Annotated in this window: 177 protein-coding genes and 3 pseudogenes; 87 read left to right on the top strand and 93 right to left on the bottom strand. The window is 72.2% G+C overall.

Annotated elements, in window-relative coordinates; translation table 11 throughout:
- Together ABEA43_RS42755 and ABEA43_RS42750 are read left to right on the top strand one after the other, a co-directional pair.
- The coding region (locus ABEA43_RS42755; RefSeq protein ID WP_345571355.1) for a helix-turn-helix domain-containing protein at nt 1-589 on the top strand (589 nt) is incomplete at its 5' end.
- Nucleotides 590-630: 41 nt separating this feature from the next.
- Nucleotides 631-1,059 carry a type II toxin-antitoxin system PemK/MazF family toxin gene (locus tag ABEA43_RS42750; protein WP_345571353.1) on the top strand — a complete coding sequence of 143 codons (429 nt, stop codon included), beginning with the start codon at nt 631-633 and terminating at the stop codon, nt 1,057-1,059.
- 278 nt (nt 1,060-1,337) lie between these two features.
- Here ABEA43_RS42750 and ABEA43_RS42745 read toward each other — a convergent pair whose 3' ends face one another.
- The gene (locus tag ABEA43_RS42745; RefSeq protein WP_345571351.1) at nt 1,338-2,222 is read right to left on the bottom strand and encodes a hypothetical protein; all 885 of its coding nucleotides are present in this window, start codon (nt 2,220-2,222) and stop codon (nt 1,338-1,340) included.
- Between the two features lie 818 nt (nt 2,223-3,040).
- Between ABEA43_RS42745 and ABEA43_RS42740 the strand changes: the two genes are divergently transcribed.
- Complete coding sequence (locus tag ABEA43_RS42740; protein WP_345571349.1) at nt 3,041-4,438, top strand: NAD(P)/FAD-dependent oxidoreductase; 1,398 nt, start codon at nt 3,041-3,043, stop codon at nt 4,436-4,438.
- 93 nt (nt 4,439-4,531) lie between these two features.
- Here the strand turns inward: ABEA43_RS42740 and ABEA43_RS42735 are convergent, their stop codons facing one another.
- Entirely contained in the window at nt 4,532-4,870 is a 339-nt protein-coding gene (locus ABEA43_RS42735; RefSeq protein ID WP_345571347.1) for a VOC family protein, read from the bottom strand.
- Between the two features lie 985 nt (nt 4,871-5,855).
- Here ABEA43_RS42735 and ABEA43_RS42730 point away from each other — a divergent pair.
- Entirely contained in the window at nt 5,856-6,575 is a 720-nt protein-coding gene (locus ABEA43_RS42730; protein WP_345571345.1) for a DUF3152 domain-containing protein, read from the top strand.
- 21 nt (nt 6,576-6,596) lie between these two features.
- Nucleotides 6,597-6,935, top strand: a pseudogene (locus ABEA43_RS42725) (carboxylesterase family protein); the annotation flags it as partial.
- A gap of 84 nt (nt 6,936-7,019) precedes the next feature.
- On the opposite strand, the gene ABEA43_RS42720 reads toward ABEA43_RS42725, so the two are convergent.
- Nucleotides 7,020-7,595 carry a TetR/AcrR family transcriptional regulator gene (locus ABEA43_RS42720; protein WP_345571343.1) on the bottom strand — a complete coding sequence of 192 codons (576 nt, stop codon included), beginning with the start codon at nt 7,593-7,595 and terminating at the stop codon, nt 7,020-7,022.
- A 107-nt stretch (nt 7,596-7,702) separates the two neighbouring features.
- Between ABEA43_RS42720 and ABEA43_RS42715 the strand changes: the two genes are divergently transcribed.
- Both ABEA43_RS42715 and ABEA43_RS42710 read left to right on the top strand, forming a co-directional pair.
- Nucleotides 7,703-8,491 carry an oxidoreductase gene (locus tag ABEA43_RS42715; RefSeq protein WP_345571341.1) on the top strand — a complete coding sequence of 263 codons (789 nt, stop codon included), beginning with the start codon at nt 7,703-7,705 and terminating at the stop codon, nt 8,489-8,491.
- A gap of 87 nt (nt 8,492-8,578) precedes the next feature.
- Complete coding sequence (locus tag ABEA43_RS42710; protein ID WP_345571339.1) at nt 8,579-9,700, top strand: MBL fold metallo-hydrolase; 1,122 nt, start codon at nt 8,579-8,581, stop codon at nt 9,698-9,700.
- A gap of 54 nt (nt 9,701-9,754) precedes the next feature.
- Here ABEA43_RS42710 and ABEA43_RS42705 read toward each other — a convergent pair whose 3' ends face one another.
- Entirely contained in the window at nt 9,755-13,504 is a 3,750-nt protein-coding gene (locus ABEA43_RS42705) for an AAA domain-containing protein (protein ID WP_345571337.1), read from the bottom strand.
- Between the two features lie 65 nt (nt 13,505-13,569).
- Here ABEA43_RS42705 and ABEA43_RS42700 point away from each other — a divergent pair, with 65 nt between their 5' ends.
- Nucleotides 13,570-14,484 (top strand): pirin family protein, encoded by a 915-nt coding sequence (locus ABEA43_RS42700; protein ID WP_345571335.1) that lies wholly within the window; start codon nt 13,570-13,572, stop codon nt 14,482-14,484.
- Here ABEA43_RS42700 and ABEA43_RS42695 read toward each other — a convergent pair.
- Nucleotides 14,481-16,961 (bottom strand): protein kinase domain-containing protein, encoded by a 2,481-nt coding sequence (locus tag ABEA43_RS42695; protein ID WP_345571333.1) that lies wholly within the window; start codon nt 16,959-16,961, stop codon nt 14,481-14,483. The genes ABEA43_RS42700 and ABEA43_RS42695 overlap by 4 nt on opposite strands.
- 7 nt (nt 16,962-16,968) lie before the next feature.
- Nucleotides 16,969-17,238, bottom strand: a complete 270-nt coding sequence (locus ABEA43_RS42690; protein WP_345571332.1) for a hypothetical protein — start codon at nt 17,236-17,238, stop codon at nt 16,969-16,971.
- A gap of 89 nt (nt 17,239-17,327) precedes the next feature.
- Between ABEA43_RS42690 and ABEA43_RS42685 the strand changes: the two genes are divergently transcribed.
- Nucleotides 17,328-17,891, top strand: a complete 564-nt coding sequence (locus ABEA43_RS42685) for a DinB family protein (protein ID WP_345571330.1) — start codon at nt 17,328-17,330, stop codon at nt 17,889-17,891.
- Nucleotides 17,892-18,314: 423 nt separating this feature from the next.
- Here ABEA43_RS42685 and ABEA43_RS42680 read toward each other — a convergent pair whose 3' ends face one another.
- Complete coding sequence (locus tag ABEA43_RS42680) at nt 18,315-19,673, bottom strand: tetratricopeptide repeat protein (protein WP_345571329.1); 1,359 nt, start codon at nt 19,671-19,673, stop codon at nt 18,315-18,317.
- 308 nt (nt 19,674-19,981) lie between these two features.
- Here ABEA43_RS42680 and ABEA43_RS42675 point away from each other — a divergent pair, with 308 nt between their 5' ends.
- The 3 genes from ABEA43_RS42675 (at nt 19,982) to ABEA43_RS42665 (ending at nt 21,926) form a co-directional block, all read left to right on the top strand.
- Nucleotides 19,982-20,905, top strand: coding sequence for a M23 family metallopeptidase (locus ABEA43_RS42675; RefSeq protein WP_345571327.1), 924 nt, complete (start codon nt 19,982-19,984; stop codon nt 20,903-20,905).
- 28 nt (nt 20,906-20,933) lie between these two features.
- On the top strand, nt 20,934-21,350 hold the full coding sequence (locus ABEA43_RS42670) for an SDR family NAD(P)-dependent oxidoreductase (RefSeq protein WP_345571325.1): 417 nt from the start codon (nt 20,934-20,936) through the stop codon (nt 21,348-21,350).
- Nucleotides 21,351-21,608: 258 nt separating this feature from the next.
- Complete coding sequence (locus ABEA43_RS42665; protein WP_345571323.1) at nt 21,609-21,926, top strand: hypothetical protein; 318 nt, start codon at nt 21,609-21,611, stop codon at nt 21,924-21,926.
- Nucleotides 21,927-21,977: 51 nt separating this feature from the next.
- Here the strand turns inward: ABEA43_RS42665 and ABEA43_RS42660 are convergent, their stop codons facing one another.
- The 5 genes from ABEA43_RS42660 to ABEA43_RS42640 all read right to left on the bottom strand — a co-directional run bounded on the left by ABEA43_RS42660 (nt 21,978) and on the right by ABEA43_RS42640 (nt 29,109).
- A complete protein-coding gene (locus ABEA43_RS42660; RefSeq protein ID WP_345571321.1) occupies nt 21,978-22,931 on the bottom strand; it encodes an ABC transporter permease in 954 nt (317 codons plus the stop codon).
- Nucleotides 22,928-23,899 (bottom strand): ABC transporter permease, encoded by a 972-nt coding sequence (locus ABEA43_RS42655; protein WP_345571319.1) that lies wholly within the window; start codon nt 23,897-23,899, stop codon nt 22,928-22,930. The genes ABEA43_RS42660 and ABEA43_RS42655 overlap by 4 nt, the downstream gene beginning before the upstream one ends.
- Complete coding sequence (locus ABEA43_RS42650; RefSeq protein WP_345571317.1) at nt 23,892-25,448, bottom strand: sugar ABC transporter ATP-binding protein; 1,557 nt, start codon at nt 25,446-25,448, stop codon at nt 23,892-23,894. The genes ABEA43_RS42655 and ABEA43_RS42650 overlap by 8 nt, the downstream gene beginning before the upstream one ends.
- Nucleotide 25,449: 1 nt before the next feature.
- Nucleotides 25,450-26,397: an ABC transporter substrate-binding protein gene (locus tag ABEA43_RS42645; RefSeq protein ID WP_345571315.1), complete on the bottom strand. Its 948-nt coding sequence runs from the start codon at nt 26,395-26,397 to the stop codon at nt 25,450-25,452.
- A 183-nt stretch (nt 26,398-26,580) separates the two neighbouring features.
- The gene (locus tag ABEA43_RS42640; RefSeq protein WP_345571313.1) at nt 26,581-29,109 is read right to left on the bottom strand and encodes a PA14 domain-containing protein; all 2,529 of its coding nucleotides are present in this window, start codon (nt 29,107-29,109) and stop codon (nt 26,581-26,583) included.
- Between the two features lie 162 nt (nt 29,110-29,271).
- On the opposite strand from ABEA43_RS42640, the gene ABEA43_RS42635 reads away from it, so the two are divergent.
- From ABEA43_RS42635 to ABEA43_RS42620, 4 genes are all read left to right on the top strand, one after another.
- Entirely contained in the window at nt 29,272-30,072 is an 801-nt protein-coding gene (locus ABEA43_RS42635) for a DeoR/GlpR family DNA-binding transcription regulator (protein WP_345571311.1), read from the top strand.
- A gap of 74 nt (nt 30,073-30,146) precedes the next feature.
- Nucleotides 30,147-31,649: a sugar ABC transporter ATP-binding protein gene (locus ABEA43_RS42630; RefSeq protein WP_345571309.1), complete on the top strand. Its 1,503-nt coding sequence runs from the start codon at nt 30,147-30,149 to the stop codon at nt 31,647-31,649.
- Between the two features lie 149 nt (nt 31,650-31,798).
- Complete coding sequence (locus tag ABEA43_RS42625; RefSeq protein WP_345571307.1) at nt 31,799-32,266, top strand: hypothetical protein; 468 nt, start codon at nt 31,799-31,801, stop codon at nt 32,264-32,266.
- Between the two features lie 60 nt (nt 32,267-32,326).
- Entirely contained in the window at nt 32,327-32,599 is a 273-nt protein-coding gene (locus ABEA43_RS42620) for a hypothetical protein (RefSeq protein WP_345571305.1), read from the top strand.
- A gap of 68 nt (nt 32,600-32,667) precedes the next feature.
- On the opposite strand, the pseudogene ABEA43_RS68315 reads toward ABEA43_RS42620, so the two are convergent.
- From ABEA43_RS68315 to ABEA43_RS42605, 4 genes and pseudogenes are all read right to left on the bottom strand, one after another.
- Nucleotides 32,668-32,772: pseudogene (locus ABEA43_RS68315) on the bottom strand (helix-turn-helix domain-containing protein); the annotation flags it as partial.
- 224 nt (nt 32,773-32,996) lie between these two features.
- Nucleotides 32,997-33,272, bottom strand: coding sequence for a hypothetical protein (locus tag ABEA43_RS42615; RefSeq protein ID WP_345571303.1), 276 nt, complete (start codon nt 33,270-33,272; stop codon nt 32,997-32,999).
- A 281-nt stretch (nt 33,273-33,553) separates the two neighbouring features.
- The gene (locus ABEA43_RS42610) at nt 33,554-34,570 is read right to left on the bottom strand and encodes a coiled-coil domain-containing protein (RefSeq protein WP_345571302.1); all 1,017 of its coding nucleotides are present in this window, start codon (nt 34,568-34,570) and stop codon (nt 33,554-33,556) included.
- A 112-nt stretch (nt 34,571-34,682) separates the two neighbouring features.
- The gene (locus tag ABEA43_RS42605; RefSeq protein ID WP_345571301.1) at nt 34,683-36,317 is read right to left on the bottom strand and encodes a serine/threonine-protein kinase; all 1,635 of its coding nucleotides are present in this window, start codon (nt 36,315-36,317) and stop codon (nt 34,683-34,685) included.
- A 134-nt stretch (nt 36,318-36,451) separates the two neighbouring features.
- Here ABEA43_RS42605 and ABEA43_RS42600 point away from each other — a divergent pair, with 134 nt between their 5' ends.
- Nucleotides 36,452-37,090, top strand: a complete 639-nt coding sequence (locus ABEA43_RS42600) for a GNAT family N-acetyltransferase (RefSeq protein ID WP_345571299.1) — start codon at nt 36,452-36,454, stop codon at nt 37,088-37,090.
- A 27-nt stretch (nt 37,091-37,117) separates the two neighbouring features.
- On the opposite strand, the gene ABEA43_RS42595 is transcribed toward ABEA43_RS42600, so the two are convergent.
- The gene (locus ABEA43_RS42595) at nt 37,118-38,182 is read right to left on the bottom strand and encodes an NAD(P)-binding domain-containing protein (RefSeq protein ID WP_345571298.1); all 1,065 of its coding nucleotides are present in this window, start codon (nt 38,180-38,182) and stop codon (nt 37,118-37,120) included.
- Between the two features lie 125 nt (nt 38,183-38,307).
- On the opposite strand from ABEA43_RS42595, the gene ABEA43_RS42590 reads away from it, so the two are divergent.
- The 3 genes from ABEA43_RS42590 to ABEA43_RS42580 all read left to right on the top strand — a co-directional run bounded on the left by ABEA43_RS42590 (nt 38,308) and on the right by ABEA43_RS42580 (nt 42,443).
- Entirely contained in the window at nt 38,308-38,679 is a 372-nt protein-coding gene (locus ABEA43_RS42590) for a siderophore-interacting protein (protein WP_345571296.1), read from the top strand.
- Between the two features lie 125 nt (nt 38,680-38,804).
- Entirely contained in the window at nt 38,805-39,314 is a 510-nt protein-coding gene (locus ABEA43_RS42585; protein ID WP_345571294.1) for a hypothetical protein, read from the top strand.
- Between the two features lie 3 nt (nt 39,315-39,317).
- Nucleotides 39,318-42,443: a M48 family metalloprotease gene (locus ABEA43_RS42580; protein WP_345571292.1), complete on the top strand. Its 3,126-nt coding sequence runs from the start codon at nt 39,318-39,320 to the stop codon at nt 42,441-42,443.
- Nucleotides 42,444-42,494: 51 nt separating this feature from the next.
- On the opposite strand, the gene ABEA43_RS42575 is transcribed toward ABEA43_RS42580, so the two are convergent.
- Together ABEA43_RS42575 and ABEA43_RS42570 are read right to left on the bottom strand one after the other, a co-directional pair.
- Complete coding sequence (locus ABEA43_RS42575) at nt 42,495-43,526, bottom strand: LacI family DNA-binding transcriptional regulator (RefSeq protein ID WP_345571290.1); 1,032 nt, start codon at nt 43,524-43,526, stop codon at nt 42,495-42,497.
- Entirely contained in the window at nt 43,510-45,945 is a 2,436-nt protein-coding gene (locus tag ABEA43_RS42570) for a glycoside hydrolase family 3 N-terminal domain-containing protein (protein ID WP_345571289.1), read from the bottom strand. The genes ABEA43_RS42575 and ABEA43_RS42570 overlap by 17 nt, the downstream gene beginning before the upstream one ends.
- Nucleotides 45,946-46,347: 402 nt before the next feature.
- On the opposite strand from ABEA43_RS42570, the gene ABEA43_RS42565 reads away from it, so the two are divergent.
- Genes ABEA43_RS42565 through ABEA43_RS42555 form a run of 3 tightly spaced genes read left to right on the top strand, consistent with a single transcriptional unit; the run spans nt 46,348 to nt 49,449 of the window.
- Nucleotides 46,348-47,649: an extracellular solute-binding protein gene (locus tag ABEA43_RS42565; protein ID WP_345571287.1), complete on the top strand. Its 1,302-nt coding sequence runs from the start codon at nt 46,348-46,350 to the stop codon at nt 47,647-47,649.
- The gene (locus tag ABEA43_RS42560) at nt 47,646-48,557 is read left to right on the top strand and encodes a carbohydrate ABC transporter permease (RefSeq protein ID WP_425570470.1); all 912 of its coding nucleotides are present in this window, start codon (nt 47,646-47,648) and stop codon (nt 48,555-48,557) included. Before ABEA43_RS42565 ends, ABEA43_RS42560 begins: the two co-directional genes overlap by 4 nt.
- Before the next feature lies 1 nt (nt 48,558).
- Nucleotides 48,559-49,449, top strand: coding sequence for a carbohydrate ABC transporter permease (locus tag ABEA43_RS42555; RefSeq protein WP_345571286.1), 891 nt, complete (start codon nt 48,559-48,561; stop codon nt 49,447-49,449).
- Nucleotides 49,450-49,584: 135 nt separating this feature from the next.
- Here the strand turns inward: ABEA43_RS42555 and ABEA43_RS42550 are convergent, their stop codons facing one another.
- Both ABEA43_RS42550 and ABEA43_RS42545 read right to left on the bottom strand, forming a co-directional pair.
- Nucleotides 49,585-50,358, bottom strand: a complete 774-nt coding sequence (locus tag ABEA43_RS42550; protein ID WP_345571285.1) for a phosphotransferase enzyme family protein — start codon at nt 50,356-50,358, stop codon at nt 49,585-49,587.
- Between the two features lie 71 nt (nt 50,359-50,429).
- A complete protein-coding gene (locus ABEA43_RS42545; protein ID WP_345571283.1) occupies nt 50,430-52,337 on the bottom strand; it encodes a S8 family peptidase in 1,908 nt (635 codons plus the stop codon).
- Nucleotides 52,338-52,679: 342 nt separating this feature from the next.
- Between ABEA43_RS42545 and ABEA43_RS42540 the strand changes: the two genes are divergently transcribed.
- From ABEA43_RS42540 to ABEA43_RS42515, 6 genes are all read left to right on the top strand, one after another.
- Nucleotides 52,680-52,982, top strand: a complete 303-nt coding sequence (locus tag ABEA43_RS42540; RefSeq protein ID WP_345571281.1) for a hypothetical protein — start codon at nt 52,680-52,682, stop codon at nt 52,980-52,982.
- 124 nt (nt 52,983-53,106) lie between these two features.
- Nucleotides 53,107-53,814 (top strand): response regulator transcription factor, encoded by a 708-nt coding sequence (locus tag ABEA43_RS42535; protein WP_345571279.1) that lies wholly within the window; start codon nt 53,107-53,109, stop codon nt 53,812-53,814.
- Between the two features lie 38 nt (nt 53,815-53,852).
- Entirely contained in the window at nt 53,853-55,349 is a 1,497-nt protein-coding gene (locus tag ABEA43_RS42530; protein ID WP_345571277.1) for a sensor histidine kinase, read from the top strand.
- 89 nt (nt 55,350-55,438) lie between these two features.
- Entirely contained in the window at nt 55,439-56,374 is a 936-nt protein-coding gene (locus ABEA43_RS42525) for a polyphosphate polymerase domain-containing protein (protein WP_345571275.1), read from the top strand.
- Nucleotides 56,375-56,381: 7 nt separating this feature from the next.
- Nucleotides 56,382-57,059 carry a DUF4956 domain-containing protein gene (locus ABEA43_RS42520; protein WP_345571273.1) on the top strand — a complete coding sequence of 226 codons (678 nt, stop codon included), beginning with the start codon at nt 56,382-56,384 and terminating at the stop codon, nt 57,057-57,059.
- Nucleotides 57,060-57,065: 6 nt separating this feature from the next.
- On the top strand, nt 57,066-58,811 hold the full coding sequence (locus tag ABEA43_RS42515; RefSeq protein WP_345571271.1) for a CotH kinase family protein: 1,746 nt from the start codon (nt 57,066-57,068) through the stop codon (nt 58,809-58,811).
- On the opposite strand, the gene ABEA43_RS42510 is transcribed toward ABEA43_RS42515, so the two are convergent.
- The 3 genes from ABEA43_RS42510 to ABEA43_RS42500 form a co-directional block, all read right to left on the bottom strand.
- Complete coding sequence (locus tag ABEA43_RS42510) at nt 58,812-59,381, bottom strand: hypothetical protein (RefSeq protein WP_345571269.1); 570 nt, start codon at nt 59,379-59,381, stop codon at nt 58,812-58,814.
- A gap of 2 nt (nt 59,382-59,383) precedes the next feature.
- Nucleotides 59,384-60,151 (bottom strand): bestrophin-like domain, encoded by a 768-nt coding sequence (locus tag ABEA43_RS42505; protein ID WP_345571267.1) that lies wholly within the window; start codon nt 60,149-60,151, stop codon nt 59,384-59,386.
- Nucleotides 60,152-60,533: 382 nt separating this feature from the next.
- The gene (locus ABEA43_RS42500; RefSeq protein ID WP_345571265.1) at nt 60,534-60,692 is read right to left on the bottom strand and encodes a hypothetical protein; all 159 of its coding nucleotides are present in this window, start codon (nt 60,690-60,692) and stop codon (nt 60,534-60,536) included.
- A 173-nt stretch (nt 60,693-60,865) separates the two neighbouring features.
- On the opposite strand from ABEA43_RS42500, the gene ABEA43_RS42495 reads away from it, so the two are divergent.
- Both ABEA43_RS42495 and ABEA43_RS42490 read left to right on the top strand, forming a co-directional pair.
- Entirely contained in the window at nt 60,866-63,646 is a 2,781-nt protein-coding gene (locus tag ABEA43_RS42495) for a helix-turn-helix transcriptional regulator (RefSeq protein WP_345571263.1), read from the top strand.
- Nucleotides 63,647-63,769: 123 nt separating this feature from the next.
- A complete protein-coding gene (locus tag ABEA43_RS42490) occupies nt 63,770-64,105 on the top strand; it encodes an avidin-fold protein (protein WP_345571262.1) in 336 nt (111 codons plus the stop codon).
- A 3-nt stretch (nt 64,106-64,108) separates the two neighbouring features.
- Here ABEA43_RS42490 and ABEA43_RS42485 read toward each other — a convergent pair whose 3' ends face one another.
- Nucleotides 64,109-64,660 carry an Lrp/AsnC family transcriptional regulator gene (locus ABEA43_RS42485; protein ID WP_345571260.1) on the bottom strand — a complete coding sequence of 184 codons (552 nt, stop codon included), beginning with the start codon at nt 64,658-64,660 and terminating at the stop codon, nt 64,109-64,111.
- On the opposite strand from ABEA43_RS42485, the gene ABEA43_RS42480 reads away from it, so the two are divergent.
- From ABEA43_RS42480 to menC, 11 genes are all read left to right on the top strand, one after another.
- Complete coding sequence (locus tag ABEA43_RS42480; protein ID WP_345571258.1) at nt 64,661-64,831, top strand: hypothetical protein; 171 nt, start codon at nt 64,661-64,663, stop codon at nt 64,829-64,831.
- A gap of 23 nt (nt 64,832-64,854) precedes the next feature.
- A complete protein-coding gene (locus tag ABEA43_RS42475) occupies nt 64,855-66,435 on the top strand; it encodes an ABC transporter substrate-binding protein (RefSeq protein ID WP_345571256.1) in 1,581 nt (526 codons plus the stop codon).
- An 11-nt stretch (nt 66,436-66,446) separates the two neighbouring features.
- Nucleotides 66,447-67,475 carry an ABC transporter permease gene (locus ABEA43_RS42470; protein WP_345571254.1) on the top strand — a complete coding sequence of 343 codons (1,029 nt, stop codon included), beginning with the start codon at nt 66,447-66,449 and terminating at the stop codon, nt 67,473-67,475.
- Nucleotides 67,472-68,350, top strand: coding sequence for an ABC transporter permease (locus ABEA43_RS42465; protein ID WP_345571252.1), 879 nt, complete (start codon nt 67,472-67,474; stop codon nt 68,348-68,350). Before ABEA43_RS42470 ends, ABEA43_RS42465 begins: the two co-directional genes overlap by 4 nt.
- A complete protein-coding gene (locus tag ABEA43_RS42460) occupies nt 68,347-69,165 on the top strand; it encodes an ABC transporter ATP-binding protein (protein WP_345571250.1) in 819 nt (272 codons plus the stop codon). Before ABEA43_RS42465 ends, ABEA43_RS42460 begins: the two co-directional genes overlap by 4 nt.
- Nucleotides 69,162-70,070, top strand: coding sequence for an ABC transporter ATP-binding protein (locus ABEA43_RS42455; protein WP_345571248.1), 909 nt, complete (start codon nt 69,162-69,164; stop codon nt 70,068-70,070). The genes ABEA43_RS42460 and ABEA43_RS42455 overlap by 4 nt, the downstream gene beginning before the upstream one ends.
- Nucleotides 70,067-71,047, top strand: a complete 981-nt coding sequence (locus ABEA43_RS42450) for a M24 family metallopeptidase (RefSeq protein WP_345571245.1) — start codon at nt 70,067-70,069, stop codon at nt 71,045-71,047. The genes ABEA43_RS42455 and ABEA43_RS42450 overlap by 4 nt, the downstream gene beginning before the upstream one ends.
- 108 nt (nt 71,048-71,155) lie before the next feature.
- Nucleotides 71,156-72,742, top strand: coding sequence for a Na+/H+ antiporter (locus ABEA43_RS42445; RefSeq protein WP_345571243.1), 1,587 nt, complete (start codon nt 71,156-71,158; stop codon nt 72,740-72,742).
- A gap of 61 nt (nt 72,743-72,803) precedes the next feature.
- Entirely contained in the window at nt 72,804-73,358 is a 555-nt protein-coding gene (locus tag ABEA43_RS42440; RefSeq protein WP_345571241.1) for an acyclic terpene utilization AtuA family protein, read from the top strand.
- A 157-nt stretch (nt 73,359-73,515) separates the two neighbouring features.
- Nucleotides 73,516-74,274, top strand: coding sequence for a GNAT family N-acetyltransferase (locus ABEA43_RS42435; protein ID WP_345571357.1), 759 nt, complete (start codon nt 73,516-73,518; stop codon nt 74,272-74,274).
- Nucleotides 74,271-75,371 carry an o-succinylbenzoate synthase gene (menC, locus tag ABEA43_RS42430; protein ID WP_345571239.1) on the top strand — a complete coding sequence of 367 codons (1,101 nt, stop codon included), beginning with the start codon at nt 74,271-74,273 and terminating at the stop codon, nt 75,369-75,371. Before ABEA43_RS42435 ends, menC begins: the two co-directional genes overlap by 4 nt.
- 78 nt (nt 75,372-75,449) lie before the next feature.
- On the opposite strand, the gene ABEA43_RS42425 is transcribed toward menC, so the two are convergent.
- The 8 genes and pseudogenes from ABEA43_RS42425 to ABEA43_RS42390 form a co-directional block, all read right to left on the bottom strand.
- On the bottom strand, nt 75,450-76,127 hold the full coding sequence (locus tag ABEA43_RS42425; protein WP_345571237.1) for an ABC transporter ATP-binding protein: 678 nt from the start codon (nt 76,125-76,127) through the stop codon (nt 75,450-75,452).
- Complete coding sequence (locus ABEA43_RS42420; RefSeq protein ID WP_345571235.1) at nt 76,124-77,929, bottom strand: dipeptide/oligopeptide/nickel ABC transporter permease/ATP-binding protein; 1,806 nt, start codon at nt 77,927-77,929, stop codon at nt 76,124-76,126. The genes ABEA43_RS42425 and ABEA43_RS42420 overlap by 4 nt, the downstream gene beginning before the upstream one ends.
- Nucleotides 77,929-78,945, bottom strand: a complete 1,017-nt coding sequence (locus tag ABEA43_RS42415) for an ABC transporter permease (protein ID WP_345571233.1) — start codon at nt 78,943-78,945, stop codon at nt 77,929-77,931. Before ABEA43_RS42415 ends, ABEA43_RS42420 begins: the two co-directional genes overlap by 1 nt.
- Nucleotides 78,946-80,514: an ABC transporter substrate-binding protein gene (locus tag ABEA43_RS42410; RefSeq protein WP_345571231.1), complete on the bottom strand. Its 1,569-nt coding sequence runs from the start codon at nt 80,512-80,514 to the stop codon at nt 78,946-78,948.
- A gap of 97 nt (nt 80,515-80,611) precedes the next feature.
- On the bottom strand, nt 80,612-82,198 hold the full coding sequence (locus ABEA43_RS42405) for a PucR family transcriptional regulator (protein WP_345571229.1): 1,587 nt from the start codon (nt 82,196-82,198) through the stop codon (nt 80,612-80,614).
- A gap of 71 nt (nt 82,199-82,269) precedes the next feature.
- On the bottom strand, nt 82,270-83,568 hold the full coding sequence (locus ABEA43_RS42400) for a serine hydrolase domain-containing protein (protein WP_345571227.1): 1,299 nt from the start codon (nt 83,566-83,568) through the stop codon (nt 82,270-82,272).
- Nucleotides 83,544-85,403 carry a S9 family peptidase gene (locus tag ABEA43_RS42395; protein WP_345571225.1) on the bottom strand — a complete coding sequence of 620 codons (1,860 nt, stop codon included), beginning with the start codon at nt 85,401-85,403 and terminating at the stop codon, nt 83,544-83,546. The genes ABEA43_RS42400 and ABEA43_RS42395 overlap by 25 nt, the downstream gene beginning before the upstream one ends.
- Nucleotides 85,404-85,633: 230 nt before the next feature.
- Nucleotides 85,634-85,966, bottom strand: a pseudogene (locus ABEA43_RS42390) (STAS domain-containing protein); the annotation flags it as partial.
- Between the two features lie 139 nt (nt 85,967-86,105).
- Here ABEA43_RS42390 and ABEA43_RS42385 point away from each other — a divergent pair.
- The 3 genes from ABEA43_RS42385 (at nt 86,106) to tuf (ending at nt 88,629) form a co-directional block, all read left to right on the top strand.
- Nucleotides 86,106-86,546: a helix-turn-helix domain-containing protein gene (locus tag ABEA43_RS42385; protein ID WP_345571221.1), complete on the top strand. Its 441-nt coding sequence runs from the start codon at nt 86,106-86,108 to the stop codon at nt 86,544-86,546.
- 25 nt (nt 86,547-86,571) lie between these two features.
- Nucleotides 86,572-87,222, top strand: coding sequence for a hypothetical protein (locus tag ABEA43_RS42380; RefSeq protein WP_345571219.1), 651 nt, complete (start codon nt 86,572-86,574; stop codon nt 87,220-87,222).
- A 234-nt stretch (nt 87,223-87,456) separates the two neighbouring features.
- Nucleotides 87,457-88,629 (top strand): elongation factor Tu, encoded by a 1,173-nt coding sequence (tuf, locus tag ABEA43_RS42375; protein ID WP_345571217.1) that lies wholly within the window; start codon nt 87,457-87,459, stop codon nt 88,627-88,629.
- 138 nt (nt 88,630-88,767) lie between these two features.
- Here the strand turns inward: tuf and ABEA43_RS42370 are convergent, their stop codons facing one another.
- The 4 genes from ABEA43_RS42370 to ABEA43_RS42355 all read right to left on the bottom strand — a co-directional run bounded on the left by ABEA43_RS42370 (nt 88,768) and on the right by ABEA43_RS42355 (nt 97,695).
- Nucleotides 88,768-91,560 (bottom strand): glycoside hydrolase family 2 TIM barrel-domain containing protein, encoded by a 2,793-nt coding sequence (locus ABEA43_RS42370; protein ID WP_345571215.1) that lies wholly within the window; start codon nt 91,558-91,560, stop codon nt 88,768-88,770.
- A 131-nt stretch (nt 91,561-91,691) separates the two neighbouring features.
- A complete protein-coding gene (locus ABEA43_RS42365; RefSeq protein ID WP_345571213.1) occupies nt 91,692-92,999 on the bottom strand; it encodes a M20 metallopeptidase family protein in 1,308 nt (435 codons plus the stop codon).
- Nucleotides 92,996-94,150: an amidohydrolase family protein gene (locus ABEA43_RS42360; protein WP_345571212.1), complete on the bottom strand. Its 1,155-nt coding sequence runs from the start codon at nt 94,148-94,150 to the stop codon at nt 92,996-92,998. Before ABEA43_RS42360 ends, ABEA43_RS42365 begins: the two co-directional genes overlap by 4 nt.
- A 146-nt stretch (nt 94,151-94,296) precedes the next feature.
- Nucleotides 94,297-97,695 (bottom strand): phosphodiester glycosidase family protein, encoded by a 3,399-nt coding sequence (locus ABEA43_RS42355; protein ID WP_345571211.1) that lies wholly within the window; start codon nt 97,693-97,695, stop codon nt 94,297-94,299.
- A 130-nt stretch (nt 97,696-97,825) separates the two neighbouring features.
- Here ABEA43_RS42355 and ABEA43_RS42350 point away from each other — a divergent pair, with 130 nt between their 5' ends.
- Entirely contained in the window at nt 97,826-98,077 is a 252-nt protein-coding gene (locus ABEA43_RS42350; RefSeq protein ID WP_345571210.1) for a hypothetical protein, read from the top strand.
- Here ABEA43_RS42350 and ABEA43_RS42345 read toward each other — a convergent pair.
- From ABEA43_RS42345 to ABEA43_RS42325, 5 genes are all read right to left on the bottom strand, one after another.
- Nucleotides 98,028-98,264, bottom strand: coding sequence for a hypothetical protein (locus tag ABEA43_RS42345; protein WP_345571208.1), 237 nt, complete (start codon nt 98,262-98,264; stop codon nt 98,028-98,030). The two genes, ABEA43_RS42350 and ABEA43_RS42345, sit on opposite strands and share 50 nt — an antisense overlap.
- 141 nt (nt 98,265-98,405) lie before the next feature.
- Nucleotides 98,406-100,679: a hypothetical protein gene (locus ABEA43_RS42340; RefSeq protein WP_345571206.1), complete on the bottom strand. Its 2,274-nt coding sequence runs from the start codon at nt 100,677-100,679 to the stop codon at nt 98,406-98,408.
- A 113-nt stretch (nt 100,680-100,792) separates the two neighbouring features.
- Nucleotides 100,793-101,644, bottom strand: coding sequence for a sugar ABC transporter permease (locus ABEA43_RS42335; protein WP_345571204.1), 852 nt, complete (start codon nt 101,642-101,644; stop codon nt 100,793-100,795).
- Nucleotides 101,641-102,642: a carbohydrate ABC transporter permease gene (locus tag ABEA43_RS42330; RefSeq protein ID WP_345571201.1), complete on the bottom strand. Its 1,002-nt coding sequence runs from the start codon at nt 102,640-102,642 to the stop codon at nt 101,641-101,643. The genes ABEA43_RS42335 and ABEA43_RS42330 overlap by 4 nt, the downstream gene beginning before the upstream one ends.
- Nucleotides 102,643-102,645: 3 nt before the next feature.
- Complete coding sequence (locus tag ABEA43_RS42325; protein ID WP_345571199.1) at nt 102,646-103,935, bottom strand: extracellular solute-binding protein; 1,290 nt, start codon at nt 103,933-103,935, stop codon at nt 102,646-102,648.
- Between the two features lie 193 nt (nt 103,936-104,128).
- Here ABEA43_RS42325 and pulA point away from each other — a divergent pair, with 193 nt between their 5' ends.
- From pulA to ABEA43_RS42310, 3 genes are all read left to right on the top strand, one after another.
- The gene (pulA, locus tag ABEA43_RS42320; RefSeq protein WP_345571197.1) at nt 104,129-107,683 is read left to right on the top strand and encodes a pullulanase-type alpha-1,6-glucosidase; all 3,555 of its coding nucleotides are present in this window, start codon (nt 104,129-104,131) and stop codon (nt 107,681-107,683) included.
- Nucleotides 107,684-107,997: 314 nt separating this feature from the next.
- Nucleotides 107,998-108,588: a hypothetical protein gene (locus tag ABEA43_RS42315; protein WP_345571195.1), complete on the top strand. Its 591-nt coding sequence runs from the start codon at nt 107,998-108,000 to the stop codon at nt 108,586-108,588.
- A gap of 213 nt (nt 108,589-108,801) precedes the next feature.
- The gene (locus ABEA43_RS42310; RefSeq protein WP_345571193.1) at nt 108,802-109,524 is read left to right on the top strand and encodes a VIT1/CCC1 transporter family protein; all 723 of its coding nucleotides are present in this window, start codon (nt 108,802-108,804) and stop codon (nt 109,522-109,524) included.
- A gap of 233 nt (nt 109,525-109,757) precedes the next feature.
- Here ABEA43_RS42310 and ABEA43_RS42305 read toward each other — a convergent pair whose 3' ends face one another.
- The 5 genes from ABEA43_RS42305 to ABEA43_RS42285 form a co-directional block, all read right to left on the bottom strand.
- Nucleotides 109,758-110,372: a LysE family translocator gene (locus ABEA43_RS42305; RefSeq protein ID WP_345571191.1), complete on the bottom strand. Its 615-nt coding sequence runs from the start codon at nt 110,370-110,372 to the stop codon at nt 109,758-109,760.
- A 409-nt stretch (nt 110,373-110,781) separates the two neighbouring features.
- Nucleotides 110,782-111,135, bottom strand: a complete 354-nt coding sequence (locus ABEA43_RS42300; RefSeq protein ID WP_345571188.1) for a GerW family sporulation protein — start codon at nt 111,133-111,135, stop codon at nt 110,782-110,784.
- Between the two features lie 43 nt (nt 111,136-111,178).
- Nucleotides 111,179-112,546: a glucose-6-phosphate dehydrogenase gene (gene zwf / locus ABEA43_RS42295; protein ID WP_345571186.1), complete on the bottom strand. Its 1,368-nt coding sequence runs from the start codon at nt 112,544-112,546 to the stop codon at nt 111,179-111,181.
- 1 nt (nt 112,547) lies between these two features.
- A complete protein-coding gene (pgi, locus tag ABEA43_RS42290; protein WP_345571184.1) occupies nt 112,548-114,179 on the bottom strand; it encodes a glucose-6-phosphate isomerase in 1,632 nt (543 codons plus the stop codon).
- A gap of 119 nt (nt 114,180-114,298) precedes the next feature.
- The gene (locus ABEA43_RS42285; RefSeq protein ID WP_345571182.1) at nt 114,299-116,005 is read right to left on the bottom strand and encodes an IlvD/Edd family dehydratase; all 1,707 of its coding nucleotides are present in this window, start codon (nt 116,003-116,005) and stop codon (nt 114,299-114,301) included.
- Between the two features lie 61 nt (nt 116,006-116,066).
- Between ABEA43_RS42285 and ABEA43_RS42280 the strand changes: the two genes are divergently transcribed.
- On the top strand, nt 116,067-118,367 hold the full coding sequence (locus tag ABEA43_RS42280) for a phosphoketolase family protein (protein WP_345571179.1): 2,301 nt from the start codon (nt 116,067-116,069) through the stop codon (nt 118,365-118,367).
- 77 nt (nt 118,368-118,444) lie between these two features.
- Here the strand turns inward: ABEA43_RS42280 and ABEA43_RS42275 are convergent, their stop codons facing one another.
- The 3 genes from ABEA43_RS42275 to ABEA43_RS42265 form a co-directional block, all read right to left on the bottom strand.
- The gene (locus ABEA43_RS42275) at nt 118,445-119,455 is read right to left on the bottom strand and encodes a PAS domain-containing sensor histidine kinase (RefSeq protein WP_345571177.1); all 1,011 of its coding nucleotides are present in this window, start codon (nt 119,453-119,455) and stop codon (nt 118,445-118,447) included.
- 70 nt (nt 119,456-119,525) lie between these two features.
- Nucleotides 119,526-119,945: an ATP-binding protein gene (locus tag ABEA43_RS42270; RefSeq protein WP_345571175.1), complete on the bottom strand. Its 420-nt coding sequence runs from the start codon at nt 119,943-119,945 to the stop codon at nt 119,526-119,528.
- Between the two features lie 94 nt (nt 119,946-120,039).
- Nucleotides 120,040-120,684 carry a response regulator transcription factor gene (locus ABEA43_RS42265; protein ID WP_345571173.1) on the bottom strand — a complete coding sequence of 215 codons (645 nt, stop codon included), beginning with the start codon at nt 120,682-120,684 and terminating at the stop codon, nt 120,040-120,042.
- 250 nt (nt 120,685-120,934) lie between these two features.
- Between ABEA43_RS42265 and ABEA43_RS42260 the strand changes: the two genes are divergently transcribed.
- Genes ABEA43_RS42260 through ABEA43_RS42245 form a run of 4 tightly spaced genes read left to right on the top strand, consistent with a single transcriptional unit; the run spans nt 120,935 to nt 125,168 of the window.
- Nucleotides 120,935-121,417, top strand: a complete 483-nt coding sequence (locus ABEA43_RS42260) for a cation:proton antiporter regulatory subunit (protein ID WP_345571171.1) — start codon at nt 120,935-120,937, stop codon at nt 121,415-121,417.
- A gap of 8 nt (nt 121,418-121,425) precedes the next feature.
- Nucleotides 121,426-122,586 (top strand): cation:proton antiporter, encoded by a 1,161-nt coding sequence (locus ABEA43_RS42255; RefSeq protein WP_345571169.1) that lies wholly within the window; start codon nt 121,426-121,428, stop codon nt 122,584-122,586.
- A 17-nt stretch (nt 122,587-122,603) separates the two neighbouring features.
- On the top strand, nt 122,604-123,221 hold the full coding sequence (locus ABEA43_RS42250) for a pentapeptide repeat-containing protein (protein ID WP_345571167.1): 618 nt from the start codon (nt 122,604-122,606) through the stop codon (nt 123,219-123,221).
- A gap of 42 nt (nt 123,222-123,263) precedes the next feature.
- The gene (locus ABEA43_RS42245) at nt 123,264-125,168 is read left to right on the top strand and encodes a translocation/assembly module TamB domain-containing protein (protein ID WP_345571165.1); all 1,905 of its coding nucleotides are present in this window, start codon (nt 123,264-123,266) and stop codon (nt 125,166-125,168) included.
- Nucleotides 125,169-125,258: 90 nt separating this feature from the next.
- Here ABEA43_RS42245 and ABEA43_RS42240 read toward each other — a convergent pair whose 3' ends face one another.
- The gene (locus ABEA43_RS42240; protein WP_345571163.1) at nt 125,259-126,116 is read right to left on the bottom strand and encodes a helix-turn-helix domain-containing protein; all 858 of its coding nucleotides are present in this window, start codon (nt 126,114-126,116) and stop codon (nt 125,259-125,261) included.
- A 102-nt stretch (nt 126,117-126,218) separates the two neighbouring features.
- Between ABEA43_RS42240 and ABEA43_RS42235 the strand changes: the two genes are divergently transcribed.
- Nucleotides 126,219-126,812, top strand: coding sequence for an NADPH-dependent FMN reductase (locus tag ABEA43_RS42235; protein WP_345571161.1), 594 nt, complete (start codon nt 126,219-126,221; stop codon nt 126,810-126,812).
- A 12-nt stretch (nt 126,813-126,824) separates the two neighbouring features.
- Nucleotides 126,825-127,811, top strand: coding sequence for an aldo/keto reductase (locus tag ABEA43_RS42230; protein ID WP_345571159.1), 987 nt, complete (start codon nt 126,825-126,827; stop codon nt 127,809-127,811).
- A gap of 6 nt (nt 127,812-127,817) precedes the next feature.
- On the opposite strand, the gene ABEA43_RS42225 is transcribed toward ABEA43_RS42230, so the two are convergent.
- The 3 genes from ABEA43_RS42225 to ABEA43_RS42215 all read right to left on the bottom strand — a co-directional run bounded on the left by ABEA43_RS42225 (nt 127,818) and on the right by ABEA43_RS42215 (nt 130,162).
- Nucleotides 127,818-128,807 (bottom strand): hypothetical protein, encoded by a 990-nt coding sequence (locus tag ABEA43_RS42225; protein ID WP_345571157.1) that lies wholly within the window; start codon nt 128,805-128,807, stop codon nt 127,818-127,820.
- Nucleotides 128,797-129,399 (bottom strand): copper resistance CopC family protein, encoded by a 603-nt coding sequence (locus ABEA43_RS42220; RefSeq protein ID WP_345571155.1) that lies wholly within the window; start codon nt 129,397-129,399, stop codon nt 128,797-128,799. Before ABEA43_RS42220 ends, ABEA43_RS42225 begins: the two co-directional genes overlap by 11 nt.
- A 205-nt stretch (nt 129,400-129,604) precedes the next feature.
- Nucleotides 129,605-130,162 carry a hypothetical protein gene (locus ABEA43_RS42215; protein WP_345571153.1) on the bottom strand — a complete coding sequence of 186 codons (558 nt, stop codon included), beginning with the start codon at nt 130,160-130,162 and terminating at the stop codon, nt 129,605-129,607.
- A gap of 180 nt (nt 130,163-130,342) precedes the next feature.
- On the opposite strand from ABEA43_RS42215, the gene ABEA43_RS42210 reads away from it, so the two are divergent.
- The gene (locus ABEA43_RS42210) at nt 130,343-130,648 is read left to right on the top strand and encodes a hypothetical protein (protein ID WP_345571151.1); all 306 of its coding nucleotides are present in this window, start codon (nt 130,343-130,345) and stop codon (nt 130,646-130,648) included.
- Here ABEA43_RS42210 and ABEA43_RS42205 read toward each other — a convergent pair.
- The 6 genes from ABEA43_RS42205 to ABEA43_RS42180 all read right to left on the bottom strand — a co-directional run bounded on the left by ABEA43_RS42205 (nt 130,638) and on the right by ABEA43_RS42180 (nt 137,455).
- Entirely contained in the window at nt 130,638-131,678 is a 1,041-nt protein-coding gene (locus ABEA43_RS42205; RefSeq protein ID WP_345571149.1) for a fatty acid desaturase family protein, read from the bottom strand. The genes ABEA43_RS42210 and ABEA43_RS42205 overlap by 11 nt on opposite strands.
- 220 nt (nt 131,679-131,898) lie before the next feature.
- A complete protein-coding gene (locus tag ABEA43_RS42200; RefSeq protein ID WP_345571147.1) occupies nt 131,899-133,038 on the bottom strand; it encodes an FAD-dependent monooxygenase in 1,140 nt (379 codons plus the stop codon).
- 25 nt (nt 133,039-133,063) lie between these two features.
- A complete protein-coding gene (locus ABEA43_RS42195; RefSeq protein ID WP_345571145.1) occupies nt 133,064-134,680 on the bottom strand; it encodes an MFS transporter in 1,617 nt (538 codons plus the stop codon).
- 102 nt (nt 134,681-134,782) lie between these two features.
- Nucleotides 134,783-136,183 carry an FAD-binding oxidoreductase gene (locus tag ABEA43_RS42190; RefSeq protein ID WP_345571143.1) on the bottom strand — a complete coding sequence of 467 codons (1,401 nt, stop codon included), beginning with the start codon at nt 136,181-136,183 and terminating at the stop codon, nt 134,783-134,785.
- Between the two features lie 66 nt (nt 136,184-136,249).
- The gene (locus tag ABEA43_RS42185) at nt 136,250-136,489 is read right to left on the bottom strand and encodes a hypothetical protein (RefSeq protein WP_345571141.1); all 240 of its coding nucleotides are present in this window, start codon (nt 136,487-136,489) and stop codon (nt 136,250-136,252) included.
- Between the two features lie 69 nt (nt 136,490-136,558).
- Entirely contained in the window at nt 136,559-137,455 is an 897-nt protein-coding gene (locus ABEA43_RS42180; protein ID WP_345571139.1) for a hypothetical protein, read from the bottom strand.
- 252 nt (nt 137,456-137,707) lie between these two features.
- On the opposite strand from ABEA43_RS42180, the gene ABEA43_RS42175 reads away from it, so the two are divergent.
- A complete protein-coding gene (locus ABEA43_RS42175; protein WP_345571137.1) occupies nt 137,708-139,660 on the top strand; it encodes a sialidase family protein in 1,953 nt (650 codons plus the stop codon).
- Between the two features lie 153 nt (nt 139,661-139,813).
- On the opposite strand, the gene ABEA43_RS42170 is transcribed toward ABEA43_RS42175, so the two are convergent.
- Together ABEA43_RS42170 and ABEA43_RS42165 are read right to left on the bottom strand one after the other, a co-directional pair.
- Complete coding sequence (locus ABEA43_RS42170) at nt 139,814-140,698, bottom strand: DUF2382 domain-containing protein (RefSeq protein WP_345571136.1); 885 nt, start codon at nt 140,696-140,698, stop codon at nt 139,814-139,816.
- 93 nt (nt 140,699-140,791) lie between these two features.
- A complete protein-coding gene (locus tag ABEA43_RS42165; RefSeq protein ID WP_345571134.1) occupies nt 140,792-141,337 on the bottom strand; it encodes a DUF4142 domain-containing protein in 546 nt (181 codons plus the stop codon).
- Nucleotides 141,338-141,752: 415 nt separating this feature from the next.
- Between ABEA43_RS42165 and ABEA43_RS42160 the strand changes: the two genes are divergently transcribed.
- On the top strand, nt 141,753-142,214 hold the full coding sequence (locus tag ABEA43_RS42160) for a pyridoxamine 5'-phosphate oxidase family protein (protein ID WP_345571132.1): 462 nt from the start codon (nt 141,753-141,755) through the stop codon (nt 142,212-142,214).
- Here ABEA43_RS42160 and ABEA43_RS42155 read toward each other — a convergent pair.
- The gene (locus ABEA43_RS42155) at nt 142,211-143,737 is read right to left on the bottom strand and encodes a methyltransferase domain-containing protein (protein ID WP_345571131.1); all 1,527 of its coding nucleotides are present in this window, start codon (nt 143,735-143,737) and stop codon (nt 142,211-142,213) included. The genes ABEA43_RS42160 and ABEA43_RS42155 overlap by 4 nt on opposite strands.
- 140 nt (nt 143,738-143,877) lie before the next feature.
- Between ABEA43_RS42155 and ABEA43_RS42150 the strand changes: the two genes are divergently transcribed.
- Nucleotides 143,878-144,165 carry a HesB/IscA family protein gene (locus ABEA43_RS42150; protein ID WP_345571129.1) on the top strand — a complete coding sequence of 96 codons (288 nt, stop codon included), beginning with the start codon at nt 143,878-143,880 and terminating at the stop codon, nt 144,163-144,165.
- Nucleotides 144,166-144,273: 108 nt separating this feature from the next.
- Here the strand turns inward: ABEA43_RS42150 and ABEA43_RS42145 are convergent, their stop codons facing one another.
- A complete protein-coding gene (locus tag ABEA43_RS42145; protein ID WP_345571128.1) occupies nt 144,274-145,254 on the bottom strand; it encodes an acetylxylan esterase in 981 nt (326 codons plus the stop codon).
- Nucleotides 145,255-145,427: 173 nt separating this feature from the next.
- Between ABEA43_RS42145 and ABEA43_RS42140 the strand changes: the two genes are divergently transcribed.
- On the top strand, nt 145,428-145,649 hold the full coding sequence (locus ABEA43_RS42140; RefSeq protein ID WP_345571126.1) for a hypothetical protein: 222 nt from the start codon (nt 145,428-145,430) through the stop codon (nt 145,647-145,649).
- 40 nt (nt 145,650-145,689) lie between these two features.
- Nucleotides 145,690-146,937, top strand: a complete 1,248-nt coding sequence (locus tag ABEA43_RS42135) for an alpha/beta fold hydrolase (protein WP_345571124.1) — start codon at nt 145,690-145,692, stop codon at nt 146,935-146,937.
- 3 nt (nt 146,938-146,940) lie between these two features.
- Here ABEA43_RS42135 and ABEA43_RS42130 read toward each other — a convergent pair whose 3' ends face one another.
- Both ABEA43_RS42130 and ABEA43_RS42125 read right to left on the bottom strand, forming a co-directional pair.
- The gene (locus ABEA43_RS42130) at nt 146,941-150,837 is read right to left on the bottom strand and encodes a hypothetical protein (RefSeq protein ID WP_345571121.1); all 3,897 of its coding nucleotides are present in this window, start codon (nt 150,835-150,837) and stop codon (nt 146,941-146,943) included.
- Nucleotides 150,838-151,168: 331 nt separating this feature from the next.
- Entirely contained in the window at nt 151,169-151,675 is a 507-nt protein-coding gene (locus ABEA43_RS42125) for a methyltransferase family protein (protein WP_345571119.1), read from the bottom strand.
- A 91-nt stretch (nt 151,676-151,766) separates the two neighbouring features.
- On the opposite strand from ABEA43_RS42125, the gene ABEA43_RS42120 reads away from it, so the two are divergent.
- Nucleotides 151,767-152,174, top strand: a complete 408-nt coding sequence (locus ABEA43_RS42120) for an NUDIX hydrolase (RefSeq protein WP_345571118.1) — start codon at nt 151,767-151,769, stop codon at nt 152,172-152,174.
- Between the two features lie 84 nt (nt 152,175-152,258).
- The gene (locus tag ABEA43_RS42115) at nt 152,259-152,450 is read left to right on the top strand and encodes a DUF1918 domain-containing protein (protein WP_345571117.1); all 192 of its coding nucleotides are present in this window, start codon (nt 152,259-152,261) and stop codon (nt 152,448-152,450) included.
- 121 nt (nt 152,451-152,571) lie between these two features.
- Here the strand turns inward: ABEA43_RS42115 and ABEA43_RS42110 are convergent, their stop codons facing one another.
- Nucleotides 152,572-153,135: a type II toxin-antitoxin system prevent-host-death family antitoxin gene (locus tag ABEA43_RS42110; RefSeq protein ID WP_345571116.1), complete on the bottom strand. Its 564-nt coding sequence runs from the start codon at nt 153,133-153,135 to the stop codon at nt 152,572-152,574.
- 50 nt (nt 153,136-153,185) lie between these two features.
- Here ABEA43_RS42110 and ABEA43_RS42105 point away from each other — a divergent pair, with 50 nt between their 5' ends.
- The 7 genes from ABEA43_RS42105 (at nt 153,186) to ABEA43_RS42075 (ending at nt 158,728) form a co-directional block, all read left to right on the top strand.
- Nucleotides 153,186-153,830, top strand: a complete 645-nt coding sequence (locus ABEA43_RS42105; protein ID WP_345571115.1) for an HAD family hydrolase — start codon at nt 153,186-153,188, stop codon at nt 153,828-153,830.
- Between the two features lie 49 nt (nt 153,831-153,879).
- Nucleotides 153,880-155,136, top strand: a complete 1,257-nt coding sequence (locus ABEA43_RS42100; protein WP_345571114.1) for a sensor histidine kinase — start codon at nt 153,880-153,882, stop codon at nt 155,134-155,136.
- A gap of 3 nt (nt 155,137-155,139) precedes the next feature.
- Nucleotides 155,140-155,778 carry a response regulator gene (locus tag ABEA43_RS42095; RefSeq protein ID WP_345571112.1) on the top strand — a complete coding sequence of 213 codons (639 nt, stop codon included), beginning with the start codon at nt 155,140-155,142 and terminating at the stop codon, nt 155,776-155,778.
- 88 nt (nt 155,779-155,866) lie between these two features.
- Nucleotides 155,867-156,682 carry an SDR family NAD(P)-dependent oxidoreductase gene (locus ABEA43_RS42090; RefSeq protein ID WP_345571109.1) on the top strand — a complete coding sequence of 272 codons (816 nt, stop codon included), beginning with the start codon at nt 155,867-155,869 and terminating at the stop codon, nt 156,680-156,682.
- A 43-nt stretch (nt 156,683-156,725) separates the two neighbouring features.
- Nucleotides 156,726-157,295 (top strand): GNAT family N-acetyltransferase, encoded by a 570-nt coding sequence (locus tag ABEA43_RS42085; RefSeq protein WP_345571107.1) that lies wholly within the window; start codon nt 156,726-156,728, stop codon nt 157,293-157,295.
- 55 nt (nt 157,296-157,350) lie between these two features.
- Nucleotides 157,351-158,112 (top strand): SDR family NAD(P)-dependent oxidoreductase, encoded by a 762-nt coding sequence (locus ABEA43_RS42080; RefSeq protein WP_345571105.1) that lies wholly within the window; start codon nt 157,351-157,353, stop codon nt 158,110-158,112.
- Nucleotides 158,113-158,170: 58 nt separating this feature from the next.
- Nucleotides 158,171-158,728: a DUF4142 domain-containing protein gene (locus ABEA43_RS42075; protein ID WP_345571104.1), complete on the top strand. Its 558-nt coding sequence runs from the start codon at nt 158,171-158,173 to the stop codon at nt 158,726-158,728.
- Nucleotides 158,729-158,799: 71 nt separating this feature from the next.
- On the opposite strand, the gene ABEA43_RS42070 is transcribed toward ABEA43_RS42075, so the two are convergent.
- Genes ABEA43_RS42070 through ABEA43_RS42035 form a run of 8 tightly spaced genes read right to left on the bottom strand, consistent with a single transcriptional unit; the run spans nt 158,800 to nt 167,610 of the window.
- On the bottom strand, nt 158,800-160,230 hold the full coding sequence (locus ABEA43_RS42070; protein ID WP_345571102.1) for an aldehyde dehydrogenase family protein: 1,431 nt from the start codon (nt 160,228-160,230) through the stop codon (nt 158,800-158,802).
- Nucleotides 160,227-161,456, bottom strand: a complete 1,230-nt coding sequence (locus tag ABEA43_RS42065) for a P1 family peptidase (protein WP_345571100.1) — start codon at nt 161,454-161,456, stop codon at nt 160,227-160,229. The genes ABEA43_RS42070 and ABEA43_RS42065 overlap by 4 nt, the downstream gene beginning before the upstream one ends.
- Entirely contained in the window at nt 161,456-162,634 is a 1,179-nt protein-coding gene (locus tag ABEA43_RS42060; protein ID WP_345571098.1) for a M20 family metallopeptidase, read from the bottom strand. The genes ABEA43_RS42065 and ABEA43_RS42060 overlap by 1 nt, the downstream gene beginning before the upstream one ends.
- Nucleotides 162,631-163,467 (bottom strand): ATP-binding cassette domain-containing protein, encoded by an 837-nt coding sequence (locus tag ABEA43_RS42055; RefSeq protein ID WP_345571097.1) that lies wholly within the window; start codon nt 163,465-163,467, stop codon nt 162,631-162,633. The genes ABEA43_RS42060 and ABEA43_RS42055 overlap by 4 nt, the downstream gene beginning before the upstream one ends.
- Entirely contained in the window at nt 163,436-164,350 is a 915-nt protein-coding gene (locus tag ABEA43_RS42050; RefSeq protein ID WP_345571095.1) for an ABC transporter ATP-binding protein, read from the bottom strand. Before ABEA43_RS42050 ends, ABEA43_RS42055 begins: the two co-directional genes overlap by 32 nt.
- Nucleotides 164,337-165,170, bottom strand: a complete 834-nt coding sequence (locus ABEA43_RS42045; protein WP_345571093.1) for an ABC transporter permease — start codon at nt 165,168-165,170, stop codon at nt 164,337-164,339. Before ABEA43_RS42045 ends, ABEA43_RS42050 begins: the two co-directional genes overlap by 14 nt.
- Nucleotides 165,167-166,105: an ABC transporter permease gene (locus ABEA43_RS42040; RefSeq protein WP_345571091.1), complete on the bottom strand. Its 939-nt coding sequence runs from the start codon at nt 166,103-166,105 to the stop codon at nt 165,167-165,169. The genes ABEA43_RS42045 and ABEA43_RS42040 overlap by 4 nt, the downstream gene beginning before the upstream one ends.
- A complete protein-coding gene (locus tag ABEA43_RS42035; protein ID WP_345571089.1) occupies nt 166,102-167,610 on the bottom strand; it encodes an ABC transporter substrate-binding protein in 1,509 nt (502 codons plus the stop codon). The genes ABEA43_RS42040 and ABEA43_RS42035 overlap by 4 nt, the downstream gene beginning before the upstream one ends.
- Before the next feature lie 88 nt (nt 167,611-167,698).
- Here ABEA43_RS42035 and ABEA43_RS42030 point away from each other — a divergent pair, with 88 nt between their 5' ends.
- From ABEA43_RS42030 to ABEA43_RS41995, 8 genes are all read left to right on the top strand, one after another.
- The gene (locus tag ABEA43_RS42030; RefSeq protein ID WP_345571088.1) at nt 167,699-168,463 is read left to right on the top strand and encodes a FadR/GntR family transcriptional regulator; all 765 of its coding nucleotides are present in this window, start codon (nt 167,699-167,701) and stop codon (nt 168,461-168,463) included.
- Nucleotides 168,464-168,496: 33 nt separating this feature from the next.
- Nucleotides 168,497-169,462 carry an adenylate/guanylate cyclase domain-containing protein gene (locus ABEA43_RS42025; RefSeq protein WP_345571087.1) on the top strand — a complete coding sequence of 322 codons (966 nt, stop codon included), beginning with the start codon at nt 168,497-168,499 and terminating at the stop codon, nt 169,460-169,462.
- A gap of 162 nt (nt 169,463-169,624) precedes the next feature.
- Nucleotides 169,625-170,107 (top strand): SigE family RNA polymerase sigma factor, encoded by a 483-nt coding sequence (locus tag ABEA43_RS42020; RefSeq protein WP_345571086.1) that lies wholly within the window; start codon nt 169,625-169,627, stop codon nt 170,105-170,107.
- Nucleotides 170,104-171,135, top strand: coding sequence for a hypothetical protein (locus ABEA43_RS42015; protein WP_345571085.1), 1,032 nt, complete (start codon nt 170,104-170,106; stop codon nt 171,133-171,135). Before ABEA43_RS42020 ends, ABEA43_RS42015 begins: the two co-directional genes overlap by 4 nt.
- Nucleotides 171,132-171,887 (top strand): aminotransferase class IV, encoded by a 756-nt coding sequence (locus ABEA43_RS42010; protein WP_345571083.1) that lies wholly within the window; start codon nt 171,132-171,134, stop codon nt 171,885-171,887. Before ABEA43_RS42015 ends, ABEA43_RS42010 begins: the two co-directional genes overlap by 4 nt.
- Entirely contained in the window at nt 171,884-172,894 is a 1,011-nt protein-coding gene (locus ABEA43_RS42005; RefSeq protein ID WP_345571082.1) for an MsnO8 family LLM class oxidoreductase, read from the top strand. Before ABEA43_RS42010 ends, ABEA43_RS42005 begins: the two co-directional genes overlap by 4 nt.
- Before the next feature lie 42 nt (nt 172,895-172,936).
- Nucleotides 172,937-174,460 carry an acyl-CoA synthetase gene (locus ABEA43_RS42000; protein WP_345571081.1) on the top strand — a complete coding sequence of 508 codons (1,524 nt, stop codon included), beginning with the start codon at nt 172,937-172,939 and terminating at the stop codon, nt 174,458-174,460.
- 104 nt (nt 174,461-174,564) lie between these two features.
- Complete coding sequence (locus ABEA43_RS41995) at nt 174,565-175,206, top strand: class I SAM-dependent methyltransferase (RefSeq protein WP_345571080.1); 642 nt, start codon at nt 174,565-174,567, stop codon at nt 175,204-175,206.
- A 23-nt stretch (nt 175,207-175,229) separates the two neighbouring features.
- Here ABEA43_RS41995 and ABEA43_RS41990 read toward each other — a convergent pair whose 3' ends face one another.
- The 4 genes from ABEA43_RS41990 to ABEA43_RS41975 all read right to left on the bottom strand — a co-directional run bounded on the left by ABEA43_RS41990 (nt 175,230) and on the right by ABEA43_RS41975 (nt 179,954).
- Nucleotides 175,230-175,898 carry a P-loop nucleotide/nucleoside kinase family protein gene (locus ABEA43_RS41990; RefSeq protein WP_345571078.1) on the bottom strand — a complete coding sequence of 223 codons (669 nt, stop codon included), beginning with the start codon at nt 175,896-175,898 and terminating at the stop codon, nt 175,230-175,232.
- Between the two features lie 436 nt (nt 175,899-176,334).
- Nucleotides 176,335-177,918, bottom strand: coding sequence for a benzoate-CoA ligase family protein (locus tag ABEA43_RS41985; RefSeq protein WP_345571076.1), 1,584 nt, complete (start codon nt 177,916-177,918; stop codon nt 176,335-176,337).
- Between the two features lie 134 nt (nt 177,919-178,052).
- On the bottom strand, nt 178,053-178,955 hold the full coding sequence (locus tag ABEA43_RS41980; protein WP_345571075.1) for an NUDIX hydrolase: 903 nt from the start codon (nt 178,953-178,955) through the stop codon (nt 178,053-178,055).
- 57 nt (nt 178,956-179,012) lie between these two features.
- Nucleotides 179,013-179,954, bottom strand: a complete 942-nt coding sequence (locus ABEA43_RS41975) for a LysR family transcriptional regulator (protein WP_345571074.1) — start codon at nt 179,952-179,954, stop codon at nt 179,013-179,015.
- Nucleotides 179,955-180,020: 66 nt separating this feature from the next.
- Here ABEA43_RS41975 and ABEA43_RS41970 point away from each other — a divergent pair, with 66 nt between their 5' ends.
- A complete protein-coding gene (locus tag ABEA43_RS41970) occupies nt 180,021-181,250 on the top strand; it encodes an MFS transporter (RefSeq protein ID WP_345571072.1) in 1,230 nt (409 codons plus the stop codon).
- Between the two features lie 49 nt (nt 181,251-181,299).
- Here ABEA43_RS41970 and ABEA43_RS41965 read toward each other — a convergent pair whose 3' ends face one another.
- The 4 genes from ABEA43_RS41965 to ABEA43_RS41950 are packed head-to-tail and all read right to left on the bottom strand — an operon-like array spanning nt 181,300 to nt 185,010.
- Nucleotides 181,300-182,085 carry a transglutaminase family protein gene (locus tag ABEA43_RS41965; protein ID WP_345571071.1) on the bottom strand — a complete coding sequence of 262 codons (786 nt, stop codon included), beginning with the start codon at nt 182,083-182,085 and terminating at the stop codon, nt 181,300-181,302.
- Nucleotides 182,086-182,096: 11 nt separating this feature from the next.
- Nucleotides 182,097-182,987, bottom strand: a complete 891-nt coding sequence (locus ABEA43_RS41960; protein ID WP_345571069.1) for an alpha-E domain-containing protein — start codon at nt 182,985-182,987, stop codon at nt 182,097-182,099.
- A 42-nt stretch (nt 182,988-183,029) separates the two neighbouring features.
- On the bottom strand, nt 183,030-184,547 hold the full coding sequence (locus ABEA43_RS41955) for a circularly permuted type 2 ATP-grasp protein (protein ID WP_345571067.1): 1,518 nt from the start codon (nt 184,545-184,547) through the stop codon (nt 183,030-183,032).
- Between the two features lie 55 nt (nt 184,548-184,602).
- Nucleotides 184,603-185,010 carry a MerR family DNA-binding transcriptional regulator gene (locus ABEA43_RS41950; RefSeq protein ID WP_345571065.1) on the bottom strand — a complete coding sequence of 136 codons (408 nt, stop codon included), beginning with the start codon at nt 185,008-185,010 and terminating at the stop codon, nt 184,603-184,605.
- A gap of 64 nt (nt 185,011-185,074) precedes the next feature.
- On the opposite strand from ABEA43_RS41950, the gene ABEA43_RS41945 reads away from it, so the two are divergent.
- Entirely contained in the window at nt 185,075-185,839 is a 765-nt protein-coding gene (locus ABEA43_RS41945) for a maleylpyruvate isomerase family mycothiol-dependent enzyme (protein ID WP_345571063.1), read from the top strand.
- Between the two features lie 3 nt (nt 185,840-185,842).
- Here ABEA43_RS41945 and ABEA43_RS41940 read toward each other — a convergent pair whose 3' ends face one another.
- The 8 genes from ABEA43_RS41940 to ABEA43_RS41905 form a co-directional block, all read right to left on the bottom strand.
- Nucleotides 185,843-186,667: an aldo/keto reductase gene (locus ABEA43_RS41940; RefSeq protein WP_345571061.1), complete on the bottom strand. Its 825-nt coding sequence runs from the start codon at nt 186,665-186,667 to the stop codon at nt 185,843-185,845.
- A gap of 108 nt (nt 186,668-186,775) precedes the next feature.
- Nucleotides 186,776-187,420 carry a response regulator gene (locus ABEA43_RS41935; RefSeq protein WP_345571059.1) on the bottom strand — a complete coding sequence of 215 codons (645 nt, stop codon included), beginning with the start codon at nt 187,418-187,420 and terminating at the stop codon, nt 186,776-186,778.
- A complete protein-coding gene (locus tag ABEA43_RS41930) occupies nt 187,411-188,559 on the bottom strand; it encodes a sensor histidine kinase (protein WP_345571057.1) in 1,149 nt (382 codons plus the stop codon). The genes ABEA43_RS41935 and ABEA43_RS41930 overlap by 10 nt, the downstream gene beginning before the upstream one ends.
- 68 nt (nt 188,560-188,627) lie before the next feature.
- Nucleotides 188,628-189,419 carry an ABC transporter permease gene (locus tag ABEA43_RS41925; RefSeq protein ID WP_345571055.1) on the bottom strand — a complete coding sequence of 264 codons (792 nt, stop codon included), beginning with the start codon at nt 189,417-189,419 and terminating at the stop codon, nt 188,628-188,630.
- The gene (locus ABEA43_RS41920; RefSeq protein WP_345571054.1) at nt 189,416-190,330 is read right to left on the bottom strand and encodes an ATP-binding cassette domain-containing protein; all 915 of its coding nucleotides are present in this window, start codon (nt 190,328-190,330) and stop codon (nt 189,416-189,418) included. The genes ABEA43_RS41925 and ABEA43_RS41920 overlap by 4 nt, the downstream gene beginning before the upstream one ends.
- Before the next feature lie 366 nt (nt 190,331-190,696).
- Nucleotides 190,697-191,362: a DedA family protein gene (locus tag ABEA43_RS41915; protein WP_345571053.1), complete on the bottom strand. Its 666-nt coding sequence runs from the start codon at nt 191,360-191,362 to the stop codon at nt 190,697-190,699.
- A 116-nt stretch (nt 191,363-191,478) separates the two neighbouring features.
- Nucleotides 191,479-191,793: an EthD family reductase gene (locus ABEA43_RS41910; RefSeq protein ID WP_345571052.1), complete on the bottom strand. Its 315-nt coding sequence runs from the start codon at nt 191,791-191,793 to the stop codon at nt 191,479-191,481.
- A gap of 72 nt (nt 191,794-191,865) precedes the next feature.
- The gene (locus ABEA43_RS41905) at nt 191,866-193,083 is read right to left on the bottom strand and encodes an FAD-dependent oxidoreductase (RefSeq protein ID WP_345571050.1); all 1,218 of its coding nucleotides are present in this window, start codon (nt 193,081-193,083) and stop codon (nt 191,866-191,868) included.
- Nucleotides 193,084-193,192: 109 nt separating this feature from the next.
- Between ABEA43_RS41905 and ABEA43_RS41900 the strand changes: the two genes are divergently transcribed.
- The 6 genes from ABEA43_RS41900 to ABEA43_RS41875 all read left to right on the top strand — a co-directional run bounded on the left by ABEA43_RS41900 (nt 193,193) and on the right by ABEA43_RS41875 (nt 198,155).
- On the top strand, nt 193,193-193,783 hold the full coding sequence (locus ABEA43_RS41900; RefSeq protein WP_345571049.1) for a TetR/AcrR family transcriptional regulator: 591 nt from the start codon (nt 193,193-193,195) through the stop codon (nt 193,781-193,783).
- 63 nt (nt 193,784-193,846) lie between these two features.
- A complete protein-coding gene (locus tag ABEA43_RS41895; protein ID WP_345571047.1) occupies nt 193,847-194,650 on the top strand; it encodes an ABC transporter ATP-binding protein in 804 nt (267 codons plus the stop codon).
- Complete coding sequence (locus ABEA43_RS41890) at nt 194,647-195,492, top strand: ABC transporter permease (RefSeq protein ID WP_345571045.1); 846 nt, start codon at nt 194,647-194,649, stop codon at nt 195,490-195,492. Before ABEA43_RS41895 ends, ABEA43_RS41890 begins: the two co-directional genes overlap by 4 nt.
- On the top strand, nt 195,489-196,328 hold the full coding sequence (locus tag ABEA43_RS41885) for an ABC transporter permease (protein ID WP_345571043.1): 840 nt from the start codon (nt 195,489-195,491) through the stop codon (nt 196,326-196,328). Before ABEA43_RS41890 ends, ABEA43_RS41885 begins: the two co-directional genes overlap by 4 nt.
- A gap of 15 nt (nt 196,329-196,343) precedes the next feature.
- Nucleotides 196,344-197,372 (top strand): ABC transporter substrate-binding protein, encoded by a 1,029-nt coding sequence (locus ABEA43_RS41880; RefSeq protein WP_345571042.1) that lies wholly within the window; start codon nt 196,344-196,346, stop codon nt 197,370-197,372.
- A 15-nt stretch (nt 197,373-197,387) separates the two neighbouring features.
- On the top strand, nt 197,388-198,155 hold the full coding sequence (locus ABEA43_RS41875; RefSeq protein ID WP_345571040.1) for a fumarylacetoacetate hydrolase family protein: 768 nt from the start codon (nt 197,388-197,390) through the stop codon (nt 198,153-198,155).
- A gap of 7 nt (nt 198,156-198,162) precedes the next feature.
- Here ABEA43_RS41875 and ABEA43_RS41870 read toward each other — a convergent pair whose 3' ends face one another.
- Nucleotides 198,163-199,497, bottom strand: coding sequence for an MFS transporter (locus tag ABEA43_RS41870; protein WP_345571039.1), 1,335 nt, complete (start codon nt 199,495-199,497; stop codon nt 198,163-198,165).
- A 165-nt stretch (nt 199,498-199,662) separates the two neighbouring features.
- Nucleotides 199,663-202,500: CARDB domain-containing protein (locus ABEA43_RS41865; protein ID WP_345571037.1), on the bottom strand; the 2,838-nt coding region annotated here is incomplete at its 5' end.

Below are 202,500 nucleotides of genomic sequence, written 5' to 3'. Positions count from 1 at the left end.
GGACGCCCTGCACGGTGACCTCGGCTCGTCCTCCACCAATCCCGCCTCCTCTCGGGCCTTCGACCCCATCCGCACTCAGGTCACCAACTCCGCCTCCACGCCGGCGATCAATCCCACCCCCACCCGAATCGCCAACCCAGCCTTCACTCCGGCGATCAACCCCACTCGCACCCCCACCGCGGCTGCCGACCCGGGCCGTCCGGCCGCGCCGGCCACGGCCACCGGGCTGCGCCGTCCAGCCACTCCGGCCACTCCGGCCGCGATCGCCGATGCCGCCCGTGAGGCCATCTCCGCCGATCATCCGGCGGCCGGCGCGCTGCTGACGCTGGCCGAGCTCCTGGCCGTCTCGCCCTACCAGCTCAGCAGGGCGTTCACCCGCGAGCTCGGCATCTCCCTGACCCACTATCGCAACCGCGTCCGGGTGGGCCGGGCACTCGACCGGCTGGAGAGCGGCACCACGAGCCTGGCGGCACTGGCCGCCGACCTGGGGTTCGCCGATCAGGCCCACCTGACCCGCACGATCCGCCGGCACGTCGGCCACACCCCCACGGCGCTGCGCCGCCTGCTCGCCTCCGCAGGAGATCCGTGACCGGCTGGATTTTGGCCGGGCGGCCACCGTAGGCTCCCACAATGCGCGATCTAGGTGAGGATCCCCGACCGGCTCGGGGCGCGGTACGCGAAATCCATTCCCTCAACGGGCCCGCCACCCTGGCCTACTCCCCCGACCTCGACGGCCTGGCCGACCCAGGGGAGATCGTCTGGGCCTGGGTGCCGTACGAAGAGGACCCGGCCAAGGGCAAGGACCGCCCGCTGCTGATCGTGGGCCGCACCGGGCGCAGGCTGCTGGGCATGATGCTGTCCAGCAAGGGCGACGAGGGACCCGACTGGCTGGAGCTGGGCCCGTGGGGGCGCGAGGACCGGGTGTCGTACGTACGGCTGGACCGGGTATTCGTCCTGGACGAGGACGACATCAGGCGCGAGGGCGCGGTCCTCGACGGCGACCGGTTCGCCAGAGTGGCGGCCAAACTCATGAAGACCCACGGCTGGAACGCCGGCTGAGGCCCGCGCAGCGGGCATGCAGACTCACGGCCCGGGCGTCGGCCGGAGGCGCTCGCATCCAGCGTGCATACTCACGGCCAAAGCAGCGGCTTAGGCGCTCCCGTCCGGCATGCAGGCTCGCAGCCGAAGCGGCGGCCGGAGGGTGCTCCCATCCGGCCCGCGGCCGGAACGCCCGCTGAAGCGCTCCCATCCGGCATATAGCCCCCTGCCGGAGCGGTTGCCGAAGGCGCTCCCCTCTGGCATGAAGAACTACGGCTGGAGCAGCGGTCGAGCGGCTGTCACAGTGACACGATCAAGGCTTGGGAGCGGTCGGCGGGGAAGGCCCACACGTGCTTGCCCGCCGCGATCATCAGCGCGGGAGGCGACGCCAGGCCCAGCGAGATCACGCGTAAGGGGGCGCCGGCGGCCGGGGCGAGCGCGAACAGGTCGTGTCCCGCTCCGGCCACCACCCCGTTCGCGCAGACGAGGAACGGCACCGGCCCCTCCGGCGCCCGCACGAACCGCCTCGGCTCGCCCGACCACGCGGACACGCGCAGCAGCCCGCCCGCGACGCTGACCCACAGGGATCCGGCGCACACGATCATGCCGCCACGTTCGCTCGACTCGAGATCGACCTCCTTCGGACCGCCGCGCAACGCGGTGTCCCGCTTCGACGTCCACCACAGCCGCTCGCCCTCCACCGCGCACTGGTCGAGTCCGGGCAGCTCGACCGCCTCACCTAACTGGCCGGGCGCGGTCAACCGGCGCGCCCGGCCGGCCCCGACGGCCCAGATCTCCCCGCCGCCCGCGAGGACCCTGCCTTCGAACTGCGCGCTCGCTATCGGCAGGCCCTCGGGATCGAGCCAGTAGACCCGGTCACCGGCGGTCCCGGCGACCGTCCCCGCCAGGGTGCCGGCGGGCCGCGAGTCCAAGGGCGGCGCCCCCGCGAACGTCCTCGGCACCATCACGGTCCCCGCCAGCGTGCCGGGGACGCCGGCCGTACCGGCGGAGACCGTCCCCGGCACCGCCGCCAGCGAGCTCAGCTTCAGCACCCCGCCATCGGCCGTGCGGCCCGGGTCGCCGCCGTTCGCCGCACGACCCGCGCCCCTGCCGTTCGCGACGCGGCCCACGCCCTCGCCGTCGGGCACCCGCCCCGCGTCACCGCCACTGGTCGAGGGACCCACGTAGCCGCCGTCCGGGCGACCAGGCCCACGGCGCGGGTCCGGACGGCCCGCCCCACGACCCACGTCCCCACGACCCGCCCCACGACCTGTGTCCGCGCGATCCGCCCCGCGACTCGTGTCCCCACGACTCGCATCCCTGCGGCCCGCCCCGCGACCCTCGTCCCTGCGACCCACATCTCCACGGCCCGCCGCATGACCCTCATCCCTGCGACCTGCTGCACGACCCGTGTCTCTGCGATCCGTCTCCTGATCCGCGTCCGCGCGAGCCGCTGGGCGGGCCGCGTACCTCCCGGCGGGTCTGACGGGCTGTGGCGGGCGGCGGGTGCCGGGAGTGGCGTGGAGCGGGGTGCCGGTCGGCGTGTAGGCCCGCACCCCATCACTCCCCGCACACCACACAGTGGTCCCGTCCGATGCGGCGGCCTGGACAGGGCTCGGCAGGTCGATCATGGTGACGGCGACGTCCATGCGCTGACCATAACCGTCCCGGATCACGGTCGAGAGAGCGCACGGGCAGCGCCGCCCTCCGTGCCGTTCTCGGGCCCGCTCTCCGAGCCGTTCCCGGCCGTGCTCGGGCCGTGCTCGGGCCGTTCCCAGGCCGTCCGGGCCGTCCTCCGGGCCGTCCTTGGCCACCGCGCCGGGACCGTTCTCCGAGCCGAGCCCCAGACCGTACCCCGGGCCACGCCCCAGGCCGTACTCCGTGCGGCCCGCTGGGCCGCGCAAGGGGTCCAAGCACGGAGTAGGCCGTGACGGAGTATCCGGATGGCAAGCGGCCGATCCGGTCATCAGCCGAGGTCACCCCTGCTGCGATCATTGGTCGCATGCGTGTTGTGGTGATCGGAAGCGGCATCGTCGGAGCCAGCGCGGCCTACTACCTGAGCGGGCGGGGCGCGTCGGTGACCGTGGTGGACGGCGGCTATCAGGGCGAGGCGACGCAGGCGGGCGCGGGCATCGTGTGCCCGTGGGTGGACCATCCCGAGGACGACGACTGGTACCGGCTGACCCGCGAAGGCGCCCGGCTCTACCCCGACCTGGTGGAGGAGCTGGGCGAGGACATCGGGTACGCCAAGGTCGGCGCCCTGCTGGTGGCCGAGGATCCGGCCGACCTGGAGCCGGTACGCGCTCTGCTGCGCCGCCGCCACTCCGCCGCGCCGGAGATGGGCGACGTCGTGGACGTGCCCACGCCGGCAGAGCTGTTCCCGCCGCTGTCCGACACCCTGAGCGCGCTCCTCGTGCCGGGCGCCGCCCGGGTGGACGGCCGCTCGGTACGCGACGCCCTGCTGCGCGCCGCCATCGCCCAGGGCGCGCAGGTACGTACGGGTGCCGCGACGCTCACCCCCGACGGCCAAGTCCTCGTGCACGACCCGATCGGCGGACCTGCCCCCTGGGACGCGTCACCAGCCCAGCCACCGGCGGACGGCGACCAGCCCTCGTCCGCCCTCCGGGGACGGGCGACCGAGCAGGCCGCAGCCGGGCAACGGCAGCCGAACGGCGCAGGCCCCGAGCAACAGGGCCCCGCGAGCGAAGGGGCGGCGGGCGGAACGGCCGCAGGCGCAGGGTCCGTAGGCGGAGGGATCACGAGCGAAAGCGCCGTGAGCGGTGACACCGTCTCGTGGCGGCAGGCCGCGCCGCTCGCGCCCACCGCCGTCCCGGCCTCCGTGGCCTCCGGACGCGGCCGGTTCGCCGAGGAGGGGGTGCCGCTCGACGCCGACATGGTGATCGTCGCAGCCGGAGCGTGGACGGGCGAGGTGTGCCGCCCTCTGGGCGTGGAGCTGCCGGTGTTCCCCAGGCGGGGGCAGATCCTGCACGCCACCCTGGAGGGCGTCGACACCGCGTGGTGGCCGATGGTGCTCCCCAGGGTCGGCCCCTACCTGCTGGGTTTCCCCGACTCCCGCGTGGTGGTCGGGGCGACCGTGGAGGACGTCGGGTTCGCGCCGCGCGTCACCATGGGCGGGCTCGACGAGGTGATCGAGGCGGGGCTGCGGGTGGCGCCCGGACTGTACGCGGCGACGGTGACCGAGGCGAGAGTGGGCCTGCGCCCCGTGTACGCCCCCGGCCCCGCCCTCATCGGCCCGCTCACCGGCCGCGTCGTGGTGGCGACGGGCCTGAGCGCGTACGGCCTGACCGCCGGGCCCTTCACCGGCAGGATCGCCGCCGCGCTCGCACTCGGCGAGGAGCCGCCCATCGACATCACCCCCTACGCCCCCGCCACCACCTGACCACCCGCGAGGCGGCCGGCAGCCGATGAACCGTTCGCCCAAGCCTGAGCGCTACGGCGTCTGACGGGGGGATACCTGCCAACGCCGGTGATGTCAGGAAGACGTCAGGCAGAAGGGGTGGCCGGCCGGATCCAGGAGCACCCGCCAGCGTCCGTCGCCGGGCTGATGGTCCGGTTTGGCCGCGCCGAGTTCCAGGGCCAGCTCTTCCATCGCATCGAGGTCGTCAGCGCGGAAATCCAGGTGGAACTGTTGCGGCACGTCCTGACCCGGCCACTGCGGAGCCCGGTATCCCTCAACCCTCTGGAACCCCAGATCACAGCCGGAGTCGTCCGTCAGAGCGGCGAACTCATCCGTACTGAAGAGTTCGCGCATCCCGGTCAGCGCACCGTAGAAGCCCGCCAGCGTCTGGGGGTCGGCACAGTCCAGAGTCACCCCTCGCAGTACAGCGCCTGGCACCATTCGCTCCTTCGCGTCCGCGCGTCGGTCTCCGTGAGCCGCCGCTGCACGCGATCACCGGCCACAGCCACACCGTACTCGCCACCTCCACCGCTGAAGTAGCGGTTTACCCCTGCCTCAGCGCAACGGGTGGCTATGACCGGCGCTTTCGATACACACCTAGGTCGGGGCCTCTTCGCCGCCACCCGGAGCCTAACGCCAAGGATGGAAGAAGGTCGCACGTCGCAGCAGCAAGCATGCGGGCATTCTCTCCGGGGCGAGCCAGGTGGGGCGTTCATGCTGCTGGAGACGCTGCGTGTGCCACTTGCGGCAACGCCATGGGAAGAGGGCCCTCCCGGGTACCGAGTCGCGACTCTCCCAGAAGAACCCTCATGGGCGGCGTCAGTCGCGATTCCGCCTGATAATGCCACCCACTCGGCAGCATGTATGGGCGGCGCTATTAATCTCCATGAGGGACATTTGGGCCCGTCCCGCCCAGTCCCCACTCCAGTCGGTGTCGTAAAAGCTCCCGTTACTCCTCTTGATCCACACTACGCCCACCTGCTGCTCGCCGGTGCCTTCCCGGCAGATTGACCACGCATAGTCCGGGCCCATCCGCTCCTCCCGGCCCGATGAACAAGCTTTGAGTAGCGCGTGTGCCGTTGTTGCCGGGATGACGAGGAACGCACTGAGTGCCAGCGACATGCCGGCGACAGCGCCGACTCTCTTTCCGAGTCGCCTCATTCGCCTCACCTCCACATACCCCGCGACGGAATTCCCACAGGATAGAGCTGGTCGGAATAATATTGATATATGCATGGAATACGCACAGGCCGCGACAAAGTCGTGTGGTGGTGATCGAGGCGAGGGGACGGCGAGTACGCGCGCGAAAGGAGCAGGAACAGCCCCCTGCCCGAAGATCGTGACTTCCGTCCACGTATGATCGGTTTCCTCCCCACCGTGATCTCGTGGGGAGGCCGCGTTGCCGTTGTTCGCACCGCTGATACTGCTCCTGCTCCTGCTGCTCGCCACCGGTTGCGGCGCCATCCCCACCGCGCCGTCGCCGTCGCCGTCGCCGTCCAAACCGCCCCGCCCGTCCACCGCTCCCCGCCCCAAGGGTCCCCCGCCACGGAGGGACGTGCGGGTGCCGTACGCGGCCTCGGGCGAGTACGCCGTCGTCCCCGGCGGGTCGCCCGCCAGGCGGGGCCGCGGCGCGGTCGTGCGGTACCTGGTCGAGGTGGAGCGCGGCCTGCCGTTCGACCCGGACGAGTTCGCCGCCGACGTGCACCGCACGCTGAACGACGTCCGCGGCTGGGCCCGCTTCCAGCGCGTCGACCACGGCCCCGTACGCGTGCGCGTCGCCCTGTCCAGCCCCCGCCTCACCGTCCGCCAGTGCCTCCCGCTGCGCACCGGAGGCCGCCTGTCCTGCTGGAACGGCACCCGCTCGGTCATCAACGCCCTGCGCTGGGCGAAGGGCGTCCCCCAGTACGACGGCGACCTGACCGCCTACCGGCACTACCTCATCAGCCACGAGGTCGGCCACGGGCTGGGCCACCACCACCGCTCCTGCCCGGGCCCCGGCCGCCTGGCCCCGGTCATGACGCAGCAGTCCAAGTCGCTGAACCGCTGCCGCCCCAATCCCTGGCCCTTCCCCGACCGCAAACCAACCGAAAGCGACGAGACTGAAGATCGGAGGCCATGACGGAAGGAGCCGGCGCGCCCCCCGTGGCGGCCGGAGGACGGGCTCGACTGCCTCACCCTGAACGTCTGGACCCCCGACCCCGGCGGCGCCGGCCTGCCGGTGATGGTGTGGATCTACGGCGGCGCGAACTGCTCCGGCTACGCCGACCTGCCCGCCTACAACGGCAGGACGCTGGCGGAGCAGGGCGTGGTGGTCGTCACGTTCAACTATCGCGTCGGCATGGAGGGGTACGGCCACGTCCCCGGCGCGCCGGCCAACCGGGGCATGCTGGACCAGGTCGCGGCGCTGCGCTGGGTGCACGAGAACATCGCGAGGTTCGGCGGCGACCCGGGCAACGTCACGGTGTTCGGCGAGTCGGCCTCCCGGGCCATCTGGTCGAAAACGGGCTTCCCGATGATCGACGACCGCCCGTGACACCGCCGGGGCCCCGTACCGCAGAAGGCTCTAGCCGAGGCCCTTGCCCGTGCCGACGCCCCGCAGAAGCGTGTCCACCAGGCGCGCCGCCAGGGCGTCGGCCTCTCCGTCGCGGCTCTCGGCCGCCTCGTGGATCAGCGCGTAGTAGACCCGCCTGGCCCACTCCGGATCCACCTCGGCCCGCAGCACCCCGGTCTCCCGCGCCCTGATGAAGAGCCGGCGGCAGCGCTCCTCGACGTCCGCGTGCACCCTGGCGACCTCCGGGTCGGAGGACAGCGCCCGGCTCATCGCGAACCCCCAGTCGATCTTCACCCGCAGCACGTTCGCCGTGACCTGGTAGAGCGCCACCAGCGGCGGCGTGGTCTCCGGGTGCGCGGCCTCCACGGCCGCCGCGAAGCTCCGGGTCGCCCACGCCGTCATCGCGCCCACCAGCGCCTCCCGCGAGGCGAAGCGCCGGTGCACGGTCGTGCGCGCCACCCCCGCCGCCTCGGCGATCTGCTCCATGCTGGCCGCCGGATTCTTGCTGAGCACCCGCTCGGCCGCTTCCAGGATCGTCCGCACGGTCCGCTCGGCATCGGACCTCAGCGCCCGCGTCGTCTCATTCACCCCTACAGAGTACTCCAATGTCTCTCTTCATCCTCAACTTGCGTCATCGGTGTTGCAAGTTCTATGTTGAAGGCATCGAAACCGATGCAACTAGCAGGAGACACATCATGGACATGCGACTCACCGGCAAGACCGCCGTCGTCACCGGCGCGAGCAGGGGCCTCGGGCTGGCCATCGTCGAGGCCCTGATCGGCGAGGGGATGCGGGTCGTGGCCGCCGCACGGACGATCTCGCCCGCGCTCAAGGAGACTGGCGCGAGCCTGGTCACGGCCGACCTGTCCACCGCGGACGGCCCCGCCGACGTCATCGAGCGGGCGCTGGCCGAGCTGGGCGAGATCGACCTGCTGGTCAACAACGTGGGCGGTGGCGACGGGGGCGAGGGCCAGTTCGGCGGCTTCCTCGGCTTCGACGAGGACCAGTGGCGCCAGACCTACGACCTGAACCTGCTCAGCACCGTACGCGCCACCAGGGCCGCACTTCCCAGCCTGCTGCGGCAGCGCGGCAGCGTGATCAACATCTCCTCCGTCGGCGCCCGGATGCCGCACACGGGCCCCATCACGTACACGACGGCCAAGGCCGCGCTGACCGCGTTCGGGAAGGCGCTGTCGGAGGAGTTCGGACCGCGCGGCGTGCGGGTGAACACGATCTCGCCCGGCGCCTCCCGCACGTCGCTGTTCGAGGCCCCCGACGGGTACGGCGCGGCGCTGGCCGCCTCGCTCGGCCTGGAGCACGAGCAACTGCTGGCAGGGCTGCCGTCGAACTCGGGAATGACGACCGGTAGGTTCGTCGAACCGGAAGAGGTCGCCGCCCTGGTGACGTATCTGGCCTCGCCGCACGCTGGAAGCGTCAACGGCGCCGACTACGTCATCGATGGCGGGACGATCAAAACCGTCTGATCTATCGCGATATATCGTAGAACGGGAACACCGGGGTTGCTCGCTCGGTTGAGCGGGATGGAGCGATCTTCCAGGGGAGTGTGCGGAATGGCAGGAAAGCGGACGGCGCGGCGGGTCCTCGCGGGAGGCGTCGCGCTCGCCGCGGCGGGCTGGGCGTTGCGCGAGGTGCCCGCCGAGCTCGGCGTGCGGCCGTTGGCGTCGGGGCCGGACCGGGTGGCGAGGATGCGGCAATCGCCGCAGTTCAGGGACGGGGCCTTCGTCAACCCGATGCCCGAGCAGACCACCTTGATCGGCAGGCCGCCCGTGAGCCTGCTCGGCGAGCTGGCCAAGGACAAGGAGCAGCGCCGCCCCGGCGGCCTCATCCCGCTGCGCGTGCCGCCGTCGGAGCCGCCGCCCGCCGACGGCCTGCGCGTGGTCTGGTACGGCCACGCCTCCACGCTGGTGGAGATCGAGGGCAAGCGGGTGCTGTTCGACCCGGTGTGGAGCAAGCGTCCCTCCCCCTCGCAGCTCGTCGGCCCGAAGCGGCACCACCCGGTGCCCCTGGAGCTGGGCGAGCTGCCGGAGATCGACGCGATCGCGATCTCGCACGACCACTACGACCACCTCGACCTGGCGACCGTCCGCTCCCTGACCCGTACGCAGAGGGCGCCGTTCCTGGTGCCCCTGGGCATCGGGGCGCATCTGGAGCGGTGGGGCGTGCCCGCGTACCGGATCATCGAGCTCGACTGGGAGGAGGAGGCCGAGGTCGCGGGGCTGCGTATCATCGCCACCGCCGCCAGGCACTTCTCCGGGCGGACGTTCACCCGCAACGACACCCTGTGGGGCTCGTGGGTGGTCGCCGGGGCGAGCAAGCGGGTGTTCTACGCCGGCGACTCCGGATATTTCTCGGGATACAAGGGCATCGGCGCGCAGCACGGGCCGTTCGACCTGACGCTGATGCCGATCGGCGCCTACAGCCCGGCCTGGCCGGACATCCACATGAACCCGGAAGAGGCCGTCAACGCCCATCTCGACCTGGGCGGCCGGCTGCTGCTGCCGGTCCACTGGGCGACGTTCACGCTGGCCCTGCACCCCTGGGCGGAGCCGGTGGACCGGCTGTGGCGCGAGGCCAAGGCCCGCGACGTCAAGATCGTCGTGCCCCGGCCCGGCGAGGCCGTCGACACCTCCGCCGCCCAAGCGGTGGAGGGCTGGTGGGAGCTGCTGACCTGAGCCACCGGCCCGATCGCCCCCGGCCCCGCTCGGGCCGGGGGCGATCGGCATGGCTCAGGTCCTCCGGTCCAGCTCGGCGCCGGGCTGAGGCGGGCCGGTGCCTGTGCCGGTGCCGGGCTGGGGCGGGCCGGGGTCGGTGCCCGGCGGCTCCGGGTCGGTGCCCGCGACCGCCTGCTCGTACGCCGCCCGCAGCTTGTCCGCCTCCGCCTGCGGATCGTGGAACCAGTTCGTGGACCACAGGCGGTGGAAGTTCCAGCCGAGCCGCTCCAGATGCTCCTTCCGCAGCCGGTCCCGATCGCGCACGCTGCGCGAGTCCCGGTACGAGGCCCCGTCCGCCTCGATCGCCAGCACCATCTTGTCCGGATTCTTCGGATGGGTGGCGGCGAAGTCGACGCGGAAGCCGCCGACGCCGTACTGGGGCACGACGGTGATGCCGTACCTGGCCAGCCGGTCCCGTACGTCGGATTCGAACGGGTTGAGCGTCGTCCCGCCCGAGGCGTCGGCCGGGGTGCCGCCGGAGCCCGCGTACTCCAGGTAGTCGGCCAGCAGCCGGGCGCCCGCCTTGGTGATGCGGGCCGGGTCCACGTCGTGGCTGGAGAACGCGCTGACCAGGGTGAGCCGGTGCTTGGCGCGGGTGGCGGCCACGTTCAGCCTGCGCTCGCCGCCGTCGCGCAGCAGCGGCCCCCACTGGTAGCGCATGCGGCCGTCGCGGTGCTTGCCGTACCCGATGGTGAGGATGATCGCGTCCCGCTCGTCACCCTGGACGCGTTCCAGGTTCTTGACGAAGAACGGCTCCGCCGCGTCCTCGGCGAAGAACTCCTCCAGCTCGGGATGCGCGGCCAGCGCCGCCCGCAGCGCCTGGTCGATGTGCTCGGCGTGGCGCATGCCGAGCGCGATGACCCCGAGCGACTCCCCCGGCCTGGCGCGGGCGTGGTCGAGCACCAGCTCGACGACCTTGTCCACCTCGGCCGACACCGACGCCTCCTGCCCGGCCAGCTCCGGCTGGGCGACGACCACGTGCCGCAGGCAGTCGCCGCGCGACACCCCGGGGAACGTGGTCAGCGCGCCGCCGTAGATGCGCGCGTTCGAGAACGCCACCAGCCGCTCGTCCCTGCTGCGGTAGTGCCAGGTCAGCGGCCAGGTCGGCAGCAGCGGCCGGAGCGCGTCGAGCACGGACTCGAACCCCGCCCCGAACGACACCAGGTCCTCCTCCTCGGCGTCCTCGGCCCCGTCCCCGACCTGACGGAAGAAGTTGGTCGGCGGGAGCTGCCTGTCGTCGCCCGCGACCACGATCTGGTGCGCCCGCATGATGGCCGGAACCGCGTCGGCGGGCACGATCTGGCTGGCCTCGTCGAAGATCACCACGTCGAACATCCTGGTCGCGGGCAGCACCTGGCTGACGATCAGCGGCGACATGGCCCAGCACGGCTTGAGCGCGAACAGCACGTCGCCGCTCTGGTCGAGCAGCCGCCGCAGCGGCAGGTGACCCCTGCGCAGGGCGGCCTGCTTGCGGATCACCCTGGCCTGGAGCGGGTGCCGGTCCTCGGCGTCCCGCAGCCGGACGGCCCAGGCCCTGCGTACGCGGGCCCGGTTGGCGGCCAGGTGCTGGACGTCGCGTTCGCGGAAGTCCCCGGCGATCTCGTCCAGCGCGTCGCCCCGGTTGGCGGCGTAGCGGGGGTCGCTTACCCTGATGTGGTCGAGGATCGAGGAGTACCAGGCGTGGTCGAACGCCGCCGCCGCCAGGCCGGCTCCCGCCCGTTTGCGCGCCAGGTCGTCCAGGAGCTGGCCGAGGCCCAGGGCGTCGAAGCGGGCGCCCAGGTCGTACAGTCTGGGCAGTTTCCACGCGGTGTCGCGGTCGGCGCAGAGCGCGGCGAGCACCTCCTCGGGGTCGTCCGGGACCCGCACGTAGGCGCGCAGCGAGGCCAGGTGCGCCTCGCACTCGGCCTGCAGGCGCAGCAGACCGCCGAGGTCGGACGGCGGCCACGGCGGCCGCCCGCGCCCCTGGTCGCCGCCGGGTCCCTCAGCGGACGGATCGGCGGGCGGGTCGCGGAGGGCGTCCCATTCGGCGAGCTGCCCGGCGGCCAGCGCCAGCGCGGCGAGCAGGTCGTCGCGTTCCGGCTTGCCCGCGCCCAGCCACAGGGCGCGCGCCCGCTTGCGCAGCGCGTGCCGCTCCCGCAGCCCGGCCGGGCCGCCGTCGCCGGTGGCCGCCGCGAGCCGCGCCGGATCCGCCTCGAACACCCGCGGCGACAACCGCCGCAGCGTCTCGGCCGCCCCCGCGAACAGTTGCAGCCGAGCCATCCGCGCCCGATAGCCCTCCGGCGCGCGCAGCCCGGCCTCGGCGCACGCCTGGTCCACCCGGTAGGCCAGCAGCGGCAGCAGGTGCGAGTGCAGCCGGGAGGCCAGGTCACCGGCCTGCCTGGCCTGCTCGGCGGTCCGCAGCGCCGCGCCGTACCAGGGCGTGCTGTCCGGCCGCAGGGTGAAGCCGCCCAGGTGGGCGAAGTCGCGCAGCTCGTCCCTGATCCCGTCGGCCGTCTCGGCGTCGATGCGCTCGGGCGGCACCACCCGCGCGGGGGTGCGCGCCTCGCCGGGGACCCCCAGCAGCGCCGACTGGATCTGGAACGCCGACAGCCCCCACGGCGCGTGCGGCTCGTGCAGCCCCGCGACATGCTGCGACAGCCGCCGCTGCCGGTCGATGAGACGCCGGTCCAGCTCCTGCTCGGGACCGTGGGTCACGGCCTGCGCCAGATCGAGCGTGGCGCCGAGATCGCGGGAGATGCGCAGCCTGTCCCTGGTGCCCTCGTGGATGTCGAGCACCAGGTCACCCAGCTCGGCGCCCTTGAGCCTGGACAGGACGGCGTCGATGGCGGCCCGCTTCTCCGCCACGAACAGCACCTTCCGCCCCTTGGCCACGAGGGCGGCGATGAGGTTCGCGATGGTCTGGCTCTTGCCGGTGCCGGGCGGCCCGTGCACGACCAGGCTGCGTCCCGACAGCACGGCGGCGATGGCGCTGCGCTGGGAGGAGTCGGCGTCCAGCACGGAGTAGTCGTCCTGCGGCGAGTCGAGCCTGTGCGCCTCGCCGCGGTCGCCGGACAGCAGCTCCTGCGCCTCCGGGTCGCCCGCCACGGCGGCCACCACGTCACTGTCGGTGAGCAGCTCGCCCGCGGCCTGCATGTCCCTGACCATGGGCAGCTTGGAATAGGTGAACGTGCCGATCACGAGCCGGTCCTCGATCCCGAACCCGGGCACCTCGGCCGCGTCCGCGACGGCGCGCAGCTCGTCGGCGGCGACGTGGTGCCCGCCGGTGACCCGGTCCACGGCGGCGCCGTAGACGGTGGCGAGCTTGTGCAGCAGCACGGGGTTGACCTCCTCCTCGTCGTCGAGGGTGAGGTCGAAGTCGTCATGCCTGGCCCTGGTGGGGGTGATGGTCAGCCCGCGCAGCAGCACGGGCGCGGCCGGCTCCAGGAACAGCTCGTCCCATCGGGCCATGCCCCTGGCCAGGTAGCCGGCTCTGATGCCGCGCTCTTCGAGGAGCTCGCGGGACTTGCGGTGGATGGCCTGCGCGCGCCTGATCGCGTCGGCCCTGACGTCGGCGTCGGTGAACAGGCGGGTGAGCCTGATCGAGCCGGTGCGCAGGAAGCGTTCGAGCATCGCGGGGTGGGCCGCGGCCAGGTCCAGAGTGCCTGCCCGCCGGTCCTTGTAATAGAGCAGCGTGTTGCGCCCGCCCAGGTCGGTGAGCGCGGATATCCAGTTCGCCTGGGCCGTCTCGATCAGTTCGGCCCGGCGGCTGTTCGATGGCTCCGCCATAAGTGCTTCTTCTGCCCTGGGGCGGGCTTTGCAGTCGCTTGGCCCGCAGACCGTACAGTCTTGGGGTGAGCAACCTGGAGCGTGAGCCGCGCGAGATTCGCTGCGGCGCCGACGCGGGCGCGGACCGCGAGGTGTTGACGGGGCGTGCGGTGCCGCTGGGCGGCCCGCGGGCGATGGCCGTGAGCAGGACTCTGCCGGGCGCGCACCGGCGCATGATCGGCGCCTGGTGCTTCGTGGACGCCTACGGGCCCGAGCGCGCCGAGATGCGGGTGCCGCCGCATCCGCACACCGGCCTGCAGACCGTGAGCTGGCTGGTCGAGGGCGAGGTGCTGCACCGCGACAGCCTGGGCACCCGCCAGGACGTACGCCCAGGGCAGCTCAACCTGATGACGGCCGGCCGCGGGATCTCGCATTCGGAGGAGTCTCCGGAGACCGTGCTGCACGGGGTGCAGCTGTGGGTGGCGCTGCCCGGCGCGGACCGGCACGTCGCGCCCGGGTTCGAGCACCATCCGTCGTTGCCCGTGGCGGGGGGGCCGGGGTTCGAGGCGACCGTGGTCATGGGGGCGCTCGGCGGGGTGAGCTCGCCCGCCACCGCCTACAGCCCGCTCGTGGCCGCCGACATCGCAGTGGACGGGGAGGGCGAGGTGCCGCTCGATCCGGGGTTCGAGCACGGGCTGCTGCTGCTCGACGGCGCGGTCGGGCAGGTGGAGCGGGGAACGCTGGTGTACCTGCCGCCGGGGCGGTCCGTGCTGCGGCTGTCCGGGCGCGGGCGGGTGCTGCTGATCGGCGGCGAGCCGTTCGGCGAGGAGATCGTCATGTGGTGGAACTTCGTCGGCCGCTCCCACGACGAGATCGCCGCGTTCAGGAAGGAATGGATGGAGGGCACGGGGTTCGGCTCCGTCGAGGGGTTCGACGGGGAGCCGCTGCCCGCGCCCATCCTGCCCGCCATCCGGCTGAAGCCACGCGGGCGGGTGCGTTAACGCCTGCGGTAGGTGTAGATGACGTCGAGGTCCGTGGCTTTCGTGGGGATCTCGGCCAGCAGGCGCACCATCTTGCCGGTGAAGTCGATCACCTGGATCTGCTGCCGGTCGGCGGTGCCGTCCGGGCGTACCCAGCAGACCAGGTGCTCGTCGTCGTACCAGGTGGCCAGGCCCGCGCAGGGCGACTCGAAGCGCTTGACGTCCGCGCCGGTCTGGGAGTCGTAGACGCAGTTGTTGCCGCTGTCCAGCCCGGGGCAGTCGGTGACGAAGCGCTTGCCCGACGGCGAGAACAGCGAGTCGGCGATGCCCGCGCCCACGTTGGGTACGCGGCGGACGCGCAGGCCCGTCGTGTCGAAGAAGCGCAACGCCTGCTGGTCGGCGCTGGCCGAGAGGGCGACGACGCCGCTGTCGGCGTGGTCGAAGCCGTACCGGATGCCTTTCAGCGAGCCCTCTCTGAGTGAGGCGACCGTGGCCTTCCTGGTGTCCACGTCCACGATGGCGAACCCGGTCGACTGCCAGACGCCCTTGACCGGGTTGCCGACGTTGACGAGGAGGCGGGTGCCGTCCTTCGACCAGGCCTGTACGTACGCGCTGAGCGGCTGCTGCGAGGTCTTGACCGAGAACCGCTCGCCCGTCACCTTGTCGGTGATGTCCACGGTGTCGTAGTTGTCGACGAAGCTCTTGCCGCGCTGGGCCAGGTAGCGGCCGTCGGGCGAGAGGATGCTCTCCCACATGTCCTGATATTTCGTGAACGGTCCCGTCAGGGAGTCGCGGGAGTAGTACACCCAGTCCTTGGTCTTGACGTCCCGCACCATGTACGTGGTCAGCCTGATCGGGTCCGCCGGGCTCTCGTAGATGGTCGCGTCGGTGCCCGGGAGCCTGGTCGAGGCCAGGTTCGCGGTCGGGACGGCGAACGGCGTGGGCGTCGGAGACTTCGCGACAGGGGTGGGCGCCGGCTTGGGCGGCAGGTTCACGACCGTGACCACGACGATGGTGATCGCCGCCACCAGGGCCACGGCGGCCACCGCCGCCCCGATCAGCCAGCTCTTCTTGTTACTGGGAGGCCGCTCCCCGTACGGGGGGCCGTACGGGCCGTACGTCGGGCCGGGCGGCTGGAAGATCGGCGGCTGGGTCCGCCGGTCACCGGGCGGCGGATACGAGCCGGGCTGAGGCTGGAAACCGGGCTGGGAGCCGGGCTGGGGTTGGAAGCCGGGCTGCGAGCCCGGTTGGGAGCCGGGCTGAGAGTGGAAGCCCGATTGCGGATAGGACCCTGACTGGGGATGGGCTCCTGGCTGGGGAAGGGGCCCTGGCTGCTGATGGGACCCTGGCTGGGGAAGGGATCCTGGCTGCGGCGGAGGCCCTGACTGCGGATAGGGCCCTGTTTGGGGAAGGGGCCAGGGCTGCGGCGGCGGGGCGCCGGGGCTCTGATGCGGGCCGGACTGCGGCGGGGGGCCGGGGGGCTGATGCGGGCCGGACTGCGGCGGGGGGCCGGGGGGCTGATGCGGGCCGGACTGCGGCGGGGCACCGGAGTGCTGGTGCGGGCCGGACTGCGGCGGGGCACCGGAGTGCTGGTGCGGGCCGGACTGCGGCGGGGCGGCGGGCGGGTGCCACTGGGGCGCCGTGCCGCCCACGACGGCCGCCGCCTGCCGCAGCTCGTCCGGGTTGGACGCCGGATGCTCCAGCAACCGGAGGATCACCTGCTCGGCCGTCGGCCGACGGGAGGGGTCCTTCGACAGGCAGGCCGCGACGAGCTCCCGCAGCGGTCCGGCCAGCCGTGCCAGGTCCGGCTCGGTGTGGAGGACGCGGTTGATGATCTCTGGCACCGTCTCGGCCTCGAACGGGCCCGTGCCGCTGGCGGCGAACACCATCGTGCTCGCCCAGGCGAACATGTCGGCCGACGGTCCCACCGGGTGCGCGAGGATCTGCTCGGGCGCCATGAACGCCGGGGTGCCCACAGGCATGGAGGTGATCGTCGAGGTCGCGTCGAGCGCCCTGGCGATGCCGAAGTCGATCACGCGCGGGCCTTCGCCGGCCAGGATCACGTTGTTCGGGCTGAAGTCGCGGTGCACGATGCCGGCCTGGTGGATCGCGGCCAGCGCGGTGGCGGTGCCGATGGCCAGCCGGTGCAGCGCGGACTCCGTACGCGGGCCCTCCTGAGCCACCACGCGCTGCAGGGTCGGGCCCTCCACGTACTCGCTGACGATGTACGGCCGCTGCTCGTGCACGCCGGTGCCCAGCACCTTCGCGGTGCAGAACGGCGCGACCCGCTGCGCCACCGCCGCCTCGCGGGCGAACCGCTCCGCCGCCACGTCGTCAGAGGCCAGATGCGGACGCAGCCACTTGACCGCCGCCTGGCTCCCCTGCTCATCGACGCCCAGATAGACGACGCCCTGTCCGCCTTCTCCCAGCCGTCCCCGGATCTCATAGCCTCCGAGACTGGCGGGATCTCCTGCTCTCAGCTCAGATATCGACGGCATGGCCGTATTATGAGCGCTGAATCTTGCAAATGGCTTTCATCGGCCGCCGCCTTTTCGCCGCCTTTTCGCCGCCGGCGCCCGGCGCGCACGCATCCTCGCCCGGCGATTGAGCCCTGTCGCTCCTCCTGGCAGCGGTGATCGCGGCTCCGGCCGCGCCGACGAACTCGCCCCGGTCGGCTGCCGCCCAGTCCCTGCCGGCCTCCGCCGTCACGGCCGATCCCCGGAACACCGGGGCGACGTAACGGGCGAACAGCTGCACATCAGTCCCCAGCGTCATCTCCCGGTGCGGTACGCTCTCGCGGCCCACGGCCGGCGACGGCGTCCGCGAGGTCGCAGCCAGGTCTCCGTCGTCTGTAGGGTGCGGAAATGACAAGAAGCGAGCGAATCGCGGACCAGCTGGACCGGCACTGGCAAAAGAACCTGCGTCCGCGGCTGCAGGGTCTTGCCGATGAGGAGTACTTCTGGGAGCCGGTGCGTGGCTGCTGGAGCATCCGCCCGCGTGGCACGTCGGCCACACCGATGCCGGCAGGTTCGGGGGAATGGACGATGGACTTCGCGTCCCCTGACCCGGTGCCGGCGCCGGTGACCACGATTGCCTGGCGGCTGGCGCACATCATCGTCTCCTGCCTGGGCTATCGGGTCGGATGGCACTTCGGCGGCCAGGACGTCGACTCCGAGACATTCCCCTTCGCGGGAACCGCTGACGAGGCGCTGAAACAGCTCGATGAGATGTACGGGAGATGGAACGCGGGGGTCCGCGAGCTCTCGGACGCTGACCTGGAGAATCCGCCCGCGGTGGGTCCCGAGCAGTTTCCCATGGAGGGCATCGTCCTGCACGTCAACAGGGAGCTGATCCATCACGGCGCCGAGATCTCCCTGCTGCGCGACCTCTACCGCTGGCAGGACGGCGCCGTACCGCGCCGTATATGACTTTCCGGTAACCGGCGATCGACCTTCGGAGACCTACGTGGACTCCGTGACGCTCCGTGGCCGCGAGCTTCAGTAAAGCCGTCCCGGTGCGGCGGTGGAGATCAGGGTGCCGTCGATCAGGACGACCTCGCCGCCCCGCCGGGCGATCTTCTTCAGGGCGCGGTCCACCCGTGGGGCCTTGGCGGCCGGCAAGGTGACCAGCTCGTCGCGCCGGCGCCGGATGGTGGCGGCCGGAGACGTCGTTGCCGCCGGCCATGTCGGCCAACCTTGGTGACGCCCTGCCGTCCGTGCGGGCCGGTCACGGGCGGACGGTGAACTTCCCGTCGGGCCGTTCGTGCGGCCAGCCGCGCGAGCACACCGAACGACCCGCACGCCACCACCCTGATCAGCAACTCCAAGATGATGCACGTCTGCCTGTCTTGCTCAGCTGCCGAACAGCTTGATCACGTCCACGACGATCCGCACTCCGTCGAGAACGGCACGGGTCGCGGACAGCATCTCCGTACGGTTGGCAGTGCCCCTGGCGCTGGGCTTTCGAGCGCCTAAGATACGGGCCTGCAGCAGCTCCACGTATGTCCCGTCAGCCGCGGACTGGCGTAGCGCCGCGAGATCCTGCACCGCTCTGGCGGATTGTCCCAGTTCGACGCTGGCGCTGCCATGGACGAACAGCGCGGCCTGACGGTCGTCGCCGTTCATCGCCTGCTCGGCGTCCTCGGCCGCAGCACCCCACCGCCCCGCCATGAGATGGATGAACCCGCGAATGGCATGCACATGGGCGTCGTCAGGACGTTGCTTCAGCACATGGTCCGCATCCCGCAGGGCGTCGTCGTATCGGTCGTCGTGGAACAGCAGCAGCGAACGGGTGCTCAGCGCGTCGAGGTCGGTCGGCTTGATCGCAAGTACGTCATTGGCGGCGCTCATGGCCTGGCGATGATCGCCCAACGCGAGATGCGCCGACATCCGGACGGCGGCGAGGTGCCTCACCGTCGAGGGGCCGGCCATGACGTCGCTGTTCGCATGCCCCAGAGCCATCTGATGCTCCCCCGCGACCATCTCCACCGTCGCTGCGAGATGACTCATCTGAGCGCTGCCCGGAGCGAGTCGGCCGGCCCTTTGCACGGCACGTCTCGCGCCGTCGAGGTCACCGCCGGTCATCTTGGCGATGGCATCGGCGACGCAGACCATGACGCTCAGCTCGGACAGGCGCCGGGCGTAGGTCGCATCGGCGGCCGCCCGCTCCGGCTGGCCGGTCAGCGTGTACAGCATGGATCGCCAGACAAGCGCGTTGACGTGCAGGGGAAAGCGCGCGAGCACGATCTCCAGATCGGCCATGGCGTCATCGAGGCGATCGAGCTCGATCTGACAGACGGCCCGGTTGAGCCGGAGGTCGGGGTCGGCCGGATCGCGGGTGAGCGCGGGGGTCAGCACGTCGAGCGCCTCGGCATACTTGTCGTGCTCTTGGTACAACTGCACCAGCAGGATCACCACGTTCGGGTCCTGGGGGTTGCGGCTCCTGAGCTCTTCGAGCGCCTGCCACGCCTCGGTCACGAGTCCCCGCTGCAGGCCTGCCGACCCCAGTGCGGCGATGGCGGCCGGGAGTTTGGGGTCGTATCGCACGGCCTTCAGAGCAGCTTCGTGCGCTTGCGCAATGTGCCCGAGCTCGAAGAGCACGTTCGACATGACGGCCCAGTTCCTGGCGGACGGGGCCGCGGCCACGGCGGCCCTGGCCACACGGTGCGCCTCGTCGTACCGGCCGCTCCTGGTCAGTTCCTCGGGTGGCACGTGCTCTCCTCGCTTCGCATGCGTCAAGAGCCTAGGCAGGCCGCGTCAAACGACGCTTCGGGAGCGCCACTAGGGAAATCCCTAAACCATGCAAACCACGTGCATCTGATAGATGCCGGACGGACGGTGTGCCGGTGGCAGTCCCCGGGCACTCGCGTCATCGCGGCGAGATGTCGATGGGTCCCGCGCGACACCCCGAACTTCACCCCCAGCGCTGTCTTTGATCATCGGACTGTCGCCATCAGGTCATCAACATCTAGGATCTTGCCGTTCGACCGTTTCCCCACATTTCAGAGGTAAGCATCCACATGACCGGAATACCGGTGCGGCAGACGGCCCTCAAGTCCGCGCCCCTTGCCCTGCTGTTAGCTCTCACGACGGCGCTGCTTCCCCAGGCCGCCTCCGCGACTTCCGCCGGGGCCTTGGCCACCGCCCACAAGAGCCCGTTCAACTGCGGCAAGACTTTCAACGCCAACAACTGGTCCCCCGGTCACAACCCGTCGGGTTCCATCGACTGGCAGAACTACGGGAGCGGCGGCATCAACGGTGAAACCGTTCGCGCCACCGCTTCGGGCACCGCGTACTTCTACGACAAGGGAAACACCAGCTACGGCAAGTGGGTGGAGATCCGTCACGGTGACGGCACCAGAACCCGCTACGCCCACCTCTCGTCCATGGTGCGGGCGGCCGGCGGGTCGCTGAGCGTCGCCCAGGGCACCCCGATCGGGACGGTCGGCTCCACCGGCGGCTCCCAGGCGCCGCACCTGCACTACGAGCAGCGGACCGCTGGTGGGGCGATGGACACCAGTCCCACCGTGGACGGCGTGACCGTGTCCCTGGGCCAGAAGAAGGCCATCAAGAGCAGCAACGGCTGCGGCGGCGGCGGCAACAACGGTGGTGGCGGCGGCAGCAACCCCTACACGGCCGCACAGGTCTGTGGCTCCGGTTTCGCGGTCATCGACTCGGCCGCCCTGACCGGCGGTCGCGCCTACCTGCTCTACAACAAGGGCAACGGCTACAACTGCGTCGTGACCCTGAAGACGGCGAACGTCGGCAAGGCGTCGTCGGTGTCGGCCTTCCTCGAACCGAAGGGGACGAGCAGGGCGACGAACTCGGGAAGCTTCAGCTACTACGCCGGGCCGGTCAAGCGGTCCGCGCCGGGCAAGTGCGTCAAGTGGGGCGGCTCTGTCGGGAGCAGCTCGTACACCAGCATCTTCGAACACTGCGGTTAACGAGCCCGCTGTCCCCGCACTGCCATCAGTGTGGGGGCAGCGGCTCACACCGTCATCCGCGCCGCTCCGGAGCCACCTTGCCATCGGCGACCTCGATCACCCGGCCGGGCTCATCGACGAGAGATGTGGATCACATTCTCCGCGTCGGCATCGGAGATCGGCAACGATCACCACAGGAGAGCGCCATGCCCAGAACGATCGGGTCGCCATCGTCACCGGAAGTGGGAGAGGAATCGGCCGGGCAATCGCGCTACGGCTGGCCGCCGACGGAGCGAGCGTCGTCATCAACTACAGAAGCGACGCCGAAGCGGCCGAGCAGGTCACCGCCACCATCGAGGCGTCCGGAGGCCGGGCCACGGTGGTCAAAGCGGACGTGGCCGACCCCGCGCAGTTGCGTTCACTCTTCGACGCGGCCGAACGCGGCTACGGCGGCCTGACGGCCTGAGCTCCGCCGTCGCCCCCTGCGGCGAACCACCACCGCCGCGGGGCGCTCAACTGCGGGCGTGGGCGGCCTCGGCGAGCCGAACCACGGCCTGCAACCGCGCGCCCGAGGCTCCGTCCCAGCTCAGCCACACCGTGGACGCCACGCCGCTCGTTCTGAGCGCCTGCCCAGCCCATGACGCCGACGCGCAGACCCGCCGCGTTCGGCCGATCGATGGTCATTACGCTCCGAAGCCATCCGATCACCGTTAGACTGCTCAGCATGACCGCCTCCCTCGAGCAGCTGGATCGCCGCGTCTCTCGCCTGGAGCGACGCGACGAGCGCCACACGGACGACATCAAGGTCCTGAGCTCTGATGTGTCCAAGATCCTGAACACGCTGGACCAGGTCTGTAAGACCCTGAACCGGCACGGCAAGACGCTCGACGAACACGGCAAGACGCTCGACGAGCACACGAAAACGCTGGACCAGCACACGACGACGCTGGACAGGCACACGGCGCTGTTCGAAGCTCTCTTCACGCACTTCGGCATCCCCCTCCCCCCTGAAGCGACGACAGAGCCGACACACGTCAACTGACCGAAGCGCACGCATGCCCCCGGAAGCCGGCTCCGGGGGCGTCCCGCCGCGTCAGGTCAGCCGCTGCGCCTTGCTCAGCAGCCGCTGCGCCACCACGACCAGCGCCAGAAACACCCCGCTGACCACCTGCTGGAAGGCCGACGTCAGGCTGCCCACCTGGTTGATCAGGCTCTGGATGACCCCGAGCAGCAGCACCCCCGCCACCGTCCCCGTGATCCCCCCGGCCCCGCCGGTCAGCAGCGTTCCGCCGATCACCACGGCGGCGATGGCGTCCAGCTCCAGCCCGATGCCCAGGATCGTCACCCCGGACGACAGCCGGGCCGCGTTCAGCGCCCCGGCGAGCCCGGCCAGCAGGGCGGACATGACGTACACGTACACCTTCGTCCGCCGGACGGGCACGCCCATCAGCGCCGCCGCCTGTTCGTTGCCGCCGATGGCGTAGACGTTCTGGCCGAAGCCGGTGCGCTGCAGCAGCACCATGGCGACCAGGGCCAGCGCGATCGTGACGTGGACGGGATAGGACAGCCCCAGCACCTCACCCTGGCCGAGGGTGGCGAAGGCCCGGTCCTTGACCAGGTACGTGGTGGCGCCCTCGTCCGAGATCGCCAGCATCAGGCCGCGGACGCCGAGCAGCCCGGCCAGCGTCACGATGAACGGCGCCATCCCCGTCCTGGCGATGACCAGCCCCTGCAGCAGGCCGACGACCCCGCACACCGCCAGCGGCAGGAGCAGGGCCACCAGCGCCCCGTACTGCGAGCCGTAGGCCGCGAGCACCCCGCCCAGCACGAACAGCGACCCCACCGACAGATCGATCCCGCCGCTGATGATGACGAACGTCATCCCGATCGCGATGATCGCCAGGAACGAGGACGACACCACCACGCTGGCCGCGTTCTCCGGCTTGGCGAAGGAGTCGAAGGCCAGGCTGCCCACGATCACCAGCACGCCCAGCACCATGAGGGCGCCGTGCTGCTGGAGCACCCGGCTCGCCTGTTCGCGGTTCATCGGGTCCCACGCTCCCTGGTGGCATAGACGGCGGCCAGGATGATGACCGCCTGGACCATCTGGGTCCAGGACTGCGGCAGATTGTGCTTGATCAGCGTGGCCGCGAGCAGTTGCATGAGCAGCGCGCCCATGACCGTGCTGAGCACCCTGATCCGGCCGCCGGTCAGCGGCGTGCCGCCGACGACGACGGCGGTGATGGCCGACAGCTCGATGAACATCCCGAGCGAGGTCGGGTCGCTGGCCTGCAGGCGGGCCGTGGCCAGCACGCCGGCCAGGGCGGCGAGCAGCCCGGAGATGACGTAGACGGTCAGCAGGACGCGCTTGACCGGCAGCCCGGACAGCTCGCTGGCCTGGCGGTTGCCGCCGATCGCCACCACCTGCCGGCCGAACGTGGTGCGCCGCACCACGAACAGCACGATCAGGGTCAGCGCCGCCGCGATGAGCACGATGACCGGGATCCCGCCCACCGAGCTGCTGCCCAGCGCGATCAGGCCGGGGTTGCGGAACTCGACGAGCTGCGGCACGAGGACGTTGGCCAGCCCGCGCACGCCGACGAGCAGCGCCAGCGTGGCCACGATCGGCTGCACCCCGACGTAGGCGACCAGCGCCCCGCCCACCGCCCCGGCGACCGCCCCGCCGAGCACGGCGACGACCAGCGCGGGCAGCCAGCCGTAGCCGAGGTACAGCACGACGACAGCGGCGGCCAGCGCCATCACGGAGCCGACCGACAGGTCGATGCCCTGCGTGCCGATCACCAGGGCCATCCCGAGCGAGACGATCACGATGGGGGTGACCTGGACGAGCTGGGTGCGGAAGTTCGACGCGTCCAGGAAATGGGGCGTGAACAGCACGTTGAACAGCAGCAGCGCCAGCACCGCCGCGTACACGCCGTAGTCCTGCACCCAGGCGAAGACCCGCGGCTTGAGCACGGCGACCCGGCCGGCCCGCTGCTGGGTGAGCTCAGCCATCGGCCTGCTCCGCGATCGTGGCCATGATCCTCTCCTCGGTCACCTCGTCGCCCGACAGCTCCCCGATGACCGCGCCCTCGCGCAGCACGAGGATTCTGTCCGCGCCCTCGACCAGCTCCTCCAGGTCGGAGGAGATCAGCAGCACGCCCAGCCCTTCACCGGCCAGCTCGTCGATCAGCGCCTGCACCTCGGCCTTGGCGCCGACGTCGATGCCGCGGGTGGGCTCGTCCAGCAGCAGCACCTTGGGCCGCACGGCCAGCCAGCGGGCGAGCAGCACCTTCTGCTGGTTGCCGCCGGACAGCTCGGAGACGAGCTGGTGCGGCGACGCGGCCTTGATCCTCAGCCGCCGCATGAAGATCTCGACCACCCGGTCGACCTTCGTGTCGGACACCACCCCGGCCCTGCCGAGCGAGGGCAGCGCGGCCAGCGCGATGTTCTCGCGTACCGACAGCGTGGGGATGATGCCCTCGGCCTTGCGGTCTTCCGGCAGCAGGCTGACGCCCGCCCTGATCGCCGCGGTGGTGGAGCCGCCGCGCAGCGGCCGCCCGGCCACGAGCACCTGCCCGCCGTCCAGCGGGAGCGCGCCGACGATGGCCTTGGCGGTCTCGGTACGGCCCGCGCCGAGCAGGCCGCCGAGCCCGACGACCTCGCCGGGCCGGACGGAGACGTTCACGCCTTCGAGCACGTGCCGCCTGGTCAGCCCGCGGGCCTCGACGACCGGCTCGCCGTTCAGCCGCGTGTGCGCGCGGGAGAAGCGGGTCAGCCCCTCGGCGCGGACCTCGGTCAGGTCGCGGCCGAGCATGAGCGAGATGAGCTTGAGCCGCTCCAGCCCGGCCAGCGGCCCGGTGTGGGCCAGCCGGCCGTCGCGCAGCACGCTCACCCGGTCGCACACCTGGTAGAGCTCGTCGAGCCGGTGGCTGACGTACAGGACGGCGATCCCGGTGTCGCGCAGCCGCCTGATCACGCCGAACAGCGTCTCGACCTCGCGCGGCTCCAGCGACGAGGTGGGCTCGTCCATGATGACGACCCTGGCGTCCACGGAGACGGCCCTGGCCAGGGCGACCATCTGCTGGGCGCCGACGCCGAGCGTGCGCAGCGGCCGCCTGACGTCGGTCTCGACGCCGTAGCCGGCCAGCACCCGCCCGGCCTCGCCGTACATGGCGGCCGCGTCGATCACGCCGAACCTGCCGCGCGGCTCGCGTCCGAGCAGCAGGTTCCGCGCGATGCTCATCATCGGGACGAGGTTGACCTCCTGGTAGATGGTGGAGATGCCGGCACGCTGCGCGTCCAGGGGGGTGCCGAAGGCGGCGGGGCCGCCCCGGTAGCGCAACTCGCCGCCGTCCGGCTGGTACACGCCGGTGAAGACCTTGATCAGGGTGGACTTGCCGGCGCCGTTCTCACCGACGAGGGCGTGCACCTCGCCCGGGCGCAGGGCGAGGGACACGTCGTCGAGGGCGAGCACGCCGGGGAAGGCCTTGGTGATGCCCTTGGCCTCGAGAACCGGCTCCGGCCCGGCCGGTCCCGCCGGTCCTGCGTCAGCCGCTTCCAAGTCAGTACGCCTCACCGAGGGAGTCCTTGGCGTTGCCCGTGTCGTAGTCACGGTCGGAGATGATGACCTTGTCGGGGATGGGCTGGCCGTCCAGGAACTTCTGCGCGGTCTCGAAGGCGAGCGGGCCGAAGCGCGGGTTCGACTCGATGACCGCGTGCAACCAGCCGTCGGCGATGCCCTGCACGGCGCTGCGGGTGCCGTCCACCGACACGATCTTGATGTCGCCGGCCTCCTTGCCCGCGCCCTTCAGCGCGGTCACCGCGCCCAAGGCCATCTCGTCGTTCTCGGCGTAGATGCCGTTGATGTCGGGGTTGGACTGGATGAGCTGTTCGGTGACCTGCTGGCCCTTCTCGCGGGCGAACTCGCCGGTCTGCTCGAACGAGATCGTGATCCCGGGGGCCTTCTCCTTGATCCGGTCCTTGAAGCCGTTCGTGCGCTCGGTGGTGACGTTGTTGCCGGGGGCGCCGAGCAGGATGGCGACCTTGCCCTTGCTCGCCAGCGCGTCGATCATGCGGTCGGCGGCGCGCTTGCCCTGCTCGTAGAAGTCCGAGCCGATGAAGGTCAGGTAGTCGCTGCACGCCTTGGCGTTGATCTTCCGGTCCACGGTGATGATCGGGATCTTCTTGGCGGCGGCCTGCTGGAGCACCGGCTCCCAGCCGTCGGAGTTCAGCGGGGCGATGACCAGGAGCCGCACGCCTTGGGCGATGAGCTGCTGGACGTCGGTGATCTGCTTGGAGAACTGCGACTGGGCGTTGGTGACCTTGAGGTTGGTGATGCCGAGCTTGGCGGCCTCGTCCTTGATGGACTTGGTCTCCGCGATGCGGAAGGGGTTGGCCTCCTTCTCCGACTGGGAGAAGCCGACGGTGGCCGTCTTGAGGTCGAACTTCGTGCCGCCGAACTGGGTGAGCGTGCACGTGGGCCCGGCCGCCGTGCCCGACGGGCTCTGCACGACCTGCTGGCCGGCCGTGCTGGTGGCGGCGGGGGCGCTCTGCGGCTCCTCGGCCTTGGCGCAGCCGGCGGCGGTGAGGAGGACGGCCAGTGTTAATGCGGCTGTCCGGATATGGGGGGTCATCGCGTTTCCTTTCCTATCAGGTACGGCGCCCGGGCCGCAGGGGCCCGGGCGCGGTTCGGGTCAGCCGCAGGCGGGGTCGATCGCGCCCGTCAGCGCCTTCTGCGCGTCGTGGACGCGCTTCACGTCGGGCTTGGTGATCGCCCTGTCGTACGTCATGAGGCCGTTGATCTCGGTCTCGACGTCTGTGGTCTGGGTGTAGATGGCGGCGCTGAGCTGCTCGCAGGCGTGCAACCTGGCCAGCTCGCCGATCATGTTGACGTAGCGGGTGGTCAGGGACTCGGGGTCGGGCTCGACCGCGTAGCCCCAGCCGCCGCCCGACCAGGTGTGGCCGACCACCGGCAGGGCCAGGCCGCCGTACTCGCCGATCACGTTCGCCCTGGCGCCGGCCGGTTTGCCGGGGTTGCCGGGGCCCGGGTAGATGTGGAAGTCCTTGACGTCGCCGTTGCCGCCGTCCACGGCGCCGCAGCAGTTGATGCCGCTCATGTTGTTCACCAGGCGGGAGGGGTCCCAGCTCTTGACCAGGTCGGCGATGCGCGCCTGGTCGTACTGGCCCCAGCCCTCGTTGAACGGCACCCACATCACGATCGACGGGCTGCTGCGGTGCTGGTCGACCAGCTCGCGCAGCTCGGCCTCGAACTGCGGCCGGTCGTCGGTGCGGAAGGCCGACGGCATGTCCTGCCAGACCAGCAGGCCCAGCTTGTCCGCGTGGTGGTACCAGCGGTCGGGCTCGACCTTGACGTGCTTGCGCACGGCGTTGAAGCCGAGGGCCTTGGTCTGCTCCAGGTCGTGGCGCAGGGCCTCGTCGGTGGGCGCGGTGTAGATGCCGTCGGGCCAGAAGCCCTGGTCGAGCGGGCCGATCTGGAAGACGGGCTTGCCGTTCAGCAGGATGCGGTTGCCGGAGACGGCGATGGAGCGCATCCCGAAGTACGACTCGACCTTGTCGTGCTTGAGCCGGACCTCCAGGTCGTACAGGTGCGGGTCGTCGGGGGACCACAGCTTCGGGTTCGGCACCGGCAGCCTGAGCTCCTTGCCGACCTGACCGGTGACCCGGCCGACCACGCGCCGGCCGTCCCTGGCCACGACGGTGGCGCGGCCGGGCGAGCCCTGGACGGTCACGTAGAGTGCCTGGCCGCGCAGGTCGGGGACGGTGTCGACACGGTCGACGCGGTCCTTGGCGACCGGCTCGATCCAGACGCTCTGCCAGATGCCGGAGTTCGCGGTGTACCAGATGCCGCTCGGGTCGAGCCGCTGCTTGCCGATGGCCTGGGTGCCGGTGTCGGTGGGGTCGTACACGCCGACGACGAGCTCCTGGGAGCCGCCGCGCTTGAGCGCGGCGGTCACGTCCGCGGTGATCCGGCCGTAGCCGCCCTTGTGGGTGGCGACCTGCTTGCCGTTCACGTAGACCGCCGACTGCCAGTCCACGGCGTCGAGGTGCAGCAGCAGCCGCTCGCCGCGCCAGGTGCGCGGCACCTCGAACGTCCTGCGGTACCACATGCGCTCCTCGTGCCGCCCGATACCGGACAGCTGCGACTCCACCGGGTACGGCACGACGATGCGCTCGCTCAGGTCGCGGCCGAACGGCGCGGCCTCGCCCTCCTTGGCGGCGGCGAACTGCCAGGTGCCGTTGAGGCTGCGCCAGCGGTCCCTGACGAGCTGCGGCCTGGGGTACTCGGGCAGCGGGTTCGCCGGGTTCACGTCGTCGGCCCACTTGGTACGCAGGACGTAGGTGGAGGCGTTGACCACGTGCGCGAACGGGTAGGCGGCCAGCGGCGTGCCGTCGGTGTAGGTGATGCCGGCGGTGCCGTCGTAGGAGGTGCGGACGGTGCTGCCCGCCTTGGACGGGACCGGATATTTCAGCTTGAGCTCGACCGTTTCCGGACTTTTCATGACTGCGGAGGTCACCGGCCAGGCGGCGCCGCCGACCGTGACGACCAGCTTCCCGGCGGCGTTCGCGGGCAGCGCGCTCAGCGGCTTGGCGTACGTCAGCGTCGCGACGTCACCGGCCTGGTTCAGCCTGGCGTCGTAGGGGCCGTCCGGGCGGAAGTCCTCCGGCACGGTGAGCGCCGCCATGGGCACGATGGCCTTCGGCTGGCTCGGGCTCTGCCAGCGCAGCCGCAGGTTGGCCCCGCCGAAGTGCTCGAAGTACTCGATCTTGAGGTCGTACTTCCGGCCCGCTTCGAGGGCGATCGGGGTGCCGGTCTGCTCGCGGTCCCAGTCGTCCACCCAGTGGTCGATGATCGGCTTGCCGTCCACCCAGAGGCGGTAGCCGTTGTCGCCGATCATGGTGAAGGTGTAGGTCTCGGAGTACTTGGCCTGGATCTGCCCCGTCCACCGGACGCTGACGTCGTCCTCCCTGCCGGTCAGCAGCTTGAACGTGGGGTTGAGATCGGTGAGCTCCAGGTTGGGGTCGATGATGCTCGCCTTGAGCTCGGCGAAGTCGAACTTCCCCGCCCCGGAGGCGAGGTAGTAGTCGCCGCGCAGCCCGTTCCGCTCAGGGGCGGCGGCAGTGGCAGCAGCGGGCACGGGGGCGGGCATCTGCCATAACACGGACACGAGGACGGCCAGCAGCAACGGAAGGCGCTTACGCACGGGGGGTCCTTTCGAAACGCGCCGATCAGGTTCGGACAGCTTTTGACCCTGACACGCTCCAAAGTAAGCATCGATGGACCGAGCCGGTCAAGATTTCCGATCAGATTCGTTCCCATTCGGTCAGAGGTGAACTCATGTTGGCGCGTCCTCTATGATCGGGACGTGAGCGACACGCAGAGCGACGGCCGCAGGCCGGTGTTCGCCGCTGAGCGCCGGCAGCGCATCCTGGAGCTGGTGCGTGCCAACGGCGCGGTGTCGCTGCGCGAGCTCGCCCAGGCCGTCCACTCCTCCGAGGTCACCGTCCGCCGCGACCTGCGCGCGCTGGAGTCGGAGGGCCTGCTCAACCGGCATCACGGCGGCGCCACCATGCCGGGCGAGCTGTCCCGCGAGGCCGGCTACGCGCACAAGGTCTCGCTCGAGTCCGCCGAGAAGGCGGCCATCGCCGACCTGGCCGGCGCCCTCGTCGAGGACGGCGACGCGATCGTGGTCGGCCCCGGCACCACCACGCAGGAGTTCGCCCGCCGCCTGACCAGGCACTCCGAGCTGGCGGTGGTGACCAACTCGCTGCTGGTGGCCCAGGTGCTGGCCGGCTCGCCGCGCATCGAGGTGATGCTGACCGGCGGCACGCTGCGCGGCTCGATCCTCGCCCTGGTCGGCAGCGCGGCCGAGCACTCATTGGCGGGGCTGCGGGTGCGCAGGGCGTTCATCTCGGGCAACGGCCTGACCGCCGACCGCGGCCTGTCCACGCCCAACATGCAGGTGGCGGGCGTCGACCGGGCGCTGGCCGGGGCCGCCGAGGAGGTCGTGGTGCTGGCCGACCACACCAAGATCGGCGTGGACACGATGGTGCAGACCGTCGCCGCCGACCGGATCGACCACCTCGTCACCGACGATTCCGCCTCCCGCGACGTGCTCGACGAGCTCAGCGCGCGCGGTGTGCGCCTGCACGTTGCCCAGTTCTGATCGAATGTGACAATCCCGTTACTATAATGTTTCCTTCCTCGACCACCATCGAGGCGGAGGCAACCGTGCTACAGGTGGCAGGCGTTCTCAAGACCTTCCAGGGTGTGACCGCCCTCGACCACGTCACCCTGACCGTGCGCTCCGGCGAGGTGCACGCGCTGGTCGGCGGCAACGGGGCGGGCAAATCCACGCTGGTGAAAGTGCTGTCCGGCGTCCACCGGCCGGACGCGGGCGAGCTGCGCCTCCTCGGGGAGCCGGTCAGGTTCGCCGGTCCCGCCGAGGCGAGGCGGGCCGGGATCGCCACGATCCATCAGGAGACGAACCTGGTCCCGACCATGAGCGTCGCCCGCAACCTCCTGCTGGGCCGCGAGCCCAGAAGCCGGCTCGGGCTGATCGACTCCGCGGCCGTGCACGCGCGCGCCGAGGAGACGCTGACCGCGTACGGGCTGCGGGTGGACGTGCGCCGCCCGCTCGGGTCGCTGGGCGAGGGCGCCCGCCAGCTCGTCGCGCTGGCCAGGGCCGCCTCCGCGGACGCCCGCCTGGTGATCATGGACGAGCCCACGTCGGCGCTCGAACACGCCGAGTTGGAGACCCTGTTCGGGGCCGTGACGAGGCTGCGCGAGCAGGGCCGCTCGGTCGTCTACGTGACGCATCGGCTGGAGGAGCTCTACGGCATCTGCGACCGCGTCACGGTGCTGCGCGAGGGCCGGGTCGTGCACACCGGCCCGCTGGCCGGGCTCGACCGGCTGCGGCTGGTCTCGCTCATGCTGGGCCGGCCGTTCCATCCGGTGGAGCCCGCGCCCGAGCCCGGCGTGGCCGGCCCCGGCGCCGGGTCCGCCGACCTGCCCGTGCTGGAGGCCAAGGGCCTGACCCGTCACCACATGCTCGACGGCGTCTCCCTGGCCATGCGGGCGGGCGAGGTGGTCGGGCTCGGCGGGCTGCTCGGGGCCGGGCGCAGCGAGACGGCCAGGGCGATCGCGGGCGCGCTGCCGGTGGACGCGGGCCAGGTGACGGTGGCGGGCGCGCGATCGTCCTGGCCGGCCCGCAAGTGGTCGATCAGGAGCGCCGTACGGGCCGGGGTGGGGCTCGTACCCGAGAACAGGAAGACCGAGGGGATCGTGCCGACGCTGTCGGTGCGCGACAACATCGCGCTGGCCGCCCTGCCGCGCCTGTCGCGGGCGGGGATCGTGTCGGACGCGCAGGTCGACGGCATCGTGGCGACGTTCATGAAGCGGCTCGGGATCAAGGCGGTCTCACCGCGCCAGCCGGCCGGGGAGCTGTCGGGCGGCAACCAGCAGAAGGTGCTGCTCGCGCGCTGGCTGGCCATGCAGCCCAAGGTGCTGCTGCTGGACGAGCCGACCAGGGGCGTGGACGTGGCGACCAAGGTGGAGATGCAGGCGCTGCTGGACGAGCTGGCCGTGGGCGGGCTGGCGATCCTGCTCATCTCGTCGGACGTGGGCGAGCTGGTGGAGAACTGCGACAGCGTGGTGGTGCTCAGGGACGGGGCGATCACCGAGCAGCTCAACGGGCCCGAGGTCACCGAGGACCGCCTGCTGGCGGCCCTGGCGAAGGACTGACCCGGCTGTGGACCGAGCTCTGACGACACGAGCTTCCTGCCTCGGCAAGCCCAGCCACGCCGACCAGTGAGGGGTGCCCCTCCTCTCGCATGACGAAAGGATCCAGTGCTGTGCCGGCTCTGCTACGCCGCGCTTCCGCTCAGGTGTTTGTGGATGCGTCCACCGTTGACCTGACCGGCGAAGACCTGGTGACGGAATTCGAGTGGGACATGACCGCGACGGGCCTGGTCGAGGCCGACCCCGATGGCGACGGCGCCCGCATCCTGTGCGGCCAGGAAATCGGCGGCATCGTCGTCACCGCCGAGCTGTGGGACGACGCCCCACCCTTGACCGCCGACGGCTGGCAGGACGTCGCCGAGGTGTCCGTCGCCTGGCGATCGGCGTTCATGGACTTCGCGACGACGGACGGCAGCGAGAACCCGGCCAAGCAGCTGGAACTGCCCGGCCCCGGCGATTACCGGCTGCGTGTCCACGGGCGCAACCGCGACGACGGCGATCCGCGAGACGATGGCGACCCGATCGAGGAGTACCTGATCCAGGTGTGGCCCGCCCCGCAGGACAAGCCCGTCATGGTCAAGTCCACCAGCGAGACCGCGGCCTTCTGGAGAACGCGGTGACGTCGCCGACGCCCGGTCAGCGGTCACGCCGATGGCCGCTGTCGTGGGATGCTTCACGCCATGACCGCAGCCGGCAGAGAGCCGCAGCCGAACAAGCCGGAGCCGATAGACAAGTTGAGCTGGTTCGACCTGCTTGACCTGTCCAAAGGCCGCACAGGACTCCGGCATGTGGGAACCGTCGCTGTTGTCGGCGGCGTCCTACTGGCTCTGATTCAGGTGAATGGCGGCTTGGACACTCGAACCCAGGTATGGGTACTGATCTTCATGGGAATCGCCGTGGTCGGTGCGCTGCTCCGGATTGAAGCTGCCATCCGCGACCGATCCCGGCACTGACACAGGCCCTGGGCGACCGGTCGTCGGCGCTCTGACCTCCATCCCGATCGGCATCTGGATGAAAAGCGTCACCTGGGGCGCGGACGCTGGTTGCCGCCCCGCAGCGGCGCTCCTGCCTCCTCCGGCAGCCGGTGAACGAACCCGGACGAACGGCCGATCTCCGCGATCCCGCGGACCGAAGCCTCGCAGCCGGCTGGGCCGCTCCAGGCCGACGACGCAAGAGGGCGAAATGGTAAAAGCCACGCCCTGAAGGGGGCACCTCGTCGTACGAGCGGCCCTGATCATCACCGATTGGTGGATGAACCACAGAGGGCCCAGGTAGGCGGCCACCTACCTGAGCTACCCATGGCGGGGGCCCGGAGCATAAGGCTTGGCCGGCCGGTCTTGAGGCCCTTGATCAGGGGATGTACACCTCGTAGTAGAAGCCCGCCAGATAGGGGCCGCCTCCGCGGAACCAGTGGCAGTAGAGGAGCCCGGTGTATTGACCGTTCTGCGCAGCGTCCTGGAAGGCGAGGTCGCAGTCGGCCACGGTCTGGTAGGGGCCCTGCAGGTACCAGTCCCGTGTCGGCCAGCCCCCGGCGGCGAAGGCGGGCGCGGTACTGGCCAGGACACTGGCGCCCAGCGCCACGGCGAGTACGGCGAGTACGGCGGAATGTAATCGGCGGATCTTCATTCTGGGTGACTCCTCACATTCGGGAAGGAGAACACCTTCAGGTGATCACCGGCCACGAGCAATCGTCAAGGCCTGGATCAACGCAGCATCTCCCGCCGCTGGTCATAGCGCAGGCCCCCGCACGGTGGAAACCCCCGAACCATGATGAAGGGACGCGTGGACACGGCATGCACGCGCTGCGGCACGACTACGCCAGCGTGCTGCGCGATGCCGCAGAATCGGTCATGGTGCCGGCCGAGTACCTCGGACAGCATTCGCGCTGGTCAGACGGCTCTACGTGATCAGTAGACCGAGATGTGCGGATGGTCGTAGTGGTTGGCCGTCGTGCCGCCGCGGTCGGACATGGTCCGCCAGCCGCCCCGGCCGGTGTGCCAGATGCGCTGCCGGTAGATGATGTACATGATGCCCAGCCGCTTGGCGTTCTTGATCGCCCAGTTGGCGATCTCCTCGCCGCGTTCCAGCTCCGCCCCCGACGGCAGCGCGCCGCCCCGGCTCAGCATGAAGTCACAGGCCCGCCCGAGCGGATGCTCGCCACCGTCCTGGATCGCCCGGTAACACCCGATCCCGAACGGCACCTCGAACCGGTCCTGGATGAGCTGCTTGACCAGCCGCATCCTGGGCGTGATGTTGTCGGAGCCCTCGGGGAGCTGCGGCACCCAGGTGCCGTCGGAGCGCCGCACGCCCGGCGCCCGGTAGAGCTGGTCGATCTTGTCCTTGATCTTCTCGATCTGCCGCTCGGCCTTCTTCTTGCCCTTCTCCAGGTCGCCGACCGTCTCGGCGAGCTCCGCCGCGCGGGCCGCGGCCTCGTCCTTGGCCTGCTGGTGGGCGTCCCTGACCTGGGCGTAGCCGCTCAGCCTGGCGTTCTGGAGGTCCACCAGGTGCTGGACCAGCGCCAGCCGGCTGAGCATGGCGGAGGGGTCCTGGTTGCCGGTCATCAGGGCGATGCGGTTGGGCTCGCCCCCGGTGTACTCGGCGATGGCCATGGCCCTGAGCTCGCCGGAGTTGCGGTCGTAGACCTCTTGGGCGGTGGCCAGCTTCTCCTGCGCCGATTTCTCGGCCTTTTCCGCCTTCTGCTGGGCGATGCGGCTGTTGTAATAGTCGGTGATGAGCTTGTCCGACTCCTTCTGGAGCGCGGCCAGCTCTTTCTTGAGCTGCTTGACCGTGGGCTTCGGCGCGGCCGGCGCGGGCGTCGCGGACAGCGGCACCAGAAGGACCGCGGTCAGGGCGGCGGCACTACGCCACACGATGGACGTACGGGCTGGGCCGCGCAACCGGTCGGCGGGAGACGCAGCCGCCACTCTTCTCCTTACCCAGAGCCGCAGGGCAGGTTCCGGTCAGGAGTTATTCAGGCCGGGGGGACGCCCTCTATCCGAGGCTGATAGTAGGGGATCAGCCCTCCTGGCATGCAACTTATGACTTTTCCCGATCCCGTGACCTGCGTACCCTTCGGGCGACGATGTGCCGTCCGAGCAGGGCCGAGCCGGGCACCACGACCAGCCCCAGGAGGCTGGTGCCCAGCCCGAGATCGACGTCGGCGTCCAGCAGCCCGTCGCCGTCGCCGCCGAGCAGCGGCACGTCGACCGACACCTTGACCGACAGGGAGATCAGCGGCTCTTTGTTCTGGGTGGGCGGGGGCGTGCTGGGGTCGGGCGCTCTGGTGGTCGGGGGGCGGGTGGCGGGCGGGTCGCTGGCAGGCGGATCGCTGTCGGGCGGGTCGGGGCGCTCGGTGGGCGGCCGCGTGGTGGGTGGCCGGGTCGTGGGCGGCGCGCTGGTGGTCGGGCGCGTGCTCGGCTCCGGGCGGCTCGACCGGGTCGGGTCCGGCGAGCCGGGGGGCGGCAGCGGGCCGCCGGTGGCGGGCGCCGTGGGGTTCGCTGTGGGATTCGCCGTGGGATTCAGGCTCGGCTCGGCGATGGAGATGATCGGCGGCGTGCCCGTGGCCGACTCGTCCGGGGCCGGCGTCGGCGAGCCGGGGTCCCCGCTGCGCGGGGTGGCCGGGGGCGCGGACGTGGCGGGCGGGAGCGCGAGGCCGGGCCCCGGCTCGGGGCCGGAGTCGTTCCAGATCACGAACGCCGCCACCACCGCCGCGGCGGTCGCCAGCACCAGCCCGCCGGTCACCGCGATCTTGGTGGCGGGCGTGAGGGTGGTGTGGACCATGCTCGTGCTCGCGCCGTCCTCGGCAACCGGTTGCGGCCTGGGCATCAGCGCGACGAGCGGCACGGCCAGGATCCCGAGCCCGGTACGTCCGCGCAGCTCCCACTCGTCCCCGTACGCGTCGAGCGCGGCCTCCTCGACCTCCTCCAGGAACGCCTGCGCGGACTCGGGCCGCCCCGCGGGATCCTTGGCGAGGCCGTGCTCGACCAGCCCGCGCAGCGGCATCTCGACGTCGTCCAGGGCGGGCGTGACGTGCTGGTGCTGGTAGGCCAGGGCGGCCACGTTCCCGCCCTGGAAGACCCGGTGGCCGGTCAGGCATTCGAAGAAGACGAGGGTGGCGGCGTAGACGTCGCTCGCCGGGCTGGCCGGGGCGTCGTCCCACTGCTCGGGCGCCATGTAGGTCGGAGTGCCCGCGAGCGAGGCGGTCTCCCCGAAGCGCGCGGCCACCCCGAAGTCGACGAGCTTGCTGTCGCCCTCCTGGGTGATCATCACGTTCTCGGGCTTGAAGTCGCGGTGCACGACGCCGTGCCGGTGGGCCTCCGCCAGCCCGAGCAGCGCCCCCTTGAGCACCGAGAGCGCGGCCTCCGGGCCCGTCCTGCCCTCGTCCTCCAGCAGCCGCCGGAGCGTGATGCCCTCGACCAGCTCCATCACGATGACGGCGTCGTCGGGCGCCTCGACGTACTCCAGCAGGCGGGCGGTGTGCGGGCTGTCGATCTCCCGGATGACCATCGCCTCGGCCCTGAACCGGGTCACGAACGCCCCGTCCTCGCGCAGCGGGTCCGACAGGTGCTTGATCGCGACCGCCAGGCCGTCGGAGTCGCGTACGGCGAGCATGACCCGGCCTGTCCCGCCGTGTCCGAGTTCCCGGATCTCCGTGTAGCCGGGAACTTCCATGGGGGACCTCCTGACGGATAAAGATCCTTATGTCAGGACGCTATCCCGGCGTCACACGCCGTGTCGAGCCCCTTCGCGGGAGTGACCGCCCCCCTGCTGCAATCGGTATTTTTACTACTTCTTATAGTAGGTTCGTGTCTCTTACCGATCATCTACGGCACTGGCTCGGCGCCTGGCCCCCCGAGGAGAAGCTGCACGTCACCGGCTCTGACCGGCGTACCTTGCCGGCCTGGGACGGCATCGTCCATCCCGCGCTCGGCGTGGGCACCCCGGACGGCGCGGTCCTGTCGGTGGCGCCGGAGCACGTGGCCCGCGTGACGGCCGCGCGGACGCTGGCGGAGATCCCGAAGCTGGTCGGGTACGGCGAGCGCGGCTGGTTCGAGGCCGTCTACCGCTGGACCACCCGGCCGGCCCCGCTGGCGGACGCCGGCGACTGGGTGCCCGCCACCGCGCCCGGGGTGCCGGAGTGGATGCACGTCTTCGGGGGCGAGGTGCTGGTGGCCGTGGACCCGGGCACGGGCTCGCATCTGGCGGGGGTGGGGGTCAAGCGGCACGACGCGTTCGGGCACGAGCTCTCGGTGGTGACGGCCCCTGAGGCGCGGGGGCGCGGCCTGGCCAGGCGGCTGGTGGCCCAGGCGGCGCGGCGGGTGCTGGACGAGGGGGCGGTGCCGACGTACCTGCACGCTTTCACGAACGCGGCGTCGGCCGCGGTGGCCACCGCGGCCGGTTTCCCCGACCGGGGCTGGACCGCCTTCGGCATCGCCGAGAAGTAACCGGCGTCCCGGCCGGGGCCCGCGGGGTCAGGCGGCGGGGCGGGCCGGGCGGGTGGTCAGGTGGCGGCGGACGTTGCGCGCGGCCGAACGACCCGCGCGGTTCGCGCCGATCGTACTGGCGGAGGGCCCGTAGCCGACGAGCTGGAGCGCGGGCTCCTTGACCACCTGGGTGCCGTCCACCTTGATGCCGCCCCCCGGCTCCCGGAGGCGCAGCGGGGCGAGGTGGTCCAGGGCGGAGCGGAAGCCGGTGGCCCAGATGATCGTGTCCGCCTCCAGACGCCGCCCGTCCGCCCAGGCGACACCCTCCCCGGTGAGGCGCCGGAACATGGGCAGCCGGTCCAGCGCCCCCTTCGCCAGCGCCTGCCGCACGACGGTGCTGTAGCCGAGGCCGGTGACGCCGACGACGCTCTGCGGCGGCAGCCCGGCGCGTACGCGCTCCTCGACCAGGGCGACGGCCTCCCGCCTGGCGTCCTCACCGAAGTCGTCGTCCCTGAAGACGGGCGGCCGCCGCGTCACCCACGCGGTGGCGGCGGCGATCCCGGCGATCTCGGACAGCACGTGCATCGCCGACGCCCCGCCGCCCACCACGACCACCCGCCGCCCGGCGAACTCCGCCGGCCCCCGGTAGCCCGCGTAGTGCAGCTGCCGCCCCGCGAAGCCGGCCGCGCCCGGATAGTAGGGCCAGTACGGCCGGGTCCACGTGCCGGTCGCGTTCACCACGGCGGGGGCCGCCCACTCGCCCGCATCCGTCCCGACCACCAGCAGGCCGTCCCCGCCACGCCGGACGGACTCCACCCTGACCGGGCGCACGACGTCCAGCCCCATCCGCTCCTCGTAGGAGGCGTAGTAGGCCGGGACCACCTCGGCCGCGGGCCGCAGGCCGTCCACGCCGGGCTCCCGGTGCACGCCCGGCAGGTCGAAGATGCCGTGCACCTTGCCCATGGTCAGCGAGGGCGATCGGTGCCGCCACGCTCCCCCGGCGCCCTCGCCCGCGTCCAGCACGACCGGCTCGAACCCGAACCGGCGCAGGAAGTACGCGCTGGACAGCCCCGCCTGCCCGGCGCCGATCACCACCACCTCGGTCTCCTCCACGATGAGAGGAAACCGCCCGGACCCCCGGCCTCTTCCCGGCCCCCTGAGGTTGCCGTCCGACGTTATTAGGTTCCTCATCTAACTTTGACGCGGGCTACGCGTCCGCCGGGCCGATCACGGCCGGGGTGGAGTACCGTCCCGGCGCCGCCGCCTGGCAGCTCGTCGCCGGTGACGAGACCGCCCTGCCGGCGATCTCCGCCATCCTGGAGGCCCTGCCCGCGCGGACCCGGGTGCGCGCGCTCCTCGAGGTGCCGACCGAGGCCGGCGTCCAGCACCTGGACCTCCGGTGCGAGGCCGACACCACCTGGCTGCCGCGCGCCGGGGGCGGTCCTTCGCTGCTGGAGGCGCTGCGCGACGCCTCGTTCGACGCGAGCGACGGGTACGCGTGGGTGGCCTGGGAGAGCGGCGTGGTCCGCGACCTGCGCCGGCACCTGCTGCGGGAGCGCGGGTGGGACGGTGATCGCGGCTGCTTCGGCGGCTACTGGAAGGCGGGCTGAACGCGCGGGGTGACAGCGTCGGGCGTGCGTGGTTTCCTATGACACGTTCGCGTGTGGCGCTCCCCTGGCCGCGGCCTTCCGGGGGTGTCAGGAGCCCGGGGGTCAGCACAGCCGAGGGGGATCCAGTGAGCGATGAGGTTGCCGCCGCGCAACTCCCGCCCGATGCCGAGAACGCGCTGGTGGCCGAGCTGGCCCGGCTCGTGCTCGAGGAGAGCGCGCCGGAGGAGCTGGTGCTCTTCCAGGAGAACGCGGCCGAATACTTCCGCGACCCCCGGGCCGTGCCGGCCGCCCGGTCCCGGGACGAGCCGGTCGGCTTCGGCCTCGACCTGGTCATGCTGACGCCGTACGTGCTGGCGGTTTCCGTGCCGGTGGTGCAGTTCCTGGTCACGACGATGGCCGAGGCGGTCGCGGCGGAGTCCGCGACGCACGTGGTCGGTCTCGTACGCCGGCGCTTCCGCCGCAAGGAGGCGGCGCCTGCCCTGGACGCGGCGCCGGGCGGCGTCGAGCCGCTGAGCAGGGAGCAGCTGCGGGAGGTGCGCGAGGTCGCCTACCGGGCGGCCCAGGGGGTCAAGCTCGGGGACGAGCAGGCGAAGCTCCTCGCCGACGCCGTGGTGGGCGGGCTGGTCGCCCGGTGAGCCATGGACACCTCCGGGAACGGCGCCACGTCCGGGACCGGCGGCGCCGCGCAGCCCGGCGGCACCTCCGGGGCCGGTGACGGCCCTCAGAGCGGTGACCCCTCCCAGAGCGGCGGCTTCCGGACCGGCGGCACGTTCAGGGCGGGCGGTGGCTTCAGGGGCGGTGTGCCGGCGCGGCCGTTCGCGCTGGCGTACCCGTCGCCGACGACGTCGCGCTTCGTCCTGCTGCTGGCCGCGCTGCTCGGCGCCGGCGCGTTCGTGGGCGGCTGGCTGCACGACCAGGTCCATGAGGACTGGCTCATCGTCGCGGCCCGTTGCGACGCCGCGGCCGCACGGGCGGTCGCCGGGCTGACGCCGGCCGAGCGCCGTGCCCTGCTGCCCGGCTCGGCACCATTCGTCCCGCCTGTTACGGGGACGGCCAATTCCGCGGCACCCGATGCCGAGCCCACGGACGCCGGGCCGACCGGCATCGGACCGGCGGACGACACGACGGATCCCGGACCGACCAGTATCGGGCCGATCGAGGCCGGGGGGTTCGAGCTGGCCGCTGCGCACCAGGTGCTGTTCGAGCGCTGTCTCATGCCGACCGCGCGGCGCACGGCGGGGTTCGCGTTCGGCGGGGTGGCGCTCGCGGCGGTGGCAGGGCTGGTGGTGATGGGCCTGGCTCCGGTCGTCGTCGAACGCCGGCGCCGGCTGCGTCCGCTGGGGCCGTTGGTGCCGCAGGCCGCCGAGCGGGTCGCCGCGCTCGCGGCGGAGGCGGGGCTGGCGCGGGTCCCCGGCGCGTTCCTGGGGACGGCGATGCTGCGCGACGGCTACAGCTATGGGCGGCCGGGGCGCTACCGGATCGTCCTGCCGCAGGCCGTGGCGGTGCGGTGGCGGGACAGGGAGCTGTTCGATCCGCTGGTACGCCATGAGCTCGCGCACGTCGCCCACCGCGACGTCGCCCTGGCGTGGCTGGCCCGCTCCCTGGGGTACGTCCTCGTACCCCTGCTCGCCCTGCCGGTCGCGGTCATGCTCCTGGCGGCCGACCGCTCCCTGCTGCCCGGCTACCTCTGGCGGGTGCTGCTGCTGGCGGTGACGGCGCTGCTCGTCTCCCGTGCGCTGCTGCGCTCCCGTGAGCACGACGCCGATCTGCGCGCGGCCAGGGCGGGCGGCGGCCCGGGAACGTTCACCGCGATCCTCGCCCGCGCGCGGGACCAGGGCACGCTCCCGTGGTACCGGCGGCTGCCGGCCTTCCACCCCTCGCCGGCCCGCCGCAGGGCCGTGCTGGAGCGGCCCGAGCTGGCCGTGGGCGTCACGTTCCTGGACGGCTTCAGCGCCGCGTTCCTGGCCGCGCTCATCGTCCCGCTGGTGGCCGGCGGCCTGACCGGCGTCCTCACCGGTACGGGCCGTACCGACCTCGTCTTCCTCGTCCCCGCCGTGCTCACCGGGCTGTTGCTGGGCGGCTCGGCCGGCCTCGGGCTGTGGCGGGCGGCGCTCGTCCGGCGCGCCGCGGGCGAAACGGCGCGGGTCTGGCCGGTCGCGTCCGGGGTGGCGGCGGGGCTCGTCGCCGGTCAGGTGGCCTCGCTCGCCCAGACCGGGGTCGACCCCGGCTGGACGGTGGCGGTGACGGGCTGGGCCGGGCTGGGCGCGACGGTGCTGGCCGCCGGGCTCGGTGAGCTCTGGGCGGACGCCGCGCCGGCGATGTCGCGGCGGGTCTCCTGGGTGCTCGCGGTGGGGGTCAACTGGGTGCTGTTCGCCACGGTGCTGTGGCTGGCGGGTCAGGCCGATCTCGCCCTTGACCAGGGCGGGTGGGAGGTGGCCCGGTTGTGGCTGGTCAACATGCCGTGGACGTGGCCGGTCCTGGGCGCCGTGCTCATGCCGGCCGCCGCAGCCGCCTGGGCCCAAGCCGCCTCCCGGCGCGGCCCACCCATCCCCGGCTGGCTGATCGAGCCACCCCCGCGACCGCCGGCGCCGGGGCTGGACCCGGACACAGCCAACGCACGACCGGACACCGGACCGAACCTGGACGCGAGCGCGGAACCGAGCGCCGGACCGGATGTGGGGCCGGGCGCGGGTGCCGCATCCGGGGTCGGGTGGATGGCTGGGGCTGTGGGGGTCGCCGTCGCGGCCGGGGTGGTGAGCGCCATGGCCATGCTCGCGTTCGAACTGGTCATGGGCCCTGCGGACACCATGCCGGAGCGGGCGCAGCACGTGTACACCGGCATGTGGCTGACCGCGGCGGCCTGCGTGGCGGCGGCGGTGGTGCAGGCGCTGTCGTCGTGGCGCGGCGTCGGTGGTGCGCTGCTGGTGGGACCGCTGGCCGGGCTCGTGGCCGGGGTCGGGCACGTCGTGGTGACCACCGTCCTCGGCGGCCGGCCCGCCCTCGGATTCGTGCTCGTGGTCATTCCCCGGCCGCTGCTCGTCGGGTTCGTCTTCGCCGTCCTCGCTGCCCCGGCCGCCCTCCTGCTCCGGCGAAGCGCGCGGGTCCCTGCTGAGTCGTCCGGTCCCCAGGCAGCCGACGCGAGCGTTCCTGGTGGCTCCTCCAGCCCGCGGGCAGCCGGTGCGGCGGGTTCCGGTGGCTTCGCCGTGCCTCGGGCGGCCGGCGGTTCGGTTGTGCGGCGGGTGGCGGGGACGGCGGTGCTCGGGCTGGCGTTGGCCGGGGTGGTGATCGCCGCGCGGGTTCCGCTCGTCGGCTCGTACGAGTCCGTCCCCATCCCGCCACCGCTGACCGCCCGCCTGGAGGCCGCCCACTACCTGAACGTCCTCGCGCCCACCCTCCTGGACCGGCTCCAGAGCGCCCGTACGGCCAGGAACGCGATCGTCGCCGACGACGCGACCCCGGCCCGCAAGGCCGCCAGGTTGCGCGCGGAAGCGCTGGTCCCGATGCGGGCCCTGCTCAGCGAGGCACGGGCGTACCAGCCGGTCAGTACGCCGGCCCGCGCCGCCCACCGGGACTGGATCGCGTTCACCCAGGCGCAGGCCGACGCGTTCGACCTGCTGGCGACCTCCCTGGAGACCGGCGGCCAGGACGCCGCCCGGGCGGCGCGGGCCAAGGAGGAGGACGCGCTGGGGCACCTGCGGTCGTGGGGCGAGAAGGTGACCGGCGACTGCCCCGCCTGCCTCACCACCGTCGCGAAAGGCGGCTGACCCGCGATCACACCGGCCGCCACACCGGGGCCCGGGAGGCGAGGGCCGGTGTCAGGGGTGGAGGCGGCCGGGCACTGGAGCTGTGGAGCCGCGGACCACCAGCTCGGTGGCGAGCTCCACATGATGGGAGTCGACCCTCTCCCCCGCCGCCAGCCGCAGCGCCGTCCGCAAGGCCACGCCCCCCATCTCCCGCAACGGCTGCCGGACCGTCGTGAGCGGCGGCGAGGCCATCTGGGCGATCTGCGTGTCGTCGAACCCCACCACGCTGAGATCGTCCGGGATGCGCAGCCCCCGCGCCCGCGCCGCCTCCATCACCCCGAGCGCCGTCTCGTCGCTCCCGGCGAAGATGGCCGTCGGCGCCTGCGGCAGGTCCAGGACGGCCTCCGCGCCCGCCACCCCGTCGTGGTAGCGGAAGTGCCCCGACAGGGCGTAGCCGGGCAGCACGGGCGCGCCCTCCGACTCCATGGCCGCCCGGTAGCCGTGCAGGCGGGCCTGGTTGCAGGCGGCGGTGGCGGGGCCGCCGATGTAGGCGATGCGCCGGTGCCCGAGCGAGAGCAGGTGGTGGGTGGCGGCCAGCCCGCCGGCGAAGTTGGTGGAGCCGATGCTGGTCACGCGGGTGCGCGGCAGGTTCAGCGGGTCGATCAGGACGAGCGGCAGCCGCGCCCTGGACAGCGCGGCGAGGTGGCGGGCGGTCATCTGGCTGGTCACCGCGATCAGCGCCCGCCGGCCCGCCGTGACGAGGTCGCGGGCCCACCCCGTGGTGCGGTCGGCGCCCTTCCTGATGCTGATCACGACGCCCACCCCGGCCTCTGCCCCCGCCGCCACCACGCCCTGGATGATCTCCGTCGAGTACGCGTTGAGGTCCGCGTCGAACTGCACCTCGACGGTGGTGATCCCGGTCGTCTCCCCCCGGCGCGGCGCCGGCGCCACGTAGTCGTGCTGCTGCAACAGCGACTGCACCAGCGACCGGGTGGCCGGCGCGACGTCGCTGCGGCCGTTGAGCACCTTGGAGACGGTCGCCACCGACACGCCCGCCGAGGCGGCGACCGTGGCGAGGGTGGTGCGTCTAGGACTGGCCGTCATCTCCACCCCCTTGCTGCCGAGCGGCGGATCCCACGTCCACGGGCGTGACGAGCCGGCGGTCCCGGCCCACGTATCGCGACGGGCCGGTCAATCGTACGCCGCCCCGGCACGGCAGGTCGGCCGCCGACGTGCCGACGAGCACCTCCACGTCCCCCGGCTCGACGACGCGGCGGAGGTCGCGGCCGGTGAAGGCGGTGCGGTCGGCGTGCACGTGGAAGCGCACGCCGGTGGACTCGCCCGGCTCCAGCCGGACCCGGGCGAACCCGGCGAGCTGCCGCACGGGCCGGGTGACCTGCGCCAGGACGTCGTGCAGGTAGAGCTGGACGACCTCCTCGCCGGCCCGGCCGCCGGTGTTGCGCACGGTGACGGAGACGGTGAACTCGCCGTCCGTCGGCACTTCGGCGTCGCTGATCAGCAGGTCGCCGACCTCGAACGTGGTGTAGGACAGGCCGTGCCCGAAGGGGAACAGCGGGGACGGGTCGAGGTTGCTGATGCCGTGGCTGTCGGCGCCGAGCGGCGGCTGCAGGTAGGTGCCCGGCTGGCCGCCGGGGGTGCGCGGGATCTGCACGGGCAGCCGCCCGGCGGGCTGGATCCGGCCGGAGAGCACGCCGGCGATCGCCGCCCCGCCCTCCTCGCCGGGCATGAACGCCTGGACGAGCGCGGCGGCGTCCGCGTGGACCTCGCCCAGGGCGTACGGGCGGCCGGAGACGACCACCACGACGACGGGCGTGCCCGTGGCGGCGAGCTCGGCCAGCAGGCCGGCCTGCGGGCCGGGCAGCCGCAGGTCCTCGGCGTCGCAGCCCTCGCCCGAGGTGCCCTGCCCGAACAGGCCCGCCAGGTCGCCCACGACGGCCACGCACAGGTCCGCCGCGCGGGCGGCGGCCACGGCGGCGGGGAAGCCGGAGCGGTCCTCGTCGCGCACGTCGCAGCCGCGCTCGTAGGTGATCGCGGCACCGGGCAGCTCGGCGCGCAGCGCGTCGAGGACGGTGGGCGCCTCGATGCCGAGCCCGAAGCCGGGGTGGCGGGGCAGGACGTGGTTGGGGAAGGCGTAGCAGCCCATGAACGTACGGGGGTCGTCGGCGGCGGGCCCGACGACGGCGACGCGGGCGGGGGCCGTCCGTCCCTCGCCGAGCAGGGGCAGGACGTCCCCCGCCGCGAGCAGGATGACGGACCGCTCGGCCAGCTCCCGGGCCAGCTCCCGGTTGGCCGGCGAGTCCAGGTCCACGGTGGCGGCCCCGGCGACCGAGCCCTCGGGCGTCCAGGAGGGGTCGAGCAGGCCGAGCCGTACCTTCTGGGTGAGCAGGCGGCGCGCGGCGCGGTCCACCAGGGACTCGGGCAGCTCGCCGCGGCGCACCCGTTCGGCCAGGCCCTGCCCGAACCCGAGCGTGTCGGGCAGCTCGACGTCGATCCCGGCGGCGAGCGCCTGGGCGCCGGCCTCGCCGGGGTCGGCGGCGACCCGGTGCATCGTCGCCAGGAACGGCACGGCCCAGTAGTCGGAGACGACGGTGCCGGTGAAGCCCCACTCCTCGCGCAGTACCTCGGTCAGCAGCCAGGAGTCGGCCGCGGCGGGGACGCCGTCCACGTCGGCGTAGGAGTTCATCACCGAGCCGGCGCCGCCCAGGGCGATCGCCGTCTCGAACGCCGGCAGGATCATGTCCATCAGCTCGCGGCGGCCCATCGGCACGGGACCGTGGTTGCGCGCGGCCCTGGAGGCGGAGTAGCCGGCGAAGTGCTTGAGCGTGGCGATGACCCCGGCGCCCTCCAGCCCGCGCACGTAGGCCGCGCCGAGCATCGCGACCAGGTACGGGTCCTCGCCCATGGTCTCCTCGACCCGGCCCCACCGGTAGTCGCGCACCACGTCCAGCACCGGCGACAGGCCCTGGTGCACGCCCACGGCCCGCAGGTCGCGCCCGATCGCCGCGGCCATCCGCTCCACCAGCCCGGGGTCGAACGTCGCCGCCCACGCGATGGCCGCCGGGTAGACGGTCGCGCCGTAGGTGGTGAACCCGGTCAGGCACTCCTCGTGGACGATGGCCGGGATGCCGAGCCTGGAGCGCTCGACGACCGCGCGCTGCAGGCGTACGGTCTCCGCCGCGCCCTGCTCGGCGGTCACCGGGGCGCTGCCGTACACGCGGGTCAGGTGGCCGAGCCCGTGGCGGATCGCCTCCTCCAGGGGCACGGTGCCCGACGCCGCGAACACGTCCTGCATCGGAGCCACGTTCAGCGGGTCGGCGTCCGGCGGCGGGTCGCCGGCGTCCTGCATGTCGTTGCCGAGCCAGCGGCTGCCAAGCTGGCCGACCTTCTCCTCCAGTGTCATCTCGGCCAGGAGGGCGTCGACTCGCTCGGCCACGGGGAGCGCCGGGTCCTGCCACGGGTGAAGAACCCGGTCCGCCGCGAAAGTCCGATCAAGAGCCGTCATGTGCTCTCCTTAAGAGCTGGGTTTCCGTCGCAAGCTTTTCGAAATATTTCGACGACATGGGGCGGCCGCGACGGAGAACCTCCTTTTTGCCGTCATCCGGCGAGAGGCCGCGCGAGAGTACCTTACACGCGCCTCACCCGAGAGCCAGGGGGGTTTCGGGGGCAACGGGTCTTGACACGCCCATACCAGAAACCTAGATTGGCGACCCCCGCGGTCATGTCGAAAATGTTTCGGAGAGCTGACTCAAGGAGGAGTGGATTAGTGGCGTCGGGAGACGTCTTTCCACGACCGCCGGCCACCGCATCCGATGATCAACGCGCCGCGGCCAGCCAGCGGCACTCGAGTACGGAGATCAGCGTGGAGTCAAGGAACACCTCTCGCCGCACATTCCTCAGCCTCTCCATGGGCGTGCCCTTGGGAGCGGCGTTGGCCGCGTGCGGCAGCTCCGGGCCTACCAAGCCCGGCACCGGCGCCAGCAGTGGCGGCGGCGGCGCTGGCGCCACTTACTGGTACCTGTCGACGCAGCCGCAGGAGGGCGTGCGCACCAGGACCATGGAGCGGTTCAACAAGGCCAACCCGAACGGGCAGATCACGGGGACGACCTTCCAGAACGACGCTTTCAAGACGAAGATCAAGACGGCGATCGGGGCCGGCCAGGCCCCCACGCTCATCTGGGGCTGGGGCGGCGGCACGCTGCGCAGCTACGTGCAGGCGGGCCAGGTCGACGACCTCACCTCGTGGTTCGACCAGAACCCGGCGGTCAAGGACCGGCTGTTCCCCTCCTCGTTCGGCGCGGCGACCATCGACGGCAAGGTCTACGCGATGCCGTGCGAGACGATGCAGCCGATCGTCCTGTACTACGACAAGCGCTCCTTCGAGAAGATCGGCGCACAGCCGCCCCAGACCTGGGGCGACATCATGGACCTGGTGCCGAAGTTCAACGCCAAGGGCATCGCGCCGTTCTCGCTCGGCGGGCAGTCGCGCTGGACGAACATGATGTGGCTGGAGTTCCTCTTCGACCGGCTGGGCGGCCCCGAGGTGTTCCAGGCCGTGTTCGACGCGCAGAAGGACGCCTGGAGCAACCCGGTCGCGATCGACGCCCTGGGCAAGATGCAGGAGCTGATCAAGGCCAACGGGTTCATCAAGGGCTTCTCCTCGATCACCGCCGACTCCAACGCCGACCAGGCGCTGCTGTACACCGGCAAGGCGGCGATGATGCTGCACGGCGGCTGGACGTACGGCAGCATGTCCACCGACGGCGGCGACTTCGTCTCCGGCGGCAACCTCGGCTACATGAACTTCCCGCCGATCGACGGCGGCAAGGGCGACGCGAGCAACACCGTCGGCAACCCCGGCCAGTACCTCTCGATCTCCTCCAAGGCGACCCCGGAGCAGAAGGAGATCGCCAAGAAGTTCTTCTCCACCGAGCTGATCAGCGAGACGTCGGCGAAGGAGTGGGTCGAGACCGGCGCGGTGCCGATCCTCAAGGGCGCCGACAGCGCGTTCGCCGCCTCCAAGGACGCCGACTTCCTGAAGTTCGTCTACGGCATCGCGGTCAACGCCAAGAGCTTCGCCCAGTCGTGGGACCAGGCGCTCAGCCCGACCGCCGCCGAGGTGCTGCTGGACAACATCTCCAAGTTGTTCCAGCTGTCGATCTCGCCGAAGGAGTTCGCGGCGAACATGAACGCGGTCATCGGCAAGTGAGCGTGGCCACCACCAGCGCCGCCACGGCCGGTAAGCGAACCGGCCGCGGCGGCCTCGCCTGGCTGGCCGTGCCCGCGCTGGTGTTCTTCGTCGGATTCGGCGTGGTCCCGCTCGTTGGCGTCCTCGTGCTGAGCCTCACCTCCTGGGACGGGCTCGGCGACATCAACTTCGCGGGCTTCGAGAGCTGGCGCGCCATCCTCGCCGACCCCGGGCTGCCGCACGCGCTGTGGGTGACGTTCCTGGTCATGGCGCTGTCCTGGGCGGTGCAGACGCCGGCGAGCATCCTGCTAGGCGTGTTCCTGGCCGGCGCCCAGCGCTACCGCGCGCTGCTGTCGGTGCTGTACTTCATCCCGCTGCTGCTCAGCTCGGCGGCCATCGCGATCACGTACAAGGCGCTGCTCGACCCGAACTTCGGGCTCGGCGCCGGGCTGGGGATCGACCTGCTCGTGCAGGACTGGCTCGGCGACCCGTACCTCGCCTTCGGCGTGGTCATCTTCGTGGTGTCGTGGCAGTACATCCCGTTCCACTCGCTGATCTACCAGGGCGGCGTACGGCAGATCCCCCGCTCGATGTACGAGGCCGCGGAGATCGACGGCGCGGGCCGCGTCCGCAAGTTCTTCAGCATCACGCTGCCGCAGCTCAAGTACACGATCATCACGTCGTCCACCCTCATGGTCGTCGGCTCGCTGACCTTCTTCGACCTGATCTTCGTGCTCACCGCGGGCGGCCCGGGCGACGCCACCCGGGTGCTCGCACTCGACATGTACAAGCGCGGCTTCCAGGCCAACCTCATGGGCCCGGCCAGCGCGATCGCGGTCATCCTCGTCCTCGTGGGCCTGGTGCTGGCGCTCGTGCTGCGCAGGCTCGGCGGCCGCGACGCCTCGGCGAGCCAGCTGGAAGGGGCCTGACATGGCGGCCACGCTGACGAAGGACCAGCGGCGGACGTCCCCGCATGCGCCCCGGCACCGCGGGAGGACGGTCGCCCGCCACCGCAACTGGGTGGGCGGCTCGGCCGGGTGGATCTGGCTGCTGATCGTGATGGTGCCGATCTACTGGATCGTCATCACCAGCTTCAAGGCGCAGAGCAGCTACTACGCCTCGAACCCGTTCGCCCCGCCGGTCGAGCCGACCCTGGCCAACTACCGGATGGTCATCGAGTCGGACTTCGCCCTGTACTTCCTCAACAGCCTCATCGTCACCCTCGGCGCGGTGGTGCCGGCGGTCACGGTCTCCTTCATGGCGGCCTACGCGATCGTGCGCGGCGGCAGGGGCCGGTTCCTGCGGTGGACGAACTCGTTGTTCCTCATGGGCCTGGCCATCCCGCTGCAGGCGACGGTCATCCCGATCTACCTGATCATCATCCGGCTGCACCTGTACGACTCCCTGCTGGGCATGGTCCTGCCGTCGATCGCCTTCGCCATCCCGCTGTCGGTGCTGGTGCTGTCGAACTTCATCAGGGACGTGCCCAAGGAGCTGTTCGAGTCGATGCGGCTGGACGGCGCCACCGAGTGGGGCACCCTGTGGCGGCTGGCGCTGCCGCTGACCCGGCCCGCCGTGGTGACGGTGCTCGTCTACAACTCGCTGCAGGTCTGGAACAACTTCCTGCTGCCCCTGATCCTCACGCAGAGCCCGGACAAGCGCACGCTGCCGCTCGCGCTGTGGAGCTTCCAGGGCCAGTACAGCGTGAACGTGCCGGCCGTGCTCGCCTCGGTCGTGCTGACCACGCTGCCCATCCTCATCCTGTACGTGGTGGGCCGCCGCCAGCTCCTCAGCGGGCTGACCGCCGGCTTCGGCAAGTAGCCGGGCGCGGGCGGTCCCGCCACAGAACGGAACCGCCCGCGTCCCTCAGCCGTGAACCCCGAACTCCCACAGGGAGTATCCGCAGGCCGTGGCCCGCTGGGGTCAGGTCGAGCCGGACGTAGCGCGCCGACGCGCTCAGGCGAGCGCCGCCTGCAGCGTGGCCCGATGGCGGGTCAGGTGGCCGATGTCCACGCGGTAGTGCTGGTCGTCGCCGCGCGCGACGATGCGGGCGAACGCCTCGCTGCCGGCGGCGGCCTGCTCGTGCATGTGACTGATCAGCTGCTCCAGCCGGGCCAGCGCCGTCTCGACCAGCGCGCCGCGGTCGGCGGCCCCCAGCTCGTACGCGTCCGCGAACAGCCGCAGCCACCGCGCCTGCTCCGCCACCGGGCACGAGTCCGCGTGCCCCGGATCACTGAGCGGCACGAACCGGTAGGCGGTGTAGGCCACGTCCCAGATCCGCGGCCCCGGATGCGCGGTGTCGAAGTCGATGAACGCCACCGGCAGCCCGTCGCGGAACACGCAGTTGTACGTGGCCGCGTCCCCGTGGCAGATGACCTCGGCCGGGCTCATCGGCGGGAAATACCAGGTGAGGTCCGGAGATTCCGGGAAGCCGGCGGTGGCGTCGTGATACTCCCGCAGCAGCCGCCCCACGGCGGCCAGGGACTCCTCCGAGCGCACCTCGTCCGGCACGGGGTAGTGGGCGACCTCGCCGGGCACGAAGTCCAGGATCTCCCTGCCCTCGCCGTCGATCCCGTGGCTGCGCGGCGCGCCGCGGAACCCGCGCGCCGCCAGGTGGCCGAGCAGGGCGTGCACGGCCGGCGTCCACGGCCCTGTGGGCCGGCGCACGGTCCCCCCGACCCGCACGACGTGGTTGACGCCGCCCCCGGCGAGCACCTCTTCCGCGGCCACCCTTGCCCCCTTGATCGTCGTTCCGCCGGTCAGTGTGCCACGTCGCGAAGTATCACGGCATTCAGCGCCCCCTACTTGTTGACGTGCTTGTACAGGTAGCCGGCCGCCTTCTTGAGCTGGGCGGACGTGCCCTTGGCGGTGCGGTACCGCTCGGCGCTGCCGATGGCCTTCGTCAACGTGGTGGAGCCGTGGACCTTGGTGGAGCCGTCGTGGACGCCGTGCGCGTAGTTGAGCCAGGCGGCCAGCAGCTCACGGTCGAGCAGAGTCTTGGCGGTCCTGCTCTTGGGGACGAGAACCTTGTAGGCCTTGCCGAGGGAGCCGGCGTCGGTCACCTCGGGGAAGACCTTGCTGCCGTTCTGCGCGAGCGACAGGTAGCAGACGAGGGTCCTGTCGGTCAGCGTCCCCTTTCCGCGGCGCATCTCGGTCGCCCACCGCTTGGCGTTCAGCGGTTCGGCGCCCTTGCCTCGCTCACATGTGTCCGGGACCGGTAGGGGGCCGGTGTCCGTGATCGGGTCCGAGACCGTGCCGCGGCTGGTGGGGCCGGCGGTCGGGCTCGGCTTCGGCGTGGCGGCGGCGGTGGCGGCCGGGGTGCTCGCCGGTGTGCTCGCCGGTGTGGGAGACGCGGTCGGCCTGGGCGGGAGTGCGGCAGTGAGGTCGATCCGCTTGGTGGTCACCATGGTGTCGCCGCTGCGGTAGGTGATGCTCTTGCCGGTGGCCCGCAGCTTCTCGACGAGCTCGTCGCCGGACAGCGCCGGGTAGGCCTGCCGGACCAGCGCCAGGGCCCCCGCGACGTGAGGTGCGGACATGGAGGTGCCGTTCAGGACCCTGAAGGTGTTGCCGGGTACGGAGGAGTCGATGGCCACGCCGGGCGCGAACAGGTCGATCAGGGGGCCGCGGTTGCCGAAGGGGGCGGGAGCGTCGTTGTCGTCGGTCGCGCCGACGGCGACCGCTGCGGCGATGCAGGCGGGGCGGACGATGCCGTTCTCGTGCCCGTTGTTGCCCGACGAGATGACGGTGGCCACGCCGGAGCTCTTGAGGCTGAGGATCTCCGTCTCAAGAGGAGCGCCGTTACAGTGGACCTGGTACCTCGGACCGCCGCCGATGCTCATGTTGACCGCTACGACGTTCAGCGCCGCGCGCACCTCCTCGACATGGCGCAGCGCGCGCATCTGGTCGGAGGTGAAGCTGAGGATGCAGGGCGCGGTGGTGTCCTGATCTTCGCAGATGGGGCCACCGAACTTGCTGGACACCTGGATCGGCAGGATGCCCGCTTCCGGCGCGACGCCGTTGAAGGACACGGGTCCGGCCTTCTTCCCGGCCGCGATGCCCGCGACGTGCGTGCCGTGGTAGCACTTGTTCACGCCGCTCACGACGCATGCCGCGGTCTCGGCGTCGGCCGCGCCCACGCCGATCTGGGACGGCTCGCCGTTGGGGCACACCAGGACGGCCTGGTAGTACGGGTCGGGGTCGGAGCTGGAGAAGCAGGCCTCGCCCACGATCCGCCCGGCGAGGAACGGGTGGTCCCGGTCGATGCCGGTGTCGAGGATCGCGATGGTGGATCCCTTACCGGTCCAGCCCGCCTGGTTGGCCTTGTCCGAACCGATCAGCTTGGTGCTGACATCGAGCGTCGGCTTGCTTACCTCGTCCTCGTAGACCGCTTTCACCCGGTCGTCGGTCTTGAGCTCGGCGAGGGTCGCCTTGTCGACGGTGGCGACGAGGAACCCGTCGGAGTCGGCCTTGCTGATGACCTTGGTCGCGCCGGAGGCCGCTTCGACGGTCCTGGCCACCTCCGCAGGCTTCTGGCCGCGCTGGATCTCGATGATCGCGCGTACCTTCTCGCCCTTCTGCACCTCGGCTGCGAGGCTCTTGGCCACGGCGGGGTCATCGGTGGCTGCCTGAGCTGGTGACGCGACGGCCAACGCGGCCGTCGCGGTGATGGCGAGCACGGACGTGCTCGCCAGTAGAGACCGTAGTCTCACTGGTCCTCCGGGGGAGCTGGACGGGCTGAGGGGGACGCTGTCGGCGGACAGAACCGGCTAAGCCATGGAACGATCCAGTTGCAAGCCACTTCATCGCCGAAGTCCTGAATGTGAAGATCGAGATTAGCCAGTGATCACCATGGCTGACGAGAATGAAGTTGGATCGTTATCCATATTTCGGGCATCCGAAAGCAGCGGAGGCCCGCTTCACGGCCGACCTGGCGCGCGAACGCAGCGCGTAGAACCCGTCGCGACGGAGGCCACCGGACACCAAGAGTGTTGACTTTCCGCAGTCATGCGATTACTAATCGTTGATAATTGCCCGCGGAAGAAGGAACCCCCATGCGCCAGCCTGCCAAGATCCTCACAGCCGTCGCCCTCGCCTGCTGTGCCCTCACCACGACAAGCCCAGCTCACGCCGCCGTCCCAGCGGGCAACGCACCCCTGTGCGTCAGCGTCTGGCACACCTCCGGCACCATCACCAAGACCGGGTACGCGCGCAACAACTGCGGCGGCACCCTCCGTCTGAAGATCGTGTGGGCGCACGGGACGGACGGCGACTGCTACACCGTCCGCCCCGGGGGGACCATCTGGTCCAAGGTCGCGCGGGGCGTCCGGTCCTTCGACGGCGCCGACACCTGCTGACACGCGAGAGCGCCGGCTGCGGCCGTGGGCAGCGCGGCCACGACCGCAGCGGCCGCCTGCGACCTCTGCTGACGCCCAGCAACCGGTGACCCGGCTCTCAGGTCCACCGGATAGAACAGGGTGCATGGACGGTCCCGTGGTGCTCGTGGTGGACGACGAACCCAACATCCGCGAGCTGCTGCTCGATGCCCTGGAGCTGAACGGCTTCCGCGTGCGCACCGCCGCCTCGGGAGCGGAGGCGCTCGACCTCGTGGGCCGGGACCGTCCCGACCTCATCCTGCTGGACGTGATGCTGCCCGACCTCGACGGGTTCGCGGTGGCGCAGCGGCTGCGGCCGGACGGCGGCGGCCCGCCCGTGCTGTTCCTCACCGCGCGGGACACGGTGGCCGACCGGATCGCGGGGCTGACGGCGGGCGGCGACGACTACGTCACGAAACCGTTCAGCCTGGAGGAGGTGGTGCTGCGGATCCGCGCGATCCTGCGCCGTACGGGGCCGCGCGCGGAGTCCTGCGACGACGGCCTGCTCCGCTACGCCGACCTGGAGCTGGACGAGGAGACCCACGTCGTGCGGCGGGCCGGGCGGCGCATCCACCTGTCGCCCACGGAGTTCGGCCTGCTGCGCTACCTGATGATCAACGCGGAACGGGTCGTCAGCAAGTCCCAGATCCTCGACCGCGTCTGGAACCACGGTTTCGGCGCCGACAGCCGGATCGTGGAGTCCTACATCAGCTACCTGCGCCGCAAGATCGACGCGAACGATCCGCCGCTGATCCACACGTTGCGCGGCGTCGGCTACTCGCTGCGCGACCAGAGCCTGCTGGACCGGCGCTGATGGGCCGGAGCCTGCGCCACCGGCTGCTGATGCGACCTATGGGCCAGAGTCTGCGCCACGGGCTGATGCGGCCGATGGGCCGGAGCCTGCCGCTGCGCCACCGGCTGCTGGCCGCGCTGCTCGGGCTGTCGGCCGCGGCGCTGGCGGTGTTCGCGGCGGCGGGGGTGCTGCTGCTCGACCGGTCACTGCTGTCGCGGGTGGACACGCAGCTCAGCGAGTTCGCCGCCACGTTCAGGAAGGGGCCGCCGCCGCCCGGCGCGCCGATGCCGCGCAGGGGTGAGGTGGAGCTGCCCACCCAGTTCCGCGTCTCCCTGTTCGCGCCGTCGGGCTCGCTCCTCGGCCGCCTCCCCGTCTCGGACGACGGCCCGGCCGTCCCCGCGAGCGTGATCGCCGCGCCGCCGGCCGGCCCCATCACGGTGCCCTCCAGGACGGGCGCCGCCGAGTGGCGCACGCTCGTGGTGCGCCTGCCGGACGGCAACCGGGCGGCGGTGTCGATGTCGCTGGAGTCGAACCGGAGCACCGTGCACGAGCTCCTGCTCATCGAGGCGGCGGCGGGCACGCTCGTGCTGGCCGCGCTGGGTGTGGTGGCGCTCGTGGTGGTACGGCTCGGCCTGCGCCCGCTGACCAGAATGGAACGCACGGCCACGGCCATCGCGGCGGGCGAGCTGGACCGGCGGGTGTCCGACAGCGATCCGCGTACCGAGACGGGCCGGCTGGGCCGCGCGCTCAACATCATGCTCGGCCGCCTCAGCGAGGCCCTGCACCAGCGCGAACGCTCCGAGCAGCGGCTGCGCCACTTCCTCGCGGACGCCTCGCACGAGCTGCGCACGCCGCTGACGTCGATTCGCGGGTTCGCCGAGCTCTACCGGCACGGGCGGAGCGAGCCCGACCCGGCGGTGGCGCGCATCCTGAGCCGGATCGAGGGCGAGGCGGAGCGCATGGGGGTGCTGGTGGCCGACCTGCTGCTGCTCGCGCGGCTGGACCAGGAGCGCGCACTGGATCTGACCGAGGTGGATCTGCAGGTCATCGCGGGTGACGTGGTGCACGGGGCGCGGGCCCGCGACCCGGGCAGGACGATCGAGCTGGTGCTGGACGACGGGCCGGTACGGGTGACCGGAGACGAGCACCGGCTGCACCAGGTCGTCACCAACCTGGTCGGCAACGCCGTCGCCCACACTCCGCCGGGCACGTCCGTACGGGTGCTGGTGCGGACGGAAGGGCCGGCCGAGGGGCAGGAGGAAGGGCGGATGGCGGTGGTGGAGGTGCGCGACGCCGGGCCGGGGATCGCGCCGGAGCACCTGCCGCACGTGTTCGACCGCTTCTACCGAGCCGATCTCTCCGGGGCCGATCCCTCCGGGGCGGACACCGCCCGCTCCCGCTCTCACTCACGCGACAGTGGCGGCACCGGTCTCGGCCTGGCTATCGCGGCGGCGCTGGTGGAGGCGCACGACGGGCGGATCGAGGCGCGCAGCCCAGGCGGGCACGGCACGACCTTCCGCGTCGTCCTCCCGGTCCGCGGCCCGGAAAGCAGCTGAAAGCACCGGTTCATCGTGCGGTGCGGAGCCGTTCACACATTATTCCCAGGTTGTTGCTGTCCCATATGGGCTGACACGAAGGGAGCGACATGCTGCGAAGATTCCGCAAGCAGGCCATCCCGGCAGCTCACGACGATGACCGGGCGGCCACGGCCGCCGAGGTGACCGGCGAGGCCGGGCACCGGCTGCGCGCACCGAGCAAGCTGCACGCCTTCAACCGGTACGAGATCAAATATCTCGTCGACGTGACCGAGGCGGCCGAGCTGAGGAAGGAGATCGCGCAGCGCCTCGACGCGGACAGCCACAACGGCGAGCACGGCTACGGCATCTGGAGCGTCTACTACGACACCCGGCACCTGCGGTTCTACTGGGAGAAGATCGAGGGCCTGAAGTTCCGCAGGAAGCTGCGCCTGCGCCACTACGGCGACCGCTTCGCCGTGAACGCCGCCACGCCGGTGTTCGTCGAGATCAAGCAGCGGGTCAACCGGGTCACCCAGAAGCGCCGGGTGAGCCTGCCGTACGCGGAGGCCCTGCGCCTGTGCGAACGGCGGCAGCTCGTCGAGCACGACCCCGGCCAGGGGGCCTTCCTGGAGGAGGTGCTGGACCTGATCCTCCGCCTGGACCTGCGCGCCACCGCCGTGACCGGCTACACCCGGCACGCCTACATCGGCAGGGACGCCGACGTCGGCCTGCGCGTCACCTTCGACCAGCGCGTACGCGGCCGCGACCGGGACTTCCACCTCGGCGCGGACGCCGAGAACCGGCTGATCGTGCCCGCCCGCAAGGCCATCGTCGAGGTCAAGGCCAACGACCGCGTCCCCTACTGGCTCACCGACCTGACCGCCAAGCGGAATTTGCAGGTGGTGCGGGTCTCCAAGTACTGCCAGAGCGTGGAGGCCCACGGGCTGACGCCGCGCTCGATCTTCCACATCCCCGACCACGAACTCGACACCGAACCAGACCGCGACCACGACCGCGGGGCCGGCCCGGATTCCGGCCGGTCGATCGCCTACACGGAGGCCTGAACCCCCCATGGACTTCTCATTCCAGGACCTGTCCGGCACGTTCAGCGTGGCCGACATCGCGATCGCGATGTCGCTGTCGTTCGTGCTCAGCGCCATGATCGGCTGGGTGTACCGGGCGACGCACCGCAACGTGTCCTACAGCCAGTCCTACGTCCAGACGCTGGTCATCCTGGGCATGCTCATCTCACTGATCATGCTCGTCGTCGGCTCGAACATCGCCCGCGCCTTCGCCCTCGTCGGCGCCCTGTCGGTGGTGCGGTTCCGTAACGCGATCAAGGAGACCAGGGACGTCGGGTTCATCTTCCTGGTGATGGGCGTCGGCATGGCCGTCGGCACCCGCTTCTACCTGCTGGCGGTGGTCGCCGCCGTGGCGATCTCGCTGATCATCATGATCATGAGCAGGTTCAACTGGTTCCAGCTCAACGTGCGCAGGCAGGTCGTCAAGGTGCAGGTGCCGTCGGACGACGACTACACGAATGCGATCCAGGACGTGCTGGTCCGGCACACCGACGAGTTCGAGCTGGTCAGCATGGAGTCGATCAGGGCCGGCGCGCTCATGGAGCTGATGTACACCGTCAAGATCAAGAAGGGCAGCGAGCCCGCGGACGTCATCGCCGGGCTGCGCGAGCGCAACCACGGCCAGTCGGTCACCGTGCTGACCGGATACGACCAGACCGACCTGTAGGCGGGCATGGCGACTCCCAGACACCTCAAACACCGCATCCCGGTCAAGCTGCGGCACAACTGGAAGCTCGTGGCGCTGTGCGCGGCGTTCCTGACCGCCTGCTGGGGCGTGTTCGGCAGCGGCACCATCCGCCCATACGTCACCACCGCCCAGACCGCCGAGTCGCGTGTCGCGGTCCAGAACGTCAACGGGTCCAAGGAGCTGTTCGACGGCGCGACGCCGCACCAGGTGGAGCTCACCTTCAGGGACGAGGGCTACCAGGACATGCTGACCGAGTTCTTCAAGGACGGGGACAAGAAGTACGTCGAGGCGGACCTGACCATCGACGGCACCAGGATCCCGAGTGTGGGCATCCGGCTGAAGGGCAACTCCACGCTGATGGGGCTGACCTGGAAGGGACAGGCCCGCCAGCGTTCCGTGCCCACCGGCGGTGGTGGCCGGCCCGCGGAGGGCTTCCAGCCGCCCGAAGGCTTCCAGCCACCCGGCAACGAACAGCCGTCAGGGAACACGCAACCGCCCGGCAACGGACAGCAGCCCGGAGGCGGCCAGCAACCTGGCGGCACGCAGCAGCCCGGAGGCGGGCAGCAGCCCGGTGGCGGGCAGGTGCGGCAGGGTGGGTTCGGCGGCGGGCCGGGCGGGACGTTGAAGGCCGAGGAGCCCGAGAACCTGCCGTGGCTGATCAGCTTCGACGAGTTCGTGGCGGGCCGCCGCTACCAGGGCCACACCCAGCTCGCGGTACGCCCCGCCGCCATGCAGTCCTCGACCCTGCTCAACGAGGCGGTGGCCATCGCGATGGTCGGCGCGGCGGGCGAGCCCACCCAGCGCTCCGCCTACACCTCCTTCACCGTCAACGGCCGCGGCGCCAAGCCCAGGCTCGTGGTCGAGTACCTGGACGAGGGCTACGCGGAGAGCCTGGGCGACGGCGTGCTCTACAAGTCGCTGGCCTCCAGCCAGTTCGCCTACCAGGGCGAGGACCAGACCGAGTACACCGACGACTTCAAGCAGGTCAACCTGGTCGGCCAGCGTGACCTGCAGCCCGTCATCGACCTGATCAAGTGGGTCGAACAGGCTCCCGCGGCGGACTTCGCCACGGGGCTCGCCGAGCGGCTGGACGTGGAGTCGTTCGCCCGCTACCTGGTCCTGCAGAACCTGCTGATCAACTTCGACGACATGTCGGGCCCGGGCCGCAACTACTACCTGTGGTACGACCTGGGCACGAAGAAGTTCAAGGTGATCAGCTGGGATCTCAACTTCGCGCTCAGCGGAGACGCCACGGCGGGCCCCGGCGACGCCATCGGCATGGGCTTCGGCAACCGAGCCGGCCAGGCCCGCCAGACCGCCCCGGCTCAGCCGGTGCCGACCCAGACCGGAGAGGCCCAGCCGGTGCCGGCCCAAACCGGCCAGGCCCAGCCCGTGCCGGCCCAAACCGGACAGGCCCGGACCGGCCAGGCCGATCCCGGAGGTCAGGCCAGGCAGGGCGGACAGGGCGGGCGGCCGGGCGGGATGCAGATGGGCCACGCGCTGAAGGACAAGTTCCTCAAGGACGCCACGCTCAAGAAGCTCTACGACCGCGAGTACGCCGCCCTCTACCGCACCCTGCTGGCCGACGGCACCGCCACCGGCCTGCTGGACCAGGCACTGGCGGCGTACGGACGCAACGAGCGCGCCGACACCGCCAAGGCCGCGCAGGAGGCCGCCACCCTGCGCACCACGCTGGAGACCCGCACCAAAGCGCTCAAGTCCGTGAGCTGATCAGCGGCGCGAGCGGAACGCCACGGCCGTCGTCGAGGTGATGGCCGTCACGAGGACGACGGTGAGCAGGACGCTGGTCATCGGGTTCTTGCGGCGGCCGGGCGACGCGAACCGCTTGACGTGCGACCGCGCGGTGGGCGTCGGGTCGGGAGAGGGAAGGGGGACGGGGACGACGGCGGGAGCGGGCTGGAGGCGCATCGGCGTCGCGCGGGGCGCGGGCCTGGGCGCCTCGCGGGGCTGCTTCCGCGGGCACTCCCCCACCACGACCCGGCCCGTGCACACCGCGTCCTGGTAGACCGTCACGTGCGGCAAGGTGACCTTGGGTTTCGCCCGCCGCCGGGCGGGCGGCACCGAGATCGACACCCTGGGCACCGGTGACCGCCACGTCCGGACCTTGGGCACCGACACCCTGGGCCCCACGGTGACCCCCTTGGGGGGCGCGGGCGGGCGTACGGTCACCGCGGGCACCGGGTCCGGCCGCCGTGGCTCCCGGTCGGCCGACGCGGGAACGCTCGCGCACACCGCGAACAAGGCGGCGGCGAGCAGCAGGGGCGCGCGCCTGACGGCCACGATCACATTCCCCCGGCGATCCGCGTGAACTCCTGCAGCGCCCCGCGGAACGCGTCGGGCCCGACCGCCAGCGGCCCCGAGAAGGCGTGCTGGATGTCCCACGTCAGGAAGACGCCGAACCCGACCAGCCCCGCCATCGCCACCAGCGGCAGCATGGCGAGCCCGCGCGGTCTCGCTCCGGCCAGGAACGGGAAGACGATCACCAGCATGCCGGTGAAGACCGTCAGGAACAGCAGCCCTTGGGGTGGCGTCGAGGAGGCGTCGGCGGTGCGCTGGGCGCGGGCGGTGGAGATGGCCCTGATGTGCTCGATGACGGTGCTCTTGGCGTCTTCCTCGTCGTCGCCGCTAACCGGCAGCGCGGTGACGCGGCCGCGCAGCTCGTCCATCCTGGCCGCGCCGACCGGGTCCATCTTGCCGTCGGCCATCAGCGGCCACTCGTCCCTGATCACGAAGGCGACGTACTCGCGCAGGGCGGTGCGCACCTCCTGGCCCGCCGTGCCGGGCAGGGCCTCGGCCGCCCAGTAGGCGTCGACCGCGGACTGGCTCTCGGCGTGGGTGTTGAGTCGCGCGGCGTCGGCCGTCGTCCACGGCACGATGATCGCGATCGCGAACACCAGCAGGAACATGGCCGACAGCATCGCCCCCGCGTGCGCGGCCGACGGCCCGTTGGGATCGCGGTCCTCGCCTGCCCGCTTGACCCTCCTGAACACCAGCGCGGTGAGCGCCACCGCGCCCACCGCCGCCAAGATCGAGAGCGCGTACGCCACCATGAAGATCTCCCGAACGTCTCCGAATACGCAGTGTCACATTACTATCACACAGCGCATTGATGGCGTCAGGCGCGGAAAGGTAAAGTCCAGGGCAAGGCGGAGCCGGAGACACACCCCAAAGGGCCCCGAACAGGACCGGGGGCAGGGGATCCGGGGCGGCCCCGGCTACCAGTGTGGCCGCCCCGGTGTGACCGCCGGACCCGGCACCGGCATGGCGAGGGCCGGCGCGCTCCCGTGGCAGTTGCGCCACGACGTCCGGGGCACGTCCACCTGCGCAGCGAAGACCTTGGCCGTCCCTCCGCGAACGGCCAGGAGGTCTTCGCGCGCGCCCCACCCACAGGGGGGACGTCTTCCATGATCCGGCCTGCGGCGGAGCGGCGCGTCAGGGAATGTCCCAGGGATTTCCCCTGGAGTACGGGCCTTCGAGCACACGCAGCAGGTCCAGCCAGCCGTGGAAGGGCACCGGCCGGTCGCAGTCCTCCCGCGTGACCTGCCCCCGCACCCCTTCCGCTCTGTACTCCAGATCCACAACGAAGCGCATCGACCCTCCCGGCTCACCGTGAGCGTAAGGAGCCGGGCGGCCCCGCGCCTTAGGGCGGCACCTGGGGATAACCCCTGGATTTCATCCGGACACTGGACAAAGGGACACGCAAGTCTTACTTGAGCCGTCCGCCGCGCCGCGAAAGCGTAAGAGACCCAGGGTGGTGAGGCCGGATGGCTGAGCATGGCGCGATGTTCGTCGGGCGAGACCATGAGCTCGAATGCCTCGGCGAGGAGTTCAGGCGTACGCGTGCCGGGCTGCCCAGGCTGGTGGTGGTCGAGGGGGCCGCGGGGATGGGCAAGACGACCCTGGTCCACCGGTTCCTGGGGACGTGCGGGACGCCCAACGTGCTGTTCACCGACGGCGACGAGGGTGAGACGCTGCTCGCGTACGGGACGCTGATCAGGTTGTTCGGCGGCCCCGCCGGGCTGCCGCCGCAGCTCGCCGCCCTCGGCGCGCCCGCACCGGCGGGGGCGGACGGGCCGGACGGCCTGCCGGATCCGCTGGCCGCCGGGGCGGCGCTGCTGGACGTGCTGAGCGAGCGGCAGCTCACCGAGCCGCTCTGCCTGATCGTGGACGACGTGCACTGGGCGGACGCCCCGACGTTGCGCGCGCTGACGTTCTGCCTGCGCAGGCTGCGCGTGGACCGGGTGCTGACGATCCTCATGCTGCGCGACGCCGCCCTGCTGCCGGGCCCCGAGGGGCTGCTGCGGCTGATCGCCGCCGACTCCACGCGCCGGCTGCGGCTGTCGGGCCTGCGGGCCCCCGACGTGGAGGCCATGGTCAGCGGCCTGGGCGGCGGCGCGGTGTCGCAGCGGGCGGCGGCGCGGCTGGTCGCCCACACCGAGGGCGTGCCGCTGCACCTGCGGGCGCTGCTGGAGGAGGTGCCGCTGAACGCGCTGGACGACCTGGCGCAGCCGCTGCCGGCGCCGCGCTCGTACGCGATGCTGGTGCTGGCCAAGGTGGCGAGGTGCGCGCCTGCGGTGCGCGAGCTGGTCAGCGCGGTGAGCGTGCTGGGCCTGTCGTGCCCGCTGCACCTGGCCGCGCGGGTGGCCGGCGTGGACGCTCCGCTGCAGGCCCTGGAGCAGGCGGTGAGCGAGGGGGTGCTGCTGGAGCGATCCTCGTCGCGCGGTCCCGTGGCGGCGTTCGCGCACCCGCTGATCCGGACGGCCGTCTATCGCGACCTCGGCCCCGCGCACCGCTCGGCGCTGCACGCGCGCGCGGCGCTGGTGGCGGAGAGCGAGCAGGCGCGGCTGCGGCACCGCATCGGAGCGGTCGCGGGCCCGAGCCCCGAGCTGGCCGCCGAGCTGGCGGAGCTGGGCCGGGCGCAGGTGCGGCTGGGCTCGTTCGGCAGCGCGGCCGAGCATCTGAAGGCGGCGGCGGAGCTGTCGGGCGATCCCGCGCCGCTCGCGGCGGAGGCCGTGGAGGCGCTGCTGCTGGACGGGCGGGTGGAGGAGGCGGCCGCGCTGACCGCGGCGCTGCCCGAGCGGGCGCATCCGGCGGTGCGCGGCTACGCGCTCGGCCACCTGGCCATGGTGCGCGGGCAGGTGGAGGAGGCGCGGGCGCAGCTCTCCACCGCCTGGGACCGCGCGGGCCCGCCGGAGTCGGGGCTGGCGGCGCGGGCGGCGCAGCAGCTCGCCATGCTGTACCTGGTCAGGGGCGAGGGCCGGCAGGCGGCCCGGTGGGCGGACCGGGCCAGGAGCTCGCCCGGCTACCGCTTCAGCATCGACTACAACCGCTACACCCAGCTCAACGGGCTCGGCATCTCGGGCGAGATCGAGGCGGCGCTGGCCGCGACCGCGAACCTGCCCTCGCCCGCGACCGCGTCGATCGCCGAGCTGGACGCGCTGCTCGGGCGCGGGCTGCTGCGCATGTACAGCGACGACCTGCCGGGCGGGCTGGCCGACCTCTCGGGCACGGTCGCCGCCTGCGGCGAGCGGTCGGTGCCCTTCCGCATGCTGGCCATGGCGATGCTGGGGCAGATCGAGTACCGGGCGGGCCGCTGGGAGGACGCCGCGCTGCACACCGAGACGGCCGCGTCGGTGGCCGACGACGCCGACCAGCGCTGGCTCTCCCCCGTCTGCCACGCGCTGGCCGCGCTGGTGCCGGCCGCCCGCGGCGACTGGCCGCTGGCCGAGGCGCACGTGCGGGCGGCCGTGGCCAACGGCGGCGCGGGCGCGGGTAACGGGGCCGGCGACGGCGCGGTGGCCTCGCTGGCGCACGCGTGCAGCGCCGCCGCGCACCTGGCCGCCGCCAGGGGCGACCACGCCCGTACGGTCGAGGCGCTGGAGCCGCTGCTGGCGGTCAAGCTGCACGACATCGTGTACGAGCCCGGCGTCGTGCAGTGGCTGGACCTGCTCGTCGACGCCTTGATCGGGCTGGGCGAGCTGGACCGGGCGGAAGATCGCCTGGTGGAGGTCGAGCGGCTGGCCGGGCAGCGGGGCAGGAGGTCGGCGCTGGCCACGGCGGCCCGCTGCCGGGGCGCCCTGCACGCGGCGCGTCACGAGGTCGAGCCGGCCGACGCCGCGTTCACCACCGCGCTGGCGCACTCGGGCCTGGCCGGGCTGCCGTTCGACGAGGCGCGGCTGCGGCTGGCGTACGGACGGTTCCTGCGCAGGCTGGGGCGGCGCAGGCAGGCGCAGTCGCAGCTGGAGCTGGGGCTCGGGCTGTTCACGCGGCTGGGCGCGGTCCCGTACACGGATCGGTGCGAGCGGGAGCTGAGCGCGTGCGGGCTGCCGCGGGCGGAGTCCGGGGCCTCGCCGCTGCTGCGGCTGACGCCGCAGGAGCAGGCGGTGGCGCGGCTCGTGGCGACCGGGATGACGAACCGGCAGGTGGCCAGGGAGCTGGTGCTGAGCGTGAAGACCATCGAGTACCACCTGGGCAACGCCTATGCCAAGCTCGGCGTGAGCTCGCGGGTGGCGCTCACCACCAAGATCCGGGCGCCGATGGACTGAGCCGTCGCGCCGGGGCCGCCGGGCGGCCCTCCGCTGGACGGATTGCCGATCATTGACAGCCGCCCCTCACCATATGTCCAACCGCATGCTGATATTTCGGAAATCTTGGGGACCATGGGGGGCGTGAATCTCAACGGCCGCAAATTCGTGATGGTGAGCTCGACCGCGAGCGCGGTGAACCAGGACAGTCCCACCGCCTTCCAGTACTGGGAGGCGGACGAGGTGGTGTGGGGCGACTACACCGGCGACACCGTGACCCACGGGCGCTTCGTCGGCACGCGGGACGGCGACCAGGTGTCGATCACCTACGCGCACGCGCTGAAGGCCGGCGGCAAGGCGGGCGGGCAGAGCAGCAGCCGCATCGAGGCCCAGGACGACGGGCTGCTGCGCCTGGTGGAGGAGTTCAGCTTCGACGGGGACGACACGGTGCACGTGAGCGTGTGCACCGAGATCCGCTGAGCATCAGCCGTCCTTGCGCAGGGCGGCCCTGCCCTCGGCCGCGCCGACGAAGCGCATCTTGCCGAGCGGCACGTCGCCCTGCGTCTCCTGCGCGGGCCGCCGCGCGTGGCGGGCCTGATCGCGGTCGCTCGGCAGCACATACGGGCGCCTGAGCACCTCGTCCAGGATGAACACGGTCTCGGTCGCCTTGACCGCCGGGATGTTGGCCAGCCGATCGGTCACCATGGTGTGCACCGCCGCCACGTCGGACACGCGTACCTGGATCATCGCGTCGTGCTGGCCGGTGGTGATCGCGCAGTACTCCACCTCCGGCATCCTGGCCAGCTCCGCCCTGAACTGCTTCCACATCTGCTGCCGCACGGTCACGAAGATCAGCGCGGTGATGCCGAGCCCGGTGCGCACGTGGTCGATCTCGGCCGTGAACCGCTTGATCGCGCCGTCGGCGCGCAGCGCCTCGAAGCGGGTGTAGGCGTTCGCCCGGGAGATGCCCACCCGCTCGGCCAGTGCGGCCACCGAGATCCTGCCGTTCTCGCGCAGGACCTCGAGGATCTTCAAATGGATGTCGTCCAGCTCAAGACCGATACCGATCCGTCCAGGCTGACCGCCACCGCTGACATTATTTCTGGAAATTTCACTCATCATTACCTCACTGACCTTTATATACGTCTCACGGACCGCACGGCGCCTGGACGTTCTGCCGGACAATCCTCGGCATCCTTCTGCTGAACGTCCAATTTTGGAGGACCCACATGGCGACCCGCTCGCAGACGGCGGCTGTACTGCTCGCCGGTGCACTCGCCCTCGCCGCCTGCGGAAGCGGCGGCACCTCACAGGCTCCGGCCGCCTCGGCGGGCGGGGGCAAGACCCTCGTCATCGACACGTCCTTCGACCTCAAGACGGCCGACCCCGGACGCACGTACGAGCCGACGGGCCTCTTCATCGGCAAGGCGCTCTACGAGACGCTGCTCACGTTCGACGGGGCCGACGTGACCAAGCCGGTGCCCGCGCTGGCGGAGTCGTACGAGCTGGCCGAGGACGGCAAGACGCTGACGCTCAAGCTGAAGCAGGGCGCCACGTTCGCCGACGGCTCCCCGGTGACCGCGGACGACGTGGTGTTCTCGCTGAACCGCGTGCGTGACATGAAGGGCACGCCGTCGTTCCTGCTGGACGGCGTGGAGGTGGCCAAGAAGGACGACTCGACGATCACGATGACGTCGAAGGCGGCCAACCCGGCGCTGCCGTACATCCTGCCGAACCCGGCGCTGGGCATCATCAACAGCAAGGTCGCCAAGGAGCACGGCGCGACCGCGGACGCCCAGGACAAGGCCGAGCAGTACCTGAACTCGGCCTCCGCCGGCTCGGGCCCGTACACGATCGAGTCGTTCAACGTGAGCAGCCAGGTCACGCTCAAGGCGAACCCCAAGTACTACGGGACCAAGCCCGCCTACGACAAGGTCGTCGTCCGCAACGTCGAGGCCGCCACCCAGAAGCTGAACGTCCAGCGCGGCGACAGCCAGGTGGCCCTGAACCTGTCCGGCGACCAGGTCACCGGCATGCCCGCGAACCTGACGGTCAAGAAGACCGCCTCGGCGAACGTCATCTTCCTGCTGGCCAACCAGGACTCCGCGGTGAGCAAGACGACGCCCAACGCCAAGTTCGTGGAGGCCGTGCGCAAGGGCGTGGACTACGCGGGCCTGCTGGAGCTGGCCGGCGAGGGCTCGACGCAGGCGCCCGGCGTCATCCCGTCGCAGCTCCTCGGCGCGCTGCCCCCCGAGCAGGGGGCCAAGCGGGACGTCGAGGGCGCCAAGGCGGCGCTGGCGGCCAGCGGGCTGTCGAACCCGACGGTCAAGCTGGAGTACCCGAGCGAGCTGACCGTGAACGGCCTGTCGTTCCAGCCGCTGGCCGAGCGCGTCCAGGCCAACCTCAAGGAGGTCGGCATCACGGTGGACCTCCAGCCGGCGCCCGTCACCACCGCGCTGGACAACTACCGCAACGGCAAGGAGGAGATGGGCCTGTGGTACTGGGGTCCTGACTACCCGGACCCGAGCGACTACCTGGCCTTCCTGCCCGGCAAGACGGTCGGGCTGCGGGCCGGCTGGAAGGAGGGCGCGGCCAAGGACATCGAGGACGCGGGCGCGAAGGCGGCCGTGGCCATCGGCGACGACGCGCGCAAGACCGCCTACGCCGACGTGCAGACCAAGCTCAACGCCGCCGGGCCGTTCATCCCGCTCATCCAGCCGAGCCAGAACATCGTGACGGCCGCGTCGGTGACCGGGCTGGAGTACCACCCGGTGTGGACGGTGGACGTCGCCGACCTCGGCGTCAAGTAAGGGGCTCGCAGGTGTCCGCGCATCCGTTCGCGCGCTTCCTCGTCCGGCGCATCCTGCTGGCCGTGCTGATGGCCTGGGGCATCACCCTCGTCACGTTCGTGCTGACGAACCTGGTGCCCGGCGACCCCGTGGCCGCGAACCTGGGCCAGCGGGCCCTCGGTGACCCGGCCATCGTCGCCCAGTGGCGGACCGAGCACGGCCTGGACAAGCCCCTGTGGCAGCAGTACCTGCTGCACCTGCAGGGGCTGGTCCAGGGCGACCTCGGCACCAGCCAGCAGAGTCATCGCCCGGTGAGCCAGGACCTGGCCGAGTTCGTGCCCGCGACGCTGGAGCTGGCGGGGGCGGCGATCCTGGTCTCGCTGGTGCTGGGCGTCGCCTTCGGGGTCGTGGCGGCGCTGCGCAGGGACCGGCTGCCGGACCACCTGCTGCGGGTGCTGAGCCTGATCGGCATCTCGGTCCCGACGTTCTGGCTGGCACTGCTGGCGTTCTACGTGTTCTTCTACCGGCTGCAGATCACCCCGGGCAGCGGGCGGGTGGACGCGGCGCTCGGCTCCGCGCCGGCCGTGACCGGGCTGCAGACGGTGGACGCGCTGCTGGCGGGCCGCTGGGACATCTTCACCTCCGCGGCGGGCCATCTGGTCACGCCCGCGCTGGTGCTGGCGCTCTACACGATCGGGCTGCTCACCCGCTTCACCCGCTCGGCGGTGCTGGAGGTGCTCGGGCAGGACTACGTCCGCGCCGCCAGGGCCAAGGGCCTGCCCGGCCGGACCATCCTGCTCAGGTACGTGCTGCGCTCGGCCCTGGTGCCCATCATCACCGTGGCGGGACTGGCGTTCGGCAGCCTGCTGTCCGGCACCGTGCTGGTCGAGGCGATCTTCGCCTGGCCGGGCGTCGGCCAGTACGCCTACAAGAGCGCCACCACCCTCGACCTGCCCGCCGTCATGGGCGTCGGCCTGGTCGTGGGCATCGTCTACCTGGTCATCAACCTGATCGTGGACGTCCTGTACGGCGTCATCGATCCCCGAGTGAGGCTGCAATGAGACGCCGGGACCCGCTGGCCCGCAAGAGCCTGCTGCGGCGGCTCCCCGAGGCGTGGCGGCAGCCCCTGGCCATCGTCGGCGGCGTGCTGGCCGTGGCCTGGGTGGTCGTCGCGCTGGCCGCGCCGCTGCTGGCGCCGCACGACCCCCTCGCCCAGGAGCTGCCGCGGCTGGCGCCCCCGGGGCCCGGCCACTGGTTCGGCACCGATCAGCTCGGGCGCGACATCCTGAGCCGGGTCATGTACGGGGCGCGGGTGTCGATCCCGCTGACGCTGCTGCTGGTGGCGTTGTCGGTGCTGATCGGCGGGCTGCTGGGCGCGTGCGCTGGATATTTCGGCAAATGGGTGGATGAGACGATCATGCGGGTGGCGGACCTCGTGTTCGCGTTCCCGACCGTGATCCTCGCCATGGTGGTGGCGGCGGCGCTCGGGGCGAGCCTGACCAACGCGGTCCTGGCCGTGCTGGTGGTGGCCTGGCCCGCCTACGCCAGGGTCACCCGCGGCCTGGTGCTGGGCGTGCGGGAGCGGGAGTTCGTGCTGAGCGGGCGGCTGCTGGGCTTCTCGGTGTGGCGCTCGCTGCGCGTGGACGTGCTGCCGAACGTGACCGGGCCGATCCTCGTGCTGGCCACGCTGGACATCGGCACCGCGCTGCTGCTGCTGTCCGGCCTGTCGTTCCTGGGCCTGGGCGCCAAGCCGCCCTCTCCCGAGTGGGGCGCGATGGTCGCCTCGGGGGTGGACGTGTTCGACAGCTGGTGGGTGGCGACGTTCCCCGGGCTGGCGATCCTGACGGTGGTGCTGGCGTTCAACTTCCTCGGTGACACGCTGCGGGACGCGCTCGACCCCCGTACGGCCCGCGCGATCAAGGAGCGTGCGCTGTGACGCTGGACATCACGGACCTGAAGGTGTCGATCGGCGGCAAGGAGATCCTGCGCGGCGTCGACCTCAAGCTCGAAGCGGGCCGCGTGCACGGACTTGCCGGCGAGAGCGGCTCGGGCAAGACGATGACCGGGCTGGCCGTGCTGGGCCTGCTGCCGCACGGCGCGCGGGCCTCCGGCGCGATCAGGCTCGGCGAGCGCGACCTGCTCACGCTGCCGCCCAAGGAGCTGAACCGGGTGCGCGGCGGCGAGGTCGCCATGGTCTTCCAGGACCCGGCGACCAGCCTGCACCCGATGCTCACCATCGGCCGGCAGCTCACCGAGCACATGCGGCACCACCTGCGGCTGGGCAAGGCCGAGGCGCGGCAGCGGGCGGTGGAGCTGCTGGGCAAGGTCCGCATCCCCGGGCCGGAGGAGGCCTACCGGCGCTTCCCGCACCAGTTCTCCGGCGGGATGCGGCAGCGGATCGCGATCGCCGTCGCGCTGGCCTGCTCCCCCAAGGTGCTGATCGCCGACGAGCCCACGACGGCGCTGGACGTGACCGTGCAGGCGGGCGTGCTGCGGCTGCTGCGCGGCCTGTGCGACGAACTCGGGCTGGCCGTGCTGCTGGTCACCCACGACCTCGGCGTCATGTCGGCGGTCGCGGACGAGGTGAGCGTGATGAAGGACGGCCTGGTCGTGGAGTCCGGGCCGCGCGGCCGGGTGCTGCGGGAGCCCGCGCACCCCTACACCCGCGCGCTCCTGGACTCCCTGCCCGACACAGCGTCCGGCACAGGGGCCGATGAGCCCGGTTCCGGCCCCGATGCGGAGGTGCGATGAGCCTGCTGACCGTTGACGACCTGGTCGTCGAGCACCGCTCCCCCGGCCGGCCCGTCGTGCGGGCCGTCGCGGGGGCGAGCCTCGACGTCCGGCCCGGCGAGGTGGTGGGCCTGGTCGGCGAGTCGGGATGCGGCAAGTCGACGCTCGCCCGCGCCGTCTGCGGGCTGAACCCGATCACCGAGGGCTCCATCGCCTTCGACGGGCAGCCGGTCACGCCGCTCGGCCTGCGGCGCAGGAAGCTGACCGGGATCCAGATGGTGTTCCAGGATCCGTACGCGTCGCTCAACCCGCGGCGCCGGGTCGGCGACCAGATCGCCGACGGGCTGCGCACCGCGGGCGACACCACCACCACGCCCGCCGACCTGCTGGAACGCGTCGGGCTGCCGCGCGACTTCGCGGGGCGGCATCCGCACGAGTTCTCCGGCGGGCAGCGGCAGCGCATCGCCATCGCCAGGGCGCTGGCGGCCCGGCCGCGACTGCTGATCGGCGACGAGCCCATCTCGGCGCTGGATGCCTCGGCCCAGTCGCAGGTGGCCAGGCTGATGCGGGATCTGGCCGTGGACTCGGGCGCGGGGCTGCTGTTCATCAGCCACGACCTGTCCGTGGTGCGGCTGATCGCCGACAGGATCGCTGTCATGTACCTGGGCAAGATCGTGGAGGTGGGCGGCACGGCCGAGGTGTGGGCGGAGCCGCGGCATCCGTACACGAAGGCGTTGCTGCAGGCCATCCCGAAGCCGGACGGGCTGGGGGTGCTGCCCGCCGAGCTGCCCGGTGACGTGCCCGATCCGGCGAACCCGCCGGAAGGGTGCAGGTTCCACCCGCGCTGCCCGCTCGTGATGGACGTGTGCCGTGTGAAGGAGCCGGAGTTCGGGCCGGTCGCCTGCTGGCTGCATGAGCCGAAGTGAGGCCGGGGCGGGGGCGCGTGGCGGCCGTGCGGGCCGCCATGCGGGAGGCCGGGCTCGACGCGCTGATCCTGCGGCCGTCGCCCGACTTCCGCTTCCTCTGGGGGGACGGTGACGGCGGCGGGTATCTCGTCGTGACCTCCGACGCCGTCGCCGAGACCGCCGACCCGGCCGGGCTGGTGCCCCCGGGCGCGCGGCGGGTGGGCGTGGACCCGGAGATGCGGGTGCGCGAGCTGTTCGCGCTGGCGGTCGAGGCGGAGCTGGTGCCCGCCTCCTCCGTGCTGGCGCCGCTGCGGCTGCGTAAGGAGCCGGCCGAGGTCGAGGCGATCGGGCGTGCGGTGGCGGCCGCGGAGGGCGTGCTGGCGCAGGCCGGGGAGCTGGCCTGGTTCGGGGCGACCGAGCGGGCGATGGCCCACCGGCTGCGCGCGCTGCTGCTGGAGTCGGGCTGCGAGGAGGTGGCGGCGCTGCGGGTGGCGGCGGGCGAGCACACGGCGCGGCCCGCGCACGTGCCGGGCGAGCGGGTGATCAATCCCGGGGACGCGCTGCTGGTCTCGGTGTGCGGGCGGTGGGGCGGCTACTGCGCGGAGGTGGCCAGGGTGTTCGCCGTGGCCGAGCCGCCCGAGGACTTCGAGGCCATGTACTCGGTGGTGCTGGCCGCCTACCGGGCCGGGCTGGCCGCGTTGCGGCCCGCCGTGCCCGCGGGCGAGCTGGCCAGGGCCGTCGGCGAGGTGATCGACGGGAGCGGGTACGGGCGGTTCGCGGCGGCGCACGTCGGCAGGGGCGTCGGGCTGGGCCATGACGAGGGGCCGCGGCCCGGGGAGGACACCGTGCTGGCGGCCGGGATGACCTTCTGCCTGGAGCCGGCCATCTACGTGCCGGACCTGTTCGGGGCGCGGGTGGCCGACGTGGTGGCCTGCACGGACGACGGGCCGGTGGTGCTGGGCGCGTCCCCGCACACCCTGCGCGTCCTCGACCGGTAAGAGACCTCCCGCACGCACGCCCCGTGACTGCTGGACCGGTGACGGGCGGGGCGCGCGCACGGGCCGTGAGCGCTCGATTACGCTGGTCGGCGACCGACGGGGGGTGTCGTGGACCAGTTCGTGCTGCTCATGCTGGTGTTGCTGGGCGCGCTGATCACGGTCCCGGTCGGCGACCGGCTCGGATTGCCGGCGCCGGTGCTGATGACGCTGCTCGGCATCGTGCTCGCCGTCCTGCCCTTCGTCCCCGACGTGGACATCCCGCCGGGCGTCGTGCTGCCCCTGCTGCTGCCGCCGCTGCTGTACGCGGCGGTGCAGCGTACGTCGTGGCGGCAGTTCGCCGCGAACTGGCAGCCGATCTTCCTGCTGGCGGTGGCGCTGGTGTTCGTGACGACGGCGGCCGTGGCGGTGACGGCGCACGCGCTCGTGCCCGGGCTGCCGCTGGCGGCGGCCGTGGCGCTGGGCGCGCTCGTCGCGCCGCCCGACCCGGTCGCGGCCACGGCGGTGGCCGGGCGGCTCGGCCTGCCCAGGCGCATGGTGTCGCTGCTCGAAGGCGAGGGCCTGTTCAACGACGTCACCGCGATCGTGCTCTACCACGTGGCCATCGCGGCCGTCGTGACCGGCGCGTTCTCGTGGCCGGGGGCGCTGACCGAGTTCGTGCTGTCGGCGGTGGTGGCCGTGCTGGTGGGGCTGGCGCTCGGGTGGCTGGGTGCCTGGCTGATGGACCTGCTCGGCGACGCCACGCTGCAGGTGGGGCTGTCGCTGGTGGTGCCGTTCGTGGCGTACGCGCTGGCGGACGAGCTGCGCGGGTCCGGCGTGCTGGCGGTGCTGACCAGCGCGTTCTACCTCAGCGATCGCATGTCGGACGCGGACGACGTGGTCGGCAGGTTCGCGGCCGGGACGTTCTGGCAGGTCGTGGACACGCTGGTGACGGGGATCGCGTTCGGGCTGATCGGGCTGGAGCTGCACGGCGTGCTCGGCACGGTGCACGGCCGGCCCTGGCTCGTGCTCGGCTGGAGCGCCGTCGTGGTGGCGGTGGTGGTGCTCGTACGGCTCGTCTGGCTGCTCCCGGCGGCCTGGCTGGCCAAGAAGACGAGCGCGGCCGGGCACGAGACCACCGAGATCCCGCTGACCTGGCGGGAGACCGTGGTCATGTGGTGGGCCGGGATGCGCGGGGTGGCGTCGGTGGCGCTGGCGCTGGCCATCCCGCTGGAGATCCACGACGGGTCGCCGTTCCCCGAGCGCTCGGTGATCGTGTTCGTCGCGTTCGCCGTCATCCTGACGACGCTGGTGGCCCAGGGGCTGACGCTGCCGTGGCTGGTGTCGAGGCTGGGGGTCAAGGCCGACACGGCGGCCGAGCGGGAGCTGGAGAAGACGCTGGCGCTCCGTGCCGCCAAGGCGGCCAGGCGGCGGCTGCGGGAGATCGACGAGGCCGAGGACCTGCCCGACGAGATCGTCGAGGCGCTCGACCGGCGCATGACGGATTACGCGCTGCGGATCAGCCCCGAGGCGGCCGACGAGGAGCGGCGCGAGGCGTACGAGCAGCGGGCGCGGCGGGTCAAGCTGGTGCGCCGGGTGCAGGGGGAGATGATGTCCGCCGCCAGGCAGGCGGTCCTGGACGCCCGGCGGGACCCCAGCGCCGACCCTCAGGTGGTGTCGCGGGTCCTGCGCGAGCTGGACGCCAGGAGCCTGCGCTGACTTCCGCCCTTCCAGCCGTGACTGTGTGTGACGATTCACGGCAAAGGGTAATCCATGAAATATGCTGCGTATCGGCACGTGGAGGTCTGCCGAGTCCGTCGACGTCGTCGTCTGCGGATGGCGCGACAGCGGCCCCGGCCAGCTCCGTACGGGCACCAAGCTCATCTACGCGACGGGCGGCCCCGTGCCGGCGCTGCCCGGCCTGCGGGTCGGCTCCCGCGCCGCGTGCGGCGCGGGAGAGATCGCGCGGGCGCTGCTCCAGGGGCTGGACGTGGTGATCACCGCACCCGGCTGCTGCCCCGCCGCGCCGGTGGTGGCGGCGGGCATGTGGCACTACGGCTGGACGCGCGGTGATCTCGGCGCGCTGGCGGGCGCGACCGTCGCCGGGCTGGCGCTGGCGGCGCAGCCGGGCCCGTGCGTGGCCGAGATCTGCCGCGACGGCCGCAGCTCCCTCGACGGGAACGTGACGGAGCCGGCGCTGCGGGCGTGCCTGGCCGCGTGGTTCGCGGGCGGGCGCTACCGGACGCCGGAGGTCACGGTGCCGCTGGAGTCCGTACGCCTCAGCCAGGTGGCGCCCAGCCGGATCCGCATCGCCCCCTGCGCGGGCACCCCCTGAATCGCCCGATGGGGCATGCGGACGAAGGAACGCCTCTCTCTTGGTGATCCGGCACGAATCCGGTGCCCGCGCCATGGCATAACGTCTCCGGTGGGTGTCCATGTCTCGGCTGAGACGTCCCACGAGACGTCGCGTGAAGGGAGGCGGCAGGTTGGCCGTGGTCAGGGAGCTCCACGAGATCGCGGAGTTCGAGCGCGTCTACGCGCTGTTCGAGGACATCTGGCATTTCGGGCCCGGTGACCCGCCCATCACCATGGAGATGATGGTGGCGCTCGCGCACGCGGGCGGCTACGTGGCCGGCGCCTTCGAGGGCGACCGGCTGGTGGGCGGCTCGGTCGGGTTCCTCGCCGCGGGCGGCGCGCTGCACTCGCACGTCACCGGCACGGCGGCCGGGCGCGGCATCGGGCTGGAGCTCAAGCTGCACCAGCGCCGCTGGGCCCTGGAGCGCGAGCTCGGCCGCATCACCTGGACCTACGATCCCCTGGTGCGCCGCAACGCCCATTTCAACCTGGCCAAGCTGGGCGCCCGGCCGCAGGAGTACCTGCCGTGCTTCTACGGGGTCATGGGCGACGCGATCAACCAGGGCGACGAGTCCGACCGGCTGCTCGCCGTCTGGTCGCTGACCGCGCCGCACGTGGCGGCGCTCGCGCGTCGCGAGCCGGTGGCAGCGCAGGTGCCGCCGGACGCGGTGATCGCCCTCGCCGACGAGGGCGGGCGCCCGGCGCCCGGCTCCCCCGACGCCGACACCGTGCTGGTCGCGGTGCCTGAGGACATCGAGGGGTTGCGCGGGTCCGACCCGGGAACGGCCAAGGCCTGGCGGCATGCCGTACGCGACGTGCTCGGCGGGCTGATGGCCGAGGGGCGCAGGGTCACGGGGTTCTCCGGTAAGTCCTTCTATGTAGTGGAGAAAGTGTGAAGATCACTGGGGTAGAGCTGCGGCGGATCGCGATGCCGCTGGTGGCGCCGTTCCGCACGTCGTTCGGCACCGAGACCTCTCGCGACGTCCTGCTGGTCAGGGTCGTGACGCCGGATGCCGAGGGGTGGGGCGAGTGCGTGGCCATGTCCGAGCCGCTCTACTCCTCCGAGTACGTGGACGGCGCCGCGGAGGTGATCCGCCGCTTCCTGCTGCCCGCCCTGCCGAAGAGCCTCGACGCGAACGACGTCGCCCGCGCGCTGGAGCCGATCAAGGGCCATCGCATGGCCAAGGCGGCGGTGGAGACGGCGGTGCTGGACGCGCAGCTCAGGGCGGCGGGCGAGTCGTTCGGCCGGTTCCTCGGCGCGGCCCGCTCCCGGGTGCCGTGCGGGGTGTCCGTCGGCATCATGGACTCGATCCCGCAGCTCCTGGACGCCGTCGGCGGCTATCTGGACGAGGGCTACGTCCGCATCAAGCTCAAGATCGAGCCCGGCTGGGACGTCGAGCCGGTCAGGGCCGTGCGCGAGCGGTTCGGCGACGACGTGCTCCTCCAGGTGGACGCCAACGCCGCCTACTCCCTGACCGACGCCCCCCGGCTGGCCCGGCTCGACGCGTTCGACCTGCTGCTGATCGAGCAGCCGCTGGCCAACGACGACCTGGTCCAGCACGCCAAGCTGGCCACCCGGCTCAGGACGCCGATCTGCCTGGACGAGTCGATCGAGTCGGCCGAGCACGCCGCCGCCGCGATCGCGCTGGGCTCGTGCTCGATCGTCAACATCAAGCCCGGCCGGATCGGCGGCTACCTGGAGGCGCGGCGCATCCACGACCTGTGCCGGGCCAACGGCATCGCGGTGTGGTGCGGCGGCATGCTGGAGACGGGGCTCGGCCGGGCCGCGAACGTGGCGCTGGCGGCGCTGCCCGGGTTCACGCTGCCGGGTGACACCTCGGGGTCGCGGCGCTACTACGCGACCGACGTGACGGAGCCGTTCGAGCTGGTGGACGGGCATCTGGAGGTCCCGGCGGGGCCGGGGCTGGGCGTCGAGCCGATCCCCTCGGTGCTCGACGAGGTGACCACCTCGACGGAGTGGATCACGCTGTGAGACCGCGCCCCCGGCGCGAGCGGCGCCGGGGGCGGGCCGATCACCCGGTGGGGCCGCGCCGCGCCGGGGGCGGGCCGGTCACTTCGCGAGTCGCGGGACCGCCGCCAGCAGGGCGCGCGTGTAGTCGTGCCGTGGCGCGCCGACGACCTGCTCGGCGGGCCCGGTCTCGACCAGCCGCCCCTGGTGCATGACGGCGACCACGTCGGCGACGTACCTGACCACGGCCAGGTTGTGCGAGATGAACAGCATGGTCAGCCCCAGCTCGTCACGCAGCCCGCGTACCAGGTTGAGCACCGCGCCCTGCACGGACACGTCGAGCGAGCTGGTGATCTCGTCGGCGACCAGCAGGCCGGGGTCGCCGCCCAGGGCCCTGGCGATCGCGACGCGCTGCCGCTGGCCGCCGGACAGCTCGCGCGGGTAGCGGCCGGCCAGCTCGGGCGGCAGCCGGACGAGCCCGAGCAGCCGCTCGGCCTCCCGCTCGCGGTCCCCGGTCCTGATGCCCTCGGCGATCGTCCTGCCGATGGTCATGCGGGGGTTCAGCGACGCGTACGGGTCCTGGAACACCATCTGCACGCGCCGGGCGCCCTCGACGCTCCCGGTGTGCGGCAGGAGCCCGCAGACCGCCCTGGCCAGCGACGACTTGCCGGATCCCGACTCGCCGACGAGCCCGACGATCTGGCCGTCCGGCAGGTCGAGCGTGACGTCGTCCACGGCGGTGAAGGCGCCGAAGCGCACGGTCAGGTTCTTGATGATCATGAAACCTCCCAGCAGGCGACCCGCTGCCCCGGGCCGTGCGCGACAAGTTCTGGACGTTCGGCCGAGCAGCGATCGGTGGCCAGGGCGCATCGGGGGGCGAAGGCGCAGCCGGGCCCGGCGTCGGTGGGGGGCGGCTGGGCGCCGGGGATGCCGGCCAGCGGCTTGCTCCTGTCGGTGTCGAGGTCGGGCAGGGAGGCGATCAGCGCCCTGGTGTAGGGGTGCGCGGCCCCGCCGGCCAGCCGGCTCGCGCTCAGCTCCTCCACGATCCGGCCCGCGTACATGACCACGACGCGGTCGCACAGCCCGCCCACGACGGCGATGTCGTGCGAGATGAACAGCGTCGCCGCGCCCGTCTCCGCCACGACCTCGCGCAGCAGCCGCAGGATCTGCCCCTGCACGGTGACGTCGAGCGCGGTCGTGGGCTCGTCGGCGACGATGAGGCGGGGCGTGCCCATGAGGCCCATCGCGATCACGGCGCGCTGCCGCATGCCGCCCGACAGCTCGTGCGGGTGCTGCGCGGCGCGCCGCTCCGGCTCGGGCAGGTGCACGTGGCCGAGCCGGTCCACGGCCCGGCGGCGGGCCTCGGCACGGCTCGCGCCCTCGTGCACGATCGCCACCTCGGCGAGCTGGCCGCCCACCTTGAGCGCCGGGTTGAGCGCGGCCAGCGGGTCCTGGAACACCATCGCGAGCGCGGTGCCGAACTCCTTGGCCGAGAGCGTGGCCACGTCCCTGCCGCCGAGGTGCAGCCGCCCGTAGGTCACCGTCCCCGGGTACGGCACCAGCCCGCCGATCGCGGCCGCGGTCATGCTCTTGCCGCTGCCCGACTCCCCCACCAGGCCGACGATCTCACCGGGCGCCATGGTCAGGGACAGCTCACGTACCGGGGCCGAGCCGCCGGGGAACGTGACGGTCAGGTCGCTGATCTCCAGCACCGCTCCCGGCTCCGGCTCCCCCGGCGTGGCCACGGCGGGCCCGCGGGCCTCCTGGCGCGTGGCGGGCCTGCGAGCGGCGGCCCTGGCCAGCGCGTCGCCCAGCAGGTTGAAGCCGATGCCGGCCAGGGCGATGGCCGCCGCCGGGCCGAGCGCGACCTCGGGCGTCACGTAGATGCGCGGGAAGCCGTCGAACAGCAGCCGCCCCCAGTCGAACGACGGCGGCTGCACCCCCAGCCCCAGGAAGGACAGCCCGGCCAGGCCCAGCAGCGCGCCGCCGAGCGCCTGGGCCAGGTTGAGGATGAGCGGCTCGGCGATGTTGGGCAGCACGTGCCTGGTCAGGATCAGGCGGCGGGGGACGCCGAGCAGGCGGGCGGCGGCGACGTAGTCGGCCCCGGCCACGGCGGCGGCCAGCGTCCTGGTGAGCCTGGCGAAGCCCGGCGCGATCGCCACCCCGATGCCGAGCACCGCGCCGCGCGCCCCCAGGCCGGTGACGACGGCCGTGAACATGGCCAGCAGCAGCCCGGGGAAGGCCACCAGGGCGTTGACCGTCCCCGAGGCCACGGCGGCGGCGCGCCTGGGGAGCACCGAGGGCAGCGCCCCGAGCACGATGCCGGTCACGGCGCCGATGACCGTGGCCGCGATGGCCAGGGCGAGCGAGTACCGCCCGGCCACCAGGACCCTGGCCAGCAGGTCGCGGCCCAGGCTGTCGGTGCCCAGGGGATGCTGGGCCGAGGCTCCCTGGAGGATGGCGGCGGCGTCGATGCGCTCGGCGGTGTCGCCCCAGACCAGCGGGCCCGCGACGGCCAGCGCCGCCATGAGCGTCACGATCGCGGCTCCCGCCACGGCGGGGCCGCTCCACCGGACGGACATCAGGTCTGCTCCTTGAGCTCGGAGGTCGGGTCGAGCGCGCCGAGTGCCAGGTCCACGCCGAGGTTCACGATCAGCACGATCGCGCCGTAGACGAGGATCACGCCCTGGGCGACGGGGTAGTCCTTCTGCGTGATCGCCTCGACGATCTTCATGCCGAGCCCCGGCCAGGCGAAGACGTACTCGACGAGCACGCCGCCGGCGATGAGCGAGGTCAGCAGCAGGCCGCCGACGGTGAGCGTCGCGGTGAGCGTGTTCGGCAGCACGTGCCTGATGTGCAGCCGGGCCGCCGGCAGCCGCTTGGCCCTGGCCAGCCGCACGTAGTCGGTGCCGAGCTCGCGCAGCGTCTCCACCCGCGAGATGCGGGCGATCATGGCGATCGGGCCGGCCGCGAGTGCCAGGACGGGCAGGACGTACGTGATGGGCCCGGACTTGCCGGCCGGCGGGAACCAGCCGAGGCCGATGGCGAACAGGGCCACCAGGCCGATCGCGTACAGGAACTCGGGCACGGCCACGGCGGTGCCCGTCGAGGCGCTGAAGCCGAGGTCCGTGCCCCTGTTGCGGCCGTTCTCCGTGCGGATGGCGGCCCACATGCCGAGGGGGATCGCGGCCAGCAGGGCGACGGCGGTGGCGAGGAGGGCGAGCGCGAGGGTGTTGGGCAGGCGGGCCGTGATGACCTCGCCCACCGGTTCACTCGTCAAGAACGAAGTACCGAAATTTCCGGACAAGACGTTGGTGACGTACGTGGTGAACTGCTCGGGAAGCGGGCGATCCAGGCCGAGCGCCGCCCTGCGCGCCTCCACCAGCTCGACCGGCGCGGCCGGGCCGAGGGAGGTGCGCACGGGGTCGCCGGGGATCAGGTGGATCATGGCGAACGACGCGACCAGGAGCACGGCCAGCGACACGGCGAACCGCAGTGCTCTCCTCAGGCCTCGTCGCAGGGCCCGCCGCGCCCCCACCCGTGCCCGCGCCCCCGCCGACGAGGTCCGGTCGGCGAGGGGTGTGCGGGGGTCGCTCATTCAGCCTCCCTCGGTGAGCCGGATCGAGGAGGCCACGAACAGCCCGCCCTGCATCTCGTACGCGGCCCCCTTGCTCGCCTGCAGCACCGTGTTCTGCACCACCGGGATCAGGTCGGCGTTCTCGAACAGGGCCGACTCGGACTCCTGCCACGACGCGCACCCTTCGGCGGACGGCAGCAGACCGGCCTTGGCGACGAGCGACTCGTACCGCTTGTTGGACAGGTGCGCGAAGTTGGCGCCCTTGGGCGCGCCGGGCCCCGACAGGAACCCCGTGAGCTGCGAGGGCAGCGTGACGCCGATCGGCACCCAGGCGACGTCCCAGTCCTGGGCGGCGTTGAGCGACTCCGACACCTTGGCGTCGATCCCGCCGTTCAGCTTCACCTCGACCCCGGCCTTGCGCCAGGCGGCGCCCAGGTACTCCGCCGCCGCCTGCACCCCCGCGCCCCTGGTCGTCGCGTACAGCAGCCGCAGCGTCAGCCGCTTGCCGTCCTTCACCCTGATCCCGTCGCCGCCCGGCCGCCAGCCCGCCGCGTCCAGCGCGGACGCGGCGGCCGCCGCGTCGAAGGCGGGCAGGTGCCCGGTGACGGTGTCGCCCTGGCACGGGCGCGGGTCGAGGACGAGCCCGGTGGCGGGTCTGCCGGTGCCGCTGGAGGCGATCCCGGCCAGCTCCTTGAGGTCCACGGCCTGGGTCAGGGCCTTGCGCACGGCCGGGTCGTGGGCGGGCCTGTCGTCGCCCTGGTGGTAGAAGAACTGGCCGTTCCCGTACGGGACCACCTTCTTGGTGACACGGGGGTCGGCCTCCAGGCGGGCGCGGTCGGGGCCGTACAGGACGGCGCCGTTGAGGGTGCCGGAGACGAGCAGGTTCGTGGCGGTCTGCTCGTTCGGCACGACCTTGAGCACCACCGTCTCCGGGAGGTCCTTGCCGCTGGCGCCGTCCGGCCCCCAGGCGTAGTCCCTGCGCGCCTTGAACGTGTAGTGGTCGCTCGGCACCGCCTCCGTGAGCCGGAAGGGCCCGCTGCCCGAGGTGCCCCTGGCCAGCAGGGATCGGTCCTTGACGCCCTTGCCGCACACGACGAAGATGCTCCGCGCGCTCTCCAGGATGAAGCTGAACGGCTCGGGCATGGACAGCTTCACCGTGCCGGCCGCGTCGTCGGCCTCGGCCTTCATCCCGGTGGGGACGAACACGCCGTAGACGGGCGACTTCGTGGCCGGGTCGGCGATGTGGTTGACGCTCGCCGCGACGTCGGAGGCGGTCATCGGCGCGCCGTCGGCGCAGGTGACGCCCTTGCGCAGGGTGAAGGTGACGGCGTCGGGCGTGACCTGCCAGGTTTGGGCCAGCCCCGGAACGATCTTTCCGGCCGCCGAGGCGTGCACGAGGGTGTCGTAGGCCAGGGACAGGACGGTGTTGGTGACCGATAGCACGCCCATGGCCGGGTCCAGGACGCCGGGATCGGAGGGCAGCGCGAAGGTGAAGGTGCCGCCGGTGGCCTGCTCACCGCCGTCCGTTCCACCGCAGGCAGCCGCGAGCAGGGCGAGCGCGGTGAGTGCCGCTGCTGCTGGTTTTCTCATGGTGACTCCAGACGGGCGTGGGGGATGTGCACCACCTTCGCCGCTCGTCCAGGCTGGTTCTTCGTGCCCGATCACGAAAAAGGCGGGCGTCCTGGTGCTACCGGCCGAAGATCCGCATCTGCAGCATCGCGGTGAGCCGGGCGTCCGGGTCGGACAGGTCGAGTCCGCTGATCTCGAGGAGGCGTTTGAGCCGGTAGCGGAAGGTGTTGGCGTGGATGTGCATCTGGGCCGAGGCGATGTTCACCTCGCCGAACGCGTCCAGGTACGCCCGCAGGGTCGCGGCCAGCTCGGTCCCGTGCTCGGCGTCGTGGTCGAGCAGCCGCTGGTAGGGGCCGGTGGGCGTCTGCTCCTCCGCGGCGGCCACGTCGGCGACCTGGAGCAGCAGCGACTCGAAGTGGACGGAGGTGTAGCCGGCGGCCTGCCCGGTCGTGCCCCGCGAGCGCAGCACGCGCAGCGCCCGGTCCGCGTCGGCCCGCGACCTGGCGACCTGCGCGAGGCTGAGCGCCAGGCGGCCCGCGCCGACGTTGGCCGCGTGCCGGGGACCGACCCTGGCCAGGAAGCTCTCCGCCACGCGGACGGCCCGCGCCTCCTCCTCGCCGGTCGAGTGCAGCGGCAGCACCGCGTACGCGACGGAGCCGACGAGCGCGGCGGCGGCCTTCGGATGGATGGCCCCGACGTGCAGCGCGAGCGCGTCGCAGAAGCGCTGCCGGTCGCTCTCGCCCCTGGCCGGGTCGGCGGCGTCGGCGTCGGCGAGCTGGGCGGCCAGCACGCACAGGCGGGTGGTCGCGATGCCGAGCCGGCCGGCCGCCTCGGCGGCGTCCGCGCCGCCGGCCAGCACGGTGGACAGCAGGTCGGCGCGCATTCGCCGCTGGGTGTCGGCCCCGGCCCGCTCGCGCAGCAGCTGCAGCGCCACGATCTTCGCGGCGTCGGCGAGTGCCCGCTGCCGCTGCTCGCTCAGCGGCTCGCGGACGGCCGCCCAGATGGAGCCGAGGATCTCGTCGCCCGAGCGCACCGCGACGGCGGCGCGGTTGACGACGGTGCCATCGTCGATCTCGATGTAGATGGGCTCGCGGCTCTGGTAGAGCCGCTTGAACTCGCCCCGCTCGTCGAGCAGCCGCAGGTAGCGCTCGGGCACCTCGCGGCCGAGCACGGTCTCGACGCGGCCCTGGTCGGCCTCGTCCTGCCGCCCCGAGAACGCGAGCACCCGCGAGGACCTGTCCTCGATCGTGACGGGCGCGTCGAGCAGCGCGCAGACGGCGTTGGCCAGCGAGAACAGGTCTCCCTGCGACTCCTCCCCGGGCTCGGCCAGGTCGCCCTCCGCCAGCAGGGAGCGCAGCAGGGCGGCCACCTGGGACCAAGAGGCGGCCCTGGTCAGGCCGAGCACGGCGACGCCGGTCTCCAGCACGGTGGCCCGCACCCGCTCGTCGGCGTCCACGGGCAGCTTCACCACGACGCCCGCGGCCTGCGGCGCCCGGCCGAGCAGGGCGCAGATGTCGGCCGCGCCCTGCACCCCGACGGCGAGCAGGATCCCGCCCCGCGGGACGATCAGCTCGTCCAGCGGGTCGTAGATGTGCACGCCGGTGACCTCGGTGTCGAGGTCACCAGGGGACGCGGCCACGTCGAGGACGGTGGTGCCGAGATCCTGCAGGATCCGCCCGAGACTGGCGCGCGGACGATTCCGCATCTGGTCACGATATTCCACGTGAACGGACATCAGCCGCGCGCGGGGTCACCGAGCGGGTCCACGACGCCTCCTCAGCCGATCTTCGGGGTGGCGCGCGCGCCGAGGTGCACGTACGGGGAGCCGTCCGGCAGCTCGTAGAACACCGCGGACGTCCAGTCGGGCGCGCCGCCCAGCTTGCACACGAACGTCACGTCGTCGACGGCCACGAGCGAGCACTCCTCCGGCGGCTGGAGGGCGGCCAGCGCGCCCGTGGGTTCGTACCGGAGCCACGGCTCGCCGTCGCGCATCGACACCGTCAGCCGCGCTCCGGCCCGCTCGTAGACGCCGGTGAAGCGCCCGGCGTCCACGTCGGCGGGCGTCCCGGGCGGCTCCGGCGAGACCGGCACGGTCAGCCCGTCGAGCTCGGCGAACAGCTCCGTGGCCAGGGCCCGGGTGAAGGAGTTGGCGTGGCCGCCGTTCGCGGTCGCGCACACGACGGTGCCGGTGTCCGGCACGGCCCACAGCATGGCGTGCTGGCCGATGGTGTTGCCGCCGTGGGAGATGACGCGGCGGCCGCTCCACTCGTCGAGGATCCAGCCGATCCCCCACTGCCTGCCGAGGGTGTACGGGTTCGGGATGTCCACCTGCGGCTCCCACATGGCCGCGGGGTCGTCCAGCAGGCCGCCTTCGAGGTGGGCGCGGCCGAAGGCCACCACGTCGGCGGCCCTGGCGCAGACCAGCCCGGCCGGGCCCATCGACCGCATGAGCTGCCACACCGGGGCGGTCTTGCCGTCGGCGTGGCCCATCGCGGCGCGGAAGCGCAGCACGTCCTCCGGCAGGGTCCAGGTGTGGGTGAGGCCGAGCGGCTCGGAGATCTGCTCGCGCAGCACGTCGTCCCAGCGCTTGCCGGTCAGCCGCTCCAGCACCCGGCCCGCGATGACGAACCCGGAGTTGCAGTAGGACTGGGTGGCGCCCAGGGGGTGGTTCTGGATCAGGTCCGCGCAGGCTTCGACGTATTTCGCCACGCAGTCGTCGCCGCGCCCGGTGTCGATGAACAGGTCGCCGTCGATGCCGCTGGTGTGGGAGAGGAGATGCCTGATGGTGACGCTCTTGGTCACCTCCGCGTCCGCCACCCTGAACTCCGGCAGCACCTCGCTCACCGGCGTGTCGAGCGTCAGCCTGCCCTGCTCGATCTGCCGCATGACCAGGGTGGCGGTCCAGACCTTGGTGACCGAGCCGATCTGGAAGAGGGAGTCCGGGGTCGCCTCGACGCCGGTGTCCAGGTTGAGTGTGCCGGCGGCGTACTCGTGCAGCTCGCCCTGATGCAGGTACGCCAGCGTGGCGCCGGGCACCTCGTACTGGGCGATCAGCTCGGGGAGACGCTGATCCATTGCTCCAGCCACGCGATGATCCTCTCGTTGTAGTCGAACCGGTGTGAGGGCCGGCCGTTCAGGATGAACAGGTGGCTCGCGCCGGGATAGCGCACCAGCCGGACGGGCACCCGCTGCTCGCGCAGCGCCGCGAACCACTGCTCGGCCTGGCCGACGGGACAGCGGTCGTCGTTCTCGCCGTGCAGGACGAGGGTCGGGGTGGTGACCTCGCCGACGCGGGTGATCGGGGACTGCGCGGCCAGGTCTCCCGGGCACTCGTACGTCTTGAGCTGGAAGCCCATGTCGGACGTGCCCGCCATGCTGGTCAGGTCGCTCACGCAGCCGCCCGGGATCGCGGCCTTGAACCGGCCGGTCCTGGTCGTCAGCCAGCACGTCATGTAGCCGCCGTAGCTGTAGCCGGTGACGGCCAGCCGCTCGGGATCGGCCGTGCCGTCGGCCACCAGGTCGTCGATCGCGGTGAGGAAGTCCTGGGTGTCGGCCAGGCCCCAGGCGCCCACGGCCGCCTTGTAGAAGGCCTCGCCGTAGCCGTCGCTGGCGCGGGGGTTGAGGGTGAGCACGGTCCAGCCGCGGGCGACCAGGCTCTGGTGGTAGAGGTGGACGCCGTCGAAGATTGGCGCCCAGGCGTTGTGCGGGCCGCCGTGGACGTCCAGCAGGAGCGGGCCCGGGGTGGTGGCGTTCTCGTCGCGCAGCACGAATCCCTCGACGGGGGTGCCGTCGGGCGCGGTGAACGTGCGGCGGCCCGGCGTGAACAGCTCCACGTCGTCCAGCGCGTAGTCGGTGAGGCGGGCGGGCTCGTCCGCGCCGTCCGGGCGGGCGAGGTAGACGTCGCCGGCGCTGTGCGGGGTCGCGGCCACGTACGCGATCAGGCCCGCGGCCACGCTCGCCCCCGACACGCTCGTCTCCTCCGGGACCAGCCGCTCGGCGGGAGCCCGGTAGAGGTGCGTCGAGCCGCGGTCGCGGGCGCAGAACAGCAGGTCGTCGCCCAGCAGCGCGGGCACCGCGCCCGGGTATCCGGGATGGCCGATCATGACGTTGCGGTCCAGCCCCGTCTCCACCTCGCCGGGCCCGCCGGGGCCGAGCGTGAACAGGCGGACGTGCCCGACGGGATCGCCCTTCAGCCCCGCGACGACCAGCCGCTCGCCGAGCCACCACGCTCCCGCGCAGATGAGCTCGGGGTCGGTCAGCCGCTCGGGCTCGGCGTCCTCGCGCGCGTCCACGGCGTACGCCGCGCCGCCGGCCTCCAGGTCGCGGCCCGGCTCCATGTTCGCCACGAACGCCAGCCGGGTGCCGTCCGGCGACCACGACGGCTCGCCCGCGTGGAAGTCGCCGCCGGTGACCTGCGCCGTGCGCCCGGTGGCCGCGTCCACGACGAACAGGTGCACGCTCACGCCGCGCAGCAGGCCCGTGCCGTCCGCCTTGTGGTCCAGCCGGTCGGCCACCACGGGCGCGTGCGCGGCGGCTCCGGTGGTGACGGGGCCCGCGAAGGCGATCCGCGTACCGTCCGGCGACCACACCGGCGCGCCCGCGCCGTCCTCACGGGAGGTGAGCGGGCGCGGCTCGCCGCCGTCCATCGGCAGCAGGTGGATCTGCGGCCTGCCGTCCACCGGGCGCAGATACGCCAGCGTCCGGCCGTCGGGCGACCACCGGGCGGCGCTCCCCTCGGCGAGCCGGCGCGGCGGCGTGCCCGGGGCGGCGAGCCAGATCTCCGTACGGTTCTCGTCGGCGTCGCGATCGGCGGTGGTCAGCGTGTACGCGACCGCGCCGCCGTCGGGGCGCAGCCGTGGATCGGAGGGAACGGCGATGCGGTAGAGGTCGTCCAGGACGAGACGCGTCATGGTCAAACGGTAGGCCAGTGCCGCCCGCCCATCTTCGGTCTGCGCCACGAACGGACGGCCCCTGGTTGTGCGCGGCCACCAACCCCGGCCGCCGGACCCCCGTCCGATGCCCGATCCGGCCGATCACCGTGAGGTGGACCCCGGGGTCAGCGCAGCCCCTGCCGGGCGCACCACTCCTCCGCGGTGCCCGCCGCCCGCTCGGCGGCCTGCCGCCAGTGCGGGTCGGAGCCGATCGCGTCGAGGACCGTCGGCCGGGGCGGCAGCACCGCCACCAGCCCGGTGACCCGGAGGACCCGCAGGATGCGCTCCGAGCCGGTCACGAGGGTGAGCGAGCCGTCGTGGGTGCGCATCCGCTTGCGTCCGCCCACGAGGACTCCCAGGCCGGTCGAGTCGAGGAAGCCCACTCCGGTGAGGTCCGCGATGACGTGCCGGATCCCCTTGTCGGCCAGGTCCAGCAGCCGCTCGCGGACGCGGGGCGCGGTGTCGAGGTCGATCTCGCCGGCGACGACGAGCACGGCGCAGTCGCCGATCGGGCCTTTCACGTCTAGCTGGAAATCTGACATTCACCCATCCCATCCGCCAGGCTTGTCATGGACGGCATTGACCGGTAATTCTGTATCTTTACACTACTTGATAACGATTTTTCGGTCAACGCCGTCATGTCGTTGTCATCGCGGGGAATGACAACCCAGGGGAGATCAGGTGCGGGTCGAAGAGGCGATCGGGCGGCAGATCGCCCGGCTGCGTGGCGAGCGGAAGCTGTCGCTGACCGAGCTGGGCGAGGCCCTGGGCGGCTACCTGGACAGGCCCTGGAGCCGGCAGGCCGTCCACCAGGCCGAGCGCGGCCAGCGCGCGTTCACCGCCGCCGAGCTGACCAGCCTCGCGCTGGCCCTGGACACCTCCATCCCCGCGCTGTTCCGTGTGGAGGACGACGAGGTCGAGCTGCCCGGCCGCACCGTCTCGCCCGAGGACTACCGGAGTGTCCTGCTGAGCAGGGAGCGGGAGTCGCCGCTGGACGGTGTCGAGGAGCTGATCGTCGCGCTGCACGACATCGAGGCGGTCCTGTCGCGTCCCGCCCTGGCCCGGCTGGCGCGGATCGGGCGAGTGGCCGAGCAGGTGGCCGGCCCAGAAGGCGGCCTCTGATGCCTTCTGCGGCTTAGATAGCCCCATGTCCACCCATGAAGTGATCCGTCAGTTGCCCAGCATCGCGACGGTGCGGGATCGCTCCCGCGCCCTGGCCATGCTGGATGCGATCATGAGCCCTGAATGGGCGTTCCGGTACTACTCGTACAACTGCCGGTGGTCCCCCGCCGAGGAGATGGCCTCGATGCGTGACGGAAGCGGGAACGAGTACTCGATCGTCTTCTCGCCGGCGGGCGCGTACGCGCGGGGCTTCGACCACGAATCCCCGATGAGCCCGTACCGCGCCGACCCGCCGGCGCCGTGGCCCGGCCTGTTCGAGTCGGTGCCGGAGGCGTTTCGCGCCCAGATCACGGAGGCCGCGTTCAGCGACCCGGCGGGCACGCCCCAGGCGACGGTGTGCTTCTGGCGCGAGCGCGACGACGCGGAGTGGCGAACCGGGACGACGGACGACGGCGGCGCCGGGCGGTTGTTCGACGTGCTGCTCGACGGCAGGCCGGAGGCGTATCAGAAGTTCGCGGAGGAGTATTACGAGGTCGCGGTGGACCTTGAGGCGGTGCGGTCGGTCTACGCGCTCCGGCCGTTGACGCGGAGCATCGTGTCCGCGCTGAATCCGGAGGCCGATCTCGCCGGTCTCGAAGAGGATCTGGCCGAGATCGCCTATCCCGCGCGGGCCTGACGAGCTTCCTGGCGCCCGGGAATATTGCGTTGCGTGCCGCTGCTGACGACCTCACTATGGTCATCATGTTCCTGCACGCTCACCTCGCGACGCCCGCAGTGCCGGGCGCGTTCGAGCGTGCCTGCGACGGCCTGGAGCGCTGACCTCTTCCCGTAAGTCCTGAAGTGACCCGGCGGGGGGAGGTCGACGGCCCTGACGGGTCACGAGGATTCCAGGCGTCAAAGGGAAGGAACCATGGCCAAGCAGGCCTACGTACGGAACAAGCCGCATCTCAACATCGGCACGATGGGGCACGTCGACCACGGCAAGACCACGCTCACCGCCGCGATCACGAAGGTGCTGGCCGAGCGCGGGCAGGCCACGTACACGCCGTTCGAGCGGATCGACCGCACCCCGGAGGAGGCCTCCAGGGGGATCACGATCAACATCTCGCACGTCGAGTACGAGACCGCCACCAGGCACTACGCGCATGTGGACATGCCGGGCCACGCCGACTACGTGAAGAACATGATCACGGGGGCGGCGCAGCTCGACGGGGCCATCCTCGTGGTGTCGGCGCACGACGGGATCATGCCGCAGACCCGCGAGCACGTGCTGCTCGCCAAGCGGGTCGGCGTCGAGCACCTGGTCGTGGCCGTCAACAAGGCCGACGGCGCCGACCCCGAGCTGACCGACCTGGTCGAGCTGGAGCTGCAGGAGATGCTGGCCGAGCACGGCTACCACGGCGTCCCGATGGTCCGGGTGTCCGGGCTGCGGGCGCTGGAGGGCGACCCGGTCTGGACGGCGTCGGTCGAGGCGCTGCTCCAGGCGGTGGACGAGCACATCCCCGTGCCGCTGCGGTACGTGGACGCGCCGTTCCTGATGCCGGTGGAGAACGTGCTGACGGTCACCGGCCGCGGCACGGTCGTCACTGGGGCCATCGAGCGCGGCACCGTGCGGATCGGCGACACGGTGGAGGCCGTCGGGTTCGGCGACGGCTCCGGGTTCGTCGCCGTCGTGACGGGCGTGGAGACGTTCGGCAAGACGATGGAGCGCGGCGAGGCCGGGGACAACGCGGCCGTGCTGCTCCGCGGCGTGCGCCGCGAGCAGGTGCGGCGCGGCATGGTCCTGGCCGAGCCGGGCAGCCAGCGGGCCCGCACGTCGTTCACCGCGCGCCTCTACCTCCTGACCGCGGAGGAGGGCGGGCGGCGCAGGCCGATCGCGGCCGGGTACCGGCCGCAGTTCTACCTGCGCACGACGGACGTGCCCGGCGAGCTGAGCCTGGCCGGGCCCGCGCAGCCGGGCGACACGGTCGAGGTGACGGTCGAGCTGGGCAAGGCCGTCGCACTCGAGCCGGGGCTCGGCTTCGCGATCCGCGAGGGCGGGCTGACGGTCGGCGCGGGCACGATCCTCACCGTGCCCGCTTGACCACCACCCGGTCCCGGCCTTCGAGGCCGGGGCCGGGTGCGTGGACGTGCCCGCCCCCGTCCGGCCGGAGCTGTGGTGCCGCCGGGTCCCATGCTGAGCGGGACCCGGCGTCGTGCGCGACCCCTCCGGCCCGGCCTTTCAGGCGGTGCCGCGGTCGAAGCGGAGGTTGAGCGTCGCCCGGTGCGCCTTCAGGTCGTACTGCGGCAACGCCCCGGGGCCGCAGGTGGCCGTGCCGATGCCCTGGTGCGCCAGGTCCAGGTGGAGGTGCACCCGATCCCCCGGGACGAGGTCGGGGCGGTGCTGGGCGGCGGCCAGTTCGCCGGTGCTCCACCGCCGGGCGGTCATCCCGAACACCGGATCCCCCGACACCGTGAACGCCCCGAAGTCCGCCCACCGCACGCCGGCCCGATGCCCGTTCTCCTGCGGGTAGACGTACGGCGTCTGCAGTTCCTCGATCGTGGCCGTCCAGCGGCCCACGCGGGCGGCCAGGCCCGTGTCCGGGTACGCCTCCCCCGGCCCCGGCCCGAACCAGGTCACCCCGCCGATGGAGCGCGGGAGCGACATGGTGACGCCGAGCCGCGGGATCGGATCGGCCCACTCGCCCTCAGGCTCGATGTCCAGGCTCATCAGCAACGCGCCGTCCCCGGACACACTCCACCGGTACGTCGCCCGCATCCCGAGGTCCGTCGCGGCCGGCGCGACCCGGGTGCGGACGGTCAGCGCGTCATCGAGCTCGACGGCGTCCACCCGGTGGGTGAGCCGGTGCAGGCCGAGCGCGCGCCACTTGCCTTCGAGGCCGCCGTACCTGTCGTTGTCCGTCGGAGCCCGCCACAGGTCGAGCCTGGGCCCCTCGACCTCCAGCCCGAACAGCCGCACGAGCCGGCCGCTCCCGGCGTCGAAGGCCGAGTCCCCGGCGACGATATCGCCGGCGTCCCGTACAAGCCCGGGGGCCGCGCCGCCTTCACGGCGGGACGGCGCGGGGGCCAGGAGCGTCTGGCCCCAGGCCACCTCGTGCCCCGCCGGGCCCCACGGCTGGTCCGCCGCCAGCACCGCGCGCACGGTCAGCCACCGCTCGCCGGCCCCGCCCGGCGCGTCGGGCACCTTGGCCTCGCCGCCTCCGGCCGGCAGGTCGAGCCGCTGCTCGACGACCGTCTCCCCCTCCGCCTGCACCGTGGCGACGAACGCCAGGTGCGCCAGGTCCGCGAAGTCGTAGCCGTTGACGACCCGCACCACGCCGTCCGCGAACTCGAACGTGACCGGCTCGAACACCTTCTTCAGGTCGAGCAGCCCGGGCGACGGCGTCCGGTCGGGGAACACGAGCCCGTCGATCACGAAGTTCCCGTCGTGGACGGGCTCGCCGTAGTCGCCGCCGTACGCGTACTCGTAGGCGGGATGCGCCAGCCCGTGGTCGATCCACTCCCAGATGAACCCGCCGGCCAGCCGCGGATAGCGCGCGAACAGCTCCTGGTACTCGGCCAGCCCGCCGGGCCCGTTGCCCATGGCGTGGGCGTACTCGCACTGCAGGAACGGCATCGCCCGCCGCCGCGCGTCGAGCTCCGGGTCGTCCAGCGGGTCCTCGGCGAGCCGGCCGATGGCCTCGACCTCGGCGTGGGAGGCGTACATGCGCGAGTAGACGTCGGTGTGCGCGCACGACCGGTCGCCCTCGTAGTGCAGCGGGCGGGACGGGTCGCGCTCGCGGGCCCAGTCGGCCATGACGGCCAGGTTCCGGCCGACGCCGGCCTCGTTGCCGAGCGACCACATGATGATGCTGGGGTGGTTCTTGTCGCGTTCGACCATCCGGCGCATGCGGTCGAGCAGGGCGTCGGCGTAGTGCGGGTCGTCGGTCGGGTTCGCCCGCCAGCCGACCTGGCCGAATCCGTGCGTCTCCAGGTCGCACTCGTCGATCACCCACAGGCCCAGCTCGTCGCACAGGTCCAGGAAGTCCGGGTGCGGCGGGTAGTGGCTGGTCCTGACGGCGTTGACGTTGTGCCGCTTCATCAGCAGCACGTCCTCGCGCATCGTCTCGTACGGCACCGCGCGGCCGTGCTCCGGATGGAACTCGTGCCGGTTCACGCCCTTGAGCAGCAGCGGGCGGCCGTTGGCGAGGAGCACGCCGTCCTGGATGGAGATCGTGCGGAAGCCGATGCGCAGGCTCACCGTCTCCTCGGGCGAGGTCACGACGGCGTCGTACAGGCGGGGCGTCTCCGCCGTCCACGGCTCGGCCTCGACCGTGATCTCGGCGCCCGGCTGGAGTCCTGAGACGCCGAGGCCGGGGACGCTCAGCGTGACGGGTCCGCCGGAGCTCTCGAAGGAGAGCGTGCCGCGCCCGTCCTCGTACGAGGCGTGCACGAACACGTCGGCGGCCGAGCGGGTGAGCGTGACGTCGCGGAAGATGCCGGGCAGCCACCACATGTCCTGGTCTTCCAGGTAGCTGGCGGCCGACCACTGGTACACGCGCACGGCCAGCACGTTGCGTCCCGGCCTCAGCCAGGCTCCCGCGTCGAACTCGAACGGCAGCCTGCTGCCCGTCGAGAAGCCCAGCTCGTGACCGTTCAGCCAGACGCGGGTGAAGGAGTCCGCGCCGTCGAAGCGCAGCCTGCCGCCCGTCCATCCCTCCGGCAGGTCGAACGCCCGCCGGTAGTCGCCGGTCGGGTTCTCGCCGGGGACGTGGGGCGGGTCGATGGGGAAGGGGTAGGAGACGTTCGTGTAGGCGGGGGCGCCGTGCCCGTGCAGCGGCCAGTGCGACGGGACGGGCAGGTCGTCCCAGGCCGTGTCGTCGTAGTCCGGCCGTGCGAAGTCTTCCGGCGCCTTCGCGGTGGGCGAGAGCCGGAAGCGCCACGTGCCGTTGAGGTCGAGGGCGGGGGCGTCGGAGCGGAGCGCTGCCCTGGGTTCGAGGCGACCCGAACCGGGGGTGAAAGTTTCGAGATCCATCGTCGCCGAGCTTATGACTTTCTGGCCGTTTTCGTCAGTGATGAGTTCGCCGTCCGTTCCGGCCGGACGCCGCGCACGGGCCGACGCGGCTCACCCGTTCCGACCTGAAGCCGAGCACGGGCCGGCGCGGCTCACCCGTTCCCGGAGGAGGCGCTGGTGCGGCTGCTGGAGGCCAGCATCCCGCCCGTGCTCGGCGACGCCCCCAGATACCCCGCGAGCAACGCCTCCGCGACGGCTCCCACGCTGGCGTCGTCGGGCAGGAACTCGGGGCTGTGCAGCCCCGCCGCCGTGTCCACGCCGACGAACATCATCAGCGACGGCGCCACGTTCCCGTAGTGGGCGAAGTCGTCGGCCCCGCACGAGCGCAGCTCCTCGGTCACCGTCCAGCCCTGCTCCCGCAGCCGTTCCCCAGCCCGTACGGCCAGCACCGCGTCGTTGGCCAGCACCGGCTCCCCCGGCAGGATCGCCACCTCGGCCACGCACCCGTGCGCCCTGGCCATGTCCTCCGTCACCTGCGTGAACCGGTGGTGCAGCTCCTCCCGCCAGCTCGCCGACATGGTCCGCAGCGTGCCCCTGGCCACCGCCTCGCCCGGGATGGCGTTGGGCGCGGTCCCCGCGTTGACCGTCCCGAACGTGACCACCGTGGGGACCATGGGATCGGCGGCCCTGCTGACGAGCTGCTGCGCGGCCACGATCACCTGCGCCATGGCCACCACCGGGTCACGGGTGAGATGCGGGTACGCGGCATGCCCCTCCGACCCCTTGACGGTCACTCTGAACTCGTCGGAGGAGGCGTTCACCGCGCCCGGCGTGCAGGACATGACGCCCTCGGCCAGCACGGGCTGCACGTGGGCGCCGATCATGGCGCGTACGTGATGGCGTTCGAGCACGCCCGAGGTGACGATGTCGTGCGCCCCGGACGGGAAGCCCTCCTCGCGCGGCTGCAGCACCACGAGCAGCGGCGGCCCCGCCCACATCGCGCCGGCGGCCTCCCCGGACGAGGGCGCCCGGCCGGCGCCCTCATCCGGGAGCCGGCCAGCATCTTGAGCGGAGTCTTGAGCGGCGGCCTGGGCCGCGGTCCTGGCGTAGGCTCTGGCGAGCGCGACCACCGCGGCCAGGTGGACGTCGTGCCCGCAGGCGTGCATGGCCCCGTTGACCGACGCCCACTCCACCCCCGTACGCTCGACGATCGGCAGCGCGTCGAGCTCGCCGCGCACCGCCACCGCCGGTCCTGGCCCGCCGAGGCGCACCACCGCGCCCGTACCCGCCACGTGCTCCACCATCCCGTCCGGCAGGGCGTCGAGCACGCGCTTGAGCGTGGGCCCCTCGTCGCCGGACACGCGCGGCAGGGCGTGCAGCTCGCGCCGCAGGGCTTCGGCCGCGCGCAGCTCCAGCCGCAGTGCCGCGCGCAGAGTCGTCTCCAGGAACTCCTCGCTCACGCGCCGGCCCCCAGATCGTAGACGCGGACGGCGTTCTCGGCGCCCACCATCGAGACCACCCGTATCGCCTGTGCCATCGACCATTCCCCCTCGGCCACGAACTCCCCCAGCACCCGCGCCATCGCCCGCCGCCACAGCAGCGCCCCGAGATGGTGCAGCTCGGCGGGACCCCACGCGTCGGACGAGAAGAGGATCTTCGCGAACGGCGCGACCTCCAGGCTCTCCGCCACCAGCGCCGCGCTGCGCGCCCCGGTGTAGCTCACACCCAGCCCCACGTCGAAGTAGACGTTCGGATAGGCGTGCGCGAGGTAGCCGGCGTGCCGCTGGTACGGGTAGCAGTGCAGCAGCATCAGCGGCACCCCGGCCGGCTCGGCCAGCTCGATCAGCCCGCGCAGCAGCAGCGGGTCGGAGCGGCGCAGGTCCACGTCGGGGTCGCCGTACCCGATGTGGAACTGCAGCGGCAGCCCCCGTTCGATGCCGGCCCAGATCAGGTGCCGCACCAGCACGGGATCCGACAGCCGCCCGCCGCCCGCGCCGAGCCAGCGGCCGGCCGCCTGCGCGACCTCCCAGGCCGGCGGCGGCTCGGGGTCGAAGTCGAGGCCGCACCGGTAGGCGGCGATGCTCTTGAGCCCGCGCGCCGTCCGGGTGCGCTCCTCCAGCGCCCGCGCGAACCGCCCGGCGAACGCGTCCGCGTCGCATCCCGAGGCGGCGACCTCCTCAGCCACCGTCTCCAGGCGCACCACCTCGTCGGCGGGCACGCCGGCCAGCTCCGCCATCCCGGACGGCCCCAGGATCTCCTCGCCGCGGTAGCCGGTCTCGACGAGGAAGTGCCCGATGCCGGCGGCCGCGAGCAGCCGGCTGTTGACCTCGTCGGCGCCGAGCCTGGCCCGCCTGGCCAGATATTCCTCGGGCGCGCAGAACGGCTCCAGCCCGAGCACGGGCGCGCAGTGGCGCAGGATCGCGTAGCCGGCCTGCGAGTCGAACTGGGTCATCCACTCCGGCACCGGCCGGTCCGACTCGGTGATCGACTCCTCGAACGCCCTGCGCGACAGGTCGCGAGAGGAGGCCCCGTGCACATGGTGGTCCACCAGGGGCAGCTCGTCGATCGCCCGCATGAGATCGGTGGGCACCAGTTCGAGCTCGATGGACATGGGCGGCTCCTCCTGCGGGGCCGCCGGCAGGCCCTGCGTACGGTTCTCCCGATCACCTTGCCCACGACCGGCCCGGATGAACACCCGTCGGACAGAAGGGGCCCCGCGGGACGATCATCGTCCAGCGGGGCCCGGAATCCGTGCGGTCAGGCGGCGGCCTTGGCGGTGAGCGCCACCGTCGCCTGCTCGGTCACGCCGCTGACCGTGGCCGCGACCGTCACCTGGCCCGCGCGCAACGCCGTCAGCGTGCCCGTCTCGGGGTCGAGGACGGCGACGTGCCACCGCTTGGCCGTCTGCCGGGTGCCGACGTGCAGGTTCGGCGAGCCGGACCAGGTCACCGAGACCGGGTACGCGGCGGGCACCGTCCTGCTGCCCTGCTTGACCGAGGCCGTCACCGTGGCGGGCGTGCCGACCGCGATCGTGGCCGGGGCCGTGAGCGTGAGGTCGTCCACGTGCGGGCGCACCTGCGTGCCGATCCAGGTCGGCGCGTCCGCGAACCAGTTGCGCCGGACGTGCTCGGCCTCGGTCTTCGTCACCGGGTCCACGCCCCACAGCGACCATCCGGTGAACCCGCCGTCGTCCGCGGCGGTGGCGGGGTTCTTGCCGGAGTTGCCGTTGATGAAGTACGGCACCGCGTCCACGCGCGCGGCGTGGAAGGTCCCGACGTGCGCCCCGATGTAGGCGGCGCCCTTGCCGGTGGTGCGCTGGAAGTCCGCCAGCCAGTCCTCCACCAGCGCCGCCTCCTTGCGGTCGCCGAGCTGGCTGCCCTTGCCCGGCGTCGGGTCGCGCGGCGGCACGTGGAACAGCACCGCGACCGAGCCGATCGAGGCGTCCTTCGCGGCGGCGTCGAGCTGCGCGCGCAGGAGGGCGACCTGGTCGTAGCCGCCGCCCCTGAGGTTCAGGCGCGAGGTGTCCAGGGTGATGAACCGGGTGCCCTTGTGGTCGAAGGTCCCGTACGTGCCGCCGAAGACGGCCTGGAAGTTGTCGATCTTGCCGCCCATGACCTCATGGTTGCCCGGAATGTAGTGATATTTAAGCGTTCCGCCGAGTTCTTCGTCCAGGATCCGCTTGGCCAGCGCGAAGTCCTCCGGCGAGGCCTCGTCCACCAGGTCGCCGTTGATCAGCAGGAAGTCCGGCTTCGCCGCCTTGATCTCGCGCAGCGTGCGGCGCGCGTTCTTGACGATGTCGCTGTCCGGCTCCCTGGCCACGAACTGCGCGTCCGACATGACCGCGAACCGCCACGGCATCGCGGACACCTCCGCCTTGACCACCGGGTCGGCGACCTTGGGCACGGCGGGGGCCTCGACGGACGGCGGCACCTTGGCGACCAGGCCGTCGATGAGGATCTCGTTGGTGTACTTGACGTCCGCCTTGGTCTCGGCCACGTAGAAGCGCCGGAGCTTGAGCGGGTAGTTGACGCCGGGCGGCACGGTGAACTCGACGTACTTCCAGCCGGTCCACGTCATGTACGGCCCGCGCAGGATCTGCGACTGCCCGAGCGCGTCGTAGAACTCCAGGCTCGGCCATTCGCCCTTGCCGGTGGAGTTGATCCAGAGCCCGAACGCCTGCGGCTGCCCGTCCACCACGATCTGCTGCGGCGGGCTCGCGTAGGCGGCCCGGGTGGCGGTCGAGGTGGTGAAGTCGTACGACAGCTTGAGCCCGCCGCCGCTCTGGCCGGGCGCGGCCGACAGCGAGCCGGTGGCGCGGGCGGCGGCGAACGTCCACTTCGCCGCGTCCTCGAAGCCGGCGACCGGCTTGTCCTCGAACCCGACGGTCACCGGCACGGCGGTGCTGAACTTGCCGGCCTTGGCGGTGATCAGCCCGGACCCGGTGGCCTGCCTGGCCTTGACGGTGAAGTAGCCGTTCTCGGCCGCGGTCACCTCGAACAGGTTCTTGTCGTAGTCGAGCGTGAGGTCGCCGGGCTCGATGGGCGCGGAGTTGCCGTTGCGGTCGTAGCCGACCACGCCGAACGTGGCCACGCCGTCCGCGCCCGCCATGCCGAGCCGGTCGGCGGTGGCGCCGAGCCGCTCCAGGGGCTGCAGGACGGTGAGGCCGAGGGTGCCCTTGGCCGCGCCGCGCGAGGCGGTGACGGTGGTCTGGCCGGGCAGCAGCGCGTGGAACTTCCCGTCGCGGATGACGCCGTGCACCGCCGGGGTGGCCCGCCAGGACGGCGTGCCGGCCGCGGGGCCGTACGTCTCGTCGTATCCGGCGGCGGTCAGCCGCCTGGTGAGGCCGGGGAAGACGCGGTCGGGGCGGCCACCGGAGACGGGCCCGCCGCCGGGCGCCTTGGCCGGGTCGCCGGCGGTCTCCAGCCAGAAGCCCTTGAGCTTGCCGCTGCCCTCCGGCGCGTAGAGCGCCAGGCCGTTGGGCACGTGCCGCTCGCCGCCGTCGGAGGGGCTGTTCTCCACCTGGACGTCGGCGGAGCCGGGCTCGCGGGCGAGCATGGTGGAGGAGCCGCCGCCGTCGAGGTTGAGCGCGTTGGCCGCGCCGAGGTCGGCCATCATGGCGGCCAGCTCGTTGAGCGTGACGCCGCGGCTGTCGGCCTGACGGCCGTCCACGGTCAGCAGGTACATCTTCCTGCCGTCGGCGGAGAACCCCACGGCGGTACGCGGGTGCGCGGCCGGATCGGCGGAGTTCTGCACGACGCCGTCCTTGAGCAGCACCCAGTTGCCACCGACGGCCGCCTTGACCGCGCTGCCGTCCGACGGCTTCGGCTGGTACTTCACGTCCACCCGGTCGCCGGCCTTCAGCGCGGACAGCGCGGTGGCGCCCGCGTCGCGGCCCAGCAGGATCGTGGTGCCCGCGGGGATCGGGCCGGTGCCCGCCGCGGTGCGTACCTCGGAGACGACGCCGTCCACCAGGACGACCTCGGCGACGGACGCGGCGCCCTCGACGGCGCGGGCCCGGTTGTAGGAGCCCCACAGCGGCGTGAACAGGCCGACGCCGCCGCCCTGCACGATCTGGTTGAACTGGGTGAGCGCGATCGGCGCGCCGCCGGCCGGCGTGGCGGTGCCCTCGAAGTACATCTTGAGCACGCGGCCGACGCCGTCACCGGTGATCGCGACCGCGTTCTCGTGCCCGGCGACCGGCGACTGCACCAGCGTGCCGTCCTGGACGCCGATGCCCTGGGCGGCGCCGGAGCTGTTGATGTCGAAGAAGTCGCCGTTGACGGCGGCGACGGCGTGGGAGCGCTTGGCGGGGCCGGACAGCGGCTCGGTCTTGGACACCTCGCCGGAGTACACGTAGTCGGCCTTCACCCCGCCGAGCTCGGCCGTGACGGCGTCGGCGCGCAGCCAGCCGAGCGCGTCATAGGTGTCGAACGAGGTCAGCGAGATGCCCGGCGCGACCGGCCGGGTCCTCTTCGCCGTCTCCAGCCGCGGCTGGCCGGCCGTGGCGGCGGGGGCGAGCAGCGTGGAGGGCGGCGGATAGGACGACGCTTCGAGCGCGTCCTCTGCGGGAGGTGCGGGATCTGCCTGGGCGGGCGTGGTCAGGGCCAGGGGGCCTAACACCAGCGCCGCGGCGGCCAGCATTCGGAGGGTCTGCACGACCGAACTCAATCGCTCGTGGATATAACTTTCAAGACTTAAGAGTGAACTAAAAGAAAATTTCAGATCGGGGCGGTTTCCGCGCTGCCCCGGCCGCAGCACGGCGAAGACCAGGAAGGCCAGGCCCGCGATGACGATGGGCATGAGGTTCGGGGAGAGCATGGTGTTGAGCATCGCGCCCAGCTTGCGCCCGATCATGGGCAGGAACGTCCCGTCGATCACCTGCCCCACGAACCTGCCCAGGTGCGTCTGCGACGCGGGCGGCCGCAGGTGGTCGAGCACCGCGATGACGGACACCGCGACGCCGCCGAGCACGCAGAACCCGGCCAGCTTCAGCACCGAGACCCGCTTGCCCGCCACGAGCAGCGCGGCCAGCCCGTAGTAGCGCCGCCGACCACGGCCGTGTAGCCCATCAGGCTGTCGAACTGCAGCGTCGTCCCGGTGAGCAGGTCGCCGACGAGCACGGCGGCGGTGGTCGCGGCCACCGCGGCGGGCGGTCCGAGCGGGTCGCGCCGCCACGATCCGAGCAGCGCGCCGGTCTGAGCGCTGGCCGGAGCCGCACCGGCCACCCGCCCAACGGTCTGAGCGCTGGCCGGAGCCGCCCCTCACAGAGCGGTCGTCACCAGGAGTAGCAGCACCCACCTCACCGTCGGCCCCCATCCGGACGTGGCGCGCAGCACAGGACGCCGAAACCCTACCCCCGGGGACGCTCAGGCGGCGGGCTCGATCGTGATCAAGCGGGTCAGCGCCTCGTCGTAGGCCGGTTCGAGCCAGTAGTCGGAGTGCCAGCGCGCCTCGGGCAGCGGCTCTCCCGGGCCGGGCCTGATCGGGTCCCAGCAGAACCGGTCCACGCCGTCCTCGCGCTCGGGCCCGAGGGCGAGCGGATCCACCCGGCCGAACACGGGCCCGCCGATGGGGTCGCTCAGCCGGTAGAGGTTGTACCAGGGCACCGACTCGCGGACCGCCCCGAGCCCGGGGGCGCCGAAGTAGGCGGGGAAGTAGGCGGCGTACAGGCGGCGCAGCGGCGAGCCGTGGGTGAGCAGCCGCACGCGGGCCCGCAGCTCGGGCCCGAGCTGCGGCACCAGGGCGGCCACGATGACGCTGCCCTGGCTGTGCCCGGAGAGCACGACCTCGTCCCGCTCGGTCCCGGCCAGCTTGCCGACGCGGGCGACCAGCTCGGGGATGACGCGCTCGGTGTAGCAGGGCGGGGACAGCGGGTGGATGGCCCTGGGCCAGAAGGTGGCGACGTCCCACAGGATCCCGACGGTCCTGCGCAGCCGGGGATCGCGGTAGGTGCGGCGGCCGAGCAGCGCCAGGGCGACGATGACCGCGGTCATGGCCCAGCTCCCGAGCGAGGCGAGCAGCCCGGCGACGCCTCCGTCGGGGGTGTACAGCCGGAGCTGGTAGATCACGGTCACCACGGCGAACCCGGCCACGCCGATGCCGGTGAGCACCGCCAGCACGAGCCCGGCGCGGTCGGTGAGCGAGGCGAACGCCCACGTGCGCGCCACCGTGGCGGCGTCGCGCTCGCCGTAGAAGGGCGCCAGGTCGGGGGCGAGCGCGCGGGCCTTCGCGCGCCTGATGAGGTTGAGGACGAGCGCGACGGCGAGGAGCCCGGCCACCAGCACCGGCACCAGGGCCGCCGTCCACCAGACGGGGTCGTCGAGGAAGAGCCTGCGCTCCGGCGGCCCTGGCGTGGCCGAGGTGCCCGGGACGCCGAAGAACGTGGCGGTCCAGAACAGCACGCCGAGCGCCAGCACGTTCGCGCTGCCTGCGGCGATCATGAGCACGAACCAGGCGGCGACGCCGCCCATCGCCCGCGGCGCGCCCGGCTCGCCCCGCGTCCGGTCCATCCGGGCGAGCAGGCAGGTCGTGACGAGGATGAACAGCCCGAGCGCGAGGGTGAGCGCGAACTGGAACGCTCCAATCCCGACGCCGGGAAGCTGCCGGGCCACCGCGCCGAGCGGCCTCCCCGCCCCGCCGGGCGACATGCCGGACAGCGCACTCCAGAACGTGGCCAGGAACACCACCGGGGCGGCCACCCGCAGAGCATGGCACGCCAGGGTGAGCCAGGCGGGGATCCGATCGCCGGAGTGCGGGTCCAGCCGCCTGGCGATCCACGGCAGCACGACGAGCACCGCGGCGGCGAGCTGCACGCCCGCGTTGGCCACGGTCAGCGCGAGCCCGGCCGCGGTGCCCGCGAACGGCGCGGACACGGCGAGCCCGATGGCCGCGATCGAGAAGGCGACGTGCACGACGCGCAGCCGCCACACCGGCGCGCCGCCGTGCCAGAGCCGCGCCCGGGCCAGCAGCGGGCCGGCCAGTTCGAGGGCACGCCCGCCGCCCGATGCGCCGGGCGGCGGGACGACCGTCCGCTCGTCCCTTCGCCAGGTGCGCCGCGCGATCCACCAGAGCAGGACGACGAGCAGCAGCGGTACGAGCGAGGTGACGGCCAGCCGCTTCGACGGCTCATCGCCCCACAGCGTGCCCAGCCAGCGCACCCAGGCGGGCGCCCCGTCGTGGGTGCAGGCCCGTCCTGCGGCGGTGCACTGCCAGCCGACCAGATCGACGCTGGCCCTGGTGACCGCGCCGACGAGGGTACCGGTGAGCAGCAGCGCGAACAGCCGTTGCGCCCCCTCCGTCACGTGCCGCAGCCGCCTGCCGCCACGGGGTCTGGGCAGCATGAAGTAGGCCAGGTTCGCCAGCGAGAACGGCAGCAGGAGCAGCCACAGCGCGATCGTCCTGCCGCCGGAGGTGAGCCCGCCCCACGCGTACGCCTCCCGGCGGCGGGCGTTTGGCACGTCCGGGTGGTCGCCCGCCGGCCGGCCGCCCGCCCACCAGCGCCGGTAGAACCCGGTGGTGCCGTCGCCTGCGACGAGCCGGGGATGGGGGTGGTTGAGCGTGCCCGCGGGCGGCGTCCCGGAGACTCCGTGCACGCGCAGCTCGGTCACGCCTCCGCAGGTCTCATCCAGGAATCCGTCCATGCGGCCATGATCCCGCCGGAGCCACTGTCACGTACAGTGACTAATTGGTTACTCAAGCGAGTGCCACATAGGCGCCCGCTCTGCTCATCGGCTCGCAGGCACCGGGAGGGGGCCTACGCCTTCGTGGCGCCGGCCGTGAGCCCGGTGACGAGGTGCCGCTGGACCAGCAGGAACACCGCGCCCGCCGGGATGGCGATGAGCACCGCGGACGCGGTCATCAGCCCCCAGTCGGACCAGTGCTGGCCGATGAACTGCTGCAGCCCCGCGCCCAGCGTGCGCTGCTCGTCGCCGGTCATGAACACGGTGGCGTACCCGACCTCGCCCCACGCCGTCATGAAGCAGTAGAACGCGGTCACCGCGATCCCCGGCCTGGCCAGCGGCAGCACCACCCGCCAGAAGGTGCCGAACGGGGTCAGCCCGTCGACCATCCCGGCCTGGTCGATCTCGATCGGGACGGTGTCGAAGTAGCTCTTCATCATCCACGCGCAGAACGGCACCGCGATCGTCATGTACGCGATCACCAGGCCCGGGATCTGGTTGAGCAGGCCCAGGCCGGCCATCAGGTTGTACAGCGGCACGATCAGGATGGCCACCGGGAACATCTGGGTGATCAGCAGCAGCCACATCACCCCCCGATGCCCGGGAAAGCGGAACCGGGAGACCGCGTACCCGGTGGTGGCGGCCAGGAACACGCCCAGCACCATGGTCAGCCCGGCCGCCAGCAGGCTGTTGAGCAGCCATCGGGGGAACGCGGTGGCGCTCAGCACCCGGGCGTAGTTGTCCAGCGACGGCTGGTCGAAGAAGGTCAGCTCGGCCGACAGCCAGCCGTCGCGCGGCTTGAGCGAGGTCAGCACCAGCCAGACGATCGGGAACAGCGAAATGGCCACCGCCAGCAGCAGTCCGGCGTGCAGTCCTACGGAGGCCAGTGGGCCGCGCTCGCCGCGCCGCCGGGCCGTGGGGGTCACCAGGGATCTCCTTGACTGCGCAGGGTACGCCGGTAGCCGACCGCGAGGACCACCAGCATCAGCAGAATGATCACGCCCCAGGCGGCCGAGCCCGAGTAGTTGCGGATCCCGGTGAACGCCTCACGGAAGGCGTAGGTGACCAGGATCTCGGTCTCGCTGCCAGGGCCGCCCCTGGTGATCAGGAAAATGATGGGGAACATGTTGAACGTCCAGATCGTGCCCAGCAGCACCACCGTGCTCGACACCTGGCGCAGCCCCGGCAGCGTGATCGCCTTGAAGCGCTGCCAGGGTGACGCGCCGTCCACCTCGGCGGCCTCGTACAGCTCGGCGGGGATCGACTGCAGGCCGCCGAGCAGGGCGACCATCATGAACGGCACCCCGAGCCAGACGTTCACCACGATCACCGCGATCTTGGCCGTGAGCGGCTCGTCCAGCCAGCCGACGCCGTCGAGCCCGGCGACCTTGAGGAAGCCGTTGATCACGCCGTAGTCGCTGTTGTACAGGTAGCGCCAGATGAACGCGGCCACGAACGCCGGCACCGCCCACGGCAGGATCAGCAGCACCCGGTAGAGGGAGCGCAGCCGTAGCTTGCGGTTCAGCATCACGGCCAGGCCCAGCCCGATCCCGTAGTGCGCGGCCACGCAGACGACCGTCCAGATCACCGTCCACACCAGCTTGTCCCAGAACAGGCTGCTGGTCAGGATCTGGAGGTAGTTGTCCAGGCCGACGAACTCGTAACTGGCCGGGACGACGTTGACGCCGATGGTCCTGCCGATGTTCGCCTCGTTCGCGTCCGTCAGCGACAGGTACACCCCGCGCGCCAGCGGCCAGCCGATCAGCACCAGCATCACGACCACGACGGGCGCGATCATCACCCACGCGTACCAGTGCCTGGACGCCGACCGCCGCAACCGTCCTGGCCGGTCGTGGCGGCGGCTCCGGCCGCGGGCGGACTCGCCCGCGGCCCGCGCCCCGGTGGAGCCGGTGGAGACCGCCACCGGTCAGCTCCAGTCCTTCATGATCCCGCGGTACTGCTCATCGACCTTCACGAGCATGTCCGCGGGGGCGGCCTTGCCGCCGACGAGCGACTGGTAGCCCTCCAGCAGCGGCTGGAAGAGCTGCCCGCCCTCGGGGATCCACGGCCGGGGCACCGCCGTGTCCATGATGGGCTTGAACACCGCGACGTCCGCGTTGCCCTGCACGTCCGGATTGGCGTAGGCCGACGTGCGGGTCGGCAGCAGGCTGATCTCCTTGGCGATCTTGGCCTGGGCTTCGACGGTGGTCATGAAGCGGACGAACTCGTACGCGGCCGGGATGTTCTTCGAGCCGGCGTAGATGGCCAGGTTCCAGCCGCCGGTCGGGGCCGCGGCCTTCACCGAGCCGGCCGGGACGGGCGCGATGCCCAGGTTCGCCTTGTCCTTGAACTCCTTGCCCTGGTAGATCTCCGACAGCGCCCACGGCCCGTTGTAGATCATCGCCGCCTTGCCCTCTTTCAGGGCCGTCATGGCGTTGGCGTAGCTCTCCGTCGTCGCCGGCTTGGGGGCCGCGCCCGAGCCGATCAGGTCCGTGACCGTCTGCATCGCCTTCACGTTGGCCGGGGAGTTCACCACGATCTTCTTGTTCGCCACGTCCAGGAGGTCGCCGCCCTCGCCGTACATGAAGGGCAGCAGGAAGTACGAGTCCACGTTCAGCGCCAGCCCGGCCGCCCCCGTCTTCGCCTTCACGTCCAGCGCCGTCTGCTTCAGCTCCTCGACCGTCTTCGGCGCCTCGTCGTGACCGGCCTCCTTCAGCAGCCGCTTGTTGTAGATCAGCGCCAGCGTGTCGGTCACCTGAGGCACCGCATAGGTCTTGCCGCCGAACTTCGTGCTGCTCAAGGGGCCCGCCAGGAAGTCCTCCTGCCGGTCCACCGCCCGTGTCCCGTCCAAGGGCTGCAGGTAACCCAGCGACGCGAACTGCGAGGTCCACGCCACCTCCGACCGGATCACGTCCGGCGCTCCCGACCCGGCCTGCGCCGCCGTCTGGAACTGGTTCTGCGCCTGGTCGGAGGGCACGTTCACGTATTTGACCTTGATGCCCGGGTACGCCGTCTCGAACTGCTTGATCAATGCCTGGAACGTCGGCCCCTCGCTGTCCGGACGGGTCGTGTCCCACCACGTCACCTCGCCGGTGATCTTCGACGGATCGGAGGCGGGAGGCGCCGACGCGGCCGTGCCGCCGTCACCGCCGCCACAGGCCGAGGTCGCCAGGGTGAGCGCCGCAACGACCGCTGCGGCCGGTAAAAGTCGTCGCATGTCCATCTCCTCACAGTTCACCGGAGGTCGGAGTAAGCCGGACGTTACGCCGAGGAGACGCGCTCGGGTAGATGGGGACGGCAGGCTTCTGCAAGTCGTTACATTTAGACGGCCTGGTTTCTGAAATATCTTGCAAAGATCGAGTACTGCCGTGGGGCTGGCCGCCGGGACGAAAATCGCGTACAAGGCAGAAGTGGAGAACTCGGCAGGGCACGAAGCCCCGGAGCCGGCGGCGATCCGGCGCGACTGGCTGGTCGTGCACGACCGGCGGGCCGACCCCCGCGGCTGGGGCCTGCACGTGTGGGGCGACGTCGAGAGCCCCACAGAGTGGAGCGCGCCGCTGGAGCCACAGGGCCGGGACGCGTACGGCGGGTTCGCCTGGATCAGGCTCAAGCCGGGAGCCGTCGTCGCCGGCGTGCTGGCGCACAAGGGGAACGAGAAGGACGGCGGCGACCACCTGGTCGATCCGGCGCGGAACGGCGAGATCTGGCTGGCCGGAGGCAAGACGGACACGTTCACGTCGCGGGCCGCCGCCGAGGGCACGGCCACGGTCCACTACCACCGGCCCGACGGGGCGTACGACGGATGGGGTCTGCACGTGTGGGGCGGCGCGCTCGCCGGCGGCGCGGCGACCGGCTGGACGAGCCCGCGCCCGCCGGACGGCGCCGACGGCTTCGGCGCCTACTGGAACGTGCCGCTGCGCAACGCCGCGGACTCGCTGAGCTTCGTCATCCATCGCGGCGACGAGAAGGACCCCGGCCGCGACCAGCGGTTCACCCCGGCCGTGCAGCCCGAGGCGTACGTGAGCTCGGGCTTCGCGGCGGTCCACGCGACCAGGGCCGCGGCCGAGAACGCGGTCGTCCTGCATTACCGCCGCCCGGACGGGAACCATGACCGCTGGGGACTGCACGTGTGGGGCGGCGCGGCCGAGCCGACGGACTGGGCCTCTCCCCTGCGGCCGGTGGGCACCGACGGCTTCGGGGCCGTGTTCAGGGTGCCACTCGCCGAGGGGGCGAAGAGCCTGAGGTACGTCATCCACGACGGCGACGACAAGGACCTGCCGGAGGACCAGACACTGGACGTGGCGCGGGCGGGCCACGAGATCTGGCGGCTGGGCGCCACCCAGGCCCTGCTGCTGCCGCAGCCGTCCGCCATGGGCGCGGACGCCGACCTGACCAGGGCCCGGGCCGTCTGGCTCGACCGCGACACGGTCGCCTGGCGGGTGGACCCGTCCCTGGCGCACTCCCTCGCCTTCAGCGCCGTGGGCGGGATCGCCTGCGAGAAGGGGTACCTGACCGGCGACCTGCGGATCATCCGGCTGGCGGCGGGGGCGCTGAGCGATGAGCAGCGGCGCGCGTGGCCGCACCTGGCGGCCTGGACGGCGCTGCGGGTGGATCCGCGCGACGCCGGCCTCGTGCGGGAGGCGCTGCGCGGTCAGGTGGTGGCCGTGGAGCGGACCGCCGACGGAGTGCTGCTGGCGGCGACGGGGGTGCAGATCCCCGGGGTGCTCGACGACCTGTACGCCGGGGCCGCCACCGCCGTGCTCGGCCCGTACGGGCATCCGGCCCCCACGCTGTCGCTGTGGGCGCCGACGGCGCACAAGGTCGAACTGGCCCTGTACGACGACGGCGCGGCCGGGCCCGAGGTGCACGCGATGCGCCGCGACGACGAGACCGGCGTCTGGTCCGTCCAGGGCGCGCCGGAGTGGCTGGGCCGCGAATACACCTACCTCGTCACCGTCTACTCCCCCCAGGCCGGGGCGATCGTCACAAACGAGGTCACCGACCCGTACAGCCTGGACGTGACCGCGGACGGGGTGCGCAGCAGGCTGGTGAGCCTGGACGACGCGGCGCTCAAGCCGCCCGGCTGGGACGGCCTGGCCAAGCCGGCGGCCGTCCCGCAGCATCAGGCGTGCATCTATGAGCTGCACGTACGCGACTTCTCCGCTTCAGACGCGAGCGTGCCGGAAGAGCTGCGCGGCACGTACGCCGCCTTCTGCACGGCCCCCGGCACCGGGCCTGACCCCGACGGGATGCGGGAGCTGCGCGCGCTCGCCGCGGACGGGCTGACGCACGTGCACCTGCTGCCGGTGTTCGACTTCGCCACGGTCCCCGAGCGCCGGGCGGACAGGACCGAACCGGCCGGCGACCTGGCCGCCCTGCCCGCCGACTCCGGCCTGCAGCAGGAGCACGTGCTGGCGACGGCCGCCACGGACTCCTTCAACTGGGGCTACGACCCGCTGCACTACACGGTGCCCGAAGGCTCGTACGCGACCGGGCCGGACGACCGGATCAAGGAGTTTCGCGGCATGGTCGCCGCGCTCGGCCGGGCCGGGCTGCGCGTGGTGATGGACGTGGTCTACAACCACACGCACTCCACCGGCGTGCTCGACCCCATCGTGCCCGGCTACTACCACCGGCTGCTCGACGACGGCACCGTGGCCACCTCCACCTGCTGCGCCAACACCGCCCCCGAGCACACCATGATGGGCAAGCTGATCGTCGACTCGGTCGTCACCTGGGCACGGCAGTACAAGATCGACGGCTTCCGCTTCGACCTCATGGGCCACCATCCCAAGGCGAACCTCCTCGCCGTCCGCCACGCCCTGGACGCGCTGACCCTCGCCGAGGACGGCGTGGACGGCACCTCGATCATCCTGTACGGCGAGGGCTGGAACTTCGGGGAGGTGGCCGGGAACGCCAGGTTCGAGCAGGCCACGCAGGCGAACCTGGCGGGGACCGGCATCGGCACGTTCAGCGACCGGCTGCGGGACGCGGTGCGCGGCGGTGGCCCGTTCGACCCGGATCCGCGGGTGCAGGGCTTCGGCTCCGGGCTGGCGGGCGCGCCCAACGGCTCCCCCGCCAACGGCTCGCCCGAGCAGCAGCGCGCCCGGCTGGCCGGGTACAGCGACCTGATCAGGCTCGGGCTGACCGGCAACCTGCGCGACTACGTGCTGCCGTCCGGGAGGAAGGGCTCGGAGATCGACTACAACGGCTCGCCCGCCGGCTACACCGCCGCGCCCGGCGAGGTCGTCACGTATGTGGACGCGCACGACAACGAGACGCTGTTCGACGCGCTGGCCTACAAGCTGGCGCCGGCGACGTCCATGGCGGACCGGGTGCGCATGCAGGCGTTGTCGCTGGCCACGGTGCTGCTGTCGCAGGGCGTGGCGTTCGTGCACGCGGGCAGCGAGCGGCTGCGCTCGAAGTCCTTCGACCGCAACTCCTACGACTCCGGCGACTGGTTCAACCGGCTGCTGTGGGACTGCGCGGCGGGCAACGGGTTCGGCGCGGGCCTGCCGCCCAAGGCCGGCAACGAGGCCAGGTGGCCGTACGCCGGGCCGCTGCTGGCGGACGCGAGCCTGCGGCCGGACTGCCCGGCGATCAACGCGGCCCGGGGCCTCTTCGGGGACCTGCTGCGGATCAGGTCCTCGACGCCGGCGTTCGCGCTGGGGTCGGCGGCCGAGGTGCTGGAGCGGCTGTCGTTCCCCGCCTCGGCCGAGGGGGTGATCGCCATGCACGTGGACACCACGGGCCTCGACGCGCGCTGGGGGTCGGTGACCGTCGTCTTCAACGCCACGCCGTACACGCAGGCGCAGGTGATGGAGTCGCTGGCGGGGCGGGCGGTGGCGCTGCATCCCGTACAGGCGGGGTCGGGCGACCCGATCGTGCGCGGGTCGGCGTTCGAACCCGCCACCGGCACCCTGACCGTCCCGGCCCGCACGGTGGCCGTCTTCGTCCGCACGTAGCGATCTTCAACCGATCGTTCGTACGTCACGTGGCCGTCCTCAGCCGATCGTTCGTCCGCCCGTAGCCGTCCTCTGCGTTCTCGGCCCGCGCCGCACAACCATGCCGGGTTTGTACGGCCATGGCTGTTCGTATGGGCACGCATGGGGAACATAACCATGATGACGCCCCATCACTGGCGTTGGCGCGCACGACGGCGCAGACTGGTTAGACGGCGATCGCGTGGAGCAGTGGAGCACCCGTGGACAATCACCTTGATCACATGCCGGTCCTGTCCCGCGGCAGACATCGCAATCCCAAACGCGGTGCCTGTTTCATGGAACTGGCCTCCTACCTAGCCGGGGAGCGGTGGAGCGATCATCCGGCCTGCACGCATCCGCTGCTGGCCGCACTCGCCCGCCTGGTCAACGACAACACCAGCGACCAGAGCCGGGCCAAGCTGGTCGGGCTCGTACCGTCCATCATCGACCTGTCCAGCGACGACCTGCGCGTGGACGCGCGGATCGCGCTGCGCTGCGCCACGACGGCGCTGCCGGTGGCCGCGGCCGAACGCCAGCTCGCGCTCGCGGTGTCGGTGCTGGCGGCGGAGGAGATGCTGGCCAGGCTCGACGGCGCCCCGTCCGGGCGGCTCAGCGAGGCCAGCCGGCGGGCGATGGCCGAGGTCCCGCACGCGGCCGAACAGGCCAGGCGCTTCAGCCGCGCGGCCCGGATCACCGAAAAGGGCTTCCGCCGGTACGCCGCCCCGAACGCGGTGCAGCTCTCGGTGGTCGGCATCGTACAGGCGTGCATCCCCGATCCGGACACGCTGCTGCGCAAGCTGCTGGAGGACACGATCGCCGACTGCGAAGCCTTGATCCGCGGGCCGCGGACGGACGCCTCCATCAACGCGACCCCCGCACACGCCTGACCGGCACCAGGCGCACCAGAACCACTCGTACCCCGGCACCACGACCGGACGGCCGGCGCCTCCTGTGGCATTCGCCATAGGAGGCGTTTCTCGTGTGGCGGGAACGGCCGTTCACGCGCTTCTTCGCAGGTCAGGAAAGCCTCCCCTTCGTTGCGGATCTTGGGAAATATGCCTACATTTCCTACCGAGTCGTTAGCACGTGGAGGAAATTTCATGACCATCGAGCTCGTCAGGCCGTACTCGCCCGAGAAGCATCACAGCCACCGGGACGTGACCGGTGGCTGGCTGCGGCCGGCGGTGTTCGGGGCGATGGATGGGCTCGTGTCCAATTTCGCGCTGATCGCCGGAGTGGTCGGAGCGGCCGGAGCCGGCCGGGGCGCGGCGCTCGCGGGCTTCGCGGGCCTGATCGCCGGCGCGTGCTCGATGGCCGCCGGCGAGTACACGTCGGTGAAGTCCCAGACCGAGCTGATGCGGGCCGAGATCGCGGTGGAGCGGCGCGAGCTGGCCCGCAACCCCGCAGGCGAGCAGGCCGAGCTGGCCGCGCTCTACCAGGCGCGGGGCCTCGACGCGGACCTGGCCCGCCAGGTGGCGGAGGGGCTGTCGGCCGATCCGGAGCAGGCGTTGCGCGTGCACGTACGCGAGGAGCTGGGCGTCGACCCCGACGACCTGCCCTCGCCCCGCCTGGCCGCGGTCTCGTCGTTCGGCGCGTTCGCGACCGGCGCACTGGTGCCGCTGGCGCCGTTCCTGTTCGGGGCGTCGGGGCTGACGCTGGCTCTGGTGCTGAGCGTGCTGGCGCTGTTCGGGTTCGGAGCGGTGGTGGCGCGGATGACCGCCCGCCCGTGGTGGCTGGGCGGGCTGCGGCAACTTGTCCTGGGTGTGGGCGCCGCCGCCGTCACCTTCGGCCTGGGCCACCTCCTCGGGGTCGCGATCTCCTAGCCTCCCGGGGACGAGAGCCGCCGCCATCACCTTCGGCCTGCGCCACTTACACGGAGTCGCGATCTCCCAAACGTCCCGGGGGGCGAGAGCCGCCACCATCACCTTCGGCCTGCGCCACCTGCTCGAGATCGCGGTCTCCTGGCGTCCCGGCGCGCCTCATCTGGGGAAGACGCCGGTGCGGCGGCGGATCTCCTTGGCCGGCCGTTCTCGCGCTAGTCCCCGGGATCCCGCCGTCACGGGCGGCTGGACGTAGCCAGCTTGACGCCGAGGCCGATGAGGGCGACGCCGGTCAGGCCGTCCACGGTCCGGCGGACGGCGGGCCTGGCGAACACCTTGCGCAGCGTGCCCACGATGTTGGCCACCACCAGGAACCACGCCACCGTCCCCGCCAGCGCGATCAGCGACAGCAGCAGCGTGTCCCGCACCGACGCGCCCGAGCTGACGAACTGGGGCACGAGGGCCACGAAGAACAGCGCCGCCTTGGGGTTGAGCACGTTGGTGAGCAGCCCTTCCGCGAAGGCCGCCCACGAGCTTCGCCGCGCCGGGTCGGGCAGGTCGAGCTCCAGCGCTCCGCCCTTGCGCAGGGCGGAGCGCAGCGCCTTGGCCCCGAGGTAGAGCAGGTAGGCCGCGCCGACGACCTTGACCACGGTGAAGGCCGTCGCGGAGGCGGCCAGCAACGCCGCGATGCCGGTGGCGGCGGCCACCACCCAGACGAACACCCCCACGGCGATCCCCGCTGCGGCGGCCATGCCGTACCCGCGGCCGGAGACGGCGGAGCGGCGTACGACGACCGCGAAGTCCGGGCCGGGGGACATCGCCCCGAGCAGCACCACTCCACCAAACGCCACAACTTCCGCCATAGAGGTCATAACGCCCAGCTTAGGGGGCCTGAGGGTGACCCCTTCCTTGCGGCGATCAAGGGTCGTGTCCCCGGCACGCCACCCACTCCGGCCGGGCCGTGTGTCCCCTCATCACGGCCGGCCACCGCCCCGCGCGCCCGCCGACGTGCCCGCGCAAGACGCGCTCACACCGAGCGGGCACACGCAGGACACGCCACGCCGGGGGCTCGTGCGGGACCGGGCTCTCGAAGGGGAGGCTCACGAAGGACAGGCGCCCGGAGGATGCGGCCGCGCAGGGTCTCGGCGCAGGGCCGACACGCAGGCGAACGCGCAGGGCCCGACACGCAGGGCCCGACACGCAGGGCCCGACACGCAGGGCCGACACGCAGGGGCCGACACGCAGGGCGGACTAGGGGTGTCAGCGCTTGCGGCGGCGCCGCTTGAAGATGGCGCGCAAGGTCAGCAGCAGCACCACGGTGACGAACTGGCCGCCGAGGATGAGGCGGTTGACGTCAAGGGCGGGCCGCCACTGCGCGTCCCCGTCCTTGATGACGTACACCCCCGCGGGCGTGGCCGCGAAGCCGAAGCCGCCCCCGCTGCCGCCCGCTTCCTCCCCCTTCTCGTCGTGTCCCGAGCCCTGGCCGCCGCCGCCTCCCTGGGCGATCCTGGCGACGGGGATGACGATGACGTCTCCGTGCTGGATCGGCTCGCCGAAGACGCGCTTGACCGTCGCGGCGTCCTTGGCCTTTTCCATCAGTTCGGTGATGTCCATGGCCCCATCGTCGTCCCCGATCGCCCGCCGCACCACCGCCCGCTCAGTCGAACGTGGTCGAGATCTCGTGCCACCCGCCCGGCGCGACCTTCGCGGCCGGCTCGGGGCCCCAGGACCCCTTCGCGTACGGGAGCGGCCGGTCCGGCAGGTCGAGCACCCGGTGGACGATCCGCCACGACTCCTCCACCAGGTCGAACCTGGCGAACCTGCGCGGATCACCGCTGATCGCGTCGGCCAGGATGCGCTCGTAGGCGGCCTCCATCGGGCCGAGCACCTTGGTGAAGTCGACGCTCACCGGCACCGGCCTGGTGTGCTGCTTGCCCGGCTCCTTGGCCAGCACGTCGAACGTCACCCCGGCGTCCGGCTGGAGCCGGAACCTGACGAGGTTGGGGCCGGGCGGGGAGTCGCCGCCGTGGAACATGGTCACCGGCGGCCTGCGCAGCTCGGCGACGATCTCCAGGTCGGTGGTGGGCAGCGCCTTGCCGGAGCGGATGCACCACGGCACGCCGGCCCATCGCCAGTTGTCGATGTGGGCGCGCAGGGCGACGAAGGTCTCGGTCGTGGAGCCCTCGCGGACGCCGTCGGTGTCGAGGTAGCCGTCGTACTGGCCGCGTACGACGTCACCCGGCTCGATGGCCTGCACCGCCCGCAGCACCCGCCACTTCTCGTCGAGCTGGGCGCGGGCGTCGGTGGACGGCGGCGGGTCCATGGCGAGGATGGCCAGGAGCTGCAGCAGGTGGTTCTGGACCACGTCGCGGATGGTGCCGTTGGCGTCGTAGAAGCCGCCCCGGTCGCGCACGTCGAAGTCTTCGGCCATGGTGATCTGGACGCTGCGGATGTAGTTGCGGTTCCAGATGGGCTCCAGCAGCATGTTGGCGAACCGGAACACCATGAGGTCCTCGACCGGCTCCTTGCCCAGGAAGTGGTCGACCCGCCGCAGGTGGTCCTCGTCGAAGTATTTCAGCAGCTCGTCGTTGAGCTTGCGGGCCGAGTCGAGGTCGTGCCCGAACGGCTTCTCCACGACGAGCCTGGCCTCGTGGTGGAGGCCCGCCCCCGCCAGCCCTTCGGCGACGGAGGCGAACAGCGACGGCGGCACCGCGAGGTAGTGGACGAGGAAGCCCTTGCCGGCCACCTCTTCGCGGATCTTGGCGAACGTCTCGGGGTCGCGGTAGTCGCCGGTGACCAGCCGCAGGTTGCCCGCCAGCTTCTCGAACGCCGCGTCGTGGACGCCGCCGCACGCCTCGCGGGCGTGCTCGCGCAGCCCGTCGAGGTCCAGATCGGTCTTGGCCACGCCGATGATCGGCAGGTCGAGCCGGCTCTCGGCGGTCAGGTGGTAGAGGGCGGGCAGGAGCATCTTGCGCGCGAGGTCCCCGGTGACGCCGAACAGGACGAGCGCACCCGCGTGCCCCATGTCAGACGCGCCTTCCGCGCAGCTCGCGGTATCTGCGTACGAGCTGCTCGGTGGACGGGTCGGGGAAGGTCTCGGGCGGCTCCTCGGAGGTGAGCGCGGGCGCCACGTCGAGGGCCATCTTCTTGCCCAGCTCGACGCCCCACTGGTCGAAGGAGTCGACGCCCCAGATCGTGCCTTCGACGAACACGATGTGCTCGTAGAGGGCGACGAGCTGGCCGAGCGTGCCGGGGGTCAGCTTGGGCGCGAGGATGGTCGAGGTGGGCCGGTTTCCCGGCATCACCTTGTGCGGCACGATGTCCGGCGGGGTGCCCTCGGCCGCGATCTCCTCGGCGGTCTTGCCGAACGCCAGCGCCGAGGTCTGCGCGAGCAGGTTGGCGGTGAGCTGGTCGTGCATGCCCTCGCGGTCTTCGAAAGGCTCGGCGAAGCCAATGAAGTCGGCCGGCACCAGCCGGGTGCCCTGGTGCAGGAGCTGGTAGAAGGCGTGCTGGCCGTTGGTGCCCGGCTCGCCCCAGAAGATCTCGCCGGTGTCGGCCAGGACGGGGCTGCCGTCGGCGCGCACGGACTTGCCGTTGGACTCCATCGTGAGCTGCTGCAGGTAGGCGGGGAAGCGGTGCAGCCGCTGGCTGTAGGGCAGGATCGCGCGGGTCTCCGCGCCGAAGAAGTCGTTGTACCAGATCCCGAGCAGGGCCATCAGCACCGGCATGTTGGCCTCGAACGGGGCCGTGCGGAAGTGCTCGTCGATGGTGTGGAAGCCGGCCAGCATCTCGCGGAACCGCTCGGGCCCGATGGCGATCATCAGGGACAGGCCGATGGCGCCGTCGTAGGAGTAGCGGCCGCCGACCCAGTCCCAGAAGCCGAACATGTTGTCGGTGTCGATGCCGAACTCGGCGACCTTCGCGGCGTTGGTGGAGACGGCCACGAAGTGCTTGGACACCGCCTCCTCGCCCAGCGCCTCGACCAGCCAGCGGCGCGCGACCCTGGCGTTGGTGAGGGTCTCGAGCGTGGTGAAGGTCTTGGAGCTGACCACGAACAGCGTGGTCGCGGGGTCGAGCCCGGCGAGGTTGCCGGTGATGTCGGCCGGGTCGATGTTGGAGACGAACCTGGCCGCGATGCCCGCGTCGGCGTAGTCGCGCAGCGCTTCGTAGGCCATGGCGGGGCCCAGGTCGGAGCCGCCGATGCCGATGTTGACGACGGTCTCGATGGGCAGGCCGGTGGCGCCCCGCCACTCCTTGGACCTGACCCGGCCGGCGAAGGCGCTCATCTTGGCGAGCACCGCGTGCACGTCGCCCGCGACGTCCTGCCCGTCCACGACGAGCTCGGCGCCCTCGGGCAGGCGCAGCGCCACGTGCAGGACCGCGCGGTCCTCGCTGACGTTGATGTGCTCGCCGCCGAACATGGCGGTGATCCTGTCGCGCAGCCCGGCCCGCTCGGCCAGGGCCAGCAACAGGTCGAAGGTCTCCTGCGTGGCGCGATGCTTGGAGTAGTCGAGGTAGAGGTCGCCGGCGGTCACCGCCATGCGGGTGGCCCTGCCGGGGTCGTCCGCGAACAGCTCGCGCAACTGCCGGCCGGTCAGCTCCTCGTGGTGCTTGTCCAGGGCCGCCCACTCCTGGCTCTGGCTGATGTCGCCGCTCACGCTTTTCCTCCTCGGATCGCCAAACCGATCAAGCCGATCTCATCGTCCCGTAACCCCGTACCCCGCGCGGTTGATTCCGCGCATGGCGGAGCCGACTCTTTAGCACCTCGGTGAAACCTTCAGTGGGATTCCCGGCCCACGTGGTCGCCGCCGGAACCGGCCAGGAAGTCGAGGTCCGCGCCGCGATCGGCCTGGGTGACGTGCTCGACGTACAGGCGTTCCCAGCCGCGGGCCGGCCGGGCGTGCCCGATCATGACGGGCTCTCTGGCGGCCAGCTCGGCGTCGGGGACGTCCACGTCGAGGCGGCGGGCGGCCACGTCGAGCACGATCGGGTCGCCGGTGCGCACCCGCGCCAGCGGCCCGCCGGCCGCCGCCTCGGGCGCGGTGTGCAGGACGACGGTCCCGTACGCGGTGCCGCTCATGCGCGCGTCGCTGATGCGCACCATGTCGCGTACGCCCTTGGCCAGCAGCTTCTCCGGCAGCGGCAGGTTGCCGACCTCCGGCATGCCCGGATACCCCTTGGGCCCGCAGCCGCGCAGCACCAGCACCGACGTCTCGTCCACGTCCAGGTCCGGGGAGTCGAGGCGGGCGTAGACGTCCTCGACGCTGTCGAAGACGACCGCCCTGCCGCGGTGCCGCAGCAGCTCGGGCGAGGCGGCGGCGGGCTTGATGACCGCGCCGTCCGGTGCGAGGTTGCCGCGCAGGACCGCGATGCCCGCGTCCGGCAGCAGCGGGTCGGAGCGCCGCCTGATGACGTTCTCGTCCCAGATCCCGGCCCCGTCGAGGTGCTCGACCAGCGGCCGTCCCGTGACGGTGATCGCCCCGGGGTCGAGCAGGTCCTCGACCTCCTTGAGCACGGCGGCCAGGCCGCCCGCCCTGAACAGGTCGTCCATGAGGTGCCGCCCGGCCGGCTGGAGGTCGACGAGCAGCGGCACGCCCGCGCCGGTGCGGTCGAAGTCGTCCAGGCTCAGGTCCACGCCGAGGCGGCCGGCGATGGCGAGCAGGTGGACGACGGCGTTGGTGGAGCCGCCGACGGCGGCCAGGGTGACGATGGCGTTGAGGAACGATCCCCTGGTCATCACGCTGCTCGGCCGGCGGCCCTGCCGGACCAGGTCCACGGCCAGGCGGCCGGTCTCGTGGGAGCCTTCGAGCAGGCGGCTGTCGGGGGCGGGGGTGCCGGCGATGCCGGGCAGCGTCATGCCGAGCGCCTCGGCCATGCAGGCCATGGTGGAGGCGGTGCCCATCGTGTTGCAGTGGCCGCGGCTGCGGATCATGGACGACTCCGACCGGAGGAACGCCTCGCGGGAGAGCGTGCCGGCGCGTACCTCCTCGCTGAGCCGCCAGACGTCGGTGCCGCAGCCGAGCGGCGCCCCGCGGAAATGCCCGGTCAGCATGGGCCCTCCGGGCACCACGACGGCGGGCAGGTCCACCGAGGAGGCCGCCATGAGCAGCGCGGGGATGGTCTTGTCGCAGCCGCCGAGCAGCACCACGCCGTCGATGGGGTTGGCGCGCAGCATCTCCTCGGTCGCCATGGCGGCCAGGTTGCGCCAGAGCATGGCGGTCGGGCGGACGTTCGTCTCACCCAGCGACACGACGGGCAGGTTGAGCGGCACGCCGCCGGCCTCCCAGACGCCGTTCATGACGCTCTGGGCCACCTCGTTCAGGTGGGAGTTGCAGGGGGTGAGGTCGGATGCGGTGTTGGCGATCGCGATGTGCGGCTTGCCGCCCTCGAACGCCTCGCGCGGCAGCCCGCGCCGCATCCACGCCCGATGGATGTAGGAGTTCCGGTCGTTTCCCGAGTACCAGCGCGAACTCCGCAATTCCATGCCCGGCACCTTATCGGGGCATTTGGGATTCAGCACGTTCTGTGGAGGAATCAGCACAGGCATGGACCACATAGACGCGTACTGGCGGGCGGCGAACTATCTGTCCGTCGGGCAGATCTACCTGCTGGACAATCCGCTGCTCACCGAGCCGCTGCGACCCGAGCACATCAAGCCGCGCCTGCTCGGCCACTGGGGCACCACCCCCGGGCTCAACTTCTGCTTCGCCCACCTCAACCGGGTGATCCGCGAGCGGGACCAGGACATGATCTACATCGCCGGTCCCGGTCACGGCGGTCCCGCCGCCGTGGCGCACGCCTGGCTGGAGGGCTCGTACGCGGAGCGCTATCCCGACGTCTCGCAGGACGCCGAGGGCATGCGGCGGCTGTTCCGCCAGTTCTCCTTCCCCGGCGGCATCCCCAGCCACGTCGCGCCGGAGACGCCCGGCTCGATCCACGAGGGCGGCGAGCTGGGCTACTCGCTCGCGCACGCGTACGGGGCCGCGTTCGACAACCCGGACCTGGTCGTGGCCTGCGTCATCGGCGACGGCGAGGCCGAGACCGGCCCGCTCGCCGCGAGCTGGCACGCCAACAAGTTCCTCGACCGCCGCGGCGACGGCATCGTGCTGCCCATCCTCCATCTGAACGGCTACAAGATCGCCAACCCGACGGTGCTCGCCCGCATCCCCGAGCAGGAGCTGGTCAAGCTCATGGAGGGGTACGGCTACCGCCCCCACATCGTCGGCCCCTCGCACGAGGAGATGGCCGGCACCCTGGACACCGCGTTCGACGAGATGGCCGCCTACAAGGCGGGCGGCGCCAGCCGGCTCCCCATGATCATCCTGCGCACCCCGAAGGGCTGGACCGGGCCGCGCGAGGTGGACGGCAAGCCGGTCGAGGGCACCTGGCGGGCGCACCAGGTGCCGCTGGCCAATGTCCGCGACAACCCCAGCCACCTCGCCATGCTCGAGGAATGGATGCGCTCCTACCGCCCGGAGGAGCTGTTCGACGGGGCCGGCCGGCCGGTCCGCGAGCTCCTGGACACCGTGCCGGGCGGCGCGCGCAGGATGAGCGCGAACCCGCACGCCAACGGCGGCGAGCTGCTGACCCCGCTGCGGCTGCCCGACTTCCGCAGGCTCGCGGTCGAGGTCAAGTCGCCCGCCGTCCAGTCGACCGAGCCCACCCGGGTCCTCGGCGGGTTCCTGCGCGACGTGATCGCCGCCAATCCCCGCACGTTCCGGCTGCTCGGCCCGGACGAGACCGCGTCGAACCGGCTGTCGGAGGTGTTCGAGGTCACCGACCGGGCCTGGGACGCCGAGACCCTGCCCACGGACGAGAACCTGGCCCCCGGCGGCCGGGTGATGGAGGTGCTGAGCGAGCACCTGTGCCAGGGCTGGCTGGAGGGCTATCTGCTGACCGGCCGCCATGGGCTCTTCAACTGCTACGAGGCGTTCATCCACATTATTGACGCCATGTTCAACCAGCACGCCAAATGGCTGGAGTCGTCGCAGAAGATCCCGTGGCGGCGGCCGGTGGCGTCGCTGACGTACCTGCTGTCGTCGCACGTGTGGCGGCAGGACCACAACGGGTTCAGCCACCAGGACCCGGGTTTCCTGGACGTGGTGATCAACAAGAAGGCGTCCGTGGTGCGGGTCTACCTGCCGCCGGACGCCAACACGCTGCTGTCGGTCGGCGACCACTGCCTGCGCTCCCGGGACTACGTCAACGTGATCGTGGCGGGCAAGCAGCCGGTGCTCGACCTGTTCACCATGGACGAGGCCATCGCGCACTGCACCCGCGGCCTGGGCATCCTGCCCTGGGCCTCCACCGACGCCGGCAGCGAGCCCGACGTGGTGCTGGCCTGCGCGGGCGACGTGCCGACCCTGGAGACGCTGGCCGCCGCCGCGCTGCTGCGCGAGCACCTGCCCGATCTCAGGATCCGGGTGATCAACGTCGTGGACCTGATGCGGCTCCAGACGCCGTCGGAGCACCCCCACGGCATGTCCGACGCCGAGTTCGACACCCTGTTCACCACCGGCAGGCCGGTCATCTTCAACTTCCACGGCTACCCGTCGCTCATCCACCAGCTCACCTACCGCCGCCACAACCACGCCAACCTGCACGTACGCGGCTACAAGGAGGAGGGGACCACCACGACGCCGTTCGACATGTGCATGCTCAACGACATCGACCGCTACCACCTGGTCATGGACGTCATCGACCGCGTACCCGGGCTCGCCGCCACCCAGGCGCACCTGCGCCAGCGGATGAGCGACGAGCGGCTGCGGGCCCGCGCGTACACCAGGGACCACGGCGAGGACCCCGCGGAGATCAGGTCGTGGACGTGGCCGGCGACCTCCTCGTAGGGAACACCCGCGGCTCGTGGACGTGCGCACGCGCCGCCGCCGCGCGAGGGGCCTGGCCGCGTGATCGGGCGCGCCGGTCAGGCCTGCGCGTGCGGCACGGCGGGGATCCAGAACTCCACCGTCGTGCCCGCGCCGGGAGCGCCGCTGATCCCCCACCAGCCGCCCGCCGTCTCGGCCCGCTCGCGCATCTCCAGCAGCCCGAAATGCCCGTACCGCCGGGCCTGCGCGTCATCGGACGACAGGCCGACGCCGTCGTCGCGGACGCGGACGTGCACGCCGTGGTCGCGTGAGGCCAGCCGCAGGAAGACGGTGCGCGCCCTGGCGTGCTTGCGCGCGTTCGTCACGGCCTCCTGGCAGATGCGGAAGACGGTGATCGCGGTCTCCGCGGGCGGCTCGCCGTCCAGGTCGTCGTGCACGAGCTCGTACGTCATGTCCGTGCTCGACTGCTCCAGGAACTCCTTCAGGCCCTCGACCAGGCCGTCTCCCGGCGGGCGCAGCCGGAAGGCGAGGTCGCGCAGCCGGCCGACGGCGGCGTCCACGTCGGCGTCGAGCCCGCGCAGGTCGGCGGCGAGCTCCTCCGGGAGCCGGCCGGCCAGTGACTGCAGCCGCATGCCGACGGCCACCATGGCCTGGATCGTGTCGTCGTGCACGTCGGAGGCGATCCGCCTGCGCTCCCGCTCCTGGGCCTGGACCAGGTGGGCGAGCAGCAGGCCGCGCTCGTCCAGCGCCCTGGCCAGGGTGCGCCGCTCGGTCAGGTCGCGCGTCACCTTGCCGAATCCGTACAGGCCGCCGTCGCCGTCGTACAGGGCGGTGATGACCACGCTGGCCCAGAACCTGGTGCCGTCCTTGCGTACCCGCCAGCCCTCTTCCTCCCACCGCCCCGCGGCGGAAGCGATCTCCAGCTCCTTGTCCGGTTTGCCCGCCGACGCGTCCTCCGGCGGGTAGAAGACGGAGAAGTGGCTGCCGATGATCTCGTCGGCGGTGTACCCCTTGATGCGCTCCGCCCCCGCGTTCCAGCTCACGATGTGGCCGCGCGGGTCGAGCATGAAGATGGCGTAGTCGCGAATGCTCTGGACGAGCAGCGTCATATCTTCAGGTGGGCGGTCAGGCCTGGGCATACCGCAGCCTTTCACGCCCGGCGCGGAATCGAAACCTGACTCAGGCTTCCTTCGGCCCCGCCTGAAGCGGCGTGAGCTGAGCCGCCAGCTCGCACCACACCACTTTGCCGCCGCCCGCCGAGTCTATGCCCCAGCCGGTGGACAGCAGCCTGACGACGTGCAGCCCCCAGCCGTTCGCCGGTCCCGGCTCGCGGGGCGCGGGCAGCTCCGCACCGTCGTCGCCCACCTCGATCCGCAGATGGGAGGTGTCGCCCCTGATGCGCAGCTCGGGGGCGCCCGCGCCGTGCACGAGCGCGTTGGTCACCAGCTCCGACACCACCAGCAGGACGTCCTCGTGCTGGCCCCGGTATCCGGACTCCGACAAAGCCCGGCGGGCGATCTGGCGCGCCACCGTGATGCTGCCCATCTCTTCCGGCAAATGGGTGTCCATCTCGTACGGCCACGCCTCCTCACTGCCCATCCATCTACTTTCGGGGAGGGTGACCGGTGGTCACGAGACGCAACCGCTTCACAACGCCTAGTACGGCTGCGCGACGCCACCTAGTGCATTTGCGTCAATCCAGCAGCCCTTCCCTGCGGGCGACCGCCACCGCCTCCAGCTTGGAGCGCGCGCCCAGCTTCTCCAGGACGTGCTGCACGTGGTTGCGCGCCGTGTTGCGGGCCACGCCGAGACGCCGGCTGATGTCGTACGTGCTGGCGCCTTCGGCCAGCAGCAGCAGCGTCTCGCGCTCCCGGCCGGTCAGCGCGGAGCCCAGGCGGCCCGCCCGGCCGGTGAGCCGGTCGAGCACGCCGGGCAGCAGCCCCGGCGCGAACACCACTCCGCCGGCCGCCACCTCGCGCACCGCCGATTCCAGCTCGCCCAGCCGCGACGACTTCACCAGCAGCCCTGCGCCCCCGGCGGCCACCACCCTGGCCGCCACGGACACGGTCGCCTCACCGGTCAGCACCAGGACTCTGGCGTGCGGCGCGGCGGCGGCGAACTGCTCGATCGCCGCGATGCCGTCGCCGTCGGGCAGGCGCCGGTCGAGCACGACGACGTGGGGCTGGTGCTTGCCGGTGTCGGCCACGGCGCCGGCGATGGTGCTGGACTGCGCGACGACCTCGATGTCCGGCGCCTGGCCGAGGACCAGTCCGATGGCCTCCGCGACCATGACGTGGTCCTCCACGAGAACCAGCCGGATCGGGGCGGGAGACGGCATGACGCGGGGATCCCTTGGTTGGTCGGTCTGCACGGGGGCTGCGTCCCGAGTGTCTCCCCAGCGTGTCATGCCTGCCCGGTGACCGCCACGCGAAGCCGCCCGGCCGGCTGGAGTCCAGCCGCTCAGGTCAACGGAAGCCCAGCCCGGAGGCCGTGAAAGTCAAGCGAAGGCCGTGGAGAGCCCGAGCTTGGGGGGAATAACCCATTGGTAGGGTTGTCCGGAAATATGAGGATCTGAACGGGTGGGTTAGGTGGAGGTCGAACAAACAGCACTGCCGGGAATCGGACTACGACACGATTTCACCACCCGTAAAGGACAGCGGGTCGGCGTCGTGTCTCACCGTACCGGCCAGCGGGTCTTGGTGATCTACGACAAGGACGATCCCGACCGCGCATGCCAGACCGTCAAGCTCAACGACGAAGAGGCCGACGCCCTGGCCGAGCTCCTGGGCGCCCCGCGCATCGTGCAACGGCTCAACCAGCTGCACCAAGAGGTCGAGGGCCTGGTCAGCGTGCAGCTGCCCATCCCGCCCGGCTCCCCGTACGAGGGCCGTCCCATGGGTGACGCCCGCGTGCGGACCCGTACCAGCGCGTCCATCGTCGCCGTCGTGCGCGGCGGTCAGGTGTTCGCCAGCCCCGGCCCGGACTTCTCGTTCCGGGCGGGCGACGTCGTGGTGGTGGTCGGCAGCGAGGACAGCACCGCAGGGGTGGCCGACATCCTGGTGGAAGGGTAGGGCCGCGGGTGCACCATACCGCGGTCATCTTTCTCGAGTTCGGTGCTGTACTGCTTGGCCTGGGGGTGCTCGGCGCGCTCGCGTTGCGCGTCGGCATCTCTCCCATCCCGCTGTACCTGATCGCCGGTCTGGCGTTCGGGACCGGCGGGGTGCTGCCGCTGGCAACCAGCGAAGCATTCATATCCGTCGGCGCGGAGCTCGGCGTCGTCCTGCTGCTCTTGACTCTCGGCCTGGAGTACAACGCCGACGAGCTGGTGACGAGCCTGACGAGCAACGCCCGCGCCGGCATCGTCGATCTGGTGCTCAACGCCGCCCCGGGCGCCATCTGCGCGTTACTGCTCGGCTGGGGGCCGGTGGCGGCCGTCGCCATGGCGGGCGTCACCTACGCCACCTCTTCGGGCATCACCGCCAAGGTGCTGTCCGATCTGGGGTGGATCGGCAACAGGGAGACGCCGACGGTGCTGTCCCTGCTGGTGTTCGAAGACCTCACGATGGCGATCTACCTGCCGGTCCTGACGACCCTGCTGGCCGGGCTGAGCCTGGTGAGCGGGGCCATCTCGGTGGGCATCGCGCTGCTGACGGTGAGCGTCGTGCTCGTCGTGGCGCTCAAGTTCGGGCGGTTCATCGAGGCGTTCGTGTCCAGCCCGAACAACGAGGTCCTCCTGCTCAAGGTGGTCGGCCTGGCCCTGCTGGTGGCCGGGCTCGCGCAGCAGCTCCAGGTGTCGGCGGCGGTCGGCGCGTTCCTGGTCGGGATCGCCCTGTCCGGGCAGCTCGCCCACGACGCGCAGGCGCTGCTGGCGCCGTTGCGCGACCTGTTCGCGGCGGTGTTCTTCGTCTTCTTCGGCTTCCAGACCGATCCGTCGAAGATCCTGCCGGTGGCGGGGCTGGCCGCGCTGCTGGCCCTGGTGAGCATGATCACCAAACTGCTCACCGGCGCGTACGCGGCCAGACGGGCGGGCATCGCCAAGGCCGGTCAGGCCCGTGCGGGCATCGCGCTCATCCCCCGCGGCGAGTTCAACATCGTCATCGCCGGCCTGGCGGTGGGCGCGGGCGCCCATCCCGATCTGGGCGCGCTGGCGGCGGGATACGTGCTCATCCTGGCGGCCTTCGGCCCGCTGGCGGCCAAACTGGTGCAGCCGCTCATCGAGGCCATCGCCAAACGAGCCTGAACCGCTAGTTTGTTCGTATGGCCGACCGTAAGCACGGCGTGCAGCCGCCCCCCACCGAGACGACGATCAGGTCCGCGGACTGGGACAGCCTCGAGCTCTCCGGCGAGAGCTACCACCGGGTGCTGTTCCAGGACGTGGACATGACCGAGCTGGTCAACCACGGCTCCTCGTTCGAGGAGTGCCAGTTCAGGAACGTGCGGTTCAACGTGTCGGTGCACGAGGACGCCCAGTTCCTCAACTGCACCTTCACGCGCTGCTCGTTCTTCGACGCGACGTTCAGAGGGTGCAAGCTGACGGGCAGCATGTTCGACGGCTGCACCTTCGGGCTGCTGAAGGTCGAGGGCGGCGACTGGTCGTACGTCGGCCTGCCCGGCGCGGACCTGCGGGGCAGCGCCTTCAACGGCACCCGGCTGCGGGAGGCCGACCTGATGGGCGCCCGGCTGGAGGGCGCGGAGGTGCGGCGCTCCGACCTGTCGGGCGCCTGGCTGCACAGCGCCGACCTCACCAAGTGCGACCTGCGCGGGAGCGATCTGAGCACGTTCGACCCGCACACCGTCACGCTCAAGGACGCGATCATCGATCCCTTCCAGGCCACGGTCATCGCGACGGCACTGGGCCTCGACGTCCGCGAATAACCCGCGTGCGCGAAGAGGCGGCGCTTCGCCCAGGATGTCCCTGTGCAACTCGCCGATCTCACCCCCGCCGAGCAGGCCGTGGCCGCCGCCTTCCCCCACGGGCGGGAGGTCGACCTGCGTGTGGGCGACCCCGCCCACGACTCCCCCGCCGACGCCGCCTCCTGGGGCCCCGACCGCGAGGTGCGCGCGGAGGTGCTGGCCGGGCTGCTCCTCGGCGACCCCGCCGAGCCGGGCGCCAACCCGGCGCTGCGCCTCTCGGGGGCGCGGATCACGGGCCCGCTCCGCCTGGCGTTCGCCGAGATCGGCTGCCCGGTCCTGTTCCAGGAGTGCGCCTTCGACGAGACCCTCGACCTCTACCAGGCCCGTACCCGTTTCCTCAGTATCGGCCGCTGCGAGCTGCCGGGCCTGATCGCCTCGAACCTCCAGGTCGAGGGCAACCTGCGGCTGGCCCGCAGCCACATCACCGGCGAGCTGCGGCTGAACGGCGCCCGGATCAGCGGCAATCTCACCCTGAACGGCGCGCACCTGGACAACCCCGGCGGCGCCGCCCTCAGTGCCGAGCACCTCGACGTCGGCAGTCACCTGCGCGGCCAGGACGGGTTCGAGAGCGACGGCGAGATCATTCTCACCGCCGCCAGGGTCGGCGCGGCCGTCAACTTCGACGGCGCCCGCCTGCGCGCCCCCGGCGGGCTGGCCTTCGGCGCGTCCAACATGATCGTCCAGGTCGGCCTCTTCGCCCGCGCGATGGAGGTGGACGGCGAGGTCAGCCTGCGCTTCGCCCGCGTCAGCGGCCCGCTCACGCTGCGCGGCTCGCGCGTGCGCAACCCCGGCGGCCTGGCCGTGCGGGGCGGCGGCCTGAACGCCGAGGGCGGCCTGTTCCTGTCGCTGATCGAGACCGACGGCCAGGTACGCCTGGAGAACGCCACCATCGGCGGCGCGCTCAGCCTGGACGGCGCCACCCTGCGCAACCCCGGCGGCGTGGTCCTCGCGGCCGACGGCGTCGTCGTGGACGGCGCCCTGCACGCCCGCGAAGGGCTGTCGGCGGAGGGCGAGATCAGCCTGCTCGACGCCGCCGTCTCCGGGCCCGCCCACTTCGAGGGTGCCACGCTGGTCAACCCGGGCGGCATCGCGCTGGCGGCCAGCGGCATCACGGTCGGCAAGGCGCTCAAGCTCTGCGACGGCTTCTCCGCCCAGGGCCGGATCAGGCTGAGCAACGCCCAGGTGGGCAGCCGCCTGTGCTTCGACGACGCCAAACTCGACAATCCCGGCGACGTGGCGCTGCGCGCCTGGCGGCTGGAGACGCGCGAGCTGGCCATGCGCACCGCCGGGCCGATCAGGGGCACGGTCGATCTGCGCCACGCGCGCGTCGGCGCGCTCCGGGACGACCCGGACGCCTGGCCGGACGCGATCCGCATGGACCAGCTCGCGTACGAGGTCCTGGAGCCCATGCTGCCCGCCGGCGGGCGGCTCGGCTGGCTGCGCAGAGACCCCGACGGTTACCTGCCGAACGCCTACGAGCAGCTCGCCGGGATGTACCGGCGGCTGGGCAGCGACGCCGACGCCCGCGAGACGATGCTGGCCGGCCAGCGGCAGCGCCGTACCGCCCTGCCCTGGTACGCCCGCGTCTGGGGGCACGTCCAGGACGCCGCCGTCGGGTACGGCTTCCGGCCCCTGCGCGCGGCCGGCTGGCTCCTGGCGCTGCTGGCCGTGGGCACCGTCGTGTTCACGCTGGCCGAGCCGCCGGCGCTGAAACGGGGTGAGGCGCCGGAGTTCAACCCGCTGGTCTACACGCTGGACCTGCTGCTGCCGATCATCGACTTCGGGCAGGAGAAGGCGTTCAACCCGGCGGGCGGGGCGCAGTGGCTGGCGTACGGGCTGATCGCGGCCGGCTGGGTGCTGGCGACCACGATCGCCGCGGGCCTGACCCGGTCGCTGCGCCGCGTCTGACCGCACGCCGTCGCCGGACCCGGCCGTCCACCCGCACCCGGGTCCGGGGGTAAACCCCGCGCGGGACCAGGCCTTCACCCGCGCGCAGGTCTAAGCGTTCACCGCGCGCAGGGCGCCGGGGACGCGGCCGGTGAGGCGGTCGAGCGCGGCCGAGGTGGCGGCGTCCGCCGGCAGGTAGACGAGGATCCGCTGCTCGCCCCCGGACACGTCGAGCGCCTCGCGGGCCAGGCGCAGCTCGCCGGCCCGCGGGTGCGCCAGCCGCTCCACGGACGCCAGCCGTGGCGGCCGCGGCGGCCTGGCCATGCGCTCGGCGAAGGCCGCACCCGCCACGAACGTCAGGTCGGCGACGAACTCGGTGGCGTACGGGTCGTCGTGCGCGATCTCAAGCTTCAGCGCGGTGGCGTGCTCGTCGGCCACCCTGTCCCACTCGGGGTAGGCGACCCTGGCCCGCACGTCCGCGAACGCGTAGCGGTAGACGTTGGGCGGATCGCCCTCCAGCAACCCGACGGGGCCGAAGAGCCGCTCGTAGCCGCCGGTGCGGGCGAGCACGTCGCCGAGCCGGTTGAGCAGCACGGCGGGCGCGGGCTCCAGGCGGTCGAGCACCGCCCGCACGCCGGCCCCCACGGTGCGGCCGGGCGCGCGCTCGGCCCCCGGGCACAGCCCGATGGCGCCGCTGGCCACCTTGGCCAGATGGCGCAGGTGGACGCGCTCGTCGGCGGTCATGCGCAGCGCGTCGGCGAGCGTGATGAGCACCTGCATGGACGGGTTGCGGTCGCGGCCCTGCTCAAGCCTGGTCAGGTATTCGACGCTCACGCCCGCCACCGTGGCCAGCTCGGACCTGCGCAGCCCCGGCGTGCGCCGCCGCGCGCCGTCCGGCAGGCCGACCTCGGCCGGCTTGACGTCCTCGCGGCGGGCGCGCAGGAACGCGCCCAGCTCGTTGTCGCTCACGGCCCCGAGTGTACGGGGAGCGCCACCCGCTCATCGTGGCCCTGCCAGGGCCAGTCTCCGCCCGGCCTTCCTCGGCGCCGCGGCGCAGGCCAGGTTGGACCCATGACGAACATGAGATTGGCGGTCATCACCGGCAGCGTCCGCGAAGGCCGCTTCGGCCCGCACGTGACGCGGTGGTTCGCCGGGCAGGCGGGCACGCACGGGCTGTTCGACGTGGACGTGATCGACCTGGCGGACACCCCGTTGCCGGCCGTGCTGCCGGCCACGCCGGAGGAGCTGGCGGCGGTGCACGAGCGCCCCGCGGACCTGCGGCGCCTGGCCGGACGGCTGGCGGACGCGGACGCGTTCGTGGTCGTGACGCCCGAGTACAACCACAGCTACCCGGCCTCCCTCAAGAACGCCATCGACTGGCATTTCACCGAATGGCAGGCCAAGCCGGTCGCGCTGATCTCCTACGGCGGCTTCGGCGGCGGGCTGCGCGCGGCCGAGCACCTGCGGCAGGTCTTCGCCGAGCTGCACGCCGTCACGGTCCGCAACACGATCAGCTTCGACAACCACTGGACGCGGTTCGACGGCGAAGGGAAGCTCATCGAGCCGGAGGGGCCCGACGGCGCGGCCAAGGCGCTGCTGGACCAGCTCGGCTGGTGGAGCGGCGCGCTGCGCGAGGCCAGGCGCGCCACGCCGTACCAGGTCTGAGAGGGTACGGGGATGCGTTACCGACTGCTGGGCCGTACCGGGCTCAGGATCTCCGAGCTGTTCCTGGGCGCGATGACCTACGGCGAGGCCACCCCCGAGGTGCGCCGCATCTTCGGCATGTACGCCGACGCCGGCGGCAACGTCGTGGACACGGCCTCGATGTACGGCGAGAGCGAGAGCGTCGTCGGCGAGCTGCTCCAGGGCCGCCGCGACCGTTTCGTGCTGGCCAGCAAGTACACCGGCAGCCGCGACCGCACCGATCTCAACGCGGCCGGCAACCACCGCAAGAACCTCGTGCTGTCGCTGGAACAGAGCCTGCGGCGGCTGCGCACCGACTACATCGACCTCTACTGGGTGCACGTGTGGGACCGGCACACGCCGATCGAGGAGACGATGCGGGCGCTGGACGACGTGGTGCGGTCGGGGAAGGTGCTGCACGTGGGCATCTCGGACGCGCCCGCCTGGGTGGTCAGCCGGGCCAACACGCTGGCCGAGTGGCGGGGGTGGACGGCGTTCGCGGGGTTGCAGGTGCCGTACAGCCTGCTCCAGCGGGATGCCGAGCGGGAGCTGCTGCCGATGGCGGAGGCGTTCGGGATGAGCGTGGCGGCGTGGGGGGTGCTGGCGCGCGGCGTGCTGTCGGGCCGCTACAACGCGCCGGGCGCGGTGGCCTCGCGGTCGTCGCCCGAGTCCATGACCGAGCGGGACCGGGCGGCGGCGGGCGCGGCGCTGGAGGTCGCCGCCGAGCTGGGCGTCACGGCCTCCCAGGTGGCGATCGCGTGGGCCATGCGGCGCGGCGTGCACCCGATCCTCGGTACGAGCAACGCCGACCAGCTCAAGGACAACCTGGGGGCGTCCGGTCTGGAGCTGCCCGATGAGGCGGTGCGGCGGCTGGAGTCGGCGGTGGCGTTCGAGGCGGGCTTCCCCGCGGACTTCATCGGCGAGGTGGACCGGAGCCCGGCCATCTACGGCGACGACGTGCACCTGCTCGACGGCCGCTGAGGCCGGTCAGCAGAGGGCCATGGCGGTCTGCCACAGCCCCGGCAGCGCCGCCAGGACCCGGTCCCCGCGGCGCCGCCGGTCGGTGAACGTCCCGGCCCCCAGGTCGGCCAGCAGCTCCTGGAACCCCTCCGCGTAGCCGGTGACCCCCGCCGCGTCCCGCTTGGCCAGGCATCGGGCGTAGGTGGCCACCATCCAGAAGACGGCCTCGCGATGGAGCCCGCTCTCGATGAGCTCCCTGCTCCCGTCGATGGCCACGGCCCGGGCCGCGGGGCTGATGTCGGAGTCGAACCGGTACGACGGCACGTGCAGCCCGGACGTGGCGTCGTACACCTTCTCCAGCGCGGCCAGGTGCGTGCGCACGCGCGCGGGCTCGAAAGCGGCGCAGCCGAGCAGGTCGAGCAGGCCCTCGTGGAAGTCCGCCCGCCCGTGCTCGACGAGCAGCTCGCGCACGGCCACGTACCGCCGCCGGACGGTCGGGTTGCGCAACGCGGCCACCAGCAGCACGTGCGTGGTCACCCCGGTGCCGAACAGCCAGGACGCGACCTGTTCCGGCAGCGGCGCGGACTCGTTCATGCCGTTGATCCAGCCGCGCACGCGGTCCATGGCGTTGGTGCACCTGGCCAGGATCCACGGGCGCTCGGCGAAGTCGCGGGCCACCACGCGCTGGATCTCGGTGAGCCGCCCTGTCGGGTCGGCCAGCACGGACGGGAGGTGGAAGCTGCCGGCCAGGTGGTAGTCGCTCAGCACCTCGTGCGTCGAGCCGAGCCCGGCGATGGCCGAGACCTCGAGCAGCACTCCTTCGTAGGCGAACTTCCCGAGGGCGGCGGACGGGTCGGCGACCACCATGACGTCCACGTCAGAGCTGGGCGCCAGCTCCTCGTCCGGCTTCGCCCACAGCGCCGACCCGGTCAGGAACGCGCCCTCGAACCCGGGCAGCGCCGCGCCCTCCGCCCGCACCCACTTCCGCGCGACCTGTCTGGCCTGCTCAATCCGCATCCACTTCCTCCCGATCTCGGCCGCGGCGCGAGGTCCTGATCAGGACGAACGCACCGAGCACGACAAGCCCCGCCAGCGCGCCCCAGATCCAGCCGGGGACGCCCGCCGACGCCGCGGTGCCGGCCGCCGCGGAGGGCCCGGCCGCCGCCCCGGTGGTCTGAACCGCCGATTGCCCCGCCGGTGCGGGGCTCTCGCCGGTGGGCGAAGCCGAAGATGATCCTTTCACGTTGAACGGGATCTCGCCCTCAATGGGGTGGCCGTCGGAGGAAACGACCCGCCAGGCGATCACGTACGCGCCCGGCGCGAGCGGCTGGGTGACGTCGGCGAGCACCTTGGGGCCGTCGAGCCGCGGCTTGCCGAGCGCGATCTCCTTGCCCGCCGCGTCGTGCAGCACGACGAACGGGAACTTGACCCCCGCGCTGTACTCCAGCTCGATCTCCTCGACGGAGGAGAGCCGGGCGTCCTTGGCGGGCGAGCTGCTCTTGAGCGTGTCGTGGGCGAAGGCCGCCGAAGCGGGAAATGTCAGGAAAGTCAGAACAAGAGCGCAGGCGAGGGTAACCGCCGCGCGGATGTGCCGCGGAAGTGAAGCCATGATCGGTCTCCAGGAACGGTCTTCCGGACCGCGCCCGTGGCGCCGTCCGGAGAGCGGGCAAGGGCACGCGTCCCGTACGGACGCGCCGGGAGGCCCGGCGGGAAGCCGGGCTCTCAGCCAGGCACTCGGACCGCCGGGAACGCCGCGGAGACACCGGAGACGTCAGGGGACGTCAGGGGACGTCAGCAAGCATCGGGGCGGTCCGTCAGCGGGAGTGCCGTGGCGCGGCGGGCGGCCCTCGCCTGCCGACCGCGCTGGAGACGGCTCTTTCCACGAGCACGGGGACGTCGCAGGCCACCGGCCGCCATGACGGCTGCGTGATCTCGGGCGGGGCGGTGACGAGCAGCCGGATGACCGGCGGCGGCGCGGCGTACAGGCGGATCATGAGCCAGAGCGCGCGCTCGCCGCGGTGCAGCCACCACGCCGTCAGGGCCGCCACCGTGAGATGCACCAGCACCATGCCGGCCGTGGCCCCGGCCGCCGGATGCGCGTGCCCGGCCCCGTCCGTGGCGCGCGGCTCGGCGATCGGCGCGAGCCGGGCGAAGAGCTGGTGCAGCACCATCTGCGCGCCCACGGTCGCGGCCAGCACGGCCACCGCCCCGCGCTCGCGCCCGTCGACCAGGTACGCCAGCCCGAACGCGGCCAGCACCCCGGCCAGGCAGACCCAGAACGGCACGAGGCCGCCGCCCGCCAGCACGTGCCCGCCGGCCGACACCGCGCCGCAGACCGTCGCGAACACCACGGCCCGCGACAACCGCAACACCGGAGCCACCACCGGCCCAGGCGTCACAGACCGCGCGGACCGCGCGGACACAGGCGGCAGCGCGCGGGACGGCGCTGCCGGCGGTGCGGCCCATGACGCGAAGGACACATTGCCAATCCTTCCACAGGGTTCGGCCGCCCCCGCAGGTTCATAGCCGGCGTGTGCGGGCAGCCGACCCGGATGGACACCGACTCCACCGAGGGTCTCGACCTGGAAGAGCTGGTCCGTCAAGAGTTACGCGATGCCGGATTCACCGTCGAGCCGTCCTTGATGTCGCTCGACGGCGGGCTCGGCGTCTGGCACGACCCCACGCGCGGTGTGGTCGTCACCTGGGGCACCTCAGCCGAGCAGCGCCCGGCGAACCACCTCGTCAAGTACGCGACCATCCGCGCCGCCGTCCAGCTCGCGCTGCTGACGGTCCTGTCCGAGGCCGGGCATCACGTCAAGGAGGACTTCAGCGGGCTTGAGCTGATCGTCACGTCTTGACGTCGCGCAGGGATTTGCCGACCTCGTGCAGGTGGCGCATCGCCTGGGCCCACGACTCGAAGAGGCCGCATTCCACGTAGTCGACGCCGAGCGAGCGGCAGTGGTCACGGACGATGGGCTGCGCCTTGCGCAGGTTCGCGCTGGGCATGCTGGGGAACAGGTGGTGCTCGATCTGGTAGTTCAGGCCGCCGAGCGCGCTGTTCACGACGTGGCCGCCGCGCACGTTCCTGGAGGTCAGGACCTGGCGGCGGAGGTAGTCCAGCTCGTCCTCGGCGGTGAGCACCGGCATCCCCTTGTGGTTGGGGGCGAACGTGCATCCCAGGTAGACGCCGTAGCAGGCCTGGTGCACGGCCAGGAACACCAGCGCCATGCCGGGCGGCAGCACCAGGAACACCGCGGCGACGTACAGCAGGACGTGCGCGGACAGCAGCAGCCCCTCGGCCTTCCTGCCCTTCAGCGACTTCCTGCGCAGCGCGCGGAAGCTCGACACCTTCAGGTTGAGGCCTTCGAGGGTGAGCAGCGGGAAGAACAGGAACGCCTGCCAGCGGCCGATGAACCTGGGCAGCCCGCGGCTTTCCCCGGCCTGCCGCTCCGACCAGAGCAGCACGTCGGGCGCGACGTCGGGGTCGTGCTCCTCGTGGTTGGGGTTGGCGTGGTGGCGGGTGTGCTTGTCCATCCACCAGCCGTAGCTGAGGCCCACGGCCAGGTTGCCCACCAGCAGCCCGGCGATCCTGCTGGTGCGCCGCGAGCGCGAGATCTGCCCGTGCGCCAGGTCGTGGGCCAGGAGCGTGACCTGCGCGAACGCCACGGCGAGCAGCACCGCGACGAGGAGCTGCCACCAGGAGTCCCCGATCGTGGCGAAGAGCACCCATGATCCGGCGAACAGGCTCGCCACCAGGCCGATCCTGACCGCGTAGTATCCGGGCCGCTTGTCGAGCAGGCCCGCCTGGGCGATACGGCGCGACAGCTTCGCGAAGTCGCTCCCCCGCTCCCCCGATGCCGGGACGCGAGGGCTCTCCACCACAGTCACAGTTCTCTCCGATGCTGCCGAGTCGTATGCGATCTCAACAGCATCGCGGGAACGGAGCTCCAGCGGGACCCCCGCTGTCACCCGTCATCATGGTAGTGCAGGCCCTACCATGCTCTCGTGATCGATGCCCCCGCCGCCCGGGGCTCGGGCCTGCCCATCGCACTCAGCGTGACACTGGACGACCTCGCCTGACGGAATGGCTGGCGGCGGGGGCATCAGCTCAGGTGAGCTGAAGCGCCGGCAGGCTCGCCGGTGCGGCCGCGTCGCCGAAGATGTGCAGCTCAGGACGGAAGGCGGCCAGGTAGGCCGCCCTGTCGCGGAAGGTGGCGGCCAGGGCGTCGCCGTAGTCGATGAGCTCTCGGTGCGCGTCCCTGCGCGGCTCGTACCGTGCCTGGAGCAGCCGGTCGAGCAGGCCCTCGTCTCCTCCCGCGGCGCAGATGACGTCGGCCAGGATCTCGGCGTCGTGCAGGGTGTAGCTCATCCCCATGCCGGTCATGGGATGGCAGGCGAACGCGGCCGAGCCCAGGAGCGCGGCGTTGCCCTTGTGGTAGGCCTCCACCCGCAGCGAGGAGACCTTGATCCGCTGCCAGGTGGCGGGCTGGAGCACGTTGAAGGCGTCGGAACTTTCCGTGACGAACTTCTTGAGCTCGTCGAGCAGCGCGGGGATGCCGTCCTGGAAGATCTCCTTGTCGTCCTCCGGCGGCAGTCCGACGAAGACCCGCGCCTGGTCCCTGTTGATCGGGTACAGGTAGGTGAGCCAGCCTTCCGAGCTGAAGTAGAGCCGGTTGAGCTGCGCGACGCTGGCGGTCAGAGGCACGGTGGCCACCCTCATGAGCAGCCGCTCGTACGGCATCGTCTGCTGCTCGATGTCGAGCGCCCGGCGTACGGCGGACTTGGTGCCGTCGGCGCCGATCACGACGCCGGCCCGCAGTTTGCGGCCGTTGGAGAGCGTCAGCTCCTCGACCCGGCCGTCGCCCACCGCGATGTCGTCGATGTCGGCGTCGAACCAGAACTCGACGCCCTCCATCGCGCAACTGGTGTAGATGAGCTCGACCAGCTCCCGGTAGGGACGGATGAGGAAGCCGCCGTCGGGGAAGCGGCATTCCCTGATCGGGTCGCCGTCGTGGTAGTAGCGGATGGTGTCACGCCTGAGGCCATGGCGTTCGACGAGATCCGCCAGCCCGTGCCTGGCCAGTACCCGGAGCCCTGGAGGCTTGAGGAAGTCGGCGCCCGCGCTCGGGACCGAGGGTCCCTGCTCGATGACGACGACGTTCTGGCCGCGGCGGCCCAGCAGCAGTGCCAGGAAGCAGCCGCCGAGTCCGGCGCCGACGATGGCTACGTCGCACGATGTGGTTGCCATGACGAGAGCCCTTTCGATGGTTGAACTAGTGCGCAGGCCCGCGAGTTCCGGCGAGCGGGCCGGGTTCGGCCGTCCGCGGTCTCGGGACCCGGTCCAATGGGGGGTCCAATGAGGGGTTCGATGGGGTGACCATTGGGGGAGTGCGGGTCTCGACAGGCAGCAGCGCGTCCGCCTCCGCCGCGACGGTGGCGAGGGTCATGCGCAACTCCAGCAGCATCCGGCGCGGCACTTTGATCATGACGTCGCCGGGGTCGGTCCGCAGCCGGGTGATCTTGGTGAGTGCTATCGCGCCGATGAGCACGGAGATGCCCACGCACATCGCGAGTGCGCCGGCCAGGCCCGACAGCGGTCCCGGCATGAACGGATGGTCGATGACCACCGACACGACGGACACGCCGACGGCTCCGCCGACCATGCGGGCCATGGTGGCCGCGCCGACCGCGGAGGCGTACTGGTGCGGACGCGCGGCCAGGGTGGTGGCCACGGAGGTGCCGGGCGCGAGCGCCCCGACCCCCATCCCGACCACGACGCTGGCGATCAGGCCCCACACGGTGGGACCCGCCTGCGTCAGGACGAGCACGCACGCACCGCCGCAGAGCAGCGAGCCCGCGTAGATCAGGCCGTACGCCCCGACCCGTTTGACCAGGCGCCCGGCCAGGATGCTCGTCAGGACGACGGCCACCGAGGTCGGAGTCAGCCACATGGCCACTTCCAGCATCGGATAGCCGAGGTGGAGCAGGTACAGCGGCTGCACGGTCAGCAGCCCGTACGAGAGCGCTCCGAAGCACCACGTGGCCAGCCAGCCCCAGACGAATCTGGGACGCCGCCACAGGGCGAGGTCGATCGCGGGCAGCCGGTGGTGCTTGGCCTGCGCGAGCGCACCGCCCAGCAGGGCCAGCGCGGCCAGCGCCAGCCACAGCACGTCCATCCCCCAGGCCATGGCCTTGGAGATGGCCAGCACGATGACCGCGATGCCCGCGGCCAGCAGCCATGCTCCGAGCATGTCGGGCAGGCCTCTGGGGCCGCCGCGCTTACCCGGGGGAAGCGCGACGCAGGCGATCAGGAGCAGGACGCCCATGATGACGTCGGGAATGAACAGGGCCCGCCAGCCGACGGCGGCGGCCAGCCAGCCGCCACCCGCCTGCATGAGCAGGCAGCCGAGCCCGGAGGCGGAGCTCCACAGCGCGATCGCGCCGCGCCGCTGCGACTCCGGCAGCTCTCCGAGCAGCAGTCCGAGGCTGGCCGGGATCATCGCCGCGGCACCGGCGCCCTGGACGGCACGTGCGGCCAGCACGTACGACCAGGAGTCGACGGTGACGGTGGCGATCCCGCCCAGCACGAACACGACGAGCCCGACGGCCAGCACCCTGCGCCGGCCGAACAGGTCGGCCCACCGGCCGGCGGTGGCCAGCAGGGCCGCGATCGGGATGAACGCCGCACTGGTCAGCCAGACCAGGTCACCGAGCGGCATGCCGGCGCCGGCGGGCGTGTACCGCAGCACTCCGACTGCCAGGGTGGTGGCCGTGGTGTCGGCCATCACCGTCAACATGACACCCGCGCCGACCAGCCGCAACATCACTGCGTTGCGGCGGTCTCCGCCGGCCGTGCTGGTCCCCCTGACGGCCGCTGGTGACTGACGCACGTGGACACCTCCTTGGAAGCCTTTTGTCGTCGTCTTGTGTCGTCGTCCTTTGTCGTCTGCTCGCGCACTCCGGCGGTGCGAACGGCGAAGCCGGACGGTGGTTCAGGCGCCGTAGCGGCCGGGCGACAGCAGGCCGTCCGGGTCGAGGGAGGTCTTGAGCCGGTGCAGCATGCCGAGCCCGGCGGTGCTGGTCTCCGACCACACGTCGGCGGCGGCGTGGTCGATGTCGGAGCGGTAGATGGCGCAGCCGTGCCCGCGCAGCAGGCAGTTGCCGTCGTTGCGGAGCTGGTGCGCGCGGTAGGGAGCGTCGGTCGCGCCGCGTTCGAAGAAGATCTGGATGACGCCGTTGGCCAGGTGCTTGCTGACGAGGTTCCACTCGACCATGAGCGCGGTGGTGTGCGCGTCCACGGCCGTCTGGAGCGCGGCCAGGATGTGCTCGGTCCTTCTCGCGTGCATCGGCATGAGCGGCAGCAGGGCCAGGAAGCCCATAGGGCCCTCGTCGATCTGGTCGCAGGAGGTCACCCCGAGCGCGTTGTGCACGCCCAGGCAGGTGGGGATGCCCTGCGACATGAGTGCTCTGGGGTAGAGCGGGTCGTCGGCGCTCACCTCGGCGGCGTCGACGACGCGCAGCGCCTCGGCCCCCTCGACCTCGATCAGCGCCTTCCTGAGCAGCTCCTCGGCCAGCTCGACCGTGGCGTCGCTGCCCATGAGCGGCCCGAGGATGGTGAACAGGCTCGGGTCCACGCCGGCCGGCAGCATCCAGTCGCCGTGACTGGGCACGAGCGACAGCTCGCGTACGCGCAGCAGCCCGTCGGCGGGGTTGCCGCGGCGCAGGAAGCCGGTGACCGCCCCGAGCGCGATGCCGACCTGGTCCCGCTGGAGCCGGCCGTGCACGAGCCCGACGGTCTGCGGGCGCGGCACCAGCGCGACGGCCATGGCGGTCACGATGCCGAGGTTGTGCTGGATGAACGCCGGCGTCAGGTCGGGCCCGGCGACCCGGCCGTGGTAGCGCCCCGCCGGGTCGAGCCCGCCGGTGGTGATCACGCTGCCGTCCGCGAGCACGGCCTCGAGCCCGGCCACGTCGTGCACCCGGGAGCGGATGCAGCCGTCGCCGCGGTCGAGCGCGTTGCCGATGACGGAGGTGTCGGCGCAGGAGGCGGTGACGTTCAGCATCCACGGGGTGTCGCGCAACACCTCGGCGAGCTGCTTCTGGGTCACTCCCGGCTCGATGACGGCGAAGCCGGCCTCCAGGTCGAGGCTGCGCACCCGGTTCATGCCGCCGAGGTCCACGACGACGTTGTCGTCGGTGACCGGCATGGCCGAGCCCATCCCCCAGTTCCTGCCCGTGCTGATCGGGTAGAGGCGCCGCTTGCCGGCCATGGAGGCCCGTACGAGTGCGCGGACCTCGTCCAAACTGCGCGGCGCTACGACGCCGGCGATGGAGCGTGGCTGGTGGCCTCCGACATCACGCGGCCTCAGCTCCAGTCGCGATAGTCCCTGCATGACTCTCCTCGAAGGGTGAGATATCGCTTTTTAACGGCTTCCGGCCGGAAGCCGCCGAGGCACACTTCAGACGGTGTGCTGGAGCAGGTCGTCAATGGAGCCGATGGCCTGATTGGACATCTCCCTGATGCCGAGCAGCCGCTCTTCGACGTAGACGTCGGGCTCCGCGGGGGTCTCGGGGAAGTCGAGCGAGCCGAGCGGCGCGGTCTGCGCCGGTACGTCGTGCAGGCCGTACGGGTGACGGCGGGCTCGGGCTGAATCGGTGTCGCGCCTGGCGCGGGCTGGCAGATGCGGTGGGGTTCGCATGACGGGAGCTCTCCTACCGGACTTGTGGGGGGTTTTCCGGGCGACCGCTCGCCGTTGAGCGGATCGAGGTCAGCGTGCGCCCTCCTCGTGACCGAGGTGTTCGGCCCGCGGAGTGGCGGCCGCGGGGATCGCCCGTGGCACGCCGTGGTTGATGACGCTCGCGGCGATGCGGCGCTCCGCCAGCCCCATGTGGGGACGGCCGACGCCGGCGGAGCTCGGCCGTGCGGCGGCCGAACCACGGATCATGGAGCTGGCGTGCACCCACCGGCGTGACTCGGCCAGCACATCTCTTTGCGCGCGGCGCAGGTCGCGATGCCGCGCGTACTGCTCGCAGACGGCCCGCGCCAGCACCCGTGCCATGATCAGGTGCTCTTCGCAGGCTGTCGCCAGCTTCGACTCCAGCCCGATGACCTGGGCCAGGAGCAGTTGCAGATGCGGCAGGCCCGACCCGCGGTCGAACCCGTCGAGCTCGGCCAGCCGCTCGGGCCAGCGCAGCCGCCGCTCGATCGACGCGCAGACCTCCGTCGCCGTCTCGGCGGCGGGGCGGTCGTCCGGGCTCCGGCCGTCGAGTTGCACGGCCCGCTGGGCGGTGTACTCGAAGTCGGTCAGCCTGCGCAGCCCGCTCTGCAGCAGGCGTACCCGGTTGTGCAGGCAGGCGGCGCTCCAGCCGAGGACCAGCAGGCGGTCCGCGTCGGCCTCGCAGTGCCAGCCGACCAGTGCCACTTCGCGGGCCATGCGGTGGTAGAGCACCCATGACTCGGGCGCTTCGACCGGTGCCGGGGTGTCGATCCAGACCTGCAGGCCACCCGGTGGCACCTCGCCGACGCCAATCTCCACGCCGTCGGGCGCCACTCTGGTGCAGATCCGCTGGACCACCCGTTGCTGCGCGGCCACCTCCGGCGCCAGGGGCACCGGGCCGGGCAGCACTCGTTCTGGGGCCACTCTCGCCCGCGGCTCGATGCTCATCTGGGCCACCTCCAGACCCGTCGGTCTTCTCGACCTACGTAAATTGACACTTAATAGTGCCGTCCCGATCGTCGTCAGGAGGGGGTTTTCTGTCAACTGCCACTTTACGCAGACGGCATGTATGCCTTGCCGCCCAGGTGGGAAGCGCCGTGAACGGGCGACTTCCCGCAGATGAATCCCGTGTTACAGCCTGTGAGTGATCTAGAGTCCGTACCGGCCGGTGATCGCGGACGACAGGGGAGAAGAAACCAGGTGGCGATGACAAGAGCCGTGGTCGTGGCCGTCTCGGCCGCCGTGGCGGCGCCCGCGGTCCCCTGCGCGGCGCAGGCGGAAGGCGGTTACTGCGTGCTACCGGATCACTCCCAGCAGTCCGTCGAGAACGAGGCTTACCTGATCGATACTGCTTCCTCACTAGGCTGGATTCATCCCAATCCGCCGCCTGCCGAGCCGGAGCCTTCGGCCTCTGAACGGCTGGAGTTCGCCGGATTCCCGAACATCTCCGCCCTCGACGTGACCGGGCCGGGCGGCGCCCCGGAGCAGAAGCTGATCACCACCTTCACCACGAACGTGGACAAGGTCGTGACCCTCACCAACGAGGCGGCGGCCTCGTCGGACGGCGGGCTGACCTTCGGGCCGTCGAGCGCGACGCCGTTGCGCGAATCGCCGATCGAGCTGCTGGACGGCAGCTTCTTCGCGACCGAGTACTACCTGCGCGCCACCGGGCCGCACACGGCGACGCTGGGCATCCTCACCTCGTCGGCGCTCGGCGACGACGAGAGCTGGGTGCGTTCCGAGGCCACCTTGACGACGCCGGGCGACCTGCTGCCCGGCGGGGCGGCGCACGGGGCGCCGGTGCAGCTCGCCGACGGCACGATCCTGATCACGGCCTACGCCCGCTACCGCGACACGGGGATGTACCAGGCGGAGGTGTACGCGAGCCGGGACGGCGGCCGGACGTTCGACCGGCGCGGGGTGATCGCGCCGCCGGAGCCCGCCCCGGCGCTCCCCCCGCCACTCCCGGCGCCGCCCGTCGAGGAGCCCGTCCCGCCGCTCGGCGCGGAGCCCGCACCCGGCTCGGCCTCCGGGGCCGCACTCGGCGCGGTACCCGGGGCGGCGCTCGAGTCGGCGCCCGGCTCTGCCTCCGGCCACGCGGGCGGCTCGGCGGCCGCGGCGGCGGGCGGGCCGACGCTGGGGTCGGCGCGGAGCCTGGCCGCCGGCTTCGCGCCCGCGGGCGGTTTCGTCTACAACGAGGCGGCCATCGCGCAGACGCTGAACGGCAGCCTGCTGGCGGTGCTGCGGCGCGACGGCGGCCCGTACTCGACGCTGCACCAGACCCGCTCCACCGACGGCGGCCGCACCTGGTCGCCGGTGCGCGAGCTGCGCTTCGCCGGCCTGGACTGCGTGGTACGCGGCGTCGCCCCGAGGCTGCTGCTCACCCCGGGCGGCCTGCTCGTGCTGAGCGCCGGCCGCCCCGACAACTGGCTGGCCGTCTCCCCCGACGGGCTCGGCGAGGAGTGGCGCGAGCCGCGCGTGACGTTCCACAACCGCGACGGCATCTGGGACTCGCACGGCTCCTCCGGCTACACCGGCATCGCCGCCGTCGGCCCGCACGGGCTGGTCCAGGTGTTCGACAACTGCAAGCTGCCGGGCGTGCGCCCCGACGGGCTGCTCGACGAGACGACGTGCCCGGCGCACGGCCGCTTCGAGTACGGCGGCTGGTACGCGGTCAAGCGCCGCCTGTTCACCCTGGACCCGCCCGCGCCCGGCCGGCTGGACCTGGCGGCGCTGCGGCGGCGGGGCGACCTGGAGATCGAGACCACCATGCGCTGGACGGCCCGCGACCGCCCGCGCACGCGCCCCGGCGGCGCGCTGGACGGCAGCACCGGCTACTGGTCGAGCGCCGTCGCCCGCGGCCGCGGCCGGTACGTGCTGCACCTCGACCGCCCGTACGCGCTGACCCTGATCGGCCTCAGCCTGCGCCCCGGGCACGCGGCAGGGGCCCGGGTGTACGCCTCCAGGAACGGGCGCTCCTGGGGCGAGCCGATCGCCACGATCACCGGCAGAACCGATTATGCGCTGCGTTATACCGCGGTGGCGAGAACGGCCCGGCACATCAAAATCGTGACCGATCCGAGCGCCGCCTGCGACGCCGAGATCGGGAAATCCTGCAGCATGCTCAACGAGGTCGAGCTCTACGGTTCCTGAGAATGACGGAAAGGCCACCCCGGCCTTTTACCGAGCTCGGCCCCGTGACCGCCAAGGTCGCTTCCCTCGCAGGTCAGCGACCTGAGGAAAGGCGCGCGTCCAGGTGCGGAAAAGCGCCGGCGGGGGCGCTTGCCTGCGCCCCCGCCTGACAACTCACCGCTCGGGCGGCATCTTTCTGTCGCGCCGATGGAGTTTACCGTTCTGGTCCCGTTCCATCCCGTCCTCGTCGATTTCCAGGCGCTCCTTCCTGACCTGGCCTTCCACCGTCTCCTCGTGCTGGACGCTCTCCTTGTGAACGTGGATGCGCTCGACCGGCTTGGTCTCCTTGCCGACGACCGCGCGCTCCTCGTAGAGCGTCACCTCCCGCTCCTCTTCGCCGATCTGCGCGCCCATGGCGTCGCCGTCGTGGATGAGCTCGCGCTCGATCACGATCTCCTCGTGCGTGAGCGGGATCTTCTCCTTGACGTTCTCGGTCTCGACGTACTTGCGCAGGCGCACGTGGCCGATCTCGCGGCTTTCCTTGCCGATGTGGAGCTGCTCCTCGGACCTGGTGATGTCGAAGTCGCGCTCATCGGTGCGGTCGGTGCGGCCGGCCATCCCCGGCATGCCGGTCTTGCGGGTCTCACCCGTCATGCCGGTCCGGTCCTCGTGCGTGCCCATGTCCCTGCGGGCGTCGCCGGTGACGGGCCGCTTCGAGGTGGGCTCGCCGGCGCGCTGCCGCGGGATGTTCGACGGCTGCATGCCGTAGTAGCGGTAGAGGTCGGCCTCTTCCTCCAGGGAGAGGCGGCCGTCCACGTCGATGTTCGGGGCGTCCTTGATCATCTCCTTGTCGAAGGGGACGCGGATCTCCTCCCCCGAGCGGCGGGCGTTGGCCAGCGGCACGAAGGTCTGCTTCATCCCGAAGAACCCCGTGCGTACGGTCACCCACTCCGGCTCGCCCGAACGATCGTTGAGGTAGACCTGGCCTACCTTGCCGATCGACTGTCCGTCCGACCCCACCACATGGCAGTCGAGCAGGTTGCGGATCTCTGTCTGCATAGCCACGACGATCCCCCCGATGCGTTCGTCCTGGTTCAAACAGGACAAATACCCCAGATCGCCATAAATCCACACATGGCCAGATTGTTTTTTCTATTCTGCGGAGCGGGCCTTACGCAGCGCGGACAGGTGCTGCTGGAGGACCGGGACCGTGGACTTGGCCAGGGCGACCACCGCCGGGGACGACCCGCTGGAGACCTCCTTCTTCGTCGCCGCGAGCGCCTTGGTGTGCGCCTTGGTCATGCCGGCCGCGAAGTCGAGGTCGAAGTCCTTGCCCGTCGCGTCCCGCAGCCGTACCACCTCGGCACGCTGCTCGGCGGTCGGCGAGGTGGGGAGCTCGACGCCGAGCTGGGTGGCCGCCTTGGTGACCTTGGTGTCGAGCTTGGTGTGGTCGTCGAGCAGCATCTTGCCGATCGACTTGATCTCCCGGGTGGTGCCCTTGCCCTGCGCCAGCCGGCCGGCCTGAACCTCGGCCAGGTTGCCTTCGTGAATGGTCCGCATCCAGGCCTCGTCCTGCTCGGAGGGATGCGTGTCGGTGTGCGGGGCCAGGGCCGCGGTGTCGGTCACCATCTCGGCGGCGCAGCCGGTGAGTACGGCGAGGGCCACGGCGGCCGGCAACAGGGTCAGGCGAGTGCGCATGAGCGTTCCTATGACATGGTGATATGTTTCCGACACAGACAGTAACCGTCATGGTGGCGGCCACCCGGCATTCCGGCCACCCAGGCGCGTCCGCCGCCGAGGCCAGGCAGGAGTGCCGCCCGCCGCGCCCGGAGGGGCGCTCGCCAGGGCCGGCCGAGAAGGATCCCCTCGCCGGGCCAGGCGGGACCCCCCGAGACCAGGCGGAGCCTCCGCCGCCAGGATCAGGGGCACCCGCCGCCGGGCCAACCGGCAGGGGACGCGGCTGGGGCCAGGCGAGAAGTGGCGTCCTCGAAGCGCCCGTCCGGGTCGGGGGCCATGGGGGCACATTCCTCGTCCGCGGCCCGTCGTCGATAATGGCGAACACCTTCCGGCCGTGACCGTCCGGACCCTTTGATCATCAGGAGCGCACGACAGTATGACGCCGCCCGCCCCACGCACCCCCGAACAGCGCAAGCAGGACACCCTCGACCGCCTCGAGAACGACGTGGACGCCTGGGTCGCCACCGCCGACGAGGGCGGCGGGATCCCGTACATGGTGCCACTGTCGTTCCTCTGGGACGGGGTCACCCTGCTGATCGCCACGGCGACGGCCAGCCCGACCGCGCGCAACCTGCTGGCCACCGGTCAGGCCCGCCTCGGCGTGGGCCTGGTGCGCGACGTCGTCCTCATCGACGGGACGGCCGAGGCCGTGCCGGCGAGCGAGATCCCCGGGGAGCTCGGAGACGCCTTCGCCGCCAAGACGGGCTTCGACCCGCGCGAGCTCAGCAGCCCGTACCACTACTTCCACATCACCCCGCGCCGCCTGCAAGCGTGGCGGGAAGCGAACGAGCTGGCCGGCCGCGACCTCATGCTCGACGGCGAGTGGACCGTGAGCTAACCGGGAAAGTGCACCACCAGGTCGGTGTGCCGCTTCTCGATGACGATCCACCCACCGGCCACGAACCCCGGCCCCGCCGCCCCGCCCAGCCCAGGCCCCTCAGCCGGCTCCCCGCCGGGCGCGGACACCTGGCCCGACTCGCCACCGGGCACAGCGCCTTGGCCTGACTCGCCGCCAGGCACAGGACGCGGGTACGCCTCCCCGCCGGGCACAGGGCCCTGGCCCGGCTCGCCGCCAGGCACGGGACGCGGGTACGCCTCCCCGCCGGGCACAGGGCCCTGGCCCGGCTCGCCGCCGGGGGCGGGACGTGGGTATGCCTCGATGCGCAGGGTGGACGTGTCCGGGCGGCCCGCGTGGTCCCAGGCCGTGATGTGCGCGGCCAGGTCGGACGCCAGGCCGGCGCCGCCGGGTCCGTAGCCGCGGGCGACCAGCGGCCCGTCGGCCATGAGCAGCGCGATGCCGTCACCCTCCACGAGCCCCACGGTCATGCCGTACCCTCGGCCCAGCTTCCCGCTCAGCGTGCACCAGCGAGGCTCGCGCAGGGTCAGCCACAGCGAGATGGCCATGCCCGTCGCCGTGCCCATCGTCGTGCTCGCCATCATCGACGACAGCAGGTCCTCCCCTTCGATGGCGACCTGGACCGGCGTGGCATCGAGCGCGGCGAGCACGTCACCGATCTCGCGCGGCCCCGGCAGGGACAGCATCAGCCCGGGGTCCTCGCGCAGCACCACGCTCACCTCCGGCCCGGCGAACGGCCCGCGCATCCGCATGAACCCGCACGGCACCACCGACCGGCTCACCCAGTGCCCACCGGCCCGATCCATAGCCCGCGCCATGTCCCGTTCCGGGTCCCGCTCCGGGTCCCGATCCGGGTCCCGCTCCGTGGCGCGCTCCGGGTCCCGCTCCGTGGCGCGCTCCGTGGCGCGCTCCATGGCCACGGACGCCTGCACTCCGCGCAGGTCCAGCGGCATCACCAGCCGGCCGCCCGGCCCGAGCTGGGCCAGCCAGGCGGGCGCCAGGTCCCACACGCCGACGGTGGCGATCAGGCGATCGTACGGAGCCCACCCGGGAAAACCGTCCGCGCCGTCGGCGCACACCACCTCGACCCCGGCCTGTCCGGGCCCCGGCACCCCGGCGGCCGACAGGTGGCTCCTGGCCTGGGCGACGATGTCGTCGTCGAGGTCCACGCTGACCACGTGCCCGCCGGGCCCCGCGAGCCGGGCCAGCAGGGCGGCGTTGTAGCCGGTGCCCGCGCCGATCTCCAGCACCCGGTGCCCCGGCTCGACGCCGAGCTGGTCGAGCATGGACGCCATGATCGCGGGCTGCGACGACGAGCTGATCGGCCGCCCCTCCTCGTCGCGCTTGGTGACGATGGGCTCGTCGCGGTAGGCGTGCTCCGGATCGACGCCGGGCACGAAGAGGTGACGCGGCACCGCGAACAGGGCCGCCGCCACGCGCTCGCTGATCTCCTGACGCTCGCGCAACGCCGCCACCATGGCTTCTCTCCGCGTCGCGTAGTCCATGGGCTTCATTGTCCACGCGGCCCGCTCACGTACGAGATCGTTCGGAGAATTCAGGTAAAGAACGAGTCAAGAAGGGTTGAGCCCGGAAGTTGAGGGAAGGGCAGCCCACTCCTGAACGTCGACCGTGAGGAGGAGCCATAGTGCTCACCCTGACAGCCAACGCAGCCCAGGCGATTCGCGACCTGACCGCGACGGCGCCCGAGCCTGCTCAGAGCGGGATTCGCATCTCGTCTCAGGGCGAGGGCGCGAGTTCGCTCACCCTTTCGCTGGCCACCGCCCCCGAACCGGCGGACGCAGTGGTCGAGGCGGAGGGTGCGCGGGTCTATCTCGATCCCGTGGCTGCGACCGTGCTGGACGACAAGTCCCTGGATGCCGGGGCCGATGACCAGGGAAGCGTGTCTTTCGTGGTCACCGAACAACCCGTCTGACGCGGCCCCCGCCGTGCCGGATCCGCTCAGCGGACCGGCACGGCGGGCCACCCGTTCAACCGCCGAGACCGCTCGATGCCCGGCCCAAGGGCCGGCCCGGTGGTCGGCTCAGTCGTCGGCGAGGAGCTTGTGCAGGTAGCGCAGCTGCTCTTCCGACTGGAAGCCGCCGCCGCCCTCATGGTTGTTCCAGGGCCAGACGGTGATCTCCTTGGGCCCCTGCCAGTGGTTGTAGGCGGCGAACACCGTCGACGGCGGGCAGACGTCGTCCATCAGCGCCACCGAATACAGCGCGGGCACCCGGCTCCGGGCGGCGAAGTTCAGCCCGTCGAAGTAGGACAGCGTCTTGAAGACCTGGCCGGCGCTGTCGCGCCTGGTGGCCAGGAACCGGACCAGCTCCTGGTACGGGTCGCGCCCGGTGATCTCGACGGCCCGCCGGAAGTGGGTCAGGAACGGCACGTCGATGAGCGCGGCCTTGACCGACGGGTGCAGCGCGGCCGTGGCCTGGGCGATGCCCCCGCCCTGACTGCCGCCGGAGACGATGATGCGGCTCTCGTCGACCGCCGGATGCGCGACGGCGGCGTCCACGGCCCGCACGGCGTCGGTGAAGACGCGCCGGTAGTAGTAGTCGTCGGGGTCGAGGATGCCCCGGGTCATCATGCCGGGCGCCTGCGGGGCCGCGCTGCCGTGGGGGTCGCCGGTGGCGCCGGGGCTGCCCGGGTTCGCGCCGCCGTGGCCGCGCGTCTCCACCACGAACACCGCGTACCCGGCGGCCGGCCAGAACAGGTGGTCCTTGGGGAAACCACGCCCGCCGCTGTAGCCGATGTAGTGCATCACGCACGAAACCGGGCCTTCCGCGCCACGCGGCAGCAGGAACCAGCCGTTGATCCGGTGCCCGCCCCATCCCGCGAACGAGACGTCGTACACCTCCACGCCGGCGAAGGGCAGGTCGTACGGCGTGAACTCGGCGGCCAGGTCGAACTCCCCGGCCTCCGCCAGCGTACGAGACCAGAAATCGTCGAAGTCGGCGGGCTCGTCGCGGTCGGGCAGGTAGCCGCGGAGTTGGTCAAGGGGCAGGTCGAACAGTGGCACGGGGGTCTCCAGCCTGTAGAAAGGATGCTGATATTTCACATCATCCGACTGGAAAGCGCTATCCCGCCCCCCGGTCAAACTCCGGGCTGAAGACCACTCCCCTGGGTAGGGGTGATCACGTGAGCGAATATGTCATAGAAGTTCCCTACTCGCACCTTTACCCTGGCCTGATCTTGGACGCTCCGGCGGACACCGACGACTTCCTCGTGCTGTTCGGGGACGACTCGGAGTCCAGGGCTCAGTTGCTGAACGACGACACGGGCCGTCCCGTGCTCCGGATGGGCGGATACATGACGGCCAGGGGCACGGTGATCGACGAACGCGTGTGGACCGTACGCGAGAGCGTGCAGCACGGCAACCGGCTCCGCCTGCGGCTGGGCCGCTCTCTTCCCTGACCGGGCGACCCGGCGGGGGGTCGTGGGCTAGCGTCCCCTTGTGGCTTCTTTCGCCAGGCTGGCCGGGAGGGCGGCGACCGGCGCGGGCGTGCTGGCCCTGTCGCCGGTGTTCGGGCTGGCCGGACTGGCCGGGATGGCGATGGTCGGCGCCGGGCCTCAGGTGTTCACGGTGACGGGGCTGGCGGTGTTCGCCGCGATGTTCTTTCTCGGGCTGCTGCTGTGCGTGCCCAGGCCGGGGGTTGCGTGGGGGCGCTGGCTGCGGGCGGTGCTGATCCTCGGGGTGGAGGTCGCGGTGGTCTGGCAGGTCGCCGGGGCCACGTCGCGGCCGGCTCCCGGGGTGGCCGCGCCGCCGCAGGTGCCGGGGCAGCGGGAGTGGCGGCTGACGACGGGATCACGGCTGGCGTACGTACGGATCGCGCCGAAGCGGGTCACCCACCCGGACCCCGTGGTCTTCCTGCACGGCGGGCCCGGCGTGGCCGATCTGGCGGGCGACGCGGCGTTCTTCGGCAGGCTCGCGGCCGACGGCCACCAGGTCTACGTCTACGACCAGCTCGGCGCGGGCCGCTCCGAGCGGCTGGCCGATCCGCGCGAGTACGGCCTGACCCGCGACGTGGCCGACCTGGAGGCGATCCGGCAGGCCGTGGGCGCGCGGCGGCTCAACCTGGTGGCCCGCGACTACGGCGCCCAGCTCGCCGCCGCCTACCTGGTGAGGCATCCGGACCGGGTGGCGGGCGCCGTCCTCTACTCCCCCGCCGGCCTCGACCGGCCGTCCGCGGCGGCCTCCCTGCCGGCCACCGGCGCGCGGCTTGAGCCCCGCGTGCTCGCCGTCTACACGCTGCTGCGGGTCGAACCGCGGGCGGCGCACGCGTTCGCGGGCGACCGGGAGCTGGAGTCCTACCTCGACCTCGCCCGCCGCCGGACCCCCGGCCCCTGCGCAACCGACTCGAACACGCCGCCCGGCCCGAAGGGCGGCTCGGACGGAGCGGGCGGTCTGAACGGCTCGGGTGGATCTGGCGGTTATGCGGGGCTGGCCGAGCGGGCGCTGTCAGACCCGCTCCGGGAGAGCCTGGCCAGGTCGCCGGTGCCCGTGCTGATCGTCAAGGGCGCGTGCGACGAGCAGAGCTGGTCCTCGGCCGCGGCCTACCGCCGGGCGCTGCCCGCCGCCCGGTTCGCCTACGCCGGGGACGGCGCGGCGTACCTCAAGGCGCTGCGGGCGTTCCTGGCGGGCCGCCCGATCGACGCCTACGACGGCGCGGACCCGCCGCCCGGCTACCGCGGCCCGATCTGACCCTCAGCGTGCCGCCGGACGGGGTGTCTCGGTGGCGCAGGAGCCGGCCTTGGTGCCCGCCACCTTCCACTCCGCCCCCGGGAACGGGCTCATGAAGTGGGTGAGCAGGTCCACCGCGTAGTCGGGCACCTGGCCTCCCGGGTCCAGCAGGGACACCATCTGGGGCCCGTCCGCGCCGCGCAACGTGATGGTGTTGCCGCTCCCGCCCGCCGCGAAACCCGGTTTGGCGTCCACCGTCACGCAGGCCAGGCCGATCCCGGCCGCCTCGATCTGCTGCTTGGACCCGATGCGTCTCATCCGCTGGTCGTAGCGGCGCAGGGCGAGTGAGCCGGTCGGGCCGAGCTTGACCGAGTCGTGGAAGACGTCGTCGCCGATCTCCCTGCTCAGCCGGACGTCGATGGAGACGTCCGGCCGCAGGTCCACGCCCTTGGCGGCGAGCTTCAGCCGGTCGTAGGCCCCCTCGAAGCCGGGGGTGACGTAGCCGAGCGCCGGCGGCGCCTTCAGCCCGAACGGGATCTTGCCGGGCCGGATCCGCAGCCACGACACGCGCTGGACGGACAGCCCGACGTCCTCGACCGCGCTCTGCCCGAGCCCGAACTGGCCGCCGACGTGGTAGGTGAGGAACCCGGTCGTGTACGGGATCTCCTTGCTGACCGCGATGCGCTGCCGGGCCACCGGATCCACGCGCAGTCCCGCGCGCAGGGTGACGCGGCCGGTCGGCACGGGTTTGGAGACCAGGTCGAGCGACTGGTCGGGGTTCAGCCTGATCGTGGTGTCGGAGGCCAGGTCCTTGACCGCGAACGACACGTCCCCGAGCCGCCCCTGCGGATCGACCAGGCCGCCTTCCACGCCGAGGTAGCCGTCGAGCGTGTTCACGCCGCCCAGGGCCTTGTACGTGACGGCCGGCACGCTGAGCCCGGCGGCGGAGGCGTCGGCGTCCACCCCGAACCTGGCGGGCACGTCCGAGAAGCGCAGCTCCCCCGTGCCCTTCCCGGCCAGGGTGACCTTGGCCGACAAGCGTTTGACGGCCGCGGAGTTGGTCACGCGGATGCGGGTCTGGGCGCCGTACGTGCCCTGGATGGCCACCGAGGCGGGCACCGGGTCGATCGCCACGTGGCCGCGCAGCGACCCCGTCTCGGCCAGCACGTCGAGCGAGCCCAGCGTGGCCGCCGGCTCGATGCGGTAGGCGGCCTGCACGGCGTTCCCCTGGGACACGCCGAACGGCCCCAGCGACATGCTGGTGATCTTGGCGGGCAGCCCGGTGAGCGTGGCCCTGGCCTTCACGGGGACCGGCGACAGGACGCTGCTGGCCAGGTAGACGCCCAGACTGCGGCTCTTGGGACGGAAGCCGGAGAAGGCGAACGTCTTGGCCGCCAGGTCCACCGACACCTGGTCGGGCAGCCCGGTCACGTCCAGGTAGCCCTGCAGGCCGAAGCAGCCGCGTCCGGGCGTGCAGAAGGGCCCCTGCGCGCAGCCGGCGGATCCGGCCGCGCAGCCTCCGTCCACCAGGGACACGCCGCCGGGCACGGCGGGTGCGGCCCGCATGCGGTCGAGCGCCCCCGTCTTGCCGAGCCAGGCGCGGGCGCGCACGTCCAGGCGCGAGCCGGTGTAGGTGAGCTTGCCGCCGGCGGCGGAGACGGCCAGCCGTCCGGGTACGGGGCCGAGGGTGCCGGCGAGGCCGAAGCGCGTGTCGCCCTGGGTGACGTCGGCGTCCACGGCGAGCGTCTGCCTGGCCGAGCGGAAGTCCGCGGTGAACCCTTCGGCCGCCGGGCTGAACTCCACCCTCGACAGCCCCTTGACCAGCACACTGGCGTCGAGGTCGCCCGACGCCTGGTCGTAGTGCGCCGCCAGGTGCGGACCGGTGGGCGCGGTGGCGCCGTCGTGGTTGGTGAACGCCAGCGCCGCCGACCCGACCTCGCCCGACAGGCCGCGGAAGCGGTAGCCGCCGGCGGCCCAGGAGGCGTCGAACCTGGCGGGCACGCCGCTCACCTCCGCCGCGGCCCTGGCGTAGCGGTCGCCGACCTTGGCCCTGGCCAGGGCGGACACCTTGGTGACCGGGGCGTCGGAGGTCCAGGAGAGCGTCTTGGCCTTCGTGTCGGCGACGAGCTCGACCTTCTTGCGCACGCCTTCGACGGTCGCGCTCAGGTCCTCGCCGGAGGGCGTGGTCACGCTGGTCCTGGCGGCGTACATGGTGATCCGTTCGAGCGCGGAGGAGGTGGCGACCTTGACGGTCGAGCGCTCGCCCAGCTCCCACGAGGCCTTGACGTCGTCGTGCACGCCCATGATGGTGCCGTCGATGGTCGGGCCCGACTTGAGGTTCGTGTACGCGGCGCGGAGCTTCTTGATCACGCCACTGGCCTGGTAGACGGCCTTCCTGGCGGCGGGATCGAGCGCGAGGTCCACGGTGGCGGGGGTGTTCGAGATCTCCATCCTGGCCAGGTGCGTGCCGTCGATGCTGGCCGCGCCCACGAACGAGCGCCCGCTGGAGTCCACCTCCAGGTGGGCGTGCGGCGCGGACCCGTACGTGACGTCGAACCCGGACAGCCCCGACAGCAGCCCCGACACCCCGACCGCGTCGCCGTTCTTGATCATGGTGACGTGGCCGCCGCGCGGGCTGGAGACGGCGCCCTCGTTGCGCTGCAGCACCACCGCGAACCTGCCGATGGGCGAGCTGGTCGAATGAGTGACGCGGTGCCCGGCCAGGTCGTTGACCATGCGCATCTTGGCGGGCAGGTCGCTCAGCTCGGCCTTGAGCACGGTCTTGTCGGCGGCCCGGTCGAAGAACACCAGGCTCCCCGCCCCGGCTCGCGCGCGGCCCGCGCCGGCCGAGCCCGCGTCCACCGCGAGAGTCTGCTTGCCGTTCGCGGAGCCGTACTTGGCGGTGAAGGACGGCGGCAGCCGCTGGAGCTCCACCCTGGCCACCCGGCTCAGCCGCCCGTCGCGATAGGTGAAGCTGTCCAGCCGGGCGCGGGCGATCGAGGACGGGCTGGTGAAGCGGATCTCGCCGCCCGACAGCCGCATCGCGGCGCGGGTGGGCATCCGGTCGAGCACGGCGTGGGTGAACTGGCGGCCGGTCACGGCGAGCGCGTCGAGCTTGGCGGGCTCCGAGGCGGTGACGTCCAGGACGGGACCGTCGAGCCTGGCGTTCACGGTGAGCCGGGCGCTGGCCGGCGTCTGGCGCAGGCTCACGGCGCTGCGGCCGGTCAGCCCCGCCACCACGGCCGCGGACTCCCCCGGCTCCGTGCGCTTCACCTCGGCCTTGACCTGCTTGCCCGACAGGTCCACGGTGAACGTGCCCCAGTCGAAGGCCGACAGCGACGACCCGCGCCGCAGCCCGTCGAACCCGACCGACACCTTGCCGTCGTACTCGGCCCAGACGCGGGCCTTGACGCTCTGCTTGGCCAGCCGCTTGACCGCGAACCCGAGCCCGGCCGTCCCCTCCGAGGGGCTGGCGGCGGGCACCAGGTCGGCGGCCAGGTCCGGGAGGCCGTCCCCGGTGACGTCGGCGGTCACCGGCAGGCCCACCGGCTGCTGGATCGAGCAGGACACGGGCACCTCGACGCTCTCGACGCAGAGCCGGTACGTCAGCCCGGGAGCGGCCTTCCCGAGCCCGTCGAACGCCTTGATCACCGGGGCGAGCGGCTTCAGCAGTGTCAGCGTCCCGGCCTGGGCGGTGTCCGGCAGCACCCGGTTCACGTCCGGCGCCTGCCTGCCGAGCCCCTGTTCCTCCTGGACGGCGGCGGCCTCGGCGGTGATCTCGTCGATCAGGCGCGGGCCCGCGGGCGTGGTCACCTCGGGCTCGCCGGGGCCCACCCGCTCGTCGCCCGCCGGCCGTACCGCGAGCGACGGCTGCGACGGGAGGCTGACCACGGCGGCCGGCGGCTCCTGCACGGCGGGCACGGGCTGCGCTGCTCTAACAACCTTGACCTGTACGGGCTGGACCGGCTGCGCCTGGGCGGGCGGCGGCACGGCGACCAGGACTGTACTTGCGATGGACGTCGAAGCGAGCACGCGCAGAAGGGCGTGCGGCATGAAAACGTTCTCCCCCGGACCGGTCTAATTCATCCCATCAGAAACATAAGTCACGAGACGACCACAGTTCCTCACAGGTAGTCAAACCCCATCCGACGTGGGACTCCCAATTTTTCGCCGCTTTTCGCGATTTGTCCGCTTGAGCGCCACTTTGCGGGCGCAACCGACGGCCGGGTCAGGGCTGGTACGGGCGTAGCCGTCAGGGCTGGTACGGGCGCAGGCGCGGCCACCAGCCCGGCACGTGCGAGCGATAAGCGTCGTAGTCGGAGCCGAACCGCTCGCTCAGGTTCGGCTCCTCGTACCAGTGCACGAACGAGTAGACCGGGATCGCCAGGACGGCCACGTAGAGCAGCAGCCCCGGGTCCCCGAACACCATCGCCTGCCCGATCACCGCCGCGAAGATCGCGACGTACATGGGGTTGCGGACGTGCCGGTAGAGGCCGCCGACGACCAGCCGATCGGGCGGCGCGACCGGAAGCGGCGTGCCGAGCCCCTCGACCACGAACCTGACGAACGCGTTGACCAGCACGGCGACTCCGGCGAGCACCAGCGCGGCGCCGATCGCCTGGAGCGGGATCATGATCGCGGCCGGGAAGGGGGCGCGCATCCGCCAGCCGCTGATCCAGTAGGGGACGAGGAGGCCGACCGTGCACGGCGCGGCGGCGAAGAAGACGGTGCTGATGAGTGCGGCGGGTGTCCTGCGCATGGGCTCGCCCCTTCACGCTTAATTCATTATGCGATGAGTTTAGGTCGCGGTCCCCTGCGGGTCAACGGCGTCTTCGATAGGCTCGTCGGTCATGGCGGACGACGACGGCATGCGGGAGAAGGTCGCCTGGATCCTGCTGCGCGACCAGCGGGTGCTGGTGACGCGCAACCGGGGCAGGGAGCTGTTCTACTTTCCCGGCGGGAAGCGCGAGCCCGGCGAGTCCGACGACCAGACCCTGGTCAGAGAGATCGACGAGGAGTTGCAGGCGGCCATCGACGCCGGCTCCATGGTGCATTTCGGCACCTTCGAGATCCCGGCGGGCCATCCTGCGCACGGGCCCTTCCGGATGATCTGCTACACCGCCGGCCACCGCGGTGAGCTGATCCCGTCGCAGGAGATCGAGGAGAAGGCGTGGTTCCGGCACGCGGACCGGGATCGGGTGACGGCCGTGGACGCCATGGTCTTCGACGCTCTGCACGAGCGGGGGCTCCTGCCCTGACGGGCGCTCTTTCCGCGGCGGCCCCTGTGGTGCAGGGTGGGGTGGAGCCCCGGGGCCGCCGGAGGCCGGCGAGAGGATCCCATCATGCGGGCGAACGTCGGTGACATGCTGATCATCCAGGGCCACGTCGTCGGCCGGCGGGCCAGGAAGGGCGAGATCATCGGCGTCCGCGACCCGGAGGGCGCGCCGCCGTACCTCGTCCGCTTCGGCGACGGCCACGAGCAGCTCGTCTACCCGGGCCCGGACGCCCGAATCGAGCCCGGCACCGCCGGATAACCGGCCGCCGCGAGCGCCTGTGGCCAGGTTCCGCGGGTGCCCTGTGCGTCAGGTGCCGTGGGTGCCTGTCGGTCAGGTGTCGCGAGCGTCTGTGCGTTCAGGTGCCGTGGGCGCCTGTGCGTCAGGTGTCGTGGGGCAGGGTGAGGGCCATCAGGGCCTCGCCGATGTCGGCGCCGGAGCCGATCGCGATCTCGTTGCCCGCCGCGTCGCGGGCGACGGCCGTGATGAGCGTGCCTGCACCCGTGCTCGCGCCTGTGCCCGTGCTCGCGCGGGCCAGGGTGATGGTGTGGCCGCCGGACACCAGTGCGTCGGCGGACGGACGGCTCCGGGGCGCGGGCCTGGGCAGCAGGGCCCGGGCCGTGACCAGGGCGGCGACCGGGGTCCGGTGCCGGGTCAGCAGCACGGGCAGGTCCTCGTACGGCTGGGCGGCCTGGCGTACGAGGTCGCCGAGCTTGGAGCGGGCGGTCGAGAGGTACACGGTGGGCAGGCCGCTCAGCACGCCGGGCACCTGGGACAGCGGGACCAGCGCGGCCCATTCCCAGCGTTCGCGGGTGATCAGCGTGAGCGTGCCGCCGCTCGCCTCGTCGATCAGGGAGCCCCAGCGGGCACGGGCCTCCTCCACGCCGATCGGCGGGCCGAAGCGCGCCTGCAGGTCCTCGTATGCGGCCCGGTCGGTGTCGATCATCCCGAGATGGTAAGCCGCCTTACAGAATTCCGGCAAGGCAGCATGGGGCGATGGATCAGATCAAGGTAGTCGTCTTCGACGCCATGGGCGTTCTGTACGCGGACGGGAACGTGCAGGGGCGGGTGCTGCTCCCCTACCTGCGCGATCAGGGGTGCCGAGCGCCCGAGGAGGAGATCCGGGCGGCCTATCGCGCGGCGACGCTGGGGCGGCTGACCACCGAGGAGTTCTGGGCGGCGGCCGGGTTGCCGGGCGGAGTCGCGGCGCGCGACGAGGACTACTGCCGGCGGCACCGGCTCACCGCCGGCGCCCGTGAGGCGATCATCGAACTGACGGGCGACGGGCTGGAGACGGCGTGCCTGAGCAACGACACGGCGGCGTGGTCGGCGTGCGTGCGGCGCAGGTTCGGGCTGGACCGGCTCGTCCGGCGCTGGTTCGTCAGCTCCGACCTGGGCGCCCGCAAGCCGGACCGGGCCGCGTACGAGGCGCTGCTGGACGGGCTGGGCGTCCTGCCCGGCGAGGTGGTGCTCGTGGACGACCGCCCGGTGAACCTCGCCCCGGCGCGGTCGCTGGGGATGCGGACGATCCTGTTCCTGAGTGACGACACGGACGCCAACCCGGCGACCGGGGAGGGGCCTGAGCGCCAGGTCGCGACGATGCCCGAGCTGGCCACCGCCATCCGCGCGCTGGGCGGGTGACCGGTGGCCCGTCCGCGGCTACGCTGGGCGGCATGGTCGCGCGTGTGCTGTGCGCCGGTGGCGTCGCGATCCGGGGGCCGCGCCGGTGATGGCCGACGTCTCGCGATGGGACCGCGCCTGGCCCGCCCTGCCCTACCTGTTCATCGCGCTGCCCGCGCTCTTCTCGCTGATGTCCCGGTGGCGGCCGGAGGTGGCGGCCCTGGCGGCGTTCGCGGCCGCGTGGCACTGGCTCATGGTCGCCTCCCGCTTCAGCCGCATCAGTCGGGCGCCGGCGCTGATCGTCCACCTCGCCGTGCTGCTCGCCGTGGTGTGGCTGCTGATCAGGATCGACGGCGCGTTCACGGTGACCGGGGTGGGGACGTTCATCCAGGTGTTCGCCCTCGTGCCGGGCTGGTGGGCGTACGCGGGAGTGGCCGCGACGGTCGGCGTGATGCTGACCGCCCGGTCCGGCGGGCGGGGCCTGGGCGAGCTGGCCTTCTCCTTCTGCGTGGGGGTGCTGATCGCCTCCACGGTCGGCCTGCTCATCCGTACCGTCTCCAGGCAGAACGACCAGCGCAAGGCCATGATCGCGGAGCTGGAGGAGAGCGGAGCCAAGCTGGCCGCGCTCGCGGAGGAGAACGCCGGCCTCCAGGCCCAGCTCCTGGTCCAGGCGCGCGAGGCCGGGGTGCTGGCGGAGCGGCAGCGGCTGGCCAGGGAGATCCACGACACGATCGCGCAGGGCCTGACCGCCATCCTCACCCAGCTCGAAGCCGCCGACCCAGCCGCTGTTCCAGCGGCCGTCCGTGCCCGCCTGGACATCGCGCGCAGCATGGCCAAGGAGAGCCTGACCGAGGCGCGCCGCTCCGTCCAGGCGTTACGCCCCGCGCCGCTGCACGAGGCCCAGTTGCCGGCCGCCCTGCGCGAGGTCGCGGCGGCCTGGTCGCGCTCCACCGGCGTGCCCGTCGCCGTGTCGGTCACCGGCGAGTCCCGGCCGCTGCACGCGGAGGTGGAGATCACCTTGTTGCGGGTCGCGCAGGAGGCGATGGCCAACGCGGGCAAGCACGCGGGGGCGGCCCGGGTCGGGCTCACCCTGTCGTACATGGAGGACGTCGTGGCCCTGGACGTGCGCGACGACGGCCGCGGCTTCGACCCGGCGAACCCCGGCCACACCGACGGCGGGTTCGGCCTGGTCGCGATGCGTCAGCGCGTCACCAGGCTGGCCGGCGACTTCGCCGTCGAGACGGCCCCGGGCCAGGGCACCGGCATCTCGGCCACAGTCCCCGCCATCCCCGCCATTCCCGGCACTCCCACAGGAAGCGCCTCCTGACAAATGCCCATTCGCCTCATCATCGTGGACGACCACCCCGTCGTCAGGGACGGGCTGCGCGGGATCTTCGCCGCCGGCGACGACTTCGAGGTCGTCGGCGAGGCGGCCGACGGCCCTGAGGCGCTCGCCGTGGCCCTGCGGACCGCGCCCGACGTGGTGCTCCTCGACCTGCGCATGCCGAGGATGAGCGGCGCGGAGGTCATCCGCCGGTTGCGCGAGCAGACGCCCGGCCTGGCGGTGCTGGTCCTGACCACGTTCGACGACGACGCCGACGTGCTGCCCGCGATCGAGCAGGGCGCCACCGGCTACCTGCTCAAGGACACCCCGCGCGCCGAGCTGCGGCGGGCCGTGCAGGCGGCGGCGCGGGGCGAGAGCGTGCTGTCCCCCGCCGTGGCCCACGTCCTGGACCGCCGCGAACGCGCGCCGCGCCCGCAGCCGCTGAGCCCCCGCGAGCTGGAGGTGCTCGGGCTGATCGCCAGAGGCGCGACCAACCGGGAGATCGCCGGAAAGCTGTTCATCACCGAGGCGACGGTGAAGACGCATCTGCTGCACGTCTTCGCCAAGCTGGAGGTGAGCGACCGGGCGGCGGCGGTCGCGGCGGCGTACGAGAACGGGCTGCTCAGGCCGGGCGGCGAGGCCTGAAAGGGCGGGCGCGCGCCGGCGTGGCGCCGCGCCGACCGGCTGGTAGCGTCGGGGGGAAGGGCCGGTGGAGGACGGACTGGAGGCAGGCATGCGTCCCATGGAGCAGCGCACGATCCTCGTCACCGGCGCGACCGACGGGCTCGGCCGGGCACTCGCCGCGGACCTGGCGGGGCGCGGCGCGACCGTTCTCGTGCACGGCCGCGACGACGAGCGCGGGCAGGCCACGATCGAGGAGATCAGGGACCGCGTCCCCGACGCCCGGCTCCACTGGTATCGCGCGGACCTGGCCTCGCTCGGGCAGGTGCGCGAGCTGGCCGGCGCGGTCGCGTCCGAGCACAAGGGCCTCGACACGCTGGTCAACAATGCCGGGATCGGCACGACCGTGCCGGGCGGCAGTGCGCGGCAGGAGAGCGCGGACGGGCACGAGCTCAGGTTCGCGGTCAACTACCTGGCCGGCTATCTGCTCACCCGGCTGCTGCTGCCGGTCCTGACCGCCGCGGCGCCGTCCAGGATCGTGCACGTCAGCAGCCTGGGCCAGGCGCCGATCGACTTCGACGACGTGATGCTGGTCAAGGAGTACAGCGGGGTGCGGGCCTACTGCCAGAGCAAGCTGGCGCAGGTGATGTTCACCGTCGATCTGGCCGAGGAGCTGGCCGGCACGGGCGTCACGGCCAACGCGCTGCATCCGGCCACGTACATGCCGACCAAGATGGTCGCCTCGCCGTCGAGCGAGCTGCGCGAGGGCGTGGAGGCCACGTCGCGGCTGGTCACCGACCCGGAGCTGGAGGAGGTGTCCGGGCGCTTCTTCGACGGCATCCGGCCCGCGCACGCGCTGGAGCAGGCCTACGACCCCGGCGCCCGCGCCCGCCTGCGCGCGCTTTCCGACTCCCTGACGGGGCTGTGAAAATCCGTCGAGCCCGGGGGCGAGGGCTGGCTAGCGTGTCCCGGTGCACCTTTTCCTGGAGACCGACCGGCTGATCCTGCGCCGCTTCACCGAGTCCGACGCCGACCACCTCTTCCACCTGCACAACGACCCCGAGGTCATGCGTTATCTCAACGGCGGCAAGCCGACGCCGCGCGAGGTGATCGTCGGGGAGACGCTGCCGAGGTTCATCGCCTCGGGGTTCTTCGCCGCCGTCGGGAAGGCCGGTGGGAAGGCCGGTGGGGAGCCGTCGGGGACGTTCCTGGGCTGGTTCCACCTGCGGGCGCCGGAAGGCCGGCCCGAGGATGAGCCCGAGCTGGGCTACCGGCTGCACAAGGCGGCCTGGAACAAGGGTTACGCGACCGAGGGGACGCGGGCGCTGATCGACAAGGCGTTCGGGGAGCTGGGCGCGCGCCGGGTGTTCGCCCAGACGATGGCGGTCAACCGGGGGTCGCGGCGGGTCATGGAGAAGGCGGGGCTGAGGTTCGTGCGCACCTTCTTCATGGACTGGCCCGACCTGATCGAGGGCAGCGACCAGGGCGAGGTGGAGTACGAGCTGCTGCGCTCCGACTGGGCGGCCACCCGCCCGCGCTGAATCGGATGGCCGGGCACCTGGTGCACTGGTCAGACCAGTCGTTAGGGTGCCTCGTATGGGATATGACGCGCTCTTCCGCCTGGACGGACGCCGGGCCGTGGTGATCGGGGCCGGCAGCGGGATCGGCAGGGAGGCCGCGCTGGCCCTGGCCGCGCACGGCGCCTCCGTCGTGTGCGCCGACCGTGATCTCGCCTCGGCGGAGGAGACCGCCGCGGGGTGCGGCGGCGACGCCCGCCTGGTCGACGTGCTGGACGCGGGGGCGGTGCGCGAGCTGGCCGACTCCGCGCCGGCCGACGTGCTGGTGTTCACCGCCGCCACGAACGTGCGCAAGCGGCTGCTCGACTACTCGGGCGAGGAGTTCGACCGTGTGGTGGGGCTGAACCTGCGGGCCTCGTTCGACGTGGTGCGGGCGTTCGGCGCGGGGATGGTGGCGCGGGGGCGCGGGTCCATCATCGGGTTCGCCTCGATCCGCGCGTCCGTCACCGAGCCGGGTCAGGGCGTCTACTCCGCCACGAAGGCGGGGCTGGTGCAGCTCCTCAGGACGGCCGCCGCCGAGTTCGGGCCGCACGGGGTGCGGGTGAACGCGATCGCGCCCGGCGTGGTCGAGACGCCGCTGACCAGGCAGATCAAGGACAACCCCGAGTGGTACGCCGCCTACGCCGCCAAGAGCGCGCTCGGCCGGTGGGCGGCGGCGCAGGAGATGGCCGGGGCCGTGGTCTACCTGGCAGGGGACGCGGCGAGCTTCGTGACGGGCTCGGTGCTGTACGTGGACGGCGGGTGGACCGCCGTGGACGGACGTTTCGATCCGCCCAATTGACGTGAATATCTCCAACCGAATCGGGCAGCAAGGCTGGGTCCCATGAAAGGAGAGACTCATGAGAACAGCACGGAACTTAGCACCCGCGGGTATCGCGGCCGTGCTGGCACTGACCATCGCCCCCGCGGCACAGGCCCAGCAGATGCCACAGCAGACGACCGCCACGACCGTTCAGGCGGGGTGGGCGCTGCACGCCTCGGCTCAGGACAGGGCGTACCTGAGGGAGGCCCACCGGGGCAACCTCGCCGAGATCGCGGCCGGGAAGGTCGCACTGGGCAAATCACGGGACAGGGACGTCCGCGCGATCGCCGCGCGGCTGATCCGCGACCACCGCCGGCTCGACGCCCGGCTGCGTTCGGTCGCCGACCGGCTCGACGTCCGCCTCCCGAGCACACCCAGCGCCGCGCAGCGAGACGATCTGCGCGCGGTGGCGGGCCGGCACGGTCACCGCTTCGACCGCGCCTGGCTGCGGCTCCAGGAGGACGCGCACTCTCATGCGCTCTGGCTGGGGCAGCGGGAGCTGCGGCGCGGGCACTCCGCGTGGGTGAAGGACCTGGCGCGCGACAGCGCTCCGGTGATCCGGCACCACCTGCACGCGGTCCGTGCCGAGTTGTAACCAGCAGCTGACCCTTTTCAGGGTCGCTCACGGCCGGTGCGGGTGGCTCTCACTCGCACCGGCCGTAACCGTCATGGCCGGATGATGGCCATTCTGGTGACGGTCAGCTCCTCGATGGCGAACCTGGGCCCTTCGCGCCCGGTCCCCGAGTCCTTCACGCCTCCGTAGGGCATGTTGTCCGCCCTGAACCCCGGCACCTCGTTGACCACGACTCCGCCGGCCTCGATCCGCTCGATCGCCGCGAACGCCGTGGCCAGCGACCTGGTGAACACCGCCGCGTGCAGGCCGTACCTGGAGGCGTTGACGGCGGCGAAGGCGGCGTCGAGGTCGGGCACCGTGCGCACGCACACGACGGGCCCGAAGATCTCCTCGTCCCAGACGTCCGCGCCCTCGGCCACGTCGGCGAGCACGGTGGGCGCGATGGCCCGGCCGTCGCGGTGCCCGCCGGCGATCGGCTCGGCCCCTGAGGCGGCGATCCAGTCCAGCACACGGTCGGTGGCGGCCTGGTCGATGAGCGGGGCCACGCGGGTATCGGGGTCGCGGGGGTCGCCGGCGGCCACGCTCTTCACGCGGCCGGCCAGCAGGGACAGGAACTCCTCTCGTACGGGCTCCTCGACCAGCACCCGCTGGACGGAGATGCACGCCTGGCCGGAGGCGTAGTAGCCGCCGCGCACCACCGCGTCGGCGGCGGCCGGCAGATCGGCGTCGGCGGCGACCACGAGGGCCGCGTTCGAGCCGAGCTCCAGCAGCACCTTGACGGGGGCCGCGGCGCGGGCGATGGCGTGCCCGGCGGCGGCCGAGCCGGTGAACGAGACCGCGCCGATCCGCCGGTCCTCCACCAGTGTCCTGCCGACCTCGACGTCTCCGGTGACGAGCTGCACGGCGGCCGGGGGCAGGGCCTGGCTCGCCGAGCGCAGCAGGTGCACCAGCCAGAGCGTGGCCAGCGGGGTGGCGGGCGCGGGCTTGACGATGACCGGGCAGCCGGCCGCCAGGGCGGGCGCGATCTTGTGGGCGGCCAGGAGGAGGGGGTAGTTGAAGCCGGTGATCCCGACGACGACGCCGATGGGCCTGCGCGTCCAGAACCCGATCAGGCCCTCGCCCGAGGGCAGCAGGTCGAGCGGCACGGTCTCGCCGTGCAGCCTGGCGACCTCCTCGGCGGCCGTGGCCAGGGTGAGCAGCGTCCTGGCCACCTCCACCTTGCAGTCGGCCAGCGGCTTGCCGGTCTCCAGGACGAGAAGCCGCTCGAACGCCGCGCGCTCGGCCTCAAGGGCGTCGTGGGCGCGCATGAGCGCGGTGCGGCGGGCGTGCGAGGGCGACGCGGCCATGGCGGGGGCCACGGCCAGTGCCGCTTCGACGGCCCGCGTGGCGTGCTCGGGCGCGCCCAGCGGGGCCGTGGCCACCAGGGATCCGTCGTAGGGGAAGATCACCTCGGTGCTGCGGCCGGTCTCCAGCCAGCCGTCTCCGATGGGCAGGCCGGCCGGCCAGGCGGCGTCGATGGTCATGATCGCCCTCCGGTGGCGCTCGGGAACACGTCGAGGTACGCGGGCGCGCCCTCGCGGCCGGTGGCGGCGAGCACGGCGTGCGCGATGGCGCGGCTGAACACGTCGGCCGCCGCCGCCAGCGTGTCCTGGAGGACGTCGTGGGCGGGGGCGGGGCGGGCGCAGGTGGCCAGGGCGAACACGGTGTCGCCGTCGGTCATGGTGTGGGCCGGTCTGATGGCTCTGGCCAGGCCGTCGTGGGCGACGGCGGCCAGCTTGGCGCACTGGGCCTTGGTGAGGGTGAGGTCGGTGGCGACCACGCCGATGGTGGTGTTGAACGACGGGGTCCTGTCGGGGGCCCAGGCTTCGACTTCCCCGGCTGCGGGGGGCCGGAGGTGGGCGAACTCGCCTGGGAGGCCGTACCTGGCGCCGGCGAGGGTGCCGTCGGCCGGGTCGAGGACGGAGCCCATGGGGTTGACGACGGCGAGGGCGGCCACGGTGGTGCCGTCGGGGAGGACGGCGCTGGCCGTCCCCACCCCTCCGGCCAGGCCGCCGGCCATCGCGCCGGCTCCGGCCCCGATCGACCCGCTCGCCGTCGGGGGCGCGGTCCCCGTGACCGGCCCTCCGCCGTCCGGGGTTGAGGTCTTTTGGGGGAAGTGTGGGGATCCGCCGTCCGGGGTTGAGGTCCCTTGAGGGACATGCGCAGACCCGCCGTCCGGGGTTGAGGTCCCTGGGGGGAGGTATGCGAGCCCGCCGTCCGGGGTTGAGGTCCCTTGAGGGACGTGCGCTTGCGCGCCGTCCGGGGCTTGCGCGCCGTCCCGGGCGGCGTCGTAGGCGGCGGTGCCGAGGGTGGCGTCCGGGACGGCGCGGAAGGCGCCGCCGCGGCCCAGGTCGAAGATGACGGCGGCCGGGACGATCGGCACGACCCCGCCCGCGACCGGGTAGCCCACCCCCGCGTCCGCGAGCCGTTCCAGCACCCCGCAGGCGGCGGCCAGCCCGTACGCGCTCCCGCCCGTGAGCACCACGGCGTGCACGCGCTCCACCAGATTGCGCGGGTCGAGCAGCTCGGTCTCCCTGGTCCCCGGCGCGGCCCCGCGCACGTCCACCCCCGCCACGGCGCCCCCGGCGGGCGCGAGGACGACCGTCGTGCCCGTACGGTGCCCGCCCCCGACCCGGTGGGCGTGCCCGACGCGCAGGCCCGCCACGTCCACCAGCGAGTTCGTCGGCCCAGGAGTGGGCAGGGCCCGCATCAGAAGTCGCCGCTCAGGAACCGCCGCGCCGCCTCGGCGAACACACGGGCGCACCGCACGATCTCGGCGACCTCGACGAACTCGTCCGACTGGTGCGCGATCCACTTCCCGCCCGGCCCGTAGACGACCGAGGGGATCCCGCCCCAATGCGTCAGCACGGTCCCGTCCGTCGAGCCCGGCACCCCGCCGTACACCGGCTCCTCGCCCGTCACCGCCCGGTGCGCGGCGGCCAGCGCGGCCACCACCGGGTCGGACACGGGCACGTCCACCGGCGGCCGGTCCACCAGCACCGACACCTCGGCGGAGATCCCCTCGAAGGCGGCGAGCGCGGTCACCCGGTCGGCGATGTCCTTGTGCTCGGCCCCCGGGATCGTCCGCACGTCCACGAAGACGGAGGCGACGGCGGGGATCACGTTGACCTGCTCCTCCGACCCGGCGCGCAGGACGGTGGGCGTGACGTACACCTCGCCGAGGTGCTCGTGCGCCGGATGCCGCTCCTGCAGCTCCGCCTGCAGCGACGCGAGCGCCACCAGCAGCGCGCCGACCGCCTGGATCGGGTTGCGCCCATGCTGCGGCATCGCCCCGTGCGCCATCTTGCCGGTCAGGTCCACCCGCAGCCGCAGCGCGCCCTTGGCCACCGCGCAGATCTCGCCCGCCTCGGGCTCGGCCACGATCGCGCCGTCCACGTCGGCGGTCAGCCCCTCCGCGACGAAGTGGTGCGCGCCGATCATGAGCCCTTCCTCGTCGGCCAGCGCGCACACCTTGATCCGCCCGGGGAACGGTCCAGCGAGCTGCAGCGCCCGGGTGGCGTAGAGGGTGGCGGCCAAGCCGGACTTCATGTCGGCGCTGCCCCGCCCCCACAACCTGCCGTCGCGGATCTCGCCGCCGAACGGGTCCACGGTCCAGGTGGACAGGTCCCCTTCGGTCACGACGTCCGTGTGCCCCTCGAACATCAGCGTCGGCCCGTCACCGCCGCCGCCCTCGACCACGGCGACCACGTTCGGCCGGCCGGGCGCGGCCTCGTACACGACCGGGTCCCAGCCCCACTCCCGCATCTTGGCCTCGACGAGCTCGGCCGCCGGCCGCTCGTTCCGGCCGCGCGCCGGGTCGTTGGTGCTGGGGATGCGCACCAGCGCCTGGGTGAACTCCACTACTCCATCGGCATCGACGTCGATCACAGCAACCCCTCCAGAGTCGGTACGGCCTCCAGCAACGTCCGCGTGTACGGGTGGGCGGGCTCCGCCCAGACCTCGTCCACCGGCCCGGTCTCCACGATCTCGCCCGCGCGCATGACCGCGACCGTCTCGCACACGTGCCGGACCACGGACAGGTCGTGCGAGACGAACACGAGCGTGAGCCCGAGCTCGTCGGCCAGGTCGGCCAGCAGGTTGAGGATCTGCCCGCGTACGGAGACGTCCAGCGCGCTGACCGGCTCGTCGGCGACCAGCACCTTCGGCCGGGGCGCGAGCGCGCGGGCGATCGCGATGCGCTGCCGCTGGCCGCCGGAGAACTGGTGCGGGTACCGGTCCGCGGCGGCCGGGGAAAGCCCGACCTGCTCCAGCAGCTCCGACACCCGGTCCGCGGCCGGCAGGCCCAGCGCGGCGAGCGGCTCGGCGACGAGGTCGCGCACCCGCATGCGGGGGTCGAGCGAGCTCATCGGGTCCTGGAAGACGATCTGGAGGTTCTCGCGCAGGAAGCGCAGCCGCCGCTCCGGCCGCCCGGCGATGTCCTGCCCGTCGAACCGGATGGCGCCCGAGGTGGGCTGGTCGAGCGCGCAGAGCAGGCGCAGCAGCGTGGATTTGCCCGAGCCGGACTCGCCGACGATGCCGAACCGCTCGCCGCGCCGCACGGTCAGGGACACGTCGCGCAGCGCGTGGACGGCGGAGCCCGGCCTGGTGAGCGAGGTGCGGGGACGGTGGTAGACGCGGGTGACGTTCGTGACCTCGATGAGCGGCTCACCCGGTTCGTGAGTCCGCTCCTCAGTCCGCGGGGTGCCAGCATGCGTAGGCATGGCCGTCTCCTGTCAGCGCCGGGGTCGTCTCGCAGGCGGGGGTGGCGTGCGGGCAGCGGTTCCTGAACACGCAGCCGCCGGGGAACCCGCCCGCGGGCGGGACGCTGCCCTTGATGGTGGGCAGCCGGGTGCCCCGGGGCGTGAGCTTGGAGGCGGCCAGCAGGCCCTCCGTGTAGCGGTGGCGGGGCCGGGTGAAGACCTCGCGGACGGTGCCGCTCTCGACGACGCGGCCCCCGTACATGACCAGGACCCTTTCACAGACGGAGGCGACGACGGCGAGGTCATGGGTGATGAACAGCAACGCGGGCGCGACCTCGGCGATCAGCTCCAGCATCTGCTTCTGCACGGTGACGTCGAGCGCCGTCGTGGGCTCGTCGCAGACGAGCAGGCCGGGCTCGTTGGCCAGGGCGATGGCGAGCATGACGCGCTGGCGCTGGCCGCCGGAGAGCTGGTGCGGGTACGCGCGGGCGATCTGACCGGGCTCGGGCAGGCGTACGCGCTCCAGCAGGCGCAGCGCCCGCGCGCGGGCCTCCTGGCGGGCGGTCCCGTGCAGCGTCATGACCTCGGCCACCTGGGCGCCGACGCGCATGAGAGGGTTCAGGGCGGTCATCGGCTCCTGGAAGACCATCGACAGCTCGCGCCCGCGCAGGCCCTTGATCCGGCTCTCCGGCACGCCGACCAGGTCGCGGTCGCCGAGCCTGGCCAGGCCGGTGGCGGTGACGCCCTCGGGGAGCAGCCCCATGAGCGACAGCGCGGTCAGGGACTTGCCGGACCCGGACTCGCCGATCAGCCCGACCCGCTCCCCCGGCGCGATCGCGAACGACACGTCGCGGACGAGCTCGACGGAGCCGGCCCGCACGGTCAGCCCCTCAACCTTCAGCACGGATCCTCCTGAGCTTCGGGTCGAGGAAGTCGCGCAGGCCGTCGCCGAGGAGGTTGAAGCCGAGCACGGCCAGCGCGATGGCCAGGCCGGGCCAGAGCGCCAGGCGCGGGGTCGAGAACAGCAGCTCCTGCGACTCCTGCAGCATCCGTCCCCACGACGGGATCGGCGGGCGGGTGCCGAAGCCGAGGAACGACAGCGCCGCCTCGGCCAGGATCGCGATCGCGAACGACACCGACGCCTGGACGATCAGCATGGAGGCGATGTTCGGCAGGACGTGCCGCACGGCGATGGCCGGCCGCCGGCGCCCGGCGGCCCTGGCGGCGAGGATGTAGTCGGTCACCATGACCTGGAGCGTGGCGGCCCTGGCCACGCGGGCGAACGCGGGCACGGTGGCCACCCCGATCGCGATCATCGCGGTGAGCGTGCCCCCGCCGTAGACGGCGCCCAGCATGACGGCCAGCAGCAGCGCGGGGAAGGCGAACACGAGGTCGTTGACCCGCATGATCAGCTCGGACAGCCAGCCGCGCGGCGTCATCCCGGCGATCACGCCGAGCGGCACGCCCAGCACGGCGGCGATGCCGACGGCCACGATCCCCACGTAGAGCGTGGTGCGCGCGCCGACCATGAGCTGGCTGAGGGTGTCGCGGCCGAACTTGTCGGCCCCGAGCAGGTAGCCGCCGCCGGGGGCGCGCGTCTTCTGCGCGGCGTCCACGAGCGTCGGGTCGTGCGGCGTCCAGAAGAACGACACCAGCGCGGCCAGCACCACGATCCCGACGAGCACGCCGCCGACGATCAGCCCGGCGTTGAGCCGGCCCCTCATCGCAGCCTCGGATCGAGCAGGTGGTAGGTCACGTCCACCACGAAGTTGATCAGCAGCACGGCCGCCACCAGCACCATCACCACGCCTTGGACGAGCAGCAGGTCGCGCCCTGCGACGCCGTTCAGCAGCAGGTCGCCGAGCCCGGGGATGACGAAGACCCGCTCGACCACGACCGCGCCGACGAGCAGCGTGGCCAGTTGCAGGCCGAGCACGGTGACCACGGGGATCGAGGCGTTGCGCAGCCCGTGCCGCCACAGCGCGCCCGTACGGCCCCTGCCCTTGGCACGGGCGGTGCGCAGGTAGTCCTCGCGCATCACGTCGAGCACGGCGCTGCGCACGTAGCGGGTGAGCACCGCGCCCTGGACGAGCCCGAGCGACAGCCACGGCAGCAGCAGGCTGCGCAGCCACTCCCCCGGGCTCTCGGCGATCGGCACGTAGCCGCCGGAGGGCAGCGCCTGGGCCTGCACCGCGAACACGAACACCAGCAGGATCCCCGCCAGGAACGCCGGGATCGCGATGCCGACCTGGCTGGCCGCGCTGATCGCCACCCCGAGCGGGTCGCGGTGATGCACGGCGGCGTACGTGCCGAGCGGCACCGCGATGAGCAGCGCCACGACCATGCCGCCGAGCACGAGCACGAGCGTGACGCTGAGCCGGTCGCCGATCTGCGGGCCGATGGGCGAGCTGGTCACGTAGGAGGTGCCGAAGTCCCCCTGGACCAGCCCGCCGGCCCAGTCGAGGAACTGCGCGACGGGCGGCCGGTCGGTGCCGAACTGCTTACGCAGCTCGGCCACCGCCTCGGGGGTGGCGTTGACGCCCAGCGCGACCTCGGCCGGGTCGCCGGGCAGCAGCGCCATGAACGCGAACACGACCACGGCGGCCACGGCGGTGCTCGCGATCAGCACTCCGAGGCGTTTGAGCAGGTAAAGGGTCACTGCTTGGCGAGTGCGGTGAAGTCGAAGGCCTCCGCGATGGCGTTCTTCGGCAGCCCGGTGACGCCCTTCTTCGCCACGATGAGGTTGGGGAAGAGGAACAGCCAGTCGGCCGCGGCGTCGTCGGACAGGAGCTTGGCGGCCTGCTTGAGGTCGTCGGCCTGCTGCTGCTCGGTGCCCTCGTCGGCGGAGGCGAGGAGCTTGCCGAACTCGGGGTTGTCGTAGCGGAAGTAGTACGACTTATCCGCAAAAATGCCCATATCCCGGGGTTCGACGTGGTTGATGATGGACAGGTCGTAGTCGCCCTGCTGGAACACCACGTCCAGCCAGCGGGCCGGGAACTCCAGCGGCTCGATGTCGGCCGTGATGCCCACCTGGGCGAGCTGCGACTTGACGACCTGGGCGCTGTTGACCGCGTACGGCAGGTTCGGGATGCGCATCTTGACGGTGAGCGTCTTGCCGCCGAGCAGCTCCTTGGCCTTGGCCGGGTCGTACGGGTAGTCGCCCGTGCGGTCCTCGTACCACGGGTCGGTGGGCGGCACCATCGAGCCGATCAGCTGGCCGCGCCCGGCCCAGGCCGTGTCCAGCAGCGCCTTGTGGTCGATGGCGTACCGGACGGCCTGCCTGACCTTCTTGTCGTCGAACGGCGGGCGGCTGTTGTTCATCGACAGCACGACCTCGCCGTTCGTGGTGCCCTCGACCGTCTGGAAGCGGTTGGGGTCGGCGAACTGCTGCAGCGACTCGGGCGCCTGCACGCTGGAGATGACGTCGATGCCGCCGGTGAGCAGCGCGTTGTTCATCGCCGTGGCGTCCTTGAAGTATTTCAGGGTGACGGTCGGCAGCGCCGGCTTCGTGCCCCAGTAGGAGGGGTTGGCGGCGAGCTGGATCGAGTCGCCGCGCCGCCAGGAGCCGAGCATGTAGGGGCCGGTGCCGACGGGCTTGTTGGCCAGGTCGGCGACGCCGGTGCGGCTGAACATCGCGCCGAGCCTGCTGGTCATCGAGTAGAGGAACCCGTTGCTGGGCCGCTTGAGCGTGACGACGGCGGTGGAGTCGTCCTTCTTCTCCACCTTGTCCACGACGTCGAGCTGCGACTTGATCTTGAGCTTCCAGTCCGACTTCACCCGGTCGAGCGAGAACACCACGTCGTCGGCGGTGAACGGCGCCCCGCCGGTGAACGTGACGTTCTTGCGCAGGGTGAAGGTGTAGGTCTTGCGGTCGGCGGAGACGTCCCACTTCTCGGCCAGCAGCGGCACGATCTTGCCGTCCTGGTCGAGCTTGACCAGGCCCTCGTAGACGTTGACGAGCAGCGCCTGCGGGATGGCCGCGCCCTCGGTGGAGGTGAAGTCGAGGTTCGCGGGCTCGGCCACGGCTCCGACGGACAGCGACTGGCTCTTGGGGGTGCCGGACCCGGTGCCGCCACCACCGCTGCCACCACCGCTGCCACCGCCGCAGGCGGCCGTGGCCAGCAGGAGACCGCCGGCGGCGATCCAGATCCCGATGCGCCTCATGTCTTACAGCCTCCTGGCTAGTGCACTGGTCGGACCAGTAGGCTACGCACATTGCCAGTCGGCGACGGCTCGGGTCAAGGGGGCTTACATGGGTGGTCCGCGCTTCGAGCCGGTGCGCACCGTACTCGCGTACGAACGGGTCGTGGAGCAGGTCGAGGAGGCCATCGAGACCGGCTCCCTGTGCCCGGGCGAGCGGCTGCCCAGCGAGCGCGAGCTGATGGTGCAGTTCTCGGTCAGCCGGTCCACCGTCCGCGAGGCGCTGCGGGTGCTGCAGGCGCGCGGCCTGGTCAGGTCCCGGCCGGGGGATCCGAACGGGGCGGAGGTGCTGCCGTTCTCTCCCGCCGCATTACACAAGTCGATGACCACGCTGGCCAGGGTGGAGGAGCTGTCGCTGGCCGAGCTGGTGCAGTTCAGGATGGTGCTCGACTCCTCGGCCATCCTGCTGGCGGCGCGGCTGCGCACCGAGGAGCAGCTCGCCGAGATGAGCGCGGCGGTCGCGGGCATGCGGGCCGCGCTCGACGGCGGACAGGAGACGGGATACGACGCCTTCGGCGCGGCCGACGTGGACTTCCACGACGCGGTGGCGCGGGCGAGCGGCAACAAGCTGATCCAGATCTGCACCGACGTGGTCCGTTCGATCGTGCTCGACCTGATCTCCGGGAAGATCGCCGCCGCACCCGACAGGGAGGCGGTGATGCGGACGAGCATCAGCCACCACGAGGAGGTCATCGCCGCCGTGCGCGCCGGTGACGGCCCGCTGGCGGCCCGGCTGTCCAGGAAGACGATGTACGACTATTACGCCGGATATGTGCCGGTCAGCGAACGGGCGGTGCTGCGCGCGCTGCTCGAGTGAGTGACCTGGCCCACAGAATGTTATGTTGCCCAGGTGTCGCTAGAGGATGGGGACCTGCTGGCGGAGGCGTTCCTGCGGGAGCCGCGCCGCTACACCAGCCACCAGGTCGCCGACATGGCCGGGGTGCCGGTCTATCGCGCCCGCCGGCTGTGGCGCGCGCTGGGGTTCGCGAACGTGGCCGACGACGCGGTCGAGTTCACCGAGTCCGACGTCGAGGCGCTCAGGACGATGCTGCGCATGGTCAGCTCCGGCGCCTACGACGAGGAGCACCTGCTGCTGATGGCCCGCTCGGTCGGCCGGGCCACCACCAGGCTGGCCGAGTCCCAGGCGGAGCTGGGCGTCGAGTCGCTCGACCAGGCGGGCGTGCCGCTCGCCGAGCGGCCGCGCGCCTGGCGCAGGCGGGCCGAGCAGGTGGTGCCCGACCTCGCGCGGCTGCTGGTCTACGCCTGGCAGCGCCAGCTCGCCGCCGCCGCGGGCCGCATGGCCGCCCAGGACATGAGCGCGGTGCGCCTGGCGGTCGGGTTCGCCGACCTGGTCGCCTTCACCCGGCTGAGCAGGCAGATCACGCCCGGTGAGCTGGCCAGGCTGATCGACAGGTTCGAGGGCCGCTCGGCCGACATCGTGACCTCCTCCGGCGGGCGGGTGGTCAAGACGCTGGGCGACTCGGTGCTGTTCGTGGCCGACAAGTCGCACGTGGCGGCGGAGATCGCGCTGCGGCTGGTGGAGGTGCACGCGCGCGGCAGGGACATGCCGGAGCTGCGGGTGGGGCTGGCGGCCGGGCCGGTGATGTGGCGGATGGGCGACGTGTTCGGTACGACGGTCAACCTGGCGAGCCGGCTGACCGCGTTGTCGCTGCCGGGAACGATCCTGGCCGATCCCGAGCTGGCCGAGGAGCTGGAGGGCGACCGGGCCTTCCGGTTGCGCGCGGTGGACCGGCTGTCGGTGCGCGGGCTGGGCGAGCTGGTGCCCTTCACCGTCGCCCGCGCCGAGTCCCCCTGAGCCCGCCTGAGCCCGCCTGAGCCCGCCTGAGCCCACTTGAGCCCGCCTTGGCCTGACCGCGCGTCCGTCTGAGTCCGCCTGGGTTCTTCGTCTGTGGGGCAACCTGGCGGCGGGCTCGATGCGTCACTACCGTCACCAGGCTCTGACAGGAGGCGCGTCACGTTGGCGGATAGGGCGATATTTCAGGACTTCGTGGTGGCGAGGGCGGATCGGCTGTTACGCACCGCGTACCTGCTGACCCGGGACTGGGGCACGGCGGAGGACCTGCTGCAGGAGTCGCTGGCCAAGGCGTGGTTCGCCTGGCACGGCATCGACGAGCCCGAGGCGTACGTGCGCAAGGTGCTGGTGACGACGTACACGTCGTGGTGGCGGCGCAGGTGGCGCAGGGAGCTGCCCAGCGACGACCTGCCCGACACCGGCACGCGCGACGCCGGCGGCGGCGAGCGCGAGGAGCTGTGGCAGGCGGTGGGCCGGCTGCCCGCCAAGCAGCGCGCGGTCATCGTGCTGCGGTTCTACGAGGACCTGCCGGTGGCCGAGGTGGCCCGGCTCCTGGGCGTTCAGGACGGCACGGTCAAGAGCCAGACCGCCAAGGCGCTGGCCAAGCTGCGAGTGGACGAGTCGATCGTGAAGGAGCTGCGCCGATGACCGTGCAAGATCTGCGTGACGTCCTGCGGGAGCGGGCCGAGGCCCCGTCGCCCGCGAACCCGTACCGGCATGACCAGGTCCGCTCCCGCATCCGCAGGACGCGCGTGCGCAGGCGGGCGGCGGCGGGCGCCGCCGTGGTGACGGCGGTCGCGGCCGGCTTCGCCCTGCTCCCCGGCTCGGTGGAGACGCCGCGCCGCGAGACGACGGCGACCGCGGCGGCGGCCCGGCCGGTGCCGGAGCTGCCCGAGCGGTTCACCTCCGGCGACGGCACCGAGTACCGGCGGCTGGCCGTGGCCACGCTCAGGGCGAACGGGGAGAAGGCCGTCTCGGTCACCGTCCCGGTCTCCGGCAAGCCGCTGGACGTGGCCGCGCTGTGCGACGGCGAGCCCGGGAGCGACACGCCCCAGATCTCCGTCAACGGAAAGCGGGGAGAGGGCCGCGGCTTCTCGCCGTGTCTCACGCCGGGCAGGGACGTGCGGCCCCTGGTGGTGCCCGCGGGCGCCACGGAGGTCACCGTCACGTTCGACACGACCACCGCCGGCGGCGGGTGCGTGAGGGAGAAGAAGGGCGCGTCCTGCGTCCCCGTCAAGCCCAGGCGGGCCGACTGGAGCCTGGCCGTCTACGAGTGGACCCCGCCCGCGCGGAGCGTCGAGCCGGACCGGATCAGGGCCTTCCCCAAGCGGCTGGGCGGCATGAGGCTGGCCTCGTCCGCGACGGACGTGTCGTGGCGGGACCACGACTTCACGCTCGCGGTCACGAGCCCCGGCGGGAAGCTCGGCATCGAACAGCTCTGCACCGGCGAGCTGGCCGGCCGGATGTGGTTCAGGTTCCAGATCGACGGCGTGGACCAGCCGACGACGGCGACCTGCGGCGTGTGGGACAAGGGGCCGTTCCCGATGGCGATGAACGAGTTCAGGGTCCCCAAGGGCGAGCGGGTGACGATCACCGGCAAGATGGGGTTCTACGGTGCGGACACCAACCGGCCGGTCCGGTGGTCGGTCGGCGTCTACGTGAAGGAGCTCGTGTGAAGGAACGCGCTGCCGTCGAGGGCAGGCTGCTGGACGACGACGCCCGCCTGACCCTGAACGCCCGCTACGGGCACTTCACCGCCATGCAGGTCAGGGATCGCCGCGTACGAGGGCTCGGCCTGCACCTCGAACGGCTCGAAGCGGCCAACCGCGAGCTGTTCGGGGCCGAGCTCGACCGTGCCGCCGTGCTCGCCTCGATCAGGGCCGTGCTCGGCGGCGACCTGCGCGACGCGAGCGTGCGCGTGTACGTCACCGAGGCCGATCGGCCGCGCGTCATGGCCACGGCCGCCCCGCCCAAGGAGGCGCCCGCCGGCCCGCTGGGCGTCACGCCCGTCGTCTACCAGCGCTATCTCGCGCACGTCAAGCAGGCGTCCGGGTTCCAGCAGGCCCACATCGGCCGCCAGGCCGCCCGCGCGGGATTCGGCGAAGCCCTCCTCACCACCGCGGACGGCCTGATCAGCGAGGGCGCGATCACGAACCTGGGCGCCTTCGACGGCGACCGGCTGATCTGGCCGGACGCTCCGATGCTGCACGGGATCACGATGCGGCTGCTGGAGCGGATGGACGTGCCGCAGGAGCGCCGGCCGCTGCGGGCCGCCGACCTGCCGCACCTCGGGCAGGTCTTCCTGTGCAACTCGTGGGGCCTGATGCCGGTCGGCCGGGTGGACGACGTCGCCCTGCGCCAGGACGAGAAGGCGATGACGCGGCTGCGCGAGCACTACGACGGCGTCGCCTGGGACCCCCTGGATTGATCCGGGCTCTGTGGGCGTTGCACCTCTACATGACCCGGCTCTCGATCCTCGACCGTTCACTCGTCCGCCAGGGCTCCGGCCCGGCCGAGGCGCTGCGTGAGACCGTGCGGTTCGCGCGGCAGGCGGAGGAGCTGGGGTACCACCGGTTCTGGGTGTCCGAGCACCACAGCGTGCCCGGGGTGGCGGGATCGGCGCCGACGGTGCTGGCGGCGGCGGTGGCCGCGGCCACCCGCACGATCCGGGTCGGCACCGGCGGCGTGATGCTGCCCAATCACCGGCCGCTGGTGGTGGCCGAGCAGTTCGGCGTGCTGGAGTCGCTGCATCCCGGCCGGATCGACATGGGCCTGGGGCGTTCTGTGGGTTTCACGGGCGGCATCCGCAGCGCGCTCGGGCACGGCAAGGACGCCGCGGACGGGTTCGGCGGCCAGCTCGACGAGCTGCTCGGCTACTTCACCGGCGGGCAGACGGCCCATCCCGGCGTGCACGCGCTGCCCGCGGAGGGGCTGCGTCCGCAGGTGTTCGTGCTGGCGATGGGGGCGGGGGCGGACCTCGCGGCCCAGTACGGGCTGCCGGTGGTGATCGGGGCCGGCTCCCGCATGGTGGACGCCGTGCGCCGCTATCGCGCCGGGTTCCGGGCCTCGGCCTGGGCTACGGAGCCGTACGTGATGATCGCGGCGAACGTCGCGGTCGGCGAGAGCGCCGCGGCGGCCGCGGCGCTGCAACTGCCCGAGGCGTGGTCCACGGTGCGGTCGCGGACGAGCGGGGTCTTCCCGCCTCTCATGCCACCGGAACAGATCGCCGGACTGGAGATGACCGCGCGGGAGCGGGCGTTCCTGGAGGAGTCGGTCAAGGGGCAGATCCACGGCACGGAGCGGGACGTCCCGGTCGCGCTGGGCTCGCTGGCCGAGGCGAGCGGGGCGGACGAGGTGCTGGTCACCATGAACACCTATGACCTCGGGCGGCGGCTGGATTCCTACCGGCGGCTCGCGGCGGCGTTTCCAGGTTAGGATCACCCGAACATCGTTCTGCGCGATTTGAGGGGTGTCCGCATGATTCGTCAGCACGCCATCGGTGACCTCCTGCGGCGCACGGCCGCCCGCTACCCGGCCAAGACCGCCATCGTGTACGGCGACCTGCGGCAGAGCTACGCCGACCTCGACCTCGCGGTCAACCGCACGGCCAACGCGCTGGCCGCCCGAGGGGTCGGCAAGGGCGACCGGTTCGCCCTGTTCAGCCATAACAACCACGCGTTCGTGGTGGCCTGTTTCGCGCTGGCCCGGCTGGGCGCCATCTCGGTGCCGATCAACTTCATGCTGGGCGCCGACGAGGTCGCGTACATCCTTGAGCACTCCGGCGCCACCGGGATGCTCGCAGAGGAGGCGCTGCTGCCGGTCGCCGCCGCCGCGGCGGGCCCGCGGATCGCGGTGCGCGGGGTGATCCGCTCGCAGGAGGCGCCGGAGGGCTGGGAGCCGTTCGAGGAGTGGGCGGGCTTCGGCGACGCGTCGGAGCCGCAGGTGGAGATCGCCGACGACGACCCGATCCAGCTCATGTACACCAGCGGCACCGAGTCCCGCCCCAAAGGCGCCACGCTGTCCAGCCGCGGCCTGATCGCCCAGTACGTCACCTGCGTGGTGGACGGCGAGATGAGCCACGACGACGTCGAGGTGCACGCCCTGCCCCTCTACCACTGCGCGCAGCTGCACTGCTTCCTCACGCCCGGCCTCTACCTGGGCGCCACCAACATCATCCTGCCCGCCGCCAACCCGGCGATCATCCTGGCCACGATCGAGGGCGAGCGCGCCACCAAGCTCTTCTGCCCGCCGACCGTCTGGATCGGCCTGCTCCGCCACCCCGACTTCGACCGCCGGGACCTGTCGTCGCTGCGCAAGGGCTACTACGGCGCCTCCATCATGCCGGTGGAGGTGCTGAAGGAGATCGCCACGCGCCTGCCCGGCGTACGCCTGTTCAACTTCTACGGCCAGACCGAGATGGCGCCCGTCGCCACCATCCTCGGGCCGGACGAGCAGCTCACCCGGCTCGGCTCGGCCGGCCGGCCCGCGCTGAACGTCGAGACCAGGATCGTCGACGACCAGGACAGGCCCGTGCCGCCCGGCGTCGTGGGCGAGATCGTGCACCGCAGCCCGCACGCCATGCTCGGCTACTGGAACGACCCGGACAAGACCGCCGAGGCGTTCCGCGGCGGCTGGTTCCACAGCGGCGACCTGGGCGTCATGGACGCCGACGGCTACCTGTCGGTGGTGGACAGGAAGAAGGACATGATCAAGTCGGGGGGCGAGAACGTCGCCAGCCGCGAGGTGGAGGAGACGCTCTACCAGCATCCCGCGGTGGCGGAGGCGGCGGTGTTCGGGGTGCCGGACGAGACGTGGATCGAGGCGGTGACGGCCGCGGTGGTGCTGCGCGAGGGGGCGGGGGTGACCGGCGGCGAGCTGATCGCGTTCCTGCGGGAGCGGCTGGCCGCGTTCAAGACGCCGAAGCGGGTGGTGTTCGTGGAGTCGCTGCCGAAGAACGCCTCGGGGAAGGTGCTCAAGCGGGAGCTGCGCGACGCGTTCTGACGCCCTCCTGCCGTCCTGTCCCAGGACATGGGCGTGACCAGGCGTTATCCCTGCCGTTGGCGGGGCATCCACTCTCGGCGACGATGTCAGCCGGGAGAGGCGGGATGGCGAGCTTTCCAGAGGTCATGCACCGTACGTTCTTCCGGACGCTTTCGCTGCTGCCGCCGGAGGGGCAGGGGCTGGTCCTGGGCCGCTACTTCGACTGGTGGCACCGGGCCCCCGATCCCTGGCGGCTGGCGACCGACGACTACGAGCGGGAGAAGCATCGGGCCACGCTGGCCTGCCTGCCGCTCCGGCCGTATCGGCGGATCATCGAGGTGGGGTGCAGCGAGGGGGTGTTCACCGGCGCGCTGGCGGCGGCGTATCCGGAGGCCGAGATCGTGGGCGTCGACGTCTCCGAGCGGGCGCTGGCGCGGGCGCGTGAGCGGGTGCCCGGGGGCGGGCGGGTGCGGTTCGTACGGGGGGACATCCTCCGGCATCGGGGCGGCCGCTCCTTCGACCTGGCGTTCTGCGCGGAGACGCTCTACTACCTGGGGCGGCACGACCGCCTGCGCCTGGCCTCCGTGCGGCTGGGCCAGTTGCTGGGGCCCGGCGGGGTGCTCGTGGCGGTGCATCCGTGGCCGGAGGCGGCCCGGCTGCACCGGTACCTGGACGCGCAGAGGGCGCTGGACCGGCTTGACGAGCGGGTCTGCACGGCTTCGCCGCGGCCGTTCGCGATCAGCGTGTACGGCGCGCGGCCGGCATAGGCGCGCCGCACGGCTGAAGGCGATCACCTAGCTGGCCGCGCCGGGTCGAGCGAGGGCCAGCGGTGCGCGGCCCACTCCGGCCAGCCGGGCCAGCCTGGTGGAGGGCCGGGAACGGTTCCGCCGTCGCTCAGTTCGGCGGCATCGGGCGCCTGGAACTGCGGGCGCCATTCATCGATGTCAGCGTCGGTCATCGGGAAGGTCGTGTGGGGCGCGGTCGCCTGGCGGTGGGCGATCCGGGCGCGCTGGACGTCCCTGTCGACGGGCAGGTAGATCACCTGACAGGACGCCCCGGCCGATGCCGCCAGCCACCGCAGCGCCGACCGTTCGTTGCGGCTCCAGAGCCCGAAGTCGAGCACGACGTTGGTCCCCAGCCGCAGCGTTTGCAGCGCTACTTCGATGAGCCGTCCTTCCAGCAGATCGCGCTTGCCGGCGGCCTCCGGCTCGTCGAACAGGGAGAGCATCCACTCGTCCGGGGTCAGCCGCAGCGCGTGGTGCGCCACGGCGAGCTCTTTGGCCCGGGTGGTCTTCCCGGCGCCGGGGAGCCCGACCATGAGGAGGAGCCTGGCGCGGCCGGGCGGCACCTCATCGGGCACCTCATCGGGCGCCGGCGATGGCCGGCGGTGCTGCTGGGTGGGCCGGCCTTCGCCGGTGACCCGCGGCGGCGCCGGCGGCGCCTCCCCGGCGGTCCCCACCGCCCGTGGCGACGGCGCGACCCGCTCGGAGACGGTGACAGCCGGTAGACCCTCTGACGGGTGAAGGAAGGAATCTTGGTGCGATGGACGGAAACGCTGCGACACAGAATTGCTCCCCGGATCAGGCAGGACGATCCGGCAGCACAGCGAGACACGCGAATCGGCTGCCGGCGGGACACCTATCCGGCGGTACGCCTGACACTGACCCCGGCGGGGCAGGCAATGAGGCCGCGGTTACGGCAACCGCGATACCGCCGCTAAGCGGCGGCGTCGATGTCCATGGCGAAGCAACCCATGTCGCCACGATAGCCGACAGCTCCAGCATGGGTCCATGACCGGGGCCAGGTCACGGGCCCGCAGGGAGCCGCCGGGCTCGGACCGGCACACGTCAGGCCCGGTCTGGTGACGGGGCCGCACCACAGGGCAGGCGGCCCGCTCAGGTGGTGGCGCGTTTGCCCAGGAGGTCGGCGGCGATCTGGCGGACCACCACGCGCTGGATCTTGCCGGTGGCCGTCTTCGGCAGCTCGTCCAGCACCAGCACCTCGCGCGGCCGCTTGAAGGAGGCCAGCCCGTCCCTGCAGAAGCCGACGAGCTCGCCTGGGTCCACGGTCGTGCCGGGCGCGGGCACCACGCAGGCGACCGGCTTCTCCAGCCCCTCGGCGTCGATGTGCGCCACGACGGCGCACTCCCCGACGGACGCGTGCTGCAGGAGCCTGGCCTCGACCTCCATCGGCGACACCCAGATCCCGCCCGCTTTGATCATGTCGTTGGAGCGGCCGAGGCACTGGTAGAAGCCGTCCTCGCCGCGCACGTACGTGTCCCCGGTGCGCAGCCACTCCCCCTGGAACACCTGGCGGGTGGTGGCCGTGCGGCACCAGTAGCCGGTGGCCACCGAGTCGCCGCGAACGTACAGGTGACCGGGCTCGCCGTCCTCGACCGGGGCGCCGAAGTCGTCGAGCAGCTTGGCCTCGTAACCGGGCACCACCGTTCCCGAGCTACCGGGCCGTACCTGGCCGGGGCGGTTGGAGATGAAGATGTGCAGCGCCTCGGTGGATCCGAGGCCGTCGATGATGTCGACGCCGAACCGGTCGGTGAAGCGGCGGTGGATCTCGGCCGGCAGGGCCTCGCCGGCCGAGACGGCCAGCCGTACGGACTCGAAGGCGTGACCGGGGGCGTCGGAGGCGAGCAGCGCGGCGAAGAACGTCGGGCCCGCGAAGAACAGCGTCGGCCGCTCCGCCATGACGCGGGCGACTACGCCGGCCGGGGTCGGGCGCGCGGGGTCGAGGATCGCGGTGGCGCCGGCGGCCAGGGGGAAGAACATGGAGTTGCCGATGCCGTACGCGAAGAACAGCCGCGCCACGGAGAAGCACCGGTCGTCGGGGCGGATGCCGAGGACCTGGCGGCCGTACGTCTCGTGGACGTCCTGGATCGCGCCGTGCCGGTGCATGGCGGCCTTCGGGGCGCCGGTGGTGCCGGAGGTGTAGAGCCAGAGGGCCGGCGAGTCGCGCCACGCGTCGAACGCCCGCCGCCCCTGCACCGACCTGCCCGTCTCCAGCACGTCCGACCACCGGCACACCGACCGTCCCGGCACGTCCGTTTCCTGGGCGGGCACGCCGGCGAGGATGAGGATCTCCACCTCGGGTGCGGCCCCCAGCGCTTCTTGCACGATCGGGTCGAACTCGGGGGTGCACACGACGACCCTGGCCCTGGAGTCGCGGACGAGCGTGCCGAGCTCGGTGGCGTTGTACATGGTGGAGACCGGCACCGCCACCGCGCCGATCCGCATGACGGCCAGGATGGTGATCAGCGTCTCGGGGCGGTCGGACATGACGAGCAGGACCCGCTCCTCCGGCCTGACGCCGAGGGCGCGCAGGCCGGCGGCGAGGTCGGACGCGTGCGCGGCCAGCTGGGCATAGGTGAGGGTGCCCGCGGGGCCGGTGACCGCGATGTGGTCTCCCCGGCCCGCTTCGAGCTGGCGATCCACGAGATAGACGCTGGCGTTGAACGAGTCGGACGTCATGACCGTCCCCCTCCGCAGGCGGACATCAGTAGGCAAATCTTCCACACAGAATCAATGCCTCGTCAATGACTTGTAGCGGGTCTCAGGCCGGCCTCGCGGTCGTCCTCCGGGTTCAACCGCGGGCGACAGGCACGTCAGGAGTTCGTGGACCATTCGTGCAGGGCGAAGGGGACGCGGTCCAGCACGTTCGCGATGGCGGCGGCGGGATAGCCGATCGTGTCGGGCGGGAGGTCGCTCATGGGCCACCAAGCGAGCTCGGAGCACTTGTGGGGCTCGGCGTTGCAGGGCTCGCCGGTCCAGGTGCGGGTGGCGAAGAAGAGGCCGACGCGTTCGGGGGCGCGGTGCATGACGTGGGTGAAGGTCAGGTCGGCCGGGTCGATCCGCACGCCCACCTCCTCGGCCGCCTCCCGGACCGCCGCATCGGTCACCGACTCGCCTTCCTCCAGGTGGCCGGAGGGAAGGTGCCACATGCCGTCGCCGTAACCGGTCCCCGCCCGCCTGCTGAGCAGCACGTCGCCGGCGTCGCGCAGGAGCATCACGTGCACGTCGACGATGGCCCGGAACCGCCGCCCGGCGACCGAGGCCGGTCCGGAGGCCGGTCCGCAGGCCGAGGCAGGGGCCGGTGCGGAGGCCGGGGCAGGGGCCGGTGCGGGGGCCGGTCCGCAGGCCAGGGCCGGTGCGGAGGCGGGTGCGGGGGCCGGTGCGGCGGCAGGGCGGCGGTCGAGGGCTTGGGACCACTTGACGGCGACGGCCGCCACCTGGATCAGCTCGGCGCGCAGCCGCTCGGGATCCGTCTCCGCGAACGCCTCCAGCACCTCCTCGGCCAGCACGTGCCGCCACGTCAGCGCCCCGTCACCGGCCGCCGACTCGGTGGCCTGCCGGGCCGCGTCGGCCTCGGCCACCCGGGCCTCGCCTCCGGTCCCGTCGGGCAGCACCTGCATGCCCCACATCGCGTCCTGGGCCGCGCGCTCGGCGGCCACGTCGGCCAGCACCCTCGCCAGCGATCCCGGCACTCCCGCATCCCCGTCGTGTGTCACGCTCACCAGTCTGGCCCAAAGGACGCGCACGTCGGAGCCGTTTCTGGGGACGTGGGATCAGGCCGTGGCGGGGCGGAAGCCGGGGCCGAGCCCGGTGACGCCGGAGCACACGTGGTCCCGGAACGCGCGCGCGGCCGGCGCCAGGCGCTCCCCCACGGGCCAGCTCACCCCGATCGTCCTGAAGACGGCCGGCGACAGCGGGATCTCCACCACCCCCGAGGCCGAACGCGCGGGTCCGGAGCGGGGCAGGACGGCCACGCCGAGCCCGGCCGCGACCAGCCCGCGCACGGTCTCGGACTCCTGCCCTTCGAACGCGATCCGCGGCTCGAACCCGGCCGCCGCGCACAGGTCGTCGGTCATCTGACGCAGCCCGTACCCGTGTTCGAGCGTCACCAGCTCCTCCCCCGCCAGCTCGGCGGCCCGCACCCGGCGGCGGGCCGCGAACCGGTGGGACGGCGGCACGGACAGGACCAGCTCCTGGTCGGCGAGCGGTCTGCTGACCAGCTCGGGATCGTCCAGCGGCAGGGGCGCGACGAACACCAGGTCGATCTCCCCCTCCCGGGCGGCCCGCAGCATGTCCTGCCGCGATCCCTGCGCCAGGCTGAAGCGGACGCCCGGGTTGCGCTCGCGGAAACCGCGGATGAGTGACGGCACGAGCGTGCGGCCGAGCAGGTGCAGGAAGCCGAGCACGACGCGGCCGGTGGCCGGGTCGATCTCCTCGCGCACCTCGCGGGCGGCGGCGGCCACGCCGGCGAGCGCGCGGGTGGAGGCGGCGGCCAGGGTGCGCCCCGCCCTGGTCAGGCGGATGCCGCGGCCGGACGGCAGCACGAGAGGGGCGCCGACCAGGTCCGAGAGGGCGGCGAGGCGGCGGCTGGCGGTGGGCTGGGGGATGCCGAGCAGCTCCGACGCCCGCGTGACGTGGCCGGTCTCGCCGACGGCGGCCAGCAGGGCGAGCGCCGGGGCGAGGCGGGCGGCGAGCTGTTCATCGGATTCATCCATCACGGTATGAATTATCGCCTACAACCGTATTAGACGTATTTATTAGCCTTGCTTAGCGTTGCAGGCGTGGTAGTCATCGAAGCTCCGAGCCAAGCTCCAGCGGACACGCGGCGGGTCAGCGCGGCGGTCGCGGCGGCCGGGCTGTCGTCGTTCGCCCTGCTGTACGCGCCGCAACCGGTGCTCCCGCAGCTCGCCGCGGCGTTCCGGCTGGACCCGGGCACCGCCTCGCTGGCCATCGGGGTCGCGACGGCGTCGCTGGCCGTGGCCGTCCTGCCGCTGGCCTGGCTGGCCGGGCTGGTGGGGCGGCGGCGGGTCATCCTCTGGTCGGTGCTCGTCTCGGCGGTCGTCGGGCTGCTGCTGCCGCTGGCGCCGTCCTTCCCCGTGCTGCTGGTGATGCGGGGCGTGCAGGGGGTGGCGATCGCCGGGTTCGCGGGGGTCGCGGCGGCGTACCTGGCCGATCAGCTCGGTACGAGCCGGCTGGCCGGCGCGGTGGGCGCGATGATCGCCGGGAACTCGGTGGGCGGGATGATGGGGCGGCTCGGCGCCGGGTTCGTGGCCGAACCCCTGGGCTGGCACGGCGCGCTGCTCGTGGTCGCCGGGGTGGCGCTTGTGTGCGCGCTGTTCACGGTGGTGGCGCTGCCGCGGCAGGACGTTCATCCGACGGAGGAAGAGGCCCGCCCGGTGCGCGAAGCGCCGGTGGCGGGTGAGCCGCGGCGGCGGCCGGGGCTGTTCGTGCCGTTCGCCGTCGGGGCGCTGGCCATGGGCTCGTTCGTGGCCCTCTACAACGCCGCCGGCTTCCGCCTGGCCGCGCCGCCGCTCTCGCTCACCCCGGCCGCCGCCTCCCTGGTCTTCCTCGCCTACGCCATGGGCACCGCCTCCTCGGCCGCCGCCGGTCGCCTGGCCGCGCGCCTGGGCCGGACGACCGCGCTGGCCGCCGCCCTGATCCTGACGGTGCTGGGCTCCGTGCTCACCGTCCACGGCTCGCTGCCCGTCATCGCGCTGGGCTTCGCCGTACTGACCGCCGGGTTCTTCGCCGCGCACGCCATCGCCAACGCGTGGGTCACCGCGGCCGCCTCCCCGGAGGCCCGCGGCCGGGCGGCCGGCGGCTACACCCTCTGCTACTACCTCGGCAGCGGCGCGGGCGGCACCGCGGGCAGCATCGTGTACGGCCAGGCGGGCTGGACCTGGCTCATCGTCCTGACGTCGGCGTGGCTGCTGCCGGCCACGGCGGCGGTGCTCGTGAGCCACCGGTCAGGCCGCCGGGCGGTGCGGAAGACCGCTCCCTGCGCGGCCTGACCCGGGCTCACATGGGCAGGCGGGTGACGGTCACCGGGCTGACCCGGGCTTACATGGGCAGGCGGGTGACGGTCACCGTGATCTCCTGCTGGCTCTCCGGCGGCCCCTGGTAGATGCCCTTGAGCGGCGGCACGTCCGAATAGTCCCGGCCGCGGGCCACGACCACGTGCGCCTCCCCGACCCACGAGCGGTTGGTGGGGTCGAGCGGCAGCCACTCCCCCGCCCAGTACTCCACCCACGCGTGGCTCTGCCCCTCGACCGCCTCGCCGATCTCCGCGCTGGGCCGCGGGTGCAGGTAGCCGGAGACGTAGCGGGCGGGCAGCCCGGCGGCCCGCAGCAGCCCGGCGGTCAGGTGCGCCATGTCCTGGCAGACGCCCTGCCCGAGGTCCCAGGCCTCCTGCGCGGAGGTCTGCACGCCGGTCGAGCCCGGCATGTACTCCACCCGGGCGGCCACCACCTCGCAGATCGCCTCGGCCGTCTCGTGCGGGTCGCGCCCGCTGAGCTGGGCCCTGGCCAGCTCCGTCAGCTCGCCGTCGACGGCGGTCATCGGGGTGCGGCTCAGCAGCTCGCCCATCGACGGATCCGGCTCGGTGACGGGCAGCGCGGGCCTGCGCGGCGCCGACGTCTCGACCGTGCTGACGGCCTCGACGGTCAGCGACCGGTGCGGCTCGGGCACGTCGAACGACGACACCAGCGTGCCCCAGTAGTCCTCGTAGGTGTGGACGGGCACGGCGGGGCGTACGACGACGCGGCTGGACAGGACGTTGTGCGCCGGCGTCATCCGCACCTCGTTGTAGGAGGAGCGGGCCTCGCCGTCGTACTCCACGCGCGTCACATGCGACACCTTCAGGCGCCAACCCATGCCATCGCCTCCCTGCGCTGGAAGAACCGCTTCGCGATGGCCTCGCCCGCGGCCGCGCTCGCCTCCTGGAGCGCGGCGAGCAGGTCGGGCAGGCGGTCGTTGAGCTCGTTCAGGTCGGTGTACTCCAGCCCGGCGCGCACCCGCCCGATCGCCGCCTGCGCCGAGTCGGCGACCCCGGCCCTGGCCGTGCCGGGGGCCAGCGCCCGCAGGCACTTCTCGGCGGTCAGCAGCGAGTAGACGACCGAACGCGGGAAGAGCCGGTCGAGCAGCAGGAACTCCAGCACCTCGCCGTCCCGCGCCCCGTGCGTCCTGGTGAACGACTCGTCGGCGCCGCTGGCCTGCAGCAGGAGCCGCCAGTCGCTGGTCAGGTGGACGGCGAGGAGCCTGGTGGTCATGTCCACCCGTTCGAGGCTGCGGCCGAGCACGATGAAGCGCCAGCAGTCGTCCCTGCTCATGCTCCCGTCGGCCAGCCCGAAGAACAGGGCGGCCCGCTCGCGCACGAACGACAGGTACGCGTGCGGCGGCTGCGACTCCAGCCGGGCGAGCTGGTGCCAGGTGACGTTGAGGCACTCCCACACCTCGCTGGACAGGACCTCCCGCACCCCTCTGGCGCTGTCCCTGGCGGAGGTCACGGAGGCGGCGATCGAGGCGGGTTCGTCCAGGTCGTAGGCCAGGCGCCGGATCACCGCTGAGGGGCTGACGGAGGCGGACGGGCTCAGGCCGAGCACGGCGAAGATGGAGCGGCAGGTCTCCGGATCGTCGAGCAGGCGGTGCACGGACACGTCGAGGAGCCTGGCGGTGTCGTCGGCGCGCTCGACGTACCGGCCGATCCAGTAGAGCGTCTCCGCGATGCGGCTCAGCAGCGGGCGCGTCATCGCCGGTCCTCCCATGCAGTCATCGCCGGTCCTCCCATGCCGTCATTGCTCGTCCTCCCAGGCGGCGGTCCTGCTCGGGCTCCACTGCGCGGCCGGCGGCGCGAGGGCGGCGGCGCCCGCGGGCGCCGAGGCGTCCCCGAGCACCCAGGTGTCCTTGGAGCCGCCTCCTCTGCTGGAGTTGACCACCAGCTCCCCTTCGGGCAACGCCACGCGGGTCAGCCCGCCAGGCAGCAGCCACACGTCCTCGCCGTCGTTCACGGCGAAGGGCCGCAGGTCGATGTGGCGCGGCACCGGCCACTCGCCGATCAGGGTGGGCGAGGTGGACAGCAGCACGGGCCGCTGGGCGATCCAGCCGCGCGGATCGGCGCGTACGGCCCGCCGCACCTCCTCCAGCTGCCCGGCCGTGGCGAACGGGCCGATCACGATGCCCTTGCCGCCCGCCCCGTCCACCGGTTTCAGCACGAGCTCGGCCGCACTGGCCAGCGCCTCCTCCCGCACGACGGGGTCGTCGAGCCGGTAGGTCTCCACGTTCGGCAGCAGCGGAGTCTCCCCCAGGTAGTAGGCGATCAGGTCGGGCATGTACGTGTAGACGAGCTTGTCGTCGGCCACCCCGTTGCCCACGCCGTTGGCGATGGAGACGTTGCCCGCGCGCGCGGCGTTCACCAGCCCGGGGCAGCCGAGCACGGAGTCGCCGCGGAAGTGCAGCGGATCGAGGTAGTCGTCGTCGACCCGGCGGTAGACGACGTGGACGGGGCGGCGGCCGTACGTGGTGATCATGTAGAGGCGGTTGCCCTCGCAGACCAGGTCGCGGCCCTCGACCAGCTCCACCCCCATGAGCCGGGCCAGCAGCGCGTGCTCGAAGTAGGCGGCGTTGTAGACGCCGGGCGTCAGCAGGACCACGGTCGGGTCGGACACGCCCTGCGGCGCGGCGGCGCGTAACGCGGCCAGGAGCCTGGCCGGGTACTCCTCGACCGGGCGCACGAACTGCTCGGAGAACAGTGTCGGCAGCGTGCGCGTCATCGCCAGCCGGTTCTCCAGCACGTAGCTGACCCCGCTGGGCGTGCGGACGTTGTCCTCCAGCACGTGCAGGACGCCCCGCTCGTCGCGGATCAGGTCGGTGCCGCCGACGTGCACGCGGACGCCGTTGGGCGGGCGCCAGCCGTGCGCGACCCGCTGATAGTGGGGGCTGGAGTGCAGCAGCCGCCAGGGGATCACCCCGTCGTGGAAGGCCCGCCGCTTGCCGTAGACGTCGTCAAGGAACGCCTCCAGCGCGCGGATCCGCTGCCGGACGCCACGGGTGACGAGGTCCCATTCGGCCGCGTCGAGCACCCGCGGGATCAGGTCGAGCGGGAAGGGCCGTTCGACGCCCGCGTAGTCGAACGTGACCCCCCGGTCGGTGAGCATCCTGGCGAGCTGATCCGCCCTGGATCGCAGCTCGTGCGCCCCGAGCGGCTGGAGGGCGGTGAACAGCGCCTGGTACTGGGGGCGTGGGACGCCCGGCCGCTCGAACATCTCGTCCCACGCTCCGGCCACGACATACGTATCGAATATGTCCGCCATGTCCGGATATTAAGAAAGGTATGTTTCGTCAGATCACTCCGCCTGTTACAGGGCGTTAAGGGGTGATCGAGCGTTCGAGGGAGTCGGTCAGCCACAGGAGGGTCGTCCCCAGCGTGGCCGGCTCGCCGCTGACCTCACCCACCAGCCGCCAGTAGCGGCGCACGCGCGGATCGCGGTCCGGCTCGACGTTCGCGAGCAGCTCGCGCCTGAACGCCGGGGTGTCGCCGGCCCCCCGCACCGTGGCGTGCGCGGCCACGAACCGGTCGAGCTCCGGCCCCGCGCGGCCTCTCGCCCGCCCGCACGAGCGGCTCTCGACCGCCGTCCCGTCGAACCTGCGGTGGTTCCCGGTGCTGCGCACCGACGCGATGATGCCCTCGTCGCAATAGAAGCGGATGGTACGCACCGGCACGCCGGTCAGCCTGGCCAGGTCGCCGATCCCGAACGTGTCGTCGCGCAACGGCACTTGAACCTCCACTGGACTGGAGTTCCTACGGTACGTGCGGAGCCCATTCAAGAGAGGAAATGTCATGACGGAGAGCGCGTTGGACACCGCCCGGCTGGCCGGAGGATTGCTGGAGCAGACCGGCGGGTTCGCCCGCGCGGTCACCGGGGCCGACCCGGGCGCACGGGTGCCCACCTGCCCCGAGTGGCGGCTGCTCGACCTCGTCGGGCACATCGGCCGGGCGCCCAGGTGGGCGGCGGAGATCGTGCGCAAGGGCGTGCCCCTGCCGCCGCCGGACCCGCGCGAGGCCGAGGCGCTACCGCCCGGGGAGTGGGCTGCGTGGCTGCGCGGGGGCGCGGAGGAGCTGGTCGAGGCGGCCGCGGAGACCGGCGCGGACACCGAGGTGTGGACGTTCATGGGCCCGGCGCCCGCGAAGTTCTGGCTGTGCAGGATGCTGAACGACCTCTCGATCCACCACTACGACGCGGCGCTCACGACGGGCGCCGGCTTCGAGATCGCCGACGATCTCGCGGCCGACGCCGTCACCGAGGCGTTCGAGCTGATCTCCTTCCCGGACTCGGGGGCGCTCAGCCCGGCGCTGGCCGAGCTGCGCGGTCAGGGCGAGACGCTCGCGCTGCGGCCCGCCGGCATGAAGGGCTGGCTGGCCACCAGGACGCCCGACGGGGTCCGGTGGAAGCGCGGGGACCACGAGGCCGACGTGGTGGTGTCCGGCCCGGTGCGGGAGATCATGCTGGTGCTGTCCCGCCGGGTCCCGCCCTCGGCCGGCACGGTGGAGCTCCGCGGCGACGCGGCGCTGCTGGACCACCTGCTGGCCCGGATGGCCTTCTAGGGGTTACAGCTCTTCGTGGGTCTCCGGGTCGCCGCCCATGCGGCCGCCCCGGTCGTCGAGGGTCTCCATGCGGGCCATCTCCTCGTCCGACAGGCTGAAGTCGAACACCTCCAGGTTCTGCCGCATGCGTTCGGGGTTGGCCGACTTGGGGATCGGCACGGCGGCGAGCTGAAGGTGCCAGCGGAGCACGATCTGGCCGGGGGTGCGCCCGTGCGCGGCGGCGAGGTCGGTGACGACGGGCTCGTCGAGGAGCTTCGAGCCGCGGCCGAGCGGGCTCCACGACTCGGTCACGACGCCGTGCTCGGCGTGCCAGGCCCGCAGGTCGCGCTGGGCGAAGCCGGGGTGCAGCTCGACCTGGTTGACCACGGGCCACACGCCGGTCTCCCCGGCCACCCGCTCGATCTGCTCGGGGGTGAAGTTGGACACGCCGATCGAGCGGGCCAGCCCCTGCTCGCGCAGGTGGACGAAGGCCCGCCAGGTCTCGGTGTAGAGGTCGCGGCGGGGCAGCGGCCAGTGGATGAGGTAGAGGTCGACGTAATCGAGGCCGAGCCTGGCCCGGCTCTCCTCGAACCCGCGCAGGGCCGCGTCGTACCCGTGCTGGGAGCCGCGCAGCTTCGTGGTGACGAACAGCTCCTCGCGGGCCACGCTCGCCTCCGCGACGGCGGCGCCCACTCCAGCCTCGTTGCCGTAGCTGGCGGCGGTGTCGATCAGCCGGTAGCCGAGCGAGACGGCGTGCGTCACCGCCTGCCTGGCCTCGCCGTCGTCCATGGGCCAGGTGCCCAGGCCCAGGCGGGGCATCGGGCGGCCGTCGGAGAGCATGACTGTCATGGCTGGTTCTTCCCCCTTGTGGCGACGGCCCTCATCGGAACGGGGCTGTCGGCGTACGAGCTGAATGTCGTCTTTACCCTCATGTCGCGGGAACGAACCGGCGGGCGCTCAGCCTTCGAGGTAGCGCAGGATCGCCAGCACGCGGCGGCTGTAGCCGGGGTCTCTGGGCAGGTCGAGCTTGTCCATGATGGCGTTGACGTGCTTTTCCACGGTGCTGAGCGAGACGTGCAGGCGCTCGGCGATGGCCGCGTTCATGAATCCTTCGGCGAGGTGGCGCAGCACCTCGCCCTCGCGCGGGCTCAGCCTGCTCAGCGGGTCGGCGTGGGTGGTGCGGGCGAGGAGCTGGCGCACCACCTCGGGGTCGAACGCCGTGCCGCCCTCGTGCACGCGCTGGAGCGAGTCGAGGAAGTCGGCCACCTCGGAGACCCGGTCCTTGAGCAGGTAGCCGAGCCCTTCGGTGGAGCCGGCCAGGAGCATGGCGGCGTAGTGCTGCTCGACGTACTGCGACAGGACGAGCACCCCGACGCCCGGCCGGCGTTCGCGGATCTCCAGGGCCGCCCGCAGCCCTTCGTCCTTGTGCGTGGGCGGCATGCGCACGTCGATCACCGCCACGTCGGGCCGGTGCTCCTCGACGGCGGCGAGCAGCGCTGGGGCGTCGCCGACGGCGGCGACCACCTCGTGCCCGGCGTCGTCGAGCAGCCGGGTGAGCCCTTCGCGCAGCAGCACGGAGTCGTCGGCCAGGATCACCCGCACGGCGGGGCCTTCGGCAGCGTGGCGGCGATCCTGGTGGGGCCGCCGGCCGGGCTGTCCACCACGAACGCGCCGTCGAGCGCCAGCACCCGCCTGGCCAGCCCGGACAGGCCGCCGCCCGCCGGGTCGGCGCCGCCCCCGCCGTCGTCTGAGATGGCCACGCTCACCGTCCGCTCGTCCTCGCTCAGCACGACCAGGATGTCACGCGCCGCCGCGTGCTTGACCGCGTTCGTGATCGCCTCGCGGGCCACGAAATAGAGGGCGGTCTCGGTCTCGGACACCGGCCGCCCGGTCAGCCCGTAGTGCACGGTCACCGGCACGCTCGACCGCTCGGCCACCCCCGCGAGCGCGGCCCGCAGCCCCAGCTCGTCGAGCGCGGTCGGGTAGATCCGCCAGGCGACGCTGCGCAGCTCGTCGAGGAGCGTGCGCGACTCGGTGTAGGCCTGGCCGACCAGGTCGGCGACCCGTTCGTGGTCGCGGGCGTGCCTGGCCCGGCCGAGCAGCATGGCCAGCGCGATGCCGCGCTGCTGGACGCCGTCGTGCAGGTCGCGTTCGATCCTGCGCCGCTCGTCGTCGACGGCCTTGACGATGCCCGAGCGGGTCGCGGTCAGCTCGGCGATCCTGCGGCGCATCAGCTCCTGGTCGCCCGGGCCGAGGAAGTGGTCGGCCAGGCGGCGTTCGAGTCGCGCGAGCGCCAGGCCCATGAGGACGACGAGGGCCACCAGGACCGCTCCGCTCGTCAGGCCCAGCATGCCGTTGCTGGTCACCAGCCGGACGCCGGGCAGGGTCACCGGCACCGGCCGGGACTCGCCCCTGAGCAGGTCGAGCAGCCCGCCGAAGAGCAGCAACCCGCCCACGAACAGCCCGGCCGCGCAGACGTACCCGCCCAGGACGCCCAGCGTGCCGCGGGCCAGGAGGAATCCGTGGCCGCCCGGCCCGCGCGTGGTGCCCTGATCGAGCCAGCGGGCCAGCCGGGCCCGTTCCAGGGACATCAGGCGGGCCAGGCCCCTGGCGGCGGCCGGGCGGGCGGCGGGGATCAGGCGGGCGGGCCAGGCCACCAGCAGGAACGCCAGCTCGATCACGCCGAGGGCCATGCCGAGCACGACTCCGGTCAGCATCCGGGCGATCCTGAGGCCTGACACGGGCGTGGAGTCTAGCCGCCGCGGCGGCCCGGCCCGCGCACCCGGCCGGTTGAGCCGCATGGGGAGGCCTAGGCGTCGCGGCGGCGCAGCACCGCGTAGCCCGCCGCCGCGCCGGCCGCCGCCCAGGCCAGGAGCCAGGCCAGCCCCTCCCCCGCCGGGTACGGCATCGGCCCGCCGGTCAGGTTGTCCGTGCTGCCCATGAACGCCAGCCCGGCGAACAGCGGCATCCGCATCGACACGTCCAGCGCCGCCTGGCTCCCGGTCATCAGCAGCATCAGCGGCAGGCCCATGAGCAGCATGAACACCACGGTCAAGGTCCCGGCCGCGCTCCGCACGGCGGCGGCCACGCCCAGCGTCAGCACCGACACCAGCGCGAAGAACACCCCCACCCCCAGCAGGTCGGTCACGACCTCGCCCGGTGGCAGCACCACCAGCCCGCCGAACACGTCGGCCGACAGCGCCAGGAAGACCATCCCCGTCGCCAGGCCGCCGCCGGCCACCCCCGCCACGAACATCACCGGCGCCATCACCAGCGCCTTGGCCGCCAGCACGGTCCCGCGCACGGGGGTCGCCTGCAAGGTGACCCGGATGCCGCCGGAGGCGTACTCCGAGGTGACCGTCAGCATCGCCAGCGCCACCAGCGCGAACTGCGCGAACGAGGTCGCCGACACCACCGGCTCGCTCGCCGTGATCCGCACCCCCCGCGCCCCTTCGCGCAGGGCGTCCGTGGCCGCCGCGCCGCCCAGCGTCAGCGCGCTCAGCACCAGGAGCGCCAGCCCGCCCGCCAGGCACCACCAGGTGGACCGCACCGACCACAGCTTCGCCCACTCCGACCCCGCCGCCTGCCACAACGCCCTCATGCCGGCACCCGCCCGGTGCCGTACTCCACGCTCGCCGCGGTCAGCTCCTGGTAGGCCTGCTCCAGCGACGCCTCCCTCGTACGCAGCTCGTGCAGCCTGATCCCGGCCTCGTGCGCCAGGTCGCCGACCCGGTCGATGGGAGCGCCGGTGGCGACGAGCTCGTTCTCGCCGAGCCGCTCCACGGTGATCCCGGCGGCGCGCAGGCGTCCCGCGAGCTCGCCGGCGTGCGGGCTGCGCGCGACCACGGCCGTGAGCGAGCTGCCCGCGATGACCTCCGCCAGCGGCGCGTCCATGATCAGCCGGCCTTTGCCGATCACCACGAGGTGGTCGGCCGTGAGCTGCATCTCGCTCATCAGATGGCTGGAGACGAACACCGTCCGCCCCTCCTCCGCCAGCGACCGCATCAGGCCGCGCACCCATCGCACCCCGTCCGGGTCGAGTCCGTTGACCGGCTCGTCGAACATGAGGACCTCGGGATCGCCCAGCAGCGCCGCCGCGATCCCGAGCCGCTGACTCATCCCGAGCGACAGCGTCCCGGCCCGCTTGCGCGCGGCCCCGGCCATGCCGACCGTCTCCAGCACCTGCGTGACGCGCCGCCGCGCGATGCCGTTGCTGCGCGCCAGCGCCACGAGGTGCGCGTGCCCGCTGCGGCCCGGGTGCACGGCGCGGGCGTCGAGGAGCGCGCCGACGGTCCGCAGCGGGTTCTTGATCCGGTGGTACGGGAGCCCGCCGATCGTCGCGGTGCCCGCCGTCGGACGGTCGAGGCCGAGGATCAGCCGCATCGTCGTCGACTTTCCGGCCCCGTTCGGCCCCAGGAACCCGGTCACGGTGCCCGGCCGCAGCTCCAGCGACAGGCCGTCCACGGCGAGACGGTCGCCGTACCGCTTGCTCAAGCCCTTGATACTGATCATGCCGACCCACGCTAGGCAGCGGCGGGCCGCGTCACCATGGGGGCGGACCGCCCACCTCGATGGCGGAAAACCGTAACGTCCACAGGCCGGGGGCGAACGGGGACGCTCCCGGCCTGCCCGGACAACGTAGCGCCGGCCCGGCCTGACGTACCGCGCAGAACTACTCGCACCAGGTGTGCCGTACGGCATCGCGCGGGCGGCCGATACGATATTTCGCTCCAGAAGCACCGGCATGGAGCCGTGCACGCGGGAACGTTCGCCGTGCTGCCGGAGGTCTGGGAGGGCGCGATCCTGCGGCGCGGCGAACGGCTCTCCTCCGGCGGCCAGCCCGAGATGCCGGAACCCAGCCACTGACCTCCGGCGGGGTCAGTGGCGGTCCGGCTCTTCCGCGCGCCGCTCGCGCCGGTGCCGGGCGACGCGCCGCACGACGAAGAAGATCACGGCCAGGGCCACCAGGCCGAGCACGACCTTGGACAGCCCGCCCACGTACGCCTCGACCACCGTCCAGCTCTCCCCCAGCAGGTAGCCGGCCAGCACCAGGGCGGTGTTCCAGATCAGGCTGCCGAGCGCCGTGCAGAGGAGGAACACCGGCAGGCGCATCCGCTCGACCCCGGCCGGGACGGAGATCATGCTGCGGAAGAACGGGATCAGCCGGCCGAAGAACACCGCCTTGCCGCCGTGCCTGGCGAACCACTCCTGCGTCTTGTCCATGTCGGAGGCGTCCATCAGCGGCATCCGAGCGACGATCGCGCGCACCCGCGCCGGCCCGAGGAGCGCGCCCAGCAGGTACAGCACGACCGCGCCCACCACGGATCCGGCCGTCGACCAGGCCAGCACCTCCGGCAGCGTCATCCGGCCCATGCTCGCGGTGAACCCGGCGAGCGGCAGGAAGACCTCGCTCGGCAAGGGCGGGAACAGGTTCTCGAGGGCGACCGCCAGGGCCACGCCTGGCCCGCCCAGCGCGGCCATGAGGTCCGCCGCCCATCCGGCGATGCCTCCGGGGTCGGCGGCGGTCAGCGATCCCTCGTGCATCGGTCCCTCCTGGGTGGTCGGCTGCGACCGCCCGAACCGGGCAGGGCGGGGGTCACGCGGCGGCTTTGCCCCTGCCCCGAAGGACGATGATCAATCTCACGCGGCGCCGGAGCGGGTCAGAGCACCTGGCCGGCCGGTCCGGTGAGCATGGTGGCCCCCGCGCCCGCGAAGTTGCCCAGGTCCGCGACCGCCGCCGCCCCCTGCTCGCTGCCCATCGCCGCGTTGAAGGCCGCCTCGTCGTCGAAGGTCAGCACCGCCACCAGGTGGTAGGCGGGCCGCTCGGCCGAGGGTGCGGCGGCGGGACGCTGCACGGTGTAGGCGCGCAGCCCGGGAAGGAGGGCCGCGAGCGGGGCGTGCGTCTCGTCGTAGTGCTTGTCGAAGGCGGCGGTGCTCTCGGGGTGGTGGTAGAGCACGACGAGCTGGAATGCCATGGGTCTGCCTCCTGGATCGGGGGATGTCCTCCGATCAAACCCCTGCGGGCCCCCTGGCGATAGAGGAACGGGTCATCCCACCGCCGCCGATCCGGGCGCGGCGGCACGGTCGCGCCGGTAGTCCTCGGCCGCCTCCCGGTAGCGCTGGTGCTCCGCCTCCGGGTCGGGCACCTGGGCGAGGGCGAAGTCACCGGTGGCGAAGAAGCGGGCCAGGGCGTCGTTGGCGCCGGTCGCGTGCCGGCCCGACCGGGGCAGCATGACCTCCTCGTAGCGGCGGATCGCCGCGTCGGCGGTGGGCTCCTCGGCGATCGCCCGGCCCAGCTCGGCCCCGTCGAGCAGGGCGAAGTTGGCCCCGAAGCCGCCGAACGGCGACATGAGGTGGGCCGCGTCGCCGAGCAGCGTCACGCCGGGCGTGTGCTCCCAGGTCAGCGGGGCGGGCAGGGCGTGGAGCGGCCGGTTGACGTAGCCGCCGTCGGTGCCGGTGAGCAGCGCCTGCAGCTCGGCGGCCCAGTGGCCGTACTCGCCGAGCAAGTACCGCCCCACGGCGGCCGCGTCGGCCAGGTCCAGGCCGGCCCGCTCCGGCCAGTCGAGGCCGGTCCGCAGGCCCAGGTACGCGCGGATGCGGCCGTCGCTGTTGCGCTGGGCGATGATGGCCCGGCCCTGACCGTCGTTCGCGAACATGTGCCCGTCGCCGACGAGCGCCGCGATCTCCGGATGCCGGTGTTCGACGTCGTCGAAGCGCACGTCGATGAACGAGACGCCGCTGTAGGCGGGCACGGCGTCGCTCAGCAGGGGGCGTACCCGGGACCAGGCGCCGTCGGCGCCGATCAGCAGGTCGGCCTCGGCGCTCCGGCCGCCGCCGAACTCCAGCCGGTGCCGCCCGCCGCCGAGCGGGACGGCCTCGGTCAGCCGGTGCCCCCACCGGACGGTGCCGGGCGCCACGTGCGCGGCCAGCAGGGCGCGCAGCTGCCCGCGGTCGATCTCGGGCGCGGCGGCGTCCTCCGCGCCCGGGGCGAACGCGTGCAGGACGTTGCCGTGGTGGTCGAGGCGGCTCTTGGCCTGGTCTTCGAGCCGGGCCAGCGCCATGAACTCCGCGAGCAGGCCGGCGTCCTGCATCGCGATCTGGCCGGAGTCGGCGTGCAGGTCCAGGGTGCCGCCCGGGTCACGGGCGGTCACGGAGGCGTCGGCGTCGTAGACGGTGACCTCGATGCCGTGGCGTTGCAGGATGCGTGCGCACATGAGACCGCCGGGGCCCGCGCCGACGACGGCGATGCGTACGGGTGACTTCATGGAAAATTCCTTTCGATCTTACTGAACGGGCGTTCGTTCAGCGCCACAGACAGTAGCTGAACGCGCGTTCGGCTGCAAGTAGACTGAGGCGACCTCGAAAGGACCATCCATGTCGACCAGCACGGGAAGCGAACGGCGCACGGGCACCGAGACACGCGCGGAGATCCTCCGCGTCGCGCTGCGGCTGTTCACCGAGAAGGGCTTCGAGGGCACCTCGACCCGGGACATCTCCAGCGCGCTCGGGATGACGAAATCCTCGCTCTACTACCACTTCAAGAACAAGGAGGAGATCGTCGCCAGCCTCATGGACGAGCGCCGCGACGAGCTCGACGAGTTCGTGGAGTGGCTCGCCGCGCAGCCGCCCGCGCCCGATCTGCTGCGGCGGGCGGTGCTGCGCTGGGTGTCGGGGGCCACCCCCGAACGACTCCAGCTCATGAGCCTCGCGCACGCCAACCAGCCGATCATGCGGCGGCTCATGGGCAGCGGCCAGGAGCTGCGGTCGAATTTCGACCGGGTGATCGACCTGCTCACCGGCGAGGCGGCCGGCCCCCGTGAGCGCCTGCTGACCCGCATGGCCTTCGACACCGTCAGCGCCGCGCTGCTGGCGGCGCTGGGCACCGACGCCGGCCCCGACGAGATCATCGCCGCCGCGCGAGACGCGGGCGCCGCGCTGGCCGACTCGCTCACCCCCGGCGGATGACGGCCTCTTGATCTCATCTGTGGACGGTCTACCATCTTCAGTATCCAGTATGGAGCTGATCGAATGGGCGACCTGGAGAAACCACTCGAAGAGGCCGTCCGCCTGGAGGCGGTCTACAAGGCGTTCGTGCCGCGCGGCCGCTCCGCGCAACCGCTGCTCGCCCTGGAGGACGTGACCCTCACCGCGCGGCCGGGCGAGTTCATCAGCCTGGTCGGCCCGTCGGGCTGCGGCAAGTCCACGGTGCTGAACCTGCTCGCCGGCCTCATCCAGCCCTCGGCCGGCCGGGTCGTCCACCGCGGCAAGCCGGTCTCCGGCGTGAACACCGAGGTCGGCTACATCACCCAGGACGACAACCTGCTGCCGTGGCGCTCGATGCTGCGCAACGTGGAGTACGGCCTGGAGCTGCGCCGCGTGCCCAAGCAGGAGCGGCGCCGGCGGGCCAGGGAGTTCATCGAGCTGGTCGGGCTCGGCGGCTTCGAGGACCACTACCCCCACGAGCTGTCCGGCGGCATGCGCAAGCGGGCCGGCATCGTGCGCACGCTCGCCTACGACAGCGACGTGGTGCTCATGGACGAGCCGTTCGGCCCGCTCGACGCACAGACGCGGGTCATCCTCCAGGACGAGCTGCTCAAGCTGTGGGAGCTGCGCAGGCCCGCGGTGCTGTTCGTCACCCACGACCTGGTCGAGGCCATCGCGCTGAGCGACAGGATCCTCACCTTCACCTGCCGGCCCGGCCGCATCAAGCGGGAGTACGAGGTGGGCCTGCCGCGCCCGCGCGACGTCTTCCACATCCACGACCTCCCCCGGTTCCGGCAGCTCTACGACGCGTTGTGGGACGACATCCGCATGGAGATCGCGGCGTCATGACGCTCTCCACGACACGCGGCGAGCCCTCCTCCGACGTGCTCGCGCGGGCCGCCGCCGGCGCCCGCGCCGCCGCGTCCCGCGAGCGGCTGCGCGTGCGCGGCGGGATCGCGCTGCTCGGCGCCGGGCTGCTGCTGTTCTGGGAGTACGGCCTCGGCCTGATCGTCGAGCGCCGGTACGTCAGCAGCCCTTCCGAGGTCGCGGCGCGGCTGGCGGACCTGGTGCTGGAGGGCAGGCTGTGGGGGCACGTGGCGACCACCCTGGCCGAGGCGGGCGCCGGTTACCTCATCGGCATCGCGGTAGGGCTGGCGGCGGCGCTGCTCCTGGTGGCCGTGCCGCTGCTGGACGAGATCGCCGGGCCCTTCCTCGCCGCGTTCTACTCCATTCCGAAGATCGCGCTGGCGCCCATGTTCATCATGTGGTTCGGCCTCGGACTGCTGCCCAAGGTGCTGCTGGCGGCGCTGATGGTGTTCCTGATCGTGCTGGCGAACACGATGGCGGGGGTGCGCGGCATCGAGCCCGGCCTGATCGAGGTCTCCCGGGTGCTGGGCGCGCGCGGGGTGACGCTCGTGCGCACGGTCGTGCTGCCGGGGGCCGCGCCCGCGGTGGTGGCGAGCATCCGGCTGACATTCTCGCGTGCCATGGTGGGCGCGATCCTGGGCGAGTTCATCGCCGCGACCCAGGGGCTCGGCTTCCTCATCGTGCGCTCGTCCCGCCAGTTCGAGACGGCGACGGTCTTCGCCGGGATCGTCGTCGTGGCCGCGCTGGTCATGCTGGTCAACGCCGTGATCAGGGCCGTCGAGGCGCGGGCGCTGCCGTGGAGCACGGAAAGGCCGCGCGGATGAGCGAAACGGGTGCGCGGGTGCTGGCCCAGGTGCGGCGGCGGGGCACGCGCCGCAGGCGGGCGCGGCGGGCGGTGGTGTGGGCGAGCAGGCTCGCCCTGGCCGCGGGCGCGATCGTCGTCTGGGACCTGATCTCCGGCACGCTCGTGCGGCCCTTCTTCATCAGCAGCCCGGAGGCGGTGGCCGCGCGGCTGCTCAGCTGGTTCGGCTCGGCGGACTTCTGGTTCCACGCCAGGTTCACGCTCACCTCGGCCGGGCTCGGGTTCCTCGCGGGGGCGGCCTCCGGGGTCGTGCTGGCCTGGCCGCTGGCGCTGCGCCGGGTGGCCTATCGCGTGGTGGAGCCGTACTTCCTGGTCGCGTACTCGATCCCGGCGGTGGCGCTGGGGCCGGTCTTCATCCTCTGGTTCGGCATCGGGCTCACGCCCAAGATCGTGCTGGCCGCGTACTTCGTGTTCTTCGTGGTCTTCGTCAACACCGTGGAGGGCATCAGGCAGGTGCCGCAGGGGCTGCTAGACGTCACGCGGGTGATGGGCGGCACCAGGTGGGCGACGATGCGGTCCGTGCTGCTGCCCGGCGCGCTGCCGTACATCCTCGCGGCCCTGCGCATCACCCTGCCGGCCGCCATGATCGGCGCGGTCGTCGGCGAGTTCATCGCGTCCAATCGCGGCATCGGCTACCTGACCAGGGCGGCGGCCGGGCGCTACCAGACCGCGGGGGTCATCGCGGGGACGATCGTGCTGGCCGCGATCGTCCTGCTGCTGTCGATGTCCCTGCGGCCGCTGTCCCGTGTGCTGCGCTGGCGGCCGGAGGTCCGGCTGCGCGGCGGAGACACCCTGTGATCCGAGGAGGTCGTTATGAGGGCCAGGTCAGCCGTGATCGCGGTGCTCCTGCTGGCGGCGGGCGGCTGCGCCGGAGGTGACGGCGCGGGCGGCGAACCGGGCGCGGCGAAGAAGATCACGATAGCGTCGGCGCCCAACGTGTTCCTCTCGGCCCTGTACGTCGCCCAGGACGACGGCCTGTTCGCCAAGGAGGGCCTGACGGTCGAGATCGTCGAGGTGGAGAGCGGCAACGACAGCGTCGCCGCGCTCGCCTCCGGCCAGGCCCAGTACGCCGACGTCGGGTTCGAGGACCTCGCCGAGCTGAGCAAGGCGGGGGACGACTCGGTGGTGATGGCGCACGACATCCTGAACCGGGTGACCCTCACGCTCGTCATGCGCAAGGAGGTGGCGGCGCGCAAGAAGGTGAGCGCCGCCTCGCCGCTGCGCGACCGGCTCGTCGCGCTCAAGGGGCTCAAGATCGGCATCACCTCGCCCGGCTCCCCCACCGACACCTACATGCGCTACTACCTGGGCTCGGTGGGCCTCGACCCGGAGCGCGACGTCGAGATCGTGCCGCTCGGGGGCGGGTCCGCGCTGCTCGCCGCCCTGGAGAAGGGCCAGATCGACGCCTATCACCTGTCGCCGCCGACGCCGTACGTGGCCGCGGAGAAGGGGTTCGGCGTCGTGCTCATCGACGGGCCCAAGGGCGAGGTGCCTGAGCTGGACAAGTTCGACTACACCGCCTGGGCGACGTCCCGGGAGTGGGCCGGGGCGAACACCGCCACCGCCGCCGCCTTCAGCCGCGTGCTCGCGCAGGCGACCGCGAAGGTCAAGCGGCAGCCGGACGCGGTGGCCGCCCAGATACTCGACGACCTCGGCAGCACCGACCAGGCGACGGTGCTGCGCACGGTCAAGGCGATGTCGCCCGCGCTGTCCGACAAGGGATGCTTCGACGGCGCGGTCGTGCGGCGCACACTCGACGTCATGCTCAGGCTCAAGATCCTCGAAGACCGGGCGGACGCCGCTGAGGGCCGCCTGTGGACCAACGACTACAACGGCTGCTGACCAGCGAGGAGCACCATGCGCATCATCCGGTACGACGACGCGGGCACGATCCGATGGGGGGTGCTCGGCACCGACGGCACGGTCCGGGCGGCCGATGGCGACCCCTGGACCGGGCTGCGCCCGGGAGCCGGCGTGGGGAGCGTGGACCAGGTCCGGCTGCGCGCCCCCGTCACCCCCAGCAAGATCCTCTGCGTGGGACGGAACTACGCCGACCACGCCGCCGAGTTCGGCAACCCGGTGCCCGAGGAGCCGCTGATCTTCCTCAAGCCGCCGTCGTCGATCGCCGGCCCGGGTGACGAGATCGTCTACCCGTCGCTGTCGGGACGGCTCGACCCCGAGGCCGAGCTGGTCGTCGTGATCGGCCGCGCGGGCCGCCGCATCCCGGCCGCGGAGGCCATGTCCCACGTGTACGGCTACACCATCGGCAACGACGTCACCGCCCGCGACCTGCAGAAGGGCGACCCGCAGTGGACGCGCGGCAAGGGCTTCGACACCTTCTGCCCGCTCGGCCCGTGGGTGGAGACCGAGTTCGACCCCTCGGACGTCCTGGTCACGTGCACGGTGAACGGGGAGGTGCGCCAGAGCGGCAGCACGCGCGACTTCATCTTCGGCATCCCGGCGCTCATCGCGTACGTCTCGGCGTTCGCCACGCTGGTGCCGGGCGACGTGATCATGACCGGCACGCCACCGGGCGTCCGCCCGGTCCAGCCCGGGGACACGATCACCGTGTCCGTCGGGGGACTGGGCGAACTGACCAACCCGGTGGTGGCCGAGAAGCCCTGAACCGTCCCTAGCCTGACGGGCCGGGCCGCACGTCGTCGTACTCCACCGCGTAGTCCTGCTGCGACCGGTCCTTCATCGCGAACGCGGCCACCACGCTGATCAGGGCGCAGATCGCCATGTAGACGGCGATGGCGAACGAGCTCTGGTAGGTGGCGTACAGCCACACCGCGATCAGCGGCGCGGGCCCGCCCGCCGTCACCGAGGCGAGCTGGTAGCCGAGCGAGGCGCCGCTGTAGCGCAGCCGGCCGGTGAAGCTCTCGGCGATGAACGTGGCCTGCGGGCCGTACTGGATGTCGTGGATGGGCGCGGACAGCACGATGGCCAGGAACACCAGCGACGGGACGCGGGTGTCCAGCAGCGGCCAGTAGATGAACGACCAGACCACCATCGCCGCCGCGCCGATCATGTAGAGCCGCCGGCGGCCCACGACGTCGGAGAGGTAACCCCAGAACGGCACGGTGAACAGCGAGACGACGCCGGCGGCGATGACGTACGGGTAGATGTCGCCCGCCTTGAAGCCCAGGGTCTTGGTGGCGTAGGTGAGGATGAACACGGTGAAGATGTAGAACGGCGCCTGCTGCCCGGTGCGCAGCAGCGCGCTGAGCAGGATCTCCCGCCAGTTCCTGCGGATGACCTCGCGCACGGGGACGCGCTCGACCCGGTTCTCCTCCAGGACCTTGGTGAAGACGGGCGTCTCCAGGATGCCGAGCCTGATGTAGAGGCCGATCCCCGCCATCACGATGCTGAGCAGGAACGGGATGCGCCAGCCCCAGTAGGTGTCGAGCGGCTGGAAGACCTGCAGCGCCAGATAGCCGAGCACGAGGCCGACCGGGACACCGAACTGCGGCCAGCTCCCGAGGAAGCCGCGCCGGCCGCCGCGCGATTTCCCCCACTCGGTGGCGAGCAGCACGGATCCGCCCCATTCGCCGCCGACGCTGATGCCCTGCAGCAGGCGCAGCAGCGTCAGCAGGATGCCGCCCCAGATGCCGATCTGGTCGTAGGTGGGCACCAGGCCCACGAGCGCGGTGGCGATGCCCATGCTGAGCAGGGTGATGATCAGGGTGGCCTTGCGGCCGATGCGGTCGCCGTAGTGGCCGAAGATCGCCGCGCCGATCGGGCGGGCGGCGAAACCGCCGAAGTAGGTGCCGAGGGCGAGCAGCAGGCCCGTCGTCGGATCGCTCGTCGGGAAGAACAGCCCCGCGAAAATGGTGCTGGCGGCGAAGCCGTAGAGGAAGAAGTCGTACCATTCGACGGAGGTCCCCACGGCGGAGGCGATCACCGCCCGGACCAGTTGCCGTTTCTTCTGCTGTTCTGTCGCGTCTAGCCGCTGCTCCTCGGTCATCTACCGCTCCTCGGTAGTCGCGCATTTCACCCGTGACGGTACATGACGGATGATCGTTGGTCACGAGGCTCTGTCAAGGCGCGTTGAGCAGCGGATGAGCGGCATGACGAGTGGTATGACGAGGGGCGCCGGGCCGTGTGCCGGGCGCCCCTCGCCGGGTTCCCGCTAGCCGCCCGTGATCACGAAGGTGGAGCCGGGTTCGCGCACGATGTTCCCGTCCGCCGAGTTGGTGATGGTGACGTTGGACAGCGTCGCGCTGCCGCGCGCGCCGGCGTGCGCCAGGATGCCGGCGCCGTTGTTCGACTTGTCGATGCGCACGTTGGTGACCGCGACGTTCGGCATGTTGCCGCCGCCCGTCTTGAACTGGATCCCGTCATAGGTCGAGTCGGATATATCGGTGTCCCGGATGGTGACTCCGGTGATGTCCCTGTTCTGGGCGAAGAGCGTGATGGCCCCGAACTCCTGCGCCTCCGACCAGAAGACGCCGCCGCAACGGTAGAGCCCGTTGTTCGCGATCAGCGTCTGGCCGGAGAAGGGCAGCGGGTTGTGGTCGGTCGCCAGCATGATGCCGGGGTAGTTCATGGTGTCGTAGATGAGGTTGTTCTCGATCGTGTTGCCGTGGCCGCCGTAGATGGCGATGCCGTTCGCCCGCCACGGGAGCTGGATGGTGTTGTTGACGAAGTGGTTGTCGTGGGCGATGTCCACGGCCGGGTCCTTCACGTACGGGTTGGCCCACACCGCCAGCGAGTCGTCGCCCGTCGTGCGGAACGAGGAGTTGTACACCCGCGAGTTCCGCGTGCCGTTGGAGAAGTTGATGCCGTCGGCGTAGGTGTCGCGGATGCGCATGCCGCTGAACTGCAGGCCGTCGGCCGGCCCCCACAGGTCGGGGATGTTGTCGAAGTCGCGGCCGACCCAGACGCCCACGTTCGCGTGCTCGATCCAGACGTTCGTGATCTTGGTGTTCAGGCCGAAGCGCCCGTTCAGCCCGACCCCGCCCTCGGCTCCGCCCGGCCCGCCGCGGATGCGGCCGGAGCCGAAGATGGCGACGTCGGAGATCTGGACGTTGTCGTCGATGTCGAAGCCGAAGTTGCCCTCGTGCGGGTGGTTGATGCCGCCCGTGGCCAGGTGCGGCTCGGTCAGCGTGTAGAACTGCGAGTGCCACATGCCCGCGCCGCGGATCGTGACGTCGCTGATGCCGACCTGGTTGTACTGGCCGCGGTTCAGCGGGTCGTCGGTGAGGATCTTCTTCTCCTGCCGCCACTGGCCCGGCGGGATCCAGACGCAGCCGATGACGCCGTTCTGGTCGTCCGTCACCGCGCGCTGGATGGCGGCCGTGTCGTCGAGCCCGTCGTCCGGCACCGCGCCGTAGCTGGTGATGGAGGTGCAACCGGCCGGCTGGGAGGCCGGCGGCGCGACCTGCTCCAGGTCGATCAGGTCGATGATGTAGAAGGAGGCGGTGTCGCCGCCGTCCCGCTGCAGCCGGAATTTGGTGCCCGCCGGGTACGACCTCGCCAGCAGCGCGTGCGACTCGTCGAACAGCCGTCTGGCGTCGGCCTGCGGGGTGTTGGTCAGGCCCTCGGGCTCGTCGGTGGTCCCGTAGAGCCAGCTGTGCCGCGAGGAGAGCGTCAGCTTCTGGGCGAAGACGCCGTCGGCGTACAGGCTGATGGTGGCCTCGATGCCGCCGCCGCCCGGGGCGTCGGGGATGGAGTTGCGCACCACGATGGAGTTGGCCTGGTTGGCCGAGGTGAACTCCACGTAGTGGCCGGTGCTGTTGAGCCGCACCGACTTGCGGCCCGAGGACTCGGTGGCGAAGTTGGTGTGCCCGAACGTGCGCAGCGCGTCGGCCTCCAGGAGGGTGCCCTGGTAGGCGGCGGCCTCGGCCTCGTACTCGACCCACGGCACCGCCGCGCCGCGCCCGACCACGATGGGCTGCGAGAAGGTGTTGTTGCTCTCGTTGGTCTCGGCGACCACGCCGGTCGCGTCCGCGGTGGCGGTGATGGTGGCGCCGCCGCTGGTGGCGGTCCAGCTCCCGCTGACCGCGACGTTGGCCGTCGCGCCCGCGGCGATCGGCGCGGTGCTGGTGTTGAGCGTGGTGCCGCCCACCGTCAGCCGGGTGACCGTGGTGGCGTTCGCCGCGGCGGACCCGCGGTTCCGCACGGCCACGGAGAACGTGACCGCCGCGCCGGCCGCCGGGTTCGGCGGGCTGGAGGTGATGCTCAGCACCTGGAGGTCCGGCCCTGGGGCCTCGCTGACCATCAGGGACGACGCCGCCGTGTGAGTGTTGTTGTCCTCGTCCTGCTCGGCGACGGTGTTGTCGGCGTCCACCTTGGCGCTGACCGGGTACGTGCCCGCCGGGCGGGTGCCGGCGACGTGCGTCACCGTGGCGGACGCTCCTGCGGCCAGGGCGGGGACGGCGGCGGTGCCGGCCAGGGTGCCGCCGAGGTAGAGGCTGACGCTGTCCGCCGGGGAGCCGGCCGTGCCGGCGTTCCTGACCGTGGCCGACAGCGTGATCGCGCTGGTCTCGCTCGGCGCGGCCGGGGTCCAGGTCAGGCTGGTGACGGTCAGGTCGGGGTTGGCCGCGGGGGTGCCGAAGATCTGGAACTCGGCGATCTGGCCGCCGGGTGCGCCGGAGTTGGCGGTGATCTGCAGGCGGACGTCGGCGGTCTTGGCGCTCAGGGGGATGGTGACGGTGTTGCCGGTGGCCGGGTCGAAGGTGTAGACGGCCTGGGCGAGCAGGGTGGTGAAGGTCGTGGCGCTCTGTTCGCGGCCGAGGACCTGGATGGTCTGGGTGCGGCGGGCCCAGGCGGCGTCGGGGTTGAGTTTGAGGGTCAGGGCGCTCAGGTCGGCGTTGGCGCCGAGCTGGACGGTGAGGGTGCTGGGGTAGGCGGCGCCTTCCCAGTAGGTCTGCAGGTTGTTGTCGTTGGCGTTGGCGGCGACGTAGGTGTGGGTGTGGGAGGACTCGGTGATGGGTTTGCCGGTGGCCAGGTTGGTGCCGCCGGGGTT

This window comes from Nonomuraea rosea (assembly GCF_039539705.1).
Classification (GTDB): domain Bacteria; phylum Actinomycetota; class Actinomycetes; order Streptosporangiales; family Streptosporangiaceae; genus Nonomuraea; species Nonomuraea rosea.
The sequence above is the reverse complement of the archived record's forward strand: the minus strand, read 5'-3'. Positions and strand labels throughout refer to the sequence as shown.

Coding starts and splice junctions, on each gene's coding strand:
- ABEA43_RS42535 (WP_345571279.1), top strand. CDS start 53,107: ATGGACGGTCCCGTGGTGCTCGTGGTGGACGACGAACCCAACATCCGC.
- ABEA43_RS42715 (WP_345571341.1), top strand. CDS start 7,703: ATGGACATGCGACTCACCGGCAAGACCGCCGTCGTCACCGGCGCGAGC.
- ABEA43_RS42695 (WP_345571333.1), bottom strand. CDS start 16,961: ATGCCGTCGATATCTGAGCTGAGAGCAGGAGATCCCGCCAGTCTCGGA.
- ABEA43_RS42090 (WP_345571109.1), top strand. CDS start 155,867: ATGCGTCCCATGGAGCAGCGCACGATCCTCGTCACCGGCGCGACCGAC.
- ABEA43_RS41870 (WP_345571039.1), bottom strand. CDS start 199,497: ATGACCGAGGAGCAGCGGCTAGACGCGACAGAACAGCAGAAGAAACGG.
- ABEA43_RS42200 (WP_345571147.1), bottom strand. CDS start 133,038: ATGGCAACCACATCGTGCGACGTAGCCATCGTCGGCGCCGGACTCGGC.
- ABEA43_RS42095 (WP_345571112.1), top strand. CDS start 155,140: ATGCCCATTCGCCTCATCATCGTGGACGACCACCCCGTCGTCAGGGAC.
- ABEA43_RS42225 (WP_345571157.1), bottom strand. CDS start 128,807: ATGCGGATTGAGCAGGCCAGACAGGTCGCGCGGAAGTGGGTGCGGGCG.
- ABEA43_RS42660 (WP_345571321.1), bottom strand. CDS start 22,931: ATGAACCGCGAACAGGCGAGCCGGGTGCTCCAGCAGCACGGCGCCCTC.
- ABEA43_RS42580 (WP_345571292.1), top strand. CDS start 39,318: ATGGACACCTCCGGGAACGGCGCCACGTCCGGGACCGGCGGCGCCGCG.
- ABEA43_RS41995 (WP_345571080.1), top strand. CDS start 174,565: ATGGCGAGCTTTCCAGAGGTCATGCACCGTACGTTCTTCCGGACGCTT.
- ABEA43_RS42665 (WP_345571323.1), top strand. CDS start 21,609: ATGACCGCCTCCCTCGAGCAGCTGGATCGCCGCGTCTCTCGCCTGGAG.
- tuf (WP_345571217.1), top strand. CDS start 87,457: ATGGCCAAGCAGGCCTACGTACGGAACAAGCCGCATCTCAACATCGGC.
- ABEA43_RS42530 (WP_345571277.1), top strand. CDS start 53,853: ATGGGCCAGAGTCTGCGCCACGGGCTGATGCGGCCGATGGGCCGGAGC.
- ABEA43_RS42570 (WP_345571289.1), bottom strand. CDS start 45,945: ATGACGGCTCTTGATCGGACTTTCGCGGCGGACCGGGTTCTTCACCCG.
- zwf (WP_345571186.1), bottom strand. CDS start 112,546: ATGGGGCACGCGGGTGCGCTCGTCCTGTTCGGCGTCACCGGGGACCTC.
- ABEA43_RS41960 (WP_345571069.1), bottom strand. CDS start 182,987: ATGACGCGCCCGCTGCTGAGCCGCATCGCGGAGACGCTCTACTGGATC.
- ABEA43_RS42210 (WP_345571151.1), top strand. CDS start 130,343: ATGGACACCGACTCCACCGAGGGTCTCGACCTGGAAGAGCTGGTCCGT.
- ABEA43_RS42350 (WP_345571210.1), top strand. CDS start 97,826: ATGACGATGGGCATGAGGTTCGGGGAGAGCATGGTGTTGAGCATCGCG.
- ABEA43_RS42405 (WP_345571229.1), bottom strand. CDS start 82,198: ATGCGGAATCGTCCGCGCGCCAGTCTCGGGCGGATCCTGCAGGATCTC.
- ABEA43_RS42475 (WP_345571256.1), top strand. CDS start 64,855: ATGGCGACCCGCTCGCAGACGGCGGCTGTACTGCTCGCCGGTGCACTC.
- ABEA43_RS42685 (WP_345571330.1), top strand. CDS start 17,328: ATGACAAGAAGCGAGCGAATCGCGGACCAGCTGGACCGGCACTGGCAA.
- ABEA43_RS42455 (WP_345571248.1), top strand. CDS start 69,162: ATGAGCCTGCTGACCGTTGACGACCTGGTCGTCGAGCACCGCTCCCCC.
- ABEA43_RS42180 (WP_345571139.1), bottom strand. CDS start 137,455: ATGAGCATCGAGCCGCGGGCGAGAGTGGCCCCAGAACGAGTGCTGCCC.
- ABEA43_RS42105 (WP_345571115.1), top strand. CDS start 153,186: ATGGATCAGATCAAGGTAGTCGTCTTCGACGCCATGGGCGTTCTGTAC.
- ABEA43_RS42065 (WP_345571100.1), bottom strand. CDS start 161,456: ATGCGGGCCCTGCCCACTCCTGGGCCGACGAACTCGCTGGTGGACGTG.
- ABEA43_RS41920 (WP_345571054.1), bottom strand. CDS start 190,330: ATGATCAGTATCAAGGGCTTGAGCAAGCGGTACGGCGACCGTCTCGCC.
- ABEA43_RS41890 (WP_345571045.1), top strand. CDS start 194,647: ATGACGCTCTCCACGACACGCGGCGAGCCCTCCTCCGACGTGCTCGCG.
- ABEA43_RS41975 (WP_345571074.1), bottom strand. CDS start 179,954: ATGGATGAATCCGATGAACAGCTCGCCGCCCGCCTCGCCCCGGCGCTC.
- ABEA43_RS42285 (WP_345571182.1), bottom strand. CDS start 116,005: ATGGAATTGCGGAGTTCGCGCTGGTACTCGGGAAACGACCGGAACTCC.
- ABEA43_RS42675 (WP_345571327.1), top strand. CDS start 19,982: ATGACCGGAATACCGGTGCGGCAGACGGCCCTCAAGTCCGCGCCCCTT.
- ABEA43_RS42270 (WP_345571175.1), bottom strand. CDS start 119,945: ATGGGCAGTGAGGAGGCGTGGCCGTACGAGATGGACACCCATTTGCCG.
- ABEA43_RS41925 (WP_345571055.1), bottom strand. CDS start 189,419: ATGAGGGCGTTGTGGCAGGCGGCGGGGTCGGAGTGGGCGAAGCTGTGG.
- ABEA43_RS42425 (WP_345571237.1), bottom strand. CDS start 76,127: ATGATCATCAAGAACCTGACCGTGCGCTTCGGCGCCTTCACCGCCGTG.
- ABEA43_RS42710 (WP_345571339.1), top strand. CDS start 8,579: ATGGCAGGAAAGCGGACGGCGCGGCGGGTCCTCGCGGGAGGCGTCGCG.
- ABEA43_RS42690 (WP_345571332.1), bottom strand. CDS start 17,238: ATGACGCTGGGGACTGATGTGCAGCTGTTCGCCCGTTACGTCGCCCCG.
- ABEA43_RS42080 (WP_345571105.1), top strand. CDS start 157,351: ATGGGATATGACGCGCTCTTCCGCCTGGACGGACGCCGGGCCGTGGTG.
- ABEA43_RS41985 (WP_345571076.1), bottom strand. CDS start 177,918: ATGACGTCCGACTCGTTCAACGCCAGCGTCTATCTCGTGGATCGCCAG.
- ABEA43_RS42400 (WP_345571227.1), bottom strand. CDS start 83,568: ATGGATCAGCGTCTCCCCGAGCTGATCGCCCAGTACGAGGTGCCCGGC.
- ABEA43_RS42440 (WP_345571241.1), top strand. CDS start 72,804: ATGCTGCGTATCGGCACGTGGAGGTCTGCCGAGTCCGTCGACGTCGTC.
- ABEA43_RS42500 (WP_345571265.1), bottom strand. CDS start 60,692: ATGCGCTTCGTTGTGGATCTGGAGTACAGAGCGGAAGGGGTGCGGGGG.
- ABEA43_RS41905 (WP_345571050.1), bottom strand. CDS start 193,083: ATGAAGTCACCCGTACGCATCGCCGTCGTCGGCGCGGGCCCCGGCGGT.
- ABEA43_RS42575 (WP_345571290.1), bottom strand. CDS start 43,526: ATGACGGCCAGTCCTAGACGCACCACCCTCGCCACGGTCGCCGCCTCG.
- ABEA43_RS42055 (WP_345571097.1), bottom strand. CDS start 163,467: ATGCCTACGCATGCTGGCACCCCGCGGACTGAGGAGCGGACTCACGAA.
- ABEA43_RS41900 (WP_345571049.1), top strand. CDS start 193,193: ATGTCGACCAGCACGGGAAGCGAACGGCGCACGGGCACCGAGACACGC.
- ABEA43_RS42000 (WP_345571081.1), top strand. CDS start 172,937: ATGATTCGTCAGCACGCCATCGGTGACCTCCTGCGGCGCACGGCCGCC.
- ABEA43_RS42370 (WP_345571215.1), bottom strand. CDS start 91,560: ATGGATCTCGAAACTTTCACCCCCGGTTCGGGTCGCCTCGAACCCAGG.
- ABEA43_RS42420 (WP_345571235.1), bottom strand. CDS start 77,929: ATGTCCGTCCGGTGGAGCGGCCCCGCCGTGGCGGGAGCCGCGATCGTG.
- ABEA43_RS42740 (WP_345571349.1), top strand. CDS start 3,041: ATGCGTGTTGTGGTGATCGGAAGCGGCATCGTCGGAGCCAGCGCGGCC.
- ABEA43_RS42315 (WP_345571195.1), top strand. CDS start 107,998: ATGGAACTGGCCTCCTACCTAGCCGGGGAGCGGTGGAGCGATCATCCG.
- ABEA43_RS42075 (WP_345571104.1), top strand. CDS start 158,171: ATGAGAACAGCACGGAACTTAGCACCCGCGGGTATCGCGGCCGTGCTG.
- ABEA43_RS42070 (WP_345571102.1), bottom strand. CDS start 160,230: ATGACCATCGACGCCGCCTGGCCGGCCGGCCTGCCCATCGGAGACGGC.
- ABEA43_RS42465 (WP_345571252.1), top strand. CDS start 67,472: ATGAGACGCCGGGACCCGCTGGCCCGCAAGAGCCTGCTGCGGCGGCTC.
- ABEA43_RS42340 (WP_345571206.1), bottom strand. CDS start 100,679: ATGGACGGATTCCTGGATGAGACCTGCGGAGGCGTGACCGAGCTGCGC.
- ABEA43_RS42605 (WP_345571301.1), bottom strand. CDS start 36,317: ATGGAAGTTCCCGGCTACACGGAGATCCGGGAACTCGGACACGGCGGG.
- ABEA43_RS41955 (WP_345571067.1), bottom strand. CDS start 184,547: ATGGCGGACATATTCGATACGTATGTCGTGGCCGGAGCGTGGGACGAG.
- ABEA43_RS41915 (WP_345571053.1), bottom strand. CDS start 191,362: ATGCACGAGGGATCGCTGACCGCCGCCGACCCCGGAGGCATCGCCGGA.
- ABEA43_RS42030 (WP_345571088.1), top strand. CDS start 167,699: ATGGGTGGTCCGCGCTTCGAGCCGGTGCGCACCGTACTCGCGTACGAA.
- ABEA43_RS42655 (WP_345571319.1), bottom strand. CDS start 23,899: ATGGCTGAGCTCACCCAGCAGCGGGCCGGCCGGGTCGCCGTGCTCAAG.
- ABEA43_RS42415 (WP_345571233.1), bottom strand. CDS start 78,945: ATGAGCGACCCCCGCACACCCCTCGCCGACCGGACCTCGTCGGCGGGG.
- ABEA43_RS41875 (WP_345571040.1), top strand. CDS start 197,388: ATGCGCATCATCCGGTACGACGACGCGGGCACGATCCGATGGGGGGTG.
- ABEA43_RS42620 (WP_345571305.1), top strand. CDS start 32,327: ATGACCGCAGCCGGCAGAGAGCCGCAGCCGAACAAGCCGGAGCCGATA.
- ABEA43_RS42125 (WP_345571119.1), bottom strand. CDS start 151,675: ATGCGCAGGACACCCGCCGCACTCATCAGCACCGTCTTCTTCGCCGCC.
- ABEA43_RS42110 (WP_345571116.1), bottom strand. CDS start 153,135: ATGATCGACACCGACCGGGCCGCATACGAGGACCTGCAGGCGCGCTTC.
- ABEA43_RS42190 (WP_345571143.1), bottom strand. CDS start 136,183: ATGCAGGGACTATCGCGACTGGAGCTGAGGCCGCGTGATGTCGGAGGC.
- ABEA43_RS42275 (WP_345571177.1), bottom strand. CDS start 119,455: ATGACGCTGCTCGTCCAGAGCATTCGCGACTACGCCATCTTCATGCTC.
- ABEA43_RS42120 (WP_345571118.1), top strand. CDS start 151,767: ATGGCGGACGACGACGGCATGCGGGAGAAGGTCGCCTGGATCCTGCTG.
- ABEA43_RS42410 (WP_345571231.1), bottom strand. CDS start 80,514: ATGAGAAAACCAGCAGCAGCGGCACTCACCGCGCTCGCCCTGCTCGCG.
- ABEA43_RS41880 (WP_345571042.1), top strand. CDS start 196,344: ATGAGGGCCAGGTCAGCCGTGATCGCGGTGCTCCTGCTGGCGGCGGGC.
- ABEA43_RS42155 (WP_345571131.1), bottom strand. CDS start 143,737: ATGGACTACGCGACGCGGAGAGAAGCCATGGTGGCGGCGTTGCGCGAG.
- ABEA43_RS41940 (WP_345571061.1), bottom strand. CDS start 186,667: ATGACAGTCATGCTCTCCGACGGCCGCCCGATGCCCCGCCTGGGCCTG.
- ABEA43_RS42495 (WP_345571263.1), top strand. CDS start 60,866: ATGGCTGAGCATGGCGCGATGTTCGTCGGGCGAGACCATGAGCTCGAA.
- ABEA43_RS42505 (WP_345571267.1), bottom strand. CDS start 60,151: ATGGTGGCGTACGCGCTCTCGATCTTGGCGGCGGTGGGCGCGGTGGCG.
- ABEA43_RS41885 (WP_345571043.1), top strand. CDS start 195,489: ATGAGCGAAACGGGTGCGCGGGTGCTGGCCCAGGTGCGGCGGCGGGGC.
- ABEA43_RS42235 (WP_345571161.1), top strand. CDS start 126,219: ATGACGAACATGAGATTGGCGGTCATCACCGGCAGCGTCCGCGAAGGC.
- ABEA43_RS42565 (WP_345571287.1), top strand. CDS start 46,348: ATGGGCGTGCCCTTGGGAGCGGCGTTGGCCGCGTGCGGCAGCTCCGGG.
- ABEA43_RS42265 (WP_345571173.1), bottom strand. CDS start 120,684: ATGCCGTCTCCCGCCCCGATCCGGCTGGTTCTCGTGGAGGACCACGTC.
- ABEA43_RS42035 (WP_345571089.1), bottom strand. CDS start 167,610: ATGAGGCGCATCGGGATCTGGATCGCCGCCGGCGGTCTCCTGCTGGCC.
- ABEA43_RS42615 (WP_345571303.1), bottom strand. CDS start 33,272: ATGAAGATCCGCCGATTACATTCCGCCGTACTCGCCGTACTCGCCGTG.
- ABEA43_RS42280 (WP_345571179.1), top strand. CDS start 116,067: ATGGACCACATAGACGCGTACTGGCGGGCGGCGAACTATCTGTCCGTC.
- ABEA43_RS42160 (WP_345571132.1), top strand. CDS start 141,753: ATGACGCCGCCCGCCCCACGCACCCCCGAACAGCGCAAGCAGGACACC.
- ABEA43_RS42045 (WP_345571093.1), bottom strand. CDS start 165,170: ATGAGGGGCCGGCTCAACGCCGGGCTGATCGTCGGCGGCGTGCTCGTC.
- ABEA43_RS42300 (WP_345571188.1), bottom strand. CDS start 111,135: ATGGACATCACCGAACTGATGGAAAAGGCCAAGGACGCCGCGACGGTC.
- ABEA43_RS42380 (WP_345571219.1), top strand. CDS start 86,572: ATGTCCACCCATGAAGTGATCCGTCAGTTGCCCAGCATCGCGACGGTG.
- ABEA43_RS42515 (WP_345571271.1), top strand. CDS start 57,066: ATGGCGACTCCCAGACACCTCAAACACCGCATCCCGGTCAAGCTGCGG.
- ABEA43_RS42015 (WP_345571085.1), top strand. CDS start 170,104: ATGACCGTGCAAGATCTGCGTGACGTCCTGCGGGAGCGGGCCGAGGCC.
- ABEA43_RS42705 (WP_345571337.1), bottom strand. CDS start 13,504: ATGGCGGAGCCATCGAACAGCCGCCGGGCCGAACTGATCGAGACGGCC.
- ABEA43_RS42165 (WP_345571134.1), bottom strand. CDS start 141,337: ATGCGCACTCGCCTGACCCTGTTGCCGGCCGCCGTGGCCCTCGCCGTA.
- ABEA43_RS42310 (WP_345571193.1), top strand. CDS start 108,802: ATGACCATCGAGCTCGTCAGGCCGTACTCGCCCGAGAAGCATCACAGC.
- ABEA43_RS42395 (WP_345571225.1), bottom strand. CDS start 85,403: ATGACGCGTCTCGTCCTGGACGACCTCTACCGCATCGCCGTTCCCTCC.
- ABEA43_RS42170 (WP_345571136.1), bottom strand. CDS start 140,698: ATGCAGACAGAGATCCGCAACCTGCTCGACTGCCATGTGGTGGGGTCG.
- ABEA43_RS42555 (WP_345571286.1), top strand. CDS start 48,559: ATGGCGGCCACGCTGACGAAGGACCAGCGGCGGACGTCCCCGCATGCG.
- ABEA43_RS42185 (WP_345571141.1), bottom strand. CDS start 136,489: ATGCGAACCCCACCGCATCTGCCAGCCCGCGCCAGGCGCGACACCGAT.
- ABEA43_RS42325 (WP_345571199.1), bottom strand. CDS start 103,935: ATGCGACGACTTTTACCGGCCGCAGCGGTCGTTGCGGCGCTCACCCTG.
- ABEA43_RS42520 (WP_345571273.1), top strand. CDS start 56,382: ATGGACTTCTCATTCCAGGACCTGTCCGGCACGTTCAGCGTGGCCGAC.
- ABEA43_RS42220 (WP_345571155.1), bottom strand. CDS start 129,399: ATGGCTTCACTTCCGCGGCACATCCGCGCGGCGGTTACCCTCGCCTGC.
- ABEA43_RS41895 (WP_345571047.1), top strand. CDS start 193,847: ATGGGCGACCTGGAGAAACCACTCGAAGAGGCCGTCCGCCTGGAGGCG.
- ABEA43_RS42540 (WP_345571281.1), top strand. CDS start 52,680: ATGCGCCAGCCTGCCAAGATCCTCACAGCCGTCGCCCTCGCCTGCTGT.
- ABEA43_RS41945 (WP_345571063.1), top strand. CDS start 185,075: ATGACGGAGAGCGCGTTGGACACCGCCCGGCTGGCCGGAGGATTGCTG.
- ABEA43_RS41910 (WP_345571052.1), bottom strand. CDS start 191,793: ATGGCATTCCAGCTCGTCGTGCTCTACCACCACCCCGAGAGCACCGCC.
- ABEA43_RS42250 (WP_345571167.1), top strand. CDS start 122,604: ATGGCCGACCGTAAGCACGGCGTGCAGCCGCCCCCCACCGAGACGACG.
- ABEA43_RS42115 (WP_345571117.1), top strand. CDS start 152,259: ATGCGGGCGAACGTCGGTGACATGCTGATCATCCAGGGCCACGTCGTC.
- ABEA43_RS42750 (WP_345571353.1), top strand. CDS start 631: ATGCGCGATCTAGGTGAGGATCCCCGACCGGCTCGGGGCGCGGTACGC.
- ABEA43_RS42230 (WP_345571159.1), top strand. CDS start 126,825: ATGCGTTACCGACTGCTGGGCCGTACCGGGCTCAGGATCTCCGAGCTG.
- ABEA43_RS42480 (WP_345571258.1), top strand. CDS start 64,661: ATGGATGTCGTCCAGCTCAAGACCGATACCGATCCGTCCAGGCTGACC.
- ABEA43_RS42360 (WP_345571212.1), bottom strand. CDS start 94,150: ATGTCCATCGAGCTCGAACTGGTGCCCACCGATCTCATGCGGGCGATC.
- ABEA43_RS42525 (WP_345571275.1), top strand. CDS start 55,439: ATGCTGCGAAGATTCCGCAAGCAGGCCATCCCGGCAGCTCACGACGAT.